The following is a 230,686-nucleotide window of genomic DNA, read 5'->3' as shown; positions in this document are numbered from 1 at the left end:
TCCCGCCAAGCCTAACCCATCCGGGTCGGCCGCTTCACCGCTCCCCGTCTCGATAACGTGACCGGCGGACGGGACGCGCAGAGACGGATTCGTACAGGAGGTGGGCGTGCAGGGCCTGCTGGGAGAGCTGGACGGTCCGGCGGTACGCCGCTGGGGTCGCGTCGCCTTGGAACTGATGGGGCGAGCGCGCGAGGAAATCGACGCCCTCAACGTGTATCCCGTGCCCGACGGCGACACCGGCACGAACCTGTTCCTGACCCTGGAGTCGGGAACCGCCGAGGTCGACGCCCTGTTCGGCGCCGACCTGCCCGAACCCGACCTGCCGACCGCCTTCCGGGCCCTCGCGCACGGCGCGCTGATGGGCGCGCGCGGCAACTCCGGGGTGATCCTCAGCCAACTCCTGCGCGGCATGGCCGAGCGCCTGGAGGCCGAACAGGCCGCCGCGATCGAGACCGGCCGCGAGGTGCCCTCCGGCCTCGCCCTCGCGCACGCGCTGCGCACCGCCGCAGACGCCGCGTACGCCGCGGTGGCCCGGCCCGTCGAGGGGACCATGCTCACCGTGGCCCGGGCCGCCGCCGACGCCGCGGCCGGCGCGGGCGTGGAGCTGCGGCCGGTGGTGCGAGCGGCCGCGACCGCGGCGCGCGGGGCCCTGGCCCGCACCCCCGAGCAACTGGACGTACTGCGCCGGGCGGGCGTGGTGGACGCGGGCGGCCGCGGCCTGACCGTGCTGCTGGACGCGCTGCTCGCGGTGGTCACCGGAGAGCGCTCGGCGTACCGGATCCACCCGCACCAGGTGCACACCCCGGTCCCGGTCCCGTTCGCCGGACCGGTCGGGCCGGACGCCTCGCCCGAGGGGCCCGGCTTCGAGGTGATCTACCTGCTGGACGCGCCCGCCGACGCGCTGCCCGCGCTGCGCGAGCGGCTCGGCGCGCTCGGCGACTCGCTCGTGGTGGTCGGCGGCGAGGGATTGTGGAACGTGCACGTGCACGTGGACGACGCGGGTGCGGCCGTCGAGGCGGGCATCGAGGCCGGCCGGCCGCACCGGATCCGGATCACCCACCTCGAGCGCCCCCTCGCCGGCCTCGCCGCGCCCGAGCCCGCCCCCACGCGCGGGATCGTCGCGGTCGCCCAGGGCGGCGGCCTGGCCACGCTGTTCGCCGAGAACGGCGCGCACGTCGTGCAGGCCGGTCCCGGCCGGCGGCCCTCCACCGGCGTGCTCGTCGACGCGATCCGGCGCACCGAGGCGCGCGAAGTGGTGCTGCTGCCCAACGACGCCGACTGCCACGCGGTGGCCGGGGTGGCCGCGCAGCAGGCCCAGGCGCACGGCATCCGGGTCCAGGTGATCCCGACCAAGGCGGCCGTACAGGGCCTGGCCGCGCTCGCCGTGCACGAACCCGGCCGGCGCTTCGACCAGGACATCGTCGGGATGACCTCGGCCGCCGGCGCCACCCGCTACGGCGCGCTCACCGTCGCCGTCCGCGAGTCGTGGACGATGGCCGGCGTCTGCCAGGCGGGCGACGTGCTCGGCGTGATCGAGGGCGACATCGCGGTGATCGGCCACGACCAGCGCGAGACCGGCACCGTGGTGGTGGACCGCATGCTCGCCGGTGGCGGCGAACTGGTCACCCTGGTCACCGGCAGCGCCTGCCCGCCGGGCCTGGCCGCCGCGATCGAACACCACCTGCGGGCCACCCGGCTCGGCGTGGACGTGATGGTCTACGAGGGCGGCCAGGAGGTGTACCCGCTGCTCATCGGGGTCGAGTAGGGCCCGACCCGGCGGTTGCGCCGACCCGATGACACCCTCGACCAGTACCGTTGGGCGGCATGTCGCGCCTTGACGAACCGCTGAAGAAACTCGTCGGCGACCGCACGGCGACGGTGCTGGCCAAATCCCTCAAGCTGGACACCGTCGGAGATCTGCTGCGCCACTACCCCCGGCGCTACGCGGAGCGCGGGCGCCTGACCGACCTCTCCCGCCTGGAGCCCGAGGAACACGTCACCGTGATGGCGGAGATCGCCAAGGTGAGCAAGCGCCAGTTCCGCAATCGGCGCGGCAACCTCCTGGAGGTCGAGGTCACCGACGGGCGCGGCAAGCTCACCCTGATCTTCTTCAACCAGGCCTGGCGCGAGGAGGAACTGCGCCCGGGCCGGCGCGGCCTGTTCGCGGGCAAGGTGGGTCGGTTCAACAACGTGATCCAGCTCAGCCAGCCCGACTACCAACTGATCGGCGAGGACGATCAGGACGGCGTGGCGGACGTGTTCGCGGGCGCGCTGATCCCGGTCTACCCGGCCGCCGCCAACATGCCGTCCTGGAAGATCGCACAGTGCGTCGGCATGGCGTTGGACACGCTGGGCGAGATCGGCGACCCGCTGCCCGCCGAGATGCGTGCGCGACGCGGCATGCCGGGACTGGCCGAGGCGCTGCTGCGGGTGCACCGGCCGACCTCGTGGGACGACGTCACCGCGGCCAAGGACCGGCTCAAGTGGGACGAGGCCTTCGTCCTGCAGATCGCCCTGGCCCGCCGCCGCCGGGACGCCCGAGCCCTGTCCGCGGTGGCCCGCCCGCGCCGTTCGAACGGCATCCTGGACGCCTTCGACGCCCGCCTGCCGTTCGAACTCACCGACGGCCAGAAGGAGGTCTGCGCCGAGATCGAGGCCGACCTGGCCACCGAACACCCGATGCACCGCCTCCTCCAGGGCGAAGTCGGCGCCGGAAAGACATTGGTCGCGCTGCGCGGGATGTTGACCGTGGTCGACGCCGGAGGGCAGACCGCGTTGCTGGCACCGACGGAGGTGCTCGCGCAGCAGCACTATCGGTCGATCGTGGAGATGCTCGGACCGCTGGCCGAGGGCGCCGGGATGCTCGGCGGGTCGGAGATCGGCACCAAGGTGACCCTGCTCACCGGCTCGATGGGGGTGCCCGCGCGCCGCGCCGCACTGCTGGACCTGGTCACCGGTGAGGCCGGGATCGCGATCGGCACGCACGCGCTGATCGAGGACAAGGTGGAGTTCCACGACCTGGGTCTGGTCGTGGTCGACGAGCAGCACCGGTTCGGCGTCGAACAGCGCGACGCGCTGCGCGGCAAGGGCAAACGCCCGCCGCACCTGCTCGTGATGACCGCGACGCCGATCCCGCGCACGGTGGCGATGACCGTGTTCGGCGACCTGGAGACCTCGATCCTGGCCCAGCTCCCGTCCGGCCGATCGCCGATCGCCACACACGTGGTCCCGGCCAAGGAGAAGCCGCACTTTCTCGACCGCGCCTGGCAGCGGGTGCGCGAGGAGGTGGAGAACGGCCACCAGGCGTACGTGGTGTGCCCGCGGATCGGCGACGAGGAGGACGACCCGAAGGCGAAGAAGAAGGCCAAGTCGAAGGCCAAGGCCGCCGAGCGGGACGAGGACCTGCCCGCCGAGGCCTACCTGGACGACCCCGAGGACATCGGCGCGGACGCCGCCGGCGGAGCCGAGGAGCGCCGCCCGCCGCTGGCCGTGCTCGACGTCGCCGCGGCGCTGACCGCCGGTCCGCTGGCCGGCCTGCGGATCGCGGTGCTGCACGGCCGGATGGCGCCGGACGACAAGGACGACGTGATGCGCCGCTTCACCGCCGGCGAACTGGACGTGCTGGTGGCGACCACGGTGATCGAGGTCGGCGTCAACGTGCCCAACGCGACCGCCATGGTGATCATGGACGCCGACCGGTTCGGCGTCTCGCAACTGCACCAGCTGCGCGGCCGGGTCGGCCGCGGCAGCGCCCCCGGGTTGACCCTGCTGGTCAGCGAGATGCCCGGCGGCACCTCCGCGCGCGAACGCCTGGACGCGGTGGCCGCGACCCTGGACGGCTTCGAGCTGTCCCGGATCGACCTCGAACAACGCCGCGAGGGCGACGTGCTCGGCGACGCGCAGTCCGGCTCGCGCTCGTCGCTGCGCATGCTGGAGGTGGTCCGGGACGAGGAACTGATCGTGGCGGCCCGCGAGGAGGCGAGCACGATCGTGGCGAACGACCCGGACCTGGTCGAGCACCACGACCTGCGCAGCGCGCTGGCCAGCATCCTGGACGACGAGCGCGCGGAGTACCTCGACAAGGGCTGACCGCCCTCGCTCCGCTCCCGCGCGCCCCCACGGCTCACCCGTTCGGAGCACGCGGAACAGCCCGTCGGTTGGCTACCAATGGGCCATGGACGCATGTACGGGGGACGAGGGCTTCGACGCGCTCTTCTGCGGGTTGCTCCCTCGGCTGTATCGACGCGCCGTGCTGCTCGCCGGCGAGGGCAGCGCCGAGGACGCGGTGCACGAGACGTATCTCAAGCTGGCCCGCAGACCCGATCGCCTGCTCGGCCATCCCGAGCCCTACGCCTACGCCTTCCGGGCCCTGGTCAGTGTCACCCGCGACATGTGGCGCGCCCGCAGCCGGCAGGTCCTGCTGCCCGAACCACCCGAGCCGGGGGAGCGGGCCCACTTTGCCGCCGGCGATGCGATCGCCCGGCGCGAGGCCGAGTGGGAGGCGGTGCGCATGCTCGGCTCGCTGCCCGCCAAGCAGGCCGCCGCGGTGCTCCTGGTCGACCTGGACGGATACACGATCGATCAGGCCGCCGAGATCCTCGGTGTGCACCGGGGCACGGTGTCCCGCTCGCGCGAGCGCGCCCTGGCCCGGCTGCGGGCCGGCCTGGGCGGCCCCGCCGGCCGATTCCGCCGCCGGGACCGACACGAAGGAGTCACCCGGTGAACCCGCCGCCCCCCGCTCTCGACGACCCCGACGACGCGGTCCACGAGCTGCGCTCCCGGCTGCGCGCCGCGGACGCCGCGTGTGTCGAACCACCCGGCCTGGCGCTGCGGGTCATGCGCCGGCCGGCCCCGCGCCCGGTGTGGCGCGGCGCGTTCGCGATGGCGCTCGCCGCGGTGCTGGTGGTCGCCGTGGTCGGCCTGGGCGCCTTCCTGGTCGGCCGGCACGACCCGACCGAGCAGCCGGCACCCAGGCCGCCCGCCGCGCGTGCGGTCAGCGTGCAGACCGAGGTCTACAACTCCGAGGTGCCGTGCCGCGGGCTGCGCACGCTCGAATGCTCGCTCGGCGTCTTCAAGGAGGCGCGGTTGTCGTCGCGGACGGCCGATCTGGCGGATCGGGTCTGGCACGGCGACCGACTGCTCCTGGTCTGCCTGCTCGCGGACGGCCCGCGTGTGACCGACGAGACCGGCGTCGCCTCCAAGCACTGGTATCGGGTGGTGGTGCTGGGCACCGGCGCCGAGGGCTGGCTGCCCGGCGTCCGCACCCGCAACGAGGCCGAGGTGCCGGACTGCGCGTTCTGAGCGGACGGGTGGGCGCACCCACCCGGGCACGCGGCCGGCGGACGGGACGATCTCCGTCCGCCGGCCGCGTGGGTCGGTCGGTCAGCAGTGGTACATGCCCGGCATCGGGTCCTGCGGCGTGAACACGCGCTGCGCGGGCAGGAAGCCGTGCCCGCCGTCGTCGCCGTCGGTGAAGTACCAGATGTCGTTGCCGCCCGAGTGCGGGTCGCCCTCGGTCCAGCAGATGAAGTAGCTGTAGGTGCTGTCCAGTCGGCTGACCACCGGGGCCCCGAAGTACGGCTCGGAGCGCAGCTCGCTCGCGGCGTTGGCGCAGTGCAGGGTGCCGTTGCTGTCGACGTGGCAGTTCGCCGCGGTCGTCTGCGGCGTGCCGGCCGTCCCGGCGACGGCCGGGGTTGTGCCGGTCGCGGCCAGCGCGGCGCCGGTGACGACGGTGGCGAGGAAGGTGCGGAGCTTCATCGGGCTCTCCCGGGATCGGGTGTGGGATCGATGTCTCGACGGCGATCGGTGTCGCCCGTGCCCGGCGATGGCGCCCTCGCCGTGCACACCCCGCATACGATCCGGTGGCCCTGTGTGTATGACAGGTCGCACATCGTATTTCGGCCCGGATTTCGTCGGCCGGGACCAGTCGATAGCGTTGACCCCATGCAGGACACGTATGCCCGGCCCGCCCGCGGCGCCGCCCGCCGGCCCGCCCTCCGTCCACGAGCCCACGCATGACCCGGGTGATCGCCGGGGCGGCGGGCGGCCGACGGCTGAGCACGCCGCCGGGCGAGGGCACCCGACCGACCTCGGACCGGGCCCGTGAGGGACTGTTCTCCACCCTCCAGTCGCTGCGCGGCAACCTGCACGGCGCCCGGGTGCTCGACCTGTTCGCGGGCTCCGGCGCGGTCGGCCTGGAAGCGCTGTCCCGAGGCGCGGCGCGGGTGCTGCTGGTCGAGTCCGACCCGCGTGCGGCGAACACGATTCGGACCAACATCCGCCTCGTCGCACTGCCCGGCGCGGAGCTGCGGCCGGCCCGCGCGGAGAAGACCGCCGCGGTGCCCTGCCCCGACGAGCCGTACGACGTGGTCTTCCTCGATCCGCCGTACGCGGTCACCGACGGTGAGGTCGGCACCCTGCTCGGCGCCCTGGCCGAGCACGGCTGGCTGGCGCCCGAGGCGCTGATCGTGGTCGAACGGGCAACGCGTGGTGGGCCATTCGCGTGGCCTGCGGATTTCGTCGAGATCAGATCCCGTCGCTACGGCGAGGGAACGCTCTGGTACGGTCGCGCCGCGCAAGCCTGACCAGGCGGGCGGACCATCGGGTCCGGACCCGTCGGCACCCGATTTCGAGGGGAACCTCCGTTGCGTCGAGTCGTCTGCCCCGGTTCGTTCGACCCGGTCACCAACGGTCATCTGGACATCATCGGACGGGCCGCGAGCCTGTACGACGAGGTCTACGTGGCGATCGGCTTCAATCGCGCCAAGCGCTCGGGTCTGTTCACCATCGAGGAGCGCATCGAGATGCTCCACGAGGTGGTCGAGCAGTACAAGAACGTCAAGGTCGAGGCCTTCGAGGGGTTGCTGGTCAACTTCTGCAAGGAGCGCGGGATTCCGGCCATCATCAAGGGCCTGCGCGCGGTCACCGACTTCGACTACGAGTTGCAGATGGCGCAGATGAACTACGGTCTTACCGAGGTGGAGACGTTGTTCGTCGCGACGAACCCCCTCTACAGCTTTCTGTCGTCGAGTCTCATCAAAGAGGTCGCGACGTACGGAGGCGACGTGTCCGGCCTGGTGCCGGAGACGGTGCTACGTCGGCTCACCGAGCGGCTCGCGCAGGGCTGACGCGGCACGTGCCTCGTCGCCGGGCCGACCGCCCGCGGCGAGTCGGTCCGTCACGCGATGCCGGCGAACACGACGGCTACCGTCGGTTTGAGGAGAGAGAGCAAGCCCGTGGACGTGCAGCCCAAGCTCGATGAACTGATCGCACTGGTCGAGAACGCGCGCTCGATGCCGATGTCGGCGTCGTGCGTGGTCAACCGCGCGGACGTGGTGGCCCGGCTCGAGGAACTCAAGAACCTGCTGCCGGCGGAGTTCGACCACGCGCGCCGGGTGCTCGGCGACCGCGAGTCGGTGATCGAGGAGGGGCGCCGCGAGGCCGAGCGGGTGCTGGCCAAGGCGCGCGAGGAGCGCGGCTCGCTGGTCGCCGACACCGAGGTGGCGCGCGAGGCGTACGGCGAGGCCGACCGGATCCTGTCCGAGGCCCGCCGCGAGGCCCAGCGCATCCGCGAGGAGGCCGACGACTACGTCGACCAGAAGCTGGCCAACTTCGAGGTCGTGCTGACCAAGACGCTCGGTGCGATCGGCCGGGGTCGGGACAAGATGCGCGGTCGCCGCCCGTCCGACGAGCTCGGCGAGTACATGCAGGCGCAGGAGCTGGCCGATGCCCAGGCCAAGGGCCGCCCGGGCAGCCTGCAGGCCCAGCTCGACGGCCACGAGGAGACGTTCGCCGCACCCGCCCAACCCGACTACCCGGCCGCGCCGCCCGCCGCGCCGACCGTGCCGGCGCAGGCCGGCCCCTACGGCGGTCAGCACGGCTACGGCCAGGACGCCTACGGGCAGCCCGCCTACGCACAGGGCGCCGGACCGGACACCGGCTACGCCGGTGGCTACGAGGGCCAGTACGACATGCCGCAGTACGACCAGCACGGGCAGCACGACCAGCACGGGCAGCAGCAGGCGTACCCGACGCAGCACGACCCGGCGAACACGGGGCAGCAGCCCGCCTACGACCCGCAGGCCCAGTACGCACAGTCGTTGGACGAGACCAGCTTCTTCGACACGAGCCTGATCGACGTGCGTCAGTTCCAGCAGGACGGCGGCCGCTAGGAACCGTCCGGCGGGAACCCGGCGGAGCCGGGGCCGGCGGCCGTGCCGCCGGCTCGTCGGGCGCCGCGTGCCGGGCACCCTTCGTCGGGCGGCGGGCGGGCCCGCTCGAATGGCCCCGTTTGGGGCCTGGCGCGCGGGCTGCGATACTCTTACGGACCGACCCTGCCCGAGGCGTGCTTTTCGCGTGCCCCGAGGGTTGGCACCCTGACCATTCGAGCCCCCCGCGACCCGGGGGGTGGCACTGCATGAGGTAGGACATCCTGGACCGCTTGGATCACCGCAAACCACTCGTCGTCGACACACGCGAGCTGGGACGTCGGCCTGGATCCATGCTGAAGGTGTCCCGCTCCGTGCCGGCCCCGAAGGACATGGGTGTGGCAGATGTGATCGGCGCTCCCGAAGGTGCCCCCATCCAGCTGGGTATCCGGCTGGAAGCGGTCATGGAGGGTGTGCTGGTCACCGGCGTCGCACAGATGCCGCTGACCGGTGAGTGCGTCCGGTGCCTGGAACCGCTCGAGCGTGAGCTCACGGTGCGTTTCCAGGAGCTGTACGTCTACCCGGACGCGGAAGCCGACGAGGACGCCTTCCGGCTCACGGACGACTTGTTCGACCTGGAGCCGGTGCTGCGGGACGCGACGGTGCTCGCACTGCCGCTCTCGCCGCTGTGCCGGGAGGACTGCCCGGGTCTGTGCTCCGAATGTGGAGCACTGCTCGCGGAGGACCCCGACCACAGTCACGAGCTCGCCGACCCCCGGTGGGCGAAGTTGACCAACATCTTCGACGGACCTTCCGCCGAAGCCGACGTTGACGGCGCGTCCAGCGCCGACGAGAACCAGGAGAAGTAGCCGTGGCTGTTCCGAAGCGGAAGATGTCGCGCAGCAACACCCGGCACCGCCGGAGCCAGTGGAAGGCCACTGCCGCCAACCTGGTGACCTGCGAGCGCTGCCGTGAGCCGAAGCTGTCGCACATCGCGTGCCCGAGCTGCGGCACCTACAACCGCCGCCAGGTCCTCGACGTCTGATCAGGCCGGTGGTCGTTCCGGTGACGGAATCACTCGCGCAATACGCGGATCTGGAAGGGCGGCTGGGCTGGTCGCTCGACGCCGCCCTTCTGGAACGCGCCCTCACCCATCGCTCGTACGCGTACGAGCACGGCGGGCTCCCGACCAACGAGCGCCTGGAGTTCCTGGGCGACTCGGTGCTCGGTCTCGTCGTCACCGACACGCTGTACCGCAGGCACCCCGACCTGCCCGAGGGCCAGCTCGCGAAACTGCGGGCCGCCGTCGTCAACTCGCGCGCCCTCGCGGGCGTCAGTCGGCGACTGGACCTGGGCGCCTTCATCCGGCTCGGCCGAGGTGAAGTGGGCACGGGTGGGCGGGACAAGTCCTCGATCCTCGCGGACACGCTCGAAGCCATCCTCGGTGCGGTGTACCTGGACCAGGGTCTCGACGCGGCGACCGAGCTGATCCACCGGTTGTTCGATCCGCTGATCGAGCAGTCGGCGAATCTCGGCGCGGGCCTGGACTGGAAGACCAGTCTCCAGGAGCAGACCGCCGCGGCGGGTATCGGAGTCCCCGAGTACGTGGTCTCCGAGACCGGCCCCGACCACGAGAAGACCTTCACCGCGCTCGCCCGGGTCGCGGGTGTCGATTACGGCACCGGTGTCGGGCGGAGCAAGAAGGAGGCGGAGCAGCAGGCCGCCGAAAGCGCTTGGCACTCGATCCGCGCCAAGTACGGAGACGGTTCCGGCACGCAGCCGGCCACCGCGTAGTCTCCGAGCCAATGCCTGCCGATAGGTAAGTTCGAACCGGTCACCGACCTCGCGGTCGCCCGGCACGATCTCACCTACCGGCAGGCATTTTCGCATTCCCGACGGCGGCCCCGCCGCCGTCCGCAGTGTCGCCCGTCGTGTTGTCTCCCGTCGTGTCGTCTCCGGTTGTGCCGTCCCCAGGGGGAGTGCAAGGTGCCCGAACTGCCCGAGGTCGAGGTCGTCCGTCGCGGACTGGAGAAGTGGGTGGTGGGTCGCACCATCGCGCACGTCGAGGTCACCCACGAGCGCGCCGTGCGGCGCCATCTCGCGGGCCTCGTGGACTTCGCCGACGCGCTCGCCGGCGCCCGGGTGCACGCCGCCCGACGACGCGGGAAGTATCTGTGGTTGCCGCTGGTGGCGCCGGGCGCGGAGGCTCCGGAGGACGCGCTGCTCGCGCACCTGGGCATGAGCGGGCAACTCCTGGTGCAACCGCCCGAGGCGCCCCGGGAGAAGCACCTGCACGTGCGGTTCACCTTCACCGACGGCGGGCTCGAGTTGCGCTTCGTCGACCAGCGCACGTTCGGCGGGCTCGCGGTCGAGCGCGGTGGTGCCGAACTGCCGCCCTCGATGGCGCACATCGCGCGCGACCCGTTGGACCCGCTGTTCGACGACGCGCTCTTCCACGCGGCGGTGCGCCGGCGCAACACCGAGATCAAGCGTGCGCTCCTGGACCAGACCCTGGTCAGCGGGATCGGCAACATCTACGCCGACGAGGCGCTGTGGCGGGCCCGGCTGCACGGTGCCCGGCAGACCGGAAAGCTCACGCTCGCCCAGACCACGCTGCTGCTCGCGTCCGTGCGGGACGTGATGACCGACGCACTGGCCGCGGGCGGCACCTCCTTCGACAGCCTGTACGTCAACGTGAACGGGGAGAGCGGCTACTTCTCCCGGGGTCTGGACGCCTACGGGCGCGAGGGCGAGCCGTGTAACCGGTGTGCCACGCCGATCCGGCGGATCTCGTTCATGAATCGCAGCAGTTACTTCTGCCCGGCCTGTCAGCGCGCGCCACGCAAGGCGACGGCCGGGGCGTAGGCACCGGAATCCAGGGAGCGCGTGTCATGGGATTCAACGGGGACATCGTCGTCGTGCGCGAGGCGCGGCCGTTGTCCGAATTCGCGCCGCACGTGGACACGGCGGCGCACCCGGCCCGGACGATGTGGGAGTCGCCGGACGGTTGGACCGCGACGCACGTGCGGCACGAGGACGATCCGTACGCGTTCGAGCGGCCGTGGCTGGAGGCGCTGGCGGCGAAGGCGGACTCGCCGGTGTTGGTGTGCTGGGTCTTCGAGACGCACGTGGCGCACGTCCAGGGGGTGAGCGCGGCGGGCGCCTGGGAGGCGTGGCTGAATCCGGGCGAGGCGGCGGCGCACCTGGCGATGGGCCGGCTCGAGCTGGAGGCCGCCCGCACCGGTGCGGACGTCTTCGACGGGGGCGGCGAGTTGCGTCGGCCGGAGCGCTACGCCCAACTGCGCGACGAGGTGGGCGAGGTGCTGGACCGGGCCCGGCCGAAGGTGGTCGACGCGGCGGTGCGCTGGGCGCGGGCGGCGGGTCGCGCGGCGGCGGCGGAGGCGGTCGACCTCGTGCTCGCCCGCAACCAGGGCGAATCGGGGCTGTACGTGTTCGGTCTGCTGGCGGACCGGCTCGGGGTGGGGCCGCGCTGAGCGGGCAGTCTCGAGGCCGGGCCGCGGACCCCGCGGGGATGCGCCGCCGGGGGCGGCGGCCCGGCCCGGCCGATCCGCCCGATCAGCGGCCGAACTCCTGGGTCCACCAAGGGCCGTTGGCGCCCTCCCGGATACCGACGCCGAGTTTGGTCAGGCCGCAGTCGAGGATGTTGCGGCGGTGGCCGGGGCTGTTCATCCAGGCCCGCATCACCGCGTCGGCGGTCTTTTGGCCACGCGCTATGTTCTCCGCGCCCAGGTAGCTCACGCCGGCCTTCTCGGCGCGGTCCCACGGGGTCAGGCCCTCGGGCGTGTTGTGGTCGAAGTAGTCGCGGTCGGCCATGTCCGCGCTGTGCGCGCGGGCCAGCGCGACCAGTTTGGCGTCGCTCTTGACCGGTCCGCAGCCCGCGGTCGCGCGCTCCTGGTTGACCACCGCGAGCACCTTGTCCTCGGGGCCGCTCGGCGGGTTCGCCGCACTCGTGGTCGGGGTGCCTGCGGGCTTGCTCGGCGTCGCGCTCGCGCTCGGGGTCGTGGCCGCGCTCGTGGTCGGCGCGCCGGTCGTGGTGCTCGCCGTGGGCCCGGGGCTCGTGGCGGGCAGCGCGGTCCGGCCGGTGGTGGACGCGCCCGGGAGCAGGCTGCGGGACGCCTCGTCGCCGGTGCGGTCGGCCCCGATGCCGCCGGGTGGGGCGGAGCCGTCTTGCGCATGCCCGGGCAGCGGCCCGTCGGCGCCCGCGACGCGGTTGGCGGAGGACTCGCCCGCCCGGTCCGAGACGACCATGCCGGCCACCGTGCCGCCCACCGCGAGCAGGGCCAGCAGGGCGAGCAGGGGGGCGATGCGCCGGCGGCGCGACTTCGCGCGTCGTCGATGCGGGCGGGCGGAGGCCGAGGCCGAGGTACGACTGTGCCGAGCCATGGAGGGTTGAGTCACCTTCCGGCAGGGGATATCAATTCACCCGTACGGGTGGTGGTGCCGGAGTGACTCTAGGGCACGGCCGTCCGGAGTTGGCGGACAACCGGAATCTTCTTGACTGGGGAGGTCGAAAGATGATCTCGTACACCCAGCACGACAGCCGTCACCCCAGTCCGCGGTCGAACCGCGTTTGATCGGGTGAAGGTCTCGTTATCGTGCCGTTATGATATTGACCTCCTGCGTTTTTGGTGCGACGCTGGAAGCCCGCGCACCCTATCAGGAGCCTTGCGGCCGGGTGCCACATTTAGACCCGCGAACTTGCGTGGTCATTCATTTTCAGCGTGGAGGACCCTCTCATGGCGAAGGCGCTTCTCGGTTACGTCGGTGGCCCCGATCCCCGACTGCTCGCCGAGAATCGACGGCTCCAGCAGCGTGTTCGTGACCTGGAAACGGAACTTGTCCGTGCCCAGGAGCGTAACGACGCGCTCAACGCCGCCGCTTCGGACGAGCTGCTTGCCGGCTTCGACGTCTCCGCGACGGAACCCGCGCTTTCGCGAGCGTAGGTTCGCGCAAGCGGTAACCGCAAGCGATAACCAGGGACGCCTTCAGGCGTCCCTTTGTCGTTTTCGGAGCCGGCCCGGCACGCCCTCGTGTGGCGTGACCGTTAGCGGGCCGTTACCCACTACGTGTCTCTCGTCCGTGACTCGCGGTGCCGTGACTCTCGCGGGGCCGTGCCTCGCGTTCCCTGGTCCGATCGCGGGTCCCGATCCCCGCGCGACCCCTGCGGCGCGCCCCGTGATCCGCGCGCCCGGTACTTCGATTCCGCTGCTGCCGTCCCCGCCGTGCCCCCTCGCGCCCACCCGCTCGCTTCCAGCGGTTGATACCCCCATCCGAGGCGCTCGACACGCCCTCGGACGGACCGAGCGGGCGAATCGTCCGGGTCGTGCCGACTACTCTTTCGTCGCGTGCACCTGAAGAGTCTGACCCTGCGTGGCTTCAAGTCCTTCGCGTCGGCGACGACGCTGCGCTTCGAGCCGGGGATCACCTGCGTGGTCGGGCCCAACGGCTCCGGCAAGTCGAACGTGGTCGACGCGCTGTCGTGGGTGATGGGCGAGCAGGGTGCCAAGACGCTGCGCGGCGGCAAGATGGAGGACGTCATCTTCGCCGGCACCACCGGCCGACCGCCGCTCGGGCGCGCCGAGGTGAGCCTGACCATCGACAACGCCGACGGCGCGCTGCCCATCGACTACTCCGAAGTCACGATCACCCGGCGGATGTTCCGCAACGGCGGCTCCGAGTACGAGATCAACGGCAGCACCTGTCGGCTGCTGGACATCCAGGAGCTGCTCTCCGACTCCGGCATCGGCCGGGAGATGCACGTGATCGTCGGTCAGGGTCGGCTCGACTCGGTGCTCCGGGCCGACCCCGCCGGCCGGCGGGCGTTCATCGAGGAGGCGGCGGGGGTCCTCAAGCACCGCAAGCGCAAGGAGAAGGCGCTGCGCAAGCTGGACGCGATGCAGGCCAACCTGACCCGGGTGCAGGACCTGACCAACGAACTGCGCAGGCAGCTCAAGCCGCTCGGGCGCCAGGCCCAGGTGGCCCGCCGGGCCGCGGCGATCCAGGCCGACCTGCGGGACGCGCGGCTGCGGCTGCTCGCCGACGACCTGGTACGGCTCAAGAGCGCGCTGGCCGAGGAGGTCGCGGACGAGGCCGCGCTGCGCGAGCGGCGCACCGCCGTGGAGCGCGAACTCGCGCTGGTGCAGGCGCGCGAGGCACAACTGGAGACCGAGGTGCGGGCGATGGCGCCGCGGCTGGCCCGGGCGCAGGAGACCTGGTACGCGCTGTCCGCGCAGGCCGAACGGGTGCGCGGGACGGCCGGGCTGGCCCGGCAGCGGGTCCGCCATGCGACGTCGGCGCCCGCCGAGGAGCGGCGCGGGCGCGACCCGCAGGAGATGGAGCGCGAGGCCGAGCGGATCCGCGAGCAGGAGGCGGAGCTGGCCGCCGCGCTGGAATCGGCGCACGTCGAGCTGGCCGAGACGGTGGAGCGGCGGGGCGAGCTGGAACGCGCCCTGGTCGAGGAGGAGCGCCGGCTCAAGGAGGTCGCCCGGGCGCTGGCGGACCGTCGCGAGGGTCTGGCCCGGCTGGTCGGCCGGGTCGGCGCCGCGCGCAGTCGGGTGGCCGCGGCGGAGGCCGAGATCGGTCGGTTGGTGGGCGCGCGGGACGAGGCGCGCGAGCGTGCGGTCGCGGCGCAGGAGGAGTACGAGCAGCTTCGGCTCGGCGTCGAGGGCGCCCCGCAGGACGACGGCGGCGGGGGACTCGCCGCGATCGAGGCCCGGTTGGCCACGGCCCGCGAGGTGCTGGCCGAGGCCGAGGAGGCGCTCGTGCTCACCCGCGACGCGGAGAAGGAGGCGGAGCGGGAGCGGTCGGCGGTCGTCGCGCGCAAGGAGGCGCTGGAGCCGGCGCTCAGGCGCAAGGACGGCACCGGCGCGCTGCTCGCCGCGGGGGACCGGTTGTCCGGCGTGCTGGGCACGGTGGCCGCGCTGATCAGCGTCGAGCACGGCGCCGAACAGGCGATCGCGGCGGCCCTGGGCGCGGCCTCGGACGCGGTCGCGGTCACGGGTGTGCAGCCGGCCGTGGACGCGTTGCGGCTGCTGCGCAAGGACGACGCGGGCCGGGCCGCGCTGCTGCCGGCCGGGGGCGCGGCGCAGGGGTCGGCGGCCGGTGGGCCGGCGGATTGGCCGGAGCTGCCGGCGGGTGTGGTCTACGCGGCGCGCCTGGTGTCCGTACCGGAGGAGTTGCGCGGCGCGGTCCACCCGCTGCTCGACCGGGTCGCGGTGGTCGAGGATCTGGCCGCCGCCGCCGAGCTGGTCCGGGCGCTGCCCGGGGTGCGTGCGGTCACCCGCGAGGGCGACCTGGTCGGCGCGGGCTTCGCGCACGGCGGGTCGGCGAGCGCGCCGAGCCTGCTGGAGGTGCAGGCGGCGGTGGACGAGGCGGCCGAGCGGGCGGCGGTGTTGACCGAGCGGTGTGCCGGGCTGGCCGCGGCGCTGGCCGGTGCGGTGGCGACCCGGCGGGAGGCGGCGGCCGAGGTCGAGCGGATCACCGCGCAGCGCCGCGAGGCCGAGCGCAAGGCCGCCGCGGCGGCGCAGCAGTTGGGCCGGCTCGGCGGGCAGGCCCGGGCGGCGGCGGGCGAGGCCGAGCGGTTGGCGGGTGCGGTGGCCGAGGCCGAGGCGGCGCGCGCGCAGGAGGAGCTCAAGGTCGAGGAGCTCGCGGCCCGGCTGGAGGCGGCGCAGGAGTACAACGCGGCCGAGGGCGACGAGGAACCGGACACCGCCGAGCGGGACCGGCTCGCGGGCGCCGCGAGCGCCGCGCGGCAGGCCGAGATGGAGGCCCGTCTCGCGGTGCGCACGCACGAGGAGCGGGTGCGGTCGTTGGCCGGCCGGGCCGACGCGCTCGACCGGGGTGCGCGGGCCGAGCGCGAGGCGCGGGCGAGCGCGGCCCGGCGCCGGGAGCGGCTGGCGGTGGAGGCGCGGATCGCGGGCGCGGTGGTCGCGGGCACCGAGGTGCTGCTGCGGCATGTCGAGGCGTCGTTGGCCCGGGCCGGGGCCGAGCGCGACGCGGCGGAGGGCGCCCGGGCCGCGCACGAGGCGGAGCTGGCCCGCGAGCGCGGCCGGTCCCGCAGCTTCGCGGCCGAGTTGGAGAAGTTGACCGACTCGGTGCACCGGGACGAGATGGTGCGCGCGGAGAAGCGGCTGCGGGTCGAGCAGTTGGAGGCCAAGTCCCTGGAGGAGCACGGGATCGAGGCCGAGGGTCTGCTGGCCGAGTACGGCCCGGATCAGCCGGTGCCGCCGTCGCCGCCGGCCGAGGGCGAGGAGCGCGACCCAAACTCGCCCGAGGCGCAGCCGCGCCCGTACGTCCGGGCCGAGCAGGAGAAGCGGCTGCGCGCGGCGGAGAAGGCGCATGTGCAGCTGGGCAAGGTGAACCCGCTCGCGTTGGAGGAGTTCGCCGCCCTGGAGGAGCGACACAACTTCCTCACCGAGCAGTTGGAGGACCTGAAGAACACCCGCCGGGACCTGATGACCGTGGTCAAGGAGGTGGACGAGCGGGTCGAGCAGGTCTTCACGGCGGCGTACCACGACACCGCGCGCGAGTTCGTGGGCGTGTTCGCGCGGTTGTTCCCGGGCGGCGAGGGCCGGCTGATCCTGACCGACCCGGACGACATGCTGACCACCGGCATCGAGGTGGAGGCCCGGCCGCCGGGCAAGAAGGTCAAGCGGTTGTCGCTGCTCTCCGGCGGCGAGCGCTCGCTGACCGCGGTGGCCCTGCTGGTGGCGATCTTCAAGGCCCGGCCCAGTCCGTTCTACGTGATGGACGAGGTCGAGGCGGCGTTGGACGACATGAACCTGCAGCGGCTGATCGGGATCTTCGCGGAGCTGCGGGAGAGCTCGCAGCTGATCGTGATCACCCACCAGAAGCGCACGATGGAGGTCGCCGACGCGCTGTACGGCGTCTCGATGCGCGGCGACGGGGTCACCACGGTGATCAGTCAGCGACTGCGTCAGGAGGACCGGCGAGTGGCGTCCGAGCACGCGGAGCCGTTGAGCGGGGTGTCCGCGGGCGGGTGAACGCGAGCGGCGGCCACACCCCGGTCGAGTCGAGGGTGTGACCGCCGCCGGTCGCGGGTCGGTCGGGTCGCCGGGCGTGCCGGGTCACCGGGCCTGCGGGTTCACCGGGCTTGTGGGATCACTCGGCCGGCACGTTGCGCGGCATGACCTTGTCGTTGAACAGTTGCAGGCTCGCCCAGCCCGCGTCGATCGGCAGGCCGCCGACCAGCGGGTGCAGGATCAGCGCGTCGGTCAGGCCGCCGGACTGGCCGATCTCGACGCACTCGTCGGGGGTGAGGCAGCAGTAGATGCCCTCCTCGCGCAGCGCGGCGACCGTGGTGGCCGAGGACTCGACCACGGAGGCTATGTCCGGGGTCTGCCAGCCGGCGTACGTGGTGGCCTCGTGCAGGAAGTACTCGCCGTACTCGGCCCACGCCTTGTCCGGGTCCTCGGTGCAGAAGATCATCCGGGTCATGACCGGCGGCAGGATCGCGAAGCCGCCCTCGAAGCCTTCCTCGGCCGCGAGCTCGTAGTAGTACTGCTCCAGCTCCGGGATCGGCGCCGCGGCGTAGAACGGCAGCCGCAGCCGGACCGCGCGGCGTACGGACGCCTTGGCGGTGCCGCCGACCATGACCATCGGGTGCGGGTCGGTGAACGGCTTGGGGGTGACCCGGACGGTGGCGCCGCGGTACTCGAACGGCTCGCCGGTCCACGCCTTGAGCAGCGTCTCCAGCACCTCGTCCTGGATCTTCCCGCGCCGCTTCCAGTCCTTGCCGAGCGCCGCGTACTCCTCGGGCCGGTAGCCCAGGCCCGCGACGAGCGAGAGTCGGCCGCCGCTGATGTTGTCCAGGACGGCGATGTCCTCGGCGAGCCGGATCGGGTCGTACAGCGGGGCGAGCAGTGCGCAGACGATCACGCCTATCCGCTCCGTGGCGCCGAAGATCGCGCCTGCGGTGCTCAGCGGGGAGGGGCTCCACGCGTTGTCCGCGCCGTGGTGCTCCTCCAGGCTGATCATGTCGAACCCGTTCTTGTCCGCGAAGGCCGCCATCTCGACGGTGGCCCGGTAGCGCGCGGACATCTCCTGCCGGTCGAGACCGGGGAGGACCTGGTTGAACCGCAGATTCGTGACAGCCATGGAGCGTGAACACCTTCCGGGTCGAGCCGAAGCCGTCTCGGACACGTGTCATCTGCCGGACGGTGCTTGGCATGGGCAAGCTATCTGACGCAGTGTCAGGATTCAACGGTCTCCGGGTCACGGACGGGCGGTCGGGCGCGGACCCGCCGGGAGCGGCCGGTCGCGGTTCGGCGCCGGACCGTCTGGGAGACTGGAGGTCCTATGGAGACTGTGATCCTGATCGTCGTCATTGCCCTCGTCGCCTTCGTCGCCGCCGGCTGGTTCGTGGTCGGCTCGCGCCGCAAGGGCGTGCCGCCGGCGCCCCCGCGCACACCGGTCGAGCCGGGTGTCGGCGACGAGGCCGCCCCGCCCGTCGAAGCGCCCCGGCGCACCATCGACACGGTCGATCTGCCGGAAACGACGGTCGTCGTGCCGACCGAGCCGGAAGTCGTCCCGCTGGAGGTCCCGGAGCCCACGGCCGGGCGGCTGGTCCGGCTGCGCGCCCGGTTGGCCCGCTCGCAGACCACGTTCGGCAAGGGCCTGTTGGCGCTGCTCGCGCGCGAGCACCTGGACGAGGACACCTGGGAGGAGATCGAGGACACCCTGCTGACCGCCGACGTCGGCGTCGCGCCCACGCAGGAGCTGGTGGACCGCCTCCGGACCCGGGTCAAGGTGCTGGGCACCCGTACCCCCGCCGAACTGCGCGCACTGCTGCACGAAGAGCTGCTCACCCTGCTCGGTCCCGACCTGGACCGCACTCTCAAGACCGCCCGGCACACCGGCGGCGAGGGCGGCGACCGGCCGGCCGTGGTGCTCGTGGTCGGCGTCAACGGCACCGGCAAGACCACCACGACCGGCAAGCTCGCGCGCGTGCTGGTCGCCGACGGCCGCAGTGTCGTGCTGGGCGCCGCGGACACCTTCCGCGCCGCCGCCGCCGATCAGTTGCAGACGTGGGGCGAGCGGGTCGGCGCCCGTACGGTGCGCGGCCCCGAGGCGGGCGATCCGGCCAGCGTCGCGTTCGACGCGGTCAAGGAGGGCATCGCCGAGGGCGTGGACACGGTGCTCGTGGATACCGCCGGCCGACTGCACACCAAGACCGGCCTGATGGACGAGCTGGGCAAGGTCAAGCGGGTGGTGGAAAAGCACGGTCCGGTGGACGAGGTGCTGCTCGTGCTCGACGCCACCACCGGTCAGAACGGCCTGGTCCAGGCCCGGGTGTTCGCCGAGGTGGTGGACATCACCGGCATCGTGCTGACCAAGCTCGACGGCACTGCCAAGGGCGGCATCGTGGTCTCGGTGCAGCGCGAGCTGGGCGTGCCGGTCAAGCTGATCGGCCTCGGCGAGGGTCCGGACGACCTGGCGCCGTTCGAGCCGTCCGCGTTCGTGGACGCGCTGATCGGGGACTGACGGGCCGATCACGAACGCCGGACGGGTCGACACGGCCCGTCCGGCGTTTTTTCCGCCCTCGGCGCGCCCCGCTCAGGAGGCCAGCCACAGACCTCGGCCGGTCGAGGAGGCGTCCTTGCGGTGGCACGCATAGGCCAGGGTGCCCAGGAGCAGGCGGGCCTCCGGGAGCGCGGGATCGCCGCTCTCGGGCGGGCGGATCCACTCCACCGGGCCGAGCATGCCCATCGGCGACGGCGGCGCGAACACGTAGTCGCCCTCGCCGTGGCAGCGCAGGTCCAGGACGGCGTCGTCCCAGCCCATCTGGTACAGCAGATGGGGCAGTTCGGCCGCCGCGCCGGGGGCGACCAGGAACGCGACCCGCCCGGTCGGCGTGGCCAGGACCGGGCCCAGCGGGGTGCCCATCCGCTCCAGGCGGACCAGGGCCCGGGTGCCCGCCCGACGCGGCACGCTGATCGCGTCGAAGACCCGACCGGTGGGCACCACGACGGTGCTGTCCGGCCACTGCGACCACAGGTAGCGCACCGCGGCCGGTGACGCGGTGGCCCGCTCCGACCAGCGCGGGTCCGCCGGGTGCATGCCCGGCGCGGCACACGTGACACGGCCGCACGAGCAGTGGATGCCGCGTCCGTCGCGTACCAGGTGCGCACCCTGGGCCACCGGCCAGCCGCGTTCTTCCGCGAACTCGGCCACCGCCTGCCACAGTGCGGCCCGCGTACGCCGGCGCGATCCGAGCATGATGTCCATGTCCTCCCCAACGGCACTCATTACTTTTGGTTACGCTGTGACCGCAATGAGTCATCTCGACGGCTGTGGGGTTCGCACGATATGAACGGGACCGGCAGCCGTCGTCGGCCTGTGTCGCCGATCAGTCAAACGCGATCTCCCCCCTGGCGCGTCCCGGGCGCGTGGGGTGGCGAAGCCTGGCGTTTGGCGCATCGACCGACGCCTGCGGGCGAGTCGGAATACGTTCGGCAGACGGGCCTGCGCGTACGGTTCCCATCGGGGCCCGACGCCTGACCGGCCGGACCGCTGAGGGCATGGGGGCGATGCGGTGGCGACGACGCGAGCGCGGGGCGGCGGCTCCGCGGACGAGCACGAACCGGACGGCGGGCGGCAGCCCAACGACCGGCTCTCCGCGTGGTTCGCCCGCAGCGGATGGTCGAAGGGCGAGTTGGCCCGTCAGGTGAACCGGCACGCGCGGGCGATCTCGGCCCCGCACGTGAGCACCGACACCTCCCGGGTGCGCCGCTGGCTGGATGGTGAGCAGCCGCGCGAACCGATACCGCAGATCCTGGCCGAGTTGTTCACCCGACGGTTCGGGCGCGTGGTCAGCATCGACGAACTGGGCCTGCGTGAGCCGGACGAGCCGCACGGCGACTTCGGCGTGGACCTGCCCTGGACGTTCGAGACGGTGGTCGAGATCCTCGGCGAGTACACCCGGGGCGATCTGCTGCTCGGGCGGCAGGAGTTCGTCGGTCCGTCGTTGCGCCTGGCGGCGGGCCGCGATCTGGTCGAGCCGCTCCAGCGCTGGTCCGCGCCGCTGCCCGCGACGCCGGCTCCGCTGCCCGCGCCGATCGTGCCCGGCGCCGGGCACGGCGGGCGCCGGCCGCGGTTGCCGGCGTCCGCGACCGAGCACCTGCACGAGTCGGTCCGGCTGTTCCGGCGCTGGGACATGCAGGGCGGCGGCGGGCTGCGGCGCAAGGCGGTGATCGGCCAACTCAACGCGCTCACCGACCTGTTGCGCGACGAGCACCCGCCCGCCGTGCGCGCTCGGCTGCTCGGGCTGACCGCCGAACTCGCGCTGCTCGCCGGGTGGATGTCCTACGACACCGGCCTGCAACCGGGCGCGCAGAAGTACATGGTGCTCGCCCTGCACGCGGCGAAGGAGTGCGACGACGCGCCGTTCGGGGCGAACGTGCTCGGGGTGATGTCCCGGCAGATGATCCACTACGAATTGGCCGAGGACGCGCTGGAGTTGATCCACCTGGCCCAGTACGGCAGCCGGGACACCGGTGGCGCCGGGCTCCAGGCGATGTTGTACACGCTGGAGGGGCGCGCGTATGCCGCACTGGGCGACACGGATCGATGTCGGCGTGCGCTGGGACTGGCCGAACAGGCGCTGGCGGACAGCCGGCCGCATACCGAGCCGGACTGGATCCGTTATTTCGACCGGGCCGAACTGCTCTCCGAGAGCGGCCACGCCTATCGCGATCTCGCCTACACCCGACCGGCGTTCGTGGCCCCGGCGAAGGAGCGGCTGAGCGAGACCGTACGGCTGTTGCTGGGCACCGGCGAGTTCGTGCGCAGCCTCGCGCTCGCCCACGTGGGGCTGGCCACGGTGTTCCTGATCGAGCACGACTCGGCGGGTGCGGTCGAGCAGGCCACGGCGGCCCTGGAGATCGCCTTCCGGGTGCGCTCGGAGCGGCTGATCGTACGACTGCGGCGCACCGTGGAGGCGCTGGCCGGGCGTTTCCCGGCCGATCCGGCGGTGTGCGACCTGGCCGCCCGGGTGGCTCGCGAGTTGCCCGAGGCGCCGTTCCCGACCGCGTGACGCGCGTCGGCCCCCGCCCGCGCGTGGCGGGCGGGGGCCGAACGGCGTCGGGGGTGGGCTACTTCATGCCGATCCGGTCCATGAAGAAGACGCCGGTGTTGTACTGCACGACACCGGTGACCTTCTTGTTGAACAGCACGCCGATCGAGGACTCCGCGTACGTCCACACCGGCAGATCGGCGACCATTGCCTTCTGCAGGTCCGAATAGGCCTTCTTGCGGGCGGCAGGGTCGGTCGAGCTGCGGCCGGCCACCAGTGCGCCGTCCACCGCCGGGTTGTTCCAGCCGATGAAGTTGGTCGGGCTCTTGGAGAACCAGTTGTTGAAGGTCAGCGGTTCCGGGTCGACCAGCCACTGCTGGAAGAGCATCGCCTGGAAGTCCTTGCGCAGCGCGTACTTCTCGATGTACGCGCCGATCTCCAGCGACTCCAGCTTCATCGAGACGTTCTTGTACTCGGCCAGCTGGGTCTGCATCCACTCGGCGACCTTGACCGAGGACGGGTTCTGCGGCAGGAGGTAGCTGAACTCGACCTTCTTGCCCTCGCGCTCCAGCTCGTCGAAGAGCTGCTTGGCCTTGGCCTTGTCGGGGTTCGCCTGCACGTTCGCCGGGTCGAAGAACGGCGACTTCTGGGCGAAGTAGCCCTTCGCGGGCACGTAGCCGTTGGACAGCGTCTTGGGGATCCCCGCAGGGTCGAGGGCGAGGGTGATCGCCTGTCGCGCCCGCAGGTCGTCGAACGGCGGCTTGGTCATGTTGAACTGGATCATCTGGCCGCCGTCGACCGAGCGCTGGACGACGCCGATCTCCTTCTCCGCCTGCGCGATGGTGGCGTTGTCGGAGCTGATGAAGACGTCCGCGCCACCGCCGTTGATGGTGTTGTACTGCTGCTTGATGTCCGGCACGTTCTTGATCGTCAGCTTGTCCAGCTTGGGCAGACCCTTGTCCTTCTGCCAGTAGTTCTCGTTCTTGACGTAGACCTGCTGGCTGCCGCGGGTCCAGCTCTCCAGCTTGAACGGTCCCGCGCCCACCGGCTTGTTGCGGTACTCGTCCGGCCCCTTGGCCAGCGAGGCGGGCGAGGCGATGTAGGTCAGGTCGATGGCGATGGCCCGGTCCAGCTGGGCGTTCGGCATGCCCAGCGGGGTGACCTCCAGCGTGGTCGGGTCGACCACCTTGCTGGTCAGCCCCGCGGCTATCTGGCGGTGCTGGGACTGGGTCTCCGCCTTGGCGTGCATGTCCCAGTTGAACTTGACCGCGGCCGCGTCGAGCGGCGTGCCGTCGGAGAACTTGACCCCGGGGCGGAGCTTGAGCTGCCAGGTCTTGCCGTTGTCCGCGGTGGTCAGGCTCTCACCCAGGTGTGCCTTGACCGAGTTGTCCGCGGCGTCGATGTAGAACAGCGGGTCGTACAGGGCCGCCAGGCGCGGCTCGTCGGCCACCGCGACGGACGCGGCCTTGAACGGGTCGAGCGAGGCGGAGTCCTGTACGGCCAGCATCGTCATGCTGCCGCCGGCCTTGGCCTCGCCCTGGACGGTCGACTGTTTGCCGCCCGTGGATCCGGAGTCGTCCGAACCGCCACACGCGGTGGCCGTGATGCCGAGAACCACCATCATCGTAACGAGAGTCGTGCGACGTGCGGTCGTGCGTCGTGCAGACAACGTTCTTGCCACCTCCGCCGGGGAACAACACAAGTGGTGCCGGGAGCCATGAGCGTGGAGCGGGAACAGCCGAATCGGTACTGCGTGCGGCACACCGTAGGACCACCGGGCGCAACTTGCACGACCTGTAAGCCGATCTGTTACATCGTTACAGACAGTTGTCGAATCGTGTCGGGAAACCTGCCCCCGGCTGCCGCGTACCGGCCGGGAAGCTCGTCCGCATCCGGCGAACGAGCCTCCCGAACACGGATGGTGACGGTGCGTCGGATCAGCCGGGGATGATCCGGGCCCGGTGTCGGACTACTTCAGGCCGACCCGGTCCATCAGCATGCCGCCGTCCTGGACGCCGACGACACCCACGGCCCGCGGGCCGGAGATGATGTTGGTGATCGCCTCCTGGTAGGCGAGCATCGGCAGATCCTTGACGAGCACCTTCTGGAGGTCCGCGTACGCGGCCTTGCGCGTTGCCTCGTCGGTGGTGGAGCGACCCTTGATCAGCGCCGCGTCCGCCTCCGGGCTCTTGTAGCCGGTGAAGTTCAACGGGGTCTGCGAGAACAGGCTGTTGAACAGCACCGGTTCCGGGTCGCTGGACCAGATCTGGTACAGCGCCGCGGTGAAGTTCTTCTGCACCGTCAGCCGCAGGTAGTAGCTGGCGACCTCGGCCTTGTCGAGCTTGACCTCGACGTTCTTGAACGCGTTGAGCGCGGTCATGGTGTACTCGGAGGTCGCGTTGGAGGTCGGGTTCTCCGGGACCAGGTAGTTGAACTTGACCGGCTTGCCCTCGGCCGCCAGTTCGTCGAAGAGCTTCTGCGCCTCGACCTTGTTCGGGCTCGGCTGCGCGGCGGTGGGGTCGGTGAAGGTCTTGCCGCTGTGGAAGATGCTCTTGGCCGGGGTCGCCGTGCCCGCGTACATCTTCTGGTTCAGGTCGGCCGGGTCGAGCGCGAGCGCCACCGCGCGCCGGGCGCGCGGGTCGTCGAACGGCGCCGTCGAGGTGTTGAAGACGATCATCTGGCCGCCGTCGAGGGTGAACGGCGTGACGCCCAGGCCCGCTTCCTGCGCGGCCTTGGTCTTCTGCGGGTCGATCGTGAAGGTGATGTCGGCGCCGCCGGCCTTGATCGTGTCGACCTGCTGCTTGACGTCGTTGACCACCTTGATGGTCAGCGTGTCCAGGTACGGCTTGTCCGCGCCCTGCCAGTAGTTCGGGTTCTTCTCGAACACCATCTGGCTGTCCCGGGTCCAGGTCTTGAGCACGAACGGGCCCGCGCCGACCGGCTTTTCGCCCTTCGGGTCGATCGCGTACTGCTTGGGCGACTCGATGTAGGACAACTCCGAGGCGACCGTGCGGTCGAAGTTCGCGTTCAGCATCGGCAGGGTGATCTTCAGCGTCAGCGGGTCGACCACCTCCAGCCCCAGGCCGCTCGCGGCCGGGCGGTGCTGGCTGAGCACCTCCGGCTTGGCGTGCATCTCCCAGTTGAACTTGACCGCCGCGGCGTCCAGCGGGGTGCCGTCGCTGAACTTGACGTTCGGCTTGACCTTGAGCGTCCAGACCTTGCCGCCGTCGTCGCTCTTGAGGCTTTCGCCGATCTGCGGCAGGACCTTGTTCTGCGTGTTGTCCACGTAGAACAGCGCGTCGTAGACCGCGAGCATGCGGTTGAGGTCGGTGACCGCCGCATAGGACGCGTTGAACGGCGTCATGCTGCGGGCGTCGGACACGGTCAGAAGGGTCAGGTTGCCGCCCTTCTTGCCGCCCGCCGACGCATTCGGATCGGCCTTGCCGCCGGCGCCGTCGTCCCCGCCGCCACACGCGGCGAGGATCAGGGCCAGAGCCGATACGCCGGCGACGGCCGCCGCGCGCTTTCGTGCGTTGTTGCCGAGGTGCTTGCTCATGTGACTCCTCCGTTGTCACAAGGCACACCCGGTCCCCGTTCGGATCGGGTGTGATGGTGCGGTGGTGCACGGCCGGGGGCCGGCCCGGCGCCGAGATCGCCGCGCCGGGCCGACCACCCGGCCGGGTCTGTGGGGGTCAGCCGCTCATCAGCGCCGCCCGATGGCGTCGAAGTGGATCAGGCCGTCGTTGTAGAGCTGGATCCCGACCAGGTCGGACCGATGCACGGCGCCGATCACCGCCGACGAGTAGACCCAGAACGGCAGATCGCGGTTGACCTGGTTCTGCAACCGGGTGTAGGCATCGCGCCGCGAACCGGCGTCGGTGGAGCGCCGACCGTCCTCCAGGGCGGTGTCCACGATGTCGTTCGCGTAACCGGTGATGTTGCTCAAACCGGCCTTGCTGTACAGGAATTGGTAGATCGTCGGCTCCACGTCGTCGGCCCACAGCTGACAGACGGTGGCGTCGAAGTCGTTGCCCGCCAACCGGGTCACCAGCGAGGCCATGTCGGTGACCTCGACGATCACGGTCACGCCCGGAAAACCCTCCAGGGTCTGCCGGATGTACTCGGCGGTGGCGCGCATCTTGGCGCTGTCCGGCACCAGATAGCGGAAGACGAACGGTTTCTTCCCGTTGTTGGTGACCTGCGCGAACAGCGCGCGGGCCTCCTCGGGCCGATTCTCCGGCGCGGCCAGGTTGACGTTCGCCAGCGGGGACGCGCTGTCGAAGATGCCGCGCGCCGATTCGCCCCGACCGCCGTAGAAGCGCCGGCTGATCTCGGTGCTGCTGAGCGCCAGTGCCGTCGCCCGGCGGGCGTTCGGATCCTGGAACGGCCCCTTGCGCACGTTGAAGGCGACCATCAGGCCGCCGTTGAGCCGGGCGTCCTCGGCGACCAGTCCGTCCGCGCGGGCCTGCGCGATGCTCTGCGGGTCCGTGCTCAGGGTGAGGTCGGCCCGCTTGGCCTGGATCGCCTTGTTGCTGCCCTCGACGTCCTTGTCCACCCGGAAGACCACCTCGTCGAGGTAGGGCCGATTCGGTTGCCAGTACGAGGGGTTGCGCTCCAGCCGGACCTCCCGGCCCGGCTCCCAGCTCTTCACCTTGAACGGGCCAGCACCGACCGGCGCGTGCTTGAGCTCGAAGCGGCCCTCGGCCGTGGCGGCCAGTCGCCGGGGTGCGACGAAGGAGAGGTTGCGCGCGATGGTGTGGTCGAAGTTGGCGTTGGAGGCCGGGAGTTCGATGCGCAGCTGGAGCGGGCCGAGTTCGGTCAGCTGCACGCCGCGCAGCGGACCGCCGACCAGCGATCGCACCGTGGGGTCGCGATGCGCCTCCCAGTTGGCCCTGACCGTGCCGGCGTCGAGCGGGCTCCCGTCGCTGAAGCGCACGTCGGGACGCAGGGTCAGGGTCCAGATCCGCGCGCTCTGGTCGGAGACCAGCGATTCGGCCAGCTTGGGGCGTACTCCACCCGTGCTCGGATCGGTCCAGACCAGCACGTCGTACAGCGCGGACAACCGGTTCGAGTCGGCCACGCTGGAGTAGGACGCGGTGAACGGATCGAGCCCACGCTCCTCGCCGGGCATCAGGATCGTCACCGAACCGCCGTGCTCGGGCTCGCCGGACGAGCCGCCCGAGTCGGACGAGCCCAGGCCGCAGCCGGTCGTCGCCAGCACGGTGGCCGCGGCGAGCCCGAGGGCGAGGGAGAGTCGGCGGCGCAGGCCGCGACACGGTGGTCGTCGTAGGGGTGTCTTCGGGTGGAGTACCACTGCCGGCCTACCTACCTATCACTGTGGGGTTCGAACGTGCGTCGTGCGTCGGTGCAGTCGTGCAGTCGTTCCGGAAGTGCGGTAGCGCTGTGGTGCGGTGGCTCGCGCGAGCCGCGCGAGGGGACCGAATGTCGTGCGCCGGCCGGGTACGGCGGGGCGTCCCGCCCGGGGTCACGGAACCCGGGCGGGACGAGTCGATCGACTAGCCGGTCGTGCCGATCCGGTCCCACAGGACGACGCCGTCGTTGGCCAGCTGGATGCCGGTGATCCTGGGGTTGTAGACCGCGGCGGTGACCGCTTCCTGGTAGACCCAGAAGGGCATGTCCTTGTTCACCTGCAGCTGTACACGCGTGTACGCGTCACGTCGCTGGGCGGGGTCGGTCGTCCTGCGCGCGTCCTCGAGCGCGGTGTCGACAATCGGGTTCTCGTAACTGCTGTTGTTCGGCATGCTCCTGCTGTGCAGGAGATCGTAGATGCCCGGCTCCGGGTCGTCGATCCATTGTTGACCGAGAGCCGCGGCCCATTCGGTGGTGCCGCCTCGGACGGTCCGGACATAGGTCGCGATGTCGACGACCTTGACCTCCATCTGGACCCCGGGGTAGGTGTTGAGTACCGACTTCATGTACTCCGCGACCCGGATCGAGGCGGGGGCCTGGGGAACCCAGTAGGTGAACTTGAGCGGCTTGGTGCCGCCCGCGGTCACGTCGTCGAAGAGCTCCCTGGCCCGCTTGGGGTCGTTCTCCGACGCCGCGAGCTGGATGTTGGCCACCGGGGAGGAGGCGGCGAAGATGCCCTTGGCGGGGGTGCCCTTGCCGCCGAAGAACTTCTGGTTGATCTCGATCCCGTTGAACGCGTAGACGAATGCCCGGCGCGCCCGCAGGTCCTTGAACGGCGCGACGTTCAGGTTGAACACGACCATCTGGCCGCCGTTGAGGCCGATGCGGGTCACGCCCAGCTTCTTCTCCTCGGCCTGCGCCACGGCGAGCGGGTCCACCGCGACGGTGAGGTCGGTCTTGCCGCCGTCGACCGCGCCGACCGAGTGGTTGACGTCGGTGTCCACCGTGATGGTCAGGTTGTCCAGATGCGGCAGGCCCTTGTCCAACTGCCAGTAGTCGGGGTTGCGGGTGTAGGTCTGCTTGACCCCGCGCTCCCACTGCACCAGCTTGTACGGGCCGGCGCCGACCGGCTTGTCGCCGATCCCGGCGGGGGCGGCCCGCAGCGCGGTGGGCGAGGCGATGTAGGCGAGGTTGCGCGTCACCAGGTGGTCGAAGTTCGCGTTCTCGCTGATCAGTTTGATGTCCAGGGTGAGCGGGTCGCTGACGTTGAGCGAGAGGATGACGCTCGCCGCGCCCCGCTGGAAGGAACCGACCTTGGGGTCCTTGTGCCGGTCCCAGTTGAACCGCACGGCCTCGGCGTCGAACACCGTGCCGTCGCTGAACTTCACGTTCGGACGGATCTTGAGTCGCCACGTGTCGGCCTTGGGGCCGTTGATCGCCAGCGACTCGGCGATCTGCGGGCGAATGCTGCCGGTGCTGGGATCCGTCCACACCAGCGAGTCGTAGAGCGCCGACATGCGACTGCCGTCGGCGACGTTGACATACGACGTGGCGAAGGGGTCCAGGCTGGTGGAGTCGCCCGGGAGGCTCATCGTGAGCGAGCCGCCCTGCTTGGGCGTACCCGCGGCCGACGGCTTGGTCTTGTCGTCGTCCCCGCAACCGGCGAGGACGGTGGCCAGCGCGGTCGCGACGACCAGCACGGCTATTCGGCGCCGGGGACGGCGCGTGGATCGAAGGGACAACAGGGAAGTACGAGTCACTGCAGGGCCAACCTTCACCTGACGGACCGTCCGGGCTGTTGTGGCCGGGCGGCGGACGTGCTTGGTGCCGGGTACGTCGGCCGACTCGGGGGGAGAGGGCGACGGCGCCCCGGGTGGAGCATGGTGGTGCGTCCGTGCGGCTGTGCTGTTGTGCGGTGGTGCGTGCTACGCGACTGTCTGCAACCCTCGGGCGAGACACGTGAAGGCCGGGAATCACCAAGGTGATTCCCGGCCTCCACGAACCGACTGGTAAGGGTGCCGTCTCTTTCTACTGCCTTCCGGCGGTCTGGTCCATCAAGATCGGGTCACTGTTGTACTTCTGATGACCTGTCAGGCCTTTTTGCCGATGCGATCGAAGAGGAAGATGCCGTCGTTGGACAACTGCACCCCGGTCACCCCGGAGTGGAACACGCCCGCCACGACCGCCTCCTGGTAGACCCACAGCGGCATGTCCCGGTCCAACTGGAGCTGGAGCTGGGTGTAGGCGGCCCGGCGTCGGGCCGGGTCGGTGGTGTTGCGGGCGTCGTCGAGCGCCTTGTCCACCACGTCGTCGCCGTAGAAGCAGCAGTTGCTCGGGCTGCCCCGGTGCAGGTACTGGTACACCACCGGCTCGGGATCGTCGGCCAGCAGTTGGCTGACCTTGACGTCGAACGCCTCGGCCAGGTTGGAGCGCTTGACGAACTCGGCCAGGTCGGCGGTCTCCACGTCGACCGCGACTCCGGGATACTTCTCCAGGGTTTCCTTCATGTACCGGCCGAGTTCGTCGATCGCGCCGCTCTTGGGCGCGAAGAACTTGAGCCGCATCGGCTTGGCGCCGTTGTCGGTCACCCTGGCGAACAGCTCCGCGGCCTGCTTCGGCTTGTTCTCCGGCGCGGACAACTGCGGGTTGGCCAACGCGGTGGCCTGGTTGAAGATGCCGCGCGCGGGGGTGCCCGCGCCGCCGAACACGCGCCTGTTGATCTCCTCGCTGCTCAGCGCCAGCACGATCGCGCGCCGCACCTCGGGGTTGGCGGTGGGACCGCCGGAGGTGTCGAAGCTGAGCAACTGGCCGCCGGAGAGCGCGAGCGACTCGACGCCGACGCCCGCGTCGCGCGCGGCCTTGAGGGTGAACGCGTCGCTGACGTTGGCGACGTCGGCCTTGCCCTTCCTGACCTTGTCGACCGCCGCGCTGCCACTGGACTCGAAACGGAAGGTGAGGCTGTCCAGATACGGCTTGGCCGGGCCCTGCCAGTAGTTCGGGTTCTTCACCAGGGTCAGGTGGTCGCCCTTGACCCAGCCGCCCGGGCGCAGCATGAACGGGCCCGCGCCGACCGGGTGTTCGGCCAGCTTGTCGACTCCCTCGGCGATCGCCTTGGGCGAGGCGATGAAGGACAGGCTGCGTGCGACCAGGCGGTCGAAGTTGCCGTTCGGCTTGTCCAGGATGATCCGCAGCTCCAGCGCGTCGGCGCCGATCTGGCTCTTCATGCCCACCGTCGCGTCCCGCTGTCGCGACTTGGTGGTGGGCACCGCGTGCGTGTCCCAGTTGATCTTCACCGCCGCGGCATCGAAGACCGTGCCGTCGGTGAACTTGAGGTTGGGCCGCAGCCGCAGGCTCCAGATCTTGTTGCCGCCGCCCTCCACCGGGGCCAGGCTCTCGGCCAACTGCGGCTGTACGGAGCCGGTGACGGGGTTCGTCCAGACCAGGCTGTCGTACAGGGCCGCCATCCGGTTTCCGTCCGCCTGTGCGGCGTAGGAGGGCAGGAACGGGTCGAGGCTGCGGGCGTCGGCGGTGGCCAGAATGTCCAGCGAGCCGCCGGCTCGGGGAGTGCCCACCGCGCTGGGGGCCTCACCGGACTCGGAGCCGCAACCGGCCGCGGCCAACAGGCCGATCGCCGCGATCACGGCGGCGGTGCGACGGCGTGCCCGAAGGGCGAAAGGTCGTGCGTGTGCCACAGAAAACGTCCTCAAGCATGGAGCAGGCCGGCCGATGGCCGGATGCCGCGCGATGAGCGCGGTCAGCGCCGTGAGGCTACAACTCGACACGTGTCGCATCGTCGACGGGATGCCCGATTCGACCCCTGCACGGTCCACCCGGACACGGGCGTGTACGCACAGCGACGCGGTACGGCCCGGGTCGGCCGTACCGCGTCGGGGGCCTGCGGTCAGTCCCGCTTGGTCGCGTCGGGTGCGTCGGCTGCGGCCTTCGGCTCGGTTCCGGGCTCGGAGTCGGCCTTGGCCTCGCGCTCGGGCTCGGAGTCGGGTTCGGCCTCGGCCTTCGGCTCGGGCACCGGCTCGGCCTCGGCCTTCGGTGCCGACTTCGCCTCCGGCTCGGGCTTCGATTCCGGCTTCGCCTCGGTCCCGGCCTCCGGTTCCGACTTCGCCTCGGGCTCGGCCTTCGGCGCGGCCTCGACGGCCGGCGTGGTCCGCTCGAACACCGCCGCCTCGCCGACCAACGGGAAGTGGCACGCCACCCGATGTCCCGGCGCGATCTCGCGCAGCGTCGGCACGTGCGCCGCGCATTCCTCGCGCGCGATCGGGCAGCGGGTGCGGAACCGGCAGCCGCTGGGCGGGTTCATCGGCGAGGGGATCTCGCCCTTGAGCGAGGGCCCGGCCGGCGCCGCCGCGGGGTCGGGCGCGGGCACCGCGTCGAGCAGGGCCCGGGTGTACGGGTGCGCGGGCGAGTCGTAGATGGCCGCGGTGTCGCCGGTCTCGGCGATGGTGCCCAGGTACATCACCGCGACGTCGTCGCTGATGTTGCGCACCACCGCGAGGTCGTGCGCGACGAAGATCATCGACACGCCGGTGCGGTTCTTCATCTCGTCGAGCAGGTCGAGCACCTGCGCCTGCACCGACACGTCCAGGGACGCCACCGGCTCGTCGCAGATCAGCAGGTCCGGGTCGACCACCATGGCCCGGGCGATGGCGATCCGCTGGCACTGGCCGCCGGAGAACTGGTGCGGACGCCGGTCCGAGACCAACTCCGGGTCCAGGCCCACCTGGCGCAGCACCGCCTCCACCCGCGGCCGGATCTCCTCGGCGGACATCCCGGAGATGACCAGGCCCTCGGCGACGATGTCGAAGATCTTCCGGCGTGGGTTCAGCGCCGAGATGGGGTCCTGGAACACCATCTGGATCCGCCGACGCATCGTGCGCAGACCGGCCTTGGGCAGGGTGGTGAGCTCCTGCCCGTCGAACCGGACCGAGCCCTCGGACGGCTTGGTCAACTGCAGGATGGCCCGGGCCAGCGTGGACTTGCCGCACCCGGACTCGCCGACCAGGCCCAGCGTGCGGCCGCGCCCGAGCTCGAAGCTCACGCCCGCGACCGCGTTCATCATCCCGCCGGGCACCCGGAAGCGTTGGACCAGGTCGGTGACCGTGAGCAGCGGATCGGTGCCGGTCGAGGTCTCGGCGGCGGGCTTGTCGTCCAGGGCGAGCGCGCCCGGCGCGGTGCCGTCGGCGGTCATGCGGAGGCCTCCTTCATCAGGGACGGCTGCCCGCTCTCGACACCCTCGGCGGGGGCGACGTCCTCGCCGACGGGGTGATGGCAGGCGAACCGGTGTGCGCCGAGTTCGTCGCCGAGCTCGGGTCGCTCCTCGCGGCACAGGTCGTCCGCCGCCGTGCAGCGGGCCGCGAACGCACAACCGGACTTGAGCGTGACCAGGTCCGGCGGGGCGCCGGGAATCGCCCGCGGGCGCTGGTCGCGGGGCACGTCCAGGCGCGGCACGGCGCCCAGCAGGGCCTCGGTGTAGCGATGCCGGCGGTGCAGGAACAGGTCTGCGGTGGGGGAGTGTTCGACCATGCGACCGGCGTACATCACGGCGATCTGGTCGGTGCGCCCGGCCACCACGCCCAGGTCGTGGCTGACCAGGATCATGCCCATGCCGCGTTCGGCCTGGATCTCCTGGAGCAGGTCGAGGATCTGCCGCTGCACGGTCACGTCCAGCGCGGTGGTCGCCTCGTCCGCGATCAGCACGTCGGGGTCGCAGGCGAGTGCCATCGCGATGGTCACCCGCTGGCGCATGCCGCCGGAGAGCTGGTGCGGGTACTGCCGGGCGCGCTTGATCGGCTCGGGGATGCCGACCAGCTTGAGCAGTTCGATCGCGCGCTCGCCGGCCTCCTTCTTGCCCAGGCCCAGGTGCAGCCGCATCGACTCGGTGAGCTGTCGGTCGATCCGCAGCACCGGGTTGAGCGAGGTCATCGGGTCCTGGAAGACCATCGCGATCCGGTTGCCCCAGATCTTGCGGGCCTCCTTGCGCGGTACGCCCACCAGTTCGCGGCCGTCCAGGCGCACACTGCCGTGGATGTTGGCGATCGAGGGGCAGATGCCCATCAGCGAGCGCACGAGCATCGACTTGCCCGAGCCGGACTCGCCGACCAGGCCGAGCGTCTCGCCGCGTTCGATGCTGAAGGACACCCCGTCCACCGCCTTGAGCAGCCCGCGCGGGGTGTCCAGGTGCACCCGCAGGTCGGTGGCCCGCAGCAGTGGTTCGTCCGGCGTGGGCGAGCCGGTCGTCTTCGGCTCCGCCATGGTCACCACGCCACCTTCGCGCCGCGCGGCTGTTGGATCCCGTCCATGTGTGCGGTCCCGTCTGTGTGAGGGGGTCGAAGAACGAGGCCGACGGCGGTCCCGTGGGAGGCGGGACCGCCGTCGATCCCTCGGCTACAGCTTGGTGTCGCGGACGTCGAACTTGGCACGCAGCCGGTCGCCGATGACGTTGAGCGAGAAGACGGTCAGGAACAGCACCCCGCAGGGCACGAACACCTGGGCCGGATACAGCGAGAGGTCGTCCCGGGCGGCGTTGATCATGCCGCCCCAGCTGGGCATCGGCGGCGGGATGCTCAGGCCGAGGAAGGACAGCGAACCCTCCGCGACGATCAGCACGGCCATCACGATCACCGAGTACGACATCACCGCGGGGAACGTGTTGGGCAACAGTTCCTTGAAGATGATCCGACCCGGCCCCGCGCCCATCGCCTTGGCCACCGTGACGTATTCGCGGTTGGACTGGGCGATCGCGCTCGCCTTGGTCAGCCGGGTGAAGCCGGGGATGGTGAGCACGGCCAGACCCGCGGTGATGCTGGTCTGCGACGGCTCGTACACCGAGGACAGCGCGAGCAGCAGGATCAGCGGCGGGAAGGCCAGCAGCGCGTCGGAGAACAGGTCGATGATCATTTCGGTGATGCCGCGGAAGTAGGCCGCGACCAGGCCGAGCAGACCACCGATGATGACGCCGACCACGACCGACACCAGTGCGACGATCATCGACACGCGTGCGCCGAAGGCGAGCCGGGTCAGGTGGCTGCGGCCGAGACCGTCGGTGCCGAGGAACTCGGGCCAGGCCGAGAACGGCTTCTGCTTCGCGTCGCCGAACGCCTGCCCGTACTCGTGCGGGAAGACGCCCGGGGCGATCAGGCTCAGCACCGCGCCGAGCAGCACGATGGCCATCCACCCGATCGCGAACCACAGCAGCACGCTGGGCCGCTTACGGGCCTTGCCGGTCTTGGCCCGCTTGACCTGCGAGGGGCGCAGGCCCGTGGGTTCGGCCGCGCCGAGGGCCGGCTCCGGGGCGGTTTCGAGTGTGCTCATCGGGCCCTCACTCTCGGGTCGATGAGTGAGTAGCCGATGTCCACGAGCGTGTTGAGCAGCACGTAGACGATCGCGATCACCACGACCGTGCCCTGGACGACCGGGATGTCCTTGCCGTTGATCGCCTGGTACATGCCCTGCCCCAGGCCGGGGATGGAGAAGTACGACTCGACGATGACGGTGCCGCCGATCAGCCGGCCCAGGGTCAGTCCGGAGACGGTCAGCAGCGAGAACGACGAGGGCCGCAGGGCGTGTCGGAACAGTACGTACGACGTCGACAGGCCCTTGGACCGAGCGGTCAGGATGAAGTCCTCCTGGAGCGTGGCGAGCATGTCGCTGCGCAGGAGGCGTTGGAACTGGGGGATCTCGGCGAGGGCCAGCGCGAGCGCGGGCAGGAACGCGAACTCGATGTTCTTGGCGAAGTCGATCGAGATGTACTCCCATCCCGTCGGCTTGAACGCCGCGATCATCTCCCGGTTCGCGAAGAAGTAGACGAGAAGGAACACGCTCACGAAGGTGGGGATCGACAGCAGCGCCGAGGACACGCCGCCCACGACACGGTCGACGCGACCGCCTGCCTTCGCGGCCGTCCACACACCCAGCGGCACGGCCACGATCAGGGCCATGAGGAGGGCGAAGACGGCGAGTTCCAAGGTCACCGGGAAACGCTCGGTGATGCCGTCCATGACGGGGGTTCGAGTCTTCAGCGACTCCCCGAGGTCGCCGGTGAGCGCGTGGCCCACCCAGGTCACGTATCGGACGGGCAGCGACTTGTCGTACCCGAACTCGTGCTCCAGGTCCTTGAGATCCTGGGGCGTGGAGCCGGGGCCGAGCATCTGGGCGACCGGTGAACCGTCCACCAGGTCGGGCAGGGCCGTGGTCGCGAACGTCACCAGGAACAGCACCGGAATCAGAGCCAGCAACTTGCGACCGAGCAGGCGCAACACGACGGTGTCACCCCCTCTCGCTGGTCTGGTCGGTTGACGAGGTCTGTTGACGTTCCGTGCGGTGGTGCGGTCGTGCGCTCGCGCGAAACCGCCGAATCCCGGACAGGGCCGATCACCTGTGGTGACACGTGCCTTGACGGGTCGTCAGTTAAGCGCGGTGATTAATTACGGCAGTGGGCGCGATCAATGTCAATGGATTCAACGCAACCGTTAGCGGGTCGAAAACGTCCGGTGCGAACCGGAGCGTCGGGCTCCGGCGGCACGTGTCGACCTGCGGGAATAAGGTGCGGAGGCCAACTAACTGACGGTGCGTCAGATGTCGTCGACGGGCTGTGTGTGGGTCGCCCGCCGCTCACCTGCGGGACACCCGCCGGCCGCCTCGCGCGCGAGCCCGGATCCCTCCACCGCGCGTTTGGAGACCGGCCGGCCGCGGGTCGAGGGATTGGCGCGATCCGCCCGGCCGTGCGCGTGAGCGGACGTTCATCCGCCGGAAACACATGTGCGGCAAGCGTCACGTCGGCGAAACACGTCGCGCCACGGCGTGAAACCTCACGCCCCGAAGCTCCTTTCCATGAGTTCCCGGAGGTCGGCCGGGGCCACGGAGAAGAGAGGCAGAGTATGGACACGGGTAACACCGCATTCGTACTCCTGAGCGCCGCACTGGTCATGCTCATGACGCCCGGGCTGGCGTTCTTCTACGGCGGCATGGTCCGCGTGAAGAGCGTCCTCAACATGCTGATGATGAGCTTCATCTGCCTGGCTGTCGTGACGGTGCTGTGGGTGCTCTACGGGTTTTCGATGACGTTCTCCACGGACGCCTTCGGCGGCCTGGTGGGGAACCTCGACTGGTACGGCATGCGCGACATCGGGGTCGCCGAGTTGTGGGACGGCTACACGATCCCGGTGACGGTGTTCGCGGCCTTCCAGCTGATGTTCGCGATCATCACCCCGGCGCTGATCAGCGGCGCCGTCGCGGACCGTACCAAGTTCACCGCCTGGGCCGTGTTCGTGGCGTTCTGGGTCACCCTGGTCTACTTCCCCATCGCGCACTGGGTCTGGGCCGCGGACGGCTGGTTGTTCGAGAAGGGCGTGATCGACTTCGCCGGCGGTACGGCGGTGCACATCAACGCCGGTATCGCCGCGCTGGCCCTGATCCTGGTGATCGGCAAGCGGGTCGGCTTCAAGCGGGACCCGATGCGCCCGCACAACCTGCCGCTGGTGATGATCGGCGCCGGCCTGCTGTGGTTCGGCTGGTTCGGCTTCAACGCCGGGTCCTGGCTCGCCGCGGACGGCGTCACCGGCCGCGCCCTGATCAACACCCAGATCGCCACCGCCGCGGCCATGCTCGGCTGGCTGTTCCTGGAGAAGATCCGGGACGGACACCTGACCACCCTGGGCGCCGCGTCCGGCGCGGTGGCCGGCCTGGTCGCGATCACCCCCGCGTGCGGTGCGCTCAGCCCGCTCGGCTCGATCGCCCTGGGCCTGGTCGCCGGCGCGGTGTGCGCCTGGGCGGTGGGCCTGAAGTACAAGCTCGGCTACGACGACTCGCTCGACGTGGTCGGTGTGCACCTGGTCGGCGGCATCATCGGTTCGCTCGCCCCCGGCTTCCTGGCCACCGGTCACGTCCAGAGCGACGCCGAGGGCTTGTTCTACGGTGGGGGCTTCGACCAGCTGGGCAAGCAGCTGATCGGCGTCGGTGCCGTCCTGGCCTACTCCTTCGTCGTCACGTTCATCCTGGGCACGGTCATTCACAAGACCATCGGCTTCCGGGTGTCCGAGGACGACGAGGTGGCCGGCATCGACCAGGTCGAGCACGCCGAGACCGGGTACGACTTCGCCACACTCGGCGGTTCCACCCGAGCGTCGGCGGGCATCGGCACCTCTACGGGCGCGGGCGCCGCGGCGCCCGCCGACACGAAGGTGGATGCGTGAAGCTCATCACGGCGGTGATCAAGCCGCACCGGCTCGACGACGTGAAGAACGCCCTCCAGGCGTTCGGCGTCCACGGCCTCACCGTGACCGAGGCGAGCGGCTACGGCCGGCAGCGCGGCCACACCGAGGTCTACCGGGGCGCCGAGTACCAGGTCGACCTCGTGCCGAAGGTGCGCATCGAGGTCGTCGCGGACGACGAGGACGCCGAGGAACTGCTCGACGTCCTGGTCAAGGCCGCCCGCACCGGCAAGATCGGCGACGGCAAGGCGTGGATCGTCCCGGTGGACAGCGTGGTGCGGGTGCGCACCGGCGAGCGCGGCCCGGAAGCCCTGTAGCACCCCGATGGCCGGTCCCGCCCCGAAGGCAGTCTTCGGGGACGGGTCCGGCCATCCGCCTTCGTGTCGACCGCTCGCAGCGCCCGGCGGCCCGTGCCGCCGGCGCGTGTGAACGAGGGAGCAGGCCCCGATGGAACCGACCGCCACCTCGCGGTACACCCGCGCCAGGGACGACCTCCTGGCCGATCCCGCCGGGCCCACCGGCGTGGCCCGTCGACAGGCGCTCGGCGCGCTGTCGGACCGCTGGCTGACCGAACTGTTCACCGCCGCGGGCGCGCCGACCGAGGGCGTGAGCCTGGTCGCGGTCGGCGGCTACGGCCGACGTGAGCTGTCCCCGGGCAGCGACCTGGACCTGGTCCTGCTGCACGAGGGCCACGACCGGATCACCGAACTCGCCGACGCGATCTGGTACCCGGTCTGGGACGCGGGCATCGCCCTGGACCACTCGGTGCGCACTCCCGACGAGGCCCGCCGAGCCGCCGCCGAGGACCTGCGGGTGCAGACCGGCCTGCTCGACATCCGCCACATCGCCGGCGACGCCGACCTGACCACAGCGCTGCGCACGTCGATGTTCGGCGCGTGGCGTGCGGCGGCGGTCAAGCGGCTGCCCGAGCTGTTGGAGTCCTGCCGCGAGCGTGCGCAGCGCCACGGCGAGGTCGCCTTCCTGCTCGAACCCGACCTCAAGGAGGCCCGGGGCGGCCTGCGCGACGCGACCGCACTGCGGGCCGTCTCGGCCTCGTGGATCGCGGACGCGCCGCACGAGGAGGTGGACACCGCCCGGGCCACGCTGCTCGACGTGCGCGACGCACTGCACCTGGTCACCGGGCGCGGCGCGGATCGACTGCTGCTCCAGGAGCAGGACGCGGTCGCCCGGCGGCTGGGCCTGCTGGACGCGGACACCCTCCTGCGCCGGGTCTCCGAGGCGGCCCGGGCGCTGACCTACGCATCCGACGTGACCTGGCGCGAGGTGTGCCGGGTGCTCGCGGCGCGCGAGGCGGGCGCCGGGATACGCCGGCTGCGCCGGGCCCGGACCGGGGTGTCCGCACGCACGCCGCTGGCCGAGGGCGTGGTCGAGTACGCCGGCGAGGTGGTGCTCGCACAGGCCGCGCAGCCGGCCCGGGACCCGGTGTTGTTGCTGCGCGCCGCCGCGGCCGCCGCGCAGGCCGGCCTGCCGCTGTCCCGACACACCGTGGACCGGCTCGCGATCGAGTGCCCGCCGTTGGCCGATCCGTGGCCGCCGGCCGCCCGCGAGGCGTTCGTGTCGCTGCTCGGCGCCGGGCGGGACGTGTTGCCGGTCTGGGAGGCGTTGGAGTCCAAGCGGCTGATCACCGGGTTGTTGCCGGACTGGGAGCGGGTGCGCTGTCGTCCGCAGCGCAACGCGGTGCACCGCTTCACGGTCGACCGGCACCTGATCGAGACCGCGATCGAGGCCGCCGCGCACACTCGCCGGGTGGCCCGGCCGGACCTGCTCCTGGTGGCCGCGCTGCTGCACGACATCGGCAAGGGCTGGCCGGGCGACCACAGTGTGAGCGGCGAGGTGATCGCGCGCGAGGCCGCGGCGCGGATGGGCTTCGCCAAGAACGACGTGGACGTGCTGGGCACCCTGGTGCGCCACCACCTGCTCCTGGTGGACACCGCGACCCGGCGCGACCTGGACGATCCGACCACCGTGGCGGCGTTCGCCGAGGCGGTGGGCAGCGTGGAAACCCTCGATCTGCTCCACGCGCTCACCGAGGCCGACGCCGCCGCCACCGGACCCGCCGCGTGGAGCGAGTGGCGGGACGCCCTGGTCCGGGACCTCGTCGCCCGGACCAGGGCGGTGTTCGCCGGCCGGCCCGCCCCGGCGGTGTCCGAGCGGATCGTCACCGCCGACGTGTCGGGCGAACTTCCGGTGGTGCGGCTGGAACCGCTGCCCTTCGGGGCCGAGGTGACCATCGCGGCGCCGGACCGGGTCGGCCTGATGGCGCTCTCCGCGGGGGTGCTGGCGCTGCACCGCCTCACCGTGCGCTCGGCCGCGATCGACGTGATCGAGGAGTTGGGCGTCACCGTGTGGACGGTGGAGACCGAGTTCGGCCGGCTGCCCGACCCGGCCGCACTGCGCGAGGACGTGCGCAGGGCCCTGGCCGGCGGCCTGGACGTGGCCGCCCGGCTGGCCAAGCGGGAGGCGGCCTACCCGCCCCGGCGCGGCACCACCCGGGCGCCCGCCCGGGTGGAGGTGATCGCGGACGCGTCGGAGAGTGCGACCGTCCTGGAGGTGCGGGCGCACGACAGCCCCGGGCTGCTGCACCGGATCGGCAAGGCGCTGGCCGACGCCCGGGTGAGCGTGCGTCAGGCCCGGGTCGGCACGCACGGCGCGGACGCGGTGGACGCCTTCTACGTGGTCGCCCCGAACGGGAGCCCGTTGACCGCCGCCGACGCCCGGAGCCTGGCCAGGTCGCTGGAGAAGGCGCTCGCGCCGTGATCAGCGGCCCGGCGCCGCGGCCCGGGCCACGCACGCCGTGATCGCAGGAACCGGCGCCACCGCCTCCCGGGCACGCGTGCCGCGGCCCGGGAGGCGGTGGCGCCGGGCCGGCCGGCGGGCGGGTTCCCGGGTCGATGCCCGTGCCGCTGCCCCTTCGCGCCGGCGTCGGCCGGGGCGCCCCGGGCCGGTGTCCCCGAGGGGGCGAACGGCGCCGGTCACGGCGTCGGCGGGTGGATCCCGGACGCGTGCCCCCGCCACGACCGCTCCTCGGGCGGTTAGGCTGGGCCCGACACCACCCGTATCTGACGAAGGACCTCTGCCGACGTGTTCGACACTCTCTCCGACCGCCTCGCAGCGACCTTCAAGAACCTTCGCGGCAAGGGGCGGCTCTCCGAAGCCGACATCGACGCCACCGCACGCGAGATCCGCGTCGCCCTCCTGGAGGCCGACGTGGCCCTCCCGGTGGTCCGCGAGTTCATCGGACGCGTCAAGGAACGCGCCCGGGGCGCCGAGGTGTCGGGTGCGCTCAACCCGGCCCAGCAGATCGTCAAGATCGTCAACGAGGAGCTCGTCGGGATCCTCGGCGGCGAGACCCGCCGGTTGCGCTTCGCCAAGACCGGCCCCACGGTGATCATGCTCGCCGGCCTCCAGGGCGCGGGCAAGACCACCCTGGCGGGCAAGCTGGGCAAGTGGCTCAAGGAGCAGAAGCACCAACCGCTCCTGGTGGCCTGCGACCTCCAGCGCCCGAACGCGGTCAACCAGCTCTCCGTGGTCGCCCAGCGGGCCGGCGTCGCGGTCTACGCGCCCGAGCCCGGCAACGGCGTCGGCGACCCGGTCAAGGTCGCCCGCGACTCGATCGAGTTCGCCAAGACCAAGCAGTACGACGTGGTCGTGGTGGACACCGCCGGCCGCCTGGGCATCGACGCCGAGATGATGCAGCAGGCCGCGGACATCCGGGACGCGGTCAAGCCGGACGAGATCCTGTTCGTCGTCGACGCGATGATCGGTCAGGACGCGGTGGTCACCGCACAGGCCTTCCTCGACGGCGTCGGCTTCGACGGTGTGGTGCTCTCCAAGCTCGACGGCGACGCGCGCGGTGGCGCGGCCCTGTCGGTCGCGTCGGTGACCGGCCGGCAGATCATGTTCGCCTCCAGCGGCGAGAAGCTCGACGAGTTCGACGCCTTCCACCCGGACCGGATGGCCTCGCGCATCCTGGGCATGGGCGACATGCTCAGCCTGATCGAGATGGCCGAGGCCAAGTACGACCAGGACCTCGCGCTCAAGGCCGCCGAGAAGCTGCACGGCGGCGGCAACAACTTCACCCTGGAGGACTTCCTCCAGCAGATGGAGCAGGTCAAGAAGCTCGGCTCGATCTCGAAGCTGCTCGGCATGCTGCCCGGCATGGGCGCGATGAAGGAGCAGATCGACAACATCGACGACCGCGACCTGGACCGGGTCGCGGCGATCATCAAGTCGATGACGCCGGCCGAGCGGGCGGACGTGAAGATCCTCAACGGCTCGCGCCGGGCCCGGATCGCCAAGGGTGCCGGTACCGAGGTCAACGCGGTCAACAACCTGATCGAGCGGTTCGTCGAGGCCCGCAAGATGATGGGGCAGATGGCCAAGGGCGGCGGCATGCCGGGAATGCCCGGGATGCCGGGCATGGGCGGCGGCGCCGGCAAGAAGAAGGGCAAGGCGCCCAAGCAGGCCAAGGGCAAGCGCCAGTCGGGCAACCCGATGAAGCGCAAGCAGGAGGCGGCGGCCGAGGCGGCGCGCCGCGAGGAGCGCGCGGCGAACCCGTTCGGCCTGCCGGCCGGCGGCGGTGCGGGGGGCGCGGCCGACTTCGAACTGCCCGAGGAGTTCAAGAACTTCCTGCCGCCGGGCCAGAAGTAGCCCCGGCCGCGACACGGGACCACCGCACCCGGGGACGACCCCGGGTGCGGTCGGATCGGACGACGAAGGGACACAGGCAGATGGCGGGGGTCGTGGACCTGTACACCGTGCCCGGTGCCCGGGTGGGCATCCGCGCGCCGCGGGAGTCGGACGCGGCGGCGTCCGCCGCGGCGATCCGCCGCTCGGACCACATCGCACGCTGGAATCCGTCCGACCCGGACGACCTGCCGGACCTGATCCGCCGACAGAGCGACACCTTCCGCACGTTCCTGGTGGTGGATCTCGCCGATACGGCCCTGGCCGGCCGGGTCAACGTCTCGAACATCGTGCGCTCGCGGTTCTGCAACGCCTCGCTCGGCTACGACGCGTACAAGCCGTACGCGGGCACCGGGCGGATGACCGAGGCTCTCGCCCTGGTGATCGATCGGGTGTTCGCGGCGGACGGGCTGGGGCTGCACCGGCTGGAGATCAACGTGCAACCGGGAAACGAGAGTTCGATCGCGCTCGCGCGCCGGATGGGCTTTCGGCACGAGGGCTTCACGCCGCGGATGCTCTTCATCAACGACGCGTGGCGCGACCACGAACGCTTCGCGCTGACCGCGGAGGAGTGGCCCGGGGCGGAGAAGGCGATTCTTCCCTCGTAGCGCCGGACGTGGCAGGCTGCCCGCCCATGACGTACGAGGTCGAGCCTGCCGTTCATCCCGAACTCGCCGCCCATACCGCGCACTTCACCAAGCGCGTGTACACCGTGGCCGAGCACGTACACGTCGCCGTGGGCTGGTCCTCGGCCAATGCGACGGTGATCGAAGGCCCCGACGGCCTGGTGGTCGTCGACACCGGCAGCGGCGCGGATCTGGCCGCCGTGATCGAGGCGGAGGTGCGCCCGCACCTGAGCGACCCGCAGGCACCGGTCCGGGCCGTGGTGGTCACCCACCATCACCCCGACCACGTGAACGGCCTGAGCCACTGGGCCGCGACGCCGGACGTGGACGTGTACGCACACCGGACGTTCCTGGCGAGTCTGACCGACCAGTCCGGTCCCGCGCTGCACATCATGGGCCTGCGCTCGGTGTACTCGCTCGGCAACCTGCTCGCCCCCTCGGACACCGAGGGGGTCAACGACGCGGTCGGCCCGCACGCGGGGGTGGGCACACCGTCGTTCGTGATGCCCACGGTGCTGGTGGGCGACGAGTTGGAGACCGAGGTCGCGGGCGTGCGGCTGCGCCTGTTCCACAATCCCGGCGAGACCGACGACGCGATCAGCGTGTACCTCCCGGACAGCGACGTGCTCCTGTGCGGGGACACCATCCAGGGCCCGACCCTGCCGAACATCCATACCCTGCGCGGTTGTCGCTACCGCGACCCGATGCAGTGGGTGCGCAGCATCGACGCGCTGCGCGCGCACCGGGCCGCGCACCTGATCCCCAGTCACGGGCAGCCGGTGTCGGGAGCCGCGAAGGTGGCCGAGGTGCTGGCGGTGGAGCGGGACTGCATCCAGTACATCCACGACCAGACGGTGCGCCGGATGAACGAGGGGCTGACCCCGGACGAGTTGGCCGAGACCGTCGAACTGCCCGAACACCTGGCCTCGTACGCGCCCTACGCACGCGAGTACTACGGCACGGTCAAGCACACCGTGCGGCAGATCTTCTTCGGCTACCTGGGCTGGTTCGGCGGCGATCCGGTCGACCTGGACCCGCTGCCCCGGGCCGAACACGCGCGCCGGACGGTGGAGTTGATGGGCGGCCGGGAACGCGTGCTGGACGCGGCGACGCAGGCGTACGCGGCGGCCGAGTACCAGTGGGCGGCCGAGTTGGCCACGCACCTGACCCGGATCGACCGCGAGGACGCGGACGCGCGCTCGGTCAAGGCCGCCGCGTTTCGCCGGCTGGGCTACGCGCAGCTCAACATCAACTGGCGGAACTGGTACCTGACCAGCGCCGACGAGCTGGAGGACCGGATCCAGCCGATCCTGCCGCTGATCAACTTCGCGGCGATCTTCGCACCGAGGGACCTGGTCGCGCAGATCCCGGCGGCGTGGCTGATCGAGCTGTACACGACCCGACTGCGGGCCGAGGAGGCGCTGGACGTGGACGCCGTGCTCGGCTGGCGGGTGCTGGGCGGGGTCCACGGCCAGGAGGAGGTCGCGCTGCACATCCACCGCGGCGTCGCCCGCTTCCTGCGCGAGATCCCCTCGGACGCCGAGGTGATCCTCGAACTCCCGCGCGAAACCGTGGAATCGCTGCACCTGGGCCGCACCGACCTGCGCGGCGCCCTGGCCGGCGAGGACGCCCGCACCACCCGGGGCGGCGCCGAACGGGCGGTGACCCTGCTCGATCTCTTCGACCCGGCCCAACCGAAGAAGCCCACCGAACTCACGCTGCGCTGAGCCCCCCACATCCGGTCGGCGGCACCCGGGTCCCGGGTGCCGCCGTGCGGCTGCGAAGCGGGGCGGGCAGCGGTTCGCCCGCGAGGTGGAGGCGGCGCGTCGGGTGCGGGGCCCGTGCGCCGCACCGGTCGTGGTCGCGGACGCGGAAGCCGGGTGCCCTGGCCGGCCACCGCGGGCATCCCCGGGATGGCGCTCGGCGACGCCGTCACCGCACTCGGCGCTCGGGAACGGACGATAACGGTCGCGTGGGTCGATCGTTGGTCGGGGCATGACTACTTCTCGACGGTTGCTCGGCGCCCTGATGGCGGGCTTCTGTGCGATTTCGTCGGCCGGCGGGGTGTGGCCGGTCCGGGCGACGGTGCTCGGCGAGGCGTCGGTCGGCCCGGACCCGGCCCGGCCGTGGGTGTTGCGCGAGGGCTCGATGGTCGTGTCGCCGAAGGACTTCGACTTCCTGTGCGGGGCGATCGCGTCGGCGCCGCGGCAGATCACCCTGCGGCTGTTTCCCGACGTGGTCGTGCGGGTCGTGGAGGACGCCGTCGAGGTCGACGAGGAGGGCACCGCGATGTGGTCCGGACACGTGTTGCACGCCCCGGCGAGCCCGATCGACTTCGCGGTCACCGGCACCTGCCCGGGCGGGCCGGTGTCCGTGGCCGGCGCCGTCGACATCGGCGAACTGACCTATGCCCTGACCCCCGGCCCGTTCGGCACCAACCAGGTGCGGGTCGAGGAGATCGCCCGCTGGGCGATCCCGGTCGACGAGCGCCCGCCCGTCCATGCGGCAAAGGCCGGTAAAGGGGCATCACGATAAAATTCGTGCATGACGGCGACCGTGCGACAGCTCGAATACCTGGTGACGGTGGTCGACACGGGGTCGTTCACCCGGGCCGCCGAACTGCTGCACGTCACCCAGCCCGCGCTGTCGCACCAGATCCGGGCGCTGGAACGGGCCGTCGGCGGCGCGCTGCTCGAACGCCTGCCCCGCGCGATCCGGCTCACCCCGATGGGCCGCGCCGTACTGCCGCACGCCCGGGCGGCCCTCGCGGACACCGAACGCCTGCACGCGGCGGCGCAATGCGTGGCGGGGCTGGCCGGCGGCGAGTTGGAGATCGCCACGGTCTACTCGGTGAGCCTGGGCATCCTGCCGCCGGTACTTCGCGCCTGGCGGCACCGGCAGCCCGGCGTGCGGATCCGGCTGCGCGAGTACGCGCACACCGACGAACTCCGGGCCGCGATGGCGGCGGGCGGGGCCGACCTGGCCATCGGCCCGACGCCGGAAGCCTGGCCCGGGCCGGTACGCGACCTCGGCGTCGAGGAGTTCGTCGTGGTGCTCGCCGCCGACGACCCGGCGGCCGTCGGCGCCGACGGCACCATCACGTTGGCGGCGCTCGCCGACCGCTCCTGGGTGCACTATGCCCCGGGCAACGGCCTGGCCGAGCTGCTCGACCGGGTCTGCGCCGCGGCCGGCTTCCACCCTGCGGTCGCCGTCCGCACCGAACAGACCGCCGCCGCACCGCTGTTGGCCGCCGCCGGACTGGGCCCGACGCTGGTTCCCGCGGACATCGTGCGCCCCGGCTTCGACGGCGTCCTGCTGCGCCCCGACCCGCCCGTGCGCCGCGTCCTCACCGCCTACACCCGCACCCGCCCCGACCCGCTCACCACGTCCTTCGCCGACCTCCTGGCCGAACACACCACCGGCCGCCGTCGGGACCACGCCGACGCGACCGCCACCCCCGGGTGACCTCTCCGCACCTCGACCCGGCACCGACCCGGCACCGGGCAGGTGCCGGGTCGGACGCGGCAAAGCCGTGGTCAGCTCGCGTCGAGGACCAGCTTGCGCACGTACTCGACCGCCTCGGCGACCGGGACCATGGCCTTCTCGCCGCTCGCGCGCGAGACGATCTCCACGTTGCCCTCGGCCAGGCTGCGGGCGCCGACGGTGACCCGGAACGGGATGCCGACCAGTTCGATGTCCTTGAACTTCACCCCGGGACGCTCGGCGCGGTCGTCCAGGATCGTGTCCACCCGCTGCCGGACCAGTTCGGCGTAGATCTCCTCGGCGGTGCCGCGCGACTTCTCGTCGTCCACGTCCAGGAGCGCGACCGCGACCTCGAACGGCGCCACCGCGACCGGCCAGACGATGCCGTTCTTGTCGTGGTGCGTCTCCACGACCGCGGCCATCGCGCGCTCGACGCCGATCCCGTAGCTGCCCATGATCGGGGTGACCCGCTCACCGTCGGCGCCCAGCACGTTCACGCCCAGGGCCTCGGTGTACTTGTAGCCGAGCTTGAAGATGTGGCCGATCTCGACCGTCTGCTCGACCTCCAGGCCGGTGCCGCAGGCGGGGCACGGCTCGCCGGCCACCACCTCGCGCAGGTCGGCCCAGGTGCCCACGGCGATGTCCCGCTCCACGTCCACGCCGCGCACGTGCACCTTGTCGACGTTGGCGCCGGTCACCATGTCCCGGCGACCGCGCAGCGCCTGGTCGGCCAGGATCGGCAGGTCGCGCACGCCGACCCCGCCCAGGCTGCCCGGGTAGGCGCCGAGCGCGGCCTTGATCTCGTCCGGCGTCGCCGGGCGCACGTCGGTGGAGCCGGTGGTGTCGATCAGCTTCTGCTCGACCAGCGCGTGGTCGCCGCGCAGCAGGGCCAGGGTGAGCTGCCCGCCGACCATGTAGACCAGGGTCTTGATCTGCCGGTCGGCCGGCACGCCGTGCGCCTTGGTCAGGTTCTCGATGGTCTTGATGCCCGGGGTGTCGAATCGCTCCGGCGCGTCGAGCCCGGGGCCGTCCTCGATCGCCGCGAGCTGCGAGGTGGCCTTCTCGACGTTGGCCGCGTAGTCGCAGTTCGGGCAGTGCACGACGAGGTCCTCGCCGGCGGCCGAGGGGCACATGAACTCGGTCGAGCCGCTGCCGCCCATGGTGCCGCTGGACGCCTGCACCGCGATCGCCGGAATGCCCAGGCGCTGGAAGATCCGCACGTACGCCTGCCGGTGCGCCTCGAACGAGCGGTCCAGCCCCTCGGCGTCCAGGTCGAAGCTGTACGAGTCCTTCATGGTGAACTCGCGCACCCGGATCAGACCGCTCTTGGGCCGCGGCTCGTCGCGGAACTTGGTCTGGAACTGGTACCAGGTCTGCGGCAGGTCGCGGTAGGAGCTGAGCTCGTGCGCGAGGGTGGTGAAGATCTCCTCGTGCGTCATGCCCAGCGCGAGGTCCGAGCCCTTGCGGTCCTTGAGCCGGAACATCTCGTCGCCCATGACCTCCCAGCGACCGCTCTTCTGCCAGATCTCGGCCGGGTGCATGGTCGGCAGGATCATCTCCTGCGAGCCGATCCGGTTCATCTCCTCGCGGATGATCGCCACCACCTTCGCCCGCACCCGCACCGCGAGCGGCAGCAGCGAGTAGTGGCCGGCCATCAGCTGGCGGATGTACCCCGCGCGCACGAGCAGACGGTGACTGACCGCGTCGGCATCGGCGGGGTCCTGGCGGAGGGTGGGTACGTACAGTTCGGACCAACGCATGAGACCGTGGCGACCTAACTACTGGAGTGGGAGAAGGGCGATGCGGCTTGCATTCTAAAAGCCGCGCGGCCCTCGGCCGGTCGAGTTCGCGCCCGGCTTTGGCCGGGGCCCGGAAGTCTGGCAGAATGGCCAGCTGAGTACCCGGGGCATTGCCGGACCCTCTCTCCGCATGCTTACCGTGTCCACGATCAGCCGAGCCTCATGTCCCCACGTGAATGCCGGCTGTTCACCCACGTCAAGATGCAGGAGACACCACTCTCGTGGCAGTCAAGATCAAGCTGAAGCGCCTGGGCAAGATCCGTTCGCCCCACTACCGCATCGTCGTCGCCGACGCCCGCACCAAGCGTGACGGTCGGGCGATCGAGGAGATCGGTATCTACCACCCGATGGAGAACCCCTCGCGCATCGAGGTCGACTCCGAGCGGGCGCTCTACTGGCTGGGTGTCGGCGCGCAGCCGACCGAGCCGGTCGCGCACATCCTCAAGCTCACCGGCGACTGGCAGAAGCACAAGGGTCTGCCGGCCCCGGCCCCGCTGCTCGTCGCCGCGGAGAAGGCCGACAAGAAGTCGCTCTTCGAGGCCGCCGCCCGTGAGGCGATGGACGAGCCCAAGGACGGCGCCACCACGCCGAAGGCCAAGAAGGAGAAGAAGGTCGAGGCTGCCGCCGAGACCGAGACTCCGGCCGCCGAGGGCGAAGCCGCCGCCGAGACCGCCGCTAACGAGGGCTGACCGTGCTCGAGGAAGCCCTCGAACACTTGGTCAAGGGCATCGTCGAGCATCCGGACGAGGTCAAGGTACGGGCGCGTAATCTCCGCCGCGGCCGCATTCTCGAGGTTCGGGTCCACCCCGAAGACCTCGGGAAGGTCATCGGTCGAGGCGGTCGCACCGCGCGTGCGCTGCGCACCGTCGTGACCGCGCTCGGCGGCCGGGGAGTCCGCGTCGACCTCGTCGACGTCGACCAGGTTCGCTGACGTACCCGGACATCACGTCCAACCGGGAGCTGCCCGGCGGAATCATCCGCCGGGCAGCTTCTTGGCATCTACAGTCCCGGCATTTCCACCGACTTGGCATTTCCCCCTCCTGCTTCGGGCATGAGGTCCCATCGGGCAGAGATTGAGGAGTCGCAGGTGCAGCTTGTGGTCGGCCGTATCGGCAAGGCACACGGCATCAAGGGCCAGGTGACCGTCGAGGTCCGTACCGACGAGCCGGAACTGCGGCTTGCGCCCGGGGCGGTGCTGATGACGGATCCCCCCTCGGTCGGCCCGCTGACCATCGCCGACGGCCGGGTGCACAGCGGCCGGCTGCTGCTCACCATCGAGGGCGTGACCACCCGCAGCGGTGCCGAGGCGCTGCGCAACACGCTGCTGATCGCCGAGATCGACCCCGAGGAACTCCCCGAGGACCCCGAGGAGTACTACGACCACCAGCTGATCGGGCTGGACGTGGTCACCGCGGACGGCGAGGCGGTCGGCGAGCTGACCGAGGTCGTGCACCTGCCCTCGCAGGACCTGCTCCTGGTCCGGCGCCCGGACGGGCGCGAGGTGATGATCCCGTTCGTGCACCAGATCGTCCCGGAGATCGACCTGGAGAACCAGCGCGCGGTGATCACCCCGCCGCCGGGTCTGCTGGACGCGGAGAACGCGGTGCTCGCGGTACCGGACCCGGACCCGGACGCGACCGAGGCCGAGCCGCGCGAGCGCAAGCCGAAGAAGGCCAAGCCGAAGAAGCTCACGGCCGCCGAACGGGCCGAGGCGAAGGCCGCCCGGGCCGCGGCGAAGCCCGACGCCGAGCCCGAGCCGGGACCGACGCCGCAGTCGCCGTCGGATTCGGATTCGGATTCGGAGCAGGACCCCTCGTGAGGATCGACGTCGTCACGATCTTCCCCGAATATCTCGCGCCGCTGGATGTCTCCCTGGTCGGCAAGGCATGCGCCAAGGGGCTCATCGACGTACACCTGCACCAGTTGCGGGACTGGACGTACGACGTGCACAAGACCGTCGACGACACCCCGTACGGCGGCGGCCCCGGCATGGTGATGAAGCCCGAGCCGTGGGGCCTCGCGCTGGACGCGGTGCTCGAGCGCGGCGCGAGCGCGGCGGCGCCGGTGCCCCGGATGATCGTGCCGACCCCCTCCGGGCGGCCGTTCACCCAGGACCTCGCGGTCGAACTGGCCGACGAGCCGTGGTTGTTGTTCGCGCCGGCCCGGTACGAGGGCATCGACCGGCGGGTGCTCGACGAGGCGGCGACCCGGATGCCGGTGGACGAGGTGTCGATCGGCGACTACGTGCTCGCCGGCGGCGAGGTGGCCGTGCTGGTCATGGTCGAGGCGGTGGCCCGGCTGCTGCCCGGCGTGCTCGGCAACGCCGAATCGCACCGGGACGACTCGTTCGCCCCGGGCGCGATGGCCAACCTGCTCGAAGGGCCGGTGTACACCAAGCCCGCCGAGTGGCGCGGTCGCGAGGTGCCGCCGATCACGGTGTCCGGGAACCACGGCGCGATCGCCCGCTGGCGGCGGGACGAGGCGCTGCGCCGGACCGCCGCGCACCGGCCCGACCTGATCGCCCGGATCGACCCGAGGGCCGTGGACAAGAAGGATCGGGCCACCCTCGCCGAGCTGGGCTGGGTCGAGCGGGACGGCCGGTTTCGGCCGGCCGATACACCTGTGGCAGACTGAGACGCTGTTGCCATGTCCCGATCCGGACCGGGTTCCCCGGGAGCCGGACGGCACCCCTGCCACAGGGGGAGCGCCACTCGGGAGCGGCGACCCCACACCTGTGACCACGAAACCCGTGGGTGACCTGTGGCACCCACGAGAAAGCGACGCGAGATGAACAAGCTCGACCACATCGATGCCGCATCCCTGCGGGACGACGTCCCGGACTTCCGTCCCGGTGACACCCTCAAGGTGCACGTGCGAGTCATCGAAGGCAACAAGTCCCGCGTCCAGGTCTTCCAGGGCTTCGTCCTGCGTCGCCAGGGTGACGGCGTGCGCGAGACCTTCACGGTCCGCAAGGTCAGCTACGGCGTCGGCGTGGAGCGCACCTTCCCGGTGCACACCCCGGTGATCGAGAAGATCGAGCTGGTCACCCGCGGCGCGGTCCGTCGCGCGAAGCTGTACTACATGCGCGACCTGCGCGGCAAGGCTGCGAAGATCAAGGAGAAGCGCACGGACCGTCCGGGCCGCTGACCCGTACGTTCCACCCGGGGTGCCTCGGCCCTGTCGAGGCGACCCGGACGCTAGTCTCGTTCGTGATGGACGACGCAGAGCAGAGCAAAGGCCGTGCCTCCACGGCGGAGGAATCCGCCGGTACCTCGTCCACCGAGGTCGTGGAGGCGCGGCCTTCGCGTGTCTCGGAGCAGGTGCGGAGCGCGGACGGCGGCGAGAGCGGCTCCGAGGGGGCCGTCGCCACGGTCACGGAGACGGCGAAGTCTCCGACTCCGGCAAAGGATTCGGCCGCGAACCGGACCCGGGAGTCGGCCGCCACCCCCGAACCCGCCGCCGACCCGAAGCCCGCCGCGGACGCGGACGTCCCCACGGCCCCGGTTCCGGCCCCCGCCCACGCTCCCGACTCCGACCGCGACCCGGCGGCGGAGCGGGACGAGCCCGTCGAGCCGGCGGACGCAGCCGCCACCGCTACCGCCGCCACCGCCGACACCGATGACGACGGCGGTGACGGCACCGATGGCACCGACGACCCGCCCCCCGCGCCGCGCCGTCGGCGGATGCCCGCGTGGGTCGAACTGCCGCTCCTGGTCGCGGTGGCGATGGTGGTGGTGCTCGCGGTGAACTCGTGGGTGGCCCAGCCGTTCGTGATCCCGAGCGGTTCGATGGAGAACACGCTCCAGGTCGGCGACCGGGTGCTGGTCAACAAATTCGCCTATCGATTCGGGGACATTCGACGCGGCGACATGATCGTCTTCGACGGACGCGGCTCGTTCACCCCCGAGGACACCGACAAGCCCAATCCGGTGGCCGGCGCACTGCGCAAGCTCGGTGGGGTGTTCGGCTTCACGAACCCGGACGACAGCGACTTCGTGAAGCGGGTGATCGGGGTCGGCGGCGACGTGGTCAAGTGTTGCGACGCGCAGGGGCGGATCACCGTCAACGGCGTGCCGCTCGACGAGGGCGACTATCTGCATCCGGGCGACAAGCCCTCGGACTTCCCCTTCGAAGCCGAGGTGCCCAAGGGCAAGCTGTGGGTCATGGGTGACCACCGCAGCAACTCGGCCGACTCGCGCGACCACCTGGGCGACCCGGGCGGCGGCATGGTGCCCGAGAGCCGGGTGATCGGGCGGGCGCAGTGGATCATCTGGCCGTTCGGTCGCATCCAGGGCGCGGACCGGCCGAGGACGTTCGAGCGGTCGGACTTCGACCGTCGTGGGTAAGCGCGGCAAGCCCAAGGGTGCCCGCGCCGCAGCCCGCACGTCGAGGCCGGCCACCGGCACGGACGTCCCCGTCCTCGGCGCCTCGCCCGCGGGAGCAGCCGGCGCGGTGGTGCTCGGCGAGGCCGAACCGCCGGCAGCGGCGCCCACCTCGCGCGCGGCGCCCTCGGTCGAGGCGGGTACGCCCACCCGGCGGCGGCGGGGCCGGCGCTCGCGGCGCAAGGACAAGGTGGTGCCGCTGTGGCGCGAGTTGCCGATGCTGGCGGTGATCGCGCTCGCGCTCGCGCTGCTCATCAAGACCTTCCTCGTGCAGGCGTTCTACATCCCGTCCGGTTCGATGGAGCACACCATCGACATCGGCGACCGGGTGCTGGTGGACAAGTTCTCACCGTGGTTCGGGTGGACCCCCGAACGCGGCGAGGTCGTGGTCTTCAGGGATCCGGGCGGTTGGCTGGACAAGAAGAAGTCGGACGACCCGCCGCCCGTGCTCAAGCAGATCAAGCAGGGTCTGGTGTTCGTCGGCATGTTGCCCTCGGACGACGAACAGGACCTGATCAAGCGGGTGATCGGGATCGGTGGCGACACGGTGGCCTGCTGCGACCCCTCCGGTCGGATCACCGTCAACGGTGTCCCGCTGGACGAGCCGTACCTGTACAAGGGCAACGCGCCCTCGGAAAAGAGATTCAGCGTGACCGTGCCCAAGGGTCGGTTGTGGGTGATGGGCGACCATCGCGGCGACTCGGCCGACTCGCGGGCACATATGGATCGGCCCTACCAGGGCACGATCCCGGAGGGTGATGTGGTCGGCCGGGCCTTCGTGGTGGCCTGGCCGTTCGGCCGGGCGCATCGCCTGCCCGTTCCGGAAACGTTCGGGAACAAAGCCCTGTCGGTTGCGATTCCCCCGCCCACCCCGGTCGTTATGGGAATGGTGGGTGCGGTTCCGCTGGTCCTGCTACGCCGACGTGTACGCTCGCGCCGGCGCATGGCGGACCCTTGGGGCCGACATCGACCCGGCAACGTGCGCGGCACGGGTCGGAAATCATCAAGACAGAGCTGTGGGCAGCCGGTGGACAGCCCCGACCGGGTGCCGTCCGGCCTGCACGGGTACGAGGAGGCGCCGTGGGGGAAGTCGTGATCGGAGCGCGAGCCGCTGGTGGAGACGACGATCGTGGGCGGGAGCCGCAGGAGCGGCACCCGACCGACGCGCCGCACGATCCCGGAGCGCCACCGACCCAACCAACGAGCGGGGACGCGCCTGCGCAGTCGCCCGATCCGGTGAAACGACCGGGGCCGGATCTGGGCAAGCGACCAGGGGGCGCCCCGGACGCGGCGCCGATCTTCCCGCCGGCGGGTCCGACCTCCACGCCCGGCGGCCCGGGCGACGGTTCGCCGCCGGACGCGAACGACCCCGGCGGCCCGGGCGACCCCGGTGGATCGGACGGCCCGGAGGACTCCGGCGACGACGAGGGTGCCTCCGACTCGGGCGAACGGCGCAAGAAGAAGGGGTCGTTCTGGAAGGAACTGCCGCTGCTTCTGCTGATCGCCATCGTCTTGGCGCTGCTCATCAAGACCTTCCTGGTCCAGGCGTTTTCGATTCCCTCGGAGTCGATGGAGAACACCATCAAGGTCGGCGACCGGGTGCTGGTGAACAAGTTCTCGCCGTGGTTCGGCGCGGAGCCCGAGCGCGGCCAGGTCGTGGTCTTCCACGACCCGGGCAACTGGCTTCAGGAGGCCCCGAAGCAGTCCGACAACGCGGTCGTGCGCGGGTTGCAGAAGGGCATGTCCTGGGTCGGCCTGATGCCGTCCGCGGACGAGAAGGACCTGATCAAGCGGGTGATCGGGGTGGGTGGCGACCGCGTGCAGTGTTGCGACGCGCAGGGTCGCCTGATGGTCAACGGGAAGCCGTTGGACGAGAGTTCGTACCTCAAGAAGGGCGTGGCCCCGTCGACGAAGGTGTTCGACGTGACCGTGCCCAAGGGCCGGATCTGGCTGATGGGCGACAACCGGGACAACTCCTCCGACTCGCGCTACCACATGGACCAGCCGTTCAACGGGACCGTCGACAAGGACCAGGTGATCGGGCGCGCGTTCACCGTGGTGTGGCCGCTGAACCGGATCCACGGTCTCGGGGTGCCGGGCACGTTCGATCAGCCGGGGCTGGGGCTCGACGTGATCGGCGGCACGCCGATGGCGGCCGGCCTGATCGGGGCCGTGCCGCTGGTGCTGTGGCGCCGCCGGCGCCGGGCCGGGGCGGACGACGCGCCGCAGGCACGGGTGGGCACGCGCGACCCCTCGGGAGCGCCGCCGGCTTGACCTCGGGCCCTCGGGTCCTGTCCGCACGGCCGGGTCGCTCGGGAATCCTTCTCCCGGGCGGCCCGGCCGTGCGCGGTCGGGGCACAATCCGTGGATGACGACTCAACCCGTGTCATGGCCCGGAGACGTGCCTGAGCCGGTTCCGGACTACCCCGCGGACCTCGCTCCCGACCTGGAACGCCGCGCCGTGCGCGTGGTGCTGCTCGACCCGGACGGCCGGGTGCTGCTGTTTCGCACCCGGGTCGCCGAATCCGATCCGTCGCAGTGGTACGACCTGCCGGGCGGCGGCCTGGACCCCGGTGAGACCTACGTCGACGCGGCGGTGCGGGAGATCCTGGAGGAGACCGGCCTGCGGATCACCCCCGCCGATGTGGGCCCGCCCACATGGCGGCGGAGTGTGACCTGGGTGCGTCCGGGGCATCGGCGGGTGCAACACGAGTTCGTGGTCCTGGTCCGGATCGCCGAGCGGGCGCCGACGGTCGGCGAGGACCGGTCGCAGTGGACGGCCGAGGAGCTGGCCGAGTACCAGGAGGCGGTGTGGTGGTCGCCGGCCGAGATCGCGGCCGCTCCGGCGCGGTTCTATCCCGGCCGGTTGCCGCAGCTGCTGGAGCCGTTCCTGGCCGGCGAGCTGATCGACGAGCCGTTCGAGTGGTGGAACGGCTGAGGTACGGCCGGCGGGCCGGGATCCGCCCGGCCGATCCGGGCCGCCCGCAGGCTCCCGGACGGTTGTGCCATGGTGCGCCGGTGGTCGCGTGGGTCGCCGGTACACAATGGGAGACGACAGCGAAGCGCAGGAGCGAGGGGCGCGCATGAGTGCGGAAGATCTCGAAAAGTACGAGACCGAGATGGAGCTGCAGCTCTACCGCGAGTACCGCGACGTCGTGGGTCTCTTCAAGTACGTCATCGAGACGGAAAGGCGCTTCTACCTCACCAACCAGTACGAGCTGCACGTGAGGTCGGCCGACGGGGAGGTCTTCTTCGAGTTGTCCATGGCGGACGCGTGGGTGTGGGACATGTATCGACCCGCGCGTTTCGTGAAGAATGTCCGGGTCCTCACCTTCAAGGACGTCAACGTCGAGGAATTGACCAAGAGCGAGTTCGAGATGCCCTCGGGCAACGAAGGGTTCGGCGGCTGAGCGGCCCGGACGCGGTTCCCTACCCGCAAGGGCGGCATCCACAACGACCGGTTTGTGCACAGCCGGTCGCGCACGCGCTCTCGACCACCTTCGGCACCGGCACTGTCGGTACCGGAGGTGGTCGTCGTGCGAATCGGAGCAGGTGGCGGCGAAGACCGGGGCAGCGGGCCCCGGGGCGCGCGGGAGGGGGCCGGCCCGGCCCGCCGATCGCGCAACACCGCGGTGGGGCGGTACGGCGAACGGGTCGCGGCCCGGTTCCTGATCGAGGCCGGGATGGCCGTCCTGGATCGGAACTGGCGCTGCCGCGACGGTGAGATCGACATCGTCGCCCGGGACGGGCCCACGCTCGTGGTGTGCGAGGTCAAGACCCGCCGGGCGGGTGGCTTCGAGCACCCGCTGGAGGCGGTCGGCGCGGTCAAGGCGGAGCGGCTGCGGCTGCTCGCGGAACGCTGGCTGCTGGCCCACCCGCTCGGCGGCCCGCCGGGGCGCGAGGTGCGGATCGACCTGGTCGCGGTGATCCCGGCCGAGCGCGGGGCGGCCCGGGTCGAGCACATCCGGGGGGTGTGCTGACCGTGGGCTTCGCACGTACCCGCTCGGTCACCCTGCTGGGCGTGGACGGCGTGGTGGTCGAGGTCCAGGCCGATCTGGAGCCCGGCGTGACCACGTTCACGCTGGTGGGGCTCCCCGACAAGACCCTCGTGGAGTCCAAGGAACGAGTGCGCGCCGCGCTGGTCAACAGCGGGGAGGAGTGGCCGCAGCGACGGCTCACGGTGGGGCTGTCACCCGCGACCGTGCCCAAGACCGGGTCCGGGTTCGACCTGCCGATCGCCGCCGCCGTGCTGGCTGCGGCGGGTGTGCTCGACCCCCGCGTGATCGAGGACCTGGTGATGGTCGGCGAACTGGGCCTGGACGGGCGCCTGCGGCCGGTGCGCGGGGTGCTGCCGGCGGTGATGGCCGCCGCCGCGGCGGGCTGTGCCCGGGTCGTGGTGCCCGCCGTGGTGGCCGGCGAGGCCGAGTTGGTGCCCGGGATCACCGTGTGCGGGGTGACCTCGCTGCGTCACCTGCTCGCCCTGCTGCGCGGTGAACCGGTGCCCGTGCAGGAACACGCGGTGGCCGACATCGGCCTGGGCCCGGACCCCCTGGCCGTGGTCGGCACCCTGGCCGCGGGCCCCGCGCCGGCCGGCGCCGAACCACCCGACCTGGCCGACGTCGCGGGACAGGGCCGGGCCCGGCGGGCGCTGGAGGTGTGCGCGGCGGGCGGACACCACCTGTTCCTGCTCGGCAGCCCGGGGGCGGGCAAGACGATGCTGGCCGAGCGGCTGCCCGGGATCCTGCCCGCGCTCGACGGCCCGGCGTCGCTGGAGGTCAGCGCGGTGCACTCGATCGCCGGCACGCTGCGCCCGGACCTGCCACTGGTGACCACGCCGCCGTTCTGCGCACCGCACCACAGCGCCACGATGCCCGCGATCGTGGGCGGCGGCAACGGCCTGCCCCGCCCCGGCGCGGTCTCCCTGGCCCACCGGGGCGTGCTGTTCCTGGACGAGAGCCCGGAATTTTCCGGGCGGGTCCTGGACGCACTGCGGCAGCCGCTGGAGTCGGGCACGGTCACCGTGGCGCGCAGCGGCGGGATGTTGTGCTTCCCGGCCCGGTTCCTGCTGGTGATGGCGGCCAACCCGTGCCCGTGCGGGCGGTTCTCCGGGCGCGGCCTGGACTGCACGTGCTCGGTGCTGATGCGGCACAAGTACCTCTCCCGGCTGTCCGGGCCGCTGATGGACCGGATCGACGTACGGGTGACCGTGGACGCGGTCTCCCGGGCCGAGCTGTTCGCGCCCGAGGCGTCGGGGGAGCGGTCCGCGGTGGTGGCCGCGCGGGTGCTCGCGGCCCGGGAGCGGGCCGCCCGGCGGCTGGCCGGGACCGGGTGGGCGGTCAACGCCGAGGTGCCCGGGCGCGAGCTGCGCACCCGCTGGAGCGTCGAGCCGGACGCGCTGGATCGCGCCGCCCGGGACATGGAGCGCGGCCTGCTCACCGCCCGGGGCCTGGATCGGGTGTTGCGGGTCGCCTGGACCGTCGCCGACCTGCGCGGGCACGAGCGGCCCGATCGGGCCGACGTGGACGCGGCCCTGGAGCTGCGGACCGGGATCGTCCGGGGCGACTCGGCCGGCGACGGCGAGCCCGAGCCGTGACGGGGCCCGATCCGCTGCCCTGGGACGAGTCGGACCCGCCCGCCCGGGACGCCGCGGCGGAGCGGGTGGCCCGGGCGGCGCTGACCCGCCTGGTGGAGCCGGGCGACGCGGCGTTCGGCCGCGCGGTGCGCACCCACGGCGCCGCCCGGCTGTGGGCCGACCTGCGGTCCGGTGCCGCGTTGCCGGTCGAGCTGGCCCGGCGGGATCCGGTCGGCTACCGGGTCCGACTGGGCGGGCACGACCCGGAACGGGACCTGGCCCGGATCGCCGGGCTGGGCGGTGCCTTCGTGGTCCCGGGCGACCCGGGCTGGCCCAGCCAGCTCGACGACCTCGGGGACGTCCGGCCGCTGGGCCTGTGGGTGCGCGGCGCCGTCCCGCTGCGGCTTGCCGCGCTGCGCTCGGTGGCGGTCGTGGGCGCGCGGGCGTGCACCGACTACGGCGCGCACGTGGCCGCGACGCTGGCCGCCGACCTGGCCGAGGCGGGCTGGACGGTGGTCTCGGGCGGCGCCTACGGGGTGGACGCCGCCGCGCACCGCGGCGCGCTCGTGGTGGCCGGCCCCACCGTCGCGGTGCTCGCGTGCGGGATCGACGTGAACTATCCGCGCGGCCACGAGCGGCTGCTCGCCCGGATCGCCGACGAGGGCACCCTGGTCACCGAGCTGCCGCCGGGGGCGCATCCCACCCGCTACCGCTTCGTCGAGCGCAACCGGGTGATCGCCGCGCTGACCCGGGGCACCGTGGTGGTCGAGGCGGCGCTGCGCAGCGGGGCGCTGATCAGCGCGCGGCGGGCGGCGCGGCTGGGTCGCCAGGTGATGGGCGTGCCGGGGCCGGTCGGATCGCCGAGTTCGGCAGGCGTGCATGCGCTGCTGCGCGAGCCGGGCTCGGTGTTGGTCACCCGGGCGGCCGAGGTGATCGAACAGGTGGGGCTGATCGGCGACGACCTCGCGCCGGTGTTGTCCGGCCCGGTTCGGCCCGGCGACGATCTGGCGCCGCCCACGCGCCGGATCCTGGAGACGGTGCCGACCCGGGGTACCTCGTCCACGGCGTGGATCGCCCGCGAGGCCGGCATCGGGCCTACCGCCACCCGTCGCCATCTCGACGTCCTGGCCGCCCGCGAACTGGTCGATCGCACCTCGAAGGGGTGGCGTCGCCGTGGCGGTGCTTGACCTGGGGCGGCAGTGATCATCACCGTGAGGGGAGGCCCAATCGAGGAGGTGCCATACCCCGTGACCGACGAGAGCGTGGCCGAGGCTGCGGCCGAGGAAGGGGACACCGGCGGCCCCGACCGGATCGCCCCACCACCGGCCGCGCCAGCCCGACCGGCGGACCGCGACCGGGTCCGACGGTTCGGCTCGCGCCGCCCGCGCACCCGGCACGACGCCGCCCGCGGTCCGCTCGAACGCGCGTGCCCGGGCGGTGTCGGCCCGACCCGCGACGACACGCCCGTACCGGCCCGCGACCTCCCGGTCGCGGCGGCGGCCGGGCCGGCCCGCGGGGCGGCGGGTACACCCGTTCGGGGAGGCGCGATCGCCGCGCGCGGGCGCGCCACGGCGCGGACGCCGAGCACGGTCGGGCAGATGCCCACGCCGCCCCGGGCCGGCCGGACCGCGGGCACCCTCGTTCGGTGGATCATCGCCGGTGGGCGGCACCGCGCGGGCCGGATCCCGGCTGCCGCCCGCCGTTCGGCCGAACCGCCGGCCCGGTCGCCCCGACCGGCGCCCCCGGCCCCGGGGGCAGCCGCCTCCGCCGGCCCGATCGGATCCGTCGGGGGCGATCCGCGCGGCCCCGGCCGCACCGCCGCGACCCGGCCGATCCGGGCCGGGCGAGATCTTCGTAGCGCTCGGGAGTCGTCAGGTCACGCTACGCTCGCGAGGACTCAGATCTGCACGCACGTCTCCGTGGAACGACACAAGGCCACGCATGCCCAAGCACACCCCAGGGCGTAAGAGCGCCACCGCGGCCGCGTCCCAGGACGGACCGGCCGTCACCGTCGAGGACGGTGGCGCTTCCAACCGCGCGCTGGAGAACCTCTGGAGCGACTTCAAGCGCTCGGGGGATCCCACCCTGCGGGAACGCCTCATCCTGAATTACTCGCCGCTCGTGAAGTACGTCGCCGGGCGCGTCGGCGTCGGCCTTCCGGCCAATGTGGACCAGGCCGACTTCGTCTCGTACGGGATGTTCGGCCTGATCGACGCGATCGAGAAGTTCGACCTCGACCGCGCGATCAAGTTCGAGACGTACGCGATCAGCCGCATCCGAGGCGCGATCATCGACGAACTGCGCGCGCTGGACTGGATTCCCCGGTCCGTGCGGCAGAAGGCCCGCGCGGTCGAACTGGCCTACGCGGGCCTGGAGGCGAAGCTCAATCGCACGCCCTCGGAGGTCGAGGTCGCGCGCGAGATGGGCATCGCGCTGGAGGACCTGCACGCGATCTTCAGCCAACTCTCGCTGATCAACGTGATGGCCCTGGACGAACTCCTGCACACCGGGCAGGACGGCGGCGACCGGCTCAGCCTGGTGGACACGCTGGAGGACACCACCGCCGACGACCCGGTCGAGGTGGCCGAGAGCCGAGAGATGCGGCACCTGCTCGCCCGCGCGGTCAACGCCCTGCCCGAACGGGAGAAGACCGTCGTGACGCTTTACTACTTCGAGGGCCTGACCCTGTCCCAGATCGGCCAGGTGCTCGGGGTCACCGAGAGCCGCACCTGCCAGATCCACACCAAGGCGGTGCTGCAACTGCGCGGCAAGTTGTCCGACGCGCGGTGAAGGCTTCCCCCGGTGTTCGCGGTCCGGACTTCGTCGAATGTCGGTGGCATTCCTTAATGTGGACAAGTGGACAGCAAATCGGCACGCACGACAGGACTCCCCGCGGCCCGTCCCGGGGTGGAAGATCGATCCGGGCGGGGCCACTACGCAGCCGAAGATCTCGCCCGGTGGGTCCCCGAACCCAACAAGCGGCCCGGGCGCACCGCGTTCGAGCGCGACCGGGCCCGAGTGCTGCACTCGGCCGCGCTGCGCCGCCTCGCGGGCAAGACCCAGGTCGTGGTCCCCGGCGAGACCGCCGCCGCGGGCCAGGACAGCCCGCGCACCCGGCTGACCCACTCGCTCGAATGTGCCCAGATCGGTCGTGAGCTGGGCCAGGCGCTGGGCTGCGATCCGGACCTGGTGGAGACCGCGTGCCTGGCCCACGACCTGGGCCACCCGCCGTTCGGCCACAACGGCGAGCGCGCCTTGGACGAGGCGGCCAAGAGCTGCGGCGGCTTCGAGGGCAACGCCCAGAGCCTGCGCCTGCTCACCCGGCTCGAACCCAAGACGTTCGGCCCCGACGGCCGCAGTGTGGGCCTGAACCTGACCCGCGCCGGGCTGGACGCGGTGCTCAAATACCCGTGGCCGCGCCGGCCGGACACCCACTCCTACGGCGCCTACGAAGACGACCTGGCCGTGTTCGAGTGGGTGCGCGCCGGCGCCGACCCGAACCGCCGTTGCCTGGAGGCCCAGGTGATGGACTGGTCCGACGACGTCGCCTACTCGGTGCACGACCTGGAGGACGCGGTGCAGTCGCACCGGCTCGACCTGGTCCGACTGCGCGACGCCGGCGAACGCCGCGAACTGCTCGACCTCACCGTGCGCCGCTACCGCCCCGACTGCGCGGCCGACGAACTCGGCGAGGCGCTGGACCGCCTGCTCGCGCTCGACTTCTGGCCGGTGGGCTACGACGGCTCGCGCCGGGCCCAGGCCCGGCTCAAGAACGCCACCAGCGGTCTGATCGGCCGCTTCTGCCTGGCCGCCGAACACGCCACCCGCGAGCTGTACGGCACCGCCCCGGTCGCCCGCTACGCCGCCGACCTGATCGTCCCGCGCGACATCCGGCTCGAATGCGCCGTGCTCAAGGCGGTCACCGCGCGCTACGTGATGGCCCGCGAGGGCGCCGATCGACTGCGCGAGCGCCAACGCGCGGTGATCACCGAACTGGTCGAACTGCTCGTGGCCGGCGGCCCCGAGGTCCTGGACGCGTCACTGCGCGAGGACTGGGCCGAGGCCGCGGACGACGCGGCCCGACTGCGGGTGGTCGTCGACCAGGTCGCCTCGCTCACCGACCGCGCCGCGATCACCCTGCACGCCGCGCTGGGCTCGCGGTGAGCCGCCCGGTCGGCGCCGCCACCCACCGCGCGGCCCCGTAGACTCGACGATCGTGGCCGGCCGTATCCGTGAGGAAGACGTCAGGCGGGTCCGCGAGACGGCACGCATCGCGGAGATCGCCGAACAACACCTGCAACTGCGCAACGCGGGCGGAGGAAACTTCAAGGGGCTGTGCCCCTTCCATGACGAGAAGTCCCCGTCCTTCCAGGTCAGCCCGGCGAAGAACCTCTGGTACTGCTTCGGCTGCGGCGAAGGCGGCGACGTTCTCGACTTCGTCATGCGCCTGGACCACACCACGTTCTCGGAGACCGTGGAGCGGCTGGCCCAGCAGTACGGCATCGAGCTGCGCTACGAGGAGGGCGGCTACACACCCGGCCGCCAACAGGGCCGGCGCACCCGCCTGGTCGAGGCGCACAAGATCGCCGCACGCTGGTTCGCCGATCAGCTCGGCAGCCCCGAGGCCCAGACCGCCCGCCAATTCCTCGCCGACCGCGGCTTCGAGCAGGACGCCGCCGAAAGGTTCGGGCTCGGCTACGCGCCCAAGGGCTGGGAGAACCTGGTGCGATTTCTGCGCGGCAAGGGCTTCACCCCGCAGGAGATGCTCGAAGGCGGCCTGGCCAGCGAGGGCCGCAACGGTCCGATGGACCGCTTCCGGGGCCGGCTGATCTGGCCCATCCGCGACATCACCGGCGACGTGATCGGCTTCGGCGCGCGCAAGCTCTACGACGACGACAACGGCCCCAAATACCTGAACACCCCCGAGACGCCGATCTACAAGAAGTCCCAGGTGCTCTACGGCCTGGACCTGGCCAAGAAGGAGATCGCCAAATCCGGTCGGGCGGTCATCGTCGAGGGCTACACCGACGTGATGGCCTGCCACCTCGCCGGAGCCGGCACCGCGATCGCCACGTGCGGCACCTCCTTCGGCGACGAGCACATCAAGGTGCTGCGCCGGCTGCTGATGGACTCCGGCGAGTTCCGCGGCGAGGTGATCTTCACCTTCGACGGCGACGCGGCGGGCCAAAAGGCCGCGCTGCGGGCGTTCGAGGAGGACCAAAAGTTCGTCACCCGCACCTTCGTCGCGGTCGAGCCGCGCGGCCTGGACCCGTGCGACCTGCGCCTGGCACACGGCGACGAGGCCGTGCTCGCTCTGATCGACGCGCGCGTCCCGCTGTTCGAGTTCGCCATCAAGTCCCGGATCGAGGGCCACGACCTGTCCACCGCCGAGGGCCGGGTGGCCGCCTTGGACGCGGCCGCGCCGGTCATCGCGGGCATCAAGGACCAGGCCCTGCGGCACACCTACGCGGTCCGGCTCGACTCCATGCTCGGCTTCCTGGACGAGCGGTTCGTGGTCGCCCGGGTCGCCCAGGTCAACCGGTGGCAGCGCGAGCGCGCCGCGCGCGGCGAGCGGGGCGCCCACCAGGGCCAGGTCCCGGCACAGCCCGGCCGGCAACCGCAGGCTCCGCAACGACCGGCCGGCTTCCGACCGGACCCGCGCGACATGTGCCAGGCCGTGCAACGCGAGGTGCTCAAGCTCGCGTTGCAGACTCCCGCGCTGGTGGCGCCGGCGTTCGACCACTACGAGGTCGACGAGTTCACCGCGCCGCCGTACGCGGCCGTGCGTGCGGCGATCACCGCCGCCGGCGGCGTGTGCTGCGAGCTTGCCCAGACCGCGAACTGGGTCGCCGAGGTGCGCACGGCCGCACCCGACGACGTCGTCCGGCACATGGTCACCGAACTGGCCGTGGAGAGCCTGCACCGCACCGCCGACCCGGACCGGGCCTACGCCGACGGCAACCTGGTGCGCCTGCGGGTGTTCTCCGCCGAACGCCGGATCGCGGACGCCAAGTCCCGCCTGCTGCGCATCGATCCGGTCCGCGACGCGGACGAGTACGCGCTGGTCTGGCAGGAGTTGAACACGCTGGAGACGTACAAGCGCGCCCTGGTCGACCGGGGCGCCGAGGCGCTGTACGCCCCGGGCGGCTGACGGTTCGGCCGCCGGCCGGCAGAAAAAGGCCCCCGCCCGGGCCATCGGGCCACGTCGATCGCTCGAATCGCCTTGGGGCCGGCGAGATTTCCGCGCCGGACTCTCGGCTACAGGCCCCCTCGTACAGCAGACTGGGGAAGGTGCATCGGCACACCAGAGGGGGGAAAACGCCCGGCGGAGACCCCACCCATACGGATCGGACGGATGAGCCTGAACCGGGCCCGGCCACCGTCCTCACGGAGTACGTCACCCCAGGAACCGCGCCACCCGCACCGGCCACGGCCGAAGACGTCGAGCGACCGGCCGCCGCCGATGCCCCCCGGGACGCCCCGCGCACCACGGAGTCCGGCGGCTCGTCCGCCGACCTGCTGCGGCAATACCTGCGCGAGATCGGCCGGGTGCCGCTGCTGAGCGCCGCGGACGAGGTGGACCTGGCCCGTCGGGTCGAGGCCGGCCTGTTCGCCGGGGAACGCCTGCTCGACGACCCGCCCGCCGACCCGGCCGTCCGCGACGCGCTGACCACCCTGGTCCAGGACGGCGAACGGGCCAAGCGCCGGCTGATCGAGGCCAACCTGCGCCTGGTCGTCTCGATCGCCAAGCGCTACGTCGGGCGCGGCCTGGGCCTGCTCGACCTGGTCCAGGAGGGCAATCTGGGCCTGATCCGGGCGGTGGAGAAGTTCGACTACACCCGCGGCTACAAGTTCTCCACCTACGCGACCTGGTGGATCCGCCAGGCGATCAGCCGGGCGCTGGCCGACCAGGCGCGCACCATCCGGGTCCCGGTCCACGTGGTCGAACTGATCAACCGGGTGATCCGGGTGCAGCGCCGACTGCTCCAGGAACGCGGCGAGGAGCCCACCGCCGAGGACGTCGGCGAGGTGCTCGACCTGACCGCCGAGCGGGTCACCGAGATCCTGCGGCTGGCCCAGGAGCCGGTGTCCCTGCACACCCCCGTCGGCGAGGACGAGGTGCTGCTCGGGGACATCGTCGAGGACACCGACGCGACCTCCCCGGCCGAGGCCGCCGCGTCCCTGATGTTGCGCGAACACCTGGAGGCGCTGCTGTCCACGCTGGGCGACCGCGAACGCCGGGTGGTGCAACTGCGCTACGGGCTGGCCGACGGCGAACCGCACACGCTGGAGGAGATCGGCCGGGTCTTCGGGGTGACCCGCGAGCGCATCCGCCAGATCGAGTCGCGCACGCTGTCCCGACTTCGCGAACGGTCCTACTCGGAGCAACTGCGAGGCTATCTGGACTGATCCTCGATCGTTGTGACCCGGAGACCGGTTGTCGTCGGTCGTCTGCTGTCAGAATTCGCCCATGCCGACAAGCCCGACACCCACCCTCGTCGCCGGGGTGCACTGCTCAGCGCGACAGTTGCGCATCCTCGTCTGCGACGCCGCGACCGGTACGCCCCTGCGCCAGGGGCGCGCCGCGTACGCCGAGGGCGCGGCGACCACGCCGGGCGCGTGGTTGCGCGCCTTCGGCGAGGCCGCGGCGGGCGGCCTCCTCGACGGCGTGGCGGCGATCGCGGTGGCCGCGCAGAACCACGGCGCGGTCCCGCTGGACGCCCAGGGTGTGATCCTGGGGCATCCGCTGCCCGGGGACGACCCCGGCGCCTCCGGGGCCGCCGCGGACCTCGTCGACGCACTCGGCGGGCCGGCCGCATGGACCGCCGCGACCGGCTCGGTGCCGGGCTCGTCGTCGGCGATCGCCCAACTGCGCCGATTCGCCCGGTTCGAACCCGAGGCGGTGACCCGGATCGCCTCCGTGCTGCTGCCGCACGACTGGGTCACCTGGCAACTGCTCGGCTGCCCGCCGGACCCGGTCACCGACCGCGCGGACGCCTCCACCACCGGCTACTACGCCACCACGGGAGAGTGGCGTGCCGACCTGCTGCACCTGGCCATCGGTCGGGTGCCGCGCACGCCGATCGTGCTGCCGCCGGGCGGCGTCGCGGGACACACCCCCGAAGGCGTCCTGGTCTCGGCCGGCACCGGCGCCGAGGCGGCGCTGGCACTGGGCGCGGGGTTGTCCGACGGCGACGTGGTGGTCGCCATCGGCACCACCGGCACCGCGTTCGCGCCGCATCCGGTGTCGGTGGCCGATCCCACCGGCGTGGTCTCCTCCTACGCCGACGCCACCGGGCGGCACCTGCCGCTGGCGCGCACCCTCAACGCGGCCCGGGTGCTGCGCGGGACCGCGACGATGCTGGGGTTGGACGCCGACGAGTTCGACCGGGTCGCGCTGGAGTGCACGCCGGGTGCGTGCGGACTGGTCCTGGTGCCCTACCTCGACGGCGAGCAGATTCCCGACCTGCCGCACGCGGCGGGCACGCTCACCGGGCTGCGCCGGGAGAGCATGACACCGGCGGCACTGGCCCGGGCCTCGGTGGAGGGCATGTTGTGCGGCATCTCGGACGCACTGGACGTGCTGCGCGATCGGGACGTGGCGGTGGACCGGGTGATCCTGGTCGGCCCCGGCGCCCGCTCGGCCGCGGTGTCCACGATCGCGCCGGCCCTGCTCGGACTGCCCACCGCGGTGCCCGCGGCGTCGCTCGCCGGACGCTTCGTGGCCCAGGGCGCGGCCCGTCAGGCCGCGTGGGCGCTGTTCGGGGCGCTGCCGGCGTGGCCCTCGGGTGTCGGCGCCTTCGCGGAACCCGCCGAGGAGGAACTCGGACTCGGCGACGCGGTCCGGGCGCAGTACCGCGAGGTGCGCGATCGGCTGCACCCGGGCGCGGTGCCGCCGCCGCGCGAGGGCGCGGAGGTGGGTGGGCGCCACCGCAGGGGATGACCGGACGGCGGATGCCGGCGCCGGCGGGGCGGGCCGGCACCGGGCAAACCCGGTGTCCGACCCACCCCGCCGACGCCGCCGACCGTGGGTACCCGAAAACCTCCACGCGAGCTGCCCGGGGTCGCCACGAACCCGGTCCGCAGCCCGTTCATCCGCTGCCGCGGGCCGTTACAGCCCCTGTCCGTAGCGCGAGGTGGTCACCGACGTGCCATTCGTGTGGTGTCGGCCGAACCGGTCCGGCAGGTGTCGTCCCACCCGCTCGGGCAGGTGGTCGCCGATCGCCCGACCGGCCTTGACGCCGGCCTCGCGGCCGAGTCCGGCCGCCGCCTGCCCGGCCTTGCGGGCGGGCGGGCTGCCCGCCACCGTGCCGGACAACTTCCGGATCTGTTCGTACCGCTCCCGCCCGGCCTTCGTCCCCAGGACGTAGCCGATGGCGAGGCCGGTGACGAAGGTGAGCTTGTTGATCATGATGTCCTCCGCGGTCGTGTGTCCCGCCCGTGCACGTCAGCGCCTACCCGGGCGCGGTGCGTGGGCAACCTGTGAGGTCCTACCGGAAAAACCCTGGTGCGGGCCACCCCCGGGAATGCGCTAATGTATTCCACGCAGCGACCGCCACACGGTCCAACGCAATCCCGCATAGCTCAATTGGCAGAGCAGCCGGCTGTTAACCGGCAGGTTATTGGTTCGAGTCCAATTGCGGGAGCCATCACGAGCGCCCGCCGGGTCCATCCGGCGGGCGCTCGTGCGTTGTGGGGGCCTGCTCATTCGCTCCCGGTGCGGGCCCAGAACTCCTGCCACGAGGGCCACGCCTGCGGGAGTCGGGCGTCCGTGATCATCGGGTTGTTCGGGAAATGGAACCGGTCGGGCACGGACAGCGGATGCTCCAGGACGTCCGCCGCGTAGAACACCCGGGGCTTGCGGCTGCGGAAGTACCACTGCCCGTCCCGCCGTTCGTAGCGGTCCAGATACTGCATCGGCATCACCACCCACAGGTCGCCCACCTCGTGTTCGGGGCGGCAGTAGACCATCCCGGTGGCGTGATCCTCGTCCACCAGGTCGATCACGTGGTTCCCGATCAGGTGAAACGTGATCCCGTACGGGCGCAGTACCGGGTCGAACCATCGGGCCAGCGCATCCCGACCGACCCCGCCGTCACCCGTGCGCACGTCGTCCACGAACAGTGCGGCCAGCGCCGGCACGTCCCGACTGTCCAGCGCGAGCGCGTAGCGGGCGGCGAGTTGGCGGATCTGCTCGTGCGCCTCCAGGCGATCCAGCCGGGTGGTGATCGGGTCGGACATGCTGCCTCCGTAAGCTGACGATCAGTCAGATATCACCGTGTCAGATGGCCGACCGAGGCGACGCCCCGGGTCAGCCCATCCGGGCACCCACCCGTGGGGAGCGTCGCGTGGTCAACGTCGGCATCTACCTGGACCTGCGCAATCCGGTCGAGTGGCGGCAGGACTGGTCCCGGCTGTACGCCTTCACCCTGGAACTGTGCGAGGAGGCGGACCGGCTCGGGGTGCACTCGATCTGGACCACCGAACACCACGGCTTCGAGGACGGCTACCTCAGCCAGCCGCTCACCCTGGCCGCCGCGATTGCCGCGCGCACCCGGCGGGCCCGGATCGGCACCGGCGTCACCATCGCGCCGCTGCGCCACCCGGCGCACCTGGCCGAGGAAGCCGCGATCGTGGACCTGATCGGCGGCGGCCGGCTGGAGCTGGGCATCGGTACCGGATATCGGCAGCCCGAGTACGACCTCTTCGACCGGACCGAGTTGCTCAGGACCCGGTTCGCGGCCACCGACGCGAGCGCCCGCGAGATTCGCCGGTTGTGGGAGAGCGGGACCATCACGCCGGCCCCGGTCCAGCGCCGGCCGCGGATCTGGCTCGGCTACCAGGGGCCGCAGGGCGCACGCCGGGCCGGACTGCTCGGCGAATCGCTGCTCACCGCGAACCCGGCGATGGCCGCGCCCTACCTGGCCGGACTGCGCGAGGCGGGCCACGACCCGGCGGGCGCCCGGATGGCCGGACTGCTGAACGGCTGGATCACCGAGGATCCCGACCGGGACTGGCCGGTGGTCTCCCGGCACCTGGCGCACCAGTGGGACGGCTACCACCGCTACGCGGTCGAGGGCACCGACGCCGCACCGCCGCGCCCGATCGACCCGGACCGGTGGCGGGCGCGGGGGCTGTCCGCGGCACCCGGCCACTTCCTGCACGCGACGCCCGAGGACGGGGCGCGCGAGATTCGGGCGTACGTGGCCGATACACCGATCGAGACGGTGTGGTTCTTCGCCTCGCTGAGCGGCATGGGCGAGGAGATGGTGCGCACCCATGTGACCACGCTGTGCTCGCGGTTGGCGCCGCTGCTGGCCTGACCGGCGGCCCGGCCGGCGCGGCGGGCGAGCGGTGCGCGAATCGCGGCGTTCGACCCGTTCGGCGGCGGACCTGGCGCGCGCCGGCCCCGGTGCGACCCGGGGACGGGAAGCGAACACTTTCGGGCAGGATGAGACCACGCTCGCGAGGATCCCCCCGGGCGATGGTCGTGCCTGACCGGTTATGCTGCCTCAGGTTGTCCGGCAGCGGACGGCGAGGGGCGGTAGCTCAGCTGGTTAGAGCAGGGGACTCATAATCCTCTGGCCGTGGGTTCGAGTCCCACCCGCCCCACCCATTCAGGTCGGCGTCTCGCAGTGTGTGTTCTCGCGTCGTATGTCCCGGTCGGCTGCTTTCGTCACCATGGTTCGTCGCTGTGTGTCGTCGAGCGACTCTATTCCGTAGTCGAGTGAGAGTTTAGCGGGCTCGCCGGGGATTCCGGGAGAGAAATCACTCATATGGGCTATCCCCATGTATATCCCTGGCGGGACGTCACCTCCGCGAGCGTGCGCTGACCGGCCACGCTGGGGTGGAACCAGTCCCAGTGGCTGACGTCGTTCTTGCCGAACCGCTGGGTGTTCACGACGCCGCCGTCGTAGCGGCAGTTGGACCAGGACGAACACACCTCGCGGAGCTTCGCGTTGTAGGCGGTGACCCGGTCGCGCACCCGCTGTCGGCGGTCCAGCGCGGCGGGCTTGGCCGACTGCGGGTCCTCCAGCATCGTCTGGCACACGTTCGCCACCGACCACACCGTGCGGGCCACCATCTCGTCGTGGCCGGTCTCCCACATCCGACCCAGGTCCGGCACGCTGACCACGAGCACCCGCGCGTGCGGCAACCCCTCGCGCAACACCGACAGCGCGTCGCGGAACTGGCTCTCGAACGTGCCCGGCGAGGTCATCTCGGCCTCGGTGCGGCGGCACGCGTCGTTGGCACCCATCAGGATCGTCACGTAATCGGCCCGCTCCCGGACCGCCTCGCGGGCCTGGCCGGCCAGATCCGCCATCCGGGCGCCGGTCTCGGCGTTGTTGAACACCGCGTCCGCGGGCAGTCCCAACCGCTTGGCGTGACTGTTCACGTCGGCCGAGGTGCCGGTGGCCCAGGACTTTTCCGGGCAGTCCCGCAGCGGCGAGCACGAGTCGAAGCCGCGGGTGATCGAGTCGCCCAGGGCCGCCATCGAGCGCGGCCGCGGCGGGGCGGTCGCGGTCGCCGGCGCGTCCGGAGTGGGCACGAGCGCCTTTCCGTTGGGCTGTTCGGACGCGCTCGGGTTGCCGGGCTTGCCGGTCTTCCCCCCGCTCGGCTCGGCCGCCTGGTCGGCCCCGACCGCGGCCGGCGCGGCACTGTCGCCCCCGGCCGAGTCGTTACAGGAGGACAGCGTCAACAAGGTCACGACCATCGTCGCGGTTGCCACCCCTACTCGTCGTTTCCCACCCACGCCGCCCCCTCCGACCCCTAGCATCGACACGACGATGTCCATCGACGGTACGTCACTCCTTCGTGTGAAGGCCGACACTGCCGGGAGTGGCGTTGTCGACGGCCGGGCACGTTGAGTGCAGTGGCTCACCATTCCGAGACGGTGAGTAACGAATTGTTCCTTCGCATCGGACAATTGCCCACATGTGATTACGGACAGCAACTGGTGCCTGTGGTACATCCGTGGTCCGTGGGGCACAATGGAAGACCGGGATTCGAACAGGCAGTCCGAGACAAGGGTTGAGGCCGCTGGGGAAGGCGAACCTCGTCCTTGAAGCCTGGAGGTCCCGGTGACGACACGTGGAGTTCTGTACGTGCACTCCGCGCCGCGTGCGCTGTGCCCGCACGTCGAGTGGGCCGCAGCGGGCGTTCTTGGCGTGCGCGTGAGTCTTGACTGGGTCCGCCAGCCGGTGGCGCCCGGCATGTTGCGGGCCGAGCTGTCCTGGCAGGGCGCGCCCGGTACTGCGTCGCGCCTGGCCTCGGCGCTGCGCGGGTGGCACCTGCTGCGCTTCGAGGCCACCGAGGAGCCCTCGGCCAACGCCGAGGGGGAGCGCTACAGCAACACCCCCGACCTCGGCATCTTCCACGCGGTCACGGGGGCGCACGGCGACATCCTGATCCCTGAGGATCGGCTGCGCGCGGTGCTCGGTCGGGCGGCGCGCGGCGAGGTCGACCTGCGTTCCGAGGTGGAGAAGCTGCTCGGCAAGCCGTGGGACGACGAGTTGGAGCCCTTCCGCTACGCGGGGGAGGGCACGCCGGTGCGCTGGTTGCACCAGGTGGTCTGAGCGTGGCAGGCGGGCCTGCGACGGCGGCCGGAGCGGCCGGGGAGAAGACATACGTATAGACATACCGACGCGTGGGGCCCCTCCGAATCATCCGGAAGGGCCCCACGCGTCTCCGCCTTCGGGCCCATCGGGGCCGCGCAAGTACCGGGTGCCGGGTGCGGACCGAGATCCGCGGACGGAACCTAGAGCGGGATGTTGCCGTGTGCGCCGCGGGTTTGCGGGGCGGCGGCGATCGCCTTCGCGATCGCGAGCCGGCTCTCGTCCGGGTCGATCACCTCGTCCACGACGCCGATCTCGATCGCCCGGTCCAGGCCGCCCGCGACCTTCTCGTGCTCGGCCGCCAGCTCCAACTCGACCTGCGGCTTCAGCTCGTCCGGAACCTCCGCGAGCCGGCGGCGGTGCAGGATGCGCACGGCGGCGACCGCGCCCATCACCGCGACCTCGGCGGTCGGCCAGGCCAGTACCCGAGTCGCGCCCAGCGAGCGCGAGTTCATCGCGATGTACGCCCCGCCGTACGCCTTGCGGGTGATCATCGTCACGCGCGGCACGACGCACTCGCCGAATGCGTGCAGCAGCTTCGCGCCGCGGCGCACCACGCCGTCCCACTCCTGGCCCACGCCGGGCAGGTAACCGGGCACGTCCACGACCACCACGAGCGGCACGCCGAACGCGTCGCACATGCGTACGAAGCGCGAGGCCTTCTCGGCCGACGCCGAGTCCAGGCAACCGCCCAGCCGCAGCGGGTTGTTCGCGACCAGGCCGACGGTGCGCCCGCCGAGCCGGCCGAGTGTGGTGACGATGTTCGGCGCCCACTTGGGGTGCAGTTCCTGGCCCGGCTCGTCCAGCAGCCCGTCGACCATCGGGTGCACGTCGTAGGCGCGCTTGGCCGACTCGGGCAGCAGCGCGCCCAGTTCGCGGCGGTCGAGGGTGGCCGGGTCGATCTCGCCCTGGTTGGCCAGCAGGTCGGCCAGGCCGCGGGCCCGGTCGATCGCGTCCTGCTCGGACTCGGCGACCACGTGTACGACGCCGCTGCGCCGGCCGTGCGGCTCGGGGCCGCCCAGGCGCAGCGCGTCGACGTCCTCACCGGTGACCGAGCGGACCACGTCCGGGCCGGTGACGAAGATTCGGCCCTCGGGTGCCAGGATCACGATGTCGGTGAGCGCGGGGCCGTAGGCCGCGCCGCCGGCGGCCGGGCCGAGCACGACCGAGATCTGCGGGATGCGACCCGAGGCCATGGTCATCGCGTGGAAGATCCGGCCCACCGCGTGCAGGCCGGCCACGCCCTCCTGGAGGCGGGCGCCGCCGGAGTGGAACAGCGCGATGATCGGCGCCTGCTCGGCCATCGCGCGCTCGTAGGCCTCGACCACGATGGCGCAGCCCTCTTCGCCCATCGCCCCGCCCTGGACGGTGGGGTCCGACGCGTAGGCCACCACTCGGGCGCCGTTGATCGTGCCGACACAGGCGAGCGTGCCCGAGGTGGTCTCGTAGGCCGAGATCTCCTCGTACGAACCCGGATCCACCAGCTTCCGCAGCCGCAGCCTCGGGTTGCGCGGGTCGTCGTCGCGGTGCGGACGGGTGGGCCGGGCGGTGGGCGCGGGTGCGGCCTCGGTGCCGGGTCGGTTGTCCATCACGGTCACGGCTGTCTGGTCCGTCCTGCCGACCGCGGCACGCGCGCCGGGCATGGTGCGGCCCGGCGGCACGCGTCGCGAGCCGGCGCAAGGAGTTCGGGGGTCACCCGAACGTGCGGAAGGCGACGACGACGTTGTGGCCGCCGAAGCCGAACGAGTTGTTGAGGGCGACGACGTTGCCGTCGGGCAGGGTGCGCGGCTCGTCCCGGATGACGTCCAGGTCGACCTCGTCGTCGAGGTCGTCCACGTTGATCGTGGGCGGCGCCGTGCGGTGGTACAGGGCGAGCACCGAGGCGACCGACTCGACCGCGCCGGTGCCGCCGAGCAGGTGGCCGGTCATCGACTTGGTGCTGGTGACGGTGACCTTGTCGGCCGCCGCGTCGCCCAGCGTGGCGCGGATCGCCTTGAGTTCGGTGACGTCGCCCGCCGGGGTCGAGGTGCCGTGCGCGTTGACGTGCACGACCTCCTCCGGCTCGATCGCGCCGTCCGCCAGGGCCATGGCCATCGCCCGGGCGATGTCGCGGCCGGTCGGCTCGGGCTGGGCGATGTGGTGGCCGTCGGAGCTGAGTCCGGCGCCCGCGACCTCGGCGTACACGCGCGCTCCGCGGGCCGCCGCGTGTTCGGCGCTCTCCAGGACCAGGACGCCCGCGCCCTCGCCCATCACGAAGCCGTCGCGGCCCTTGTCGTACGGGCGCGACGCGCGCTGCGGCTCGTCGTTGCGCTTGGACATCGCCATCATGTTCGCGAAGGCGGCCATCGGCAGCGGGTGGATCGCCGCCTCGGTACCGCCGCAGACCACCACGTCGGCGCGGCCGGAACGGATCATCTCCAGGCCGTAGGCGACCGCCTCGGCGCCGGAGGCGCACGCGCTGACGGGGGTGTGCACACCGGCCCGCGCGCCCAGCTCGATGCCGACGTTGGCGGCCGGGCTGTTGGGCATGAGCATCGGGACGGTGAGCGGGCCGACCCGGCGCGGGCCCTTCTCGCGGAAGGTGTCCCACGCGTCGAGCAGGGTGGTCACGCCGCCGATGCCGGACGCGATGACCACACCGAGGCGGACCGGGTCCACCACGAGCGCGTCCGGGGCGTCCTCGTTCGCGGTGTTCTTCGCCGCGTAGCCGGCGTCCAGCCAGGCCTCGCGCGCGGCGATCATCGCGAACTGGCCGGAACGGTCCAGGCGACGCGCCTCGACCTTGGGCATGACCTCGAGTGGCTCGACGGCGATCCGCGCGGCGAAGGTCACCGGCAGCTCCGCGGCCCATTCCTCGGTCAGCGCCCGCGCGCCGGACGTGCCCGCGAGCAGCGCGGACCACGTGGTCGCGACATCGCCGCCGACCGGCGTGGTCGCGCCCAGACCGGTGACGACCACGGTTCGCGCGGCGTCGTTGCGCTCGGTCGACTTCACTGTCTTCTCACTCTCACGCTGTTGTTTCGGGGATCCGGCGGCTGAGCGGGCCGGGGCCCGATGCGGCTGCGACGGACCGGGCCGGACTCGCGGACGCGGGTCCGGCCCGGAAAACGGCCGGTGCTACATCCGACCTAGGCGGCCTTGACGATGTAGTCCACCGCGTCGCGAACGGTCTTGAGGCCCTTGACGTCGTCGTCCGGGATCTTGACCTCGAACTTCTCCTCGGCCGCCACGACGACCTCGACCATCGACAGCGAGTCCACGTCCAGGTCGTCGATGAAGGACTTGTCCAGCTCGACCTCGTCCTGCGGGACGCCGGCGATCTCGTTCACGATGTCGGCGAGGCCCGCGAGGACCTCTTCCTGGCTGGCAGCCATGTTGCTCCTTGATTCGAATCTTCTGCGGTGACGGGTACTGCGTATGTGTTGCTCGTCCGCCGGCGTGGACCGACGGGGGACTACGGAAGCGTAATGACCTGGCCCGCGTAGACGAGGCCGGCCCCGAATCCCATGATCAGTGCGGTTCCGCCGCTGACCGCTTCGCCGCTTTCGAGCATGCGCTCCATGGCGAGCGGGATGGACGCGGCGGAGGTGTTTCCGTTCTCGGCGATGTCGCGGGCGACCGGCACCTCGGCGGGCAGCTTCAGCGCCTTGATCATCGCGTCGGTGATGCGCATGTTGGCCTGGTGCGGGATGAACGCGTCCAGGTCCTCGGCCTTGATGCCGGCCGCGTCCAACGCCTGCTCGCAGACCTTGGCCATCTCCCACACGGCCCACCGGAAGACCTTCTGGCCCTCCATCTTGAGCGTGGGGAAGTCCTGCTCGGGCCGGTCGCGCAGCTCGTTCCAGTCGACGGTCTGGGTGATCGCCTCGGACTGCGAGCCGTCGGAACCCCACACGACCGGGCCGATGCCCGGCGTGTTCGAGGGACCGATCACCACGGCGCCCGCGCCGTCGCCGAAGATGAACGCGGTGCCGCGGTCCGCCAGGTTGGTCAGGTCGCTCAGTCGCTCGACCCCGATCACCAGGACGTACTCGGCACTGCCGCCGCGGACCATGTCACTGGCCAGCGAGACGCCGTAGCAGAAGCCGGCACAGGCCGCGGAGACGTCGAACGCCGCCGCCCGCCCGCCGCCCGCACCCAGGCGGTGCGCGATCTCGGTCGCGATCGCCGGGGTCTGCTTGAGGTGCGTGACCGTCGAGACGATCACGCAGCCCACCTGCGACGCGTCCAGACCGGCGTGCGCGAGCGCCTTGCCCGCCGCGGCGATGGACATCTCCGCGACGGTCTCCTCGGCGGAGGCCCAGCGCCGGGTCCTGATCCCGGAACGGGTCTGGATCCACTCGTCGGACGAGTCGATCCGGTCCACCAGTTCGGAGTTGGGCACGATCCGAGCCGGGCGGTATCCACCGACGCCGAGGATGCGCGCGTGTGCGGCTCCGGCGCGGGGAGTGATGGAAGCGGTCACGCGTGGTCCTCCCGTACGGGTTCGAGGCCGGGTGGGTTCGCGGCCGGGTGCGGAGCGGGTGTCGCGACGTGTGTCACAGCGCGCTCTGCGGGTGGATGCGCAACAGCGGCATGCCGGGCGCGACCGGGTCGCCGTCCTCGACGAGCCACTCGACCACGGTGCCGCCATGCGGAACGGTGATGCTCTGCTCGTCGCGGTGCGAGCGCACCGTGGCGACCCGGGCACCGGGCACGAGGGCGTCGCCCGATTTGATGTCGGTGAGTTCGATGATGCCCTTGAACGGCGCGACCACCAGGCGCCACGTGGGCGAGGCGTCGATCGCGCTGGGGCTGCCGTGCCGCTCGACCAGCTTGCGGGCCGCCTCCAGGTCGTCCGGGGTCTTGAGGGCGACCGTCTCCACGCCGGGCAGGGCGCGCTTGGCCAGACCGGTCAGGGTGCCGGCCGGGGCCACTTCGATCAGACCGGTGACGCCCAGGTCCTTCATGGTCTCCATGCACAGGTCCCAGCGCACCGGGTTGGAGACCTGGGTGACCAGCCGCCCGACCACTTCGCGGCCGTCGTGCAGCACGGCGCCGTCGGAGTTGGAGATGAACGGGGTGCGCGGGTCGCGCACGGTGACGCCCGGGACCAGCTCGGCGAGCCGGTCCACCGCGGAGGCCATGTGCTCGGTGTGGAAGGCGCCGGCCACCGACAGCGGACGTACGCGGGCCTTCTCCGGCGGGTCGGCGGCGAACGCGGCGAGCTGCTCCAGGGTGCCGGCCGCGACGATCTGGCCGGCACCGTTCATGTTCGCCGGGGTGAGCCCGTGTTCGGCGATCTTGGCGAGCACCGTCTCCGGGTCGCCGCCGAGCACCGCGCTCATGCCGGTCTGCGTGACGGCAGCGGCGGCGGCCATCGCCTTGCCGCGCTCGCGCACGATGGTCATCGCCGACTCGGCGGTGATCACGCCGGTGCCGGCGGCGGCGGTCAGCTCGCCGACGCTGTGGCCGGCGGCGGCGCCGACCACGCGGTACGCGTCGGAGGGGTGCGGGAACAGGGCCAGGGCGGCCACCAGACCCGAGGCGACGAGCAGCGGCTGGGCCACCGCCGTGTCCCGGATCTCGTCCGCGTCGGCCTTGGTGCCGTAGTGGATCAGGTCGAGGCCCGTGACGGCGGACCACCAGCGCAGCCGATCGGCCACACCGTCGAGGTCGAGCCAGGGGGCGAGGAATCCGGGCGTCTGGGCACCCTGTCCGGGGGCGACGAGTACGAGCACGAGGTCAAGCCTCTCTCCTGCGGGGGGTCTGAGCCCCTTATCGGCAGGGACGAAGATCCGATGGTGACTTTGTGGGTTTCCTACAAAATAGTCTCGACTAGATCTCGATTGCGGCGAGCCGGCCGAGGATCAGCGAGACCTGGAGGGTGAATGCGGAACGGGTCTCCGTCGGCACGAGTCCGGTCACGTCGACGACGCGTCGCAGCCGGTAGCGCACGGTATTCGGGTGTACGAAGAGCATTCGGGCGGCCCCCTCCAGGCTCGCCGCCTGCTCCAGGTACACGGAGAGTGTCTCCAACAGTGCGGAGCCCGCCGCGTGCAGAGGTATGTAGATCTCCTCCACCAACTGCTCCCGGGCCTCCTCGTCACCCGCGAGCGCCCGCTCGGGCAGGAGATCGTCGGCGGACACCGGGCGCGGAGCATCCGGCCACGCGACGCACGCCCGGTGTCCCGACATCGCCGCCTGAGCCGAGCGCACCGCGGCCAGCAGGTCCGGCACCTCGGGGCCGACCACCACCGGGCCCGGGCCGAACTGGCCGATCAGCGAGCGGGTGGCCCGGATCGGATCGTCGGTGCCGCCCAGGATCACCACGAGCCGTTCGCCCTGGACACCGGTGAGCACGTTGAGTCGGGCGTGTCGGCCCGCCCGGTGGATGCCGTCCACCACCGCCTGCGTGTCCGCGTCCGGTGCGTTGCCCACCACCACCATGACCGAGTCCGGCGAACCCCAGCCCAGCGCCGAGGCGCGGGAGAGGATGCCCTCGTCCGCCTCGCCGCGCAGCAGCGAGTGCACGACCAGCGCCTCCAGTCGCGCGTCCCACGCGCCGCGCGTCTCGGCGGCGTGCGCGTACACCTGCGCGGTGGCGAAGGCGATCTCGCGGGAGTACAGCAACAGTGCCTCGCGCAGCGCCTGTTCGTAGCCGGGCGCGGCAAGCGTGGCGATTTCGGCCTCGACCACCTCGATCGTGGTGCGGATCAACTCCACCGTGTGCGGCAGCGTGATGGTGCGGGTCAACTCGCGCGGCGCGGTGCCGAACACGTCGGCGCTGACCTTCTGCGGGGTCTCCGGATGCCGGAACCATTCGGTGAACGCGGAGATACCCGCCTGGGCGACCAGGCCGATCCAGGAACGGTTGTCGGCGGGCATGTTCCGGTACCAGGGGAGTGCCTCGTCCATTCTGGCCAGCGCCGCTCCGGCCAGTGCGCCGGCGGACTTCTCCAGCCTGCGGACGGTCGCGGCGCGCAAATCGGGCTTGGAACTCACAGGGCCATCATCCTCCGGCTGTGGGGCGACTTCGTCGCCGGCTCGCGAGGGGTGGGCTTTTTTTGGGCGACCCCCTTGTTGGGCGCCTTCGGCGCCGGCTCGCGAGGCACCACTTTTTTCTCTCCTCCGCTTCGCTCCTCCGAGAAAAAAGTGGCCCCTCGCTCGTGACTTCGTGTCCCTCCGCTTCGCTCCGGGTCACGAAGTCTTGGTTTTGCGGCTCCGCCGCTCTCCGCGCTTCGCGCGTCGATCGCGTGGGGGGCGCGGGTCGGGGGCGCTGACGCGCCTGGGGGTGGGCGCCGCCGGGTGGGGCGGACGCGCCGAAGGCTGGCGGTGGGTGGGGCGGACGTGACGGGGGCTGGCGGTGGGGGGCGGACGTGACGGGGGTGGGTGGTGGGGGGCGGACGTGACGGGGGTGGGTGGTGGGGGTGGGGTGAGGGCGGAGGGTGACGGGGGTGGGGCGGGGATGGGGTTCTGTACCGGGGTGTTGCTCTGGTGGGTGGGGGTGGGTGCCGCTTCGGGGGGTTGCGTTGTGGGGGTCAGCGTTTTTGGGGTGGGGGTGGATTTGGGGTGGTGTGTCTGCGGTGGCGGTCGGCGAGGGCGCCGCGTAGTACCGCCGTGTACACCGCTCGGGCCAGGCGGGCGCCCCATAGGGAGCGTGGGCCGCCGAAGGGTTCCGTCGGTCGGGACGGATTCGGTGTGTGGGCGGCGATGCAGAGCGCGTCGGAGGGGGTTCCGGTGCAGGCGTAGCCGGCGTCGAGGAGGGCTTGGACCTTTGCCTCGGTGGCTGTGGCCACCGCGTTGATCAGGGCTGCGTCGGAGAGGGCGGCGGGGATGGCGGCGAGGATGTTGATCGTGCCGGGGGGCGGTGCGCCGGGGCGGCCCGGGACCGGGGCGGCGGCCCAGGTGGGGATGCCGATCCCGGTGGTGACCGCGGCCTCGACGCCTTCGTCGGCGCCGTGCGTCCAGGCGGTGACGTCGGCGGCGGTCATCAGGCCGACTCCGGCTCCGGTCAGGCCCAGGGGCGCGGCCACCTCGGCCAGGTGGGCGACCGGGTCCATCCGGTCGTAGCCGGGTCGGACCTGGAGGTTGAGCACCCACGCGCGCTCGCCGATGCCGCCGCCGAGCAGCGCGGAGGAGGCCATCCGCCAGTCGGGGCCGGCCCGCCACACCAGGGCCGGGCGGCGGGTGCCGTCCTCGTCGCGCCACACCGTGCGTGGGCGCAGCAGTTCGGCCGGTGTCTCGCGCGGCCGCGGCAGCGTGCTCACGCGGACCCCTCGGCGGCGTCCCGGCCCGCGTGCCCCGGTCGGACCAGGTGCACCCGCGGGCGGCCGTCCGGACCCGGCTCCACCGATACGCGGGCCTGGTAATGCTCGGCGATCGACCGGGGGGTGAGCACCTCGGCGGCCGACCCGGACGCCACCGGGCGCCCGTCGACCAGCATCAGCAGCCGGTCCGCGTACTGCGCGGCGACGCCCAGGTCGTGCAGTGTGGTGAGCACCGTGAGGCCGTCGTCGCGGCGCAGCCCGTCCACGATCTCCAGCACCTGCTGCTGATGACCCAGGTCGAGCGCGGTGGTCGGCTCGTCCAGGAGCAGTACCGGCGCCTGTTGGGTGAGCGCCCGGGCCAGCACCACCCGCTGCCGCTCGCCGCCGGAGAGCCGGCCCACGTCGCGGCCGGCGAACGCACCCAGGTCCAGCCGCTCGATCACCTCGTCGGTGATCGCCCGATCACGCCGGCCCGGCCGGGCCAGATAGCCCAGATGCGGAGTGCGGCCGAGCAGGATGTACTCGTGCACCGGCATCTGTGCCGGCACCACCGGGCTCTGCGCGGTGTAGGCGATGCCGCGGCCCAATTCGCGCCGGGTGAGTTCGCGGACCGGGCGGCCGGCCACGCTGATCGAACCCAGGTAGGGCAGCAGCCCGGCGACCGCCTTGAGCAGCGTGGACTTGCCCGCGCCGTTGGGGCCGATCACCGCGAGCCACTCGCCGGGTTCGACGTCCGCGTCCACCCCGCGCAGCACCGGCACCCGGTCGCGGTCCACGCCGGTGTCGCGCAGCACCAGGCGGGCGCTCACACGTCCACCTTGCGGGTGCCGCGCAGCACGAACACGAAGAAGGGTGCGCCGACGAACGCGGTGACCACGCCGATCGGCAGTTCGCCGGGTGCGGTGATCGTGCGCGCGAGCAGGTCGGTGAGCACCAGGAACGCCGCGCCGCACAGTAGCGACATGGGCAGGACACGGCGGTAGCTGCCGCCGACGAAGCGGCGCACGATGTGCGGCACGACGATGCCGACGAAGCCGATCAGGCCGCTGATCGCGACCGCGGACGCGGTGGCCAGGGAGGCGGCGAGCAGCACCACCAGGCGGACCCGGCCGGCCCGTACGCCCAAGCCCGCGGCCTCCTCGTCGCCGACCGACATGACGTCGAGCAGGCGTCCGTGCAGGAGCAGCACCGCGGTGCTCAGCAGTGCGTACGGCAGGATCATTCGCAGGTCGGCCCAGCCGATCCCGGACAACCTGCCGAAGATCCACGAGTAGATCCGGCGCAGTTCGTCGGTGTTGGCGGACTGCACGTAGGTCTGCGCGGAGGCCAGGAACTGGGCGACCGCGACGCCGGCCAGGACCAGGTTCGCGGTGCCGTCGGAGCGGCTGGTGCTCGCGCCGAGCCCGTAGGCGAGCAGCACGCCGCCCATCGCGCCGACGAACGAGGCGAGCGGCACCACCGGGATCCCGCCCACGCTGTTCCCGTCCGCGTACACGATCACCAGCGTCGCGCCCAGCCCGGCGCCGGAGGCGGCGCCGAGCAGGTACGGATCGGCCAGCGGGTTGCGAAAGACGCCCTGATAGCCGGCGCCGGCGATGGCCAGCAGCCCGCCCACGGTCACCGCGGCCAGCACGCGGGGCAGCCGCAGGTCCATCAGGACCGCGTACTGGACCGGGGACAGGCCGTGGTCGAGGTGCACGAAGGGCAGCTTGTCCAGCAGCGCGAGCAGCACCCCGCTCGCGGGCAGATCGGCCGCCCCGACGCTCAGGGCGAGCACGACGACGCCGACCAGCAGTACGCCCGCGCCGAGCAGGGGCAGTACCGCCGGTCGGGATCGCATGGGCAGGAGATCCCGCACGAGCCGGCCGTCAGCCCTGCGTCGCGCCGGCCTTGGTGACCGCCTCCGACACGGCCCGGACCAGGTCCACCACGCGCGGGCCCCAGCGCGAGGCGATGTCGTCGTCGAGCGCGACCACGCCGCCCTTGCGCACCGCGGTCACCCGGTCCCAGCCCGGCCGCTTGGCCACCTCGGCGGCGTTTTGGCCGCAGCACTTGGTGTCGGCGAGGAAGACCAGATCGGGGTTGGCCTGCACGAGGTACTCGGCGGACAACTGCGGGTAGCCGGTGCCGGCCTTGTCCGCCTCGTCGGCGATGTTCTTCAGGCCGAACTGTGCGTACACCTGACCGAGGAAGGTCTTGGAGGTCGAGGTGTAGAGCGTGTTGTCCAACTCGTGGAAGTAGCTCAGCTGCTTCGCCGGCTTGGGTGTCGCCGCGACGACGGCCGCGATGTCGCTCTTCATCTTCGCCGCCACCTCGCCGGCCTGCTTGGCGTGGCCGGTGGCCGTGCCCAGCGTGGTCAGCTGCGCGTACGAGTCGTCGAAGGTCTTCGCCGCAGGCGTCAGCACGACCGGGATCTTCAGCTTGCTCAAGGACGCGACAAGGCCGTCGATGTCGTCCGAGACGACCACGAGGTCGGGGGTGTAGTTGGTGATCGCCTCGATGTTCGGCTTGAAGCCGGACAGCTTGGTCTTGGGCGCGCTCGCCGGGAAGTTCGACTGGTCGTCCACCGCGGTGACCTGGCCGCCGGCGCCGATCGCGAACAACATCTCGGTGGCGCTGGGCGCGAGCGAGACGATCTTCTTCGGGGCGCTCGCGATGGTGACCTTGGCGCCGCCGGAGTCCACGGTCGCCGGGAATGCCTTGGTGTCGGGACCCGACCCGGCCGAGGTGCCGGTCGCCGCCGGCGTGCCCTGGGTCTTGTCGTCCTTCGAGTCGTCCGAGTCACCGCAACCGGTGAGGACGAGCGCGCCGAGCAGCAGCACGGCGGCGGAACGAAGCAGGGGTACGGATCTCAACGAAGACTCCAGGTCCTTCGACGCGGCAGGCGTCGGGACCCGTGGAGACGGATCGCCCCTCCTGCGAGGCCGATGTCGTCGGCGCGAACGAGGCGACCCGGCTCGTCCCCGACCTCCCGGGCGTCCGGGCGGGGCATCACGGTTGCGGGACAGCGCCGGGATCCCACCGGACTTCGCTGCGTTCGACGCCGTCGGCGACAAACCGGCCGCCGACGCGCGAACGATATCAACGGGCCCGTTCACCCTCGGTGATGGGGGTCGGATTCCGGGCGATCCGCCGGCAATCGGGCGCCGCCGGCCCGGGCGCGTCGCGGGAACAGCCCGCGCCCGGTCCGTGGTTGAAGCGGGCATGACCACCATCGACGTGCGCCGGGCCGGCGAACGCTTCCACACGCGTGCGGGCTGGCTCGACTCGCACCACAGCTTCTCCTTCAGTCGCCACTACGCGCCGGACAACACCCATTTCGGGCTGCTCCTGGTCAGCAACGACGACGTGGTCGCTCCGGGTACCGGCTTCGACACCCACCCGCATCGGGACATGGAGATCGTCACGTGGGTGCTCTCCGGCTCCCTGGTGCACCAGGATTCCGAGGGCCACAACGGGATCATCCACCCGGGCCTGGCCCAGCGGATGAGCGCCGGCCGGGGCATTCTGCACTCGGAGAAGAACGACGCGGCCGGCTCGTCGGACCCTGTGCACTTCGTGCAGATGTGGGTGGCTCCCGACGAGGACGGGATCACTCCGGGTTACCAGCAGCAGGACGTGCGCACCGAACTGGAGCGCGGCGGCCTGGTGCCGATCGCGTCCGGGCGGCCCGGGCACGACGCGGCGATCCGGATCCACCAGAAGGACGCCGCGCTGCACGTGGCGCAGTTGCCCGCCGGCGGCACCGCGACACTGCCGGACGCGCCGTTCGTGCACGTGTTCGTCGCCCGCGGGATCGTCGACCTGGAGGGCGCCGGGGCGCTCGCGGCGGGTGACGCGGTGCGCCTGTCCGATGCCGGAGGGCAGCGGCTGACCGCTTTCCCGGACGGTCCGGCCGAGGTGCTCGTGTGGGAGATGCACGCGGGGTTGACGCTCGCGTGAAGGCTCGGGCTTGCTTGGAGTGCGCTCCAACTCCGTAGCGTTCGTCTCGTGCCCGCCCATCGGGGCGGGCTTCCCACCGGAGGCTCCACCATGTCGGCCACGCAGCAGGTCACCGCACCCGAGGACTACGAGGTCGGCAAGTACTCGATCGGCGAAGTGGCCGAGCGCACCGGTCTGACCGCGCACACGCTGCGCTGGTACGAGCGGATCGGCCTGATGCGGCACGTGAACCGGCAGGGGCCCCGGACGGGAGGCAACGGGAACGGGCGGGGGAGTCGGCGTCGCTACAGCGACCACGACCTCGACTGGCTGGAATTCGTCGGCAAGATGCGGCTGACCGGGATGCCGGTGGCGGACATGCTCCGCTACGCGGAACTGGTCCGCCAGGGCGACGAGACCCGGCCCGCTCGCCGAGAGTTGCTGGAGGACCACCGCGAGGAGGTCCGCAACCGAATCAGCGACCTGCAGAGCTGCCTGCTCGTGATCGACCACAAGATCGAGATGTACGCGGACGCGGAGCGGAGTAACGACGATGAGCACCACGAAGACGAACACTCTCAGGCTGGGTGACCGGGGCCCCGAGGTCTTCGCCCAGGGCCTGGGCTGCATGGGCATGAGCGCCTTCTACGCGGGCGCCGAGCACAACGAGTCGGTGGCCACCCTGGAGCGCGCCCTCGAATTGGGCGTCACCCTGTTCGACACCTCGGACATGTACGGCCCGCACACCAACGAGGAATTGCTCGGCGCCTTCCTCGCCGAGGGCGGCCGGCGCGAGCGGGTCACCCTGGCCACCAAGTTCGCGATCAACGTCACGCCCGAGGGCGAGCGCGAGATCCGTGGCGACGCGGCCTACGTCAAGCAGGCCGCCGAGGCCAGCCTGCGCCGGCTGCGCACCGACGTGATCGACCTGTACTACATGCACCGCCGCGACGTCCGGGTGCCGATCGAGGAGACCGTCGGCGCGATGGCGGAGCTGGTGCGCGAGGGCAAGGTGCGGCATCTGGGCCTGTCCGAGGTGACGGCCAAGGAGCTGCACGCGGCGGCGGCCGTGCACCCGATCGCCGCCGTGCAGTCCGAGTGGAGCTTGTTCACCCGCGACATCGAGGACAGCGTGGTGCCGGCCACTCGCGAGGTGGGCGCGGCGTTGGTCGCCTACTCGCCGCTCGGGCGGGGTTTCCTGACCGGTGCGTGGGCCACCGCCGACACGTTGCCCGAGGGTGACTTCCGCCGCTTCCAGCCGCGCTTCACCGGCGACAACGCCGCCGCGAACGCGGCCATCCTGGCGCCGGTGCGGGCGATCGCGGAGGCCCACGGCGCCACCCCGGCACAGGTCGCGCTCGCCTGGGTGCACTCGCGCACCGCGGCGTGGGGCCTGTCGGTGGTGCCGATTCCGGGTACCACCAAGCGGCACCGCCTGGAGGAGAACGTGGGCGCGGTCGACCTGGTGCTCACCGAGGCCGAACTGGCCGCACTCGAACCGATCGCCGGGCAGGTCACCGGGGCGCGCTACCCGGACATGACGGCGACCTTCAACGACCGCGACTAGGACAGGGCCGGACCCGTGCCTGAGGCCGCCCCGCGCTCGGCGCGGTGCGGCCTCAGCCGCGTCGGCGTCCCTCGCGCTCCAGCCGGTCCGCCACGTGCGGCCGGAGCAGCCCGTCGAAGCCCGATTCGCGGATCCGGCGAGTCAACTCGGACGGCGTCGTGCGCAACGCGGCCGCGGTCGCGACCAGATCCCACTCGTGCGCACGCAGGGTCGCGAGCAGGTGACCCCTGCGAGTCTGTGCCGGGGACAGCCGAAACGTCTTGCAGTACGCGAGCCGGCCGTCCTCGTGGGTGATCCGCTCACCGATGTGGTTCTCCTCGTCGAGCCGGAACGAGGGCAGGAAACGGGTGAGCTCGAACGACCCCATCCGGTACACCGATTCACTCGTGTAGGCGCCCTCGCCGGTGAGACCGGCCAACATCCGCCGGTGGAATCGTTCCCACGCGAGGGACTGCTCGGCTGTCTCCCGGCGCAGGTCCGCGAGCGAGGACACCCGTTCGCTCGCGATCCCCACGACGAAATCCGGTACCGCCTCGACGTAGTTGGCGTAGTGGAACAGCACCTCGCCGTACAGGTCTTCGAGCAGCGTCGTGTGCAGCGCCCGGTAGTCGGCCGGATGCGGCACCACGAACACGCTCGCGAGCGTGTCCGCGACGTACAGCGCGACCCCGCACTGGCCCGGATGAATCTCGAACACCTTGAGCGCGTCGGCCAGTCCGCGCACGGCACACCCGCAGAATGCCTCCTCCATGCGCGGCGACAACCCCTTGCGCACGGCCTGGTCGGTCCATTCCTCCCACACGATCGACGGCCCGCCGAAGTGCAACGAGAGATATCCCTCCAGGGCCAGGTGCATCGGCAGAAACCGCAGCCGATTGCTGCTCTCCCGGTGGGCCATTCGCCGCAAGGCCCGCCTGGGCGCCCGCATCCTCGCGCTCGAAGGCGTCGCCGGCCGCTCCTGGAGCTGGGTGCCGAAGGCCGCCGACGGGTCGGCGTCGGGGCCCCAGGACGCCACGAACGCGTGCGGGATGAAGGACTGGTAGCAGGTGCCGTCGCCGACATCGACGATCGAGGCGTCACCGGCGTCGTAGACGCGCCGATCCAGCCGCAGGCCCACCAGCGGCTCCTCGCGCACGAGCGGTACCAGCCGGATCGCGCCCCACACCTGTGCGGGCCGGGCGACCAGCCCGGTCGCCGCGAATCCGCCGCTCATACCGCCGCCTTCCGGGCCCGGAACCGGTCCTGACGATCCGCCAGGTAGTGCCGCAACTCCGCGAAGCCGGCCCGGCCCTCGGCGAACCGGGCCAACTCGACCAGCGCCGGCACGTCCTCCGCGTCGCGCACCCCGACCGTCGGCACGCTCGCCGACAACCGCTTCACGTCGAAGCCGTCCGCGTCGTACACGGGATTGAGATGCACCACGGTGGTCGCCCCGTCCGGATCCAACCGCTCGCGCCATACCCGCAGCACCTCGGCGGCCAGTCCCGGCGGGCTGTTGTCCCAGCCGTCGGAGACCACGACCAGGCGGTCCGGGGCCAGTTCGAGCGCGTCGATCAGCCGTTCGCCCAGCGGCGTGGGGCCGCTGGGCCGCACCAGCAGCGGGTCGTGCAGTCCCGAGGTCCACAGACCGGTGAAGTCCCGGGCGAGTGCCTTCAGCAGGAATCGACAGGCCAGCGCGACCGCCAGCGGGCGCTGTCGCTTCGTGGTCGACCCGAACGAGGAGAAGCTGTCGTCGAGCACCGCCACGACCCGGCCCCAGGACCCCGCCGCATCCCCCGCCGCACGACGTGCGGACTCGGTCAGCGCCTGCCGCAGTTCGTCGTATCGGGCGGTGCGCTGGGCACGGGTCAGGGACAACACGTAGGACGCCAGCCGAGTCAGAGGCATCCGGCCGAGTTCCGCCTGCACCGCGCCGACCCCGGCCCGCTCGCCGGCGCCCTGCAGGCGCAGCCGCTCCAGCCGGGTCAGTTGCGGGGCGATCTTCTCCAGGAACGTCGCACGCTTGATGCCGTGCTTGGACGCGAGCCCCTCGGCGACGGTGTACGGCAGGTCGTACAGCGCACTCTGCGCGTAGTGCGCCCGTCGCCAGGTCTCGAACAGCGGCGTGTCGAAGGCGGCCACCCTGCGGGTCGCGGTGAACAGGAACGTGCCGGTCTCGGCGGGCGCACGCAGATGCGCGTGCCGCATCGTCGCCTTCACCCCGGACCGGTACTTCACCGCGTCGAAGACCGGATCACGACGACCCGCCGTCCAGTCGCGCATGATCGCGCGCGTACGCCGATTGTTGACGCCGCGTCGGGCCAGTTCCCGAAAGAGCTTGAAGACCCGCTGAGGGGCCATCAGTTCCAGCCGGCGCGCGATCAGTTCGCCCTCGCGGCGGCGCACCTCGGGGGTCAGGTCGCGGCTGCTCTCCAGCAGGTGCCGGACGATCAGGGCCGCGTTGAAGTCGTTGATGTCCAGCGCGAGGGTGGCGGCGTAGAGCTCGCGGTAGTTGCCCGCGATGTACTCGTGCAGGAACTGCACCGACAACCGTTGTGCGTCCGCGTCGTCGCGGAACTCACGCTGGCCGGTGGCGGTCACCGCCGCGTTGACGAACATCACCACGTCTTCGCACGCGGCCAGGTCCCGGCGGTCCACGACGCATCCCCTCGGCCGGACAAAAGCTGACGCCGGCCGGGGAATGGAGGCGCGAACAGCGAAGTGACGCTTAAGAGGCGATTCCGAAAGTCGCAGCCGAAGTCCCGCGGCCGGCCCGCAGAGTCTAGACCCGGGGCCATGTCGAAGGCTCGGCAAATAAGGCTCGGCAGGTACGGCCCGAGGGCTCGGCGACAACGGCCGTGGCCCCGGTCCGCGAACGGATCGGGGCCACGGCCGCACTACCTGCCGATCAGGCGTCGCCGCCGACCGTACCCACGCCGGCCGCCTTGACGTCCAGGAGCTGGTACTGGGAGATCGCCTTCGAAACCACGCTCGGGTCGATCTCGCCGCGCCGCGCGAGCTCGGACAGCACGCCCACCACGACGGACTCGGTGTCCACGTGGAAGAAGCGCCGCGCCGCACCGCGGGTGTCCGCGAAGCCGAAGCCGTCGGTGCCCAGCGACGCGAAGTCGGCCGGGACCCAGCGCGAGATCTGGTCCGGGACGGCCCGCATCCAGTCGCTGACCGCCACCACCGGCCCGGGTCGGCCGTCGAGTACTCGGGTCACGTACGGGATGTGCGGCTCGGCCTCGGGGTGGAGCAGGTTGTGCTCCTCCGCCGCGACCGCGTCGCGCCGCAGCTCGTTCCAGGACGTGGCCGACCACACGTCGGCGACCACGTTCCAGTCCTCGGCGAGCAGCTTCTGCGCTTCCAGCGCCCACGGCATGCCGACACCGGAGGCGAGGATCTGGGCACGCAGCGCGCCCTCCTTGGCGGGACCTTCCTGGTACAGGTACAGACCCTTGAGGATGCCGTCCACGTCGACGTTCGCGGGCTCCGCCGGCTGCGCGATGGGCTCGTTGTAGACCGTCATGTAGTAGAAGACGTCCTCGGCGTCCGGACCGTACATCCGGCGCAGACCGTCCTTGACGATGTGCGCGATCTCGTACGAGAACGCCGGGTCGTACGCCACACAGGCCGGGTTGGTCGAGGCCAGCAGCTGCGAGTGCCCGTCCGCGTGCTGGGTGCCCTCGCCGGTCAGCGTGGTGCGACCGGCCGTGGCGCCGAGCACGAAGCCGCGGCTGAGCTGGTCGGCCATCTGCCAGAACTGGTCGCCCGTGCGCTGGAACCCGAACATCGAGTAGAAGACGTACACGGGGATCATCTGCTCGCCGTGCGTCGAGTACGTCGAGCCCGCGGCGATCAGCGACGCCACACAACCGGCCTCGGAGATGCCGTCGTGCAACATCTGGCCCTGCGCCGACTCCTTGTAGGACAGGAGCAGCTCACGGTCCACCGAGTCGTAGGTCTGCCCGTGCGGGTTGTAGACCTTCGCGGTCGGGAACATCGCGTCCATGCCGAAGGTGCGGTACTCGTCCGGCGCGATCGGCACGAAGCGCTTGCCGATCTCGGAGTCGCGCATCAGGTCCTTGAGCAGGCGCACGAACGCCTGCGTCGTGGCGACCGGCTGCTTCGAGCCCTTCCTCAGCACGCTGTAGACCGGGTCGCCGGGCAGCTTGAGCGGCTTGGAACGGTCCAGCCGCCGCGGCAGCGAACCACCGAGCGCGGCGCGCCGCTCGCGCATGTACTCCATCTCCTCGGACTTCTCACCGGGGTGGAAGTACGGGGGGACGTCGCCTTCGAGCTGCTCGTCCGAGATCGGCAGGTAGAGCCGGTCGCGGAACGCCTTCAGGTCCGACTTGGTGAGCTTCTTCATCTGGTGCGTGGCGTTGCGCGACTCGAAGTTCGGGCCGAGCGTCCACCCCTTCACCGTCTGCGCCAGGATCACCGTCGGCTGGCCGACGTGCTCGCGTGCCGACTTGAAGGCCGCGTAGACCTTGCGGTAGTCGTGCCCGCCGCGACCGAGCTTTTGGATGTCCTCGTCGGAGAGGTCCTGCACCATCCGGCGCAGCCGCGCGTCGTCGCCGAAGAAGTGCTCGCGCACGTAGGCGCCGGACTCCACCGCGTAGGTCTGGAACTGGCCGTCGGGCGTCGTGTTCATCTTGTTCACGAGCGCGCCGTCGGTGTCCTGGGCCAGCAGCGGGTCCCAGTCGCGACCCCAGACGACCTTGATCACGTTCCAGCCGGCGCCGCGGAAGTACGACTCCAGCTCCTGGATGATCTTGCCGTTGCCGCGCACCGGACCGTCGAGGCGCTGCAGGTTGCAGTTGATCACGAAGGTGAGGTTGTCCAGCTCCTCACGGGCGGCCAGGCCGATGTTGCCGAGCGACTCGGGCTCGTCCATCTCGCCGTCGCCGAGGAAGGCCCAGACGTGGCTGCGCGAGGTGTCCTTGATGTTGCGGTTGTGCAGGTACCGGTTGAACCGGGCCTGGTAGATCGCCCCGAGCGGGCCCAGGCCCATCGAGACGGTCGGGAACTCCCAGAAGTCCGGCATCATCCGCGGGTGCGGATAGCTGGGCAGCCCGTTCGGGGCGGCCGACTTCTCCTGGCGGAAACCGTCGAGCTGCGCCTCGCTGAGGCGTCCCTCCAGGAAGGCACGTGCGTAGATGCCCGGGGACGCGTGTCCCTGGAAGTAGATCTGGTCGCCCGACTCCCCGTGGTCCTTGCCGCGGAAGAAGTGGTTGAAGCCGACCTCGTACAGGCTCGCCGAGGACGCGTAGGTGGCGATGTGACCGCCGACCCCGAGCCCCGGGCGGTTCGCCCGCGACACCATGATCGCGGCGTTCCACCGGACGAACGCACGGATGCGCCGCTCGATGTTCTCGTCGCCGGGGAACCAGGGCTCGCTCTCCGGGGCAATCGTGTTGATGTAGTCCGTGCTGCGCAGAGCCGGCACGCCGACCTGTCGTTCACGGGCCCGTTCGAGCAGCTTGAGCATGATGTAGCGGGCTCGCTGGCGGCCCTGCTCGTTGATGACTGCGTCCAGCGACTCCAGCCATTCCCCGGTCTCGTTCGGATCGATGTCGGGGAGCTGGCTCGGGAGGCCGTCGCTGATGATCGAGAAGCGCTCTCGTCCGGAAGCCACGCTGTTCCTTCGCCTTATCGGTAGATGGGGACCCTCCCCGCGAGAGCGGGGTCGACCACCCTGAGCGGTGTCGCGCCGTCCCCATCGTGGTACCCGGACGTTGGATCCGTCATCTCTACCGACCGGTAATGGACCGGCGGGGTGCCCGCCTGCATCTCATCCACCGAGCCCGATCCGTGTTCGGTTACCGCGAAAGGAGCGGAGCTGCCCTGATCGTCCGACTGTCGCCGGACGCTCCACGCGGCGGTTCGCGATTGCGGGGTGATGCAACCGTGAACCTCCAAGACCTTACGCCGACTGTCTTACGCACAACGCACTGGCGTAGTTCCCTGGGAGGGTGTGAGTGGTTTCGCACCCGTTCGACAGGGAGGTCAAAGCTGATGCAGGCACGAATTGGCGACCGGCTCCACGTGCACGGGAAGACGGTCGGTCGTGGGGATCGTTTCGGGGAGATCGTCGAGGTCAGGGGCCCGGACGGGGCGCCGCCGTACGTGGTGCGGTTCGAGGACGGGCACACCGGGCTGGTGATCCCCGGGGCGGACGCGGTGATCGAGCGGGCGGGCGGTGCGGATCCGGCCGCCGGACGGCCCCGGCGAACCTGGTGAGTTTTCGTCTGTCACGCTGGACCCTCGAATACGTTGCGTGATCCACACCTGGTCGGGGTAGCTTCCGCACAGGGCGTGGTGTGGCGTTTGCGCGAGTACGTGACCTGGGTACTTGCGCGAACAGCCTGGCGCGTGTGGACTTACGCGCGTGAGCCCCGAAGCGTTGTGGGGCCGGACAAGGGAGGTTAATTCGTGAGCGCGACCGCGGACCACGCGGAAGAACGGGCCAACTCGGCCGTTCGACTTGGGTTCCAGCCCGGACAGGTGGTCCAGGAGCTCGGTTACGACGACGACGTGGACGAGGAGCTGCGCGAGGAGATCGCGGAACTCACCGGCAACGAACTCGTCGATGAGGACTACGAGGAAGACGTTGCCGACGTCGTCCTGCTGTGGTTCCGCGAGGATGACGGCGACCTCGTCGACACCCTCGTGGATGCCCTCGCCACGCTCACGGATGGTGGCCATATCTGGCTGCTGACCCCGAAGACCGGCCGGGACGGATATGTAGAACCCTCGGATATCGGTGAGGCCGCGCCGACTGCGGGATTGGCCCGCACGACGAGCTTCGGCGCCGTCAAGGACTGGTCGGCGACCCGTCTGGTATCGCCCAAGGCGGTGCGCAGCGGCAAGAAGTGATCCGATGCCACTGCGGTAAGCAGACGAATGGCAAGACCCCGAGCGGTGATTTGGTCACCGGTCGGGGTCTTGCTGATTGTTGGGCGCCTTGGGCGCGGGGGCGCGGGGGTGGGTGCGGTGGGTCGGGGCGAGGGGGTCGTTGGTGTGGCGAAGCGGGGGCGTCAGAGTCGGGGGTGCGGCGCTGCTGCTTGTTGGGCGCCTTCGGCGCCGGCTCGCGAGGCACCACTTTTTTCTCGGAGGAGCGAAGCGGGGGAGAGAAAAAAGTGGCCCCTCGCTCGTGACTTCGTGTCCCTGCGCTTCGCTCCGGGTCACGAAGTCTTGGGTTTGCGGCTCCGCCGCTCTCCGCGCTTCGCGCGTCGATCGCGTGGGGGGCGCGGGTCGGGGGCGCTGACGCGACTGGGGGTGGGCGCCGGGGGTAGGCGTTCGGGGTGGGCGCTGACGTGCCGGGGGGTGTGGGTTTTGGGGTGGGGGGCGGCGTTGGGGTGGGGGGATGGGGGGAGGATGCGGGCATGTCGTCGATTGTGAGTGGGCCGTGGGGTGTCGCCTCCATGTCCGTCGCCGTGCAGCGGGGGCGGGCCCTTGCCGCCTGGGATGGCTTTCGTGATCTGGTTGTGCGGGTCGATCCGGACGCGCCCTCTCGGTTGGCGGGCTGGGACGGGCGGGCCGTGATCAGCCATCTCGCGTCCTGGCCCGAGGCCCCGCTGCTGGCTCGCCTGCTCGCCGAGGCCGGCGGTCGACGTGCCCCTGATGCCGCGCCGATGCATCAGGACGACGTCAACGCGCGCCTGGTCGACACGCACCGCGAGGCCACGGCCGCGGAGTTGCTGGCCGCGCTCGACGACGGGCGGGCCCGGCTGGCCGCGGCCTTCGACGCGACCGCACAGGACCCGACCCTGGCCCTGGCCCGCACCGGCTCCCAGGTCGGCCCGGTGCCGCTGCTCACCCAGCTCGGCGCGATCGCCTACGAACTGGCCGTGCACGCGCTCGACCTGGCCCCGTGCGGAGCCGGCGAACCACCTGCCGTGCTGCTCGACGCGGGGGTGCTGGCCCTGGCCGACATCACCGGCGCGCTCGCCGCCCGACACGGCGTCCGGGCCCGAACCGGGCTGGCCATACCCGGCGGCGGCTGGGGCTTCGCCGCGCCCGGCACCGAGGGCGTCGGCTGGGAGGTCTTCCCGCTCCCGCCCGGCCGCCCCGGCCTGCCCGCCGTCGAGGCCCGCTCCGCCGCCCTGCTGCTGGACGCCTCCGCGGGCCGCCGGGCCGTCCCGGCCCTGCTGGCCCGGCGCGAACTCAAGCCGCACAACCTGCCCGGCCTGCTCGCGCTGGCCCCGCTCCTCGACCACGTCCCCGGCCTCCCGGGCGGCCCGGCCCTGCGCCTGACCGCCACCGCCCTGGGCGGCGTCGGCCGGATGACCGCTCTCCTCCCGACCCTGACCCGCCCCCGTTCCTGAGCCCGGCGGGCAGCCTGGGCCGAAGGGGTCGCGGGTCGGCTCGGGATCGGGGCCGGCCGGGCCGAGGGGCTTTCCGGGCCCCGACTAGGCTCGCCGCTGAGAGGCGGACGTCGCCTGGGACAAGGAGATCGCATCATGGCCGTCGAGATCGGTAGCAAGGCCCCCGAGTTCGAGCTCAAGAACCAGCACGGCGAGGTTGTTCGGCTGGCGGACTTCCGTGGCGAGAAGAACGTCCTGCTGGTCTTCTATCCGTTCGCGTTCACCGGCGTGTGCACCGGTGAGCTGTGTGCGCTGCGGGACGATCTGCCGAACTACCAGAACGACGACGTGCAGGTCCTGGCCGTCTCCTGCGACGCGCCGTTCTCGCTGCGTGTGTTCGCCGAGCAGGAGGGCTACGAGTACCCGCTGCTCTCGGACTTCTGGCCGCACGGCGGGGTCGCGCAGGCGTACGGCGTCTTCGCCGAGGACAAGGGTTGCGCCGTGCGGGCGACCTTCGTCATCGACAAGGAGGGCGTGATCAAGTGGAGCGTGGTCAACGCGATCCCGGACGCGCGGGACGAGGCGGAGTACCTCAAGGCGCTCGCGAGCGTCTGATCGTTCGATTCGGTGCGCGGTCGGGGGTTCTCCGGCCGGTTCGGGCGTAGGTCGGGCCGGGTCGGGGTACCCATGCCGCGGCGAGACTCCCGCCGGTCAGGAACTCCTGACTAGGATCGGCGCGTTGTCACGTCTGTAGGCGAAAATTCCGGGGCACCAGTTGCTCCATGAACCTTTGGAGGACTCGTGGGCGTCAGCCTGAGCAAGGGCGGCAACGTCTCGCTCTCGAAGGAGGCTCCGGGCCTCACCGCTGTTCTGGTCGGCCTGGGCTGGGATGTGCGTACGACCACCGGCACGGACTTCGACCTCGACGCGAGCGCGATCCTGCTCAACGGAAGTGGTCAGGCGCCGTCGGACGGGCACTTCGTCTTCTTCAACAACCTCAAGAGCCCCGACGGCTCCGTCGAGCACACCGGTGACAACACCACCGGTGAGGGCGAGGGAGACGACGAGGCGATCAAGGTCAACCTGGCGGGTGTTCCGGCGGATGTCGAGCGGATCGTCTTCCCGGTCTCGATCTACGACGCCGAGACGCGCCAGCAGAGCTTCGGCCAGGTCCGCAACGCGTTCATTCGCATCGTGAACCAGGCCGACAACAAGGAACTCGCCCGGTACGACCTCACCGAGGACGCGTCCACGGAGACCGCGATGGTCTTCGGCGAGCTGTACCGCAACGGCGCGGAGTGGAAGTTCCGCGCGGTGGGCCAGGGCTACGCCTCGGGCCTGCGCGGCATCGCCAAGGACTTCGGAGTCAACGTCTGACAGGCGAGACATCACGAACGCCCGCCGACCGCACCCGCGGTCGGCGGGCGTTCGCCGTCCCGGACTCGGTGGCGTCGCGCGCACCGCGGTCGAATATGCGCCTGTGCACGCCTTGAGCTGTGCAAAAAGGGGGTCCCGCCGGGTCGGGGGCGTGGCAAGGTTGAAGCGAATGTACGACGATCAGGAGGAATCGATGGGGGTCACCCTCGCCAAGGGCGGAAACGTCTCGCTGAGCAAGGCCGCACCCAATCTCACCAATGTGCTGGTGGGTCTGGGCTGGGACGCGCGTGCCACCACGGGCGCCTCGTTCGACCTGGACGCGAGTGCGCTGCTGTGCGGTGGTGCGGGCAAGGTGCTCGGCGACGACTATTTCGTTTTCTACAACAACCTCAAGAGCCCCGAGGGTTCGATCGAGCACACCGGCGACAACCTCACGGGCGACGGTGACGGCGACGACGAGGTGATCCTCGTCGACCTGATGGCCGTCCCCGAGCAGGTCGAGAAGGTGGTCTTCCCGGTCTCGATCTACGACGCCGAGATGCGCGGGCAGACCTTCGGACAGGTCCGCAACGCCTACATCCGGATCGTGAATCAGGCGGACAACAACGAGCTGGCTCGTTACGACCTGACCGAGGATGCGTCAAGCGAGACTGCCATGATCTTTGGAGAACTTTACCGTTACCAGGGGGAGTGGAAGTTCCGCGCGGTAGGGCAGGGGTACGCTTCGGGCCTGCGGGGGATCGCACTCGACTTCGGCGTCAGCGTGCAATGAGTACGTACTGACGTTGTGTCAGGGTCGGTCACCCGGTGGGGCCGGCCCTGACACCTTTCCCGAGGTCTCTCGGGTGGGGGATGAGGGCCGGTCTTCCTGATGACCCACCCGGAGATGCAATCCCCAGGTAGATAAGGACCTCATCCGTGGTAATCCGTACGTTCGGCTGGTCGTTCGGCGTGACGGCAGTCGGTCTCGCCGTCGCCGCATATTTCTGGGGGGCGACCGGATTCGGCATCGTGCTGATCCTGTCGATCCTCGAGATCTCGTTGTCTTTCGACAACGCTGTAGTAAACGCCACGATCCTCAAGAAGATGAATGCCTTCTGGCAGAAGATGTTCTTGACGATCGGCATTTTGATCGCCGTCTTCGGCATGCGGCTCGTCTTCCCGCTGCTCATCGTGAGCCTGACCGCCGGAATCGGCCCGATGGACGTCGTGGACCTCGCGTTCCACGACGACAAGATGATCGACGGGATGACCTACGCGCAGCATCTGGACGAGGCGCATCCGGCGATCGCCGCCTTCGGTGGCCTGTTCCTGTTGATGATCTTCCTGGACTTCATGTTCGACGAGGAGCGCGAGCACAAGTGGATCGGCCCGCTGGAGCGGTTCACCGGCAAGCTCGGCAACTTCGACGTGCTCTCCACGCTGATCGCGCTGATCGCGCTCGTGGTCGTCGCCCAGACGCTCTCGCCCCCGCACAAGGAGGGCACGGTCATGGTGGCCGGCGTGCTCGGCCTGATCGCGTACCTGGGCGTCGGCGGGCTCTCGGACTACTTCGAGACGCACGGCACGCTGGCGCACATCAACGATGAAGAGGACGAGGCCGAGGAGAACGCCGAGCCGGCCAAGGCCGAGGGGCGCAGCGGCCCCAAGCCCGTGCAGCTCGCCGCCGGCAAGGCCGCGTTCTTCATGTTCCTCTACCTCGAGGTGCTGGACGCGTCGTTCTCCTTCGACGGTGTGGTCGGTGCGTTCGCGATCACCCAGGACCTGCTGATGATCACGCTGGGTCTGGGTATCGGCGCGATGTACATCCGGTCGCTCACGGTCTACCTGGTGCGCCAGGGCACGCTGGACGACTACGTGTACCTGGAGCACGGCGCGATGTACGCGATCGGCGCCCTGGCGACGATCCTGCTGGTGTCGATCAAGTGGGAGATCCACGAGGTGATCACCGGCGTGGTCGGGGTCGGCTTCATCGGCCTCGCGCTGATCTCGTCGATCATGCGCAACAAGCGGATCGGACACGTTCCGGGGCAGAACAGCGAAGCGGCCAAGGTCGACGCCTAGCCGTCGGTCGCAGTTGACGCGCGACCCGCGACCGGTACCGCGCCCGAGCACGATTCGGGCGCGGTACCGGTTTTTTCGCGCCCGGTTATGTTGTGTACTGAAGCCGCCACTACGCGTACGCGTGCGGGCCGGGGGATCAGGGAGGGCTTGATGCCGCTTTTCGACTGGCGTCGGGGATTGATGGAGCGCGAGCCCGAGCAGGGCGGGCACAAGGTCGCGCTGACTCGTTCGACGCCCGAGGTCTCACTGACCCAGGCCGGTTCCGCCACCGGGACGCTGCGGGTCAACCTGCACTGGAACCCGCAGGTCGAGGAGGCGCCGCCGAGACAGCGCAGCGGCGGCCTGTTCCAGCCCCTGGCGGTGCAGGCGCCGCCCTTGCCGCAGAAGATCGACCTCGACCTCGGCTGCCTGTGGGAGATGAGCGACGGCTCCAAGGGCGTGGTCCAGGCGCTGGGCAACCTGTACGGGGCGTTCAGCCAGCCGCCTTATGTCCGGTTGGACACCGACGACCGGTCCGGATCGGCGTCGGGTGAGACGTTGTTCATCAATGTCGACCAGGCGCGCAATGTGCGCCGCCTGTTGATCTTCGTCTACATCTACGAGGGCATCCCGGCGTTCGACCAGGTCAACGGTGTGGTCACGCTGTTCCCGAACGCGGGTCTGCCGATCGAGGTGCGGCTGGACGAGCACGCCCGCGAGGCGCACACGTGTGCGGTCGCGGTGGTGGAGAACCACGGCGACGAGATCGTGGTCCGGCGCGAGGTGCGCTACGTGCACGGATACCAGGCCGAGCTGGACCGGGAGTACGGGTGGGGCCTGCTGTGGGCGCGCGGCTACAAGTGAGCCGGGCCGGGTGAGGTGAGTCGGCCCGGTCGGGTCGTCGTCCCCGGAGACCGCCACGCGCGGCGGCCTCCGGGAACGACGTACCGGCTCAGCCCTGGAACTGCGGGCCCTGCGGCGGTGAGTCCAGCCGGCGCAGCTGCGGCGGGCCGCCCTGACCCTGCGGCGGGGTGCCCTGGTACTGCTGCTGGGGCGGCATGCCCATGCCCTGGGGCGGAGTGGTCCCGTGCGGCGGCATGGGAGCGCCGTGCGAGGGCGTGTACGGCCCGGGCGGCTGTGGGACGCCGTGGGCCGGCGAGTAGTGGCCCGGCGCGGGCAGCTGCGGGCCGCCCGGGGGCATGTGCATCACGCCCGGCGGGGTCTGGAAGGCCATGCCGTGCGCGGGCGTGCCCGGGGCCTGTGGCGGGGTGCCGCCCATCGCGGGCGGCGGTGGGACCGGCGCGCCGCCGGAGGGGGTGTGCGGGTATCCCGGCGGCGGGCCGCCGATCGTGTGCGGGGCCGGGGGCGGCGGGATCATCGGGCCGTCGTGGCGCGGCGGAGGCGGCGGCATCGGGGCGCCGCCGTACGGCGTGTTGCCGGAGATCGGCAGCACGCCCTGCGGCTGCGACGGCTGCTGCGGCGCGGGCGGTGCGGGCAACGTGCCCTGGCCGTACTGCGGCAGGACGGCGGTGGGGGCCGGTTCCTGATGGGCGGGCGGAGCGGGCGGGCCGTCGTGGAACGCCGGTCGCGGCGGCGGGGCGGGGGCGGTCGGCGGGGACTGGTGCACCGGCGGCAGCGGCATCGGAGTCGGCACGGGGGCCGGCGTCGGTGCGCCGGGTTCGTCGTCGACGCTGATGCCGTAATCGGTCGCCAGGCCCGCGAGACCGCTCGCGTAACCCTGGCCGACCGCGCGGAACTTCCACTGGTCGGCCCGCCGGTAGATCTCGCCGAAGACGAACGCCGTCTCGGTGGTGGCTCCGCCGATCGGGAAGTTGAGCAGCTCGCCGCCGCCGTCGGCGTCGTACAGTCGAAGGACGAGGCCGGGAACCGAGCCGATCGTGCCGCCGTCCGCGGACGCGGCCACGATCACGTGCTGCACGTCGCTGCCGAGCGCGGCGACATCCACCCGGACGCCGTCGGTGCAGCGGTTCGGGGCGGTGTTCTTGCCCTCGTGCACGACCGTGCCGGACGGATGCCGGGGCTGGTTGTAGAAAACGAAATCGTTGTCGTCGCGCACCTTGGTGTTCGCGCCGAGCAGCAGGGCCGAGGCGTCCATGTCCGGAACACCGGCTCCCGGCCGCCATTCGAGGACCACGCGCACGGACCGGGCAGGGAGGGCCGTATTCGCTCCCTTGGACATCACCTGGGTCATGCGCCCATCCTGCCGTCCCGAAGGAGTCGCGCTCAACGTGGGTCAGGCTCGTGACGATTGTGTGAACACATGGTCCTATAACCGGATCGTACGCCTTCGATTTTGCTTTTCGGTTACCGTAGGCAGTCGCCTGCCGGCGGCTCACCGGCGCGGCGCGAATGCGCCTATTTGGATACACCCAGGGCGCGTACGGGTTCCCGCCCCGACGCGCCTTTGCCACCACCACCGTCAGTCGAGGGGGATCAGATCACGATGCGGCATTTCGGCTACCTGGACGATGCGGTCCGCGATCATCTGTTCCACCGCCCGCCGGAGAGCTTCGACCGGGACAGCGACCCCGCGGTCCTGGCCGCGGCCCTGGGCGCGACGCTGTACAGCCCCGCGACGCGCGGCACGCTCGCGGTGGACATCGTCAAGCAGGCCGCCCGTGGTGTGACCTCGATGGTGTTGTGCCTGGAGGATTCGATCGACGACCGCGAGGTGGTCGGCGCCGAGCAGAACCTGGTCGAGCAACTGGCCGCGTTCGCCCGCTCCGGAGTCGAGGGCCCGCTGCTGTTCATCCGGGTCCGCCACCCCGAGCAGATCACCGACCTGACCGAGCGGCTCGGCGACACCCTGAGCGTGCTGTCCGGATTCGTGCTGCCCAAGTTCGAGCCGGACAGCGGCACGCGCTACCTCAAGGCCCTGGACGAGGCGATCGCGCTCAGCGGACGCCGGCTGTACGCGATGCCGGTGCTGGAATCGCCCTCGATCGCCTACCTCGAACACCGGCGCACGGTGCTCGCGGAACTCGCCGAGCTGGTCGCCGCGCACCGGGACAAGATCCTCGCGGTGCGGATCGGGGCCACCGACTTCCAGTCCGCGTACGCGCTGCGCCGCTCGCGCGACCTGACCGCGTACGACGTGCTGCTGGTGGCCGGCCTGATCGGCGACATCGTCAACGTGTTCGGCCGCGCGGACGGCACCGGATACGTGATCAGCGGACCGGTGTGGGAGTACTTCCCCCAGGGCGAGCGACTGTTCAAGCCGCAGCTGCGCCGCACCCCGTTCGCCGAGGCCGAGGACCCGGACGAGGCGGTCGAGCTGCGCACCCGGCTGATCTCGGCCGACCTGGACGGGCTGATCCGCGAACTCGAACTGGACAAGGCCAACGGCCTGCTCGGCAAGACCGCGATCCACCCCAGCCACGTGGCGGTGATCCACGCGATGTCGGTGGTCACCCACGAGGAGTACTGCGACGCCACCGACATCCTGGCCGAGAGCGCGGCCGGCGGCGGGGTGCTGCGCTCGGCGTACACGAACAAGATGAACGAGGTGAAGCCGCACCGGGCCTGGGCCCAGGCGATAGTGCGCCGGGCGCAGGCGTTCGGCGTCGCGAACGAGGAGGTCACCTTCGTCGACCTGCTCGCCGCCGGCATGGAGTGCACCGGCGCGGGATGAAGGAGCCGACGGGGCGGGTGCCCCGCGGTGGTGGGATTCGATCGGGTACCGAGGGAAGCGGGTTCGTGCGTTGAGTGAACATCGGATGGAAACCTGGTCGGGGAGTTGGGTCGCCGAGCGACTCGACGTGACGCTCGCGGGGGAGGGGCTCGCCACGCTGGTCGGGCTCGCCCTGCGGCGCAACCCGCGCCGGGCCCACCTGCTGGTGTCCACCGTGCTCGGCAAGCACGTTCCGCAACTGCCCGCGGTGGTCCACGACGCGGGCCGCGAGTTGGGCGCGCGGGTGGCGAGCGTGCTGACCGGCGAGCCGACGCCGGTGGTGCTCGGCTACGCGGAGACCGCGACCGGCCTGGGCCACTGTGTGGCCGAGGCGCTGCCCGGGGCGACCTACCTGCACTCGACCCGCCGGTCGGTGGCCGGCGTCGCGCGGTTCGGTGCGTTCGAGGAGGAGCACTCGCACGCCACCTCGCATCTGCTCCTGCCGCGCGATCCGCAATTCCTGACCGGGACCGGCCCCTTGGTACTGGTGGATGACGAACTCTCGACCGGACGCACGATCGCCAACACCATCCGGGCGCTGCACACGGTGGCGCCGCGTGCGCACTACGTGGTCGCGGCGCTGATCGATGTGCGCGGTCCCGCCGACCGGGCCGAGATGGAGGTGTTCGCGGCCGAACTCGGCTCCCGGGTGGACCTGGTGACCCTGGCCGCGGGCACCGTCGAACTGCCCGAGGACGTGCTCGCGCGGGGCACCGCGCTGGTGGCCGAGCACGACCACGGCGGCCGGGCCGGCGGCGGCTCGCCCGGCATCGTGCGCACGCTCGACCTGGACTGGCCCGCCGGGTTGCCCGACGGCGGCCGACACGGCTTCACCCAGGCCGATCAGGACGCGCTGGAGCGGGCGTTGCCCGCGCTGGGCGCCGCGCTGGCCGAACAGGTGCTCGGCCGGCGGATCCTGGTGCTCGGCTTCGAGGAACTGATGTACACGCCGCTGCGGTTGGCCCGCGCGCTCGCCGAACACGTCGCGGCGGACGTCGAGGTGCGCTACTCGACCACGACCCGCTCACCGGTGCTCGCGGTCGACGACCCCGGCTACGCGATCCGCACCCGATTGGAATTCCCGGCCCACGACGACCCGTCGGACGGTCCCGGCGCCCGCTACGCGTACAACGTCGCGGCCGGCACCGACCCCGCACGACGCTTCGACGAGGTGCTGATCGTCGTCGACTCGGTCGCCGACACCCCGGAACTGCACGCGCCCGGTGGGCTGCTGGACGTGTTGTCCCGGGTCACCGACCACGTCGGTCTGCTCGTTGTCCCCTCCTTCACCCCCGAGGTGCGCAGGTCATGAACCACCAGCCGAGCCCGCAAGGGCACGACACCGGCAAACTGCCGGACCCGCTGTACGGGCCCGCGTTCTCCTCCTACGCCGCCGACGAGGTGGCCTGGTTGCTCAAGGACCTGTCCGCGGTGGAGTTGGAGGCACCGCTGGAGGAGCGCGAGGAGGCGATCCAGCACGCGGGCGCGCACTACGCCGAGTCGCTGCCGATCGAGTACCAGCCCTCCCCCGAGTACCAGGCGCTGTTCCACGCGGCGCTGGACGCCTCGGCGGACCGGATCGCGCACGCGGTCGGTGTGGTCACCGAGACCATCCTGGCCGAACGCGGCCGGGACGCGGTGCTGGTCTCGCTCGCCCGCGCCGGCACCCCGGTGGGCGTGCTGATGCGCCGCTGGGCCCGGCGCGCGCACGGTCTGACCCTGCCGCACTTCGCCGTGTCCATCGTGCGCGGACGCGGCATCGACGCCACCGCGCTGCGCTGGCTGGGGCGCGAGTTCGACCCGTCGCGGATCGTCTTCGTGGACGGCTGGACCGGCAAGGGCGCGATCACCCGGGAGTTGTCCGACGCGCTGGATCTGACCGCCGAGACCACCGGCATGCGCTTCGACCCGGAACTGGCCGTGCTCGCCGACCCGGGCTCGTGCGTACGCACCTACGGCACCCGCGACGACTTCCTGATCCCGTCCGCGTGCCTGAACTCGACGGTGTCCGGGCTGGTTTCGCGCACCGTGCTGCGGGACGACCTGATCGGCCCGGACGAGTTCCACGGCGCGAAGTTCTACGCCGAGTTGGCCGACGCCGACGTCTCCGGCCTGTTCCTGGACTCCGTCGCCGAGCGGTTCGCCGCGGTGGCCGAGGACGTCGCGCGCGATCAGCCGATACTGGCCGCGAGCGACCGATCGCCGACCTGGGAGGGATGGCGTGCGGTCGAGCGGATCGGCGCCGAGTACGAGATCGACAACATCAACCTGATCAAGCCGGGCGTCGGTGAGACCACGCGGGTGCTGCTGCGCCGGGTCCCGTGGCAGATCTTGGCCCGCAAGGGCGTGGGCGCGGAGTTGGACCACGTGCGGATGCTCGCCGCACAACGCGGGGTTCCGGTGATCGACGTGGACGACCTGCCGTACTCGTGCGTCGGTCTGGTCAAACCCGGCTTTCGCCGGGAAGGGAGCGACGCGTGAGTGTCGTGGTGGCCAGCGACCTGGACCGCACCCTCGTCTACTCCCGGGCCGCCGCCCGGCTGGGCCTGGCGGCGACGGACCCGACGCCCGAGCTGGTGTGCGTGGAGGAGTACGAGGGCGCGCCGATCTCGTTCGTGACGCGGGAGGCCGTCGCGCTGCTCGGCGAACTGGCCGAGCGGACCACGTTCGTGCCCACCACCACGCGCACCCGGGAGCAGTACGGCCGGATCGTGCTGCCGGGTCGGGCGCCGGAGTTCGCGATCTGCGCGAACGGCGGCCACCTGCTCGTGCACGGCGAGAGCGACCCGGACTGGCATGCGGGAGTGCGCAAGACCCTGGCCGAGAACGCCGCTCCGCTGCCGGAGGTGGTCGCCCATCTGGAACGGGTCGCCCTTCCCGAGTGGACCCACAAACTCCGGGTGGCCGAGGACCTGTTCACCTATCTCGTGGTGGAACGGGCGCAGCTGCCGCCGGAGTTCGTGCCCGAGACGACCGAGTGGGCGACCGAGCGCGGCTACGGCGTCTCGCTCCAGGGCCGCAAGCTCTACCTCGTTCCGGAGGCACTGACCAAGGGCGACGCGGTGCGCGAGGTCGCCCGGCGCGCCGGTGCCGACGCGGTGTTCGCGGCGGGCGACTCGCTCCTGGACATCGAACTGCTGCGCGCGGCGGACGCCGGGGTGCGGCCGGGGCACGGCGAGTTGGCCGAGACGAACTGGTCGGCGCCGCACGTCGAGGCACTGACCGCACAGGGCGTGTCGGCGGGCGAGCGGATCGCGGCCTGGCTGCTGGAGCGGAGCCGGTTGCCGGTCGAGTGACCGGCCGCGGCCGGTTCCGGCGCCGGAACCGGCCCGGTTGCGGGACCGGCCCGGTTGCGGGACCGGCACGGTCGAATGGGCTGCGACCGATGGCGTCCGGAAAGCCGACATCCGCACCGCGAGCAGGATGCGGTGCGGATGTCCGACCTCACGCCGGGCGCCGGCCCGGCCGCGACCGTGGTGCTGCGCGGGTTCGGGCGGTATGCCGGCGGTGGAGCGGTGGAGCGGTGGAGCGGTGGAGCGGTGGGCGGAGCCGGGATCGGACCCGGGCCGCGGCCCGGGCCCGGGACTCGGCTCAGACGCAGGCGCCGCGGACGGTCAGTAGTTCGGCTCGGGCGTGCAACTGCCGGCCGCACTCCATGTCGAAGGTCAACTCGAAGCCGTCGCGTGCGGCCCGCACCCGGGTCAGCGCCACCTCGGTGAATCGGTCGAGCGCGCCGCACAACTCGTGCATGACCAGCCCGGTCGAGGACAGGCCCAGCACCGTGCCGTCGCCCAGGGTGACCAGGTCGCAGCCGCGGTTGCCGGTGGCCGCCTGGGCGTCGGTCACCCGCAGCGGGCCGCGGCCGAGCGAGTGCAGCCAGGTGACCGCCTGGCGATGCAGCACCGCCCGCTCCTCCTCGTACGCGAGGACCATCATGCGGTGCATGTCGGTCACGTCGTGCGTGTGCAGCGGCAGTGCGGGGGCGGTCCGCGGGCCCCGGCGCAGCGCCTGCAGGCTCGGCAGCGCGAGAACGAGGAGGAACGCGAACAGGAGCATCAAGAGCACGGGCATGTGCGACTTCCCGGTGTCGGCAAGTGGTCGACGGCGCGGCGCGCGGGGTTTCGGACCCGTGAATCGGGACCGAGGTCCCGAAGTCGGCCGGTCCGACGACTTTAAACCTTAAATTTCAGGAAGGTGGCTGAAGGTGCCGATTCTTTACCCGACTGGTCGAACATCGCGACGATTTCACTACGCTGAGTTGCGCCAAGTGCGTGGAATGCGCAAAATGTCGCTTTTCTGATTTCGGATGCCGCCGGGTCGTGACGCGCTGTGAGGCCCGGTGCAGAGGTCCGTACCGAGGTCCGCGCCGAGGTCCGCGCCGAAGCCAGTGCCGAAGCCCTGTGATGCGGTGACGTCAGTGGGGTCCGGGGCCGGCCCGGTCCTCGCGGATGACCTGCACGGTGGCGGCGACCTCTGCCCGGATGGCGCGGGTCTCGCTGAGGAAGCGCCACCAGTCCGGGCGCGGGTTCTCCGGTTCGGCGGCGATCGCCTCCAGGCGGAAGACCAGTGCGTCCAGCCGGCGTGCGTAGCGCTCCTCGGCGTTGGCCCGGCCGCCGAGCGCGAGCCGCTGGGCGTCGCGCAGCGCGAATCGGGTGCGCTCCAGTTCGGCCTCGGGATCGCGAGCGACCTCCTCCAGCGCGCCCAGCCGGTCGTTGACCGAGGCCATCGCCTCGTCGGCGTCCTTGAGGGTGGCCCGGGCGGTGGCCAGCCGGCTGACCGCGTCGGCGTACTCGCCGCGTCCGGCCGCGGCGCCGGCCTCCTCCAGGCGGGCGTGGGCGATGCCCAGCGCCTGGCGGGCCTTGGCCGGAACCTGCTCCAGGTCGGTCCAGCAGGACTGGACGTAATCGCGGCGCAGGCGGTGCAGGGCGGGTTCGACGCCGGCCAGTCGGGACTCCAGGGCCTGGGCGCGGGTGCGCAGCGAGGACAGCCGATTGGTCACCTCCTCGCGCTGTTTGGGCAGGCGTTCGGCCTCGGCGCGCAATTCGCCGGCCGAGGTCTCGATCCGGCGGGCCACCTCCAGCGTGCCCGGGATACCGAGTGCGGCCGGCCCCCGGTCCAGCTCGGCCAGATCGCTGCGGATCGCGGCCAGGCGGGTGGTGAGGCCGCTGGTGCCCAGGCCGGCCCGCTCGGTGTCGGCGACCGCCGTGGCCGCCTCGGCGGCGGCCCGGCGGGCCCGGTCCACCGCGGGCGGCAACTGCCCGAGCGCGTGCTCGGCCTCGGCGAGCAGCGGGCCGAGCGAGGTGCCGAACCGCTCCAGGTCCTGGCGGACCGCGTCCAGCTTGCGCGCGGTCTCGGTCAACTCTCGGCGGGCCGCCTCGTATTCGTCGGTCTCCAGTTCGACGTCCAGCGGATGGCGGTCCATCAGCGCGATGTATGCCGCGCTCGCCTCGTCGATCCGCAGGCTGACCGCGGCGAAACTGCGCAGGGCGTCCTCGGTGCCGCGTGCGCCGCGGACCGCCCGGACCGTCTCCAGCGACAACATCATGTCCCGCTGCGCGGTATCGAGCTGGAGGAACGCCTCGCCCGCCGCCTCGCGCGCGGCCAGCGCCGCCGAGCGGGCGGCATCCTTGCGCCGCCGCCAGGGGCGCGTCTCGCCGCCGGCGAACGCAGCCGGGAGCAGGGCCAGGAGCAGCGGCGCGAGCGTGATCGACAGCGGAAGGCCGACCCCGAGGGACCGTCGTGCGGATCCGACCACCACGCCTGCTCCCGTCACCGTGCGAACCGTGCCCACTCCATCCTGCCCATCCTTCCAGGTGCAGTCCGATGGAGGTCCACCAAGTGTCCGCGCGGGGCGTGTCCGAGCGGGCGGATGGGCCGGGGCAGGGCCGGCTATTGCTGTTTTCGCGCGTGTTGCTTGCGCGTGTTGTTTGCGCGTGTGCACGGTGGGTGATCGCGGGGCCTCGCAAACCGTCGGACGGGGACGACGGGGGACGGCCGAGGCGACGGGGACGACCGAGGCGACGGGGCGACGAGGCGACGGGGAAGATCGTGATGACGGGGACGATAGGGATGCGCCGGGTGCTGCCTGGCCGTTCCGGTCATCGACGTTGTGTGGTCGCTGCCGCGCTCGTCGGCGTCCCGCTCGCCGCTGCCACGGTCGCGGGGGTGGGCCTCGGCGTCCGTAGGTGCGCGGTGTTTGCGGTGCCGCCGGAGCGGGCTGGGGGTGATCCCCGCGAGTGGCGGCGGGTTCACTGGGCGTGGTGGGGCGTTACCGCACGTCGACGGGTGCCGGGGTGTCGGCGGTGACCGGCCGGGATCCGCCGTTGTGGCGGCTTCGGGGTGATCGGGTGGTGGAGTTTCCCGACCGGGCCCGGGCACGCCGGTTCGGGGCCGGGCCCGGCGGCGCGGTGGGTGGCGTCCGGCCGCCGGGCGAGGGGTGTTCGGTCAGAACTTCACGTCGGAGCACGAGTAGAACGCGTTGTCGGTGTCCGCGACGTCCCAGACCGCGAAGATCAGCGCCTGGCCGGTGCGGCCGGCCGGGAGAGTGCCGGTGTGCACCGTGTGTGCGGCGGGCAGGGCGCCGCCGTACGGGACGGTCAGGAACGGCGTGCTCTCGATCTGGGCGCGGCTGATCGGCTGGGTGGGATTCCAGCTCGGTTTGGTGATGTAGTAACGGAACGTGCTGGTCGAGTGCCTGGCCTCGATCTCCCAGGTGAAGCTGAACGAGGCGCCCGAGGTGAGTGCGGTGGTCGGCCAGGTGCCGTTCCGCGGGTCGTCGAGCGGGGCCCACCGGCCGTCCGCGCCGGCGCACAACTTCCCGTCGGCGGGTCCGCCGGCCGGGTAGCCCTTGGGGCCCTCGACGCTCTGCGGCTCCCACTGGATCTGGCCGCACCTCTTGACCTTGCCCTCGCCGCACAGCGCGGAGCGGCTCTTCGGGCTGGAGATGAATCCGTGGGCGGAGGCGGAGGACGGCAGCATCATGAAGGGCAGGGCGACCGCCGCGGCGCTCAGCGTGGCCAGGATGGTCCTCTTGCGCATGGAACTTCTCCTCGTGAACGAAGTCGTGCCTGGGACTGGCCGACCCGCTCGGGCGCGGTCTCGAACCGACTCGTCCGCACGCGCCGCGGGGCGGCACCGGCGAGTCGATGGGACGTCGAGTCCGCATCCGAACGTGAAGCCACACGGTCCGGGTGCGGACCGCGTCGATGCGACCTGCGCGAGTCGCGTGCCTTCGTTACCGGGAGCGCTCTTCCACGTTAGGAGTGTCTCTTCGAGGCGGTCAATGGTCTGGACCAGTGCTGTCACAAATTGGCGAACGAGGGGAGGGGAGGCGGGGGTTGGCCGGGCGCGGGGGTGGCGGTGTGGTGGGTGGTGTGGTGGCCGACGCGCCCGCGGGCACGCGAGGAGGCCTCGACCGCGTCGTCCGCTCGACGAAGCCCGGCGGCACACCCGCGGGCACGCAGGGGAGGTCGACGCGAACGGGAAAGGTACGGCGGGGTCCGAGGTGGGTGATCGTCCCGTGGGCCGGGTGGTGGGAGTCCGGCGCGGTCCTCAGTCGAGCGGATCCGGGATCGGCACGGCTACGCCGGAGACCCGCACGCGCGGGTCGTCGGCGAGGAGGTCGACGGTCAACACGCCGGGGCGGCCCAGGTCTTCGCCCTGGTGCAGGGTGAGTGTGGCGGGCGTGCGGATCAGGTCCAGGGCTCGCAGGTAGTGGCCCAGGGCGGCGGCCGCGGCGCCCGTGGCCGGATCCTCGACGACGCCGCCGATCGGGAACGGGTCGCGGACGTGGAAGGTGTGCGCGGACTCGCGCCACACCAGTTGCAGGGTGGTCAGGTCGCGGGCGCGCATGAACTCGGCCAGACCGTCGAAGTCGTAGCGCAGCTCGGCCAGTCGGGCCCGGGTGCCGGCGGCCAGGATCAGGTGGTGGGCGCCCGCGTAGGCGTAGCTCGGCGGGATGGCCGGGTCGAGGTCGCCGGCGGCCCAACCGAGCAGGGCCAGCGCCCGGGCGACGTCGGCGGCCGGGACCTCGCGGTGGTGGGGCTCGACGCTGGTCAGCGTGGCGCGGAGACTGCCGTCTGCGCCGGCTGCCACGTCGACCGGGACGATGCCGGCCCGGGTGCTGAAGACGAGTTCGCCGGGGCCGATCCGCTCGGCGACCGCGATCGCCGCCGCGACGGTGGCATGGCCGCAGAAGGAGACCTCGGCCAGCGGGCTGAAGTAGCGCACGTCGAAGGCGCGGACCGCCGCCGTGTCGTGGCCGGCTTCGGAGCGGGTCAGGAACGCGGTTTCGGAGTAGCCGAGTTCGGCGGCGACGGCGAGCATGGCGGCATCGTCCAGCCCGTCGGCGGCCAAGACGACGCCGGCGGGGTTGCCGCCGGCCGGGTCGGCGGAGAAGGCGGTGTAGCGCAGTGGCTTCGCGGCGTCCGGTGTCTCTGCGCCGAGCGGTGTCGTCATGTCGAGGCGCAACGCATTTCGGCGGTGCGGGATTCCTGGGCGCGGCTTTGGCCTGCTCGGGCCTGCTCGGACCGGCTCGGGTTGGCTCGGGCTGGATCGGTTTGGCGTGGCGTGGCGTGGCCGGGCTCGGCCCGGTCGGCCCGGCTCGGCCTGGCCTGGCCCGGCCCTGTTCGGCATGGCGTGGCCGGGCCCGGCTTGGCATGGCGCAGCTCGGCCCGGCAGGTACGGGTTCGGGTTCAGGCGCCCGCAGCCAGGCGCCAGAATTCGCGCATCAGGGTGGGCGGGGTGGGGCCGGACAGTTCGAGCTGGGTGAGCAGGATGGTGGCGGTGCCGGTGGACGGGACGATGTGCGCCGCCGTGCCGGTGCCGCCCAGCCAGCCGTAGCGGCCGGGGACGTTCCAGGGGTTGACGGCCGCGACGTCGACGGAGCCGCCGAAGCCCCAGCCCTGGCCCTCCAGGAAGAGGTGGGCCGCGTCCCGCTGGGGCGCGGTCAGGTGGTCGGTGGTCATCCGGCGGACCGACGCGGGGGTCAACACCTGCCGGCCGTCCACGGTGCCCTCGCCGAGCAGCAGTCGGGCGAAGGCGTGGCAGTCGTCGACCGTGGACACCAGGCCGCCGGCGCCGGAGGGGAACGCGGGTGGGCTGCTCCACTGGCCGGTGGGCGCGTCGACCAGGTCGAGGCCGCCGGTCGGGGTGCCGCGGTAGCTGTACGCGAACCGGTCGAGGTCGGCGCGCGGAACCGCGAAGCCGGTGTCCACCATGCCGAGGGGCTCGAACAGGTGCTCGGCCAGGAAGTCGGGCAACGAGCGACCGCAGACCCGGGCGATCAGCACGCCCAGGATGTCCGAGCAGGTGTTGTACAGCCAGGCCTCGCCCGGCTGGTGCAGGAGTGGGATCCGGGCCAGCCGGGCCAGCCACTCGTCGGGGGCCGGGACCAGTTGCGGCTGTGGCGGTCCCTGGGCCAGCTCGGTGGACAGCAGGCCCACCGCCGGCAGCGAGAAGTCGGACGGGAAGCCGTACCCGGCCCGGAAGGTGAGCAGATCGAACACGGTGATCGGTCGGGTGACCGGGACCACGTCCTCGATCGGCCCGGTCGGCGAACGCACCACGTACGGCGCGGCCAACTCCGGCAACCACCGGCCGATGGGGTCGCCGAGCGCGAAGCGCCCGTCCTCGACCAGCAGCATCACCGCGGCGGCGACAATGGGCTTGGTGAGCGACGCGATGCGAAAGATGGTGTCGCGGGCCATCGGGGTGGTGCCGGCGGCGTCGAGCGAGCCGACCGCCTGCACCGCGACCCGGTCGTGGCGCGCGACGAGGGCCACCGCTCCCGGCACCGGCCCGACGTCGACGTGGGACTTCAGGAGCTCGTGCAGGCTGTTTGCCGGGACGGTCATCGGGCCACCTTCTCGTGCGTACATGCGGTCGAGGGTCCGAATGGGAGACTCCCCGAGTGCCGCGGAATCATCGGTCCGGGCCCGCGTGCCCCGCGATCCCCGCTCCGGGTCCGCGTGCCGCGGAGTCGTCGGTTCGGGTCCGCCCGGCACGGTTCCTCGTGCGAACGCCAGAATATGAGCCGTACTTGATATTCCGGGCGCATTCGCGTGACGGTCCGGGGGGTTCAACGCGTTTTATCTAGTGGGTACACGCGCGGCGCCGGCCGGGGTCGGGGGACGTCGGCCGGGTCGGGCATCGTGCCCGGTGGGAACGGCCCGGTCATTCGTTCCGCGAGTGACCTCCGGGGCGCCTGCCGGCACGGCCTCCGTGTGTAGGGGTACGACACGTGGTCGACGGACGTCTAGGAGACAGCAGGCCGATGGGATCCCCGAGATCTGAGGAGCAGGAACTGGCGGCCGCGATGCGGACGGCGGCATCGGAGTTGGTGCTGCCCGCCGGATTGGTCGCGGGGGGAATCACTCGGGGCCGGCGGATGCGGCGGGCCCGTCGGATGCGCGTGGGCGCTTCCGTCGTGGCGGTGCTGGCCGTGGTGGGTACCGGTCTGGTGGTGGCGAGCGGGACGGACGAGAAGCCCGGGAGTCGGGACGCCTCGGGCGCGGCGGCGGTGGCCGGCGACTCGATCTCGCCGAGCACGAGCCCCGGGCCGAACAGCGGATTCGGCGCACCGATCGGGAAGGAAGCGGTCTCGGCCCAGGAGATCGCGCGGATACTGATGGGGATTCAATGGGCCGCCGGCAAACAGGTGGAGCCCAAGGGGGGCTCGTTTGTTCCGAGACCGGGTGATTCCGCCGGCCGAGTGGGCGCTTCCGCCACGATCCTGCTGACCAGCCCCGCCGGCTCGACCCGGCTCTCGGTGCAGGTGATGTCGAGTACGCCGACCTCTTCCGCGCCCGACTCCTCGGGAACCGACTGCGCAGAGATCGTCAAGACCGGCGGCACCTGTCGGCCATTCATCGAGCCGGACGGCACACATGGCCACGTCGGAGAGTCCTGGCCGGGCCCCGGCTCGACCATCGGTGGGAGCGGGCAGGCGGAATCGGGCACCTCGGGTTCGTGGTCCCGGTTCGTGCGGTTGACGCGCCCGGACGGAGTGGAGATCTCGGTGACGGCTGCGGGCGTCACGCAGAACCCGACGATGTCGTTGACGCTCGATGAGCTCAAGCATGTTGCCCTGTGGTCGGATTGGCAGCTCTGGGTGACTCCCGAGGTCAATCGGGCTGCGCGGGCGAAGGTGACGGGTTTTCAGGAGCAGTCCGCGAGTCCGAGTCCGAACACGTTGCGCACCCGGGCGCCGCAGACGTTGGTCCCGCCGGCGGTTCCGATGGGGACTCCGACGGGGACTCCGGTCGAGAGTCGGTAGCACCGGTGGCGGTGTCGGTGTCGGTGCCGATGTTGGTGCCGACTTCGGTGCTGGTGCTGGTGCCGCGGTAGGTGGGACGCGCGTATTGCGCCGGAGTGGTTACGTGGCTGCGCCGCCCCCGGGATGGGAGCGGCGCAGTCGAGGTGGGTCGGTTGGGATGGGCGCCCGGGTGGGCGGTTGGTCGGGTCGGGGCGCTTGCAGTCGGTCAGGTCAAGCGCTTGCAGAGGAGGGCGTCGGGGGTTTTGGCCGAGCCGATTCGGCCGGTGTAGGCGACGCCGGCCGCGTATTCGTCGGCGTTGCACTGGCCCTTGTACGCGCCGGAGGCGAATTCGCCGCCGGGGTTGCCGGTCGGGCGGTTGTCGCCACGGTCGAACCACACGGTGCGGCCCTGGGTGCCGAGCGCCGTGCTCGGTTGCGTGCACAGGATCGCGGAGACGGCCGCGCCGCGCACGCTGTAGCCGGTGATCATCCGGCCGGTGGGGCATTCGAGCTTGGTGTAGCCCGTGGCCCAGTCGTTCTGCACGTACGACTGGTCGCGAACGACCGTGTAGCCGGCGTCGGTTGCGGACAGAACCGGGCCGCCAGCGGTGGTGCACAGCCCGCGGTTGCCGGTGTGCGACAGGCCGATGACGCGCTCGCCGTCGGGACAGACGCCCTTGCGGGCACCGGAGTCCCAGTCCGGTCGGGTCCGCATCCGCAGCGACGGTTGGGCGTCGGCATTGTCCAGGCTCAGCATGTTCCAGCGCGCGGACCCGGGGATGGGGCCGGTACGGCCGGCTGCGCCGATCAGCTTGGTCCAGGCGGTGGCGCGCCAGTCGGCCGGGTCGTCCGCGATGCCGCTGCGGGCACCGGTCGGGTCGAAGCGGAGCAGGGCCCACGAGTCGCCCTGGCCGTTGCCCTTCCAGCCGACCAGCGGCCAGTAGGCGAAGTCGAGGTCGCGGGAGACCAGGTAGTCGGTGAAGTTGGTGAACCAGGCGCGGGCGACCGGATCGGTCTCCTCCGCGCCGGTGCCGAACTCGCTGATCCACACCGGAGCGGTGTGGTGTTGGCCGTCGGCGGTGACGAACTGCGCCGATCGGTCGATCTCGGCGAACAGTTGATCACGCGTCAGGTCCTGGTAGCGGGGGTCGTGGGTTTCGCCCAAGCCGTACGCGCCGCTGTGGTTGGGGCCGGTGTACCCGTAGAAGTGGGCCGCGTAGACCAGCTTGTTCGGGTTGACCAGGGTGTGTGACAGGGCGCGGACCGGGGTCAGCGTGGGGCGGCCGTGCGGCAGGCCGTCGAGCGGGATGCCGGTCCAGTTGATGCCCTCGACCATGATCAGCAGGTCCGGGTTGGCTTCGGTCAGGATGCGGTTGCCCGCCTCCAGCGACGCGGCCTGCCAGTCCTTGTCGTTGCCCCAGCCCCAGTTGGGGTCGTCGGTGATGTTGCGACGGACCTCGTTGTACAGATCGGCGCCGACCACGCGCTTGTTGGTCTTGTAGCGGTTCGCCATGGTGATCCAGTCGGCGACCCAGTCGGCGGTGCTCCGCGAGGTGTTCCAGCGTTCGTTGCCGTCCACGCCGCAGCACCAACGGGTGGTGCCGGTGTGGTTGTTCAGCACCACCGCGAAGCCGTCGGCGGTCAACGCGGCGACCACCGCGTCGAAGACCTGGAGCGGGGTCTTGCCGCGCAGTTGCGGATTGGCGGCCACGGCCGAGTCCGGGACCGTCGTGGTCGTGTGCACCATCTCGTTCGAGAAGGGCAGTCGGATGCTGTTGATTCCGACCGCGTGGAAGCCCGCCAGGATCGTCGGCAGGCTTGCCCGATCGAGGCCCAGTGGCATGCCGTTCGCGTTCTCTCCGCTGTGGTGGTTCGCGGCGTCGCCGATGTCGCCGGAACCGTTCCAGGTCCCCTGCGCTCCGGCCCAGTTGGCCGAACGCAGCTTGAACCGGTTGCCGTTCGCGTCGACGATCCAGCGGCCGCTCGCGGACAGGGGGGCTGTCCAGGACGCGGCGAGGGCGGATGCCTGTGGGGTCGTCTGCGGGGTTGCCGGTGCGGCGGGGGTGCCGGCGCCGGCCTGTGGGCCGATCAGGAGGCCGGCGGCGACGGCGGTGAGGGCGAGGGCGGAACGGGCGAGAAGTCGGTGCCTGGTGCGGGGGAGGCCGGGGGCCTCCGGGGTTGGGGTGGGGGGCGCGAGAAGTCGGTGCCTCGTGCGTTGCATCGGTACCTGCCTCGGTCGAGGGGTGAGGGAAGTGCAGGCGGTGCGACTGGTGCGGAGGTGCGCGTGCGGGTTGAGTCTTCGGTGCGGTGGTGCGGTGGTGCGGTGGTGCGGTGGTGCGGTGGTGCGGTGGTGCGGTGGTGCGGTGGTGCGGTGGTGCGGTGGTGCGGTGGTGCGGTGGTGCGGTGGTGCGGGTAGTGCCTGTGGTGCGGTCGGGAGGTTTGTGGGGTGCTTATTCGGGTTGCGGGGTGGGGTCGGTCGGTAGTGATCCGAGGACTGCCACTGCGCGGGGGGACAGGGTGATTCGGCGGGTGATTGCTCGGTCCTTGGTGAGCAAGTCCCGGCGATCGTGCGGGAGATCGATCTCGTGGGTCGCGTCCGTGTGGTTGAGCAGGACGAGTACGTCGTACCCGTCGCCGGCGCGGATGGAGGCCTGGACGCCGCGCGGCAGCACCGGCAGTACCGGCTCGACGCCCGCGTCCGCACAGGCGCGGGCGATCAGGGCGCGCATGGTCGCGGCGTCCGGGCGGGTCGCGATGTAGCGTGCTATGCCCGCGCCGTGGGTGTGTACGGTCGCGGCGGGACGGCCGGCCCACTCGGCGCCGGCGAACTCCAGCTCGACCCGTGCGCCCTGGAGCGTGACGTCCTCGCGCCACAGGTCGCCGGTGCCCGTGGACAGCGTGTCGCCCGACGCCTCCACTCCGCGTACTGGGAACACCGCTCCGGTATCGGCCGGCCAGAACTCCTGGACCGATACGCCCAGCGCCTCACGCAGCGGACCCGGGTAGCCGCCCAGGTGCACCCGATCGCATTCGTCGACGATCCCGCTGAAGAACGACACGACCAGCGATCCGCCGTCCGCGACGAAGCGGGAGAGTTTGTCGCCGTGTTCGGTGGACAGAAGGTACAGGCTCGGCACGATCACCAGGCGGTAGTCGGACAGATCGGCTCCCGGATGCACCACGTCCACGCCGACGCCCAGGTCGAACAGCGGTGCGTAGTGGTCGAGTGCGCGGTCGAGGTGCTGAACGGCGTCGGAGGGATGCGAATCGAGTTCGAGGGCCCACCAGCTGTGCCAGTCGGTGAGCAGCGCGACCCGGTTGCGGATCCGGGTGCCGACCAGTTCCGGGACCCGGGCCAACTCGGCGCCCAAATCGGTGACTTCCCGGAAGACGCGGGTATCCGGACCGGCGTGCGGCACCATGCCGGAGTGGAACTTCTCGGCTCCGCCTCTGGATTGCCGCCACTGGAAGTACATGATCGCGTCCGCGCCCTGTGCCACCGCCTGCCAGCTCCACAGCCGCATCCGGCCGGGCGCCTTGGCCGCGTTGCGGGCGCGCCAGTTGACCGCGGACGGCGCCTGTTCGGTGAGCAGCCACGGGTCGCCGCCGCCCGCGCAGCGGATCACGTCGTAGCTCATCGCCGCGCCGATGTGCGCCTGCTCCCAGTTCGGGTCGGGGTAGCTGTCCAGGGACAGGACGTCCATGGCCGGCGCCCAGTCGTACATGTCCACGCTCTTGAGACCGGCCAGGAAGTTCGTGGTGACCGGTATGTCGGGGGTGATCCGGCGCAGGATCGCGGTCTCTGCGGCGAAGCACGCGAGCAGCGCGTCGTTGCCGAACCGCTTGAAGTCGAGCTGCTGGGAGGGGTTCGGGTAGGTCGGCGCGGTGCGCGGCGGCAGGACCTGGTCGAACGACGCGTAGCGCTGGGACCAGAAGTCGGTGGACCACGCGTCGTTGAGTGCGTCCACGGTCTTGTAGCGCTCGCTCAGCCAGCGTCGGAAGTCGGCGGCGGACGTGTCGCAGAAGCACTCCGCGACGTGGCAGCCGTATTCGTTGCCGACGTGCCACAGCCCGAGCGCGGGGTGGTCGCGGTAGTGCGTGGCGACCGCCTCGACCAGGCGTGCGGCACGGTCGCGGAAGATCGGCGAGGACGGGCAGAAGTGTTGCCGGCCGCCGGGGGACAGAACCGTGCCGTCGGCGGTCACCGGCAGCACCTCGGGATGCTCGGTGACCAGCCACGGCGGCGGTGCGGCGGTCATCGTGGCGAGGTCGGCGGTGATCCCGTGCGCGGCCAGGTCGTCCATCACCCGGTCGAAGTAGCGGAAGTCGTAGGCGTCGCGGGCCGGTTCGACCCGCGCCCAGGCGAAGATCGCGAGGTTGACCACGGTGACCCCGGCCCGGGCCATCAGCGCCAGATCCTCGGCGCGGGTGGCCTCGGGCCACTGGTCCGGGTTGTAGTCGGCTCCGAAGCCGATGCCGCCGAGGCGGGCGCGCAGGGCGGCCATCCGGCCGGCGGGGCTGAGTGTGGTGTCGTTCATCGGTGCGTTGTGGCACGCCGGAGCCGAAGGCCGTTCGGTCGGGCGCCACTTCTCCTTCGGGATCACTTCGGGGTCGCTGAGGACGAGTGGGGTGCGGGCGCTGCGCGGGTCGAACCGGGTTGATACGGGGGCGTATCGGGGACGGGCGTGCCGATCCTGGGCGCGGGGCGGGGCGGGTGGTCCGTTTCGCCTGGCCGGGTGGGCGGTGCGGGTCTCGGTGGGCGCGGTTGCGGTGGGCGCGGTATGGGTGGGGCGGTATGGGTGGGGCACGGTTTTCGTTTGTGGCCCCGGTGTTCGGGGACTTGATGTGCAGGCCCCGGATGTGCAGGGCCCTGATGTGCAGGCCCTGATGTGCAGGCCCAGATGGTCAGGGCAGTGCTGTGCAGGCCCTGATGGTCAGGGCAGTGGTGTGCGGGCGCTGGCTGCGCGGGGCTTGCGTGGTGTGCGGCTTGCCTGGTGGTGCTTCGGTGTGCGTGGTCGTGCCGGGTCGCGACGTGTCGGTGGGAACGCGTCGGCGGGGGGCGAGGTGCGGTGACGGCCCGTCAGGGGACGGGTGGCGCCGAGGTGCTGTCCCGGACGATCAGGGTCGGGGCGACCGGAGTGGCGCCGTGGACGGTGGCGTGACCGGCGCGGAACTGGTCGAACAGCAGCGCTACGCACTGCCGGCCGACCTCCTCGAAGTCCTGGTGGATGGTGGTGAGCGAGGGCAGGAACCAGGCCGATTCGGCGAGATCGTCGAAGCCCACCACGCTGACCTCGCCCGGGACCGAGCGACCCGCCTCGTGCAGCGCGCGCACCACACCCAGCGCCATCTGGTCGTTGCCCGCGAAGACCGCGGAGACCTCCGGATTCGCGGCCAGTTCGAGGCCGGCCGCGTAGCCGCTGGCGGCGCTCCAGTCGCCGTACAGCAGCGGCGGGACGGGTGCCCCGGCCGCCTTGAGCGTGCGATGCCAGGACTCGGCGCGCCGCCGGGCGGCGTAGGAGTCCTGTGGGCCGCAGACGTGCCACACGGTGCGGTGGCCGAGATCGAGCAGGTGTGTGGTGGCCAGTCGGGCGCCCTCGGCCTGATTGGTGTCCACGCCGGGATGCCGGCGACTCTCCTCGCCGTCGACCACGACCACCGGCAGGCCGGAGGGCAGCCGTAGCGCGGGGGTGTCCAGGATCTGTGCCTCGATCAGGATGATGCCGTCCACGGCTTGCATGGTGAGTCGATCGAAGGCGTCGCGCACGGCGCTTTCGGTCTGCGCCCGCACGCTCACCACGTTCACCGAGTAGTCCGCGTCCTGCGCCGCGGCGACGATGGCCTCCAGGGTGCGGGCGTTGCCGTACGCGTTCAGGCCGAAGCTGATCACGCCGAGCATCCGGAACTTGCCGGTGGCCAGGGCCCGCGCGGCCGTGTTGGGCCGGTAGCCGAGCATCCGCATCGCGGCGAGCACGCGTTCGCGGGTCGCCTCGTCCACGTTGCTGCGGTTGTTGGCGACGCGCGAGACGGTCTGGCTGGAGACGCCCGCCATCTCGGCGACATCGGCCATGGACGGAGGCCGGCTACGCGTTTCGAACGGCCCGCCCGATCCCGGCTTCGCCACCTCTCCGTCCTTCGCCATGCCCCGATCCTTTCACTTACGGCATCCGCGCCGGGCGGCGGATGCGCTCATGTTCGCGCAAACACGATGTCGGGTCAACAGCGCGTCGCGATCGACTCCAACCGACTCCGAGAGGCCACCAAAAGCCGCATTCATGCGGGAAAGTTCCCGCAGAGATGCCTATTGACAGGTCGTCAGGCTGACGGAACACTCTCGAAACGCGCCGCGATGTTGGCGCAAACATTCGGGCGGGCGCCCATCCCTGCGACCGCTGTTCCCGAATTCCCCCGCCGAGCGTCCCGGAGGACCTTGCGTGAGAGTCGATCCGGCCCCGTGCCGTCGCCGGGGCACGCGGTGAAGCGCGGCGCCCTGCGGCGCAACCTCACCGGCCACGCCTTCTTCTTCCCCTTCCTGGTGGTCTTCGTCATCGGCGTCGCCGCGCCGCTCGCCTACGCGTTCCGGCTGAGCCTGTACGAGGACCGGATGATCGGGGGCACGGTCTTCGTCGGCTTCGACAACTACTCGAAGGCGCTGAGCGACCACCTGTTCTCTGCCGGACTGGCCCGGGTCGCGCTGTTCTTCGCGATCCAAGTACCGCTGATGCTGACCCTGTCGCTGCTGGCCGCATTGGCCATCGACAGCGGTCGGCTGCGCGGCGCGGGCCTGTTCCGGGTGGGCATCTTCGTGCCGTACGCGGTGCCCGGTGTGGTCGCCGCGCTGATGTGGGGCTACATGTACGGCAACCGGTTCGGCCTGTCCGCCGAGTTGGGCGACCTGTTCGGCACCGAACTGCCCGACCTGCTGAGCCCGGACTGGATGCTGGCGTCCATCGGCAACGTGGTGACCTGGTCCTACGTGGGCTACAACATGATGATTCTGTACGCGGCGCTGCGGGCGATTCCCGAAGAGCTGTACGAGGCGGCCGAGATGGACGGTGCGGGTGCGTTCCGTACCGCGTGGAGCATCAAACTCCCGGCGCTGAAACCGGCGTTGCTGCTCGCCACGACGTTCTCGGTGATCGGAAGCTTTCAGCTCTTCAACGAGCCGAGCATCCTCCAGACGCTCGCCCCGGCGTCGGTGCCGACCAACTACACCCCGAACCTGTACGCCTACAACCTCGCCTTCAGCGGACGGCAGTTCAACTACTCGGCCGCCATCGCGGTGGTTCTCGGTGTGGTGACCGTGTTCGTCGCGTACCTGGTCCAGCTGGCCACCGCCCGACGGGAGCGCATGCAGTGAGCACCTCCACCCTGCCGGATCACCCGACCGCGAACGGCGACGCGTCTGGCCGCTTCTTCCGCCCGCGCGGTCGACGACCGGACGGCGGAAGCGGCGGGCGTCGCGGGCTTCGCGGAGTTCCCGGACTTCGTGGATCTCGTGGATCTCGCGGATTTCGTGGACACGGCGGGCGTCGTGATCTTCGGGATCGTGGCGGTCGTAAGAGCACCGCGCTGACCGTCGCGATGGCGTTGATGCTCGGCTATACGTTGCTGCCGCTGGTCTGGCTGATGTTCGGCGCGACCAAGTCCAACGAGGGGTTGTTCTCGTCGCGCGGGTTGTGGTTCGCCGACGACTTCAACCTCTTTAACAACATCCATGACGTCTTCACGTACGAGGACGGCATCTATCTGCGCTGGTTCGCGAACAACCTGCTGTACTCGGTGGTCGGCGCGGGCGGCGCCGCGATGATCGCCACGCTCGGCGGATATGCGCTGGCCAAGTTCGAATTCGCCGGACGCAGGCTGATGTTCGCGCTCGTGCTGGGCGCGATCTCGATCCCGGGTACGGCGCTGGCGGTGCCGACGTATCTGCTGTTCAGTGACGCGGGCATCGTGAACACCCCGTGGGCGGTCATCCTGCCGTCCCTGGCCAGCCCGTTCGGGCTGTACCTGATGCGGGTGTACGCGGCGGACGCGGTGCCGGACGCGATGCTGGAGGCGGCCCGGATGGACGGCGCGGGGGAGTTGCGAATCTTCTTCACCATCTCGCTGCGGTTGCTCGCGCCGGGCTTCGTGACGGTGCTGCTGTTCGCGCTGGTGGCGACCTGGAACAACTACTTCCTGCCGTTGATCGTGCTCAACGACCCGAACTGGTTCCCGCTCACCGTCGGCCTCAACCGGTGGAACGGACTGGCCAACGGCGGCAGCGTGGCGGGCAGTACGCCGATCTATCCGATTCTGCTGACCGGCAGCCTGCTGGCGATCGTGCCGCTGATCGTGGCGTTTCTGTTCCTGCAGCGGTTTTGGCAGTCGGGTCTTTCGGCGGGTGGGGTCAAGCAGTAGCACGAGCCGGTGTTGGTGTTGGTGTTGGTGTTGGGGTTGGGGTTGGTGTTGGTACGGGCGGGCGCGGGTCGTGGGCGGGGGCTGCGGGTGTGGCCTGCGGGGGGTGCCCGCGACGGTGGTCCGGGGGTGTAGCTCTCGGGTGTTCCGGTGCTTGGCGAGGCAGCGCTTTCGCTTGTCACAGCGTCGGTGCTGCGGTGCTCCTGTGCTCGGGTTCTCGGCTGCGGTGCTTCGTCCTATCGCAGCGGTGCTGTTGGTGCTTCCTCGTTTCGTAGTAGGGCCTGCTGTCTCTCCTTTGTGCCTCTTTGCATCCCTTTGTATCTCGCATGCCTCTTTCGCACGTCCCCGAGTTCGCGAATTCTCTTTGGAGTGGCCACACATGAACGCAAAACCGTCGATCCCGGGTCGGCTCGGCTCGCGCCGGTCGACTTCGATGACCGCCGCAGTCACCGTCGCGGCGCTCGCCCTGTCGCTTTCCGCGTGCGGGTCGGACTCCAAGTCCGATGACGACAAGGGCGGCAAGCAGGCCGACCCGGCGGCGGTCGCGGGGGCTCTCGACCAGCCCGCCGAGATCACCTTCTGGAGTTGGGTGCCCAACATCGACAAGACGGTGGCGCTCTTCGAGAAGAAGTACCCGAAGGTGCACGTCAAGTTGGTCAACGTGGGCCAATCGGCGGACCAGTACACGAAGTTGCAGGCCGCGCTGAAGGCCGGAAACGGTGCGCCGGACGTGGCGCAGATCGAATACTTCGCGCTGCCGCAGTTCGCGATCACCAAGCAACTCGTCAACCTGGCCGACTTCGGCTCCGCCTCGCTCCGGGACAAGTTCGCCGCATCCGCCTGGTCGCAGGTCAACGTGGCCGGCGGGATCTACGGCGTCCCGCAGGACACCGGACCGATGGCGATGTTCTACCGCAAGGACATCCTGGACAAGCTCGGCGCGACGCCGCCCAAGACCTGGGCCGAGGTGGCCGAGTTGGGCAAGAAGATCAAGGCGGCCGACCCGGGGAACTTCGTCACCTACCTCGACCCGGGCGACGCGGGCCAGGCGAACAGCCTGATCTGGCAGCAGGGCGGTAAGCCGTACCAGGTCTCCGGGGAGTCCTCGGCCGCGGTCAAGCTCAAGGACGACCCGGGCACGGCGAAGTGGGCGGCCACGTGGGGCCCGATGCTGGCGGACAAGACGGTGGAGTCCACTCCGAGTTGGAACGAGGAGTGGTGGAAGTCGATGGGGGCCGGCAAGTACGCGCTGTGGATGGCCGGTGCTTGGGCACCCGCGGTGTTGCAGAAGAACATCCCGCAGGGCGCGGGCCAGTGGGCCGTCGCGCCGATGCCGACCGGTGACGGCACGCCCGGCAGTGCGGAGAACGGCGGTTCGTCCGTCGCGGTGACGAAGCAGGCCAAGAACAAGGCGGCTTCGGTCGCGTTCGCCACGTGGCTGAACACCGACCCCGAGGCGGTCAAGTCGCTGAACACCGACGTCGGCCTGTTCCCGGCGACCCGGCTGCTGCTCGACGACCCGGGCTTTCGCGGCGCCGAACTCCCGTACTTCCCGGGCACGAAGCCGAACGAGGTGTTCGCGCAGATGTCGGGCGCGGTGCGTCCGGAGTGGCAGTACCTGCCGTTCCAGGTGTACGCGAACAGCATCTTCAAGGACACCATCGGCCAGGTCTACAAGCCCGGGGGCGACCTGCCGGGTGCGCTGTCCAACTGGCAGGAGCGGATCACCTCGTTCGGCAAGGAGCAGGGTTTCAGCATGAAGTGACGCTTGATCAGGTGATGCGTGCGGCGGCCCGCCTCGTCGCTGGTGGTGGTGATGGTCGGCGCTTTGACCGAGCGGTGGTTCGAAGCTCGGTTCGGGTGGCTGGTCGGGTCGGGGTGGGGTCGGGGTGGGGTGGCGGCGGGCCGGTTGGGTGGCCCGCCGCCACCGGGTGGAGGGCGTGGGCCGGATGGTGGCCTGCGGGCACTGGGCGGCGGGCGTGGTTCGGATGGCGGCCTGCCGGCGGCGGTTGGTGGGCGGGCAGGGGAGCGAGAACGTGGGAGAGCTGGGCGACATGACGAATGACGGGTCGGTCGACGGGCACGTGCTCGTGCTGGAACCACGAGCCGGTGAACACTGGTGGGGCGGAGCCGCCGCCGACGGCCGCCACATGCCGTTCGCGGACGGGTACGAGATCGACCTGCGGGACGTGAAGGCCAATCAGGGCATGCCGGTGCTGCTCTCCGACCACGGCCGATGGGTGCACTGCACCCGGCCGTTCGCATTTCGGATGCAGGACGGGCGGCCGGTGATCGAGGTCGCGGGGGATTCGGCGGGGGTGTCCGAGGGCTCCTTGGGCTCCGCGGACTCCGCGGATTCCGCAGGCTCCAAGGTCTCCGCGGCGGATGTGGTCGTCGACACCGGTGTGGCGGCGGGCGGCACGTTGCGGGACGCGTATCTGGAGGTGATGCAGCGTCACTACCCGGCCACCGGTGGGCTGCCGGATCCGTTGTTGTTCACCGCGCCGCAGTACAACCTGTGGATCGAGACGGTCTTCGAGCCCACCCAGGACAAGGTGCTGGGCTATGCGGAGGACCTGCTGCGCAACGGATTCCCGCCCGGCGTACTGATGATCGACGACCGCTGGAGCGAGGACTACGGGACCTGGACGTTCCACCCGGGGCGCTTCCCGGACCCGGCGGGCATGGTCGCCCGGCTGCACGAACTCGGCTTCCGGGTGATGTTGTGGCTGGTGCCGTACGTGACCCCGGACTCGCCCACCTGCCGGCAACTCAACGATCAGGGGCTGTTGATCCGGCGTCCGGACGGGTACTTCGGCGTGCACGCGTGGTGGAACGGCTACAGCGCGGGGCTGGACCTGCTGGATCCGAACGCGACCGCGTGGCTGCGTACACAACTGACGGAGCTTCAGGAGTCGATCGGCATCGACGGGTTCAAGTTCGACGGCGGCGACGCGCCGTTCTGGCGCGCGCTCGGCGTGGCCGATCCGGAGGCATACACGCACGCATGGAACCGGTTCGGCGCCCAATGGCCGCTGAACGAGTTCCGTGACTCCTGGCGGGCGGCCGGGCTGCCGCTGGCCCAACGCCAACAGGACAAGTACCACTTGTGGGAGGGGCGGTTCGGCCTGGACAGCCTGATCCCGAACGCGCTCGCGCAGTCGATCACAGGCCATGCGTTCACGTGTCCGGACATGATCGGCGGCGGCGAGTTCCGCTTCGTCCCGGGCCCGGACGGCGAAGGCTTCGACCCCGAGCTGTTCGTCCGGTACGCGCAGACCGCGGCACTGTTCCCGATGATGCAATTCTCCGCGGCGCCGTGGCGGGTGCTGGACCCGGAACACCTCGACATCTGCCGCGCGGCCGCCCGCCTGCACACCGACCTGGGCCCGGAGATCCTGGCCCTGGCCCGCGCCGCGGCGCACACCGGCGAGCCGATCCAGCTCCCCCTTGACTACGTCTTCCCCGGCCGAGGCTACGCCGCCGTCACCGACCAATTCCTCCTCGGCGACAAAATCCTGGTCGCCCCCGTAACCACCAAGGGCACCCGCTCCCGCAAGGTCACCATCCCCCCGGGCACCTGGCAGGCCGACGACGGCACCACCCACCACGGCCCCACCGAAATCACCATCGCCACCCCCCTGACCCGCCTTCCCTGGTTCCGCCGCATCCCCACCACCCCCCACCTCGCGAGGAAGTGACCGCCCCCACGACCCATCGGCACCAACCACCCCCACGGATTCGGTAGGCTGTCCTCTCACATCCGGGCGCATAGCTCAGTTGGTTAGAGCACTGCTCTTACAAAGCAGGGGTCGACAGTTCGAGTCTGTCTGTGCCCACCCGAAACGAGGCCCAGGTCAGCCCGCTGATCTGGGCTTATCGCTGTCCGTGACGCTGAGTTCGCCCGTCGAGGGGCCTTCTCGAATGCCGTGCGTGCGCGATGTTCCAATGCGGACTGTGTACATGGCTCGCTACTCAGCGTCTGCCTCAGAGGCCCTGTGATCGGGTGCCACTGACAGAGCACGGACTTCGTTAATCCGCCGCCCAGCGTTCGAGGAAAGCCCGAGATGGCGCCACCAATCCTCATCTCAGCCTTATGACCTGGGGCCTTTCGCGGCCTGCCGGCCAACGAAGCGCCGGCGTTTGAACGGGGGAGGCCGCCAGGTCCGCGACATGGTCCACGTCGACGACATCGCCCGCGCTACGGTGCTGACACTCGTCGCCGACAAGGCCGCCGCGCAGACCATCAACATCGGCAGCGGACGAGCCACCTCGGTCCGCGACATCGCGGAGCTCATCGCCCGCCACTACCCGCGCCCGGATTTCTGCGCCCGAAACACGAGCCCGACCAACCCGGTCGGTTGTATAGGCATCCGGGTCGCCGGACACGCCCGCTGTCTCCCCCACCTCGACCCCGCCGACCGCACCGCCTATCTCGCGGGACTGAGTCCCGGCGCCGACATCAACCACAGCGGCACCACTTTCGACGGCCCCCTCCTGACCGAACTCCTCGACGCTCCGGGGCCCGAGCACCACCCGTTCCCGCTTCGGCACCGCCTGCTTCGACGGCGCGACGTTCTCCGCCGACGCCCGCTTCGGCGGCACGAAGTTCCACGGGCAAGCGTCGTTCGACGACACCCGATTCGTCGAACTTGCCATGTTCCACGGTGGCGCGGCGGGCCATCGGGCTACCTGACGGAGTCGTTCGACTCGGTGTGGTTGTTCGGCTCGATGCTGCGGATCCCGCGGAGCCGGCGGGCGAGGCCGTGGAGACCGGCTCCGAGGATCGCGCACGGGTGCCACGCCTCCACCAGCAGGGCGTGCAGGCCGTCGGTCGCGTCGATGTAGAGGGCGAAGGCACGCCGCCGACGAACTCACCCACGCGGTTGGCCCCAAGGGAAAGACGACGTATCAGTACGACGCCGACGGTAGTCAGACCGGCGTCGTACCACCGATCGGCCTCGGACCGAGCCCGCGGCGCCGAGTTAGCGAACGTTTCGGTGCACCTGGTGCCACACGGTCGGGGGAACGGGCCCCACACACCGACGGAAGTCGGACAGGGCGACGTAGCGGTGTTCGCGGGCATCCACGTAACTCGGGCGGCCCTGACGATCGTCGACGCTGCCCGGCGGAAGTGGGATCAGCCCCGAGGCCGCGGGGTGGTGCCTACTGGTGATCTTGGCGACCACTGCGGCATCGCCCTGTACGGACAACACCAGGCACGGCCGATCCTTGGCGCCCGTGCCCTCGGCGAAGGGCACCAGTGCCCACCAGACCTCGCCCGGCCACGGCAGTTCGGGAGCCCACTCCCGGGGGCGAGGCGACGGGATCGGCGTCCGTCCCCAAGGACCGGCCGAACGGCCCGGCGCCCCGCTCCAGGGGCGGGTCGGTGGCCCGGATATGCGCCACCGAAGGCGCGACCGGCCCGTTTCACCCCGCAGCCACCGTCGGATCTCGCGAAAGGTGAATCTGACCATCAAGATCATCGCTCCCGCATACAAGAACATGCCCACAACGGTCATCACCCGGGCACCTCCTCACCAGGCCGAGTCTGACCGTATCGCGACCAGGGCCCGGGATCCCCGAACAAGACGCGATGTCCGACCGAGCGGGTCGGCTGCTTGTCGTGTCGTCTCAAGTCAATGGCTAACTCTCCAGCCGACAAGGCACGTCCGCCGGCTTCTCGGCGAGCTCGGTGGACAGCGCCGGACGGCGAATGGTCATCGGGACCATGTCTGCCAACATGCCCGGCCGCAACTACTGCGGAGGCGCCGGCGGGGCGGTCAAGTGGAAGGAGTGCGCGTCGGGCATTGCCGTCGTCGATTTGGTAGCCGGCACCGTGGGCGTAGTTCCGGACCGCACACTCGGCTGCTGGTGTGGCAGCAGCCTGAGAGGAGCCGTACCGCTGCAAGGCTTCGCGGATATCCCAATGCGGGTCGTGCGTGAGACATGAACAGGCTTGTGGCGATCTAGACGTTGGCGAGGTATCGGGATTGTGTGGAGGTCCATGCCCGGGGCCATCGTCTGGATTGAGGTCCGGTTCGCCCGGCTCGTCGGTCAGTGGGACTGCACCTTCCGACATCATCGTCGGGGTGGGGTCGTTGATCCTTGCCGCCGCGCATGTGGGCGCCTTACCCATGGAGTACGCCGCCGACCGGTGACGCGTAGAACAAGCGAGTTCGGTGAGCTGGTTCCGAGCGTGATCACGTGGTGTCCACGAAGCCGATCTGGTTGGGACGCGGCGGACCCCGCAGGCTGCGAGGCGACGACTTCGGCCCTCGAAGGAGCAGCACCGTGCCCACCACGCTCGGGACTCATCGGCAGCGGCGTGATCGGCACATCCGTCGCCGGTGGCCTTATGGCAGTCTTCAACGACGTGCGGCCCCGAGGCACTCGCCGCTCTCGTCGACGAGTTGGGCCCGCAGGCGCGGGCCGCGACGCCGGCTGAGGGAGCCGACCCGCTCCTTGCGTTCACACAGTTCCCCCGCCGACGCCTCGACCGGCGAGAGCGTGTTCGACGATGCCCGTGTAGACCAGACCCAACTCGACGAGGTCCCCGAGAGGCGTCGAGGACTTCCCGCTCCGGACGTTCCGGAGCCTTGGCAGCTCGTCGCTGCTGGCCGGGGCTGCAAGCTCGTCGACGCGGCGACCCGCCGGTCCGGCGGTGGCGCGGAGCTTCCGAACGCGGGCGCCCCTTCGTTTTCGGCTCGACCCGCTACAGCCAGTTGCCGGGGCCATCCGACAGCAGAGAGCCCCAAATGTCCACGACGTCGGCCGGCGCGGGGCGCGCCGCGGGGTCTCGGTCGAGACAGGCGCCGACCACCGGGCCGAGGGCCGGGTCGAGGTGGTCGAGGTCCGGGCCGGTCGTCGTAATCCGGAACATCGTGGCTTCGAACGTGGACGCCATGTACGGATTGCGGCCGGTGGCGGCGAAGGCGACCACCAATCCCAGGTTGAAGACGTCGGACGCCGTGGTCGGGGCGCCGCCCTTGATGCATTCCGGTGCCATGTAGCCCATGGACCCGACCACATGGCCCGTGTGCGTGAGCTGGCTGTGGCCGGCGAGTGTCGAAATGCCGAAGTCGATGACCCGCGGCCCCTGTTCGGTGATCAGGACGTTCGAGGGCTTGAGATCCCGATGCACGACGTTGACGGAATGGATGTCGATGAGCGCCTCGGCCATCGCCACACCGAGCCGCAGCGCCATTGGCCCGGCCATCGGGCCGCGTTCGTCGACGTAACTGTCGAGCCCAGGGCCGTCGATGAACTGCGTCGCATACCAAGGGACTTCGGCGTCCATATCGGCGGCGACGACCTGCACCGTGAAGAGGCTTCGGACGGCCCGCGACGCAGCGACCTCGCGTGCGAACCGGGCCCGCATGTCGGGGACGTCCACGCACAGATGCGGGTGCATGCGCTTGACCGCGACCTCGACCCCGGACGCGCTCCGGGCAAGGAACACTTGCCCCATACCGCCTGCGGCGATCGGGCGGACGACGCGATAGGGGCCGAAGCGCTCCGGGACCGCCGGGGAGGGTAGTCGCCGCTCCTGAACCGGGTGTGCGGTGTGGCGGGCGAACTCCTTCGACGGAGCGGGCCCCGGATGCGCCGTTCCCGGAAGCTCCACGCGTCGCGCGTAGGGCTCACGCAGCTTCGCCAACGCAGCTCGAACGTCCGGCGCGGCCAAATCGACCGGCCGAGCCCGAGGCGTCCGGGACGGCGAGGCCGGCGGCTCCCCTTCGGTGGACAGCTCCGGGCGCGGATTCGTCGCCGAGGTGAGTATCGACAAGTCGAGGTTCGTCGTGGTCGTGTCGGTCGGCGCTTCCGGGCCCGGCCCGCGCGATTCGGGCATGCTTGCCTCGCGCAGCATGACCAGTCGATCCCACAGGTCATGCCACATCGCCTGATCACCATTGCAGGCGGACACCCATGCTTGCACGGCATGCCGGGTCGGCAGGGTGCGGCCGCGGGCCGTCTTACGCACCACGGATTCGGCCAGGCCGACGCGTTCGGCGATCTGTGCGTGCGTCAGGTCGGCAGCACGGCGCAACTCCTCCAGCGCGTCACAGAACGCGCGCAGATAGGCGTCGGGTCCGAGCGTGGAACCGCCCGTCCTGCGTGCACCGCTACGCGTGCCGGTCCCGCTACCGCTCCTTCGACCGGCGCCCGTGCCCGAAGCTGTACTCGTGCGTGGTGGTGGCCCGGGCGGGGGCGACGTTCGGGACCCGTTGCACTCCCCGGATGGGCCTGCATCGGAGTCCTGCGGCGCGCTGGGGCGGCGGCCGGACAATGCCAGTGCCTCCCAGGCCGCGACCCGCGCCCACGCGGCCTGCCAGCGTCCCATCTCCCGGGGGGCGACGCCACAGACGCGCGCGTACGTCTCGTAGACAGCCAGCGATGGCAGCGCCTTGCCACGGAGGATTCCGCTCACCGTGCTCGGCGGTAGGTCGACGCCGTCCAACAGCCGGGCCCGCGCGGCCATCGTGCGCAACGACGGTTTTCCGGCGAACGCCCTCTGCACATGCATGAGTTCGACTAGGTCCGCAGCATCGCGCACCCGGTCTGCCGTGGGCAACAGCGTGTCCAGGCGCGACTCTTCGATCGCAGCAGCACGGTCATTTGTCGGAACGCATCGGAGTTCGGCTACCGAGACGGGCCCCATCGTTACCGCTGCCGCCCCGTCCCAACGGGAGCGCCAAGCGGTGAGGTTGCCGCCGCACGCGAGCACGAAGGCCTCGGTCACACTCCATGACGGCAGCGATCTGCCGGACGCTGCCTCGCACAACGCGGCGCTGGAGCGCCCGCCAATGTCCGCCATCGCCCGGTAGGGCAGCCGCCCCGACCGGTCACGAAGCTCACGCAGTGATCGCGCGAACTCCGTGACCGGGTCGTGTGCGTCGGGCAACGGTGCCTCGCGTCGGCCCATCGCAACCAGTCCTCGCTCTTGGCTCAGGCGGGACTGGCGGCGGCACGTACCGCACGGTTGCGGGGCGCCCATGTGCGCCCGTACCGCGCAGCGGTCGCGACGGCTGCGGACACGGTGGCCGAGGCCACTGCCGGGTCGAGCCCCACGAGTACCAGAAGCGGAATCATGAGGAGGATCACGACCACCACGGCGATTTGCGGCAGGCGCCGGCGATGGTGTCTCAGCGGTGGGCCGCCGAGGGGCGACGGTTCGGGATTGACGTGCACAGGCATTTTCCATCACCTCGTGGCTCGTTCGATTGTCCGGACGGACTCGGCCGACTGCTGCCGCCGAGCGCCTGCCAGCGCTGTGGAGACGGGCCGAGAGGTCCAGAGTCCGCGCAGGACGACCAGGTTGTCCAGCGCCGTTCCGGGCCGCCGAAGCAGTTTCCACGAACGGAATCTGACACCAAGTCAGGTATTTGTTCGATCGACGTTCATGAGCGTTCACACGTGTGCGGCGAAGGATGTCCGAACACCCGAGGGTCCCTCGGATCCGCCCGGATGCTTCGGTGCCACCGCAGGTCAGTACACCGATCCGGTGCGTCGTTGTTCAGACGCCGTGCGGCGTTGTGCGGAACGCTTGCCATGGCGTACGTCAAGTCGTTCACTGGTGTTCGAGAGCCCCCAAGGCTCCATCACGCGCCTCGACTCCCGTCCGGACGATAGACGTGACCTGAGATTTTTCCGCTGCCACGGAAAAGTCTCACTATGTAAGACGCACGGCAATATCGCCGCGCCCCGAGTTGGAAGCAACGCCGTTCAGTTAGGGCTTGCCAAGAGACAACCGATTCTTCCCGAACGGCTCCGGGAGACCTGAAGTGGTCCTGGTGGCGATGTTTGGGCGTTCTTCCCGCTCTGGACTTCGGGCCGGGTCATGTTGGGACGGGCCGGCCGGAAGGCAGGGGGCCCGAGCGTGGAGTGGGTCTCGATCCGCGGCTGCAACCCGCGCTGTTGGCGCCGGCCGAGGGGTTCCGCAAGGTCGACCGACTGCGTATCCGCGCCGGCGATCCGGTCCACACATCCCAATCGGCGATGAGGCCACCCGCCGAACACTTCGGACGGTTCTGTCGGCATAGCCATCACAGCGGCACGTGCGTGCAAGCCATGCCCGAAGGACGGAACCCGATCGGCACGCTACGAAACGAGCTTCGGGTTCGTCACCACTACGACGGCGGGACCACCCAAAAGGCTGGTCCCGCGCCCCCTCACGGTGTGATGCGCCCCGGAAGAGCCCCGGGGCGCATCATAGAAACCTCCGACCAGTGCACGCATTTGCGCGTACGGCTCTCCGTATGAAATACGTGGCTGGAGGGCATCTGCGGCCAGCCCACCGCAGCCGGGGCGGTCGGGGCGGGGTGTATGGCGGCTCATGGCCCGCTTCCCGCAGCAACCACGGCCATGGACGCAGCCACCGGACGCTACTCCCGGTCGCGATGCCCAGGCATCCGGACTCGCCGGAGGCACGAACGACCGGCCATCGACACACAGAACTCCCAGGGCGGCTCCGCCCTGGCATCCATGTACGTCGACCAACGCGTCCTCGACAACGACGGCATCGTCGTCATCATCGATCCATGACACCCCACTCGAGCCACGGAGGTCGGGATGAGTGAACCGACGACTTCCGCCCGAGACGACGTCCCGGTGGACCACCATCAGTTCATGCTGGGCGACACCGGATTTCCGCCGTTCGCAGGGACGGAACCCTACGTCGGCCTGGTCGGGGTCGACACCGGCATCGCCATGATCTACACGGGCGCGGCAGCGGGCAGCGTGAGACTTCAGATACAACTCCACGAACACGTTCCCCCGCTCGACGTCACCTCCTGGGACGAGGTCGCGGAAGTCTCACTTTCCGTACCCAACGGACGCCTGGTCGTCTCGGGGCTCACCGCGAGCGCCCCCGACACCTTCCCCGTCTTGTCCCCCCAGGGCCCGGGGACGTATCGCCTCAGGATCCACGCCCGCGGCCGGGACATCGCTCCGGACCTACTCGCACGAGCCTCCCAGGAGGACTACCTCGTGTGCGTATGGCCCGCTCCCCACCAGGAGCCGGTGACGCACAAGATCACCGACTCCTACGGAGCCGCGCTCAGGAGCGTCCCCCACCAGCCGCCTCCTGCTGGAGGCCCGTCCGAGGCCCAACGCAGACGGGCGGAAATCGAAGCGCGGCTGCGTGGAGCCGGCACCGAAACAACCCCACGCTCGCCTGAGTGAGATTGCCGAACTCCCTCCCGTTGGCGGCCGTTGCCGTCCTCGGCAGGCGGCGCGCGCGACCGGGATCGAAAGCCGGATCCTCGCGGAGGTATGGGAGGCGGCCCACGTCGCCTCCCATACCGGTGAAGGCGCGCGCAGGTCGTTGTGACACAGCCGGGTCACTCGGCACAAGAATCGGCGTCGCGGTCACACGCGAAGCTTCGGCACCGGGAGGGGAGAAGAGTTGGGTTCGATTCGCGCCTCGGCGCCTCGTTGCTTCTCCGGCGCCGAAGGAGCGTGGCCTCGCTTCCCTCGGAATTGGTGACGTGTTGCCGTCCGGATCGCGACCCCTGCGACCCGGTGCCCACTCATCTCGACCGTGAGCCCGAGCCCCTATTCCGTAGCGGGCCGCGCCCGTGAGATCGCAATCAGACGAGTAACTGCGGCCCTCTCTCCGGCGAAGTACCGGGGATCGAGGGCCGTTTGCATGCCGTGGGAAATGTGGTGCCTGCGGTTTCTCGCCAGCCGCCCCACCTGGGCTGAAGCGCCGCCAGGCTGTGGGTCGCGAACCGGGGCGGCTTCAACTGGAGCCGTAGTGGGGCCGGAAGACATCAGCAACATCCGGTAGGACAAGGCAAGACCGGGAAAGATAGCCGCCCCGATGCCGCGCTGACCAGGGAAGATCCCGTAAGACCAGGCAACATCGGGGCGGATACGTGAAGTGGGCTTTCCTCTTACAAAGCAGGGGTCGACAGTTCGAGTCTGTCTGTGCCCACCCGATATGAAGCCCAGGTCGGCTCGCTGACTTGGGCTTTTTCACGCCCTGGGTCGATACTCGCGCCGGCAGGGGCCCTCGATGTAGGCGGGCACGCTGCCGTTGGTGGTGTTGACGTCGAACGTGGCCGCGCGGGCGGCGAGCGGGCCCGGGGCGGTGGGGGTGCCGCTGGTCGCGAGGGTGAAGGCGCGGGACCGGTCGTTCGGGGCGCGGTCGGCCGGGGTGGTGCGGACGTGGTCGAAGTGTCCGGGTCCGGTGCGGGGGAGCACGCGGGATGCCTGGGTCCGGCGGACGGTCCGCGTTTGCCGGATGTGGTAGCGGCTGATTCACGCGGTCGTCGCTTCCAGGTAGGTGTCCACGTCGGCGCGTTGGCGTCGGTCAGCCCCAACTCCCCACACACGGCGGGTCTTGCGGGCGAGCGGACGGTACTGCGCGCAGCGCCGGTCGACCTCGTGGCGGGCGGTGGTGATGGCTTGGGCACGGGTGCGTTCGAGGGTGGGGACGATGTTGTCCATGTCGCCGGGGGTAGCGCGCAGTCGGTTGATCGCCTCGTGGGGGTGGGCGGCGAAGTGGTACTCCCATTCGTGAGCCACTCGCACTGCCCAGGCGGGCGACGTGCCGTCGAGGTCGCGGTGCCACGCGTCCGGGGACGGGCAGTCGCCGACCAGGTCCGGGCGGCGCACCCACTCCGGGGTGTGGCGCCTGGCGCCGTCGAGGTCCGGTGGGGCGGGAAGGTCGAACTCGACGTCCCGCGGGATGTGATCCTTCGGAATCGGTGGTCGATCGTTGCCCACCGAACGGTGCCCGGCCGCCCGACGCTGATCGGAAAGCTCACGCGCGGTGTCTCGGGGGACGCACGGGTGGGCCCGGGTGGCCAGTCCCTCGTTCGTGGGACGGGGCTTTCGGCCAAACCGCGCCCGGTACCACTTGGCGTGGCGACTCGTGTACCTGGAGTGATCGTACGGAGGCGGACGGACCCGGGGTGAGCGTTCCGGCCATTCGACGGTCGGACCGTTTGGTCGGGGTGTGCGCTCCGCAGGTATCCGGTGAACGTCCGTCGTCAAGGGGAGGGTTCGGCATGGCCGATTGGAAGACGATCACCGGCAGTTTCACGGCGATCTCGGTGGGGTCGCGCACGATCGTGTGGGGTTTGGACTCCGCCGGGAGCATCTACCGGTTCACCAACGACGACAACAACCCGTGGGTGAAGATCCCCGGGGTCCTCAGCGATATCGGGGCCGCGGCCGACGGCACCGTGTGGGGGGTCAACGCCGGGAACGAGATCTTCCGCTACATCGGCGACCGCGAGACCGCGAACCACTGGGTCAAGATCCCCGGCAGCCTGGTGCGCATCTCCGCGGGGTCGCGGACCGCCGTGTGGGGCTTGGACTCGGCCGGCTCCATCTACCGGTACACCAACGACGACAAGAACCCCTGGGTGAAGATCCCCGGCGTCCTCAGCGACATCGGCGTCGCCGCCGACGGCACCGTGTGGGGGGTCAACAAGGGCAACGAGATCTTCCGCTACATCGGCGACCAGGACGCGTCGACGAACCACTGGGTCAAGATCACCGGAAGCCTGGTCCGGATCTCCGCCGGATCCCGCAGCAACGTGTGGGGCCTGGACTCCGCCGGCAGCGTCTACCGGTTCACCAATCACGACGCCAACCCCTGGGTGAAGATCCCCGGAACTCTGAGCGACATCGGCGCCGGCATCGACGGCAACGTGTGGGGGGTCAACGCCGGGAACGTGATCTTCCGCTACACCGGAGACCAACTCGGCTAAGGCATGTCTTCAATCCCTGTCGGGCTCCGCAGCGTCCGGTGCCCTGCATCGGCGTATCGGAGAAGCAGGTGCGTAGTGGTTCCATTCGTCTGTTTCTACGGTGTGGCGAGGTGCGGTGTCGGGCGTCGTGGTGCTCGGCGGGGGATTGAAGACACGCCCCAGACGTACACCCCCCTGCACGCGAGGCGCGGCCCGGCAGGGTCGACGACGTGGACTACGTCGGCATGATGAGGCCACGCGGTGGGCGTGGGCGAAGTCGCGGGGCTGACGCCGCGTCACGCGGAACGACCGGGTGTGGGAGCGCGGTCGTGAGCGAACCGCGCTCCCACACCCGTAGGTCCGGGTCCTGGCCGTTACGCACAACCGTGTCAGGTCACGGGCGCTCCAACGGCCCCGGTGGTGGTCCCGACCCTTGCTGCTCCGGCTGCGAACTCGGTGACGGACGTTGGTGTCGGGGGCGGCATGCGCCCCGCTGCCGCCCTTACCGCCCTTACCGCCCTTACCGCGCTTACCGCGTCACCTTCCGGTCGACGGCTGATAGCTCATGTCCTGGTCCGTGTTGACGAGGTCCGAGTCCGTGGGTACGACGTTGAAGCCGTTGGTGGGGACGTGGCCGATGAGGCTGATCGAGTGACCGGCTTAGCCGGCTCGGGTGGGCACCAGGGCGTAGGCGCGGGCGAGTTCCGTCAGGGGGGCGGATGCCTGGCCGGGCTGCGTGGCTGCGACGTGCTCAGCTTCGCGGCTGATGGCGCGCAGGAGTCGGTCGCGGGCTTCGGTGGCGGCGGTGGGTGCCTCGGGCGCGCTGGTTGGGGTTCTGCGCCGCCCGGGTCGAGACGGAACGGTGGGTACGCGTCGGTCATGAGGGCCTCGTAGGCGACCACGCGCAGCACCCAGCGGTCGAGGCCGATCACCAATGCGTAGATGCCCCGGGGATAGCGGCCGGTGAACAGCAACGCGATGCCCGCGAACAGAACCAGCGCGGGGATGAGCCCGCCCCAACGCCACGCACCGGCGGTGAAGATCCCGACCAGGACGAGCTGTGGAAGGACCAGCAGCCACCACTTGACCAACACCAGCCCGCGCGAGAGGCGTTGGGGGTAGACGATGTCGAATCGCGCCGGGTAGTCGGGGTGTTCGGCGAGGGTGAAAGGCGGATAGCGATCGGTGCCCAACCCGCCGTACCCGTAGTACCAAACGCGCCAGGTCCAACGCAGGACACCGACGTTGAAGTCGAACAGCGGGCGTGGATACCGGGCGGTGAACAGGATCGCGAAGAACGCCACGATACTGACCGCGAAAAAGGCGATCCACAGGAAGAACAGCACGATCGCGTGCGGGATCAGCAGGAGCCACTTCACCACCCACAGCCAGCGGGACGGTTCCGCTTCGAGCCTGGCCTCCAGCCGGACGGGCTGGGTCATTGCGGCGTACATCTGACCTCCTCGACGGCGGATACGCTCCGTAAACGTCGATCCCCGGCTTTCGCAACCCTTCCGCGCCGCTGCCTCGACCCCACGACGACCGGGAGCCGCCGATCGCTTCCTCAGCCCGTCGGGGCCGGGGCGACCCTTGGGTTTGGTCGTCGCCTCCTGCGCCCCCGTCTTTCCATGATCCTGCGGGGCGGCACAGAGCGCAGGAGATGAGGTTCCGGTGCACGGGCATGCGGACGGCCCCGGCAGGGGGTTGGCAGCCGGCAGCCGGCAGTGCAGGCTTCACGGACGGCGTCCCTTCGGATGCTGTCGGAATTCTCCAAGACCGCGATTGTCCGGTGATGACAACGTGCGCACGTCCTCCGTCTCTCCTCCGTTTCAGGGAGGCGCGCCATGCGCCGCACGTACGTCACCCGTCTCCGCAGACCCGGTCCGCTGCGCCGCGGCATGGTCGCCGCCGCTGCCTGCGCTGCCGTGCTCGTCGCGACCACCGGAGTGCCTGTCCAGGCCACCACCCCGCCCGGCGGCGACCACCAGCGTGTGCTCGACGCGATGCGCCTGATCACCAACGATGTGAGCACCGGGCACGGCTCCGATCAGATCCCCGGCATGATCGTCCGCACCGAGATCGACGGCGTGCAGTGGACCGGCTCGGTGGACAACCACGCGGCGCCGGCCACCCGTCAGGTCGACGCCAAGTTCCGGGCGGCGAGCAACACCAAGATGTTCACCGCCGTCGTGATCATGCAGCTGGTGCATGAGCAGAAGCTCAAGCTCACCGACGACGTGTACAGCATCCTCGGGCCGATTCTGAACGCCAACGGCCGCCAGGGCTGCCGGCTGTTCGGCCCCTGCTTCGCCCCCTCGACCGACCCGGCGAAGCAGATCACCGTGCAGAACCTGCTCAACATGAGCAGCGGCGTGGCGGACTACCTGGCCGACCTGTCCTTCCAGGCAAACGCGGCCGTGACGTTCCCGAATACGTCGTACCCGAACCCGGCCGACCTGGTGGCCGAAGGCGCGGTCAACGGCCCGCAGTTCGCGCCCGGCAAGGGCATGGAGTACTCCAACACCAACTACGCGCTGCTCGGCTTGATCATCGCCGCCAAGACGAACATGTCGTGGGAGGACGCACTCACCGAGCGCGTCATCAACCGCATCGGCCTGACCAACACGACACTGCCGCGCAACGGCGACCCGGTCCTGCCCGCGCCGCACGACGCGCACTGGACCAACTTCCTGAAGCAGCGAATCGGCGGCGTCTGGCTGGGCAGACCGGCCGGCGACCAGAACGTCACCTACACATACGGCACCGGCGCGGTCGTCTCGACCACCGGCGACCTGCTGAAGTTCATGAAGGCGCTGCTGACCACGGAGACGCTGCTGCCGTCCACCTTCCGCGATCGGATGATCGCGGAGGCGAGCTTCAACACCAACCCGGCGGGCATCAAGGTGCCCGAACTCGGCTGTGCGCGCACCGACCGCTGGCAGGAGTGCATCCCGAACCCGGCACTGAGCAACGTGCAGTCGCCGAACGACGCCACCGCGCCCACCAATTGGTACGCCAATCCCAGCTGGAAGATCGGCATCGCCGAGTACGGCCTGGGCATCACCAAGCGCACGCTGACCTGCGGCGACGGCAGCAAGCAGGTGCTGTACGGGCACAACGGCGGGCTGCCCGGCTCCAAGACCTACACGTACTCCAACGCCGATGCGACGCACATGATCTCGTGGAACCAGAGCGGTGACTGGGAGATGTGGGAGCTGTACAACCAGTACGGCGTGCTGGCTGCGGAGTTCTGCCCGGCTGGGTAGCGAATCGGTGCTTCGCCACCGGGAGTTCGGCGAGGCAATTCGGCGAGGAAATTCGGTAAAGGAATTCCGTAAGGCAGTACGGTAAGGAAAGGCGGCAAGGCGATGCGGCGGCGGCCGCGCGGGTTATCCGCTCGCGCGGTCGCCGTCGGCGTGCTGGTCGGCGGTATGGCGGCTTATCCGGCCTTGAATGGGCGAGGGGGTATTTCGCGACGACGGCGGACCGCGTCTCTGGGCCGGCGATCCGATCCGGGCCGTCGCAGCCGGCGATGAGATTGGCCGCGGAACGCCTCGGGCGGTCGCCCAACTATCGAAGCGGATACGTGATGGGAGCTTTCCTGCTCGTGAGGCAGGGGCTCTCGGTCGTCGGGGAGGCGGCGGTGAGGGGGGCGCGTTGGTGACAGTGGGAGGGTCGAGTGCTCGGCTCGCGCGATGTGGGGTCTCTGCTGCTGGACGGATGTGCCGCGTGGGTCGGCGGCCTGGAACTGGGGGCGGGGCGGCCGATGCGTTCGTGGCGGCCGCGACGGTCTCGCGTCCATGAACGGCGACGACTTCTTTCCGGAAATGCTGCCGGTAAACCGTCATGTTTCGAGGCATGTACTTGAAAAGGTGGGGCACACGTGGGGTGGAGGTAAAAACAATGATTCCGCTTCTGGTTGTCCTGCTTCTTGCCCTGATTCTTTTCGGTGCCGGTTTCGCACTGAAAGCACTGTGGTGGATTGCTGTCATCGTGCTGATCGTCTGGGCACTCGGCTTCGTCTTCCGCTCGGCCGGTAGTGGCGGTGGTCGTGGCCGCTGGTACCGCTGGTAGAAATGCCGAACGACGGCGGCACGTTACGTGATGAGGCCGTGGCCCGACCCGGGAAAGCGGGTCGGGCCACGGCCTCTTTGCCTTCTGGAAGGGCCCCCGGGCTACGCGCCGTGTGGGCGGAGGGGGCGACTTGAGATCTCGGAGATCTCGGAGATCACGGGTGATGTTGAGGTCCCAGGTGATGGTCGCTGCGCGTCGATCGTGGGGCCGCGTCACCCAAGCGCCGGTTTCACCGGCTGCACCGGCCGGGGCGGATTTGCGTCAACCCTGCGGAGTCGCAGGGTTGTTCGTTCCCGGACTCTGTGGTGAGTCAAGGGATCAGCGCGCGCCGCCCGTCATGGGGTGTCGTGGGGGTTGGGGTGGCCGGGCGGGTAGAAGCAGGCGCTGATGGCCTTGCCGTGTCTGCTCGAGCGCATGTGCAATTCGTCGGCGACGGCGTCGACGATGGTCAACCCGCGACCGGACGGCGTCGTCGTGTCGGTCTCCTGCGGCTTGGGGGTGCCCGGGCCGCTGTCGCTGACGTAGACGTTCAGGCATCGGTTGTCCCATGCCAGCACCAGTTGCGCCGTGCTGTGGGCATGGACGTGGGCGTTCGTGATCAACTCCGAGACGGTCAGGATGACATCGTCCACGGTCTCGCTAGCTTCCTTGGTCCAGTCCAAGGACGCGAGATGTTCTCGGGCCCAGCGCCTCCCGGCCTCGACTCCGCCACTGACGGGGAAGGCTTTCGCCCACCCCACTGCTCGTATGTCGGCCATGGAATCCTCTCCGTTCCGCCCACCCCTGCCGAGAGCGCCTACCCGCCTGCGCGCGGATCACCCGGCCGGGTTGGGGCCGCTTTCGGAGTTATCGTCCCGTCTCGCCTCCGCTCCCCGCGGTGACCCGATGGGCCGCGTACGGCCCGTAGTTCTCGACTGCGGCGCGCAACTTACGCTCGCCTCCGAGGTCTGATGAGGCATCAGCAGTACGGCGGAGCGGTTCGGAGCATTCGCCTCGGGGCGGTCTGTGGGTAATAGGCCGCCAGTTCGTCGATCGGGGCGTGGCCGGCTTGGCGTTGAGGGTTTGCGCGTCTTCGTGGCGGCGTTGGCGTTCGCCGGGTGAGGCGAGGTGAGGTGAGGTGCAGTGCGGTGCGTTCGAGCAGTGGCACCTTTGGTGGTCTGGTCGTAACAGGCCCATAAGCTAGGGGAGTTCGGGGCGTAGTTGTTGGCGAAGTTCTTGCCGCCCTATGACGACTTGCAATTCCGCAGGACGCCGAGCTCAGCGTGATCCGGGTCGGCGGCCCCTCTCGTTGCCGGCGGGCGGTTGCGATCGGCTCCCCACGCCGCCGCGGCACGGGGAGTGACCTCGGTCGACCGCGCCCGTGCGGTCCGCCGACCCGGGTCGCCGGTAGCCCCGGTACGCCGACGGCGCGAAGGCCGCGAAGGCCGCAAGGGGTACGGCGGCCGGGCCGGCGGGCCGGGCGCGGCCCCGTGGGTGCGACGGTCAGGCGGGTGTGGGCGTCCGGGGCTTCGGGGCGGTGCGGAGGCGTTCGGCGATGGTGCGGGCCTGGTCGGTCGCCCTGTCCCGGGCCTCGGCGAGGAGGCGGTGGGCGAGCGGCCTGAGTTCGGCCATTGCCGGGTTGACGTCGGCCGCGGTGAGTTCGGCCCTGACGGTGACCACGTCCAGGCCCCAGACGTCGGCGAGCATGCGGTGCATGTACGGCGTGGCGTGGTCCCAGCCGGCTCGCGGGGTCCCGGGGGCGTAGCCGCCGCCCCGGGCCTCGACCAGCACCGCGGGTCGGTTCGGCAGGATCCGCCGACCGACGTCGGCGGCTCGCGGGTCGGTGATGATCAGGTCGATCCAGTGCTTGACCTGCTGTGGGACGCCGAAGTTGTAGATCGGCACGGCGAGCAGATACGCGTCGCAGGCGAGCAATTCGTCGGTGAGTTCGGCGGCGAACGCGGTCGCGGCGCGCTGTTCGTCGGTCCGGGCATGTTCCTCGGTGGCCCGGCTCGCCTCGGCGACCGGCCAGATCGCCGGTAGCGGCCGACGGCCCAGGTCGCGGCGGACGAACTCGGCGTCCGGGTGGGCGCGGGCCCACTCGGCCTCGACGAGGTCGGCGAGGCTGCGGCTGACCGAGTCCTCGATTCGGATGCTGGAGTCGAGGCGGAAGAACTTCATCGGGCTTCTCCTTAGGTACGGATCGGACGACGGTGGCGCCGATCGGGCAGCACGGGGTGCCGCGCGGACCGTTTCGGTGCCGCCGGTGCGGGTTGGGCGGGTTGGTGGGCCGCGGCGATGGGGGCCGGGCGGGTGCGGCCCGGGGGTGGGTGCGATGCGGCGACGGTAAAGTCGTGGGTCGGCCCCTGGTTTTTCGTTGTCCCCCTGCGGTCGGCGTCGTGCGGAGTGGTTCGTCTCCCCTTTGACTGATGCCTGACGGAAAAGGTGACCATGAACGGACACGAGGGCTTGGCGACGCGTTTCGAGGCGCACCGTGACCACCTGCGCGGGGTCGCCTACCGGATGCTCGGCTCGCTGGACGATGCGGACGACGCCGTACAGGCCGCCTGGCTGCGGGTCGATCGGGCGGGTGTGGACGGGGTCGAGAACCTGGCCGGGTGGTTGACCACCGTGGTCGCGCGGGTGTGCCTGGACATGTTGCGGATCCGGCGGACCCGGGGCGAGGAATCCCTGACGTCGATCCCGGACGCGGTGCTGGAACGGTCGGGCGGGATCGAACCCGAGCAGGAGGCGGTGTTGGCCGAGTCCGTGGGCCAGGCCCTGCTGGTGGTGTTGGACCGGCTCACCCCCGCCGAGCGGGTCGCCTTCGTACTGCACGACCTGTTCGCCGTCCCGTTCGCCGAGATCGCCCCGGTCGTGGGGCGGTCGTCGGTGACGAGCAAGAAGTTGGCCAGCCGGGCGCGGGAGCGCGTACGCGGGGTGGCGACCGTCGACGACGCCGACCTCGCCGAACACTACGGCGTGGTCGACGCGTTCCTGGCGGCCGCGCGCGGAGGCGACCTGGACACCCTGCTTCGGGTGCTGGCGCCGGATGTGGTCCGGCAGGTCGACCGGTTCGCGGTGCCGGACGGGGCCGACCACGACGTGCGGGGTGCGCGGGCGGTGGCCGAGGAGACCCGAGTGTTCGCGTACCGGGCCAGGGTGGGCGAGGTGGCCCTGGTGGACGGCAGGCCGGGCATCGTGATCGCCCCGAGCGGACGGCTGTTCGCGGCGCTTCGGCTGACCTTCGCGGCCGGGCGGATCACCCGGATCGAGGTGATCGCAGACCCGACACGCCTGAAGGGTCTCCCCTTGGCGGCGCGGCGGCCGTGAGCCGGGGTGGGGCGGACGGCGCGGCGGGCCTGAGCCGGGACGGGGCCGGCGGGACATGAGACCGCAGGCAGTGCGGCGTGCCTGAGTGGGGATGGGACCGGCGACGATGGCAGTCCGGCCGGTCTGCCCGGGGGAGCGGACGTCGGCGAGGGCCGGGGGAGCACAGCTTGCCCCGAATTACCGCGTCGGTCGGGCGAGCGGCGCAGCCTTGGCTCTGTCATTGGTCCCGTTCACCGAGGTGTCGGGGTTCCTGGGTGGGACCGGCGACGACGGACGCCGGGTTGGTGCGGGCTGTGCGACGGCTGTCGAACCGTAGCCGAGCAGATGGCGAGGCCCACCGCCCGGCCGTGGCGTCGGCCGTGGCGTCGGTCGGGGCGGACAGCCCGAGCGGGTGGGACCGGCGGAGGACGACCGGTGGGTCGGCGTGCCCGAAGGCTCGGACGTCGGCCCGGGGCCGGGCACGGAGACGGTGTCCGCCACGCCGCATCGCATCGCGCCAGGTCGGCCACGCCCCTTTCGCCCACACGCTTCCGCCCTCAGGTTTTACGTGTCTCGGACTCCCCGCGCCCAGGTCTGACGAGGAGCAATTCGCCGCCCCGCACCAACACAGAATGGGGCGCCCCGGACGACGAGGAGAGTCCTGGAGCCGCCCCTCGCCCGAGGAGTCTCGCTTTACCAGGCAGGCAGGGCGAGCACAGGACGAGCATGTGCTTGCCGCCGGGTCGGCGGGACAGGCTGAGTTCGGCTGCTTCCTGGACATGGTTGAGCGTGTAGGTACGGGCGACCGGTATGACGAAGACGCCTTCGCCGGCGAGCCGGGGCGAACTCGTCCATCCGGTCATGGCGGATCTCGGTGGTGATTCGGACGCCCAGCTCGGCCGTGGCGGCGAAGTCCGAGACGGTGAGGACACGGTCGGGATCCCCGGTCGGCTCGATCAAGGTCGGTAGCGAGCCGCCGGCGGGGTTGGTCGGCGCGGTCCACCCGGCCTCCGGTCGGCGCCGTGTCCAGGGCGCGGTCGACGCGGCCTCCGGCCGGTGCGCCGACGCGTTCGGCCAGTGCCCTCACCGTAGGCCGTCACCTGGGCACCGATCTCATCCCGGGCGGCGGACCGAGTCGGCCCGGCGGTGGCGATCACCCGAATCGGCTGTGGCGGATATTTCGTGAAGTACATGGTGGCGGTGGGGGCGACAGTTGGCTCATGCTTGATCGCCGGCGCTCGGCGCCCGGGGCCCGGGCCCGGGCAGACCTTGAGGGGGTCAGGGGTGGTGGTCAGCGAGCTGGTGCGTGCGGAGCTGCGACGCGTCGATTGGGCGTCGCTGGAGTGTGGCTGCGGTGCTTCTGCCGAGCATGTGCCTCTTCTCTTCGAGGCGATCATCACTGCCGAGACCCCCCAGGACATGATCGGATGCACCCTCGATGGTCATGTCGAGGAAAGCACGATCATCTTCGAGTGCACTCCGCCGGCGGTCGGCGTGATCATGGCCGCGCTGGCGGGCGATCTTTCGACACTGGCCCGAGGCGTGCTGCTGCAGACGTTGTCGTTCGTGGCCGCCGGTTCCGGTGACGACGGGCCGACCGGGGAAGGTGCGGGTCTGGGCCACGCAAGCGGGCACCATGCGCTTGAGGGGTTCTGGAGGCTTGTCGAGATCGGGCTCACCGGAACTGCGGAAGACGCCGAAACGGTGGCCGACATCTGTGAGTACTTCGGGCTGGGCGGCGACAAGACCGCCTTCTATCAGGCCGAGCTTCGCGCGCGTATGCACGCGAAGACCAAGCGCGGGCGAAGCATCTGATGCTGTGAAGATCAGGGTGGTTGGGCGAGGACGAGGGTTCGTAAGAGTGCGAAGGAAGCCCGGCCGGATGACCGGCATTTGATCAGTTGATACGCGTGACCTGCCCCTAAAGAACTAGGGCTGGGGCGGAAATTTCGTGACGGTCACTTGACGCTGTCGTACCCGGCCTGGCCTCCCGTGGCTGTCGATCGGGCCGACCGGGTGGGTGTGGCAGGGCCACCTTGCCGGTGCCGCCTGCTCGTACGTTGGTGGCAATGCACACGAACCGGCTGAGCGATTTCCTGCCGGTCCGGCGCGCGCTGGTGCGTCCCGAGGATCACGGGATGCCTGCGGGGGTGCGCCGTACTCCCGGTCTGCGACGCGAGGAGATCGCGGTCCTCGCCGGGGTGAGCACCGACTACTACGTACGGTTGGAACAGGGACGCGAACGCAATCCCTCGTCCCAGGTCCTGCGGGCCCTGGCGGCTGCCCTGCTCTTGAAGGACGAGGAAGCCGCCTACCTGCGCGCGCTGGTCGATCCGCCGCAACTTCGGCGCTTCGAGCCCGTCCGGGAGTACGCAGGCCCGCACCTGGTGGCCCTGCTGGACACGTGGGCGGACACACCGGCTCTGGTCTACGGCCGGTACCTCGACCTGTTGGCCGTCAACTCCCTCGGTGAGGCTCTCTTCTCGTGGCTCGGCAACGATTCCAGTCTGATCACAGCGATGTTCCTCAACCCGACCGCCCGGGACTTCTACCGCGACTGGGCCGTCATCTCGACTCCCTCAGGGCCACGTTCGACGGCTGGCGGGAGGTCACTCTCAGCACCGACTTCCTCTCGCGGCAGGCCGCAGGCTGAGGGCGTGCATCACCCGTCCCGGGTGGCAGACCGAGAACACGCCCCGATCGCGCTGAGCGTGTAGCGGTGTTGACACAGCCCGTGTACGTCGGCGTGCCGTTGACGCGTGCGGGGCGGCCGGGAGCCGGTTGCCGGGCGGATCCGAACGGCGCGGTGGGCGGGGTGCGGGGCCTGGGGGGAGATACGTGGGTGTGGATGCGGAGGGCGGGGTGGGCGCGGGCGGTGGGCGCGATAGGCGCGGAAGGCACGAGGTCGCAGGCGTGGCACGCGCGGCGCTCGCGCTACGCGGAGATCCGTCGGCGCATGTGCCGAGGGGCGTCGGCGGGGGATAGGGGTCTGTGCGGTCCGGGAGGGCGTCATCCGTCCGGCGGAGTCGGTTGGGCGGGGTGGTTGGGGCGGGCTTACGGTGTTGTGTGGGTCACAGGAGTGAGTGGTGGTGTCTACGGCGGGTTCTGGGCTGACGGTGCGTCAAGAGGCTTGGTTTCAGGGGGTCGTGGGATCTGACTGGTCGTCAATTCATATATGACGGTGCGTCAGATCCCTTTGCCGTAAAGGCAGTTGATCGCATCGTGGGTCGTCGTTGTATGTCGAAGAGAGCTAGTGTCGGTCGGGTTGCCACGCTCCAGAAGCGACCCGGCCGGCCAGGGACCGGGGACGCGACACCTCCCCGGGAGCCTTCCAAGCGGGCCGTAGCGGGGACCAGGGATGATGAGGACCTCATGGCCATCGCGCTACCAGTACGAGCCTCGGACGATCCGTCCGGCACAGGCACAGCCACGGAAACAAGAAGCACCGGCACGGAAGAAACCACCGGCAAAAGCCCCGGCGAAAGCCCCGGCCCCGGCACGGTCACCGCATCGACCACCCCGGCCCCCGCCGTCTACCCCGGGCGCCCCGCCCCCGCGCCGCGCACCCTCGTGGACATCCTGGACGCCACCGTCCGGAATCACCCGAACGAGCCCGCCCTCGACGACGGCCGGCGGACGCTGACGTACCGCGCCCTGGCCGCCGAGGTGGAGGCGCTGCGCCGCCGGCTGGCCGATGCCGGGGTCGGCGTCGGGGACCGGGTCGGCATCCGGGTGCCGTCCGGCAGCAACGACCTGTACATCGCCATCCTCGCCGTGCTGGCCGCCGGCGCCGCCTACGTCCCGGTGGATGCCGAGGACCCCGACGAGCGGGCCGACCTGGTGTTCGGCGAGGCCGGCGTATGCGCCGTGCTCGGTGCCGAGCGCGCGTTGCGCGTCATCCGGGACGGCGCGCCCGTGGCGCCCGGCCGACCCGGCCCCGGCGACGACGCCTGGATCATCTTCACGTCCGGCTCCACCGGCAAGCCCAAGGGCGTCGCGGTGACCCACCGCAACGCGGCCGCCTTCGTGGACGCCGAGGCGGGCCTGTTCCTCCGGGAGGAGCCGCTCGGCCCCGGCGACCGGGTGATGGCGGGCCTGTCGGTGGCCTTCGACGCGTCCTGCGAGGAGATGTGGCTGGCCTGGCGGTATGGCGCGTGCCTGGTCACCGTGCCCCGCTCGCGGGTGCGCTCCGGCGCCGACCTGGGGCCGTGGCTGGCCGAGCAGGAGATCACCGTGGTCTCCACGGTGCCCACGCTCGCCGCGCTGTGGCCGACCGAGGCGCTCCTGGACGTGCGGCTGCTGATCTTCGGTGGCGAGGCATGCCCGCCCGAGCTGGTGGAGCGCGTGGTCGCCGAGGGCCGCGAGGTGTGGAACACCTACGGCCCGACCGAGGCGACCGTGGTCGCCTGTGCATCGCTGCTCACCGGCGAGGGCCCGGTCCGGATCGGGCTGCCCCTGGACGGCTGGGAACTGGCCGTGGTCGACCCCGACGGTCGACCTGTCGCGATGGGCGGGACCGGCGAGCTGGTGATCGGCGGCGTCGGCCTGGCCCGCTACCTGGATCCGGCCAAGGACGCGGAGAAGTACGCGCCGCTGGAGTCGATGGGCTGGGAGCGCGCCTACCGCAGCGGCGACGTGGTGCGTGCCGACGCCGACGGCCTGGTCTTCGTCGGCCGCGGCGACGAGCAGATCAAGCTCGGCGGCCGGCGGATCGAACTCGGCGAGATCGACGCGGCGCTGCAGGCCCTGCCCGGCGTGGTGGGCGCCGCCGCGGCGGTGCGCACCGTCAAGGGCGGCAACCAGCTCCTGGTCGGCTACCTGGTGACCGGGGAGGGTTGGGACCGCGAGGAAGCGGTCCGCCGGTTGCGGGCCGAGCTGCCCGCGGCCCTGGTACCCCGGCTCGCCCCGGTGGCCGACCTGCCCACCCGTACCTCCGGCAAGGTCGACCGGGACGCGCTGCCATGGCCGCTCGCGGACGCGGAGGACGCCGGGCCCACCGAGCAGCTCTACGGCACCGAGGCCTGGCTCGCCGAGCAGTGGACCGACGTGCTCGGCGTCGCTCCGGAGACCGCGCAGGACGACTTCTTCGCGATCGGCGGCAACAGCCTGGCCGCGGCCCGACTGACCACGCTGCTGCGCGAGCGCTACCCGGCCGCCGCGGTCGCGGACATCTACCAGCAGCCCACGCTGCGCAAACTGGCCCGGCGCCTGGAGCGCTCGGCCCAGGGCGCGGGCGCGGTGCGCAAGGTGGCGCCCACCCCCACCCGGGCGCGGATCGCCCAGTTGCTCCTGCTGGTCCCGCTGTTCACCCTGATCGGACTGCGCTGGACGGTCGGCCTGCTCGCGCTGGGCAACGTCGCCGCGTGGTTCGGCGACCACCCGTGGGCGCCGACCGCGTCGTGGTGGTGGGTCGCGGCCGGCTGGGCCGTGCTGTTCAGCCCGCCCGGCCGGGTGGCGATCGCCGCCGGCGGCGCCCGGTTGTTGCTGCGCGGGGTGCGCCCGGGCACGTATCCGCGCGGTGGCGGCGTGCACATCCGGCTGTGGGCGGCCGAACAACTGGCCGACGCCAGTGGTGCGACCGCGCTGTCCGGGGCCTGGTTGCTGCGCTATGCCCGCGTGCTCGGCGCCAAGGTCGGCCAGGACGTCGACCTGCACACCCTGCCGCCGGTCACCGGCCTGCTCAAGCTCGGCCGAGGCTGCGCGGTGGAGGCCGAGGTGGACCTGTCCGGCCACTGGCTGGACGGCGACCGGCTGGAGATCGGCGCGATAAAGGTCGGCGCGGGCGCGATCGTGGGCACCCGCAGCACGCTCTTCCCCGGCGCTCGGATCGGCCGCTCCGCCGAGGTGGCGGCCGGTTCCGCGGTGACCGGCAACGTGCCGCCGAGCCGCCGCTGGGGCGGGGTGCCGGCGGTTCGACTCGGCAAGGTCGACCGGGGCCGGTTCGGCGCGCGTCCGCCGCGCAGCAGGCGCTGGGCGGTGCTGTACGGCGCGAGCGGGTTGTTGCCGACGCTTCTGCCGGTCCTGGCCGTGCTGCCGGTACTGCCGATCCTGGGCGCGTTCGTGCGGCCCGGCGACGGCCTCGGCGCGGCGCTCACCGGCGCGATGCTCGCCCTGGTGCCGGCGGTGGCCGCGTTCGCGCTGGTCTACGCGCTGTCGATCGTGCTTTTGGTGCGGGTGCTCAGCCTGGGTCTGCGGCCCGGCTACCACCCGCTGCACGGGCGGATCGGCTGGCAGGCGTGGACCGTCACCCAGCTGATGGACCTGGCCCGGGACAAGCTGTTCCCGCTGTACGCGAGCCTGTTCACGCCGGTGTGGCTGCGTGCGCTCGGGATGAAGGTGGGCAAGGGCGTCGAGGCCTCCACCGTGCTGGCGCTGCCGAGCCTGACCACGGTCGGCGACGGCGCGTTCCTGGCCGACGACACGCTGATCGCCTCCTACGAACTCGGCGGCGGGTGGATGCGGATCGGCGAGGCCCGGATCGGCGAGCGGGCCTTCCTGGGCAACTCGGGGATGACCGCGCCGGGCCGCTCGGTGCCCGCCCGCGGCCTGGTCGGCGTGTTGTCCGCGACGCCGAAGAAGACCAAGAAGGGCGGCTCGTACCTGGGCATGCCGCCGATGCGACTGCCGCGCTCGGCGGACGTCGCGGACCAGGGCGTGACCTACGACCCGCCCGCCCGGCTGCGCTGGGCCCGCGGCCTGGTCGAGCTGTGCCGCGCGGTACCGGTGTTGTGCTCGGCGGCGCTGGCCCTGCTCACCCTGGCCGCCCTGGCCTGGCTGGGCGCACACTCGCTGATCCTGGCCGCGCTGCTGTCCGGCGTGGTCCTGCTCGGCTGCGGCGTGCTCGCGTGTGTCGTGTCGATCGCGGCCAAGTGGATCCTGGTCGGCCGGTTCGAGCCGGTCGAGCACCCGCTGTGGAGCGGCTTCGTGTGGCGCAACGAACTCGCCGACACCTTCGTCGAGGTGCTGGCCGTGCCGTGGCTGATCGGCCGGGTGCCCGGTACGTCGGTGCTGAACGTGTGGCTGCGCGGGCTCGGGGCGTCCATCGGCCGTGGCGTGTGGTGCGAGAGCTACTGGCTGCCGGAGGCGGACCTGGTCACCCTGGAGGATGCGGTGAGCGTGGGGCACGGCTGCGTGCTCCAGACGCATCTCTTCCACGACCGGATCATGCGGATGGATACTGTGATTCTTCGCGAGGGCGCCACCCTGGGCCCGCGCGGGATCGTGCTGCCGGGCAGCACGATCGGGGCACGCAGCACGCTGGGTCCCGCCTCGCTGGTGATGCGCGGCGAGACGGTCCCGGAGGACACCGGCTGGCTGGGCAATCCGATCGAGGCATGGCGACGGTAATGCGTTTCGAGGCGGCGTCGCAGGACACGGCCCGTCCCGCGACGGTGGGCGCGACGGGGACGGAGCACGAAACGGTGATCGACCAGGGGCCGCGCTCGGCCGCGGGGGAGGCGTACTTCGCCACGCACGGTGATTCGCGCTATCGCGTGCATCGCTACGAGCTGGCCCTGGACTACCGCCCCGGCCCCAATCGGCTGGCCGGCACCGCCCGGATCGGCGCGGTGGCCGGCGATCGACCGCTCCAGGAAGTCGTGCTCGACCTGGGCGAGTTCCGGATCGGCCGGGTGCTGGTGGACGGCCGCGCGGTGCGCTACGCGCACCGCGCGGGCAAGCTGCGGGTGCGGCCGGGGGCGACGATCCGTGCGCGGGCCGCGTTCACCGTCGAGGTGCACTACGTCGGCAATCCCAAGCCGGTGCGCAGCCCGTGGGGCGGGGTGGGCTGGGAGGAGTTGACCGACGGCTCGCTGGTGGCCGGTCAGCCGATCGGGGCGCCGTCCTGGTACCCGTGCAACGACCGGCCCGACGACAAGGCGGCGTACCAGATCTCGGTCACCGCGCCGTCGGCGTACACCGTGGCGGTCAGCGGCGGGTTGCTCACCCGCAGCACCCGGGGCAGCACGTCCACGTGGGTCTACGAGCAGCCCGCGCCCACCGCGAGCTATCTGGTCAGCGTCTCGATCGGCCGCTACGACACGATCGGGCCGCTGGAACCGCACGCGCGGGTGCCGCAGTTCGCGCACGTGCCGGCCCGGCTGCTACCGCGCTTCCTGGTCGACTTCGCCCGGCAACCGGAGATGATGACGCTCTTCGAGGAGTTGTTCGGACCGTATCCGTTCGGCGAGTACACCGTGGTTGTCACCGACGACGACCTCGACATCCCGATCGAGGCCCAGGGACTGGCCACCTTCGGAGCGAACCACGTGGACGGCGTGCGCGGCTTCGAACGGCTGGTCGCGCACGAGTTGGCGCACCAGTGGTTCGGCAACAGCGTCGGACTCGCGGACTGGCGGCACATCTGGCTCAACGAGGGCTTCGCGCGCTACGCGGAGTGGTTGTGGGCCGAGCGCTCAGGCGGGCGCACGGCCGCCGCGCAGGCCGCCGTCGAGCACTCCCGACTGGGCGGCTTGGCGCAGGACCTGTTGCTCGGTTCGCCGCGGCCGAAGCTGATCTTCGACGACCGGATCTACGCCCGCGGCGCGTTGACCGTGCACGCGGTGCGGTGTGCGCTGGGCGACTCGGCGTTCTTCACGATGTTGCGCGACTGGACCACATTGCACCGGCACGGCGTGGTGACCACCCAGGATTTCACCGCGCACGCGCAACTTTATGCGCCCATGCCGCTGGGGCCGGTGTTCGACGGGTGGCTGTACCGCGAGGAGTTGCCGCCGGTGCCGGTTTGACCGGCTTCGGAAAAGACTCGGGCGGTGGCTCCGGTCGATCCGCCGGCCACGCCGGCCCCGACCCGGTCCAGGCTGCCCGAAGTCGGCGGGAACAGGCCGGAACTCCCGTTGACGGATGGGAATTTCCCGTCGTGGCCGCCAACGACGGTCCGTGGCTCGGGGAGGCGCGCATACGGGCGCTGGAGGCTCGGATCGAGGCCGACATCGAACTCGGCCTGCATACGTGCCTGGTGCCCGAGCTGACCGCGCTGGTGCAGAGCCACCCGGTGCGCGAGCGCATGCGACGGGCACCGCGCGCGAGACGATCGCCTTGCGCAGCTTGCCGTTGGCGATGTCGCGGACCACGGCGGCGACCGCGTCCCGGTAGGCGTCGGCACCGATCTCGTCGACCGATACCGGCGCGACGCCCACCCGGATCGGTCGGGGGCGCCGGGGCGGACGTGTCGCCGGTCCGCGCGGGGCCTGGGGCGGGTGGGTCGGCAGGGCCCCGACACGGCCTCGTCTCGGTGCGGCATACGGTGCCGGGAGGCCGGCAACGTGGTGCTGCACACCCGCGAGGGCGGTTTTCCGGCAACCGCCGCATGACGAGAGGAACCCGTGATGACTCAGGGCGACAACACGATTCCCCCTGCCCCGTCCCGAGGCTGCGCGGTGGTCACCGGCGCCAGCAGCGGGATCGGCGCGGCGACCGCCGTGCATCTGGCGAGTCTGGGCTTCGACGTCGTGCTCGGTGCGCGTCGCAAGGACCGGCTGGACGAGGTGGTCGCGCGTTGTGCCGGGCGGGGCCGGGCGCTTCCGCTGGACGTGGCCGATCCGGACTCGGTCGCCGCGTTCGCCGCCGCGGTGGAGCGGTGCGACGTCCTGGTCAACAACGCGGGCTTCGCGCGCGGTACCGAATCGGTCGCCGAGGCCGACGAGGCGGCGTGGACCGCGATGTACGAGACCAATGTGCTCGGGACGCTGCGGGTGACCAAGGCGTTCCTGCCGCTGCTGATCGCGTCCGGTGACGGCCAGGTGATCACCATCGGCTCGGTGGCCGGGCGTGAGCCGTACGAGGGCGGGGCGGGGTACAACGCGGCCAAGCATGCGGTGACGGCGATGACCCGGGTGTTGCGACTGGAACTGCGCGGGCAGCCGGTGCGGGTGTGCCAGATCGACCCGGGCATGGTCGAGACCGAGTTCACCCTCAACCGGCTCGGCGGCGATGCGGAGAGCGCGTCGGCGGTGTACGCGGGGATGACGCCGCTGGTCGGTCAGGACATCGCGGAGTGCGTGGGGTGGGTGGCGACGCGGCCCCCGCACGTGAACATCGACTCGATGATGGTGCTGGCGCGGGACCAGACGTCGGCGCGCGTGGTGCATCGGCGCTGATCGCGCGGGGGCCGGCGCACGGGATTTGGCCGGCGCCGGGTTGTCCTCAAGCGCCGGACGGGCTGGGGGGCTTGCTCGGTTCGGGTGGGTTGGCTTGCGTTGGGCCCCGGCCGCGCAGCGGACGCGCAACCCGCCCCGTAGGGGCCGAGCAACCCGGCTCGGAGAGACCGGCCGACGCCGAACCCGTAGGGGACGCGCAACCGGCCCCGGAGGGGACGAGCAACCCGGTCGGCCCTGCCGGGGTGCATGCCCACTCCGCGGTCACGGTCGAGCCGTCCGCTACGCGTCCGGGATGCACGTCCGCTACGCGTCCGGGATGCACGTCCGCTTCGCGTCCGGGATGCACGTCCGCTACGCGCCCGCCACCCCACACCACACGACCAACCGCCCGCGGCACCCGGCCCAACCTCGACCCGGCCGCGCAGCGGACGCGCGACCCGCGCCGTAGTCCTCAAGCGCCGGACGGGCTGGGGGCTTGCTCGGTTCGGGTGGGTTGGCTTGCGTTGGGGTGTCCTCAAGGGGGTGTTGGGTTCGGGGGGATGGCTTGTGGCGGGTTGGCGGTTAGTTGCGTAGTACGGCGGGGGAGAGGGCGTGGGGGATGAGTAGGGTCGGGGGAGTCGTTCCGTCGATGCGGGTGGACCAGATGTCGGCGCGGAGGTCGCCGGGCAGGCTGTAGACGACGCGTTCGTCGTCGAGCCATTCCGCCTGGTCGTCCAGGGTCCGGGTCTCGGCGAGTGCGCTCTCCGTGCCGGTGGCCAGGACCAGGACGAACAGGTGCCAGGGCCGGTCGGCGTCCGCGCCGGGGACCCGCTTCTTGTACACGACGCGCGTGCCGTCGGGGGACAACGACGGGCACTCCGCGTTCTCGCGCACCGTGCGCAGCGAGCGGGCGGCCACGTCGCCCCGGGCCAGCCAGGTGTGTCCCCCGGTGGCCACCGTCGCGTAGAAGGTGTTGTCGTCGGCGGCGAAGGTCACGCCCCAGACGTTGACGTCGGGAGCGTGGATCGACTCGTCGCCGCGGTGCAGCGCGTACGACTCCAGGTTGTCGTCGAGCCGGCCGTTCCGGGTGTCCAGGATCGCGGTCCGGGTGGCGAAGTTCAGGCCCGCGTACGACTCGCCGTTCACGAACGACGTCCACGCGACCAGTCGGCCGCTCGGCGAGACCCGGGCGCGTGAGGGGGTGCCGGCCAGCGCATGCCGGCCCTTCTCCCGCAGGTTCGCGTCCAGGACCACCGCGTCGTAGGTGCCGAGCGCGAGCGCGGCCGGTTGCAGACACACCCCGGTGCCGTGCGCGGCGTGGAAGACCAGGCAACTGCGCGCGGCCACCGCGCGCTCGCCGGGCCGCGCCGCGTCGACCGCCGCGACGTGGTCCCGGCCGGTGTCGGCGGCGGTGCTGCGGAACAGGATCCGGCCGGGGCGATCCAGGCTCAGCGTCGCGTAGTCGCCGTCCCGGCCGGCGTCCGCGTCACCCGCGGCGCGCAGTGTGTACACCACCGCGAGCCCGACGAGCAGCGCGGTGACGACGGTGAGCACGGTCAGGCGTGTGGTGCGGGTCATCGGGCTGCCCCTCTCGGGCCGGTCGGGCGGTCGTCGCCCGGGGTGAGGTTGCCGCCGGCCGGCAGCGCGGCGGCGGCGGCGAGCAGGGCCAGGGCCAGTGCGGCGGCGGCCAGGACGCCGGCGGTGTGCGGGCCGTACAGCGTCCAGGCCGTGCCGAATCCGGCCGCGCCCAGGGCCCGCCCGCCGGCCTGCCCGGTCTGCACCAGGGCCAGCGCCCCGCCGCGCAGTTCCGCGGGTGCGGCCGGGGCCGCGAGCGCCATCAGGACGCCGTCGGTGCCCGCGTAGAACAGGCCGAGCAGCGTCGGGATCGCGACGATCAGCACCCGGTCGGGCAGCGGCGCGAGCAGTACGAGGTAGCCGCCGAGCAGGGCGACATGGCCGATCAGGAAGACCCGGCCGCGCCCGTACCGGTCCCCGGCGACGCCCGCCGGGACCGCGAGCAGCAGGAAGACCAGCGCGGTGCCCAGCGGCAACAGCGGGAACAGGTGCGGCGACAGGTCGGTGTGCCGTTGCAGCAGCAGGTAGAGCATCGCGTCGCCGACGGTCGCCGCGCCGAGCAGCAGCGCGGCCAGACACACCCGGGCGAAGCCCGGCACCCGCAGCACCGCCGCCGCGTCGCGCAGCCGGACCGAGGCGCGGACCGCCGGCGGACCCGCGCCGGCGGCCGCGGCCTCGGAGGTCGGGTCGCGGACGAACAACAGCAGCACCAGCAGCCCGAACGCGGCGAAGCAGAAGCTCAGCACGAACACCGCGTCGTAGGCGTCCGCGGTCACCCACAACACCGCGAGCGCCACCGGCGGCCCGAACAACGCGCCCGCCGTGTCCATCGCCCGATGCACGCCGAACGCCCGACCCTGCTCGGCCGGCGACGCGGCCATCGAGATCAACGCATCGCGCGGCGCGGTACGCAGCCCCTTGCCCGCACGATCGGCCGCGAGCACCCCGCCGATCGCCGAGACCCCGCCGGCCGCGGGCAGCAGCAGCTTGCACCCGGCGGAGATCGCGTAGCCGACCGCGGCGACCGTCCGGTGCCGGCGGAACCGGTCCGCGACATGGCCGCCGAGCAGCCGGGACACGGCGGTGGCGCCGTTGTACAGCCCGTCCAGCATGCCGAACGCCATGGGGGAGAGGCCGAGTCCGAGCACGAGGTAGACCGGGAGCACCGCGGTGACCATCTCGGCCGAGACGTCGGTTACCAGCGAGACCACGCCGAGGACGAGCACGACGGGCGCGACCCGCCGGCTGCCGGTCCGGGTCGACGGCGGTGCCTGCGCACGCGGGGCGCGCGCACCGGACGCGAGGTCGGCGGAACGGCTGGACGACAGGTACATCCTGGGCCTCCGGCTGGGGTTCGGCGCGGGAAGGGCGGAAGTCGGGGGTGCCGAGGGCCGGTTCGGGCCCTCGGCAGCCCCCGACGGCCGAGTGATCGCACTCGACGGTGCGGCGAGCGATCAGAACCAGCTCACGGTCCAGCGGAACGAGGTGCCGGCTTTCGCGCCCGTGGAGTCGGTCGCGGTCACCTCCACGGCGAACGTGCCCACCCCCCACGCCCGACCGGTGATCACACACGTGAGCGGATTCAGGAACAACCCCGCCGGAAGACCGCGCCCCGCACACGAATACGGCCCGGTCCCACCCGAGACCTCCAGCACCAGATTCACCCGCTGATCGAACTTCGAGGCCTGCGCCCCCGGATTTGCCACCGACACCCCACCCGAAGGCGTCGAGGAGACCGTCCACCCGAACGACACCGGAGCCGACACCGCACCCACGGCATCCCTCGCCGTCACCGACACCTGCGAACTCCCCGGAGCGGACGGCGAACCCGTCACCACACACCCGCCACCGGACGCCGCCAACCCGGCAGGCAACCCCTGGAACACACACGTGTACGGAGGCGTCCCACCCGACACCTGCACCGCCAACGACACCGGCACACCCACCACACCCACCTGCGCACCCGGACTCGCCACCGACACCGGCGACGGACCACCGTCCTGCCAGATCTCGGTGATCGGTGTCGCGGTCGCGGCCTGGCCGGAGCGCCGGGTGCCGTACATGTCCTCGAAGGTGCGCAGCAGGCTGTAGTGGTCCTTGCGGCCCGGATACTGTCCGGGCTTGACGTGCGCGCCGTACAGGATGGTCGCGATCCGGTTCTCGCTGCGGAAGTTGTCCTCGTCCCAGGTGACCACGAGCAGGCTGTTGTGCGTCTTGGCCCACTCCGCGTAGCCGCTCAGCTTGTTCCTGGTCCAGGTGTCCCCGGTGGAGATCCCGCAGGCCGGGTTGAACAGGCGGTCGTGCATGTCGTTGCACTGGTTGGGCACCACGTAGGAGACGGTCGGCAACGTGGTGTAGTCGGTCGGGAACGCGGTGGCCGGATACGTGGTGGTGGCGGGCACGTTCGAGAACGACAACCACGGGTTGTGCTTGCGGGCATACGAACCACTCGTGCACACACCCGGGTTCGCCGCCGACCAGTCCTCGTTGTAGCTGCCCCAGGTGACACCCGCGTCGATCAGCTGCCGACCGAGGTTGTCCGCACTGTACGGTGCTCCGGGCGGCGGGCACTCGTCGCCGGTGACACCCTGTGTGGAGCCGGAGAACATCGCCATGTAGTTGGGTTGGCTGGGGTGTGTCTCGCCGTGGAAGTCGGTCAGGGAGGCCCCGCCGGCGGCCAGCTGGTTGAGGTACGGCGCTTGCGAATTGCCGATGATCTCCTCGTAGTTGGTGTTCTCGTGCACGACGACCACCACGTGGTCGTAGCGCGGGATCGCCGCCGCGGCGGTGGCCGCGGGCGCTCGGTCGGGGGCGCCGGCCGAGGCGGGGGCGGTGAGGCCGGCGATCGCGCCGAGCGCGAATCCGACGGACAATGCGACGAGTTTGGCCGATCGGGGCTTGGCCCGGGCCGTCGACCGGGGTCGTGACCCGGATCCGGAGTCGGACATGACCTGGCGCCTCCTTGGACGTGGACGAAGCGGAATCGCAGCGTGGATTCGCCGACCTGCGGAAGCAACGACGCCCGCCCGTACCGGAATCGACGTCGGCCCGGGCGGCGGGGCCGGCCATCGGGTCCACTCCGGGGCCTGAACTGGCCGCGCGGGGCGCTGAACCGGCCGGGTGGCGCGAGAGCGCCCGGTCGCATTCAGAACCTGCGCTCATGCACCCATGCCCAAGCGGTGCGGTGTCGGCGCACACATGTCGGTCCGTCATGGATGCATGCCGGACCGGTATTGGACGTGGATGAGATCGGCCTCATCTCCTGGAAACATGAACAGATCACGCCCCCGTATCCATCCGAGGATTCGTCCCCCGATCGGCGCCCGCGGACGGCCCGGTCGCCGACGCACCACCGGTGGCGCGGTCGTCACCCGCTCTGTCCGTACCGCCGCCGTTGCCGCCCTCGCCACGGCACTGGCCACGGTCACCGGCATCGGCCCCGCGCACGCCGTCGACCCGCCGCGCGTGCAGTGCGAGATCGCCGACGCGCGGATCGGCGAATCCAGCGGCCTGGCGCCCAGTTCCCGGCATGCGGGCATCGCCTACACGCTCAACGACAGCGGGAACACCCCCGACGTGTTCGCGATCGACACGAGCACGTGCCGCACCGTCGCGGTGCTGCGCGTGTCGGGAGCGAGCAACACCGACTGGGAGGCGATCGCGGTCGGCAAGGACGACGCGGGCAACCCGGCGATCTTCGCGGCCGACATCGGCAACAACTTCGGCAGCCGTACGCAGGTCACGCTGTATCGGATCGGCGAGCCCGCGACGCTCGCCGATGCCACCGTGCCGGCGACGAGCTTCCCGCTCCGGTTCGCCGACGGTGCGCACGACGCCGAGACCGCGATGATCGACCCGCGCGACAACCGGCTGTACGTGGCGAGCAAACTCTTCGGCGCGCCCGGATCGCTCTATTCGGCCCCGCTGCAGCTGCGCACCGACCAGGTCAACGAGTTGACCAGGGTCGGATCGGCACCGGACACCTCGACCGACGGCGCGTTCGCGCCGGACGGGCGCTCGTTCGCGATCCGCAACTACGCCGACATCACCGTCTATTCGGCGCCGGGCCGACAACTCGCCACGTTCGCCTCGCCGAGCACGACCCAGGGCGAGTCGCTGATGTACGCCCCCGACGGCAAGTCGCTGTACGTCGGCTCGGAAGGCGCGAACAGCCCGCTCTGGGTGCTCCCGCTGCCCCCCGAGGCGATCCCCGGTGGTCCGTCGTCGGTGTCGGTGGCAAATCCGGGGGCGCAGGCCTCGAAGTTCGATCAGCGGGTGAATCTGGTGCTGGGGGTCTCGGGTGGGACCGGGCCGTATTCGTGTGCGGGGCGGGGTCTTCCGGCGGGGTTGTTCCTGAATCCGCTCACGTGTGTGATCACCGGTCGGGCGTGGGGGGTGGGCACGTTCGCCGTGGAGGTGACCGCGACCGACTCCACGGGCGCGAAAGCCGGCACCTCGTTCCGCTGGACCGTGAGCTGGTTCTGACCCACAGTCGAAACGAACGGATTCGAGCGAACCGATCCAAGCGAACCGGTCGCCCCCACCGGTCGCAGCCGACAGTCGCAGCAAGCCGATCGAAGCCGGTCGAAGCCGGTCGAAAAGTGCACCACCACCGGGCGGGTCGGCGCGGTGCTCGGAGCAGTCGCCTCGAGCGCGGCGCCGGCCTGCGCGGCCGATCCGCGTCACCTTTCCACTCGTCCCCGGCACACGGCACACCCTGGAGGAACACCATGGTCGACAGCCAACGTGCGGTACGTCGAGCGCGAACCCGGACCCGAGCGCACGAACGGGTCGTCGCCGGCCCGGTCGCGGGCGGAGGTATCGATACCCCGTGACCCTCCAACAGTTGCGCTACCTCATCGCCGTCGCCGAACACGGCAGCATGACCGGTGCCGCACAGGAACTCTTCGTGGTCCAGCCGGCCCTGTCCCGATCGTTGCAGAGCCTCGAACGCGAGCTGAACGTGGTCCTGTTCACCCGGGTCGGCCGCGGCCTGGTGCCGACGGCGGCCGGGGTGCAGGTGGTCCACCTCGCGCGCAAGGTGCTTCGAGGCGTGCAGGCGATCAAGGACGTCGTACAGGTGGAGGACCCGACGCACAGCGACACCGTGCACCTGGCCGCGACCGCGACGCTTGCCATCGAGTGCACCAGCGGCCTGCTGCCCGGTCTGGCCAAGCTGCACCCCGAGTTGCACATCGTGGTGGACCGACAGGACAGCCGCGAGGCGCTGTTCGCCTCGCTGCGCGCCGGCGAGACGGACATCGCGCTGGTGGACCTGCCCGCACCCGGCGGCTTCGAGGTGCTGCCGCTGCGCTCGTACGAGGTGGTGCTGGTCTCGCCGAAGCACACCCGGCTGTCGGATCCGGTCTCCTGGACGGACCTGGAGGGGCTGCCGATGATCCTGCCTCCCCGCAGCAGCGCGCGGCGGGCCGACTTCGAGATGTTGTTCGCCACGGCCGGCGTGCGGCCGACGGTCGCGATGGAGACCGACGACCGCGGAGCCTGGATCCCGTGCGTGGTGGCCGGACACGGATCGGTGTTGTGGTACGCCGACCTGGCCCAGCCGTTCGCGTCGAGTGTGGCCGTGCGGTCGATGAGCCCACGGCTGATCAGGACGGTCGGCCTGGTGCGCGGGCGCGGTCCGATCAGCCGCGAGGTGCGCGCACTGCTCGACTACACCCGGCGCCAGGGTGTCCAGGAGATGGAGTACGTATGAGGATCGGCACCGGCGTCGCCCGCGGTTGGGATCCGCCGGGTCCGTCCTACGCCACCCGCGTACAGGCGGACCCGACCGAGGCGCTGAGCACGCGCGGCGCCGGCTCGCCGGCGCGGGTGTAGGTGTTCACCAACGCCCGGCGCACGTCGGCCAGCGCGGCACCCGGCACCACCGCGATCGTGGACCCGCCCGCACCCAGCGGCCGGGCCTCGATCGCGCCCGCGGCCAGCGCATTGCGCGCCGGCGGGGACGGCAGCGCGGGTGGGTCGGCGGCCGGGCGTTCGGCCGGCTCGGCGGATTCGACGTCCTTCCCGTCGGCCCATCGGGGCACCGCCAGCACGAACCGCAGGCCGAGCCGATCCGGGTCGAACGGCACGTGGGTCGGCTCGCCGGCGGCGTCCTCGATCAGCAGCACGTGGCCGGGCCGGCCGAACAGCGCGACCGTGCCCAGCGGCGGGTCGGCGAACCGGGCCCGGCGACCGGTGCCCGCCGCCCGGTCGTGGAAGGCCGCCTCGATCAGCGCGGCCGTGCAGGACAGCGGGACCGATGCGGACAGTCCGGTGCTGTCCGGCAGGTCGGCGTGCACCAGCAGGTCCAGCCCACCCGCGCCGGTGGTGCCCGCGAGCACCGGGCGGATCCAGTCCGGGACCGGCCCGATGTCGCCCGCCGGGTCGAACTCGGCGCCCTCGTCCGGCCGGTCGATCGAGCCCACCCGAAGCAAGCCGTCGTTGCGCGGCGCGGCGGCGACCACCACTCGCCAGGACAGCGCCACGGCGGTGCCCGGCCCGGCCGGCGAGCCGGACAGGCGCAGTACGTACGGCGCGGACCAGACCCCGGCCGGTGCGCGGCCGAAAGCCTGGGCGAAGGCGAACGGCACCAGGCGCAGCACGGGCGCCGCGCTGCGTAGGCCGGGCAACGCCGCCGCCGGTGAGGTGGGCGGTGGGCCACTGTGCGGATGGGTCATCCCGGGTCCTTTCGGGCGAGGAGGCGGTAGGCGTTGCTGCCGCCGCGCTCGCCGGCGACGCGCGCGAGCAGCAGGCCGACCGCATCGAGCAGTACGGCCGCCACGAAGCACGGAACGGACAGGGCGACCAGCGCGATGCGGCGGGCCCGGCGCAGCGGGGTCGGGCCGCCGACGATCCACGGCATGGCCGGATTCGGTGCGAGCACGGTGAGCGCCTGGGACACCGCCCCGGTGAAGTCGTTGCCCTGGTGCGCCCGGCCGTGCTCGCGCGCGACGACGGTGAACCCGCGGGCGTTGAGCGCGGCCTCCAGGTTGCGCCAGGGCATCAGGTGCTGGTGCTGGGGCTGGAACAGCGGGAGCCACAGGCCGCGCAGCAGCCGGCCGTACCAGCAGTGCGGGTCGGGCAGTTCGATCAGCAGCCGGCCGCCCGGCACCAGGACCTTCGCGGCGGCGTCCAGTTCGGCGAAGGGATCGCGGGTGTGCTCCAGGTAGTGGTGCATGCCGACCATGTCGTAGCCGCCCGCCAGATCGTCGGCCGACTCCGGGAACTGGCCGCGATATGCGGTCCGGATCCAGCCGCGCCGCTCGGCCTCCGCGACGCCGTCGCCGAGGTCGAGGCCGTCGAAGACGGTGTCCGGCAGCACGGTTCGACCGACCAGGCACATGTGCGCGTGCCCGGTCCCCACGTCCAGCCAGGCGCGCGGGGCGGTGTCCGCCGGCAGGTTTCGACGCACCAGTTCGGCGCGCGCCCGGTAGGTGCGCGACATGGTGGCGAACAGCGCCTCGGCGCCCGGGCCGCCGAGCCCGTCGTAGAAGTCGCGGTAGTAGTACTCCAGTCCGGCCAGGGACAGCCGAGGGTTCTGGAAGACGTGCGCGCAGTCCCGGCAGCGCTCCAGGGTGAACCGGCCGGGTTTGCCCTGGAGGTGGTCGCCGATCCGGCTGCGCACCGTGAGCCGGGTCGAGCCGCACCACGGGCAGGTCTCCCGGCGCTCCTCGAAGAACGCGTCCAGGCCGTCGGCGACGCTGCGGGCGTACTCCGGGCGCAGGGCCGCCGGATCCACCGCCGGCGCGGCGGCCCGGGTCGGGCGGGGCCCGGACACCGCGCGCACCCAGCGCCCGACGGCCAGGACCGGCCGCAGCGCACAGGCCCGACCCAGGTCGCGCGGGCGCACCGGCGAGCGGCCGGCGACCACCGCGTACGGCTGGATCCACATGGCCAGGAAGGCCAGTGCGCCCCAGAACGGGGTGGCCACACACGTACCGGTGTAGGCGGCGGCCTCACCCAGATTTCCGACCAGGGTGGGCCACACCGGAACACCGGCCGCCCGCAGCCGACGCTTGCGCAGGGACGGGTCCGGTCGGGTCGCGGTCAGCTCGGGTGCGACCGCGTGGCCGGTGCCCAGGGCCGCGAACGGGCGGAGTCGGGCGATGAGTTCGATCAGCTCGGGGGCCTCGGGGTCGACCAGGTCGACGGCCGGGACGGCGGCGCGGCGCAGCACGTCCTCGTGCACGAGCAGGGCGTGGCCCGCGCCCCGGCCGCGGGCGAGCGGGTCGCGGCGGATCCGATCCGGGTCCAACCGGCCGAGCAGGGTGAGCAGTTCATCGGCGGGCAGGTCGCCGGGGACCAGGTCGAGCAGCAGCAACCCGTGCCGCTCCGCATGGGCGACGGCGGCGCGGAGGGTGGCCCGGTTCGGACGGACCCCGGTCGCGGTGACGCAGGTCCAGGCGCCGATCGGCCGGTCGTCGGTGGGGGCGGCGGGCAGCGAGGGCAGCGCGCGCAGCCGGCGGCGCAGCGTACGGGTGCCGCCCAGCAGGCCGAGAGCGATCAGCAGGGCGAGCCACGGGAACGGTCCGACGACGGGGTTCAGCACAACTTCTCCAAACGGTCGGCGGCGGCGCGGGCGCCGCCGGCCGCGGCGAACGAGGCGCGCACTCGGCAGGCGCCCGCGCGCAGTTCGGGACGATCCAGCGCATCGGTGACGGCCGCGCGCAGTTCCGGCACGTGCGCGCGGCCGAAGCGCACCCGGACGCCGGCGCCCGCGGCCACCACCTGACGGGCCACGATCGGCTGATCGTCGCGGATCGGCGCGAGCACCAGCGGCAGGCCGAACGCGAGCGCCTCGCACACGGTGTTGTGGCCGCCGTGCGTGACCACCGCGTCCAGGTGCGGGAGCAGGGCCAGTTGCGGGACGTACTCGCGGACCAGGACGTGCTCGGCGGGTTCGCCGACCAGCCGTTCGGGCGCGGCCAGGATCAGCTGGAGGCGGTCGGCAAGCGGTCGGGTGGCGGCCACCACAGCCGGATAGAACCGGTCGCCGGCCTCACGGTTGAGGGTGCCGAGCGAGACCAGGACCCGGCGTCGTTGCGGGTCGAGCCGGTCCCACGGGAAGTCCACCGCCACCGGCCTGGGGCCGAACGCGGGTCCCACATAGCAGTGGTGCGCCGGGACCGGCTCGGTCAGGCCGACCAGCTCCGGGGTGGAGAAGACCAGCACGAGCCGGGCGGAGAAGCGCGGATCACAGTCGGCGGGTACGCCGGCCGCGACCGCGGCCTCGGCGATCCGGGCCCGCACCCAGTCGGCGACCTTCGGGAAGCCCACCAGCGGCCGGGTGAACTCGGCCGAGGTGGTTGCCGAGGTGGCCCACGGCACGCCGGCCCGGACCGCGGCGAACGCCCCGGCGAAGGTCTGCTGGTCGGCGATGACCACGTCCGGCCGGTAGCCGGCCACGGCCGCGGTCACGCCGGGCAACATCGCGTGCGCGAGCGGTACCAGCGTCTCCTCGACCAGGAAGCGCAGCGCGGCCACCCCGCGCAGCCGTTGCCAGTTCGCGTGCAGTGCGGCGTAACCGCCGGCCCGGTCCGGCGAGTTGCCGGTGGTGAACAGCCGGGCGCCGAGCGGGAGCAGCTCCAGGATGTCGGGCGGTCCGCACCACACCGCCTCGTGTCCGCGCTCGACGAGCGCGGCGGCGACCGCGACCGTGGGATTGACGTGTCCGGTGAACGGCGGGACCACGAACATGAACCTCATCGGCCGGCCCCGGCCCGGCCGTGGGCCGAATCGTGCCGCGGCAACCAGTCGAGCAGTGCGCCCAGCACGGGCGCGGTGGCCTCGCGCAGCACGGTGTGCGCGACGCCGGGCAGCACGGTGAGTGTGCAGTCGGGCAGCAGCTCGGCCAACCGCCGCGCCGGGGGCGTGAGTTCGGACAGCTCGCCGTACAGCGCCAGGACCGGGCAGGCCAGGTCGGCCAGTTCGTCCGGGGTCGGTGCGCGCAACAGGGTGACGTCCTCGATCAGCGTGGTGCCGTTCAGGAGCGCGTCGGCGCCGGCCCGCAGCCGAGCCGCCTTGCGGGCCGGCCCGGTGGGCAGCCGATCCGGGCCGGGATGTGACTCCAGGCCCAGCGCGGCCAGGTTGAGCGTGTTGGCCAACTCCTCGACCCAGCCGCCCGCGTACGGTTCGCTGCCGGCCGGGAGGTCCAGGCACTGTCCCTCGATCAGCACCAGGCTCGCGACCAGGTCGGGGCGGGTCCGGGCGGCGTGCAGTGCGATCAGGCCGCCGAAGCTGTTGCCGACCAGGTGCACCGGGGTCGTCACGTCGCACGCCTTCAAAAGGGCGGCCAGGTCGGCGACCGCGGTGTCCGGGTCGTATCCGGTCCGAGGTCGCTCGGTGCGGCCGTGTCCGCGCTGGTCGTAGAGCACGACCTCGGAGCCCGCGCGGGCGATCGGCGCGGCCAGCGTGTAATAGAAGCTGGAGAGGTTGTCCAGGACCAGGCCGTGCAGGAAGACCACCGGCGTGCGCAGTGCGGGCCGGTCGGCGGGCGCCCCCAGCCGCTGGACGTGAAAGCGCAGCCCGTTCGCATGCACCTCGCTCATCGGCCACCGCCGACGGCCTCGGAGCGCGTGCACGTCGCGATGTGCTCCACGAGCCGGCCGACGGTCATCGCCATGATCTCCTCGATCTCCAGGTCGGCGAGGAAGGCGATGAAGTCGACCCGGTCGCCGTAGCGCTCCTGGAGCCGTCCGGCCAGGGCGACGAACTCGATGCTCTCCAAGGCCAGATCGTCGTCGAAGCCGCTGTCCGGGGTGATCTCGGCGGCGATCAGCAGTTCCTCGCCGACGATCTCGGCGAGCATCCCGGCGACCTCGGCCAGGATCCGGTCGGCGTGCGGGTCCGCGCTCATCGGGTGCTCCCATGTGAGGTAGTGGGGAAACCGTTGCGGTGTTCGTCGGGCCGCGTGCTCGTCCACGCGACCACGTAGTGGTCGATCCGCGAGCCGTCGGGGTCCGCCACGTCCCGGGTACGGACGAGGTGTCCGGCGCGGTCGGGCGGGCCCGTGCCCACGGACAACTCGGCGTCGTGCGGGCCGGTGAGCCGGGCCGAGGCGACCACCGGATCCGCCCGCCGGTCGGCCGGGTCCGTGCCCCGCGCCCGGCCGACCGCCTCCTTGGCACACCGAAAGCGCAGCACCCACAGGTGTCGCGAGGTGGGTTCGGCGCCCGCGAGCGTGTCCAGCAGTCGGCGCTCCTCGGCGGTCAGCGCGTCGTGTTCCAGGGCCGAGAGGTCGGCGGCGGGGTCGAGGAGGGCGATGTCGATGCCGATCGGCACGGCGCCCGCGGCGGCGACGCCCAACCGATGGCTGTGCGCGAGGCACACGTGCGGCGGCGCCGGGGCGTTGCTGCCGGGTTCCACGACCACGTGCGCGAGCGGGCGGCCGGTCTCGTCGGAGCCGATCCGCACCTGTGCGGGATACAGCGGGCCGTGCCCGCGCGCCCACAGGTACTGCCGGACCGCGTCCTTGACCGCGACCCGCCCGAGCAGCCGACCCCGGCGCTCCCGGGGCGCCGCGGCCTCGAACTCGGCCCGCTCGGCGGTATCCAGGTAGCGCCGCGTCACCAGATCCTGTGCCGCCGGGTCGGGCCAGCGGGTACGCACCAGACACCAACCCTCGGGCTGCGGCTCGGCGATCCCGGTGGTGTGCGGGGTGAACTTCATCGGCCACACCCGTTCGTCGGCGGCGAACCGGCGGTAGACCCAGTCGTGCACCCGGATCCGCACCGCGCCGGTTTCCAGGTCCACCAGCTCGACGTCGCCGCGCACGGTGGTCGCCCGGACCTCCCGGATCCGCGCGGTGGCCAGCAGCCGCGCGCCCGGCTCGACCGGCGGCCCGTACCCGTCGATCGCCGCCACCGACATCGGGAACACCAGGCGATCCGTGGTCAGGCGCAACTGCATCCAGTGGCCCAGCAGTTGCCCGGCCGCGTCGAGCAGCGCACCGGGTGCGGGCAGTGCGCGCACGATGCCGCGGATGCCGTCGTCGGCGACGGTCAGCACCTGGTCGATCCCGGCGAATCCCGGTCCGTGGAACATCCAGCGATCCCGGTAGAGGTCCTGCGCGCTCACCGGCGCGGGCCCCTCGCCGGTCAGCGGCGTGCGATCGGCCGCCGGTGCGGGGCGGGCGGCATGCTCGTCCGCGAGCAGCACCTCGGTGGACATGTAGTGGCCGAAGCCGACCCGGATCCGGTCCGCGGCCAGGGGCGTGCGGACCACCTCGGTGTCCGTCGGCGGGGCCACCGGCAGCCAGCGCAGCGCGCGTACGTCCCGATACCCGGCGACCACCCGGCCCGGTCCGGCCGCCGCGCACGCCTCCCGGCCGGCCAGCCGGATCAGCGTGGTCATCGGCAGTACCGGGAACCGGTCCGCCGGGTCCGGCCACCAGTCGGGCTGCTCGTAGACGCAGTGGTCGCGGACGTACGGGTGCCCGGCCAGGGAGAACCGGTACGCCCGGCGCTGCTCGGCGTCGACCGACGGCGGGGCGGCCGGCGACGGGACACGGCTCAGCTCGGCGACCTCGGTCACCGAACGATCGGCTTCGGCCAGCGCCGCGTGGAAGGCGGCGAGCACCGGATGGTCGGCGGTCGAGCGCGGAGCGCCCGTGAGCCGCAACGGGCCTGCGGCCGGCCCCAAGGTGACCAACGGCGACCCGAGATCGAGCCGGATGATCGGACCGGCGGGCGGGGACGCCGGGGCGGGCACGGGGCCGGGGCCGAGGTCGGGTGCGCCGGCCGGGGCGGGCGTGGAGGGCGGGGTGGGTGCGAGGTCGGGTGAGTGGTCCAAAGCGAGGGTGGGCGCGAGGCCGGGTGTGGACGCGGATGCCGGGGCGGGCGCGCCACCGAAGGCGGGTGCGGGGGCCGGGGCCGGTGCGTGGTCGGGGGTGGGTGGGTGCGCCGGGGTGGGCGCGCGGCCGAGTACGGGCGTGGGTGCGGGCGCGTGGTCGAGGTCGGGGTCGGGTGTGCGTGCCGGTTCGGCCCGATCGATTGCCGCGCCCTCCACCCACAGCGCCGCCGTGGCGCGCCGGAAGCCCGCCAGGCCCGGGCGCAGGGTCGAGTGCGCCGCGACGGCCAGCACATCGCGTCCGCGCAGCGTGTCGTGCACGAAGCCGACCAGGCTGCCCGCGCCCGGCTGGACGAACACCCGCACGCCGCCCGCGTACAGCTCCTCGATCAACTCCCGGAACCGGACCGGCTCCAGGAGGTGACGTACGGTCAGTTCACGCACCGCGGCCGCGTCCGCCGGGTAGGGCGCGATCCCGGTCGCCGACCACACCGACACCCGCGGGGCCCGCAGCGGGAGTTGCTCGAACGCGTCGGCCACCTGTCCGAGGTAGGGCGCCCACATCGGGGTGTGGAACCCGGACCGGAACGGCAGTTCGCCGGCCACGATGCCCTCCCGGCGCAACCTGCCCAGCACCTCGGCGACCGCGTCACCGGGACCGCACAGCACGCTCTGATTCGGGCAGTTGTCGTGCGAGACGACCACCGGACCGGTGGTACCCGTGAATCGCCCGGCGACCGCCGCTCCGCAGCCCACCGCCGCATACACCAGGTCCGGAACGGCCAGCGAGTCCGGCCGCAACGAGGCGAGGAAGCCGTCCACGGCGGTGCGCGGGTACATCCCGGCCACCACCATCGCGGTCCACTCGCCCATGCTGTGCCCGGCCAGCAGATCCGGGACCAGGCCCGCCCGTTCCAACTCGGCCGCCAGGAAACGGCCCGCGGTCAACGCGTCCACGGCCCGGCCGACCAGATCCTCGGCGCCGGCCAACTCGGGCCGGGGCCGACCGTACGCGTCGGCCAGGTCGTCCAGGCGCGGCGACACCTCCGGCTCCAGACCGGGAAACAGGAACGCGACCCGGCCCGGATTCGGTGCGTCCGGGCCGAGCAACGGGCGCGGGGTGAACCAGATCTCGGCCCGGCCGCGCCACGGCACGCCGCGGTCGACCGCCCGGGCGGCCAGCGCGAGCCGCTTCGGGGTCGGATTCGCGACCGCAAGCCGACACGGCCCGGCCGGTCCGGCGGGCCGGGTCGGCGCCGGTCGCCCCGCGGCGATCTCGGCCAGCAGCCGGGCCAGTTCGGCCACCGAATCGGCGGCCAGGGTCAACACGTCGGGTGCGGTCACCGGGTTGCCCGGGACGGGCGGCACATCCGGGGCCACGACCCGGCCGGCCTGAGCGGGCGGCGCGGCCGGCGCGACCGGCCCCGCCCCGGTGGGCGGCGCGTCCGGCACCACCGGCCCGCGCCCGGTGCCCCGGGTCTCCCGCGGGACCGCCGATCCGCCTGCGGTGGGCAGGGCGACCGGCCGTCCCGTCGGTGGTTGTTCGAGGACCGCGTGCGCGTTGACGCCGCCGAAGCCGAAGGCGTCGACCGCCGCGAGTCGGCTGCCCGCCGGGTTGGCCGGCCACGCCTCGGCGTGGGTCTGCGGGCGCATCCGGGTGCCGGCGAAGGCCGGATGCGGGTCCCGGACGTGCAGGGTCGGTGGGAGCGTACGGTGATGCAGCGCGAGCGCGGCCTTGATCAGGCCCGCCATCCCGGACGCCTGCATCGCGTGGCCGATGTTGGACTTGACCGTGCCCAGGGCGACGTCGGCCGGGCCGTTGCCCGAGCGCGGCCCGAAGACCTTGCCCAGCGTGGCCAGTTCCGCCTCGTCGCCGACCGGGGTGCCGGTGCCGTGGGCTTCGAGCAGGCCGAGCAGACCGGGTTCGGTCGGATCCAGCCCGGCCGCCCGCCAGGCCTGCTCCAGGGCCCGGACCTGCCCCTCGACCAGCGGGCTCAGCAGACTCGCCGCCCGGCCGTCGCTGGAGACGCCGACGCCGCGGACCACCGCGTACACCCGGTCACCGTCGCGTTCGGCGTCCGCGAACCGTTTGAGCAGCACCGCGCCGGTGCCCTCGGAGATCAGCGTGCCGTCCGCCGCCCGGTCGAACGGCCGGATCCGCTCGCTTGCACTGAGTGCGCGCAGCTGGGTGAACACGCTCCACAACGTCGCGATGTGGCAGTGATGCACGGCGCCCGCGAGCACCGCGTCGCAGCGCCCGGAGCGCAACTCGGCGGCGGCCTGGTCCAGCGCGAGCAGTGAGGTCGCACAGGCCGCGTCCAGCGTGTAGGCGGGCCCGCCCAGGTCGAGCCGGTTGGCGATCCGGGACGCGGTGAAGCTGGGCACCAGGCCGATCGACGCCTCGGGCTGCTCGGGACCGAGCGAGGCACAGAACGCCGCTCGGATCGCGGTCAACCGGTCCCGCCCCAGCTCGGGGGCCAACTCGCCCAGCAGGCTGGTCAGTTGGTGCGCCGTGCGGACTCGCTGATCGAGCCGGGCGGTGGCCACGCCCATGTAACCGCCGCGGCCGAAGACCACGCCGATCCGGGACCGGTCCGGCAATCGGGCCTCGCCGCCCGCGTCGGCGATCGCCTCGGCGCCGGCCCGCAGCGCGAACAGCTGGTCCGGCTCGGCACCGGCGACCACCGCGGGCATGATGCCGAAGTGCACCGGATCGAACGTGGCCAGGTCGTCCACGAAGCCGCCGCGCCGGCAGTAGAACCGGTCGCTGCGGGCGGGCTCGCCGGCCGTGCCCGGTGCGTAGTAGAGCGCCGGATCCCAGCGATTGCGCGGCACGTCGGTGATCGCGTCGCCGCCGGACTCGATCAGCCGCCAGAAGCCGGCCGGGTCGGCCGCCCCCGGGAAGATCGCGCCGATCCCGACGATCGCCGCGTCGTCGGGACGTGGGCCGCGCACGCCGATCCCGGCGCTCATCCGGACACCGGCCCGTGCGCCGGGAGGCATACGTACACGGCCTGTGGGCCCCGGCCCGAGGCCAGTTCGGTGAGCAGCGCCTGCACGCCGTGCTCGGGGTCGATCAACGGGACGCCGCGCCGGGCGTACTCGCGGGCCAACTCCGGCGTCACCATGCCGCCGCCGGTCGCCGCCCACGGACCCCAGTCGATGGTCACCACACGTTCCGCGACCGGCGCGAGCGTGTCCTCGGATTCGGCGGACCAGTGCCGGGCGAGGGTGGCCAGCGCGTCGTTGGCGGCGGCATAGTCGGTCTGGCCCCGATTTCCGTACACCCCCGCGACGCTGCCGAACATGGCCAGGAACGCCGGTGGCGCCAACGTGGGCCGCAGCGTGCGCAGTGCCGTGACCAGGGCCCGCGCCCCGGCCACCTTCGTGGCGAACACCTGCCGGCAGGACTCCGCGGTCTTGTCCACGAGCAGCCGATCGGCCAGCACGCCGGCGCCGTGCACGATTCCGTCGAGCCGACCGTGCCGCTCGGCGATCCCGGTCAGGACCCGGCGCACCGCGTCGGCGTCGGTGACGTCGGCCACGTGCAGCCGTACCGAGGCCGCGTGTTCGCCCAGCTCGGTGAGCGTCGCGCGGACATGGCGACGGTTCAGCACCCGGGTCAGCTCGGCCTCGATCCGGGCCGGCTCGCGCACCCCGGTCGCGATCAACGCGGCCCGCAGCGCGGGCGCGTCCGCCGCGTCGGCGAGCGCGGCGGGCTCCGGGGCGCCGTCGTCGCCGGTGCGACCGAGCACCTCGACATGACACCCGGTGGTTCGGGCCAGGCCGACGGCCGTCCGAGCGGTGATACCGCGTGCGCCACCGGTCAGCAGTACCACCGAGTCCGGCCCGAGCCGCTCGCGCAGCAGCTCGTCCCGGTCGGCGGGCGACAGGTCGGGCAGCGGTGCCGGCCGAGTGCGCAGGGTCAGCCGACGGTCGCCGGACAGGCCGAGCAGCACGGGGTCGCCGGGCTCGGGCCGGCCCGGCGTGCGGCCCAGTTCGGCCAGGAGTCGGCGGGCGATCCGGGCCGGTTCCTCCTTGGGGTCCAGATCCAGCACCCGCAGCACCCGGTCCGGATACTCCAGCGCGGCGGACCGGGCAAACCCGGCCAGGCCCGCGCCCGGCACCGGATCGGAGCCGGCGGCGGCCCGTGCCCGACCGAAGTGGCCGCCGCCGGCCGTGCCGAGGAACACCTGCCGTACGCCGCCCACCAGCGCGGCCCGCAGCAGCGCGAAGGCATCCGGGAGGATCGGGTCCGGGCCGTCGGCGAGCGCGGCCAGGTGCACCAGCGTGTCGACCTCCGACCACGCCGGGTCCGGCCGATCGTCGTCGGCCGGTTCGGCCCGATCCCGGGCACGCGACTCGACCACGACGCCGTGCGCCGCGAGCAGGTCGGCCAGCGCCCAGGCGATCCCGCCGCCGTCCTCGACCAGGACCACCCGGCGACCGCGCAGCGCGTCGCCGGTGGGCGGCCCCGCCTCGCTCGCGGTCGGCGGGTCCTCGATCGGCACACACTCGACCAGGTGTCGGGTGGGCCGGTCGGCGCCGGGCGGAGCGGGCTCCTCCCGGGCCGCCCCGACCGGTTCGGCGGGCTCGATCGGCGGCGCCGGCGACGCCCATTCACCCGACCCCGACCCCGACCCCGACGCCGGTGCCGATGTCGGCATCGACCCCGCGCGCGCATCCGCCCCGGCGTCGACCGCCAGTACGCCTGCCACGATCGCGTCGATCGTCTTGACCTTGGCCAGCTGCTCGATCACCGCCTCGTCGGCCGAGCCCGGCGCACCGCCCGTGCCGGCGCCCGTTCCGGCGACCGCGCCGGGCAGCCGCAGCCGCAGGGCCAGTTCGCCGATGATCTCCGTGCGCTTGATCGAGTCGACGGACAGATCCGCCTCCAGGTCGAGCGCCGGATCGAGCATGTCCCGGGGATAGCCGGTCCGGGTGCCCACGATGTCGAGGACCACGGCCAAGACGTGCTCGCGGGTGAGCGGTCCGCCCGGCTCCTCGGCCGGGGCAACCACCGCGACCGGCTCGGGCTCGGGTAGCGGCAGGGCGGCCGGCACCGGTCCGGCAGCGGCGGGCGGCGCCTCGGGCACCCCACCGGGGACCCCCAGGTAGCCGAGCAGCACCTCGCGCTGGGCGGCGACCGCGGCCCGCGCGCCGGCCAGGTATTCGAGCAGCACCGCGTCCCGCGCGGACCCTGCGGACCCTGCGGACCCTGCGGACACGCCCGGGCCGGCTGCCGGCTCGGCGGGCAGCGGGGCCAGCGGGGTCGCCGGGAGGAGCCCACCGGGCACCGGCCGACCGTCGGCCGTGCGCACCAGGTGGCCGTCCACGGTCCAGGCCGGGCGGGGGCCGGGCTCGACGTCCACCGGCCGCACCCGGCCGGCCAGGCCGCCCGCGACCCGCACCGGCACGCCGGCGACCGCGAGTTCGGCCAGAGCGGTGAGCAGTCGGCGCAGGCCGTCCTCGCCGGGCACGTCGCAGGCCACCGCGGTGTGCGGCCGGTCGCCCAGGATCGTGCGGACCATGCCGGTCAGCGCCCGGCCCGGCCCGGCCTCGACGAAGATCCGCACGCCCGCCGCGTACATCGCTTCGATCTGCTCGGCGAAGCGCACCGGTTCGGCCACTTGGCGGGCGATCAGCGCGCGTACCTCGGCGGGCGTGTCCGGATAGCGCGCGGCGGTGCAGTTGGACCACACCGGGATCTTGGGCGTGCGTACGTCCAGGTCCGCGACGGCGGCCGTGAGGGTGTCGGCCGCCGCCGCGACCACGGGGCTGTGGAACGCGCACGCCACGGGCAGCCGGCGTGCGGACAGCCCGGCCCCCTCCAGCGCGGCGATCGCCGTGGTCAGGTCCGCCTCCGGGCCGGACACGACGGTCTGGGTCGGGGTGTTGCGATTGGCGAGCACGACGCCGTCGACCCCGGCCAACACCTCGGCCACCCGGTCCGCGTCGGCCGGGACCGCCGCCATCGCACCGGGCTCCGCCCCGGCGGCGGCCAGCACGGCCGCCGCGCGCACCTCGCCCAGCCGGCCCAGATCCCGGGTGGACAACACGCCCGCCGACCACAGCGCGGCCACCTCGCCGTAGCTGTGCCCGGCGACCTGGTCCGGCCACACCCCGAACCGGTCGAGCAGCCGGGTCAGCGCGACCGCCGCCACCCCGAGCGCGGGTTGCGCACGCCGGGTGTCGGTGATCCGGGCCGACTGCTCGGCCCGTGCCTCGGCACCGAACGCGGCGGGCGGGAACATGGCCTGTACGCACTCCGGGTCGATGTCCCGCAGCGAGTCGCACAGTTCGGGGAAGCGGGCGAACAGATCCGCGAGCATCCCGGGCCGCTGACTCCCCTGTCCGGGATACAGAAACGCCACCTGGCCGACCGCGTCGGCACCGGCACCGGCACCGGCGTCGGCGCCCGGCTCGGCAACCATCGCGGATCCCGCCCCGGCACCCGAACCGGTGTCCGCTCCGGCGCCCGTCGCGGCACTCGACTCGGCGGCCCATATGGTGCCCGCTACGCCGTTCGCCCCGGCGCCCGCCGCGTCGTTCGCGCCGGTGCCCGCTGCTCCATGGGACCCGGTGCCCGACCCGGTGCCGGTCTCCTCCCGGTGGAAGATCTCGCCGGCGGGATCGACCGCACCCGCGCGGGCCAGCGTCAGCTTGACCCGCAGATCGGCGTGATCGGTCGCGACGAAGGCGACCTGTACCGGGACTTCGACGCCGGCCCCGGCGCCGGTACGGCCACCGGCACCAGCGCCGGCACCGGCACCACCGCCACCGGAATCCCCATCGGCAAGCGCCGCCAGCCCCCGCAGCGGCAGGTCCTCGTCCGTGTCCAGCCGCGTGGCGAGCCGATCCATTGCCGCCCGGGCCGCCGCGCGATCCGCGCCGCGGAAGCAGAACAGTTCGGCCGGCCACGCGGCGTCCGCTCCTCCCGGCCCGCCCGTGCCGGACAGCTCCGAACCGGCGAGAACCGCATGGAAGTTGGTCCCGCCGAAGCCGAATGCGCTCACCCCCGCGATGCGTTCGGTGACCGGCGCGGTCCATGGGCGGGCCCGGCCGTCGAACACGAACGGCCCCGAGTCCGGCGGCCGGCGCAGGTGCAGGGTCGGCGGGCGCACCCCGAAGTGCACCGCCAGCGCGGCCTTGGCCAGACCGGCCAGGCCCGCCGCACACTTGGTGTGCCCGATCTGGGACTTCACCGAGCCCACCGCGCAGTCCCCGGGGGTGGCGCCGTGCTCGGTGAACACCTCGGTGAGGGTGTCCAGTTCGGCCCGGTCGCCGACCACGGTTCCGGTGCCGTGTGCCTCGACCAGGCCGACCCGGGCCGGGGAGACGCCCGCCGCCCGATAGGCACGCTCCAGCGCCCGCCGCTGGCCCTCGGGACGCGGCGCGGTCAAGCCGAGCGAGCGGCCGTCGCTGGACCCGCCGACGCCCTTGACCACCGCATACACCCGGTCGCCGTCGCGTTCGGCGTCCGCGAGCCGCTTGAGCAGCACGCATACCGCGCCCTCGCCCAGCGCGATCCCGTCCGCGTCCGCGTCGAACGTCGCACAGCGCCCGGTCGGCGACAGCGCGCGCACCGAGGAGAACATCAGGAAGTCGTTGATCCCGTTGTGGGTGTCCACCCCGCCGCACAACACCAGGTCGCTGGAGCCGGTGTTCAGCTCCTTGCAGGCCAGGTCCAGCGCTGCCAACGAGGCCGCACACGCGGCGTCCACGGTGTAGTTGACGCCGCCCAGGTCGAGCCGGTTGGCGATCCGGCCGGCGATCACGTTGGCCAGTACGCCGGGAAAGGAGTCCTCGGTGGGGGAGGGGAGTCGGCCGTCCAGGTCGGCGGGCAACGCGCCGTAGTATCCCGGGAACAGCGCACGGAAGCCGTAGGCGCCGGCCAGGTCGGCGCCCGCCTCGGCGCCGAAGATCACCGACGTGCGCTCGCGGGCGAAGGCCCGTCCGGGTCCGTAGCCGGCGTCCGCCAGCGCTCCCGACGCGACGTGCAGCGCGAGCAGTTGGGCCGGCTCGATGGCGGCCAGCGAGGCGGGCGGGATCCCGTATCCGGTCGCGTCGAACCCGATCGCGGGCACGAACCCGCCCCACTTGGACGGGGTCCGTCCGGGCGGGACCGCCCCGGGGGCGGCGCCGCGGACCGAGCCGCGCACGGTGTTGCCCGGTTCGGCACCGGCCGCGAAGTAGCGCTCCACGTCCCAGCGTTCGCGCGGCACCTCGGTCACCGCGTCGACGCCGGCCAGGATGTTGCGCCAGTAGCTCGCCAGGTCCGGTGCGCCCGGCAGCACGCAGGCCATGCCCACGATCGCGACGTCCTGCGGTCGAGGCGCGGCCGGCCGGGTGGGCCCGCCCAACTCGCGCACCCGGCGGGCCAGCCACGCGGCCGACCCGGTGGTGACCTCGCGGTGCAGCGTGGCGACGTCGGTCGGCGCGGACCGCAACACCGCGGCCTGCCCCAGCATGAACATGCCGTCCCGGCGCTGGGTGTCCGCGTCCACCGCGACCAACGCGCCCGCCTCGCGCCGCAGTCCCTTGCCGGCGATCCGCAACCGACCCAGATTGAGCTGCTCCAACTCGGCCCAGACCTGCCGGGACGGCACGCCGCGCGCCTCCAGATCGCGCCGGGCGGCCTCGAACGCGGCCACGAAGGGCGTGCCGGCGCAGCGGGTGGCATGCCCGGGCGCGGTCTGCACCAGCGCGGTCGACGCGCACTCGACCGCCGCGGCCTGGAACCCGGGCACGATCGCGCCGCTGTCCACCGCCTCGCGGGTGAACAGGTACGCGGTGCCCATCAGCACGCCGATCGAGGCCCCGCGCTCGACCAGGGGCGCCGCCGCCGCGGCCACCATCGCGGCCGAGCGCGCGTCGTGGATCCCGCCCGCGAACAGCAGATCCAACTCCGCCGCACCGCCGTGTCGTTCGACGAACGAGAGCAGTTCGTGCAACTGCGCCTCCCACAGCGGGAAACTGGCGCGCGGCCCGACGTGGCCACCGCACTCGGTGCCCTCGAAGACGAACCGCCGGGCGCCCTCCCGCAGGAACTGCGTCAACAATCCGGGGGAGGGCACATGCAGATAGGTGCGAATCCCGGCGGCCTCCAACGGCGCGGCGCGATCCGGCCGACCGCCGGCGATCAGTGCATACGGCGGGCGGGCGGCAAGCACCGCGGCAAGCTGCTCCTCGCGCAGCTCCGGCGGGGCGAAGCCGAGCAGGCCCACCCCCCACGGCAGGTCGCCGAGCAGCGCGGCGGTCTCGGTGAGCAGCGCGCCCACCTGCGGGCCGCGGAGCAGGGACAACGCCAGGAAGGGCAGCCCGCCCTCGCGGGCCACCGCCTGCGCGAACGCGGCCCGGTCGCTCACCCGCGTCATCGGCCCCTGCACCGGCCGCGGTCCCACCCCGTGCCGGGCCGCCGAGGCCACGTGATCCACGATCGCCTCGCGCACCGCCCGCAGCACCCGACCGGCCGTGCCGTGGCGATCCGCGAGCCGGGCGGCCGACGCGCCGTCCTGCCCGACCGGCAACAGCTCGCGGTGCAGCCCGCCCGTACCCAGCGCGGCGCCGAGGTCGGCGGCCTGCTCGGCCAGCCGCGCGATCGGCAGGTCCGGACGCCGGTAGACCCGATGGCCGCGGATCACGACCGTCTCGCTGCCGTCCATCACCCGCACGGCCGCCGCGACGTCGGCCGGCAGTGTGCTCTCCGCCACCAGGGCCAGCTGGGTGTCCAGCAGCACGCCGGCGGCACCACCGGCGACCGCCGCGGCGGCGGTGTGCGGCCCGATTCCTCCGGCCGCCCAGACCGGAACCGAGACCCGATCGTCCGCGAGCAACTGCTGGAGCAGGACGAACGTGGTCAACTCGCCGCACCGCCCGCCGCTTTCGGCGCCGCGCGCGATCACCCCCGCAGCCCCGGCCGCCACCGCCGCGTGAGCCGCCTCGGCGCACGTGACCTCGACCAGGACCCGCAGCCCGGGGCCGACGTCCGCGAGCGACCACGGCGCGTCCGGCGCCAGGAGCACGACGTCCACCCCTTCGGGCAACTCGTGCGGGCCCAGCGGACAACCCACCGGCACCCGAACACCGAAGGACGGGACCGCGGACGCCTCGGCCAGCGCGTCGAGCGCCGGATCGCGCTCCCGGCCGAGATCGAGCACCCCGAGCGCGCCGGCCCGGTGCGCGGCGATCACGATGCGGGCGTTCGGACGACCCAGGGGGCTCACTGCGAGGATTTGATCGCGACGCGGGGACTGCGACGTCATGGGGGAGTGCCTCCATCCGGGGAACCGTGCGACGGGCGAACGGTGCGGTGGGAATGGGCGCGCGAATTCGTTTCCGGGCACGGTGAATCGCCGCTTCGGTGCCGATGCCGGGACGCGTCCGACAGCCGAAAGTGGTACGTAATCGAAATATCGGCCGCAGCCGAATCACTGGGCCGTATCGTCGGTTTCGGACATCGAGGTGTCAACGGCGAACGAGTTCGCGGAGCACGGCCCGCGACGGCTCCGGCGCATGCCCCACGAGCCCGCTTCGCCCAGTCGGCACACGGCCGGATCGGCCCGCCGGCCCGGCCCGGGCAGGGGTGGTGGGCGCCGAAACTTGCCCGTACGGCATACACCGATGCCCGGATGATCCGTCCGGACCGACACAACGGCCGGGCTTCGCAAGCGAATTGCCCGTTTCATGCCCTGCCGGTATGGGTGGCGTGACCGTTATGGTGCGGCGCGTGACCCTCCAGCAGCTGCGCTACCTCGTCGCCGTCGCGAACTTCGGCACCATGACCGCGGCCGCGGAAGCCCTCTACGTCGCCCAGTCCGCACTGTCCCGCGCGCTCAAGGCGCTCGAACACGAGCTGGGCGCCGAGCTGTTCGTGCGCGAGGGGCGGACGGTCGGACTGACCGCCGAGGGCTCCCGAGTGGTCCGGCTCGCCCGAACCGTGCTCGACACCGTCACCGCGATCGAGGACATCGGTCGAGTGGCCGGCCCGGAGTCCGAGCCGACCCTGACCGTGGCCACCACCTCCACCCTCGCGATCGGCCATGTCGCCCGCCTGGTGTCGGCGTTCGCCGCCGAGCACCCGGAGGCGCCGATCGAGGTGACCCGGTACGACGGGCGCGAGGGGGTGCTGGGCGCGGTCCGCGCGGGCACCGCCGCGATCGGGGTGGCCGACGCACCCGGGCCCGGCGATCTGCGCACCTACCGGCTTGCCGAGGCGGAGGTGGTGCTCGTCTCGCTGCCGGGCACCCGGCTGCCCGACCCGGTGCCGTGGGGCCTGTTGGACGGCTTGCCGATGGTGCTGCCGGGACGCGGCAGCGAGCGGCGCTCGCAGTTCGAGGCGATGTTCGCCGAGATGGGCGTGCGACCGATCGCCGCCTGCGAGCACAACGACCGGGTCAACTGGGTCGCCGGCGTGCTCAACGGCGAGGGCTCGCTGCTGTGGTACCGGGACGTCGCCGAGGACGTCTTCGGCGACTCGGCCGCCGTCCGCTCCCTCGACCCACCGCTGCGCCGCGGCATCATGCTGGTCTGCCGAGAAGACGCCCGCGAACGCTCGGCCCGCCTCTTCATAAACCTGGCCCGCCGAGGCGGCGTCAGCGAACCCGACGCAGACTGACCAAACCACCACCCCAAGCCCAGCCCCACCGAACCAACACCTTCGGCCTCGGCTTGCCGAGCCAACCTCTCCGGCCCGCCGAGCCAACCTCTCCGGCCCGCCGAGCCAACGTCGTCGGCCTGCTGAGCGAATCTTCTCGGCCTGCCGAGCCAACCCCTCCGCCCCGCCGAGCTAATCTCCTCGACCTGCCGAGCCAATCTCCTCAGCCCGCTGAGCCAACCTCTCCGGCCGGCCGAGTGAATCTCTTCGGCCCCCTGAGCCAACCTCCTCGCAGCCCGCCGAACCAACCCGTCAGCCCGTCCGGCGTTTGAGGACAGCCGGGCCGCAGGCCGCTCAGCGTTCGTCGGGCCGACGAGCCCATCGGCCGAGCCGACCCGCGCCAACCGCCCACCCCGTCCGCACGTGCGGACCCGCCGCTACGCGATCGGCGCAGCCGCAGGCTCGCCCAGATCGGGCACGTCCACAAACGAGACCTGCCCCCCGCCAGGGCCATGCAACTCCAGCACGGTCACCGTGTTCGCCCCCACCCGCAACACCGGAGCCGGGACGTACAACGTGCGCTGCGGCCCCGCCGACCAGTAGCGACCGAGCAGGAAGCCGTTGATCCAGACCAGACCCTTGGTCCACCCGTCCAGCCGGACGAACGTGTCCCCGACCGCCTCCACCTCGAAGGTGCCCGAGCGCAGCACCGGTACGCCCGCCGGAATCGGCCCGGAGGCATCCGGCAGCACCGGCCCGCCCGGCGCGTCCAGCGGCAGCGGGTACATCTGCCAGCCGAACAGGTTCTGCCGCTCCAACCGGACACCCCGGGTGATGCCCTTGCGGTCGTGCAGCTCGGGCCCGTAGTTGATCCGCCCGCAGTTCTCCACCAGCAGATCCAGCCGCGCGCCGCCCGCGGGAATGGCCAACTCGCACGAGGGCGAGCCGCCCTCGCTCCGGTCGAGCACCGCGACCGGCACCCCGTCCAGGAACACCTGCGCCCGGTCGGCCAGCCCGTCCACGTGCAGCGGCGCCGCCTCGCGCGGGCCGCTGACCCAGGTGCGGTACAGCACGAAGCCGTACGCCTGGTCGAGCTCCTCCATGGTGAGCGTGCCGGGCGAGTACACCGGCGCGGACAGGTCCTCGACGTGCGTGAGCAGCGCCGCCGCCGAGGGCAGCGCGACCTCGCCGAGCTTGATCCGCGGCGGCAGCGCCGGCGGCGGTTCGGCCGGCAGCGGTGCGTAGCGCCCGATCACCTCGCGGAAGGCCCAGTACTTCTCGGTGAGCTCGCCCGCCTCGCCGATCGCCGCGTCGTAGTCGTAGCTGGTGATCGTCGGCTGATAGACGCCCTCGTGCTCGTTGGCGCCGTTCATCAGCCCGAAGTTGGTGCCGCCGTGCGCCATGTACAGGTTCACCGACCCGCCGGCCGCGAGCATGTCGTCCAGGACGCCCGCCGCATCGGCCGCGTCCCGCACGTGATGGGGATCGCGCCAGTGGTCGAACCAGCCGTTCCAGAACTCCATGCACACCGGCGGGCCGTCCGGCGACCAGCGGCGCAACGTCGCGAACGCCTCGTCCGCACGCGAGCCGAAGTTCACCGTCGGCAACACCCCGGCGACGGTGCCGCCCTGGAGCATCGGCTCGGTGGGCCCGTCGGAGGTGAACAGCAATCCGTTCGCGCCGCGCCGACGCAGCCCCTCGACCAGGTGCCGCAGGTAGGCGACGTCGTTGCCGTAGCTGCCGTACTCGTTCTCCACCTGGAGCGCGATCACCGGCCCGCCGTTCTCCGCGAGCAGTGGCTCGACCAGCGGCATCACCGCGTCCAGGTAGCGGTCCACGGCGGCCAGGTAGGGCGGGTGGGCGCAGCGCAACCGCATCCCCGGGTCCTTGAGCAGCCACGCCGGCAGGCCGCCGAACTCCCACTCGGCGCAGATGTAGGGACCGGGTCGAACGATCGCCTTGAGGCCCTGCCGCTCGGCCGCGCGCAGGAACGCGACCAGGTCCTTGCCGCCGTCGAAGTCGAAGTGCCCGGGGGTGGGTTCGTGCACGTTCCAGGCGACGTAGGTCTCGACCGTGTTCAGGCCCATGCCGCGCAGCCGGGCGAGCCGGTCGTCCCACTGCTCGGGGTGGACACGGAAGTAGTGCAGGGCCCCGGAGAGCATGCGAAACGGTCTGCCGTCGAGGGTGAAGCCGTCTCGACTCGGGACGAGGCTGGGGGTGGTCAAGACGCTCCTCGGGCAGATCCGTGCGGTGGGTCCGGATCATCGTGCACGAGGCGCGCGACCCGAACATGCACTCTTCTGAGCGGCATCGTGGACTTTTCCGCGAGCACCGACCCGTCGTCGTGGGGCTCTCACCTGGATGGATACTCTCTGGTTCACGCACCTTGCCATCCGGTGACCACGCACTTGGACTTTTCTTGCGGATCATCTCGACAAAAGCAGGAGTCCGACGGCAACCCGTTGACGCCTTGTCGGGCAGGGCACATGATCGGCGGCCAGACAGCCTCCACTGCCTCCGACCACGCGCCGGGCTCCGTCGAGCCCTGCCCATTTCCCGAAGGGACGGCCACCTCATGTGGGGTAGCTCCCGCGCTTCGCGCTCGTCGTCGTGCGCCGCTTCGCGCTCCTCGCGCCGAGGCCACCGGACGGCGCGCCGCGCCGCCGTCGCGGTCACCATCGCGGCCCTGACCGCGCTCACCGCCTGCGGTTCCGACTCGGACTCCGATGCCAAGACCGACAAGGCGGCACAGGGCGACAAGGCACCCGGGGGCCAGGGCGGCGGCACCGCCCAGCTCGACTTCTGGGGCTGGAACCCGGCCTACGAGAAGGCCGTGACCGCGTTCAACGCCGCGCACCCCGACATCCACGTCAACTACAACAAGGTCGAGCCGGGCTCCAAGGGCGGCTACGCCAAGATGCTCGCCGCGGTGAAGGCGAACAACGCGCCGTGCCTGGCGCAGATGGGCTACGAGACGCTGCCCAGCTTCCTGGTCGAGGGCGCGCTCCAGGACGTGGACAAGGATGCCGCGGCGGTCAAGTCCAAGTACTCGGCCGGCGCCTGGTCGCAGATGAGCGTGGCGGGCAAGACCTACGGGATCCCGGTGGACACCGGCCCGGTGGCGATGTTCTACCGCACCGACGTGTTCGCCAGGAACGGCCTGACCCCGCCCAAGACCTGGGACGAGTTCGCGCAGCAGGCCGACAAGGTGCACACGGCCGACCCCGCGGTGGCCTACTCGGCCTTCGGCGGCAACGACCCGTGGTGGTACGCGGGCATGGCCTGGCAGAACGGCGGCAGCTGGTTCAAGCCCGAGGGCGACACCTGGAAGGTCTCGCTGACCGAGCCGGGCACGCAGAAGGTCACCCAGTACTGGCAGCAGTTGCTGGACAAGAAGGTCGTCTCGTCCGACCCGACCTTCACCCCCGACTGGTACAAGCGGTTCGGCGACGGCAGCGTGGCCAGCTACGTCGGCCCGGTGTGGTTCACCGCCCTGCTGGAGGAGAACGCCAAGGACGCGGCGGGCAAGTGGGCGGTCGCGCCGATGCCGCAGTGGGACGCGAACGGCAAGGCCACCGGCAACATCGGCGGCTCCGGCACCGCCGTGCTCAAGGGCTGCAAGAACACCAAGGCCGCGGTCGCCTTCGCGGACTGGATGAGCAGCGACACCGCGAGCCTGACCACCCTGGTCAAGGACGCCGGCATCTACCCGGCCGCCACGTCCGGCGCGAGCCTGGACGCAATGCAGCAGCCGTCCGCGTACTTCGGCAACACGAAGATCTACGACATCTTCAAGGAGTCCGCCGCCCAGGCCCCGGCCGGCTGGCAGTGGGGTCCCACGATGACCCAGGTCTCCGCCGACCTGACCGACCGGGTCGGCAAGGCCGGCGCCGGCAACGGCAGGCTCGCCGACGCGCTGACCGGCGTCCAGGGCACCACGATCAAGGCCATCCAGGACAAGGGCCTGAAGGCCGCCGCGGGCTGACCCGCCGTCACCACCCCCGACGTCGCAGGCAGTTCGCCCGTGTCCCGCCGTCCGCGCGTCACCCGCGCGCGACGGCGGGGCATGCCGCCGTCGGCCCCGTAGCACTCCGCCCCGTACCACTCCACCCCCGTTCCACCCGAACCATCCACCGGGAGCCCGCCCTTGAGCGCACCGATCCCGCGGCGCAAGCGCCGGCGGTCCGCACCCCTGATGTTCCTCGCGCCGTTCGGCGTGTTGTTCGCCGCGATGTACGCGGTCCCCGTCGGCTACGCGATCGTCGAGAGCCTGCACAAGATGCAGCGCTCCGGCCTGGGCCTGACCCCGCCGAAGCGGGTGTACGCGGGATTCGAGAACTACACCAAGGCGCTGCACGACGACGCGCTGTGGCACGGCGTGGGCCGGGTGTTGCTGTTCGGCGTGGTCCAGGTGCCGGTGATGCTCGGCCTCGCGCTGGTGCTCGCGCTGCTCCTGGACGCGAAGTCGGCCCGGCTCAAGAGCTTCTTCCGCACCGCCTACTTCCTGCCCTACGCGATCCCCGGCGTGGTCGCCACCATCCTGTGGGCCTTCCTGTACATGCCGCGCTCCAGCCCGGTGGTGAGCATGCTCGACGCGGTCGGCCTGCCGTCCGACTTCCTCGGCGAGGACGCGGTGTTGTGGTCGATCGCCAACGTGGTCACCTGGACCTGGACCGGCTACAACATGCTCGTCATCTACTCCGCGCTCCAGGCCATCCCGCAAGAGCTGTACGAGGCGGCCGAGTTGGACGGGTGCGGCCCGTGGCGCACCGCGTGGCGGATCAAGGTGCCGCTGGTGGCCCCGGCGATCGCGCTGACCACCGTGTTCTCGGTGATCGGCACGCTCCAGCTCTACACCGAACCGCGCGTGTTGCGACCGCTGACCTCGTCCCTGGACGCGGACTACACCCCGATCATGTCCGCCTACCACAAGGCGGTCGAGAACAACGACTACGGCCAGGGCGCCGCGGTCTCGGTGCTGCTCGCCCTGGGCACGTGCGTGTTGTCCTTCGCGGTTCTCAAGCTCTCCGCCCGGCTCACGAACGGCAGGTCCTCGCTGTGACGACGCTGACCACCCCGCCTGCGCGCCCGGTCCGCGATCGGGCGCCGCAGCCCGCCCCGAAGGTGGGCAAGGGCCGCCGTACGCCGATGCGTTCGCAGGTGTTGACCACCTCGTTCCTGTTCCTGGTGGCGACCTACTTCCTGATGCCGGTCTGGTGGCTGCTGGTCTCCTCGACCAAGTCCTCCAGCGACCTGTTCGGCAGCAACGGCTTCTGGTTCGCCGACTGGAACCTGGGCAGCAACCTGCGCCAACTCTTCGCCGAGGACGGCGGCATCTTCCTGCGCTGGGTGTTCAACTCGGTGCTGTACGCGGTCGGCGGCGGCGTGGTGGCCACCTTCCTGGCCGCGATGGCCGGTTACGCGCTGGCCAAGTACCGCTTCCGCGGCCGGGGCGCGATCTTCTCGGTGATCCTGGGCGCGGTGTTGATCCCGACCCCGATGCTGGCGCTGCCGATCTACCTGATGCTCTCCAAGGTGCACCTGGTCGACACGATCTGGGCGGTCCTGCTGCCCGCGGCGGTCAGCCCGTTCGGCGTCTTTTTGGCCAAGACCTACGCCGAGGCGTCGGTGCCGGACGAACTGATCGAGGCCGCCCGGCTGGACGGCGCGAGCGAGTTCCGGATCTTCCGCACCATCGGGCTGCGGATCATGTCGCCCGCGCTGGTGACCATCTTCCTGTTCCAACTGGTCGCGGTCTGGAACAACTTCTTCCTGCCGCTGATCACCCTCAACAACCAGCACCTGTGGCCGGTCACGCTGGGCCTGAACGCCTGGAACAGCGACCCCAACCAGCCGCACGCCAACCTGGTCGTGGTCGGCGCCCTGGTGTCGGTGATCCCACTGGTCGCCGCATTCTGGTCGCTCCAGCGGTTCTGGCGCACCGATCTGGTCGCGGGCGGGGTGAAGGCGTGAACAACCCCTTCGCGGCCGGCGCCCGCCGCCGTACGATCGGCGCACCATGATCTTCGCGCGCTACCTCACGCCCGCCAAGGAGCACCAGCGGCTCGGCCTGGTGTGCCTGGGCGTGGGCTGGCAGCAGGTCACCGCGATGCAGTTCGAGGGCCGGGTGCTGGGCTGCTACCAACTCACCCTGATCACCGGCGGATCGGGCTGGTTCCGCTCCGGCAACCGGCACGCGCCGCGGATCCCGGTCCAGGCGCCGGCGGCCTTCCTGCTCTTCCCCGGCGAGTACCACGCCTACAGCCCCGACCCCACCGGGTGGCGCGAGCATTGGGTGCTGTTCGAGGGGCCGACCGCCGCGGCGTACGAGGACCTGGGTTTTCTGGACCGGGCCGAGCCGGTGATGTCGCTGGGCGGGGTGCGGCCGCTGCGCCAGGGCTTCGACCGGTTGCTGACCGCGGTGGAGCCGGGGGCGCCCAACCGCGAGGTGGTCACCTCCGCGATCGTGCACCAGTTGATCATCGACCTGAAGACGATCCGGGTCGACGAGGACGGCTCGCGCGTGGTCCGCTACTTCGACGAGCACGCCACCGAGCCGCTCACCGTCGGCGAGCACGCGCGGCGGCTGGGCCTGGACGAGGCGGGCCTGCGCAGCGAGATGCAGCGCGCGACCGGCACCACGCCCAAGGAGTACATCGTGCGCACCCGGTTGTCCCGGGCCAAGCGCCTGCTCCTGGCCACCGACCAGTCCATCCACGAGGTGGCCCGCAACGTCGGCTACGACGACCCGGCCTACTTCGCCCGGCTGTTCTCCCGCCGGGTCCAGCAGTCGCCGTCGGAATTCCGGCGCACCGGGCAGACGTCGGGTCAGACCTGAGCCGGGTCGATGTACCGCGGCGCCTCGGGTGCGCCCGCCCTGCGCAGCGGCTCCTTCCCGGCCGGGAAGGCACCGGTGGTGATCGCGAAGACCACCAGCGCGCAGGCCGACGACCACCGGACCCGGTCTAGGCCGGCTTGCCGCTCCCGGCCGCCGCGAGCACCTCCAAAAGCGCCACGACGGCCAGGACGACCACCACGATCAGGAGCACCGAGGACCACGTCGGGTAATTCCACAACGCCAGCCAGACCGCGCCGAGCAAGCCCACCACGGCGTAGACCGGGCCTCGCCGCGCAGCCACGAAGCGGCCCACCGATCCGGTGCCCAGGCCGGTCCGAGCCAGTGCGCCGCCCGCCGCGTCGGGTCCGGCGGCCAGGGCGCGTCGGACGCTCGGGGCCGGCCACGCGGGACCGACCAGGAAGGCGGCGACCGCGATCGCCGCAGCGATCACCGCGAGGGTGCGGGTGGTCTCGCGCAGGAACCGCACCAGTGCGTCGAAGACCGCCGCCGCCGCGTCCCGGGACACCTCCCGCGGCAACTCGTCCAGGTAGTACCGGCGGGCGACGACGAGCCCGATGGCGAGCACGAGCAGGGCGAGCAGGGTGCCCAGACCCGCCCACATGAGCACCGGGCGGCGACGCGGTGCGACGCAGACGCCCACGACGAACAGCACCACCACCAGGATCGGCAGCCAGGTGCCCGCGGTTTCCAGGAACCGGAACGCGTCCTGACCCTTGCGCAGCCCGTCGCGGTGCAGCAGGACGAACCGCTGCTCGGTGCTCGGGATGTTCGTCGCGATCGAGAAGCCCCGATCCACCAGGCTCTGCCGGACCCGGTCCACCATCGGACCCAGGTCCAGTACCACCTCGCCGCCGGACGTGGTCACCGTGGCGTCGTCCTTGCCCTCCAGCGCGCGCAGCGCGGAGGCGTGAGCGATCCGGAGCGCGTCACGCCACACGGGGTCGAACGCGTCGGTCGTGACGAACGCGCGCGTGGCCTGATCGGTCACGCCCCTGAGCAGGCTCTGCAACGATCCGGAGAACGGCCCCGACCCGTCGTCGGGATCAAGCCCGAGCGCCTGGCGCAGCGCGTCGGTCAGGCTGCCCACGTCCACCGCCCGCACGACGGCTTCGGCCACCCGATCCGCGACCTCGGCCTGGACGGCCGGGTTCGAGGACAGCGGCCCCAGCGTGGCCACGAAGCGATCGGTGTCGCCGACCTCGTCGTCCGCCCATGCGGCCGTCACCGCGACCGGGGTGAGGATGCAGGCCAGGGCCACCAGTACGGACGCCACGGCGACCCGCCACCGGTGCCGACCCCGGGTTCGCTTGCCCGACTCGGGCGCCGACTCGGACATCTGTGTCGTCCTCCCCGCTCGTGACCAGGTGTCCCGGGGCGGGTTCCATCAAATCCGGACATCTACTCCTACTCGGCAAAAGGTGCAGAGCATGCCAAGCCGTGCCAAGGTGCGAGAAGGCCGACTTGCAAGGTCGCGGGCCCCCGCGACGGCCGGCAATCGGTACAAGGCAAAACCTTCCCGGCCGCCCGGCCGGGGTTGGGAGTAGGCCATGAACAGCACAACCCGCAGGTCGAGCGCTTGGTCCGGGTGGGTGGCTTTCGCCGGATGCACCCTGCTCGTCCTGGGTGTCCTCAACCTCTTCCAGGGGCTCACGGCACTGTTCTCGGACGGGTACTTCGTCACCCGTTCCGGTGAACTCCTGGTGTGGAACTACAACACGTGGGGCGTCATCCTGCTGATCTTCGGCGGGTTGCAACTGCTCGTCGGCGGAGGACTGCTCACCGGAGCGACCTGGGCCCGCGTGGTCGGTACGTTCCTGGTGATGATGAACATCATCGGCGAGATCGGCTTCCTGGCCGCGCATCCGGCCTGGTCCACCATCGTGATCGCGCTCGACCTGGTCGTCCTGTTCGCACTGACCGTGCGCTGGGACGCCGCCCAGGGCTACGACCGGGACGAGACGGTCTCCGAATGGCGAGCCCGGGACGAACGCCGCCGCACCGGCACCGGCACCGGCACCGGCACCGGCGCCGCACGCACGGGCGCCGAACGCGACGAACCGATGACGTAGCGCAAGCACACCATCCGCCACGCACGGACCCGACCGGGGTCTCGTGCGTGGCGGATTTCTGCACTCGGCGATCGCCGCGGCAGGCGCACCCGGCGGCAACAGGAGCACCCGCCGCCCGGACGGGCACGGTCCGGCCCGCCGCCACGCCGGCGGCCTACGAACGCAGCCACATCGCTTCCTGCCCGCGACCGTGGGCGTCGAGGAAGCGGGCGAGCTGACCGGCCGCCGCCGGGTGCCCCTCGGCCAGGGCGCGGCGATACATCTCCTCCGCCTCGCGGGTGCGCCCGCGCCGCTCCAGCAGGACGGCGAGGCCGAGCGCGGCGTCCGGGTGGCCCTCGGTGCACGCGCGGCGGTAGAGCTTCTCCGCCTCCTTCAACCGGCCGCGTGCACCCAGCAACCCGGCCAGGTTGACCGCGGCGTCCGGGTGGCCCTGCGCATAGACGTGCCGGAACAACTGCTCGGCCTCGTCCGGGCGGCCGGAGCCGGCCAGAAGCAGGCCGAGGTTGTTCGCCGCGTCGTCGTGGCCGTGCGCGGACGCGTGCCGGAAGAGCATCTCGGCCTCCGGCGCCCGGCCGAGCCGCACCAGCAGGCGGCCCAGATTGTTCGCGGCGTCCGGGTGGCCCTGTGCCAACGCACGGCGATACAACTCCTCGGCCTCGCCGACTCGGTCGTGGGCCGCGAGCAGGTCGGCGAGGTCGTTGGCGGCCTCCGGGTGGTCGCGGGCCAGCGCCTCCCGGTACAGCGCCTCGGCCTCGGTCTCGCGGCCGGTGTCCGCGAGGTGGTAGGCCAGTTGCACGGCGGCGTCCGGATCGCCGGCCGCCGCCGCCCGACGCAGCTGCGGCTCCTCGTCCTCGCCGGAGGCCGCCAGGGGGGTCGGGAACGGCGCCGCGACGGGGGTCGGGAACGGCGCCGGCGGGGGCGGGCCGAGCGGGGGCTGCGGCGGGGCGGCCGGGGGCGGTACCGGCGGAGCCGGCATCGGCGGTGGTGCGACGGGTGGCCGCGGCCGGTCCGCCGGGGTCGCCGGGGGCGTTTCGGTCAGCCGCGCGGCGACCGCGGCCGCGTCGGCGGGGCGCCGCGCGGGGTCCTTCGCCAGCAGGTCCAGGACCAGTCGGCTCAGCTGCGCCGGCACGTCCGCGCGGCGCCGCTCGGGCGGTTCCGGAATCGCGTCGAGCTGGGCGTACACCGTGGCGGCGACGTCGCCGGTGCCGAACGGCGGTGTCCCGGTGAGCAGTTCGTAGAGCACGCAGCCCAGGGCGTACAGGTCCGAGCGCGGCTCGGCGGGATGCCCGCGCAGCCGCTCCGGTGCGGTGTAGGCGAGTGTGCCCAGCAGGCGCGTGCCGGTCGCGGCGACCGCCGCGAGGTGCCCGGCCAGGCCGAGGTCGAGCACCCGCACCCGGCCGTCCTCGCCCACGAACAGATCGGCGGGCTTGAGGTCGCCGTGCACCAGACCGGCCCGGTGCGCGTGCCCGAGCGCGGCACACACCTGCGTCGCCCACGCCGACACGGTCGCCGGCTTCGGCAGGCCCGCGCGCAACGTCGCCCGCAGGTCGCGGCCGGCGAGCAACTCGGTGACCAGGAACGGGGTGTCGTCCGTGTCCTGCCCGACGTCGAGGACGGCGACCAGGCCCGGATGCTCCAACGCCGCCGCGGTGCGCGCCTCGCGCACGAACAGCGCCGCGGCCTCCTCGTCGGGCGGGCCGTGCAGCAGCTTGACCGCGACGTCGCGGGATTCGGTGAGGTCGCGCGCGGCCCACACCCGACCGAGGCCACCGCGACCGCGCTGCTCCAGGAGCTCGTACCGGTCCGTCAGGACCCGACCCACCGCTGTCACGACATCTCCCTCGTCCGGTCGCCGTCGGGGAGATCCTGCCGCACCGGCGGCCGATCGGCGGCCTTCGGGTCGGGCCCGTCGACCGGCCGCCGGCCGCCGCCCCGCGAGACCGCGACGCCGGCCAGGCACAACGCGCCGCCGACGAAGGTCAGCGGGCCGGGCACCTCGCTCAGGAAGACCCAGGCGAGCAGCACCACGATGGCCGGCACCGCGTACGTCGTACTGCCCATCCGGCCCGCGGTGGTGCGGGCCAATGCGTACGCCCACGTGGTGAAGCCCAGCGCGGTGGGAAAGACGCCCAGGTAGATCACGTTGAGCGTGGCCGAGAGCGGCGCGTCGGCGGTCTGCTCGACCAGTTGGCCGGCGAACGGCAGGCAGCACACCATGCCGACGAAGCAGCCGTACGCGGTGACCCGGAGCGCGGAGGTGTGCCGCAGCGCGGGCTTTTGTGCGACCACGCCGGCCGCGTACGACAACGCGGCGAGCACGCACAGGCCCACGCCCAGCAGCGGGGCCCCGCCGCCGTCGGACATCGAGACGCCCACCACGACCGCGCCCGTGAACGAGACGCCGATGCCGGCCAGCAGGCGCGGCGCGAAGCCCTCCTCGAGCAACCAGCCGCCGAGCAGCGCGATCGCGATCGGGCCGATGTTGACCACCATCGCCGCGGTGCCCGCGTCCACCTTGCGCTCGCCCCAGTTCAGCACCGCCATGTACAGGCCGAACCACAACACCCCGGAGAGCAGGATGCCCGGCCACGCGGCGCGCGGCGGCAGGCCCTCGCGGCGGACCAGCAGGATCACACCGAGCACCAGCGAACCGGCGAGCATCCGGCCCAGGGCCAGCGCTCCGGGCGCGAAGTGCGCGCCCGCGCTGCGGATGGACACGAACGCGGACGCCCAGAACACGACCGTGGCGGCGGCCGCCGCCACGGCGCGCCGGTCGACGCCGGTCGCCGGGTGAAGACGTGTATCCGACATCGTGCGGACCCCTCTGTGCCGGCGGCCCGGGTCGGCCGCTGCCGAAGCGTTCACCGGTGGCGGACGCGCTTGCGAACACGACGGTAGGGGCCGGTCCTTTCGGTGCCCACCGAATTGTCCGCCGCCCCGATCCGGGGCCGAGCCGCGGCGACCCGGCTTCGTGATGCAGCATGGTGGTTTCGTGCCGCGTCCCCGCACCGGCCCAAGGAGAGTCGCACCGTGAGTCGGAACCCCGCGAGCCGTCTGCGTGACCTGGTCGGATACCCGCGCCGCAGCCCGGCGACGTTCGCCGTCCTGGTCCTGCTCGCGATCACCGGCGTCGTGGTCGGCCGGCTCATGTCGGAGACCGACGCCGATCGGCTCCTGGGCGACATCAGTACGAACCTCGACAACCTGCACCACCACCCGTTGCGCGCGATGGCGGGCAGCCTGATGGTCGCGGACGTGCACGGCACCCTGTCCGGCAACGTGCTGACGATCGGGTTCGGGCTCGGCGTGTGCATGGCGTACCTGGAGCAGCGGGTCGGCACACTGCGGGCGGTCGGCGTCACGGTGCTCGGACACGTGGGTGCGACGCTCGTCACAGCGGTGGTGCTGATCGTGGCGATCGACGCCGGGACGTATCCACCGGAAACCCGGTACACGCTCGACTACGGGGTGAGCTACGCCTCGATGGCGGCCATAGCGGCGATCACGCCGCTGCTGCCCGGGCGGCTGCGGCCCTGGTGGGCCCTCGGGTGCCTGCTGTACCCGTTCTCGTCCGTGCAGTGGTACGGCGATCTGCCGGACTTCACCACGATCGGGCACGTCTCGGCGGCGCTGATCGGCCTCGGGTCCGGCTACCTGTTCTCGGGACGGCTGCGGCCGGCGTCGCCGGATGTGGCGGCGGCCGATGCCGCGCTCCCGCCGACCGCGGACCCGCTCCCGGAGGTCGCCGGGAACGGGCCGGCGCAGCCGGGCGGGGCGCGTTCGGGTCAGACCTGAACCGGCGGCACCCGCCACTCGATCTGCACGCGCTCCTCCAGCGGCAGTTCCTCCGGGCCGAGCGCCACGTGGTCGATGACGTAGCGGAAGAGCAGCACCACCGCGTCGGACTCCATGTCCGGCAGGGTTTCCCGGGTGGCCCCGAGCACGTCCAGGAGCAGGACCGGGTCGGACTCCAACTCTTCGATCTCCTCGGCCAGTTCGGCATCGAGGTCGTCACCGGCGGCGAGCGCCGCGATGGACCGGGCGACGAAGGCCGGCTCGGACTCCAGGCGGATCAGCACCTGCTCGGTGACGAAGGCGTCGAGCAGATCGGCGTCGATGTCGATGCCGCCGCCGGAGCATCCGCACCCGTCGCCGCAGCCGCCGCCGGCGCTGACGTCCTCCAGGGTGAGGGGGTTGCCGATGGTGGAGAGGGAGATCGGCTGGGCCGAGTCGTCGGACGCGGGGAAGTCGGAGGAGGACACGCGAACCCTTCGGGAGGCTGGGAGGTCGGCCGGGGGACCGGCGGAGCGTCCATGGTCGCACCCGGTGTCCGGGCATGCGGCCGGCACAAGATCGAGAGGATCCCGCCGGCCGGGCCGTCCGGCGTGCTAACGTTAATTGCTGCTGTGGTTCCCATGGAATTTTCTGTGCGCCTGCTGGTTGTAGCCAACAGGTGCACTTTTGTTTTTCCGGTGTCCATCTCCGGGCGGGGTAATCAGCAACGATTCGGGTTTCGCAGGGTGCGAGATCCCGGTACTGCCCCGAAGGGGAAGATACGTGGCTACTGGCACCGTGAAGTGGTTCAACGGCGAAAAGGGCTTCGGCTTCATCGAGCAGGACGGTGGCGGCCCCGACGTCTTCGCCCACTACTCGAACATCAACGCTCAGGGCTTCCGTGAGCTGCAGGAGGGCCAGAAGGTCTCCTTCGACGTCACGCAGGGCCAGAAGGGCCCGCAGGCGGAGAACATCAACATCGTCTGACCTGTCTCATGGGCGTGGCCTCGGCCGCGCAGCGAGGGCCCGCGCCGCAAGGTGCGGGCCCTTCCCGTGGCCGGCGGCCCCTTCCGGGGCGGCGGTCCTTCCGACCGGGAAGGCCACGGTGCAGCACCCCAGGCGGACGCTCCACGTCCGCCGATCAGGACCCTGCCCGACGCGACCTCGTCGCGCGGCCTCGCACGGTCCGGCACATCGGCCGCCGCTCTTCGGCAGGCGCCCGACCGTTGCGCACTATCTCGACGCGAGTGACCCGAGTCACCACGTCGGTTCTTTTTCAGCTAGTTCGGCTCGTTCTTGCGACTCCTTGTGCGGCGTCATGCCGCGGAGACGTCCTCGATACGCGCCGCATCGAGGAAGGTTCTCCATGAATCGCACCCCCCGTTCCAACGACCGATACAGCCGCACCGGCGGCAGCGCCGGTGGCCGCAGTGGCGGCTACGGCGGCGGCTCCGGCGGCGGCCGCGGCCGTGGCGGCGCCCCGGCGGGCAACCGTCGCAAGCCGATGACCGCGGGTCCCGTGGCCGAGTTCGCGCTGCCGGTCAGCACCACGCCGTCGCTGCCCGCGGTGGACGCGTTCGCCGATCTGGACATGCCCAAGCCGCTGCTGTCCGCGCTCACCCGTCAGGGCGTCACCGAGCCGTTCCCGATCCAGGCGGCCACGCTGCCCAACGCGCTGGTCGGCCGGGACGTGCTCGGTCGCGGACGGACCGGCTCGGGCAAGACGCTCGCGTTCGGCCTCGCGCTGCTCGCCCGGATCGCCGGTCGGCGGGCCGAGAGCAAGCAGCCGCTCGCCCTGGTCCTGGTGCCCACCCGCGAACTCGCACAGCAGGTCACCGACGCGCTGATGCCGTACGCCAACTCGGTCCAGCTGCGGATGACCACGGTCGTCGGCGGCATGTCGATCGGCCGTCAGGCCAGCTCGCTCCGCAACGGCGCCGAGGTCGTGGTGGCCACCCCGGGCCGGCTCAAGGACCTGATCGACCGCGGCGACGCGCGACTGGACGCGGTCGGCATCACGGTGCTCGACGAGGCCGACCAGATGGCCGACATGGGCTTCATGCCGCAGGTCACCGCGCTGCTCGACCAGGTGCAGCCGGACGGCCAGCGGATGTTGTTCTCGGCCACGCTCGACCGCAACGTCGACCGCCTGGTCAAGCGCTTCCTGTCCGACCCGGTCGTGCACTCGGTCGACCCCTCGCAGGGCGCGGTCACCACGATGGAGCACCACGTGCTGCACGTGACCGAGGCCGACAAGCACACCGCCGCGACGCACATCGCGGCGCGTGAGGGCCGGGTGATCATGTTCATGGACACCAAGCACGCGGTGGACCGGCTCACCCGCCAGATGTTGCAGAGCGGCGTCCGCGCCGCGGCGCTGCACGGCGGCAAGTCCCAGCCGCAGCGCACCCGCACCCTGGAGCAGTTCAAGAGCGGGCATGTCACCGCGCTGATCGCGACCAACGTCGCGGCGCGCGGGATCCACGTGGACGGTCTGGACCTGGTCGTCAACATCGACCCGCCGACCGACCACAAGGACTACCTGCACCGCGGCGGTCGTACCGCCCGCGCCGGCGAGTCGGGCAGCGTCGTGACGCTGGTCACGCCGAACCAGCGCCGGGAGATGGCCCGCCTGATGATGATCGCCGGCATCGAGGCGTCGACCATCCAGGTCCGCTCGGGCGACGAGGAGCTCACCCGGGTCACCGGTGCGCAGGTGCCCTCGGGCATCCCGGTCGTGATCTCCTCGCCGGTGTCCGAGACCCCGCGTCGCGGTGGCTCGGCCGGTGGCCGCGGTCGCGGTCGTCGTCCCGGTCAGGGTGGCGGCAGCGGTACCGGACGTCGTCCGTCCACCGCGGCCGGTGCCTCCTCGGCCCGTACCGGTGGTTCCGCCGCCGGTGGCGGCGCTCCGCGCCGGCGTACCGCCGCCGCGTAGTCGGCACCCGCCGGTCGATCGGCGGGCGGCCTGCGAACGCTCGGCAACTCCGAAGCCGCGTCCGGGATTTTCCCGGGCGCGGCTTCGTGTCGTGCCGGGGGATCGGTTGCGTCGGAGCGGTGTCGACACCGTCACATCGCCCACGGGCATGGGGAATTGATCCGCATTGTTACTGTTGAACGATCCCCGGTCGTCCAAGTTCGTGAGGTCAGCACGTGCGAAAGCCCCTGATATCCGGCTCCCGCAAGGGAATTCGCGTGGTTGCGCTGCCGCTTGCCGCGGCTGCCGTACTGCTCACGGGGTGCGGCTCGGGAGGGTCCGACAAGGCGACGAAGTCGGATGCGGCGCAGGCGAAGCCGAGCTCGGGCGAAAATGAGGCGAAGGACACACCGGCGCGGGTGAGCGTGGATCCGGTGGACGGCACCCAGGGAGTCGTGCCGGGCAAGCCGATCACGGTGACCGCGGACTCCGGGACGCTGGGATCGGTGCGGGTCGTGGACGCGCAGAACCGGGCGATCGAGGGCACGACGGCGCCGGACGGGCGCACCTGGACCTCGACCACGCGGACCGTGCCGGGCGCGGCCTACACGGTGACCGTCACCACGCGTGACAAGAAGGGCGTGGAGACCGCCGCGGCCACCAGCAGGTTCGGCACGCTCAAGGCGGACATCGTGAACAAGGTCACGCTGCGGCCGGCCAACGGCGGCACGTTCGGCGTCGGCCAGCCGGTGTCGATCATGTTCGACCACGCGGTCAAGGACAAGGCCGAGGTCGAGCGCAACCTCAAGGTCACCACGACCCCGAACGTCGAGGGCTCGTGGGGCTGGACCAAGGACCAGTCCGGCAAGGACCGGGTCGACTGGCGGCCGCGCGAGTTCTGGCCGAGTGGCACCAGGATCACCCTGAACGCGAACCTGGCGGGGGTGGCCGGCGCCCCCGGCTCGTACTTCACCCGCGACTACGAGAGCACCTTCACGGTCGGCACGAACCGGGTCGTCGAGGTGGACGTCCCCAAGCACCGGTTGACCGTGATCGAGGACGGCGTGGCGGTCAGGACGATCAAGATGTCGGCCGGTTCGAGCGAGTTCCCCACCCGCGGTGGCACGCACGTGATCCTGAACAAGAACGCCAAGGAGACGCTCGACTCGACCACGGTCGGCCTCGGGGACAGCTACAACCTTCCGGACGTCCCGTGGGTGGTGCACTTCACCTCCTCCGGCACCTTCTTCCACTCGGCCGCGTGGAACACCGCCAACATCGGCGTCGCGAACACCAGCCACGGCTGCGTCGGGATGACCGTCGCGGACGCGGAGTGGTTCTACAACCGGGTCCAGGTCGGCGACCCGGTCGTGGTCAAGGGTTCGACCAACACCGAGGCCACCGAGCCCGGCAACGGCTTCGGCAACTGGCAACTGACCTACGCCCAGTGGAAGGCCAAGAGCGCCCTTACCGGCTGAGCCGCGCACACCGGGCCCGGCCGTACCGACCGGGCCCCGGGTCACAGCCCTACCGGAGCGGGGTTCTACCTGTCGGATGTCCGGTCGGTGGCCCCGGGCGGCCGGGCGGTCTCGGTCGGGGAATCGTGGGTCGGTGCCTCCTCGTCCAACAGGGCCGGGCCGACCTCGGCGGGCAGCGGGTATTCCGGATCGGCCGCGACCATCTCGGTGGCGATCCACCCCAGCGCATGGCCGCGAATGGTGGTCACCACCGTTCCGCGCTTGCCGTCACCGGTCCAGGACCAGATATCCGTGCCGGGCACGTTGCTCGGTACGTGGGTCATGCACGGTGCCGCCGCGGCCTGCCATGAGGCGTAGATCTGCTGCGCGTTGGCCTCGACGGTTTGCGGACTCACCCAGACTCCTCCGGCGACCACGCACGCGGTCAACGGAGGACAGCCGCTGTAGCGCCGCGACCAGCGCGACGTGATCCGGTGAGATCGCGGGCGCGGGCGACGCTTCTCCGTGCCGGAAGTGCGCGCGCATACGATTGCGCGCGCCGCCAGTTCCCGACCGCGATCCGGCGGGCGACGACCCGGATCCAGCCGGTCGGATCCCCGGAGGCGGTGAGTGTGGCCCAGCGCGTCCAGGCTCGGGAGTAGGCCTCCTGGACGGCGTCCTCCGCGTCCGCGAGATTGCCGGTCAGGGCGTAGATCACGCCGGTCATTCGTTGGGAGGTGGCCAGATAGAAGGCGTCGAACTCGGCCTTTCGCTCGGCATCCGCGGTGCTGTCGGTTCTCGGCATGCCTTCGGGTGCCTCCGTTCTCGTCGCATCTCGTATTCGTCGGTTTCGGCACATGCACGCCCGGACGAGGACGGGTGTTACAGGGGCGGCCGAATTCTTTTCGACGGCGGTCTCGGCAGCGGGGCAACGCCCGCCCCGGAGGCGACGCAGGCCGCCGGGGTTCAGCCGACCGGGGGCGACCGGTCGGACCTCGGGGCGCCGTAGGTTGGCGAATGGATTCTGCAAGCGTGGTGGGGGAGAGGTATCTTCTACGGGTCTGTAGATAAACGGCTCGAAGCGTGCGTGCGTGTGCGCGGGACAGGGGACCTCGATGGCTCTGTGGGACAAGTTCAAGCAGTCGGCCCAGACGATGCAGGGACAGTTGGAGGCGAAGAAGAACGAGCTGAAGAGCGGCGGCTTCCGGGACGCGAGCATGGCGATCTGCGCTCTGGTGGCCGCGGCCGACGGCTCGATCGACCCGGCCGAGCGGCAGCGCGTCACCGCGCTGATCACCACCAACGACGTGCTGCGCAACTTCGCCGCGAGCGACCTGGAGCAGCGCTTCGAGGCCTACCTGGCCAAGCTCACCGCCGACTTCGAGCTGGGCAAGGTGTCCCTGCTCCAGGACATCGGCAAGGTCAAGAAGAAGCCGACCGAGGCGCGTGCGGTGATCCAGATCGGCATCGTCATCGGCGGTGCCGACGGCCACTTCGACAAGACCGAGCAGGCCGTCGTGCGGGACGCGTGCTTCGCACTCGACCTCGCGCCGGTCGAGTTCGGCCTCTGATCCCGGTCGGGGTCGACGGCAGGGCGTAACCACCCCGCCGGTTCGGCCAACCCTTTCGAGGGACCGATTCCGCCCGACGGCCGATGTTCGTCGGGCGGAATCCCGGGCCTCGTCGGACGTTGGAGACATGACCGACGCCCGCATCCGCTCCGGGCCGCGGCGGGCTCGTTGGTGGGGGCCGCTTGCGGTTGCCGCCGTTTTGGTGCTGCTCGCCGGCGGGTGGCCGCTGATCGGGTCGTGGATCGCAGGCGACAAGCGAATCACGGCGGGCACGGTGTTCCGGGTCGGGCCGGACGAGCACCATCGCGCCTGGTTCCGGGTCGGCTCCGGTTGGACGCTTGACCAGGCGGCGACCACCCCCTCGCGGGTGTTCGTGCTGCGGCACGGGGAGGTCGACCTGTCGATCGCGTACATCTCGCTGCCTCGGAGCGAGGACGCGGACGCGTTGTGGAGCGGGCTGCGCGAGACGATCCGGGTCGCCGACCGGCACGCCCGGCTCGGCCCGCCGGGGCCGGTGGTCGCCGACGCCGGGGCGCAGGGCATGGTCGGCACGCTGACCCGGGGCGGTGACACCGGGCGGGCGGTGATCTATCCGGGCCCCGACGGCGCGTTCGCGATCCGGCTGATCGCGCTCGCGCCGCCGGACAGCACCGATCCGGAATGGCTGCCGGTACGGGACGTGATGCGGTCGTTGACGTTCACCGAGGCGGCGGCGTGAGCGGTGTCGGGGTCCGGCCGGCCGGCGAGCGCCTCGCACCGGTCGCCGCGACGGTGGCACTGCTCGCGTGTCTGTTCGGCCTCGGTGTGATCGGTTACGAATACCGGGACGTGGTCCGGGTGTTCCCGGCGGCGGCCGCGCTCGCGGGCTTTCTGCTCCTGCTCACCCTCGGCGTCGGCTACCTGCTGCCCCGCCGGATCCGCCCGGTCGTGGCGCCCGCGCACGCGACCTCGCTGATGTGTGTCGGCTGGGGGATGACCGCCGCGACCGGCTGCGCGATCCCGGCCAACAGCGGTCTGGGCGGGATTTGGGCGAAGACCCGGGGCGTCGACTTCGCCGACTCGTGGGGCGCCGCGTCGACCGCGCCGTTCAACGAGGAGACGCTCAAGGTGTGCGGCGTGATCATCCTCGCGCTGATCGCCTCGCGCGCTATCCACGCGCCGATCGACGGCTGGGTGTACGGAGCCCTGGTCGGCCTGGGCTTCCAGGCGGTGGAGAACCTGCTGTACGCGCTGAACACCATCCTGCTGGACGGCGCGACCGATCCAGGTGCGTCGGTGGACGCGTCGTTCGCGGCCCGGGTGGGGATCACCGGGTGGGGTTCGCACTGGGCGATGAGTGCGGTGGCCGGCACCGGTGTCGGCTACCTGGTCGCCCGCGACGGTCGGCCGCCGGCCCGACGGGTGGCGGTCGCGCTCGGCTGCTGGGTGACGGCGATGGGGATGCACTGGCTCTTCAACGCGCCGTTCCTGCCCGGGTGGCGCGGCATCGTGAAGGTCGCGGTGAACCTCGCGATCGCCCTGCTGGTCTACCGAACCGCGCGCCGGCACTACCTGGCCCGGTTCCGGGAAGTGGCCGCGGAGGAGGCGGCAACCGGTGCGATCCGGCCGGAGGAAGCCGAGTTGTTGCCGCGCCGACACGGCCGCCGACAGGCCCGCGGCGGCCCGCGTCCGCGACCGGCACGGGTGCTGATCCGGGAGATCGAGGACGCCCAACTCGCCCTCGTGGCCGCCCGAATCCCACGCGCGGACCCGCAGTCCCGGACATCGGCCGAGTGCCTGCGGGAGGAGATCGCCACCCTGCGGGCACATCTGCGCGGAGGCCGAGTCGCGTCCCCGAGTCGGCCGGCACACGACCGGGAAGAGCCGCCGGCGCCGAGGTGGTGAGCGGTTGCCCGTCCGCGGCGCAGCCGGAGCGGGCGCGGTGTCGGGTCGGCGGACCGGTTGCCGCGTGGCGTGGCGGCGGTTGTGGGAGGTGTCCGGGGTGCGGGCGACCCACCGGCTGCGCCGTGCCCGGTGTGCCGGTCCGCTTCGCGGCCATCGGCCGGTATCCGGCAACTTTTGCAAGATTGCGGTGTTGGAGTTCTACTTGGAGGAGCGAGAGGGGTCCGCAACGGATAGACGCGGAGGAGCGGTCGAGGTCGGGCCGTGCACCGCGCAATCAGGATCCGCGAGAAGTGGATGGGCCCCTCTCGACCGCCTCATCGCGGTGGTGCGGCAAGGCGGTTCGGTAACCCGGTTAGGCACCCGGTTACCTGGAGCAGGCGACACGGAAGCCCGTCGGACATCGGTCCGACGGGCTTCCGGGCTTTGCGACGGGCTCGCCTTCGACAGGCTCCCGGGCGGTCTGTTCGGGCCCACCCGGGGCCTACATGCTCAGTCCTGCGCGGAGCGCAAGTGCTCAGCCCTGGGCGGCGATCTTGCGCTTGACCTCGTCCATGTCCAGCCCCTGCGCCTGCTTGATCAGGTCGACGAGTGCGGCCTCCGGGAGCGCGCCCGGCTGCGAGAACACCACGACGCCGTCCCGGACGAGCATCACGGTCGGGATGGATTGGATCGAGAACGCCTGCGCGAGATCGGTTTCCGCCTCGGTGTCCACCTTGGCGAACACCACGTCGGGGGTCGCCTCCGAGACCTTTTCGAAGGTCGGTGCGAAGGACCGGCAGGGTCCGCACCACGATGCCCAGAAGTCGAGCACGGTCAGCCCGTCGCCGGATACGACCTCTTCGAAGTTCTCCTTGGTCAGTGCGACCGTGGCCATGCGTCCTCCCAAACGTTCGTGCCCCGTGCTGTCTGTCCGTGTCTACGTGCCTGACAACAGGTGCGGGGTCGCGGGCATTCCTGGACTCCTTCCCCGGCCCGTCCGAGCGACTCCCGGAGCGCGGCACACGGCGAGGCCGGGTGGTCCGGGACCGCCGGCGATTCGACTGTGTACGCCCCGTGATCCCAACCGTCACACCCGCACCATAGGCTTGTTCGGACCGGTGCCGAACGCCGGTTACCGTGCAGCCGAGGAGTCCCGCCATGCGCTACACCCGCCGCAGCGTCGTCAGTCTCGCCCCGGCCGAACCCGGCTGGGACGTCGAGGTGACCAAGGCCGGCGAAGAGGCCGTTTTGTGCCCCGTCATCGGCTGGGCCATCGTCGTGCTCGACACCAGCGCCGAGGGGCTGACCGAGACCGCGATCGAGCCCGCGTTCGTGTACGACGGCGCCGTGTACACGCCGGCCGAACTGGCGCATTCGATCGGTGAGCTGGACTACCAGATCATCGAACCCGAGGAGTGATCGGGCCGCGACCGAGTGCTGTCCGGTCGCGGTCGGTCGTGGTGCATCGGCTCCCGTCGCACGGTCGGCGGGAGCCGTCGGCATGGATGGGCCCGCGCCCGAATCGCTCAGCGGGCGTGCTCTCGGGCACCCTCGCTCTCGCTCTCGGTCTCGCCCTCGGCGAACCGGGAGAGCCCGGACCGAACTGCCGCTCCGGGCCGCCCGGTTGGCCGCATTCGCGGATCAGCGCAGTTCGGCGACCACCGCGTCGTTCAGCACCGGCCACACCTCGGCGGCCCAGGGGCCGAACTCGCGGTCGGTCAGGCACACGCAGGCCGCGTCCAGCTCCGGGTCCACCCACAGGAACGTGCCGCACGCGCCGAAGTGGCCGTATGTCGCGGGCGAGTTGGTGGTCCCGGTCCAGTGCGGCGATTTGGTGCCGCGGATCTCGAAGCCCAGCCCCCAGTCGTTGGGCCGCCGGGAGCCGTAGCCCGGCAGTACGCCGTCCAGGCCGGGGAAGACCACCCTGGTGGCCTCGGCCACGGTCTCCGGTGCGAGCAGGCGCGGTGCGAGCAGTTCGGCCGCGAATCGGCTCAGGTCGCGCACGGTGGACACGCCGCCGGCCGCGGGGGAGTCGCCGATCGTGGTCTCGGTCATGCCCAGCGGCGCGAAGACCGCCTGGCGGACGTACTCGCCGAAGGGGATGTCGCACGCCTTCTCGATGGTGGCCCCGAGCAGGTTGAAGCCGGTGTTCGAGTAGATCCGCTTGCGACCGGGGGCGGCGAGGACGCGGTCCTCGTCGAAGGCCAGACCCGAGGTGTGCGCCTGGAGGTGGCGGATCGTGGATCCGGGTGGTCCCGCCGCGTCCCCGGGTTCGATCGCGCCCTCCTCGATCGCGGCGAGCGCCGCGTACGCGGTGAGCAACTTGGTCACCGAGGCGAGTCGGAACGGCTCGTCCACCGGGCCGTGCTCGCCCTTGATCACCCCGTCCCGGGTGATCACGGCGGCGGCGGCCTTCCCGACGGGCCAGGTGTCGATCATGCGCAGGCTGTTCACGGGAGTCGAGCCTACGGTGAGGCCACGCGGGCGCCCAACCGAGGGAGCAGATCGTGCATCAGCGCGGCCAGTTCGTGCGCACACGCGACGAAATCGGCGACCTCGCCGCCGCCCGGGTCGAGCACGTCCTCCCAGTCCGGTTCGAGCTCGACCGATCCGAGATCGAGCCCGGCGAGCCGGCGGGCCAGGGGTTCGTCGGTCGGGCCGGCGGCGGGCAGGTCGCGGACCAGGCGTTTGAGCGTCGCGGTGCGGGCCGCGCCGTGCGGGTGGTGTCGGCGGATGTACCGGACATGCTGGTATTCCTGGACGACCACCAGGTCGGCGGCGGCCACGTGTGCGTCGGTGAGCTGGGTGCTGCGGTGTCCGGGCGCCCGGAGGCCGAGCTCCGTCAGGGCGCTGCGGGTGCGCCAACTGATCGGCAGGCCCTCGACCACGAAGGTGCCGGCGGTGGCCACGGACCATTCGGGCCGGGCGACCCGGGTCAGCTCGCCCGCGATCACCGAGCGGGTGGCGTTGCCGGTGCACACGAACAGGAGCGAGGTCATCCGGACATCATGGCCCCGGCGGCGGGCGGGCCGAGTCCGGGGCGGTGCCGGGTCCGCGGGTCGCGTGTCCGATCGGGCGGTCCCGGTCGTCCCGGACGTCGGCCGACCGGGGTCGTCCTGTCGTCCACGACTCGGTTCGGGCCCGGTCGGGCCGGGACCGTTCGTCGGGTCAGTCCGTGACCTTGCTCGGCGGGGCGTCGTAGACGAGGTCGAAGTAGTCGGGGTGCTTGCCGATCCACGCCTTGACGAACGGGCACAACGGCAGGACCTTGCGCTCGCCGACGCGCACCCGATCGAGCGCTCCGCGGACGAGTGCACCGCCGACGCCCTTGCCCTCGAACCTCGTGTCCACCTCGGTGTGGGTGAACACGATCAGGGTGTCGGTGAGCATGTACTCGGCGAAGCCGGCCAGGTCGCCGTCGACCCGGGCCTCGAAGCGGTTCTGTGCGGGAACGTCCTCGACCGCGATGTCCATGTGATCCCCTCGAATCGGTGTGAGGTCGGCCAATGCCGACCGGACACTCTCTCGTATCCATTCGAACGCATAACGGGGTGGGTCGCGATCCGGGGCGGCGCCGCCCAACGGCTCGACCCGGGTGATCGTTCATTCCCCGTTGCGCCGTTGACCTCGCGAGCGACCTGGGGGAGCATGCGCAGATCTGACGCATCGTCACATTCGCCGAGGAGGCACCACCATGCTCGATCCCGAACCCCTCGCCGGTCAGGTCGCGGTCGTCACCGGAGGCGGCGCGGGCATCGGCGGCGGGGTCTCTCGGCTGCTGGCCCGTGCGGGTGCGCTGGTGCTGCTGAACGACATCGACGCGGACTGGGCCGAGCAGGCCCGGGTGGACATCGAGGCGGCCGGCGGGCGGGTGGAGGTGGTGCTCGGCGACATCCGCGAGTCGGCCACCGTGGCCCGGCTGCGCGACGCCGCGCTCGCGGCGGGCGGCGCGGATGTACTCGTGAACAACGTCGGCGACTATCGGCCCTCGACCACCTTCCTGCGCAGCACGGAGGAGGAGTGGCAGGCGCTGCACGCGATCAACTTCGAGCATGTGTTGCGCGTCACGCACGCGGTGTTGCCGCAGATGGTCGAGCGTGGCTCCGGCAGCATCGTGAACGTGTCCACCGTCGAGGCGCTGCGTGGCATCCCGGGTTGCCCGGTCTACTCCGCCTACAACGCGGCGATCATCGCGTTCACCAGGAGTCTCGCGGTGGACGTGGCGCGCAAGGGGGTCCGGGTCAACGCGATCGCACCGGACATGGCGAACACGCCGCAGACGACGTACGAGGCCAAATTGCGTGATCGTGACCCCGCGCTGATCGGTTCGTGGGTGCCGATGGCGCGATTCGGCGAACCCGACGACTACGCGAAGGTTGTGCTCTTCCTGGCGAGTGCCGCATCGTCATATGTGACGGGCCAATTGATTCCGGTGGACGGCGGTACGACCGCCGCGAGCGGTTGGTACGGCAAGGCGGACGGTCGCGGTTGGACCAACCTGCCGGATGGTGCGTGAGCGGCATTTCGTAGGGTGTCCGGTTGTTGTTCTGTTCGGGAACCGGGCAGGTGTCCCGAACGTCGGGACAGCAGGGGAACGAGATGTGTGGCCGGCCGAGTCGGTCGCGTCGATCGGATCGGGACGGCGTGAACGACACCAGTACGACCACGAGCACGATGACGAGCACGACCATGAGAACGACCACGTGTACGACCGGCCAACGCGTCACCGGGGGGACGACGGACATGGCACGTACGACGACGAGGGCCTACCTCAATCTGGCGATCCTGGTCGCCGGGCTCGAACTCCTCGCCGTCGGCATCTGGTTCGTCCTGGAGGGCATCCGGGTGAACCAGTCCGACGGCTTGATGGTCGTCTACATCTGCGCCGCGGCGGGGCTGGCCTCGGCGATCTGGCTGGCCGGATACCGGCCGCGGGCCGACGAGTGGACCGAACACTGCGACGACACCGCGCTGCGGGACGCGAAGGCGCGGCTGGACCGGATGGACCCGGCCCGGCTGGCCGAGCACCTGGCGGAGCTGTGCGAGCGGGACGGGCTGGCCGAGGTGGAGACGGTGCGGGTCGTCGAGGACGCGTACGCGGTGGACATCCACGCCAGGCGTGGCGACGGGACGCCGGCGGTGCTGCGGTGTCGCAGCGCGGAGGGGCCCGGGCCGGTGGCGGGCGGCGTGGTCGAGGACTTCGTGAGCGCGCTCGCCGTCGACACGGATGCGGAGGCGGGCCGGTCGGGGGCGTTGTTGCTCGCGACGACGGCCGGGTGCTTCTCGGCCAAGGCGGCGGCACTTGCGGCTTCCGCCGGGGTGGTGTTGTTGGATCGGTCGGCGCTTGCGCACTGGGAGTGCGACAAGGAGGTGCCGGCGCCCCTGGCCGCGTAGCGGGCGTTGGCCTCATGCGCCGGCCGGGCTGGGTGGCCTCATGCGCCGGCCGGGCTGAGGGCCTGCTGGTTTGTGGGGTCAGTTGCAGCAGCCGCCGCCGCAACAGCCTCCGCCACCGCCTCCGCCGGTGGAGGGGCGGGGGGTGGTGGCGGCGCCGGTTACCGCGACTGTGGAGAGCAGCTTTGTGGTGTCGGCGTGGCCCTGGGGGCAGGTGGCCGGGTCGTTTGCCGCGGACATCGGGCGGTTGAGTTCGAAGGTGAGTCCGCAGGCGCGGCAGCGGTAGTCGTAGCGAGGCATGGTACTCAGGTTAGTCGGATGTCACGCCTTCGGGCCGGTGCTCTGGACGACCTCGAAGGACCACAGGGCCGAGTCGGTGGACGCCGGCTTCGGCCGCTCGGCGCCGTCGCCCTGTGCGTGGGCGGCCTTCATGTTTCCGTCCATCCACGCCTGGAAGTCGGCCTCGCTGCGCCAGCGGGTGTACACGAGGTACTGATCGGTCCCCGCCACCGGGCGCAGCAGCTCGAACCACTCGAAGCCGTCCTGCGAGTCCACCATCCCGCCGCGCGACGCGAATCGCTGCTCCAGGGTCTCCCGCATCTCGGCGGGCACGGTCAGCGCGTTGATCTTCACCACAGACATGGGACCAGTGTGCCCGATGGGGAGGACCCGGCCGGTCCGGCGGGCCGGGCGCGGCATCGGGACGGCCCCCGGGCGCGGGGTGGGCAGCGCTCGGGGGCCGTCGTTCGGGGGGTTATGGGCGGAGGGGGCCCTCGCAGGAGTAGGTGGAGGTGGCGGCGCGGCCGTTGGACCAGGGCACGGGCGGGGCGAAGTGGCAGTTCATGTCGGCGAGGTTGTCGAGCGCCGCGCCGGCGCGGGTGAGGATGAAGTAGTCGACCGTGGCCGCCATGTCGGTGTGCATCCGGCCGGGGTCGGTCGAGCCGATGTTCGCGGTGATCGAGCCCTTGCAGGTGAAGCGCGGCAGCGCTTCGCGGGTCGCGGTGCACGACGTCGGGTCGTTGCCGGTGGCCCGGCGGAAGACCCGGCGCACGTGGTCCGGCCCGGTCGCCGAGAGCTGCCCGGTCGGGGTGTACGTCGCCACCGGCACGATCAGGTTGTTCACGTCGGCGATCTGCCGGTCGAGGTAGGCGTCGAACTCGGCCTGGAAGGTCGGCCCGCTCACCCGGTTCAGGAAGGCGTCGTAGCCGGCCACGTCATTGTCGCGCAGGTGCGTGTACATCTCGGCGAGCAGGTCCGGGTGGTCCCGGCCGAGCATCGAGAAGAACGATCCGGCGTAGGCGTAGTAGCGGAAGAAGTAGCCGTCGTCGTCGTACTTGAAGTGCAGCGTCTCGCGGACCGACGGGCGGCTGCCGTACTTCTGCACGTCCGAGATCACCTTGGTGACCAGCGACTTGCGCAGCTTCACCCCCTGATCGCGGGTCGCACCCGCCAGGTACTCGGCCATGCCCTCGTCGAAGGCCGTCGTCCGGTTCTCCGCGTACCACGGTCCCTGGCCGAACGAACCGGGCACCGCATAGCGGCCGTTGAGGTAGTGGGTGTACTCGTGCCGGAACAACTCCTCCAACTGGAGCAGGGAATCGCGCGGCACGACGCGCTGGTACGTGTAGAAGGTCGCGCCCTCCTCGATGTACAACCCGCCGTTGTTGGTCGCGTAGCCGTACAGGAACGGCTGGTAGGTGTGGTAGTCGGCCATGCTCGCGTAGAGCCGGACGGTCAGCTTGTGGTTCGGGTCGCCCGCGAGCGGCTGATCGACCCCCACCGTGCGGAAGAACTGCTCCTTGACCTGCTTGGACGCGTAATACAACTGCTCGACGGTGGCGCGGTCGAGGGACGTGTGCACCTCGATGTCGCCCTGGTCGAAGGTGTACGTGTCGGGGAAGACCGTGGCCTCGACGTCGGCCCGACACACCCCCGCCGCGTGGCACCGACCGTAGGTCTCCAGCCAGTGGGCGACCTCGCTCCACGGCACCGAGAAGCGGCCGTACCAGCCCTCCGTGGCGGTGAGCATGGTGCCGAGTCCGGTCACCGTCTCGGCGGTCAGGCTCGGGATCCGGCCCAGCCGGCCGTACTCGTACACGCCGTTGCGCAACAGCCCGGAGGTGCTCGGCGTGTTCAGGTGCCGGTAGCCGACGAACGCCTCGAGCCCGGCGCGGTAGGCGGGATCGGCCTGCACGGCGGCGATGAAGCCCGCGTCGGCGTTGTAAATGCCGTGGTAGGCCAGGGTCTGCGCGGAGAGTACCGCCTCCCGTCGGGCCGCGTTCTGCCACGCCGCGGTACTGCCGTCCAGGTCGCGGAACATCCGGGTCAGCAAAGGGAGTTGGTGTTGGCGCACGCCGTCGACGTCGACGCTGATCAGCACTTCGCGCAGCAGTGCGCCCGAGGTGGGGGTGAGGTCGAACGCGTGCGGTCCGGTGCGGAACGCGTCGGCGGCGGCGCTGATCGCGGCCACCGTGGCCGGTCCGCGCAGGTCGATCGCCGGGTTGTCCCAGTCGAGGTAGAGCGCGGCATGCGTGAAGTACCAGAGTTCGTACATGTGCGACGCGTTGGTGCCGTCGTAGCCGGGGGCCAGTGCGGTGATCCGGGCCAGCACCGCCTGGAGGTGAGCCGGCGTCAGCACCCGGCCCAGCTCGGGGGTGTAGGTCCACAGGAAGCCGCGCAGGCAGTCGGGTCCGACGTCGGCACGGGTGAGGAAGTCGGCCAGCGCCTGCGGGGACAGCGCGGAGAACTCGGCAAGGGTGCAGCCGGGCACCGGGGCGGCCGTGGCCCGCAGTTGCGCGGGAAGCCCGAGCGGGAGGTCGGACGGGGACGGACCCCGGCCGGGTGCCTTCGCGTTGCTCCCGTCGACCGGACCCGGACCGCGGTCGGGGTCGAGCGAGAGCGGTGAGCCGATCCGGTCGACCTCGTCGCCCGGATCGGCCGCCGTCGCCGTGTTCGCTTGCCCGACCCGCGAGTTCGTACTCGTGGCCGGGCCCGCCGAGGCCGACGGAGCCACTGCGATCGGCAGTACTCCAACAGCCAGTGCCAAGAGGGGAACGCTTGTGGCAAACCACTTCCTACGGCGTACGTGAGCACTCATGTACGGCCCTTCGGGCACGGGTGGACCACGATCGGCGGTCCACGGTGAGAACACGACGACGAGTACAATTGCACATGTCACACGTGACATCCAGATGGATTCCTGCCGAATCGACGACCAACTCCCGCGCCGGGCGGGGGTATCGCCGGAAGGACTCGGCGAAGCCACCGACCCGGTGAGCGACGGTCGGCGGACGACGGGCGCGCGGCTCGTGGCGAAGGCTGCGGACGGGCATTTCGCGCCGGCGAACCCGTGACCATCGCCGCCCGAGCGACTAGCGTCGGCCGCAGGCGCCCCGAGCCGCGGCACGGCCCGGACGGGGGCCGCCGATGGTCCGTCATGCCCAGCGCACGGCAAGGGAAGCGGAGGCTCGCGTGGTCTACAGTCAGCCCGGCCAACCGGACAGCATCGTCAACTTCGAACCCCGGTACGACAACTACATCGGGGGCAAGTGGGTACCGCCCGTGCAGGGCCGGTACTTCGAGGACATCACCCCCGTGACCGGACAGCCGTTCTGTGAGGTGGCCCGCTCCACCGCCGAGGACGTCGAACTCGCGCTGGACGCCGCACACGCCGCGGCCGACGCGTGGGGACGGACCAGCGTCACCGAGCGATCGCTGATCCTGCTGCGGATCGCCGATCGCATCGAGCAGAACCTCGAACGCCTCGCGGTTGCCGAGACGTGGGAGAACGGCAAGCCGGTCCGCGAGACCCTGGCCGCCGATCTGCCGCTCGCCGTGGACCACTTCCGCTACTTCGCCGGAGTGATCCGGGCCCAGGAAGGCTCCATCTCGCAGCTCGACGAGGACACCGTCGCCTACCACTTCCACGAGCCGCTCGGCGTGGTCGCGCAGATCATCCCGTGGAACTTCCCGCTGCTGATGGCCACTTGGAAGCTCGCGCCGGCGCTCGCGGCCGGGAACTGCGTCGTGCTCAAGCCCGCCGAGCAGACGCCGGTGAGCATCCTGGTGCTGATCGAACTGATCGCCGACCTGCTGCCGCCCGGCGTGGTCAACGTGGTCAACGGCTTCGGTTTCGAGGCCGGCAAGCCGCTCGCGAGCAGCAGCCGGGTGGCCAAGGTCGCCTTCACCGGCGAGACCACCACCGGTCGGCTGATCCTCCAATACGCGTCGGCGAACATCATCCCGGTGACCGTCGAACTCGGCGGCAAGAGCCCGAACATCTTCTTCGCCGACGTGGCCGACGAGGACGACGACTTCTTCGACAAGGCGGTCGAGGGCTTCGTGATGTTCGCCCTCAACCAGGGCGAGGTCTGTACGTGTCCGTCCCGGGCACTGATCCACGAGTCGATTCACGACCGCTTCATGGAGCGCGCGTTGGCGCGCACCCGGGCGATCGTGCAGGGCAACCCGCTCGATCCGGCGACCATGGTCGGCGCGCAGGCGTCCAACGACCAGTTGGAGAAGATCCTGTCCTACCTGGACATCGGCCGGCAGGAGGGCGCCGAGGTGCTGATCGGCGGCGCCCGCAAGGTGGTCGAGGGCTTCGAGGACGGTTACTACGTCGAGCCGACCATCTTCAAGGGCACCAACGACATGCGGATCTTCCAGGAAGAGATCTTCGGCCCGGTGGTCTCGGTGACCACCTTCCGCGACGACGCCGAGGCACTGCGGATCGCCAACGACACGCTGTACGGCCTGGGCGCGGGCGTGTGGACCCGGGACGCGACGCGGGCGTACCGGTTCGGCCGGGAGATCAAGGCCGGCCGGGTGTGGACCAACTGCTACCACGCCTATCCCGCGCACGCGGCGTTCGGCGGCTACAAGGCCTCCGGCATGGGCCGGGAGAACCACCGGATGATGCTCGGCCACTACCAGAACACCAAGAACATGCTGGTCAGTTACTCGGCGAAGAAGCTCGGATTCTTCTGATGGACGAGCCGGCACGGACGCCGGGCGGCCCTGCCGGGTCGGGCATCCCGGCCGACGTCGAGAAGGTCGCGATCACTGCGGCCGCCGCCGACCTCGTGGCCGAACTCGCGGCCGAGCACGGGCCGTTGCTGTTCCACCAGTCGGGTGGTTGTTGCGACGGGTCGTCACCGATGTGCTACCCGCGCGGGGAGTTCCTGGTCGGCGACGCGGACGTGCTGCTCGGCTGGGTCGCGGACCAGCCGTTCTACATGTCCGCCGCGCAGTACGAGTACTGGCGGCACACCCACCTGACCGTGGACGTGGTGCCCGGCCGCGGCGGCGGGTTCTCGGTCGAGGCGCCCACCGGCAAACGATTCCTGATCCGCTCCCGGGTGTTCACCGACGAGGAGGCGCGCCGGCTGGAAACGCACGCGGTGCCGCCGGGCCGCCGGCACTGAGCAGGCCGGGCACCGGAAGCCGAAACGGGCGGGCGCTCAGTCCTCGCGGCGGCTGCGCCGCATGCCCAGGATCAGGGTGGCGGCCAGCAACACCGCGATCACCGCGCTCACCGTGTCCCGCAGCGTGTGATCCTCCGGGCCGTCGATCAGGTTGCTCTGGTTGGTCATGTCCGCGGTCGGCGTCGTCGCCGGGCCGGTGGCCGCGAGCAGGTTCGGCAGGTCCAGGCCGCCGAACGTGGTGACCGTGCGGTTCGTCGCCACGGCCGCCAGGATCAGCGACGCGAGCCGCACCGGGTCGTTGCCCGCCATGGTCTTGGCACCCGCGGCCAGCCAGTCGACCGCCGCGCCCGCCTCGGCCGGGTGTCCGGTCGCCGACAGCGCCTGGACCGCCGCCGCGGTGGCATCGAAGTCGGTCGGCCCACCGAGATGGTTGCCACCGGCCTTCAGCTTGGCGATCAACCACGCCGCACCGCCCTGCGCAGCCGCCTGCCGGTTCGGCTCGGCGCCGGGGCAGACGATGGGCGTGACCGCGATGGAGGGCGCCGGGACGGCCGGTTGGGTGCCGTATCCGAGCGCGAGCACCGAGCGCGCGGTCAGCAGCGGGTCGACCGGCGCGCCCGGGCCCGCCGCGAACGCGCCCCGGTCCGGCTCCGGCGCGGTGCAGCGCAACTGGGTCGCCTTGAGCGCGTCGGTGGGGGTACGGCCCTGCGGAGACCTGAGCAGTTCCGGCGAGCTGCCGGACGTGACGATCGCGCTGATCGCGGCCGCCGTCGCGGTCGGGTCGCCGATCGCGTTCGGGCCGGGTACGGCCGCGAACGAGCCGTCCGCGAGTTGCTTGGACCGGAGCCAGTCGATCCCGCGGGCGACTCGCGTGTCGTACGTACGCAGCGCCCGCAGCGCCTCGATCGCGGTCGCCGTGGCGACGGTGTCCTCACGATCGGCGTCGCACGGCGCCGCGGGATCGGCGCGGTACGCGGTGAAGCCGCCGTCCGCGCACTGCTGCCCGAGCAGCCACTCGATCGCGCTCGGGGCCGGCGTGCTGTCGGTCGAGGCCAAGGCCAGGACCGCCAGCGACTGCCGGTACACCCCGTCCGCGCTCGGATCGCTCTTCCCGTACAGCGCGGGCGGCACCGGGGCGCTCTGCGCCTTGCCGGCGGAGACGCGTGCGACGACCGACACGGGGACGGTCGTGCGCGGTGCCGGTTTGCCCGCGGCGGGGCCGAGCTCACCGCCGGGAGGCGGCGGCGTCGGTGCGGCGCCGGCCACCCCCCCCGTCCAGACCGAGCACAACAGCGCCGTCGTGAGCACGGAGGCCGCCGCGGCGCGCCCGCGGCGTCGGGGGGAGGGCATGCATGGCCTTTCGCTGAACGCTGTGCGGATCGGACCGCGCTGCACGGATCGGACTGTGGGGGCCACTGTCGAGAGTTCTCGTCACCCTACCCGGGTGCCCCCCGGGCCCCGAGCGTCACAGGGCCGTATAGCGCACCGGGTCGCCGCCGGACTCGGCGGTCGCCCGTCCGCGCTTGACCAGGTGGCGCAGGTGCGCGGCGGCCTCGCTCAGCGCCAGTTGCCGATTCTGCGCGCCCAGCTGCGCCCACGGCCGGTTCCAGTCCATGCCCTCGGCGATCTGCCACAGGGTCAGCGATGCCGCGCGCAGCCGGGTGTGCAGCGCCGCAAGCCGCACCTCGTGCAGCCGGGCCACCTCCGCGGCCCGGCCCGCAGCGTCCGTGAAGGCGTGCTCGTGCGCGGGCAGCACGCCGGTGATCGGCAACCGTGCGACACGTGTCAGGGAGGCCAGGAAGTCGCCGAGCGGGTCGGCCTCCTCGGCCTCGTCGTACAGCCCGATGTGCGGCGTGATCGAGGGCAGCAGGTGGTCGCCGGAGAGCAGCCGACCGTCGTCGCCCTCCAGGTGCAGGCAGACATGGCCGGGTGTGTGGCCGGGCGTCCACACCGTGCGTACCGTGCGGCCGGGCGCGGGGGCGAGTTCGCCGTGCACCAACTCGCGGTCGGGCACCGCGTAGCGCAGGCGCGGTCGGCTGCTCCCGGCCGCGGCGGTGCGCAGGCCGGTGAGCGCGTCCAGGGCCTCCTGCGGCGCGCCCGCGAGGGTGAGCACCTCCAGGTGGTGCCGCAACCACGCGGCGCGCGGCGCGCGGTTGATCTGCTCGACCTGCTCGGCGTCCGCCGCGTGCAGCGCGATCCACGCGCCGGAGACCTCGCGCACCTTCTCGGACAGTCCGTGGTGATCGGGGTGCGCATGGGTGACCAGGACGCCGTGCACGTCCTCGATCGAGGTGCCGACCTCGACCAGGCCGTCGACCAGGGCCCGGTAGGAGATCGGGTCGTCCCAGCCCGAGTCGACCAGGACCGGCCCCGCGTCGGTTTCGAGTACGTAGACGAGGGTGCAACCGAGCGGATTGTTCGGGATCGGAACCGGGACGGTCCACACGCCGTTGCCCAGATCGGCGACACGGGGAGCGGGTGGGGTGGGGCGGTCGGGTGCGGTGGTCACGGGCGGCCTCCTTCTCGACGGTTCTCGAAGTGGCGCCAGTCGAACGCCGGATGCCCGCCCGGCTTCGGTGATCACCATAGAACACGTTCTCTCATACATCACCGAGCCGGTGACTTGAGGGGTCGTCAGATCGAGATCCGGCACGTACGATCCTTACCTGTCAGCCGATGAGACTCCAGTCTCATTCGAGCCCGGAATGCGTTGTTCCCTCGGCAGCAAACTGATATCTGTTCTAGTCAGCGTTCAGTCAGAGTTCTGCTCATAGCCCGCAAGCCCCTGTATCGCGCAGCGTGTGTGCACGCCCGCACCGAGGAGGACCGTGATGACGGATATCGTGGAGCACAGCCAACTGGTCATCGGCGGACAGCTGGTGGACCCGATTGGCAAGGACACGATCGAGGTCGTCTCGCCCCACACCGAAGAGGTCATCGCGCGCGTTCCGCACGCCTCGACCGCGGACGTGGACGCCGCGGTCGCCGCCGCGCGCAAGGCATTCGAAGAGGGCCCGTGGCCGCGGATGTCGTTGGACGAGCGGATCGCCATCCTGGAGAAGATCCGCGACGGCTTCATGACGCGTTCGCAGGAGATCGCCGAGGTGGTCGCCTCGCAGAACGGCTCGCCGGTCGGCTGGGGTCTGTTCGCGCAGGCCATCGGCGCCGGGATGATCTACGACACGGTGGCCAAGATCGCCCGCGACTACCAGTGGGAGGAGAAGCGGACCGGCTTGCTCAACCCGCTGCTGATCCGCCGCGAGGCGGTCGGCGTGGTGGCCGCCGTGGTGCCCTGGAACGTCCCGCAGTTCGTCACCGCCGCCAAGCTGGCGCCGGCGATCGCAGCCGGCTGCACGATCGTGCTCAAGCCGTCCCCGGAGACCCCGCTCGACTCGTACATCCTGGCCGAGATCTGTCGTGAGGCGGGCCTGCCCGACGGCGTGCTGAGCATCGTCGCCGCCGACCGCGAGGTCAGCGAATACCTGGTGGCCCACCCCGGCATCGACAAGGTCGCCTTCACCGGCTCGGTCGGCGCGGGCAAGCGCATCATGGAGGTCGCCGCGCGCAACCTCACCCGGGTCACCCTGGAACTGGGCGGCAAGTCGGCGGCGATCATCCTGCCCGACGCCGACCTGGAGCACACCGCCACGACGCTGCTGCCCAACTCGTACATGAACAACGGCCAGGCGTGCGTGGCGCAGACCCGGATCCTGGCGCCGCGCGGCCGCTACGACGAGATCGCCGAGCGGTTCACCGCGTGGGTGGGCGAGCTCAAGGTCGGCGACCCGATGGCGGCCGACACCCAGGTCGGCCCGCTGGTGGCCAAGCGGCAGCAGCAGCGCTCCTTCGACTACATCCGGATCGGCCAGGAGGAGGGCGCCAAGCTGCTCGCCGGCGGCGGCCGTCCCGAGGCGTTGGAGAAGGGCTGGTACGTCGAGCCCACGCTGTTCGGCGACGTGGACAACGCGATGCGGATCGCGCAGGAGGAGATCTTCGGCCCGGTCGTCGCGCTGATCCCCTACGACGACGAGGAGCAGGCGATCGCGCTGGCCAACGACTCGGACTTCGGGTTGTCCGGCAGCGTGTGGACCAACGACATCGAAAAGGGCATCGACGTCGCCCGCCGGATCCGCACCGGCACCTACTCGGTGAACACGTTCGGCCTGGACTTCTTCGGCCCGTTCGGCGGCTTCAAGAACTCGGGCATCGGCCGCGAGTTCGGTATCGAGGGCCTGGGCGCGTACACCGAGGCCAAGTCGATCGCGTTGCCCGCGGGCTACGACGCGCAGATCTGACCGTCGCCGCCGGCCCGCCCCGCAGGGCGGGCCGGCGGCTCCAGGCCCCGCGAGGCCGAGCGAAGAAGAGGTGTTCTGATGGGTGATCGCTGGCGCGTCGAGGTCGACAGGGGCGTCTGCATCGGTTCGGGCATGTGCATCGGCAGTGCCCCGACCGATTTCAAGCTGGACGCGGGTCGGCAGTCGCACCCCAGGGCGGAGGAGATGGACGCCTCGGACGCGATCCTGGAGGCGGCTGAGAGCTGCCCGGTCGAGGCGATCTCGATCATCGAGATCGCCTCGGGCAAGCCGGTGTTCCCGCCGGACTAGATCCGCGAGGCCGGCGGGCGGCGGCGTTGCCGAGGCGGCGCCGACGCCGGGTCGGGCCGCCGCCCCGCCGGACCGGTGCGTGTCGGTGACCGCGGCGCGGCGGGGGCAGGTGTGGGCGGCTCAGTCCTCCGGGATCAGCCGGCAGACCGTTTCGATGTCGGTGCGGACCTGGGCGATGGAGGCTCGGCCGTTCAGCCACGCGATCAGCGACGAGTGCCACGTGTGGGTGATCACCCGGATCACCGCGAGATCCTCGGCGGTCGGCTCGCCGGCCGGCTCGTCGCCGCTGATCGCCTCCAGGATCATCGTGGTGGTCTCCCGGCTGACCGTGTCCACCTCCGCGCCGACCGAGCGGTCCGCGAACTGGAGCGCGCGCATCATCGCCTCGGTCAGGTGCGGCTCGCGCTGCATGCCCTTGAACGCGCGCAGCAGCGTGTCCACCACCCGCTCGCGCGAGCCCGCGCTCCGCGGCGGGCGCCGGCGCAGCTGCGCGTGCAGCTGATCCAGCTGGTCGTACATGGTCGCCACGAGCAGGTGCACCTTGGACGGGAAGTAGCGGTACAGCGTGCCCAGCGCGACCTCGGACAGCTCGGCGACCTCGCGCATCTGGACCGATTCGTAGCCGCCGCGGGCGGCCAGTTGGGTGGTCGCGCGCAGGATCCGCCGGCGGCGCGCCTCCTGCCGCTCGGTCAGCGGCGCCCGGTCGGCCTTCGTATACGTCGTCATGTCAGCCTCTCGGTGCGCGGCGGTTCGCCGGCCGGTGTGTTACGGGTCACGCGGTGCTCGTCGCAGTGGGTACCCGGCGGTATCTTGGCTGGTCTCCGACGAGCAGATACTGAAACTTGTTCTAGATTACGCGACTACTATGCTCCGACGAGGGCAGCGATAGGGGGCCATTCGTGATACGGGAGACCGCAACCGCTGTGGATACCCAGGTGGGCCCGGCGCGGACCTCCCCGGAGCGACCCTTGCGGATCGCCCTGTTGGCGTATCGCGGCGACCCGTACTGCGGCGGACAGGGAGTCTACGTCCGCCACCTGTCCCGTGAACTCACCCGGCTCGGCCACGAGGTCGAGGTGATCTCCGGCCCGCCGTACGCGGTCGTGGACGAGGGCGTGAAGCTCACCACACTGCCCAGCCTGGACCTGTACCGCGACCCGGACCCGTTCCGGCTGCCCCGGCTGAAGGAATACCGGGACTGGATCGACGTCCTGGAGGTCGGCGGCATGCTGACCGCGGGCTTCCCCGAGCCGCTCACCTTCTCGCTGCGCGCGTGGCGGCACCTGGCGGCCCGGCGTGGTGAGTTCGACATCGTGCACGACAACCAGACGCTGGGCTACGGCCAACTCGCGCTGCCCCGACTCGGGTTTCCGCTGGTGACCACGATCCACCACCCGATCACGGTCGACCGCGCGCTGGAGATCGGCGAGGCCACCACGCTGCGGCGCAAGGCCACACTGCACCGCTGGTACGGGTTCACCACCATGCAGAAGCGGGTGTCCGCGCGGCTGAGCGACGTGCTGACCGTGTCCGGCTCGTCCAAGGCCCAGATCATCGACCACCTCGGCGTCTCGCCGAGCCGGGTCACCGTGGTCCCGGTGGGCGCCGACACCGACCGGTTCGCGCCGGATCCCTCGGTGGCGAAGGTGCCCGGCCGGATCGTCACCACCGCGAGCGCGGACGTGCCGCTCAAGGGCCTGATCCACCTGGTCGAGGCGCTCGCCAAGCTGCGCGCCGACCACGACCACGTCGAACTCGTGGTGGTCGGCCGGCCCAAGGGCGACGGGCCGGTGCTGCGCGCGATCGACCGGCTGGGCCTGACCTCGGCGATCCGGTTCGTGTCCGGACTCAGCGACGACGAACTGGTCGACCTGATCCGCAGCGCCGAGATCGCCTGTGTGCCCTCGCTCTACGAGGGCTTCTCGCTGCCCGCCGCCGAGGCGATGGCCTGCGGGACCGCGCTCGTGGCGACCACGGGCGGGGCGATCCCGGAGGTCGCCGGTCCGGACGGGGAGACCTGCCTCGCGGTGCCGCCGGGCGACCCGGAGGCCCTGCGCGCCGCGCTCACCCGACTGCTGGAAGATCCCGAACTGCGCGCCCGCCTGGCCGAGGCGGGCCGCGCCCGGGTGCTGGAGCGGTTCACCTGGCGCAACACCGCGGTGCGTACCGTGGAGCGCTACCGGGCCGCACTCGCGGCCGGTCCCACCGCGCCGACCACGGCCGGCGCCGGCAGACGCGGGATCACCGAGCGCGCGAGCGACGTCCTGCTGGGCCGCTCGCCGTTCGGCCGCCGGTTGCCGCCGCCCGCCTCGCACGGCGGCGGACCCGGAACCCGCTGATCCCAGCCCACCCTCGCCGGCCGCCCCCGCAACCGGTTCGCGCAATACGAGACGGAGTCGCCGACTTGCTCACCGTGGATTTCTCCCGCTTTCCCCTGGCCCCGGGGGATCGGGTCCTGGACATGGGTTGTGGTGGCGGCCGGCACGCCTTCGAGGCATACCGGCGCGGCGCCGACGTGGTCGCGCTCGACCGGAACGCCAAGGACATCGCCGAGGTGGACGCGATGTTCGCCTCGATGCTGGCCGCCGGTGAGGTGCCCGAGGGTGCGCGGGCCGAGGCACTCGTCGGGGACGCGCTCGCGCTGCCGTTCCCGGACGACAGCTTCGACCGGGTGATCATCTCCGAGGTGCTCGAACACATCCCGGACGACAAGGGTGTGCTGAACGAGCTGTTCCGGGTGCTCAAGCCCGGCGGCCTGGCCGCGATGACCGTGCCGCGCTACGGGCCGGAGAAGATCTGCTGGGCGCTCTCGGACGCGTACCACGAGGTCGAGGGCGGACACATCCGGATCTACAAGGGTGACGAGTTCGAGGCCCGGATCCGCGAGTCCGGGCTCCGGCCGTACGGGACCCACCACACGCACGCGCTGCACTCGCCGTACTGGTGGATCAAGTGTGCGGTGGGTGTGGACAACGACAAGGCGCTCCCGGTCCGGGCCTGGCACAAGCTCCTGGTGTGGGACATCATGAAGCGCCCGCTGGCCACCCGCCTCGCGGAGAAGGCGCTGGACCCGCTGATCGGGAAGAGCCTGGTGGTCTACGCGACCAAGCCCCGGCCGACCGAGGAGACCGCGGCCGGCGCCGACGGCGCGGACACCGACCTCGCCGGGGCGAGCGCGTGAGCCTCGCGGGCCGCCGGCGCGGCTCCGAGCCCGCGCTCGAACTGCTGGCGCTGGAAGGCGTGTTGACGCTCGATCAGGTGGCCGAGACGATCGACGGGATCGCCGCCGTGCAGCGGCCGGACGGGTCGATCCCGTGGTTCGTCGGCGGACACTTGGACCCGTGGGACCACACCGAGGCCGCGATGGCGCTCGACGTGGCCGGCCGGCACGACGAGGCCGAACGGGCGTATCGCTGGCTGGCGAGTCGGCAGGAGCCGGACGGCTCGTGGTATGCCGCCTACGTGGACGGCGCGGTGACCGACCGCAACAAGGAGGCCAACTTCACGGCCTACCTCGCGGTCGGCCTGTGGCACCACCATCTGCTCACCGGGGACGAGGAGTTCCTGGTCCGGATGTGGCCGCAGCTGCGCGCGGCGATGGGCTTCATCCTGGACCTGCAGGCGCCCGGTGGGGAGATCCGCTGGAAGCGCGACGAGCGTGGGGTGGCGGTGCCGGACGCGCTGCTCACCGGGTCGGCGAGCATGTACCAGGCGCTGCGCTGCGCGCTGGCGATCGCCGAGCACCTCGGCGAGCCGCAGCCGGACTGGGAGTTGGCCGCGGGCCGGTTGGGCCACGCGGTGTTGTCGCACCCCGAGCGGTTCCTGGACAAGAACCGCTACTCGATGGACTGGTACTACCCGGTCCTGGGCACCGCGCTGCGCGGGCCGGCGGCGGACGAGCGGATCAAGGACGGCTGGGACACCTTCGTGGTGCCGGACCTGGGCGTGCGGTGCGTCTCCGACCGGCCCTGGGTGACCGGTGCGGAGAGCTGCGAACTGGCCATCGCGTTGTGGGCGTTGGGGCAGAGCGACCGGGCGGTCGAGATCGTCTCGTGGATCCAGCGGCTGCGGCACGAGGACGGTCTGTACTGGACCGGGTACGTGTTCGAGGACGACGCGATCTGGCCGGTGGAGCGGACCGCGTGGACGGCGGGCGCGATGATCCTGGCCACCGCCGTGCTGGGTGGGGAGCCGGCCACGACGGCGGTGTTCGGCGGTGCGGTCTCGGCGTTCGAGGGCGATGGGTTGCCGGTCGGGCTGGATCCGGCGCAGGTGCGGTGTGGTTCGGAGCTGTGTGTGGACGGGGTTTGAGCCTGGGGTCCTCAGTCGCCGGACGGGCTTGTCCTCAAACGCCGGACGGGCTGGAGGGGTTGTCCTCAGTCGCCGGACGGGCTGGGCGGGTTGTCCTCAAGCGCCGGACGGGCTGAGGTTTCGGGTGCCTTGGGTGTGTTGGGTCGGATTTCCTGCTTGTCCTCAAACGCCGGACGGGCTGGGGGAGTTGGCCTGGGCGGGTTGAAGGATTTGGCGTGGGTGGGTTGAAGGGCTTGGTTCGGTGGGGCGGGGGAGTTGGTTCGGGTGGGATGGGGGCGTTGGTTCGGGATTGTCGGGTAGGTGTGGGTGGGGTCGGTTGGGCTGGTGATCGGGGGTCGTGTACTCGGTTGTCGGTGGTGGTTGTGGCGGCAATAGGGTTCGCGTGGGGGGCTGGGCGACTCGCGTGACGAGGGTGGGCATGGCGGCTGGGTTGGAGCCGGGGGATCGAATAGGTCCCTATACGGTGGTGGGATTGCTGGGCGCCGGCAGCCCCGGTTGGGTGTATCTCGCGCGCACCGGTGCCGGGCGGCCGATGGCCGTGCGGATGTTGTACGGCGAGCAGCGCGGCATCAAGCGCGCGCAGAAGGTGCGCGGGCCGGGCGTGGTCGAGGTGATCTCCGCCGGTGGCGCGACCCGCAATCCGTGGGTGGCCTCGGTGTACGTGCCCGCGCCGTCGCTCGCGGACCTGGTGATCTCGTGCGGTCCGTTGCCCCCGGATGCGGTGCGGTGGCTCGCCGGCGGGATCGCCGAGGGGCTGGTGACGATCCATCAGGCATCGCTCGTGCACGGCGATCTGCGCCCCGCGCAGATCGTGGTGGCCTCGGACGGCCCGCGGGTGACCGGATTCGGGATCGAGGGCGCGGGCAACCCGCTCGCCGCGCCCGGATACCTCGCCCCGGAGCAGGCCCGAGGCGAGGAGCCGGGGCCGGCGTCCGATGTCTACGCGCTCGGCGCGCTGCTGTGCTTCGCGGCGACCGGACGGCCGCCGCACTCCGGTGCGGGCGAGGCGGAGATCCGCCGCAACGTGGCCGCGGGTGAGCCGGAACTTGCCGATGTGCCGGACGAGTTGATCGAGCTGATCCGCTCCTGTCTGACCCGGGATCCCGAGGATCGGCCGACGCCGCGTGCGCTGCTCGACGAGGTGGCCGCGGACTCGGCCGATCGCCGGGGGGCGTACGGCGCCGCCGCCTGGCTGCCGGCGCCGGCGATGGAGCTGATCGACGCGTACCACCGGCGTGGGCGCCTGGTCGGTGACCCGCCCACGGTGCCGCTCGCCGATCGACTCGGCAATCCGGCCGGCGGCTCGGCGAAGGGCGGCTCCGCGCACGGTGGTTCGCTCGGTGACAAGGTCGGCCCGGTGAAGCCGACCGGACCTGCGGCGGCGATCGAGCCGGCTGCGGCGGATGCGTCCCGACAGCCGGACCCGGCCGGACCTGCGGGGGCCGAGGCGCACCCGGGCGAGCCGGGGAAGCCCGGGCCGGGCCGGGCCGACTCGGTCGGGGCAGCCGTCGCGGATCCGCCCGCCGCGGAGCCGTCGGCCGCCGCCGAGACGATGCAACTGGCCCGGATCGTCGAGGCGATGGTGCCGCGCATCGACGACAGCGACGATCGGCGGGACACGTACGACGTGCCCCACCCGCCCGAGCCGCACGCGGCCGGCGGGGCCGGTTGGCTGTTGGTCGCCGCGCTCGTGGTGATCGCCCTGGTGGGCGGCCTGTTCGGGGGTATTGCCTACGAACGCGGGCGCGGGGACCGGGAGCGGGGCAAGACGGCCGCGGCCGACGACACCCGTGCGTCCGGCTCGCCCACCGACCCGATCGCGGCCTTCGTGACGAGCGCACAGGTGGGCGGCTGTGTGGACTTCGCGAGTGACGGCACGCCCGGGTGGCGGCCCGCCGCGCTCCGCACGCTGCCGTGTGAGGATCCGGCGGCCCGGCAGCGGGTGTTGGCGCGCACCTCGGCCGGCGGCGGTACGACGGACTGCATGAACACCGACGGGCGCAGTCGCTGGCCGGCGACCCCCGGCGTGGCCGCGCTGTGTCTGGAACGGATCTTCCGTCCGGGCGAGTGTGTGCCCGCGGAGACGCGCGACGGCCGGCAATGGGCCTTCCTGGCCTCGCTGGTGCCGTGCGAGGGCCCGCTGCCGCAGGATCGCCCGGCCCGCCTGCGGATCGACGAGGTGCACCCGTTGGCCGCCGCGAACGCCACCAGTTGTCCCGGCCGCTCCCCGGTCTACTACCCGCTGCCCTCCCGCAACCAGGAACTGTGCATGGCCCCGCTGCCGTAGTGCCGCCCGCGCCGCCGGACCCGCCACGACGAACCGGCGGGGCCGGCGCCCGGCCGGCCGACCCGGTCGGTGCCGGCCGGGTCGCCCGTCGACGTCAACTCGCGAGCTCGGCGAGCAGTTCGAGGGCGGCGTGGTTGCGGGTGGTGACGATCATGTCGGTGACGTGCGGGTCGGCGGACCAGACGGCGAACCGCTCACGGATGCGGGCGGCCGGCCCGACCAGGGCGATCTCGTCGACGAAGGCGCTCGGCACGGCGGCGATCGCCTCGTCCCGCTTGCCTGCCATGAACAACTCCTGGATCCGGTCCGCCTCGTCGGCGTAGCCGAACCGGCGCATCAGGTCCGCGTGGAAGTTCTTGTTCTTCGCGCCCATCCCGCCGATGTAGAAGCCCATCGCCGCCTTGATCGGGTACATCGCCTGCTCCACGTCGTCGCCGAGGGCCACCTGCACCATCGGCGCGATCCGGAAGCCGGCCGGCTTGTCGCGCAGCGCGTCCGCGTACACCTCCGGCCGGGTCGGGGCCCAGTGCAGCGGCAACCATCCGTCCGCGATCCGCGTGGTCAGGTGTACGTTCTTGGGCCCCTCCGCGCCGAGGAAGATCGGCAGGTCGGCGCGCAGCGGGTGGGTGATCGACTTGAGCGGCTTGCCCAGCCCGCTGCCGTCCTCGCCCGTGTACGGGTGCCGGGCGTATCGGCCCTCGGCGACCACCGGTCCCTCGCGGCGCAACACCTGGCGGATGACGTCCACGTATTCGCGGGTGAAGGTCAGCGGGCTCTTCGGGAACGGCCGCCCGTACCAACCCTCGACCACCTGCGGGCCGGACAGCCCCAGGCCCAGGATCATCCGGCCTGCGGAGAGGTGGTCCAGGGTCAGCGCGTGCATCGCGGTCGCGGTGGGCGTGCGCGCGGTCATCTGGGTCACCGCGGTGCCCAGTTTGATCCGCGAGGTGTGGGCGGCGATCCAGGTCAGCGGCGTGAAGGCGTCCGACCCCCAGGACTCGGCGGTCCACACCGCGTCGAACCCGAGCTGCTCGGCCTTTTGCGCCAACTCGACGAAGTCGGCGGACGGGCCTCGGCCCCAGTACCCGAACGTCAGACCCAGCCTCATGGCGTTACCTCCACGGAGTAGCACGGCGAATCGCCTCCGCAGACTAGAACACGTTTTACTTTCTTGGGAGGCCGACTCCCCCGGGATCAAGCCGTGGCGCTGGGCCGAACCACCTTCCGGGCACGCGAAAGGGCGCCGTCCGGGTGGACGACGCCCTGTCGTGTTGCCGAGTCGCGGTGTCTCGGTACTACCGGTTCCTCGGGAGCACCGGTGTCACGAGCGCTGGATACCGATCGTGTTCTGAAGCACGCCGCGCACGTTGTCGACCTCGACCAGCAGGCCGTTGGGGTGCTCGGCCACCGCCAGGTACCAGACGCCCGTGTTCAGGACGCCCTTCTCCTGGTTGGTGTGCTCGTCCAGCATCGGGCGCGAGTCCGGCACCGAGAACCAGAAGGGCTGGAACGGCGCGCGGGCGCCGCCGGGCGCACCGCCCGGGGCGGGCTGCTGCATGCCGCCGGGACCCTGCGGACCCTGCGGGCCGGGGCCGCCGAAGCCGCCCTGCGGACCCTGCGGAGCCGGGCCGCCGAAGCCGCCCGGCTGCGGGGCGCCGCCGTACGACTGCGGACCCTGGCCGCCCTGCGGACCCTGCGGGCCGCCGTAGGGCGCGCCGCCGAACTGCTGCTGACCCTGCGGGCCGCCGAACTGCCCCTGCGGGCCCGCCGCGGGGCCGGCCGCGCCGAGCAGCGGCACCTGGAGGGCAGGCATCACGGTGGTGGCGATCATGGTCGCGACGAGGACGATGACGAGCAGGATGAGGAAGATGCCACCGATCCCCATCTCGACGCCGAGGTCACTGTCGGCCTGCGCGATCGACCACAGCGCGGAGATCGGCGCCAGGATCGTGAGCGGCAACGCCCACTGACGCGCGGTCAGACCGAGGATCGGCTTGTCCCGGAGCTGAGGGAGGAGGCCACCGAGGATGAACAGGACGGCGGCGATGATCGGCGTGAGAACCACGGCGAAGACGGTCGGCGCGAGATGCGACGACCACGCGTTGACACCCTCGTCCGAACGCGTCGACTTGACGTAGTTGAAGAACGAGAAGATGAAGATGAGCACGGCGGCGACCCCGATGACCGCGTCGCCACGCGAAAGCTTTCTGACGTCCACTAATACTCCTCCCGAGGGGGATGGGCGCCGACAGCGTACGGGGGCGACCCAAGTCGTGCCACCGACGTCGCCCCCGCGCGTCCCCGGTGCATTGGTCCGGGGACACTGTGCCAGACGGGGGAACGATCTGTACCCCGACCCCACGCGACGCGCCGTATGGGGGCATTTTTTCGAAGATGTCTATTCGCCCCGCTGAATACCCGTCAGATCAGCCAACACGCCCTGTAGGCCGTCGATATCGATCACGATGCCGCCGTCTCGAACGCCCACTGCGAGATACCACACACCGGGGTGCAGGGTGGCCACCGCGTCACCGGAGTGGTCCAGCGGGTGCAGCGGCCTCGGTTCGGGCACGGCCAGCCAGTACTGCTCGAACGTGCCCGGATCGCCGGACTCCGGCGCCGCGGGGGCCGGCTCCTCGACCGGTGCGGCCGGCTCCGGGGCGTCGTCCTGCTTGAACAGCAGCACCGGCGGCTGGACCGCGGGCGGTTGCATCGGCGGCGTCTGCGGCGGGGGAGTGTTGCCCGACGGCCCGTAGACCGGCGGTGCGACGGGCGGCGGGATCGGGAAACCGCCGGTGCCGGGAGGGCCGGGCGGGTACCCGCCGGGAGCGCCGGGGAAGCCACCGCCGGGGTAGCCCTGCCAATTGTTCTCGCGCGGGCGCACCAGCGGGGCGTTCAGCCCGCCGATCCGGTCGACCGTCAACAGCAGCAGCGCCTGGAGCACGGCGAAGCCCGCCAACCCCCATGCGCCCCAGCCGTGTCCGGCCTCCACGGTCGCCTGCGTGTCGCCGTTGGTGCGGGCGTAGTCCTCGGCGAAGCGCGCCAACTTCTCGTAGCCGCCGTCCGCGCCGAACAGGGCCCACACCGCGCTCCACGCCGCCGCGATGCCCAGCGCGACGCCCCACTGCCGAAAGGCGAGTCCGCAGAACTGGATCTCGGTCGGCTGCGGCGAGCCGGGCCGGAAGGTGAACCGGCCGACCAGCAGCAGCACCAGCGAGATCGAGGACAGCAGGACGACGGCGGGCGCCAGCGGCGAGAAGTCGCCGATCCACGCCGAATAGTCCTTGCTTCCCTCGGTGATCTGTTTGCCCTTGGCGGTCACCGTGTACCAGGGGAGAAACGAGAAGACCAGAACTCCGATCGCCGCCGCCGCGACGATCAGATCACCTCGGGTGACGCCTTTGCGTGGCATCGTGCTCCTCCCTGACGGGGCTTTCGTACTGCTCGGAATTGCCGTGCGTCTGCTGGGCCCGGCCCGGTGCCGGTGCGGTCGCCCGCACCGGCACCCGAGCCTGACGTACCGTCATTCTCCGCGCTGGATCCCGGAGACGTCGCTCAGGACCCCTCGAACGCCGTCCGCCTCGACCAGGACGCCGCCCGGATGCGGGGCGACCGCGAGGTACCACTGGCCGGTCTGCAGCGTGGCCACCGGCTCCTTGGACAGGCCCTCGGCGGGTGCCAGCGGCCGGGCCTCCGGGACGGCGAACCAGAACTGCGCGAACTCCTGCGCGTCCCGACCCGGCGCGGCCGGCTGCGCGCCGGCGACCGATGCGCCGCCGGTGCCGGTACCGGCGCCCGCGCCGGTGACGTCCGGGGGCGGCATGTGGGCCGGCACCCCGGCCATCGGCGCGCCGGCGCCGGTGCCCGTGCCTGTGCCTGTGCCCGGAACCGGGTAGGCGGGCGGCGGGTAGGCGCCGGTGGCGTTCGGCAGCGGGTAGCCGGTGTTCGGGTCGACCGGGGCCGGGTAGCCACCGGTGCCGCCCGGCGGCGGGTAGCCCCACGGCTGCTGCGGGACCGGGCTGAACAGCGGTGTGGCCAGGCTGGGGATGCGATCCCCGATGATCAGGAAGAGCGCCGCGACGAGCCCGGCCACCATCATCAGCCAGGCGAAGACGGTGGGTCCGGCGTCGATCGAGTCCGAACCCTTGACGATGTCGCCGATCACGCCGCCCGCCCCGAACGGGGCGAAGAAGCCGCTGATCGCGCCGGTGACGCCGAACGCGATCGCCCACTGGCGCGGGGCCAGACCGAGCACCGGCTTGTCCGGTTGGGCCACGAAGCGGCCGATCACCAGGAGCAGCGCGGCGAGCAGCGGCACCAGCACCACGGCCGGCATCAGCGGATAGAAGTTGACCGTCCAGGCGTTCCAGCCCTGGCTCCGACTGCGCCCGCCGCTGTCGAACAGGCTGTCGTCGTCGCTGCTGCTGCTCAGCGATTCGCTGACTTCGTAGTATTTGAAGAACGAGAAGATGAAGATCAGGACGATCGCGAGAATGACGATCGCATCGCCCCTCGTGATCCCTTTCCGGTTCAACGTTTCTCCTTAACAGGTACGGAGGGGACGTGACGTCGACGACGGCGCGGGGCGCGCCGGACGACGTGCGGTGCGTGGACGGCTCGCGCCGGGCCCGATCGTGCGGCTCACGGCAGTCGGTGGCCCGACCGGGAACCGTCCGGTGGTGCATGGCGCGCGTGGACGCCGCGAACCGGGGACCGTCACCGACGCGTGCGCGACGAGGACGGTCGGAAAGACCCTAGGGGACAGCCGACCCGCGGCTCACGTCCCCTTCAGGAGATAGGCCGTGATCCCCGTCGCGATGCCCGACGCGGCGCGTTCGCGCCAGTTCGGGTCGGTGAACTGCGCGGCGTCCGTGGCGTTGCGCATGTTGCCGCATTCGATGAACACCTTGGGTCGGGTGGACAGGTTCAACCCGCCGAGGTCGGTGCGGGTGACCAGGCCGTCCTGGGTGCCGAGGTAGGTCGCGGGGCTCGCGCCGGTGGCCGCTCGGAAGGCGGCGGCCAAGGTGCTGCCCAGGGCGCGCGAGGGGGCCAGGATCGGGGTGGTGTCGACGTTCGCGTCCTTGACCGAGGCGGGCAGGATGACGTGGAAGCCGCGCCCGCTCGCCGGTCCGCCGTCCGCGTGGATGGACACGATGGCGTCCGCCCGGGCCGTGTTGCCGCGGGCCGCCCGCTCGTTCACGCACGGACCCCACGCCTCGGTCTCCCACGTGTAGAGCACCGTCGCGCCCTGAGCCTCCAGGAGGCGTTTGGCCCGGTGCGCCACGTCGAGGGTGAACTCGGCCTCGGTGTAGCCCTTGTCGGTCTCGGTCCCGGTGGTGTCGCACTCCTTGGTCAGCCCGCCCGCGTACACCTGCTTGTTGATCTCGCGGGAGTGGCCGCCGTTGCCCGGATTATGGCCCGGATCGATCATCACCACCCGCCCGGACAGCGGAAGCCCGGTGGTCCCGGCGCGCGGCGCGGGCGGGCCGGGCGAGGTGACGGGTGCGGCGATGGGCGGTGCGGTGGACGGCTGTTGTCCATCCGGTGGGGTGCTCGATGCCGGGGCCGGCGCGCCGCCGGCCGCCGCGGGGTCGGGTGTGGCCTCCGGCGCGGCGGTGGTCGTCGGACTCGCCGGCGGATGCGCCGCGGCCGTGCGGCCGGTGTCGTGTCCGTCCGGCCAGGCCACCGCGATCGTGGTGATCCCGGTGGCGGCGAGCGTGAGGGCGAGCACGGTCAGGGTGACCCGGCGGCGCCGGCGCAATCGCTCGCGCGCGGCCGCCAACCGCTCCTCGTGCGAGGCGGAGTGGCCGAAGAAGCCGGCTCCGGAGCGGGAGTACGCGTTGCCGGAGTCGTCGGGACGGCCGCGGTCGTCGCGGCGGTCAGAGGTCAAGTTCACTCCTGGACGTGAGGCCGTAGCGCGACGCGACGGTGTTCCAGGTGTCGACGAACGACTTCTTCGCGCTGGACGCCTCGGCGCTGATCGTGGCGCCGTCGTCGTACAGCGACCGGGTGCCCGGACAGCCCGAGTCGGCGGCCGACTGCGCCCACGCGGCGAAGGCCCGGTCGGCGCGGGCCGACGCGGTCCACGCGGTGCGCAACGTCGGTGCGGCGGATTGCAGTTCGGGGACGCCGTCGAAGCGCATCGCGTCCAGCTGGGTGACCAGTTGATCGCGTTGCGCGGCGGCGTCGAGCAGCGCGGAACGGGACGCGGCCAGCGAAGAGCAGGAGCCGACGTTGTTCACCGCGTCGATCACCGACTGCCGGGACGAACCGCTGCGCGAGAGCAGCGAATCCAGCGCGGCGGCCTGCGCGCGGGCGTCCGGCGCGGCGGTGGTCGGCGGCGGGGTGGTCACCGCCGAACCCTGCGACGGGGGCGTGGCCGGGTGCAGGCCCGACTGCTCGCCCGGGCCGGTCCCGGAGGGCGTGGGCGTGCCGGTCGAGGACTGTCCGGCGCTCTCCGAACCGTGCGCGGCCGGCGTCTTCTTGTCGTCCTCCCACGGCCGCAGCGCGAACAGCGTGCCCAGCGCGGCCACGAACACCACCGCGACCACGATGAACAGCAGCGTGCGCTCGAACGAGGGACCAGGCGGGGCCGGCGACAGCGGTCCGGGCGGCGGCGGGGTGGCGCCGCGATACCAGTCCGGCGCGGCGGGCACGTCGCGTGCCGGGGGCATGCCGTAGCCGTGCACGGGCGTGTGCGCCGCGTCGGCGAAGGTGCCGCCCGAGGGCAGCGGCGAGGGGCCGCGCTCGTGCTGGAACCAGTCGGCGGGCGGCGTCGATTCGTTCGGCGGCACGTCCGGGCGGGGCGTCGGCGGCGGAGCGGGAACCGGCCACGCCGGCGGCGGCGGAGCGGCCGGAACGCCGCGGGCGGCCGGGTTGTCCACCGTGTCCTGGTCCTCGGGCGGCCGGGGCTGCCCGGGCGGTGGCGGTGGGCCGGCGGCCGGAAGGTGGGCGGTCGGCTGGTGGTGCGGGCGCGGCGGCACGTCCGGATTCACCGCGGTCGGCGCCGCGGTGACCCGGCGGCGCACCCAGCCGCCCACGCCGCCGTTGGCCGCCCGGTCCCAGACGGTCTCGAACCGTTCACCGTCCGCCGTGGGTTCACCGGGCCGGTCGTCGTGCTCGTGTTGATCGGACATCAAGATCCCCCCGCGTCCTTCCCCGGATCGGCATTGTCCCAGCAAATGGGACCCGCGCGGGACCGGATCCGATTGCTTTCGGGAATCGAATCAGGCTCGAATCACTCTTGACCGGATGTGCCACCGCATGATGGGCACGGCGGCGCGACCGCCGGGCCGCTGGTCCGCTCGACCCGGGCGCCGCTCGGCCGCCGTACCGCTCAGATGCCCGGCGCGATCCGTCGCAGCACCCGCAGCGACCCGTCGCCGGGCAGTTCCTCGAAGGCGCCCGACGCCAGCGCGCGCAGGTAGACCCGGTACGGCGCCTGGCCGCCGTCGGCCGAATCCGGGAACACGTCGTGGATCAACAGCAGTCCGCCGACCGCCACGTGCGGCGCCCAGCCCTCGTAGTCGCCCTGTGCGTGCTCGTCGGTGTGCCCGCCGTCGATGAACACCAGGCCCACCGGGGTGTTCCACAGCGGCGCGATCACCCGGCTGTGCCCGATCAGGGCCACCACGTACGGCTCCAGGCCGCTGCGGTACAGCGTGCGCCGAAAGCGCGGCAACGTGTCCATCACGCCGACCTCGGCGTCGACCAGGCTCGGATCGTGGTACTCCCAGCCGGGCTGCTGCTCCTCGGAGCCCCGGTGGTGGTCGAGGGTGACCACCACGGTGCCGGCGTCGCGGGCGGCCGCGGCGAGCAGGATCGTCGAGCGCCCGCAGTAGGTGCCGAGTTCGACCAGCGGGCCGACCTTGGCGGCCTCGGTCGCCGCCGCGTACAGCGCGTCGCCCTCGTTGGCGGGCATGAATCCGGTGGCGGCCTCGAACGCGGCCCGCACGGCGGGGTCGATGGTGCTCATCCTGGGGTTCTCCTTGATCGAGGCCGCGCTCGGCCCGTCCGGCGGATGCTGGTGGGGCCACCAGCATGCGCTCCTCGTGGGGCCACCAGCATCCGCCGGACGGGCCGGGCGCACCGGGTCGGTGCGACCGCGGGCCGCCATGCTGCCGCAGCCGGGCCGGCGGCACCGTGTCGGGGGCCACATCGGGGCCCTGGAACCGACTTCGGTCTCCCGATTAATTGAAACGGGTTCTACTATCGCAAGTACTGGACCGAGTCACGGAAGTCACGGAAGGCGCGATATGGCCATCGGCATCACGGAGGAGCACCGCTCCCTGGCGGAATCGGTACGCGGGTGGGTGCAACGTGTTGCACCCATCGGAGAGGTGCGCCGGGTGCTGGAGGCGGAGGCCGAGGAACGGCCCGGCCACTGGGCCGGCCTGGCCGAACAGGGCCTGCTCGGCATGCACGTCGCGGAGGAGTTCGGCGGTGCGGGCTACGGCCTGGTGGAAGCCGCCGTGGCGCTGGAGCAGGCCGGTCAGGGCATGCTGCCCGGCCCGTTCCTGCCCACCGTGCTGGCCTCGGCGCTGATCCAGGCCGACGGCGGCGACGCGGCCAAGGAACTGCTGCCGGGCCTGGTGGACGGCACCCTGATCGGCGCCGTCGCGCCGAACCCGGGCACCGTGGTGGCGGCCGAGGAGGCGGGCGGCCTGCGGGTGACCGGGGTGGCCACGCCGATCCTGGGCGGCGCGCTCGCCGACGTGCTGGTGCTGGCCGCGCGCCGGGCCGACGGCACGCCCGCGTACGTGGTCGTGGACGCCGCGCAGGTGAGCGTCCGGGCGCTCAAGAGCGTGGACCCGACCCGGCGCAGCGCCGAGGTCACGGTGGACACCGTGGTCCCGGCCGGGCGCGTGCTCGGCGGCGTGGACGAGGACCTGGCCCGCGACCTCGCGGCCGTACTGCTGTCCGCCGAGGCATGCGGCGTGGCCGCGTGGGCACTCACCACGGCGACCGAATACGCCAAGGTGCGCGAGCAGTTCGGCCGGCCGATCGGTCAGTTCCAGGCGATCAAGCACCTGTGTGCGGACATGCTGGTGCGGGTCGAGCAGTCGCGCGCGGTCACCTGGGACGCGGCGCGCGCGATCGACGCGGGCTCGGACGCGCCGACCCGGTCGCTGACCGCGGCGATCGCGGCGACCTACGCGATCGAGGCGGCCTTCACCACCACCAAGGACTGCGTGCAAATCCTCGGCGGGATCGGCTTCACCTGGGAGCACGACGCGCACATCTACCTGCGCCGGGGGCTGACCCTGCGGCAGTACGCCGGGCCCGCCGCGTTCTGGCGGTTGCGGGTGACCGAGCTGGCGAGCGCCGGGGCGCGCCGCGAGCTGGTCCTGGACCTGCCCCCGGAGGCGGAGAACCTGCGCGACACCGCGCGGGCGATCCTGACCGAGGTGGCCGGCGAGTCCGGCGCCGAGCAGCGTGCCCGGCTGGCCCCGCTGGGCTATGCCGCGCCGTACCTGCCCAAGCCGTACGGCATCGGCGCCGGGCCGGTCGAGCAGCTGGTGATCCAGCAGGAGATGAAGTCGCTCGGCGTGCGGCTGCCGGACATCACCATGGGCAACTGGGTGATCCCGTCGCTGATCGCGTACGGCACCGCGGCCCAGCAGGAGCGGTTCGCGCCGCCGACGCTGCGCGGCGAGATCCAGTGGTGCCAGCTGTTCTCCGAGCCGGGCGCGGGCTCGGACCTGGCGGCGATCAGCACCCGCGCGACCAAGACCGAGGGCGGCTGGCTGATCAACGGCCAGAAGGTGTGGACCTCGCGCGCCCGCGAGTCGCAGTGGGGCATCCTGCTCGCGCGCACCTCGCCGGACAAGCCCAAGCACGAGGGGCTGACCTACTTCATCGTGGACATGGCCGCGCCGGGCCTGGACATCCGGCCGCTCAAGGAGATCAGCGGCCTGGCGATGTTCAACGAGATCTTCCTCGAAGATCTCTTCGTGCCGGACGAGATGGTGGTCGGCAAGGTCGACGAGGGCTGGCAGGTGGCCCGCAACACGCTCGGCAACGAGCGCGTGCACATGGGCGCGGGCAGCTCGTTCGGTGCCGGCATCGCGAACCTGGTCGCGGCGGTGAACGGCCCGGCGGGCGAGTTCGTGGACGGCGGCTTCCGCGAGCGGCTGGGCGCGCTGGTGGCCGAGGCGTCCTCGCTCGCCCTGATCGAACTGCGCACCACGCTGGCCCGGTTGTCCGGTCTGGAGCCCGGCGCCGGTGCCTCGGTGCGCAAGCTGGTCGGCACTCCGCATCA

At 71.6% G+C, this 230,686-nt stretch carries 178 protein-coding genes, 3 tRNA genes and 4 pseudogenes (1 of these 185 running past the window's edge); 105 read left to right on the top strand and 80 right to left on the bottom strand.

What is annotated here, in order from left to right; all coding sequences use genetic code 11:
- The first annotated feature begins 100 nt into the window (after positions 1-100).
- The 4 genes from ACZOOI_RS08095 to ACZOOI_RS08080 all read left to right on the top strand — a co-directional run bounded on the left by ACZOOI_RS08095 (position 101) and on the right by ACZOOI_RS08080 (position 5,301).
- Positions 101-1,765 (top strand): DAK2 domain-containing protein, encoded by a 1,665-nt coding sequence (locus ACZOOI_RS08095; protein ID WP_465280093.1) that lies wholly within the window; start codon positions 101-103, stop codon positions 1,763-1,765.
- A 59-nt stretch (positions 1,766-1,824) separates the two neighbouring features.
- Positions 1,825-4,089 (top strand): ATP-dependent DNA helicase RecG, encoded by a 2,265-nt coding sequence (recG, locus tag ACZOOI_RS08090; protein ID WP_465280092.1) that lies wholly within the window; start codon positions 1,825-1,827, stop codon positions 4,087-4,089.
- Between the two features lie 85 nt (positions 4,090-4,174).
- Positions 4,175-4,723, top strand: coding sequence for an RNA polymerase sigma factor (locus tag ACZOOI_RS08085; RefSeq protein WP_465280091.1), 549 nt, complete (start codon positions 4,175-4,177; stop codon positions 4,721-4,723).
- Complete coding sequence (locus ACZOOI_RS08080; RefSeq protein ID WP_465280090.1) at positions 4,720-5,301, top strand: hypothetical protein; 582 nt, start codon at positions 4,720-4,722, stop codon at positions 5,299-5,301. The genes ACZOOI_RS08085 and ACZOOI_RS08080 overlap by 4 nt, the downstream gene beginning before the upstream one ends.
- Positions 5,302-5,382: 81 nt before the next feature.
- Here ACZOOI_RS08080 and ACZOOI_RS08075 read toward each other — a convergent pair whose 3' ends face one another.
- Positions 5,383-5,757 (bottom strand): hypothetical protein, encoded by a 375-nt coding sequence (locus ACZOOI_RS08075; protein ID WP_465280089.1) that lies wholly within the window; start codon positions 5,755-5,757, stop codon positions 5,383-5,385.
- 257 nt (positions 5,758-6,014) lie between these two features.
- Here ACZOOI_RS08075 and rsmD point away from each other — a divergent pair, with 257 nt between their 5' ends.
- From rsmD to ACZOOI_RS08035, 8 genes are all read left to right on the top strand, one after another.
- The gene (gene rsmD, locus ACZOOI_RS08070) at positions 6,015-6,584 is read left to right on the top strand and encodes a 16S rRNA (guanine(966)-N(2))-methyltransferase RsmD (RefSeq protein ID WP_465280088.1); all 570 of its coding nucleotides are present in this window, start codon (positions 6,015-6,017) and stop codon (positions 6,582-6,584) included.
- 60 nt (positions 6,585-6,644) lie between these two features.
- A complete protein-coding gene (coaD, locus tag ACZOOI_RS08065; protein ID WP_020553272.1) occupies positions 6,645-7,127 on the top strand; it encodes a pantetheine-phosphate adenylyltransferase in 483 nt (160 codons plus the stop codon).
- A gap of 108 nt (positions 7,128-7,235) precedes the next feature.
- The gene (locus ACZOOI_RS08060; RefSeq protein WP_465280087.1) at positions 7,236-8,171 is read left to right on the top strand and encodes a cell division initiation protein; all 936 of its coding nucleotides are present in this window, start codon (positions 7,236-7,238) and stop codon (positions 8,169-8,171) included.
- Positions 8,172-8,500: 329 nt separating this feature from the next.
- Entirely contained in the window at positions 8,501-9,016 is a 516-nt protein-coding gene (locus tag ACZOOI_RS08055; protein WP_391581374.1) for a YceD family protein, read from the top strand.
- Between the two features lie 2 nt (positions 9,017-9,018).
- The gene (gene rpmF / locus ACZOOI_RS08050; RefSeq protein ID WP_026218805.1) at positions 9,019-9,192 is read left to right on the top strand and encodes a 50S ribosomal protein L32; all 174 of its coding nucleotides are present in this window, start codon (positions 9,019-9,021) and stop codon (positions 9,190-9,192) included.
- An 8-nt stretch (positions 9,193-9,200) separates the two neighbouring features.
- Positions 9,201-9,941, top strand: a complete 741-nt coding sequence (gene rnc, locus ACZOOI_RS08045; RefSeq protein WP_379989192.1) for a ribonuclease III — start codon at positions 9,201-9,203, stop codon at positions 9,939-9,941.
- A 192-nt stretch (positions 9,942-10,133) separates the two neighbouring features.
- Positions 10,134-11,012: a bifunctional DNA-formamidopyrimidine glycosylase/DNA-(apurinic or apyrimidinic site) lyase gene (gene mutM, locus ACZOOI_RS08040; protein WP_465280086.1), complete on the top strand. Its 879-nt coding sequence runs from the start codon at positions 10,134-10,136 to the stop codon at positions 11,010-11,012.
- 26 nt (positions 11,013-11,038) lie between these two features.
- Entirely contained in the window at positions 11,039-11,641 is a 603-nt protein-coding gene (locus ACZOOI_RS08035; protein WP_465280085.1) for a hypothetical protein, read from the top strand.
- A gap of 82 nt (positions 11,642-11,723) precedes the next feature.
- Here the strand turns inward: ACZOOI_RS08035 and ACZOOI_RS08030 are convergent, their stop codons facing one another.
- The gene (locus tag ACZOOI_RS08030) at positions 11,724-12,551 is read right to left on the bottom strand and encodes a CAP domain-containing protein (RefSeq protein WP_465280084.1); all 828 of its coding nucleotides are present in this window, start codon (positions 12,549-12,551) and stop codon (positions 11,724-11,726) included.
- Between the two features lie 353 nt (positions 12,552-12,904).
- Between ACZOOI_RS08030 and ACZOOI_RS08025 the strand changes: the two genes are divergently transcribed.
- Both ACZOOI_RS08025 and smc read left to right on the top strand, forming a co-directional pair.
- The gene (locus tag ACZOOI_RS08025) at positions 12,905-13,111 is read left to right on the top strand and encodes a hypothetical protein (protein ID WP_396006952.1); all 207 of its coding nucleotides are present in this window, start codon (positions 12,905-12,907) and stop codon (positions 13,109-13,111) included.
- 402 nt (positions 13,112-13,513) lie between these two features.
- Positions 13,514-17,170 (top strand): chromosome segregation protein SMC, encoded by a 3,657-nt coding sequence (gene smc, locus ACZOOI_RS08020; protein WP_465280083.1) that lies wholly within the window; start codon positions 13,514-13,516, stop codon positions 17,168-17,170.
- A 118-nt stretch (positions 17,171-17,288) separates the two neighbouring features.
- On the opposite strand, the gene ACZOOI_RS08015 is transcribed toward smc, so the two are convergent.
- The gene (locus tag ACZOOI_RS08015) at positions 17,289-18,284 is read right to left on the bottom strand and encodes an LLM class flavin-dependent oxidoreductase (protein WP_465280082.1); all 996 of its coding nucleotides are present in this window, start codon (positions 18,282-18,284) and stop codon (positions 17,289-17,291) included.
- 201 nt (positions 18,285-18,485) lie between these two features.
- Here ACZOOI_RS08015 and ftsY point away from each other — a divergent pair, with 201 nt between their 5' ends.
- On the top strand, positions 18,486-19,670 hold the full coding sequence (gene ftsY, locus ACZOOI_RS08010) for a signal recognition particle-docking protein FtsY (protein WP_465280081.1): 1,185 nt from the start codon (positions 18,486-18,488) through the stop codon (positions 19,668-19,670).
- 72 nt (positions 19,671-19,742) lie between these two features.
- Here ftsY and ACZOOI_RS08005 read toward each other — a convergent pair whose 3' ends face one another.
- Complete coding sequence (locus tag ACZOOI_RS08005; protein WP_465280080.1) at positions 19,743-20,435, bottom strand: bifunctional DNA primase/polymerase; 693 nt, start codon at positions 20,433-20,435, stop codon at positions 19,743-19,745.
- Positions 20,436-20,721: 286 nt separating this feature from the next.
- Between ACZOOI_RS08005 and ACZOOI_RS08000 the strand changes: the two genes are divergently transcribed.
- Positions 20,722-22,221 (top strand): hypothetical protein, encoded by a 1,500-nt coding sequence (locus ACZOOI_RS08000; RefSeq protein ID WP_465280079.1) that lies wholly within the window; start codon positions 20,722-20,724, stop codon positions 22,219-22,221.
- Between the two features lie 58 nt (positions 22,222-22,279).
- Here ACZOOI_RS08000 and ACZOOI_RS07995 read toward each other — a convergent pair whose 3' ends face one another.
- From ACZOOI_RS07995 to ACZOOI_RS07955, 9 genes are all read right to left on the bottom strand, one after another.
- Positions 22,280-23,824: an ABC transporter substrate-binding protein gene (locus ACZOOI_RS07995; RefSeq protein ID WP_465280078.1), complete on the bottom strand. Its 1,545-nt coding sequence runs from the start codon at positions 23,822-23,824 to the stop codon at positions 22,280-22,282.
- A 345-nt stretch (positions 23,825-24,169) separates the two neighbouring features.
- Positions 24,170-25,756, bottom strand: a complete 1,587-nt coding sequence (locus ACZOOI_RS07990; protein ID WP_465280077.1) for an ABC transporter substrate-binding protein — start codon at positions 25,754-25,756, stop codon at positions 24,170-24,172.
- 147 nt (positions 25,757-25,903) lie between these two features.
- Positions 25,904-27,514, bottom strand: a complete 1,611-nt coding sequence (locus ACZOOI_RS07985; protein WP_465280076.1) for an ABC transporter substrate-binding protein — start codon at positions 27,512-27,514, stop codon at positions 25,904-25,906.
- A 202-nt stretch (positions 27,515-27,716) separates the two neighbouring features.
- The gene (locus tag ACZOOI_RS07980) at positions 27,717-29,330 is read right to left on the bottom strand and encodes an ABC transporter substrate-binding protein (protein ID WP_465280075.1); all 1,614 of its coding nucleotides are present in this window, start codon (positions 29,328-29,330) and stop codon (positions 27,717-27,719) included.
- Positions 29,331-29,660: 330 nt separating this feature from the next.
- Positions 29,661-31,262 carry an ABC transporter substrate-binding protein gene (locus ACZOOI_RS07975; RefSeq protein WP_465280074.1) on the bottom strand — a complete coding sequence of 534 codons (1,602 nt, stop codon included), beginning with the start codon at positions 31,260-31,262 and terminating at the stop codon, positions 29,661-29,663.
- Between the two features lie 209 nt (positions 31,263-31,471).
- Positions 31,472-32,773, bottom strand: a complete 1,302-nt coding sequence (locus tag ACZOOI_RS07970) for an oligopeptide/dipeptide ABC transporter ATP-binding protein (RefSeq protein ID WP_465280073.1) — start codon at positions 32,771-32,773, stop codon at positions 31,472-31,474.
- The gene (locus ACZOOI_RS07965) at positions 32,770-33,837 is read right to left on the bottom strand and encodes an ABC transporter ATP-binding protein (RefSeq protein WP_465280072.1); all 1,068 of its coding nucleotides are present in this window, start codon (positions 33,835-33,837) and stop codon (positions 32,770-32,772) included. The genes ACZOOI_RS07970 and ACZOOI_RS07965 overlap by 4 nt, the downstream gene beginning before the upstream one ends.
- 132 nt (positions 33,838-33,969) lie before the next feature.
- Positions 33,970-34,896, bottom strand: coding sequence for an ABC transporter permease (locus ACZOOI_RS07960; RefSeq protein ID WP_465280071.1), 927 nt, complete (start codon positions 34,894-34,896; stop codon positions 33,970-33,972).
- Positions 34,893-35,843 carry an ABC transporter permease gene (locus ACZOOI_RS07955; protein ID WP_360310631.1) on the bottom strand — a complete coding sequence of 317 codons (951 nt, stop codon included), beginning with the start codon at positions 35,841-35,843 and terminating at the stop codon, positions 34,893-34,895. The genes ACZOOI_RS07960 and ACZOOI_RS07955 overlap by 4 nt, the downstream gene beginning before the upstream one ends.
- Before the next feature lie 618 nt (positions 35,844-36,461).
- On the opposite strand from ACZOOI_RS07955, the gene ACZOOI_RS07950 reads away from it, so the two are divergent.
- The 8 genes from ACZOOI_RS07950 (at position 36,462) to ACZOOI_RS07915 (ending at position 46,591) form a co-directional block, all read left to right on the top strand.
- Entirely contained in the window at positions 36,462-37,775 is a 1,314-nt protein-coding gene (locus tag ACZOOI_RS07950; RefSeq protein WP_465280070.1) for an ammonium transporter, read from the top strand.
- Positions 37,772-38,110 carry a P-II family nitrogen regulator gene (locus tag ACZOOI_RS07945; protein ID WP_360310627.1) on the top strand — a complete coding sequence of 113 codons (339 nt, stop codon included), beginning with the start codon at positions 37,772-37,774 and terminating at the stop codon, positions 38,108-38,110. The genes ACZOOI_RS07950 and ACZOOI_RS07945 overlap by 4 nt, the downstream gene beginning before the upstream one ends.
- 130 nt (positions 38,111-38,240) lie before the next feature.
- A complete protein-coding gene (locus ACZOOI_RS07940; protein ID WP_465280069.1) occupies positions 38,241-40,571 on the top strand; it encodes a [protein-PII] uridylyltransferase in 2,331 nt (776 codons plus the stop codon).
- A gap of 324 nt (positions 40,572-40,895) precedes the next feature.
- Positions 40,896-42,464, top strand: a complete 1,569-nt coding sequence (ffh, locus tag ACZOOI_RS07935) for a signal recognition particle protein (RefSeq protein WP_391581393.1) — start codon at positions 40,896-40,898, stop codon at positions 42,462-42,464.
- An 80-nt stretch (positions 42,465-42,544) separates the two neighbouring features.
- A complete protein-coding gene (locus ACZOOI_RS07930) occupies positions 42,545-43,108 on the top strand; it encodes a GNAT family N-acetyltransferase (protein ID WP_465280068.1) in 564 nt (187 codons plus the stop codon).
- A 26-nt stretch (positions 43,109-43,134) separates the two neighbouring features.
- The gene (locus tag ACZOOI_RS07925; protein ID WP_465280067.1) at positions 43,135-44,853 is read left to right on the top strand and encodes an alkyl sulfatase dimerization domain-containing protein; all 1,719 of its coding nucleotides are present in this window, start codon (positions 43,135-43,137) and stop codon (positions 44,851-44,853) included.
- Between the two features lie 268 nt (positions 44,854-45,121).
- Positions 45,122-45,661, top strand: a complete 540-nt coding sequence (locus tag ACZOOI_RS07920) for a hypothetical protein (RefSeq protein WP_465280066.1) — start codon at positions 45,122-45,124, stop codon at positions 45,659-45,661.
- A 9-nt stretch (positions 45,662-45,670) separates the two neighbouring features.
- A complete protein-coding gene (locus ACZOOI_RS07915) occupies positions 45,671-46,591 on the top strand; it encodes a LysR family transcriptional regulator (RefSeq protein ID WP_465280065.1) in 921 nt (306 codons plus the stop codon).
- Between the two features lie 71 nt (positions 46,592-46,662).
- On the opposite strand, the gene ACZOOI_RS07910 is transcribed toward ACZOOI_RS07915, so the two are convergent.
- Positions 46,663-48,369: a proline--tRNA ligase gene (locus tag ACZOOI_RS07910; RefSeq protein ID WP_396006972.1), complete on the bottom strand. Its 1,707-nt coding sequence runs from the start codon at positions 48,367-48,369 to the stop codon at positions 46,663-46,665.
- 260 nt (positions 48,370-48,629) lie between these two features.
- On the opposite strand from ACZOOI_RS07910, the gene rpsP reads away from it, so the two are divergent.
- The 18 genes from rpsP to ACZOOI_RS07820 all read left to right on the top strand — a co-directional run bounded on the left by rpsP (position 48,630) and on the right by ACZOOI_RS07820 (position 67,306).
- On the top strand, positions 48,630-49,097 hold the full coding sequence (gene rpsP / locus ACZOOI_RS07905; protein WP_126642843.1) for a 30S ribosomal protein S16: 468 nt from the start codon (positions 48,630-48,632) through the stop codon (positions 49,095-49,097).
- Positions 49,098-49,099: 2 nt separating this feature from the next.
- Positions 49,100-49,339 (top strand): RNA-binding protein, encoded by a 240-nt coding sequence (locus ACZOOI_RS07900; protein ID WP_020553237.1) that lies wholly within the window; start codon positions 49,100-49,102, stop codon positions 49,337-49,339.
- 156 nt (positions 49,340-49,495) lie between these two features.
- The gene (gene rimM, locus ACZOOI_RS07895; RefSeq protein ID WP_465280064.1) at positions 49,496-50,227 is read left to right on the top strand and encodes a ribosome maturation factor RimM; all 732 of its coding nucleotides are present in this window, start codon (positions 49,496-49,498) and stop codon (positions 50,225-50,227) included.
- Positions 50,224-51,042 (top strand): tRNA (guanosine(37)-N1)-methyltransferase TrmD, encoded by an 819-nt coding sequence (gene trmD / locus ACZOOI_RS07890; RefSeq protein ID WP_465280063.1) that lies wholly within the window; start codon positions 50,224-50,226, stop codon positions 51,040-51,042. Before rimM ends, trmD begins: the two co-directional genes overlap by 4 nt.
- A 153-nt stretch (positions 51,043-51,195) precedes the next feature.
- Entirely contained in the window at positions 51,196-51,555 is a 360-nt protein-coding gene (gene rplS / locus ACZOOI_RS07885) for a 50S ribosomal protein L19 (protein WP_020553234.1), read from the top strand.
- 536 nt (positions 51,556-52,091) lie between these two features.
- Positions 52,092-52,754: a signal peptidase I gene (gene lepB, locus ACZOOI_RS07880; RefSeq protein WP_465281143.1), complete on the top strand. Its 663-nt coding sequence runs from the start codon at positions 52,092-52,094 to the stop codon at positions 52,752-52,754.
- A complete protein-coding gene (gene lepB / locus ACZOOI_RS07875) occupies positions 52,747-53,886 on the top strand; it encodes a signal peptidase I (RefSeq protein WP_465280062.1) in 1,140 nt (379 codons plus the stop codon). Before lepB (ACZOOI_RS07880) ends, lepB (ACZOOI_RS07875) begins: the two co-directional genes overlap by 8 nt.
- Positions 53,887-54,026: 140 nt before the next feature.
- On the top strand, positions 54,027-55,064 hold the full coding sequence (gene lepB / locus ACZOOI_RS07870) for a signal peptidase I (protein ID WP_465280061.1): 1,038 nt from the start codon (positions 54,027-54,029) through the stop codon (positions 55,062-55,064).
- Positions 55,065-55,158: 94 nt separating this feature from the next.
- A complete protein-coding gene (locus ACZOOI_RS07865) occupies positions 55,159-55,728 on the top strand; it encodes an NUDIX hydrolase (RefSeq protein WP_391581402.1) in 570 nt (189 codons plus the stop codon).
- Between the two features lie 145 nt (positions 55,729-55,873).
- A complete protein-coding gene (locus ACZOOI_RS07860) occupies positions 55,874-56,200 on the top strand; it encodes a DUF2469 domain-containing protein (RefSeq protein ID WP_020553228.1) in 327 nt (108 codons plus the stop codon).
- Between the two features lie 126 nt (positions 56,201-56,326).
- Complete coding sequence (locus ACZOOI_RS07855; protein WP_465280060.1) at positions 56,327-56,770, top strand: YraN family protein; 444 nt, start codon at positions 56,327-56,329, stop codon at positions 56,768-56,770.
- 2 nt (positions 56,771-56,772) lie between these two features.
- A complete protein-coding gene (locus ACZOOI_RS07850) occupies positions 56,773-58,383 on the top strand; it encodes a YifB family Mg chelatase-like AAA ATPase (RefSeq protein WP_465280059.1) in 1,611 nt (536 codons plus the stop codon).
- Entirely contained in the window at positions 58,380-59,549 is a 1,170-nt protein-coding gene (dprA, locus tag ACZOOI_RS07845) for a DNA-processing protein DprA (RefSeq protein ID WP_465280058.1), read from the top strand. The genes ACZOOI_RS07850 and dprA overlap by 4 nt, the downstream gene beginning before the upstream one ends.
- 754 nt (positions 59,550-60,303) lie before the next feature.
- Positions 60,304-61,152, top strand: coding sequence for an RNA polymerase sigma factor WhiG (gene whiG, locus ACZOOI_RS07840; protein ID WP_465280057.1), 849 nt, complete (start codon positions 60,304-60,306; stop codon positions 61,150-61,152).
- Positions 61,153-61,269: 117 nt separating this feature from the next.
- Positions 61,270-62,526: a deoxyguanosinetriphosphate triphosphohydrolase gene (locus ACZOOI_RS07835; protein ID WP_465280056.1), complete on the top strand. Its 1,257-nt coding sequence runs from the start codon at positions 61,270-61,272 to the stop codon at positions 62,524-62,526.
- A gap of 52 nt (positions 62,527-62,578) precedes the next feature.
- On the top strand, positions 62,579-64,513 hold the full coding sequence (gene dnaG / locus ACZOOI_RS07830; RefSeq protein WP_465280055.1) for a DNA primase: 1,935 nt from the start codon (positions 62,579-62,581) through the stop codon (positions 64,511-64,513).
- Positions 64,514-64,653: 140 nt separating this feature from the next.
- On the top strand, positions 64,654-65,772 hold the full coding sequence (locus ACZOOI_RS07825; RefSeq protein WP_465280054.1) for an RNA polymerase sigma factor: 1,119 nt from the start codon (positions 64,654-64,656) through the stop codon (positions 65,770-65,772).
- Positions 65,773-65,833: 61 nt separating this feature from the next.
- Positions 65,834-67,306 carry an FGGY-family carbohydrate kinase gene (locus ACZOOI_RS07820; protein WP_465280053.1) on the top strand — a complete coding sequence of 491 codons (1,473 nt, stop codon included), beginning with the start codon at positions 65,834-65,836 and terminating at the stop codon, positions 67,304-67,306.
- Positions 67,307-67,474: 168 nt separating this feature from the next.
- Here ACZOOI_RS07820 and ACZOOI_RS07815 read toward each other — a convergent pair whose 3' ends face one another.
- Positions 67,475-67,774 carry a YtxH domain-containing protein gene (locus ACZOOI_RS07815; RefSeq protein ID WP_465280052.1) on the bottom strand — a complete coding sequence of 100 codons (300 nt, stop codon included), beginning with the start codon at positions 67,772-67,774 and terminating at the stop codon, positions 67,475-67,477.
- 162 nt (positions 67,775-67,936) lie between these two features.
- On the opposite strand from ACZOOI_RS07815, the gene ACZOOI_RS07810 reads away from it, so the two are divergent.
- Positions 67,937-68,012, top strand: a tRNA-Asn gene (locus ACZOOI_RS07810).
- A gap of 55 nt (positions 68,013-68,067) precedes the next feature.
- On the opposite strand, the gene ACZOOI_RS07805 is transcribed toward ACZOOI_RS07810, so the two are convergent.
- Positions 68,068-68,604, bottom strand: coding sequence for a nuclear transport factor 2 family protein (locus ACZOOI_RS07805; protein WP_465280051.1), 537 nt, complete (start codon positions 68,602-68,604; stop codon positions 68,068-68,070).
- Positions 68,605-68,711: 107 nt separating this feature from the next.
- On the opposite strand from ACZOOI_RS07805, the gene ACZOOI_RS07800 reads away from it, so the two are divergent.
- Together ACZOOI_RS07800 and ACZOOI_RS07795 are read left to right on the top strand one after the other, a co-directional pair.
- A complete protein-coding gene (locus ACZOOI_RS07800; RefSeq protein WP_465280050.1) occupies positions 68,712-69,686 on the top strand; it encodes an LLM class flavin-dependent oxidoreductase in 975 nt (324 codons plus the stop codon).
- A gap of 215 nt (positions 69,687-69,901) precedes the next feature.
- A tRNA-Ile gene (locus ACZOOI_RS07795) sits at positions 69,902-69,975 on the top strand.
- A gap of 169 nt (positions 69,976-70,144) precedes the next feature.
- Here the strand turns inward: ACZOOI_RS07795 and ACZOOI_RS07790 are convergent.
- Complete coding sequence (locus tag ACZOOI_RS07790) at positions 70,145-71,077, bottom strand: SGNH/GDSL hydrolase family protein (protein ID WP_465281142.1); 933 nt, start codon at positions 71,075-71,077, stop codon at positions 70,145-70,147.
- 367 nt (positions 71,078-71,444) lie between these two features.
- Between ACZOOI_RS07790 and ACZOOI_RS07785 the strand changes: the two genes are divergently transcribed.
- Positions 71,445-71,939: a DUF3145 domain-containing protein gene (locus tag ACZOOI_RS07785; protein ID WP_026218798.1), complete on the top strand. Its 495-nt coding sequence runs from the start codon at positions 71,445-71,447 to the stop codon at positions 71,937-71,939.
- A gap of 182 nt (positions 71,940-72,121) precedes the next feature.
- Here the strand turns inward: ACZOOI_RS07785 and ACZOOI_RS07780 are convergent, their stop codons facing one another.
- The 10 genes and pseudogenes from ACZOOI_RS07780 to ACZOOI_RS07735 all read right to left on the bottom strand — a co-directional run bounded on the left by ACZOOI_RS07780 (position 72,122) and on the right by ACZOOI_RS07735 (position 83,082).
- Positions 72,122-73,567 (bottom strand): acyl-CoA carboxylase subunit beta, encoded by a 1,446-nt coding sequence (locus tag ACZOOI_RS07780; protein WP_465281141.1) that lies wholly within the window; start codon positions 73,565-73,567, stop codon positions 72,122-72,124.
- 103 nt (positions 73,568-73,670) lie between these two features.
- On the bottom strand, positions 73,671-74,972 hold the full coding sequence (fabF, locus tag ACZOOI_RS07775) for a beta-ketoacyl-ACP synthase II (protein WP_465280049.1): 1,302 nt from the start codon (positions 74,970-74,972) through the stop codon (positions 73,671-73,673).
- Between the two features lie 134 nt (positions 74,973-75,106).
- Positions 75,107-75,352 (bottom strand): acyl carrier protein, encoded by a 246-nt coding sequence (locus ACZOOI_RS07770; protein WP_391581416.1) that lies wholly within the window; start codon positions 75,350-75,352, stop codon positions 75,107-75,109.
- 80 nt (positions 75,353-75,432) lie between these two features.
- On the bottom strand, positions 75,433-76,443 hold the full coding sequence (locus tag ACZOOI_RS07765; protein ID WP_465280048.1) for a beta-ketoacyl-ACP synthase III: 1,011 nt from the start codon (positions 76,441-76,443) through the stop codon (positions 75,433-75,435).
- Between the two features lie 319 nt (positions 76,444-76,762).
- Positions 76,763-77,698 (bottom strand): annotated as a pseudogene (locus tag ACZOOI_RS07760) (ACP S-malonyltransferase); the annotation flags it as partial.
- A 97-nt stretch (positions 77,699-77,795) separates the two neighbouring features.
- On the bottom strand, positions 77,796-78,962 hold the full coding sequence (locus tag ACZOOI_RS07755; protein WP_465280047.1) for a PucR family transcriptional regulator: 1,167 nt from the start codon (positions 78,960-78,962) through the stop codon (positions 77,796-77,798).
- Positions 78,963-79,498: 536 nt separating this feature from the next.
- Positions 79,499-80,227: an adenosylcobinamide amidohydrolase gene (locus ACZOOI_RS07750; RefSeq protein WP_465280046.1), complete on the bottom strand. Its 729-nt coding sequence runs from the start codon at positions 80,225-80,227 to the stop codon at positions 79,499-79,501.
- Entirely contained in the window at positions 80,224-81,036 is an 813-nt protein-coding gene (locus tag ACZOOI_RS07745; protein ID WP_465280045.1) for an ABC transporter ATP-binding protein, read from the bottom strand. Before ACZOOI_RS07745 ends, ACZOOI_RS07750 begins: the two co-directional genes overlap by 4 nt.
- Positions 81,033-82,067, bottom strand: a complete 1,035-nt coding sequence (locus tag ACZOOI_RS07740; RefSeq protein ID WP_465280044.1) for a FecCD family ABC transporter permease — start codon at positions 82,065-82,067, stop codon at positions 81,033-81,035. The genes ACZOOI_RS07745 and ACZOOI_RS07740 overlap by 4 nt, the downstream gene beginning before the upstream one ends.
- A gap of 28 nt (positions 82,068-82,095) precedes the next feature.
- Positions 82,096-83,082, bottom strand: coding sequence for an ABC transporter substrate-binding protein (locus ACZOOI_RS07735; RefSeq protein ID WP_465280043.1), 987 nt, complete (start codon positions 83,080-83,082; stop codon positions 82,096-82,098).
- A gap of 349 nt (positions 83,083-83,431) precedes the next feature.
- Here ACZOOI_RS07735 and ACZOOI_RS07730 point away from each other — a divergent pair, with 349 nt between their 5' ends.
- The 3 genes from ACZOOI_RS07730 (at position 83,432) to ACZOOI_RS07720 (ending at position 85,715) form a co-directional block, all read left to right on the top strand.
- Entirely contained in the window at positions 83,432-84,169 is a 738-nt protein-coding gene (locus tag ACZOOI_RS07730) for a pirin family protein (RefSeq protein WP_391581423.1), read from the top strand.
- Between the two features lie 90 nt (positions 84,170-84,259).
- Positions 84,260-84,739, top strand: coding sequence for a MerR family transcriptional regulator (locus ACZOOI_RS07725; RefSeq protein WP_465280042.1), 480 nt, complete (start codon positions 84,260-84,262; stop codon positions 84,737-84,739).
- Positions 84,702-85,715 carry an aldo/keto reductase gene (locus tag ACZOOI_RS07720; protein WP_465280041.1) on the top strand — a complete coding sequence of 338 codons (1,014 nt, stop codon included), beginning with the start codon at positions 84,702-84,704 and terminating at the stop codon, positions 85,713-85,715. The genes ACZOOI_RS07725 and ACZOOI_RS07720 overlap by 38 nt, the downstream gene beginning before the upstream one ends.
- Before the next feature lie 52 nt (positions 85,716-85,767).
- On the opposite strand, the gene ACZOOI_RS07715 is transcribed toward ACZOOI_RS07720, so the two are convergent.
- From ACZOOI_RS07715 to aceE, 3 genes are all read right to left on the bottom strand, one after another.
- Complete coding sequence (locus tag ACZOOI_RS07715; protein WP_465280040.1) at positions 85,768-86,928, bottom strand: ARPP-2 domain-containing protein; 1,161 nt, start codon at positions 86,926-86,928, stop codon at positions 85,768-85,770.
- Positions 86,925-88,313 carry a hypothetical protein gene (locus ACZOOI_RS07710; protein WP_465281140.1) on the bottom strand — a complete coding sequence of 463 codons (1,389 nt, stop codon included), beginning with the start codon at positions 88,311-88,313 and terminating at the stop codon, positions 86,925-86,927. Before ACZOOI_RS07710 ends, ACZOOI_RS07715 begins: the two co-directional genes overlap by 4 nt.
- Before the next feature lie 289 nt (positions 88,314-88,602).
- Complete coding sequence (aceE, locus tag ACZOOI_RS07705) at positions 88,603-91,338, bottom strand: pyruvate dehydrogenase (acetyl-transferring), homodimeric type (protein WP_465280039.1); 2,736 nt, start codon at positions 91,336-91,338, stop codon at positions 88,603-88,605.
- A gap of 380 nt (positions 91,339-91,718) precedes the next feature.
- Between aceE and ACZOOI_RS07700 the strand changes: the two genes are divergently transcribed.
- From ACZOOI_RS07700 to ACZOOI_RS07665, 8 genes are all read left to right on the top strand, one after another.
- Positions 91,719-91,943, top strand: coding sequence for a DUF1918 domain-containing protein (locus tag ACZOOI_RS07700; protein WP_465280038.1), 225 nt, complete (start codon positions 91,719-91,721; stop codon positions 91,941-91,943).
- 192 nt (positions 91,944-92,135) lie between these two features.
- Complete coding sequence (locus ACZOOI_RS07695; protein ID WP_026217985.1) at positions 92,136-92,579, top strand: DUF3052 domain-containing protein; 444 nt, start codon at positions 92,136-92,138, stop codon at positions 92,577-92,579.
- 509 nt (positions 92,580-93,088) lie between these two features.
- On the top strand, positions 93,089-94,030 hold the full coding sequence (locus ACZOOI_RS07690; RefSeq protein WP_465280037.1) for a maleylpyruvate isomerase N-terminal domain-containing protein: 942 nt from the start codon (positions 93,089-93,091) through the stop codon (positions 94,028-94,030).
- A gap of 135 nt (positions 94,031-94,165) precedes the next feature.
- Positions 94,166-94,624 (top strand): peroxiredoxin, encoded by a 459-nt coding sequence (locus ACZOOI_RS07685; protein ID WP_020554992.1) that lies wholly within the window; start codon positions 94,166-94,168, stop codon positions 94,622-94,624.
- Positions 94,625-94,810: 186 nt separating this feature from the next.
- Entirely contained in the window at positions 94,811-95,386 is a 576-nt protein-coding gene (locus ACZOOI_RS07680; RefSeq protein WP_391581430.1) for a TerD family protein, read from the top strand.
- A 193-nt stretch (positions 95,387-95,579) separates the two neighbouring features.
- Positions 95,580-96,158 (top strand): TerD family protein, encoded by a 579-nt coding sequence (locus ACZOOI_RS07675; RefSeq protein ID WP_026219140.1) that lies wholly within the window; start codon positions 95,580-95,582, stop codon positions 96,156-96,158.
- Between the two features lie 146 nt (positions 96,159-96,304).
- Positions 96,305-97,450 carry a DUF475 domain-containing protein gene (locus ACZOOI_RS07670; protein WP_465280036.1) on the top strand — a complete coding sequence of 382 codons (1,146 nt, stop codon included), beginning with the start codon at positions 96,305-96,307 and terminating at the stop codon, positions 97,448-97,450.
- 150 nt (positions 97,451-97,600) lie between these two features.
- Positions 97,601-98,293, top strand: a complete 693-nt coding sequence (locus ACZOOI_RS07665) for a Tellurium resistance (protein ID WP_465280035.1) — start codon at positions 97,601-97,603, stop codon at positions 98,291-98,293.
- Positions 98,294-98,381: 88 nt separating this feature from the next.
- Here the strand turns inward: ACZOOI_RS07665 and ACZOOI_RS07660 are convergent, their stop codons facing one another.
- Positions 98,382-99,641 carry a TerD family protein gene (locus ACZOOI_RS07660; protein WP_465280034.1) on the bottom strand — a complete coding sequence of 420 codons (1,260 nt, stop codon included), beginning with the start codon at positions 99,639-99,641 and terminating at the stop codon, positions 98,382-98,384.
- 252 nt (positions 99,642-99,893) lie between these two features.
- On the opposite strand from ACZOOI_RS07660, the gene ACZOOI_RS07655 reads away from it, so the two are divergent.
- The 3 genes and pseudogenes from ACZOOI_RS07655 (at position 99,894) to ACZOOI_RS07645 (ending at position 104,416) form a co-directional block, all read left to right on the top strand.
- The gene (locus ACZOOI_RS07655) at positions 99,894-101,081 is read left to right on the top strand and encodes an HpcH/HpaI aldolase/citrate lyase family protein (RefSeq protein WP_465280033.1); all 1,188 of its coding nucleotides are present in this window, start codon (positions 99,894-99,896) and stop codon (positions 101,079-101,081) included.
- A gap of 85 nt (positions 101,082-101,166) precedes the next feature.
- Positions 101,167-103,601 (top strand): annotated as a pseudogene (locus ACZOOI_RS07650) (phosphoribosyltransferase).
- Positions 103,598-104,416 (top strand): HAD family hydrolase, encoded by an 819-nt coding sequence (locus ACZOOI_RS07645; protein ID WP_465280032.1) that lies wholly within the window; start codon positions 103,598-103,600, stop codon positions 104,414-104,416. The pseudogene ACZOOI_RS07650 and the gene ACZOOI_RS07645 overlap by 4 nt, the downstream one beginning before the upstream one ends.
- Positions 104,417-104,711: 295 nt before the next feature.
- Here ACZOOI_RS07645 and ACZOOI_RS07640 read toward each other — a convergent pair whose 3' ends face one another.
- From ACZOOI_RS07640 to ACZOOI_RS07620, 5 genes are all read right to left on the bottom strand, one after another.
- The gene (locus ACZOOI_RS07640; protein ID WP_465280031.1) at positions 104,712-105,191 is read right to left on the bottom strand and encodes a hypothetical protein; all 480 of its coding nucleotides are present in this window, start codon (positions 105,189-105,191) and stop codon (positions 104,712-104,714) included.
- Between the two features lie 343 nt (positions 105,192-105,534).
- Entirely contained in the window at positions 105,535-106,893 is a 1,359-nt protein-coding gene (locus tag ACZOOI_RS07635; protein WP_465280030.1) for a hypothetical protein, read from the bottom strand.
- Positions 106,894-107,564: 671 nt separating this feature from the next.
- A complete protein-coding gene (locus tag ACZOOI_RS07630) occupies positions 107,565-108,158 on the bottom strand; it encodes a lytic polysaccharide monooxygenase auxiliary activity family 9 protein (protein ID WP_391581438.1) in 594 nt (197 codons plus the stop codon).
- A gap of 513 nt (positions 108,159-108,671) precedes the next feature.
- A complete protein-coding gene (locus ACZOOI_RS07625; protein WP_465280029.1) occupies positions 108,672-109,577 on the bottom strand; it encodes a PhzF family phenazine biosynthesis protein in 906 nt (301 codons plus the stop codon).
- A 236-nt stretch (positions 109,578-109,813) separates the two neighbouring features.
- Positions 109,814-110,974, bottom strand: coding sequence for a serine hydrolase domain-containing protein (locus tag ACZOOI_RS07620; RefSeq protein ID WP_465280028.1), 1,161 nt, complete (start codon positions 110,972-110,974; stop codon positions 109,814-109,816).
- Positions 110,975-111,393: 419 nt separating this feature from the next.
- Between ACZOOI_RS07620 and ACZOOI_RS07615 the strand changes: the two genes are divergently transcribed.
- Positions 111,394-112,395: a hypothetical protein gene (locus ACZOOI_RS07615; RefSeq protein ID WP_465280027.1), complete on the top strand. Its 1,002-nt coding sequence runs from the start codon at positions 111,394-111,396 to the stop codon at positions 112,393-112,395.
- Positions 112,396-112,600: 205 nt separating this feature from the next.
- On the opposite strand, the gene ACZOOI_RS07610 is transcribed toward ACZOOI_RS07615, so the two are convergent.
- From ACZOOI_RS07610 to ACZOOI_RS07600, 3 genes are all read right to left on the bottom strand, one after another.
- A complete protein-coding gene (locus ACZOOI_RS07610; RefSeq protein ID WP_465280026.1) occupies positions 112,601-114,595 on the bottom strand; it encodes a glycoside hydrolase family 5 protein in 1,995 nt (664 codons plus the stop codon).
- Between the two features lie 229 nt (positions 114,596-114,824).
- Positions 114,825-116,912, bottom strand: a complete 2,088-nt coding sequence (locus ACZOOI_RS07605) for a beta-galactosidase (RefSeq protein WP_465280025.1) — start codon at positions 116,910-116,912, stop codon at positions 114,825-114,827.
- A gap of 542 nt (positions 116,913-117,454) precedes the next feature.
- Positions 117,455-118,444 carry a LacI family DNA-binding transcriptional regulator gene (locus tag ACZOOI_RS07600; RefSeq protein WP_465281139.1) on the bottom strand — a complete coding sequence of 330 codons (990 nt, stop codon included), beginning with the start codon at positions 118,442-118,444 and terminating at the stop codon, positions 117,455-117,457.
- A gap of 405 nt (positions 118,445-118,849) precedes the next feature.
- Here ACZOOI_RS07600 and ACZOOI_RS07595 point away from each other — a divergent pair, with 405 nt between their 5' ends.
- The 6 genes and pseudogenes from ACZOOI_RS07595 to ACZOOI_RS07570 all read left to right on the top strand — a co-directional run.
- A complete protein-coding gene (locus ACZOOI_RS07595; RefSeq protein WP_465280024.1) occupies positions 118,850-119,734 on the top strand; it encodes a carbohydrate ABC transporter permease in 885 nt (294 codons plus the stop codon).
- Positions 119,735-119,946: 212 nt separating this feature from the next.
- Positions 119,947-120,777, top strand: coding sequence for a carbohydrate ABC transporter permease (locus ACZOOI_RS07590; protein WP_465281138.1), 831 nt, complete (start codon positions 119,947-119,949; stop codon positions 120,775-120,777).
- A 430-nt stretch (positions 120,778-121,207) separates the two neighbouring features.
- Positions 121,208-122,539 (top strand): ABC transporter substrate-binding protein, encoded by a 1,332-nt coding sequence (locus ACZOOI_RS07585; RefSeq protein ID WP_465280023.1) that lies wholly within the window; start codon positions 121,208-121,210, stop codon positions 122,537-122,539.
- A 289-nt stretch (positions 122,540-122,828) separates the two neighbouring features.
- A complete protein-coding gene (locus ACZOOI_RS07580) occupies positions 122,829-124,475 on the top strand; it encodes a glycoside hydrolase family 31 protein (protein WP_465280022.1) in 1,647 nt (548 codons plus the stop codon).
- 64 nt (positions 124,476-124,539) lie between these two features.
- A tRNA-Val gene (locus ACZOOI_RS07575) sits at positions 124,540-124,613 on the top strand.
- Between the two features lie 770 nt (positions 124,614-125,383).
- A pseudogene (locus tag ACZOOI_RS07570) lies at positions 125,384-125,470 on the top strand (hypothetical protein); the annotation flags it as partial.
- A 289-nt stretch (positions 125,471-125,759) separates the two neighbouring features.
- On the opposite strand, the gene ACZOOI_RS07565 reads toward ACZOOI_RS07570, so the two are convergent.
- Both ACZOOI_RS07565 and ACZOOI_RS07560 read right to left on the bottom strand, forming a co-directional pair.
- Positions 125,760-126,251, bottom strand: coding sequence for a type II toxin-antitoxin system PemK/MazF family toxin (locus ACZOOI_RS07565; RefSeq protein ID WP_465281137.1), 492 nt, complete (start codon positions 126,249-126,251; stop codon positions 125,760-125,762).
- 1,238 nt (positions 126,252-127,489) lie between these two features.
- Positions 127,490-129,700, bottom strand: coding sequence for a protein kinase domain-containing protein (locus tag ACZOOI_RS07560; protein WP_465280021.1), 2,211 nt, complete (start codon positions 129,698-129,700; stop codon positions 127,490-127,492).
- Between the two features lie 1,646 nt (positions 129,701-131,346).
- On the opposite strand from ACZOOI_RS07560, the gene ACZOOI_RS07555 reads away from it, so the two are divergent.
- Positions 131,347-131,958 carry a hypothetical protein gene (locus tag ACZOOI_RS07555; protein ID WP_465280020.1) on the top strand — a complete coding sequence of 204 codons (612 nt, stop codon included), beginning with the start codon at positions 131,347-131,349 and terminating at the stop codon, positions 131,956-131,958.
- A 795-nt stretch (positions 131,959-132,753) separates the two neighbouring features.
- On the opposite strand, the gene ACZOOI_RS07550 is transcribed toward ACZOOI_RS07555, so the two are convergent.
- Both ACZOOI_RS07550 and ACZOOI_RS07545 read right to left on the bottom strand, forming a co-directional pair.
- On the bottom strand, positions 132,754-132,981 hold the full coding sequence (locus tag ACZOOI_RS07550) for a hypothetical protein (RefSeq protein WP_465280019.1): 228 nt from the start codon (positions 132,979-132,981) through the stop codon (positions 132,754-132,756).
- 57 nt (positions 132,982-133,038) lie between these two features.
- Positions 133,039-133,506, bottom strand: a complete 468-nt coding sequence (locus tag ACZOOI_RS07545; protein WP_465280018.1) for a hypothetical protein — start codon at positions 133,504-133,506, stop codon at positions 133,039-133,041.
- 284 nt (positions 133,507-133,790) lie between these two features.
- On the opposite strand from ACZOOI_RS07545, the gene ACZOOI_RS07540 reads away from it, so the two are divergent.
- On the top strand, positions 133,791-134,498 hold the full coding sequence (locus ACZOOI_RS07540; protein ID WP_465280017.1) for a tectonin domain-containing protein: 708 nt from the start codon (positions 133,791-133,793) through the stop codon (positions 134,496-134,498).
- Between the two features lie 686 nt (positions 134,499-135,184).
- Here the strand turns inward: ACZOOI_RS07540 and ACZOOI_RS07535 are convergent.
- Complete coding sequence (locus tag ACZOOI_RS07535) at positions 135,185-135,931, bottom strand: DUF4389 domain-containing protein (protein WP_465280016.1); 747 nt, start codon at positions 135,929-135,931, stop codon at positions 135,185-135,187.
- Positions 135,932-136,321: 390 nt separating this feature from the next.
- On the opposite strand from ACZOOI_RS07535, the gene ACZOOI_RS07530 reads away from it, so the two are divergent.
- Both ACZOOI_RS07530 and ACZOOI_RS07525 read left to right on the top strand, forming a co-directional pair.
- Positions 136,322-137,743: a serine hydrolase domain-containing protein gene (locus ACZOOI_RS07530; protein ID WP_465280015.1), complete on the top strand. Its 1,422-nt coding sequence runs from the start codon at positions 136,322-136,324 to the stop codon at positions 137,741-137,743.
- 637 nt (positions 137,744-138,380) lie between these two features.
- Positions 138,381-138,551, top strand: coding sequence for a DUF5670 family protein (locus ACZOOI_RS07525; RefSeq protein ID WP_020554947.1), 171 nt, complete (start codon positions 138,381-138,383; stop codon positions 138,549-138,551).
- Between the two features lie 335 nt (positions 138,552-138,886).
- Here ACZOOI_RS07525 and ACZOOI_RS07520 read toward each other — a convergent pair whose 3' ends face one another.
- Complete coding sequence (locus ACZOOI_RS07520; protein ID WP_465280014.1) at positions 138,887-139,309, bottom strand: ATP-binding protein; 423 nt, start codon at positions 139,307-139,309, stop codon at positions 138,887-138,889.
- A 724-nt stretch (positions 139,310-140,033) separates the two neighbouring features.
- Positions 140,034-140,711 carry an FMN-dependent NADH-azoreductase gene (locus ACZOOI_RS07515; RefSeq protein ID WP_465280013.1) on the bottom strand — a complete coding sequence of 226 codons (678 nt, stop codon included), beginning with the start codon at positions 140,709-140,711 and terminating at the stop codon, positions 140,034-140,036.
- 270 nt (positions 140,712-140,981) lie between these two features.
- On the opposite strand from ACZOOI_RS07515, the gene ACZOOI_RS07510 reads away from it, so the two are divergent.
- From ACZOOI_RS07510 to ACZOOI_RS07480, 7 genes and pseudogenes are all read left to right on the top strand, one after another.
- Positions 140,982-141,863, top strand: coding sequence for a sigma-70 family RNA polymerase sigma factor (locus ACZOOI_RS07510; protein WP_465280012.1), 882 nt, complete (start codon positions 140,982-140,984; stop codon positions 141,861-141,863).
- Between the two features lie 1,263 nt (positions 141,864-143,126).
- Entirely contained in the window at positions 143,127-143,657 is a 531-nt protein-coding gene (locus tag ACZOOI_RS07505) for a hypothetical protein (RefSeq protein ID WP_465280011.1), read from the top strand.
- A gap of 254 nt (positions 143,658-143,911) precedes the next feature.
- Positions 143,912-144,559 (top strand): helix-turn-helix domain-containing protein, encoded by a 648-nt coding sequence (locus tag ACZOOI_RS07500; RefSeq protein WP_465280010.1) that lies wholly within the window; start codon positions 143,912-143,914, stop codon positions 144,557-144,559.
- Positions 144,560-145,214: 655 nt separating this feature from the next.
- The gene (locus tag ACZOOI_RS07495) at positions 145,215-149,189 is read left to right on the top strand and encodes a Pls/PosA family non-ribosomal peptide synthetase (RefSeq protein ID WP_465280009.1); all 3,975 of its coding nucleotides are present in this window, start codon (positions 145,215-145,217) and stop codon (positions 149,187-149,189) included.
- Positions 149,177-150,589: a M1 family metallopeptidase gene (locus tag ACZOOI_RS07490; RefSeq protein ID WP_465280008.1), complete on the top strand. Its 1,413-nt coding sequence runs from the start codon at positions 149,177-149,179 to the stop codon at positions 150,587-150,589. Before ACZOOI_RS07495 ends, ACZOOI_RS07490 begins: the two co-directional genes overlap by 13 nt.
- Positions 150,550-150,864, top strand: a pseudogene (locus ACZOOI_RS07485) (BTAD domain-containing putative transcriptional regulator); the annotation flags it as partial. The gene ACZOOI_RS07490 and the pseudogene ACZOOI_RS07485, both read left to right, overlap by 40 nt.
- Before the next feature lie 325 nt (positions 150,865-151,189).
- Complete coding sequence (locus ACZOOI_RS07480; RefSeq protein WP_465280007.1) at positions 151,190-151,960, top strand: SDR family NAD(P)-dependent oxidoreductase; 771 nt, start codon at positions 151,190-151,192, stop codon at positions 151,958-151,960.
- A gap of 561 nt (positions 151,961-152,521) precedes the next feature.
- On the opposite strand, the gene ACZOOI_RS07475 is transcribed toward ACZOOI_RS07480, so the two are convergent.
- From ACZOOI_RS07475 to ACZOOI_RS07465, 3 genes are all read right to left on the bottom strand, one after another.
- Positions 152,522-153,517 carry a TolB family protein gene (locus ACZOOI_RS07475; RefSeq protein WP_465280006.1) on the bottom strand — a complete coding sequence of 332 codons (996 nt, stop codon included), beginning with the start codon at positions 153,515-153,517 and terminating at the stop codon, positions 152,522-152,524.
- Positions 153,514-154,848 carry an MFS transporter gene (locus ACZOOI_RS07470; RefSeq protein ID WP_465280005.1) on the bottom strand — a complete coding sequence of 445 codons (1,335 nt, stop codon included), beginning with the start codon at positions 154,846-154,848 and terminating at the stop codon, positions 153,514-153,516. The genes ACZOOI_RS07475 and ACZOOI_RS07470 overlap by 4 nt, the downstream gene beginning before the upstream one ends.
- Before the next feature lie 120 nt (positions 154,849-154,968).
- Entirely contained in the window at positions 154,969-156,387 is a 1,419-nt protein-coding gene (locus tag ACZOOI_RS07465) for an alkaline phosphatase family protein (protein WP_465280004.1), read from the bottom strand.
- Between the two features lie 397 nt (positions 156,388-156,784).
- On the opposite strand from ACZOOI_RS07465, the gene ACZOOI_RS07460 reads away from it, so the two are divergent.
- Together ACZOOI_RS07460 and ACZOOI_RS07455 are read left to right on the top strand one after the other, a co-directional pair.
- Positions 156,785-157,999: a putative Ig domain-containing protein gene (locus ACZOOI_RS07460; protein ID WP_465280003.1), complete on the top strand. Its 1,215-nt coding sequence runs from the start codon at positions 156,785-156,787 to the stop codon at positions 157,997-157,999.
- A gap of 346 nt (positions 158,000-158,345) precedes the next feature.
- Positions 158,346-159,230 (top strand): LysR family transcriptional regulator, encoded by an 885-nt coding sequence (locus ACZOOI_RS07455; protein WP_465280002.1) that lies wholly within the window; start codon positions 158,346-158,348, stop codon positions 159,228-159,230.
- A 46-nt stretch (positions 159,231-159,276) separates the two neighbouring features.
- On the opposite strand, the gene ACZOOI_RS07450 is transcribed toward ACZOOI_RS07455, so the two are convergent.
- From ACZOOI_RS07450 to ACZOOI_RS07420, 7 genes are read right to left on the bottom strand one after another with little or no spacing between them, the layout of a single operon-like run.
- A complete protein-coding gene (locus ACZOOI_RS07450; RefSeq protein WP_465280001.1) occupies positions 159,277-160,194 on the bottom strand; it encodes a hypothetical protein in 918 nt (305 codons plus the stop codon).
- Complete coding sequence (locus tag ACZOOI_RS07445; protein ID WP_465280000.1) at positions 160,191-162,065, bottom strand: methyltransferase domain-containing protein; 1,875 nt, start codon at positions 162,063-162,065, stop codon at positions 160,191-160,193. The genes ACZOOI_RS07450 and ACZOOI_RS07445 overlap by 4 nt, the downstream gene beginning before the upstream one ends.
- Positions 162,059-163,222, bottom strand: coding sequence for a glycosyltransferase (locus ACZOOI_RS07440; RefSeq protein ID WP_465279999.1), 1,164 nt, complete (start codon positions 163,220-163,222; stop codon positions 162,059-162,061). Before ACZOOI_RS07440 ends, ACZOOI_RS07445 begins: the two co-directional genes overlap by 7 nt.
- Positions 163,219-164,064, bottom strand: coding sequence for an alpha/beta fold hydrolase (locus ACZOOI_RS07435; RefSeq protein WP_465279998.1), 846 nt, complete (start codon positions 164,062-164,064; stop codon positions 163,219-163,221). Before ACZOOI_RS07435 ends, ACZOOI_RS07440 begins: the two co-directional genes overlap by 4 nt.
- Complete coding sequence (locus ACZOOI_RS07430; protein ID WP_391581509.1) at positions 164,061-164,372, bottom strand: acyl carrier protein; 312 nt, start codon at positions 164,370-164,372, stop codon at positions 164,061-164,063. Before ACZOOI_RS07430 ends, ACZOOI_RS07435 begins: the two co-directional genes overlap by 4 nt.
- Positions 164,369-169,276 carry a type I polyketide synthase gene (locus ACZOOI_RS07425; RefSeq protein WP_465279997.1) on the bottom strand — a complete coding sequence of 1,636 codons (4,908 nt, stop codon included), beginning with the start codon at positions 169,274-169,276 and terminating at the stop codon, positions 164,369-164,371. Before ACZOOI_RS07425 ends, ACZOOI_RS07430 begins: the two co-directional genes overlap by 4 nt.
- Positions 169,273-176,568: an SDR family NAD(P)-dependent oxidoreductase gene (locus tag ACZOOI_RS07420; protein WP_465279996.1), complete on the bottom strand. Its 7,296-nt coding sequence runs from the start codon at positions 176,566-176,568 to the stop codon at positions 169,273-169,275. The genes ACZOOI_RS07425 and ACZOOI_RS07420 overlap by 4 nt, the downstream gene beginning before the upstream one ends.
- Positions 176,569-177,032: 464 nt before the next feature.
- Here ACZOOI_RS07420 and ACZOOI_RS07415 point away from each other — a divergent pair, with 464 nt between their 5' ends.
- On the top strand, positions 177,033-177,920 hold the full coding sequence (locus ACZOOI_RS07415) for a LysR family transcriptional regulator (RefSeq protein ID WP_465279995.1): 888 nt from the start codon (positions 177,033-177,035) through the stop codon (positions 177,918-177,920).
- 416 nt (positions 177,921-178,336) lie between these two features.
- On the opposite strand, the gene ACZOOI_RS07410 is transcribed toward ACZOOI_RS07415, so the two are convergent.
- Positions 178,337-180,124: a glycoside hydrolase family 35 protein gene (locus ACZOOI_RS07410; protein ID WP_465279994.1), complete on the bottom strand. Its 1,788-nt coding sequence runs from the start codon at positions 180,122-180,124 to the stop codon at positions 178,337-178,339.
- A gap of 350 nt (positions 180,125-180,474) precedes the next feature.
- Between ACZOOI_RS07410 and ACZOOI_RS07405 the strand changes: the two genes are divergently transcribed.
- The 4 genes from ACZOOI_RS07405 to ACZOOI_RS07390 all read left to right on the top strand — a co-directional run bounded on the left by ACZOOI_RS07405 (position 180,475) and on the right by ACZOOI_RS07390 (position 184,737).
- Positions 180,475-181,884 carry an ABC transporter substrate-binding protein gene (locus tag ACZOOI_RS07405; protein ID WP_465279993.1) on the top strand — a complete coding sequence of 470 codons (1,410 nt, stop codon included), beginning with the start codon at positions 180,475-180,477 and terminating at the stop codon, positions 181,882-181,884.
- Positions 181,885-182,094: 210 nt separating this feature from the next.
- A complete protein-coding gene (locus ACZOOI_RS07400) occupies positions 182,095-182,961 on the top strand; it encodes a carbohydrate ABC transporter permease (protein ID WP_391581785.1) in 867 nt (288 codons plus the stop codon).
- Positions 182,958-183,872, top strand: a complete 915-nt coding sequence (locus ACZOOI_RS07395) for a carbohydrate ABC transporter permease (protein ID WP_465279992.1) — start codon at positions 182,958-182,960, stop codon at positions 183,870-183,872. The genes ACZOOI_RS07400 and ACZOOI_RS07395 overlap by 4 nt, the downstream gene beginning before the upstream one ends.
- 46 nt (positions 183,873-183,918) lie before the next feature.
- The gene (locus tag ACZOOI_RS07390) at positions 183,919-184,737 is read left to right on the top strand and encodes an AraC family transcriptional regulator (RefSeq protein WP_391581516.1); all 819 of its coding nucleotides are present in this window, start codon (positions 183,919-183,921) and stop codon (positions 184,735-184,737) included.
- 127 nt (positions 184,738-184,864) lie between these two features.
- Here the strand turns inward: ACZOOI_RS07390 and ACZOOI_RS07385 are convergent, their stop codons facing one another.
- A complete protein-coding gene (locus ACZOOI_RS07385; protein WP_465279991.1) occupies positions 184,865-186,094 on the bottom strand; it encodes a hypothetical protein in 1,230 nt (409 codons plus the stop codon).
- 211 nt (positions 186,095-186,305) lie between these two features.
- Between ACZOOI_RS07385 and ACZOOI_RS07380 the strand changes: the two genes are divergently transcribed.
- Positions 186,306-186,827 (top strand): DUF7144 family membrane protein, encoded by a 522-nt coding sequence (locus tag ACZOOI_RS07380; protein WP_465279990.1) that lies wholly within the window; start codon positions 186,306-186,308, stop codon positions 186,825-186,827.
- A gap of 154 nt (positions 186,828-186,981) precedes the next feature.
- On the opposite strand, the gene ACZOOI_RS07375 is transcribed toward ACZOOI_RS07380, so the two are convergent.
- Together ACZOOI_RS07375 and ACZOOI_RS07370 are read right to left on the bottom strand one after the other, a co-directional pair.
- Positions 186,982-188,658, bottom strand: a complete 1,677-nt coding sequence (locus ACZOOI_RS07375) for a serine/threonine-protein kinase (protein ID WP_465279989.1) — start codon at positions 188,656-188,658, stop codon at positions 186,982-186,984.
- On the bottom strand, positions 188,655-189,638 hold the full coding sequence (locus tag ACZOOI_RS07370) for a DMT family transporter (RefSeq protein ID WP_465279988.1): 984 nt from the start codon (positions 189,636-189,638) through the stop codon (positions 188,655-188,657). Before ACZOOI_RS07370 ends, ACZOOI_RS07375 begins: the two co-directional genes overlap by 4 nt.
- 219 nt (positions 189,639-189,857) lie before the next feature.
- Between ACZOOI_RS07370 and ACZOOI_RS07365 the strand changes: the two genes are divergently transcribed.
- Entirely contained in the window at positions 189,858-190,622 is a 765-nt protein-coding gene (locus ACZOOI_RS07365) for a rhomboid-like protein (RefSeq protein ID WP_465279987.1), read from the top strand.
- Here the strand turns inward: ACZOOI_RS07365 and ACZOOI_RS07360 are convergent.
- Positions 190,613-191,089, bottom strand: a complete 477-nt coding sequence (locus ACZOOI_RS07360; RefSeq protein WP_465279986.1) for a hypothetical protein — start codon at positions 191,087-191,089, stop codon at positions 190,613-190,615. The two genes, ACZOOI_RS07365 and ACZOOI_RS07360, sit on opposite strands and share 10 nt — an antisense overlap.
- A 295-nt stretch (positions 191,090-191,384) precedes the next feature.
- Here ACZOOI_RS07360 and ACZOOI_RS07355 point away from each other — a divergent pair, with 295 nt between their 5' ends.
- The 3 genes from ACZOOI_RS07355 to ACZOOI_RS07345 all read left to right on the top strand — a co-directional run bounded on the left by ACZOOI_RS07355 (position 191,385) and on the right by ACZOOI_RS07345 (position 194,993).
- Positions 191,385-191,588, top strand: a complete 204-nt coding sequence (locus tag ACZOOI_RS07355; protein ID WP_020554660.1) for a cold-shock protein — start codon at positions 191,385-191,387, stop codon at positions 191,586-191,588.
- Between the two features lie 379 nt (positions 191,589-191,967).
- Complete coding sequence (locus ACZOOI_RS07350) at positions 191,968-193,536, top strand: DEAD/DEAH box helicase (protein ID WP_465279985.1); 1,569 nt, start codon at positions 191,968-191,970, stop codon at positions 193,534-193,536.
- A 398-nt stretch (positions 193,537-193,934) separates the two neighbouring features.
- Positions 193,935-194,993, top strand: coding sequence for a L,D-transpeptidase (locus ACZOOI_RS07345; RefSeq protein ID WP_465279984.1), 1,059 nt, complete (start codon positions 193,935-193,937; stop codon positions 194,991-194,993).
- A gap of 65 nt (positions 194,994-195,058) precedes the next feature.
- Here ACZOOI_RS07345 and ACZOOI_RS07340 read toward each other — a convergent pair whose 3' ends face one another.
- A complete protein-coding gene (locus tag ACZOOI_RS07340) occupies positions 195,059-195,388 on the bottom strand; it encodes a hypothetical protein (protein ID WP_465279983.1) in 330 nt (109 codons plus the stop codon).
- A gap of 29 nt (positions 195,389-195,417) precedes the next feature.
- The gene (locus ACZOOI_RS07335) at positions 195,418-195,777 is read right to left on the bottom strand and encodes an RNA polymerase sigma factor (RefSeq protein ID WP_465279982.1); all 360 of its coding nucleotides are present in this window, start codon (positions 195,775-195,777) and stop codon (positions 195,418-195,420) included.
- A gap of 310 nt (positions 195,778-196,087) precedes the next feature.
- Between ACZOOI_RS07335 and ACZOOI_RS07330 the strand changes: the two genes are divergently transcribed.
- The 3 genes from ACZOOI_RS07330 to ACZOOI_RS07320 all read left to right on the top strand — a co-directional run bounded on the left by ACZOOI_RS07330 (position 196,088) and on the right by ACZOOI_RS07320 (position 198,427).
- Entirely contained in the window at positions 196,088-196,543 is a 456-nt protein-coding gene (locus tag ACZOOI_RS07330) for a tellurite resistance TerB family protein (RefSeq protein WP_391581528.1), read from the top strand.
- Between the two features lie 127 nt (positions 196,544-196,670).
- Positions 196,671-197,261, top strand: a complete 591-nt coding sequence (locus ACZOOI_RS07325; RefSeq protein WP_465279981.1) for a hypothetical protein — start codon at positions 196,671-196,673, stop codon at positions 197,259-197,261.
- The gene (locus ACZOOI_RS07320; RefSeq protein ID WP_465279980.1) at positions 197,258-198,427 is read left to right on the top strand and encodes a PrsW family intramembrane metalloprotease; all 1,170 of its coding nucleotides are present in this window, start codon (positions 197,258-197,260) and stop codon (positions 198,425-198,427) included. Before ACZOOI_RS07325 ends, ACZOOI_RS07320 begins: the two co-directional genes overlap by 4 nt.
- A 514-nt stretch (positions 198,428-198,941) precedes the next feature.
- On the opposite strand, the gene trxA is transcribed toward ACZOOI_RS07320, so the two are convergent.
- Complete coding sequence (gene trxA / locus ACZOOI_RS07315) at positions 198,942-199,313, bottom strand: thioredoxin (protein WP_360310316.1); 372 nt, start codon at positions 199,311-199,313, stop codon at positions 198,942-198,944.
- A gap of 251 nt (positions 199,314-199,564) precedes the next feature.
- Between trxA and ACZOOI_RS07310 the strand changes: the two genes are divergently transcribed.
- Positions 199,565-199,825, top strand: a complete 261-nt coding sequence (locus ACZOOI_RS07310; protein WP_020554669.1) for a hypothetical protein — start codon at positions 199,565-199,567, stop codon at positions 199,823-199,825.
- A gap of 222 nt (positions 199,826-200,047) precedes the next feature.
- Here the strand turns inward: ACZOOI_RS07310 and ACZOOI_RS07305 are convergent, their stop codons facing one another.
- The 3 genes from ACZOOI_RS07305 to ACZOOI_RS07295 form a co-directional block, all read right to left on the bottom strand.
- Complete coding sequence (locus ACZOOI_RS07305) at positions 200,048-200,860, bottom strand: serine hydrolase domain-containing protein (protein WP_465279979.1); 813 nt, start codon at positions 200,858-200,860, stop codon at positions 200,048-200,050.
- Positions 200,861-200,871: 11 nt separating this feature from the next.
- Complete coding sequence (locus tag ACZOOI_RS07300) at positions 200,872-201,405, bottom strand: arsenate reductase/protein-tyrosine-phosphatase family protein (protein ID WP_465279978.1); 534 nt, start codon at positions 201,403-201,405, stop codon at positions 200,872-200,874.
- A gap of 169 nt (positions 201,406-201,574) precedes the next feature.
- Complete coding sequence (locus tag ACZOOI_RS07295) at positions 201,575-201,880, bottom strand: GNAT family N-acetyltransferase (RefSeq protein WP_465279977.1); 306 nt, start codon at positions 201,878-201,880, stop codon at positions 201,575-201,577.
- Between the two features lie 220 nt (positions 201,881-202,100).
- On the opposite strand from ACZOOI_RS07295, the gene ACZOOI_RS07290 reads away from it, so the two are divergent.
- Entirely contained in the window at positions 202,101-202,922 is an 822-nt protein-coding gene (locus tag ACZOOI_RS07290; RefSeq protein ID WP_465279976.1) for an SDR family NAD(P)-dependent oxidoreductase, read from the top strand.
- 227 nt (positions 202,923-203,149) lie between these two features.
- Positions 203,150-203,800: a restriction endonuclease gene (locus ACZOOI_RS07285; protein ID WP_465279975.1), complete on the top strand. Its 651-nt coding sequence runs from the start codon at positions 203,150-203,152 to the stop codon at positions 203,798-203,800.
- Between the two features lie 78 nt (positions 203,801-203,878).
- Here ACZOOI_RS07285 and ACZOOI_RS07280 read toward each other — a convergent pair whose 3' ends face one another.
- From ACZOOI_RS07280 to ACZOOI_RS07270, 3 genes are all read right to left on the bottom strand, one after another.
- Entirely contained in the window at positions 203,879-204,097 is a 219-nt protein-coding gene (locus ACZOOI_RS07280; protein WP_465279974.1) for an FmdB family zinc ribbon protein, read from the bottom strand.
- Between the two features lie 21 nt (positions 204,098-204,118).
- Positions 204,119-204,439 (bottom strand): antibiotic biosynthesis monooxygenase family protein, encoded by a 321-nt coding sequence (locus ACZOOI_RS07275; RefSeq protein WP_465279973.1) that lies wholly within the window; start codon positions 204,437-204,439, stop codon positions 204,119-204,121.
- A 112-nt stretch (positions 204,440-204,551) separates the two neighbouring features.
- Entirely contained in the window at positions 204,552-206,843 is a 2,292-nt protein-coding gene (locus ACZOOI_RS07270; protein WP_465279972.1) for a collagenase, read from the bottom strand.
- 425 nt (positions 206,844-207,268) lie between these two features.
- Here ACZOOI_RS07270 and adh point away from each other — a divergent pair, with 425 nt between their 5' ends.
- Complete coding sequence (adh, locus tag ACZOOI_RS07265) at positions 207,269-208,786, top strand: aldehyde dehydrogenase (protein ID WP_465279971.1); 1,518 nt, start codon at positions 207,269-207,271, stop codon at positions 208,784-208,786.
- The gene (locus tag ACZOOI_RS07260; protein WP_465279970.1) at positions 208,786-209,223 is read left to right on the top strand and encodes a DUF779 domain-containing protein; all 438 of its coding nucleotides are present in this window, start codon (positions 208,786-208,788) and stop codon (positions 209,221-209,223) included. Before adh ends, ACZOOI_RS07260 begins: the two co-directional genes overlap by 1 nt.
- 36 nt (positions 209,224-209,259) lie before the next feature.
- Here ACZOOI_RS07260 and ACZOOI_RS07255 read toward each other — a convergent pair whose 3' ends face one another.
- Both ACZOOI_RS07255 and ACZOOI_RS07250 read right to left on the bottom strand, forming a co-directional pair.
- The gene (locus ACZOOI_RS07255; RefSeq protein WP_465279969.1) at positions 209,260-210,402 is read right to left on the bottom strand and encodes a prenyltransferase/squalene oxidase repeat-containing protein; all 1,143 of its coding nucleotides are present in this window, start codon (positions 210,400-210,402) and stop codon (positions 209,260-209,262) included.
- Between the two features lie 286 nt (positions 210,403-210,688).
- Entirely contained in the window at positions 210,689-211,732 is a 1,044-nt protein-coding gene (locus ACZOOI_RS07250; protein ID WP_465279968.1) for an MBL fold metallo-hydrolase, read from the bottom strand.
- Between the two features lie 322 nt (positions 211,733-212,054).
- Between ACZOOI_RS07250 and ACZOOI_RS07245 the strand changes: the two genes are divergently transcribed.
- Together ACZOOI_RS07245 and ACZOOI_RS07240 are read left to right on the top strand one after the other, a co-directional pair.
- Positions 212,055-213,518 (top strand): aldehyde dehydrogenase, encoded by a 1,464-nt coding sequence (locus ACZOOI_RS07245; protein ID WP_465279967.1) that lies wholly within the window; start codon positions 212,055-212,057, stop codon positions 213,516-213,518.
- Positions 213,519-213,596: 78 nt separating this feature from the next.
- Positions 213,597-213,827: a ferredoxin gene (locus tag ACZOOI_RS07240; RefSeq protein WP_396011420.1), complete on the top strand. Its 231-nt coding sequence runs from the start codon at positions 213,597-213,599 to the stop codon at positions 213,825-213,827.
- Between the two features lie 120 nt (positions 213,828-213,947).
- Here ACZOOI_RS07240 and ACZOOI_RS07235 read toward each other — a convergent pair whose 3' ends face one another.
- The gene (locus tag ACZOOI_RS07235; RefSeq protein ID WP_020554687.1) at positions 213,948-214,553 is read right to left on the bottom strand and encodes a TetR family transcriptional regulator; all 606 of its coding nucleotides are present in this window, start codon (positions 214,551-214,553) and stop codon (positions 213,948-213,950) included.
- 197 nt (positions 214,554-214,750) lie between these two features.
- Between ACZOOI_RS07235 and ACZOOI_RS07230 the strand changes: the two genes are divergently transcribed.
- The 4 genes from ACZOOI_RS07230 to ACZOOI_RS07215 all read left to right on the top strand — a co-directional run bounded on the left by ACZOOI_RS07230 (position 214,751) and on the right by ACZOOI_RS07215 (position 220,425).
- Positions 214,751-216,166 carry a glycosyltransferase family 4 protein gene (locus ACZOOI_RS07230; RefSeq protein ID WP_465279966.1) on the top strand — a complete coding sequence of 472 codons (1,416 nt, stop codon included), beginning with the start codon at positions 214,751-214,753 and terminating at the stop codon, positions 216,164-216,166.
- A gap of 65 nt (positions 216,167-216,231) precedes the next feature.
- Complete coding sequence (locus ACZOOI_RS07225) at positions 216,232-217,008, top strand: class I SAM-dependent methyltransferase (RefSeq protein ID WP_465279965.1); 777 nt, start codon at positions 216,232-216,234, stop codon at positions 217,006-217,008.
- Positions 217,005-218,138 carry a glucosidase family protein gene (locus ACZOOI_RS07220; protein ID WP_391581551.1) on the top strand — a complete coding sequence of 378 codons (1,134 nt, stop codon included), beginning with the start codon at positions 217,005-217,007 and terminating at the stop codon, positions 218,136-218,138. Before ACZOOI_RS07225 ends, ACZOOI_RS07220 begins: the two co-directional genes overlap by 4 nt.
- Positions 218,139-218,556: 418 nt before the next feature.
- Complete coding sequence (locus ACZOOI_RS07215; protein ID WP_465279964.1) at positions 218,557-220,425, top strand: serine/threonine protein kinase; 1,869 nt, start codon at positions 218,557-218,559, stop codon at positions 220,423-220,425.
- 94 nt (positions 220,426-220,519) lie between these two features.
- Here ACZOOI_RS07215 and ACZOOI_RS07210 read toward each other — a convergent pair whose 3' ends face one another.
- The 7 genes from ACZOOI_RS07210 to ACZOOI_RS07180 form a co-directional block, all read right to left on the bottom strand.
- A complete protein-coding gene (locus ACZOOI_RS07210; protein ID WP_465279963.1) occupies positions 220,520-221,533 on the bottom strand; it encodes an LLM class F420-dependent oxidoreductase in 1,014 nt (337 codons plus the stop codon).
- A gap of 213 nt (positions 221,534-221,746) precedes the next feature.
- Complete coding sequence (locus tag ACZOOI_RS07205; protein WP_465279962.1) at positions 221,747-222,643, bottom strand: hypothetical protein; 897 nt, start codon at positions 222,641-222,643, stop codon at positions 221,747-221,749.
- Between the two features lie 180 nt (positions 222,644-222,823).
- The gene (locus ACZOOI_RS07200) at positions 222,824-223,837 is read right to left on the bottom strand and encodes a hypothetical protein (RefSeq protein ID WP_465279961.1); all 1,014 of its coding nucleotides are present in this window, start codon (positions 223,835-223,837) and stop codon (positions 222,824-222,826) included.
- A 111-nt stretch (positions 223,838-223,948) separates the two neighbouring features.
- On the bottom strand, positions 223,949-224,959 hold the full coding sequence (locus tag ACZOOI_RS07195; protein ID WP_465279960.1) for a hypothetical protein: 1,011 nt from the start codon (positions 224,957-224,959) through the stop codon (positions 223,949-223,951).
- Between the two features lie 243 nt (positions 224,960-225,202).
- Positions 225,203-226,315 carry an N-acetylmuramoyl-L-alanine amidase gene (locus ACZOOI_RS07190; protein ID WP_465279959.1) on the bottom strand — a complete coding sequence of 371 codons (1,113 nt, stop codon included), beginning with the start codon at positions 226,313-226,315 and terminating at the stop codon, positions 225,203-225,205.
- A complete protein-coding gene (locus tag ACZOOI_RS07185) occupies positions 226,305-227,561 on the bottom strand; it encodes a hypothetical protein (protein WP_465279958.1) in 1,257 nt (418 codons plus the stop codon). Before ACZOOI_RS07185 ends, ACZOOI_RS07190 begins: the two co-directional genes overlap by 11 nt.
- A gap of 200 nt (positions 227,562-227,761) precedes the next feature.
- Positions 227,762-228,400, bottom strand: a complete 639-nt coding sequence (locus tag ACZOOI_RS07180) for a class I SAM-dependent methyltransferase (RefSeq protein WP_465279957.1) — start codon at positions 228,398-228,400, stop codon at positions 227,762-227,764.
- 280 nt (positions 228,401-228,680) lie between these two features.
- Between ACZOOI_RS07180 and ACZOOI_RS07175 the strand changes: the two genes are divergently transcribed.
- Positions 228,681-230,686: the 5' portion of an acyl-CoA dehydrogenase gene (locus ACZOOI_RS07175; RefSeq protein ID WP_465279956.1), read on the top strand. The gene runs 199 nt beyond the window's last position; only the first 2,006 of its 2,205 coding nucleotides appear in the window; the start codon lies at positions 228,681-228,683; its stop codon lies off the right edge, out of view.

The organism is Embleya sp. L77 (assembly GCF_055557415.1).
Note: the sequence above shows the minus strand (reverse complement) of the source record. Positions and strands in the feature narration are given on the sequence as shown.

Coding starts and splice junctions, on each gene's coding strand:
- recG (WP_465280092.1), top strand. CDS start 1,825: ATGTCGCGCCTTGACGAACCGCTGAAGAAACTCGTCGGCGACCGCACG.
- ACZOOI_RS08085 (WP_465280091.1), top strand. CDS start 4,175: ATGGACGCATGTACGGGGGACGAGGGCTTCGACGCGCTCTTCTGCGGG.
- ACZOOI_RS08075 (WP_465280089.1), bottom strand. CDS start 5,757: ATGAAGCTCCGCACCTTCCTCGCCACCGTCGTCACCGGCGCCGCGCTG.
- rsmD (WP_465280088.1), top strand. CDS start 6,015: ATGACCCGGGTGATCGCCGGGGCGGCGGGCGGCCGACGGCTGAGCACG.
- ACZOOI_RS08055 (WP_391581374.1), top strand. CDS start 8,501: ATGCTGAAGGTGTCCCGCTCCGTGCCGGCCCCGAAGGACATGGGTGTG.
- ACZOOI_RS08035 (WP_465280085.1), top strand. CDS start 11,039: ATGGGATTCAACGGGGACATCGTCGTCGTGCGCGAGGCGCGGCCGTTG.
- ACZOOI_RS08030 (WP_465280084.1), bottom strand. CDS start 12,551: ATGGCTCGGCACAGTCGTACCTCGGCCTCGGCCTCCGCCCGCCCGCAT.
- ACZOOI_RS08025 (WP_396006952.1), top strand. CDS start 12,905: ATGGCGAAGGCGCTTCTCGGTTACGTCGGTGGCCCCGATCCCCGACTG.
- ACZOOI_RS08015 (WP_465280082.1), bottom strand. CDS start 18,284: ATGGCTGTCACGAATCTGCGGTTCAACCAGGTCCTCCCCGGTCTCGAC.
- ftsY (WP_465280081.1), top strand. CDS start 18,486: ATGGAGACTGTGATCCTGATCGTCGTCATTGCCCTCGTCGCCTTCGTC.
- ACZOOI_RS08005 (WP_465280080.1), bottom strand. CDS start 20,435: ATGAGTGCCGTTGGGGAGGACATGGACATCATGCTCGGATCGCGCCGG.
- ACZOOI_RS07995 (WP_465280078.1), bottom strand. CDS start 23,824: ATGATGGTGGTTCTCGGCATCACGGCCACCGCGTGTGGCGGTTCGGAC.
- ACZOOI_RS07990 (WP_465280077.1), bottom strand. CDS start 25,756: ATGAGCAAGCACCTCGGCAACAACGCACGAAAGCGCGCGGCGGCCGTC.
- ACZOOI_RS07970 (WP_465280073.1), bottom strand. CDS start 32,773: ATGACCGCCGACGGCACCGCGCCGGGCGCGCTCGCCCTGGACGACAAG.
- ACZOOI_RS07965 (WP_465280072.1), bottom strand. CDS start 33,837: ATGGCGGAGCCGAAGACGACCGGCTCGCCCACGCCGGACGAACCACTG.
- ACZOOI_RS07960 (WP_465280071.1), bottom strand. CDS start 34,896: ATGAGCACACTCGAAACCGCCCCGGAGCCGGCCCTCGGCGCGGCCGAA.
- ACZOOI_RS07950 (WP_465280070.1), top strand. CDS start 36,462: ATGGACACGGGTAACACCGCATTCGTACTCCTGAGCGCCGCACTGGTC.
- ACZOOI_RS07940 (WP_465280069.1), top strand. CDS start 38,241: ATGGAACCGACCGCCACCTCGCGGTACACCCGCGCCAGGGACGACCTC.
- ACZOOI_RS07930 (WP_465280068.1), top strand. CDS start 42,545: ATGGCGGGGGTCGTGGACCTGTACACCGTGCCCGGTGCCCGGGTGGGC.
- ACZOOI_RS07925 (WP_465280067.1), top strand. CDS start 43,135: ATGACGTACGAGGTCGAGCCTGCCGTTCATCCCGAACTCGCCGCCCAT.
- ACZOOI_RS07920 (WP_465280066.1), top strand. CDS start 45,122: ATGACTACTTCTCGACGGTTGCTCGGCGCCCTGATGGCGGGCTTCTGT.
- ACZOOI_RS07915 (WP_465280065.1), top strand. CDS start 45,671: ATGACGGCGACCGTGCGACAGCTCGAATACCTGGTGACGGTGGTCGAC.
- ACZOOI_RS07910 (WP_396006972.1), bottom strand. CDS start 48,369: ATGCGTTGGTCCGAACTGTACGTACCCACCCTCCGCCAGGACCCCGCC.
- rplS (WP_020553234.1), top strand. CDS start 51,196: ATGAACAAGCTCGACCACATCGATGCCGCATCCCTGCGGGACGACGTC.
- lepB (WP_465281143.1), top strand. CDS start 52,092: ATGCCCGCGTGGGTCGAACTGCCGCTCCTGGTCGCGGTGGCGATGGTG.
- ACZOOI_RS07865 (WP_391581402.1), top strand. CDS start 55,159: ATGACGACTCAACCCGTGTCATGGCCCGGAGACGTGCCTGAGCCGGTT.
- ACZOOI_RS07860 (WP_020553228.1), top strand. CDS start 55,874: ATGAGTGCGGAAGATCTCGAAAAGTACGAGACCGAGATGGAGCTGCAG.
- whiG (WP_465280057.1), top strand. CDS start 60,304: ATGCCCAAGCACACCCCAGGGCGTAAGAGCGCCACCGCGGCCGCGTCC.
- ACZOOI_RS07820 (WP_465280053.1), top strand. CDS start 65,834: ATGCCGACAAGCCCGACACCCACCCTCGTCGCCGGGGTGCACTGCTCA.
- ACZOOI_RS07815 (WP_465280052.1), bottom strand. CDS start 67,774: ATGATCAACAAGCTCACCTTCGTCACCGGCCTCGCCATCGGCTACGTC.
- ACZOOI_RS07805 (WP_465280051.1), bottom strand. CDS start 68,604: ATGTCCGACCCGATCACCACCCGGCTGGATCGCCTGGAGGCGCACGAG.
- ACZOOI_RS07790 (WP_465281142.1), bottom strand. CDS start 71,077: ATGGTCGTGACCTTGTTGACGCTGTCCTCCTGTAACGACTCGGCCGGG.
- ACZOOI_RS07780 (WP_465281141.1), bottom strand. CDS start 73,567: ATGGACAACCGACCCGGCACCGAGGCCGCACCCGCGCCCACCGCCCGG.
- ACZOOI_RS07770 (WP_391581416.1), bottom strand. CDS start 75,352: ATGGCTGCCAGCCAGGAAGAGGTCCTCGCGGGCCTCGCCGACATCGTG.
- ACZOOI_RS07740 (WP_465280044.1), bottom strand. CDS start 82,067: ATGCGATCCCGACCGGCGGTACTGCCCCTGCTCGGCGCGGGCGTACTG.
- ACZOOI_RS07730 (WP_391581423.1), top strand. CDS start 83,432: ATGACCACCATCGACGTGCGCCGGGCCGGCGAACGCTTCCACACGCGT.
- ACZOOI_RS07725 (WP_465280042.1), top strand. CDS start 84,260: ATGTCGGCCACGCAGCAGGTCACCGCACCCGAGGACTACGAGGTCGGC.
- ACZOOI_RS07720 (WP_465280041.1), top strand. CDS start 84,702: ATGAGCACCACGAAGACGAACACTCTCAGGCTGGGTGACCGGGGCCCC.
- ACZOOI_RS07715 (WP_465280040.1), bottom strand. CDS start 86,928: ATGAGCGGCGGATTCGCGGCGACCGGGCTGGTCGCCCGGCCCGCACAG.
- ACZOOI_RS07710 (WP_465281140.1), bottom strand. CDS start 88,313: ATGTTCGTCAACGCGGCGGTGACCGCCACCGGCCAGCGTGAGTTCCGC.
- ACZOOI_RS07700 (WP_465280038.1), top strand. CDS start 91,719: ATGCAGGCACGAATTGGCGACCGGCTCCACGTGCACGGGAAGACGGTC.
- ACZOOI_RS07690 (WP_465280037.1), top strand. CDS start 93,089: ATGTCGTCGATTGTGAGTGGGCCGTGGGGTGTCGCCTCCATGTCCGTC.
- ACZOOI_RS07685 (WP_020554992.1), top strand. CDS start 94,166: ATGGCCGTCGAGATCGGTAGCAAGGCCCCCGAGTTCGAGCTCAAGAAC.
- ACZOOI_RS07675 (WP_026219140.1), top strand. CDS start 95,580: ATGGGGGTCACCCTCGCCAAGGGCGGAAACGTCTCGCTGAGCAAGGCC.
- ACZOOI_RS07665 (WP_465280035.1), top strand. CDS start 97,601: ATGCCGCTTTTCGACTGGCGTCGGGGATTGATGGAGCGCGAGCCCGAG.
- ACZOOI_RS07660 (WP_465280034.1), bottom strand. CDS start 99,641: ATGACCCAGGTGATGTCCAAGGGAGCGAATACGGCCCTCCCTGCCCGG.
- ACZOOI_RS07655 (WP_465280033.1), top strand. CDS start 99,894: ATGCGGCATTTCGGCTACCTGGACGATGCGGTCCGCGATCATCTGTTC.
- ACZOOI_RS07640 (WP_465280031.1), bottom strand. CDS start 105,191: ATGCCCGTGCTCTTGATGCTCCTGTTCGCGTTCCTCCTCGTTCTCGCG.
- ACZOOI_RS07630 (WP_391581438.1), bottom strand. CDS start 108,158: ATGCGCAAGAGGACCATCCTGGCCACGCTGAGCGCCGCGGCGGTCGCC.
- ACZOOI_RS07625 (WP_465280029.1), bottom strand. CDS start 109,577: ATGACGACACCGCTCGGCGCAGAGACACCGGACGCCGCGAAGCCACTG.
- ACZOOI_RS07620 (WP_465280028.1), bottom strand. CDS start 110,974: ATGACCGTCCCGGCAAACAGCCTGCACGAGCTCCTGAAGTCCCACGTC.
- ACZOOI_RS07615 (WP_465280027.1), top strand. CDS start 111,394: ATGGGATCCCCGAGATCTGAGGAGCAGGAACTGGCGGCCGCGATGCGG.
- ACZOOI_RS07610 (WP_465280026.1), bottom strand. CDS start 114,595: ATGCAACGCACGAGGCACCGACTTCTCGCGCCCCCCACCCCAACCCCG.
- ACZOOI_RS07605 (WP_465280025.1), bottom strand. CDS start 116,912: ATGAACGACACCACACTCAGCCCCGCCGGCCGGATGGCCGCCCTGCGC.
- ACZOOI_RS07600 (WP_465281139.1), bottom strand. CDS start 118,444: ATGGCCGATGTCGCCGAGATGGCGGGCGTCTCCAGCCAGACCGTCTCG.
- ACZOOI_RS07585 (WP_465280023.1), top strand. CDS start 121,208: ATGACCGCCGCAGTCACCGTCGCGGCGCTCGCCCTGTCGCTTTCCGCG.
- ACZOOI_RS07580 (WP_465280022.1), top strand. CDS start 122,829: ATGACGAATGACGGGTCGGTCGACGGGCACGTGCTCGTGCTGGAACCA.
- ACZOOI_RS07565 (WP_465281137.1), bottom strand. CDS start 126,251: ATGGTCAGATTCACCTTTCGCGAGATCCGACGGTGGCTGCGGGGTGAA.
- ACZOOI_RS07560 (WP_465280021.1), bottom strand. CDS start 129,700: ATGGGCCGACGCGAGGCACCGTTGCCCGACGCACACGACCCGGTCACG.
- ACZOOI_RS07555 (WP_465280020.1), top strand. CDS start 131,347: ATGAGTGAACCGACGACTTCCGCCCGAGACGACGTCCCGGTGGACCAC.
- ACZOOI_RS07540 (WP_465280017.1), top strand. CDS start 133,791: ATGGCCGATTGGAAGACGATCACCGGCAGTTTCACGGCGATCTCGGTG.
- ACZOOI_RS07535 (WP_465280016.1), bottom strand. CDS start 135,931: ATGTACGCCGCAATGACCCAGCCCGTCCGGCTGGAGGCCAGGCTCGAA.
- ACZOOI_RS07530 (WP_465280015.1), top strand. CDS start 136,322: ATGCGCCGCACGTACGTCACCCGTCTCCGCAGACCCGGTCCGCTGCGC.
- ACZOOI_RS07525 (WP_020554947.1), top strand. CDS start 138,381: ATGATTCCGCTTCTGGTTGTCCTGCTTCTTGCCCTGATTCTTTTCGGT.
- ACZOOI_RS07520 (WP_465280014.1), bottom strand. CDS start 139,309: ATGGCCGACATACGAGCAGTGGGGTGGGCGAAAGCCTTCCCCGTCAGT.
- ACZOOI_RS07515 (WP_465280013.1), bottom strand. CDS start 140,711: ATGAAGTTCTTCCGCCTCGACTCCAGCATCCGAATCGAGGACTCGGTC.
- ACZOOI_RS07510 (WP_465280012.1), top strand. CDS start 140,982: ATGAACGGACACGAGGGCTTGGCGACGCGTTTCGAGGCGCACCGTGAC.
- ACZOOI_RS07500 (WP_465280010.1), top strand. CDS start 143,912: ATGCACACGAACCGGCTGAGCGATTTCCTGCCGGTCCGGCGCGCGCTG.
- ACZOOI_RS07495 (WP_465280009.1), top strand. CDS start 145,215: ATGGCCATCGCGCTACCAGTACGAGCCTCGGACGATCCGTCCGGCACA.
- ACZOOI_RS07490 (WP_465280008.1), top strand. CDS start 149,177: ATGGCGACGGTAATGCGTTTCGAGGCGGCGTCGCAGGACACGGCCCGT.
- ACZOOI_RS07480 (WP_465280007.1), top strand. CDS start 151,190: ATGACTCAGGGCGACAACACGATTCCCCCTGCCCCGTCCCGAGGCTGC.
- ACZOOI_RS07475 (WP_465280006.1), bottom strand. CDS start 153,517: ATGACCCGCACCACACGCCTGACCGTGCTCACCGTCGTCACCGCGCTG.
- ACZOOI_RS07470 (WP_465280005.1), bottom strand. CDS start 154,848: ATGTACCTGTCGTCCAGCCGTTCCGCCGACCTCGCGTCCGGTGCGCGC.
- ACZOOI_RS07460 (WP_465280003.1), top strand. CDS start 156,785: ATGAACAGATCACGCCCCCGTATCCATCCGAGGATTCGTCCCCCGATC.
- ACZOOI_RS07450 (WP_465280001.1), bottom strand. CDS start 160,194: ATGACCCATCCGCACAGTGGCCCACCGCCCACCTCACCGGCGGCGGCG.
- ACZOOI_RS07440 (WP_465279999.1), bottom strand. CDS start 163,222: ATGAGGTTCATGTTCGTGGTCCCGCCGTTCACCGGACACGTCAATCCC.
- ACZOOI_RS07435 (WP_465279998.1), bottom strand. CDS start 164,064: ATGAGCGAGGTGCATGCGAACGGGCTGCGCTTTCACGTCCAGCGGCTG.
- ACZOOI_RS07430 (WP_391581509.1), bottom strand. CDS start 164,372: ATGAGCGCGGACCCGCACGCCGACCGGATCCTGGCCGAGGTCGCCGGG.
- ACZOOI_RS07425 (WP_465279997.1), bottom strand. CDS start 169,276: ATGAGCGCCGGGATCGGCGTGCGCGGCCCACGTCCCGACGACGCGGCG.
- ACZOOI_RS07420 (WP_465279996.1), bottom strand. CDS start 176,568: ATGACGTCGCAGTCCCCGCGTCGCGATCAAATCCTCGCAGTGAGCCCC.
- ACZOOI_RS07405 (WP_465279993.1), top strand. CDS start 180,475: ATGTGGGGTAGCTCCCGCGCTTCGCGCTCGTCGTCGTGCGCCGCTTCG.
- ACZOOI_RS07400 (WP_391581785.1), top strand. CDS start 182,095: ATGTTCCTCGCGCCGTTCGGCGTGTTGTTCGCCGCGATGTACGCGGTC.
- ACZOOI_RS07390 (WP_391581516.1), top strand. CDS start 183,919: ATGATCTTCGCGCGCTACCTCACGCCCGCCAAGGAGCACCAGCGGCTC.
- ACZOOI_RS07385 (WP_465279991.1), bottom strand. CDS start 186,094: ATGTCCGAGTCGGCGCCCGAGTCGGGCAAGCGAACCCGGGGTCGGCAC.
- ACZOOI_RS07380 (WP_465279990.1), top strand. CDS start 186,306: ATGAACAGCACAACCCGCAGGTCGAGCGCTTGGTCCGGGTGGGTGGCT.
- ACZOOI_RS07370 (WP_465279988.1), bottom strand. CDS start 189,638: ATGTCGGATACACGTCTTCACCCGGCGACCGGCGTCGACCGGCGCGCC.
- ACZOOI_RS07350 (WP_465279985.1), top strand. CDS start 191,968: ATGAATCGCACCCCCCGTTCCAACGACCGATACAGCCGCACCGGCGGC.
- ACZOOI_RS07335 (WP_465279982.1), bottom strand. CDS start 195,777: ATGCCGAGAACCGACAGCACCGCGGATGCCGAGCGAAAGGCCGAGTTC.
- ACZOOI_RS07330 (WP_391581528.1), top strand. CDS start 196,088: ATGGCTCTGTGGGACAAGTTCAAGCAGTCGGCCCAGACGATGCAGGGA.
- ACZOOI_RS07325 (WP_465279981.1), top strand. CDS start 196,671: ATGACCGACGCCCGCATCCGCTCCGGGCCGCGGCGGGCTCGTTGGTGG.
- ACZOOI_RS07310 (WP_020554669.1), top strand. CDS start 199,565: ATGCGCTACACCCGCCGCAGCGTCGTCAGTCTCGCCCCGGCCGAACCC.
- ACZOOI_RS07300 (WP_465279978.1), bottom strand. CDS start 201,405: ATGACCTCGCTCCTGTTCGTGTGCACCGGCAACGCCACCCGCTCGGTG.
- ACZOOI_RS07295 (WP_465279977.1), bottom strand. CDS start 201,880: ATGGACATCGCGGTCGAGGACGTTCCCGCACAGAACCGCTTCGAGGCC.
- ACZOOI_RS07290 (WP_465279976.1), top strand. CDS start 202,101: ATGCTCGATCCCGAACCCCTCGCCGGTCAGGTCGCGGTCGTCACCGGA.
- ACZOOI_RS07285 (WP_465279975.1), top strand. CDS start 203,150: ATGGCACGTACGACGACGAGGGCCTACCTCAATCTGGCGATCCTGGTC.
- ACZOOI_RS07280 (WP_465279974.1), bottom strand. CDS start 204,097: ATGCCTCGCTACGACTACCGCTGCCGCGCCTGCGGACTCACCTTCGAA.
- ACZOOI_RS07275 (WP_465279973.1), bottom strand. CDS start 204,439: ATGTCTGTGGTGAAGATCAACGCGCTGACCGTGCCCGCCGAGATGCGG.
- ACZOOI_RS07260 (WP_465279970.1), top strand. CDS start 208,786: ATGGACGAGCCGGCACGGACGCCGGGCGGCCCTGCCGGGTCGGGCATC.
- ACZOOI_RS07245 (WP_465279967.1), top strand. CDS start 212,055: ATGACGGATATCGTGGAGCACAGCCAACTGGTCATCGGCGGACAGCTG.
- ACZOOI_RS07240 (WP_396011420.1), top strand. CDS start 213,597: ATGGGTGATCGCTGGCGCGTCGAGGTCGACAGGGGCGTCTGCATCGGT.
- ACZOOI_RS07235 (WP_020554687.1), bottom strand. CDS start 214,553: ATGACGACGTATACGAAGGCCGACCGGGCGCCGCTGACCGAGCGGCAG.
- ACZOOI_RS07215 (WP_465279964.1), top strand. CDS start 218,557: ATGGCGGCTGGGTTGGAGCCGGGGGATCGAATAGGTCCCTATACGGTG.
- ACZOOI_RS07210 (WP_465279963.1), bottom strand. CDS start 221,533: ATGAGGCTGGGTCTGACGTTCGGGTACTGGGGCCGAGGCCCGTCCGCC.
- ACZOOI_RS07200 (WP_465279961.1), bottom strand. CDS start 223,837: ATGCCACGCAAAGGCGTCACCCGAGGTGATCTGATCGTCGCGGCGGCG.
- ACZOOI_RS07185 (WP_465279958.1), bottom strand. CDS start 227,561: ATGTCCGATCAACACGAGCACGACGACCGGCCCGGTGAACCCACGGCG.
- ACZOOI_RS07180 (WP_465279957.1), bottom strand. CDS start 228,400: ATGAGCACCATCGACCCCGCCGTGCGGGCCGCGTTCGAGGCCGCCACC.